The 213,406-nt window shown below is 65.5% G+C and carries 202 protein-coding genes, 7 tRNA genes and 1 other RNA gene (1 of these 210 only partly in view); 70 read left to right on the top strand and 140 right to left on the bottom strand.

The annotated features are described in order from the left end of the window. Positions 1 to 79: 79 nt before the first annotated feature. Positions 80 to 1,456 (top strand): IS1182 family transposase, encoded by a 1,377-nt coding sequence (locus BZF59_RS11675; protein ID WP_086606213.1) that lies wholly within the window; start codon positions 80 to 82, stop codon positions 1,454 to 1,456. Positions 1,457 to 2,231: 775 nt separating this feature from the next. Here the strand turns inward: BZF59_RS11675 and thiE are convergent. After that, a complete protein-coding gene (gene thiE, locus BZF59_RS11670; protein ID WP_086608387.1) occupies positions 2,232 to 2,870 on the bottom strand; it encodes a thiamine phosphate synthase in 639 nt (212 codons plus the stop codon). A gap of 80 nt (positions 2,871 to 2,950) precedes the next feature. Between thiE and BZF59_RS11665 the strand changes: the two genes are divergently transcribed. Beyond that, positions 2,951 to 3,358: a hypothetical protein gene (locus BZF59_RS11665; RefSeq protein ID WP_086608386.1), complete on the top strand. Its 408-nt coding sequence runs from the start codon at positions 2,951 to 2,953 to the stop codon at positions 3,356 to 3,358. A gap of 4 nt (positions 3,359 to 3,362) precedes the next feature. On the opposite strand, the gene BZF59_RS11660 is transcribed toward BZF59_RS11665, so the two are convergent. From BZF59_RS11660 to tkt, 6 genes are all read right to left on the bottom strand, one after another. After that, positions 3,363 to 4,247: a fructose bisphosphate aldolase gene (locus BZF59_RS11660; protein WP_086608385.1), complete on the bottom strand. Its 885-nt coding sequence runs from the start codon at positions 4,245 to 4,247 to the stop codon at positions 3,363 to 3,365. Positions 4,248 to 4,371: 124 nt separating this feature from the next. Beyond that, complete coding sequence (locus BZF59_RS11655; RefSeq protein WP_086608384.1) at positions 4,372 to 4,824, bottom strand: PaaI family thioesterase; 453 nt, start codon at positions 4,822 to 4,824, stop codon at positions 4,372 to 4,374. Between the two features lie 4 nt (positions 4,825 to 4,828). Then, a complete protein-coding gene (locus tag BZF59_RS11650) occupies positions 4,829 to 5,254 on the bottom strand; it encodes a DUF4440 domain-containing protein (RefSeq protein WP_086608383.1) in 426 nt (141 codons plus the stop codon). 2 nt (positions 5,255 to 5,256) lie between these two features. Then, positions 5,257 to 6,462, bottom strand: a complete 1,206-nt coding sequence (locus BZF59_RS11645) for a phosphoglycerate kinase (RefSeq protein ID WP_086608382.1) — start codon at positions 6,460 to 6,462, stop codon at positions 5,257 to 5,259. 117 nt (positions 6,463 to 6,579) lie between these two features. Continuing rightward, positions 6,580 to 7,587 (bottom strand): type I glyceraldehyde-3-phosphate dehydrogenase, encoded by a 1,008-nt coding sequence (gene gap / locus BZF59_RS11640; protein ID WP_086608381.1) that lies wholly within the window; start codon positions 7,585 to 7,587, stop codon positions 6,580 to 6,582. Between the two features lie 15 nt (positions 7,588 to 7,602). Then, positions 7,603 to 9,600: a transketolase gene (tkt, locus tag BZF59_RS11635; protein WP_086608452.1), complete on the bottom strand. Its 1,998-nt coding sequence runs from the start codon at positions 9,598 to 9,600 to the stop codon at positions 7,603 to 7,605. 200 nt (positions 9,601 to 9,800) lie between these two features. On the opposite strand from tkt, the gene BZF59_RS11630 reads away from it, so the two are divergent. The 6 genes from BZF59_RS11630 (at position 9,801) to BZF59_RS11605 (ending at position 11,966) form a co-directional block, all read left to right on the top strand. After that, the gene (locus BZF59_RS11630; protein ID WP_086608380.1) at positions 9,801 to 10,010 is read left to right on the top strand and encodes a hypothetical protein; all 210 of its coding nucleotides are present in this window, start codon (positions 9,801 to 9,803) and stop codon (positions 10,008 to 10,010) included. Between the two features lie 5 nt (positions 10,011 to 10,015). Further along, positions 10,016 to 10,474, top strand: coding sequence for a cell division protein ZapA (locus BZF59_RS11625; RefSeq protein ID WP_086608379.1), 459 nt, complete (start codon positions 10,016 to 10,018; stop codon positions 10,472 to 10,474). Positions 10,475 to 10,485: 11 nt separating this feature from the next. After that, positions 10,486 to 10,659: non-coding RNA, 6S RNA (gene ssrS, locus BZF59_RS11620), on the top strand. Positions 10,660 to 10,783: 124 nt separating this feature from the next. Continuing rightward, a complete protein-coding gene (locus BZF59_RS11615) occupies positions 10,784 to 11,362 on the top strand; it encodes a 5-formyltetrahydrofolate cyclo-ligase (RefSeq protein WP_086608378.1) in 579 nt (192 codons plus the stop codon). Continuing rightward, positions 11,362 to 11,742, top strand: coding sequence for a hypothetical protein (locus tag BZF59_RS11610; protein WP_086608377.1), 381 nt, complete (start codon positions 11,362 to 11,364; stop codon positions 11,740 to 11,742). The genes BZF59_RS11615 and BZF59_RS11610 overlap by 1 nt, the downstream gene beginning before the upstream one ends. After that, positions 11,742 to 11,966, top strand: coding sequence for a DUF2842 domain-containing protein (locus BZF59_RS11605; protein ID WP_086608376.1), 225 nt, complete (start codon positions 11,742 to 11,744; stop codon positions 11,964 to 11,966). The genes BZF59_RS11610 and BZF59_RS11605 overlap by 1 nt, the downstream gene beginning before the upstream one ends. Positions 11,967 to 12,040: 74 nt before the next feature. Here the strand turns inward: BZF59_RS11605 and BZF59_RS11600 are convergent. The 6 genes from BZF59_RS11600 to thyA all read right to left on the bottom strand — a co-directional run bounded on the left by BZF59_RS11600 (position 12,041) and on the right by thyA (position 17,623). Further along, a tRNA-Asp gene (locus tag BZF59_RS11600) sits at positions 12,041 to 12,117 on the bottom strand. Positions 12,118 to 12,237: 120 nt separating this feature from the next. Further along, complete coding sequence (locus tag BZF59_RS11595) at positions 12,238 to 12,804, bottom strand: YdeI/OmpD-associated family protein (protein WP_086608451.1); 567 nt, start codon at positions 12,802 to 12,804, stop codon at positions 12,238 to 12,240. Positions 12,805 to 12,836: 32 nt separating this feature from the next. Then, positions 12,837 to 14,180, bottom strand: a complete 1,344-nt coding sequence (locus tag BZF59_RS11590; protein ID WP_086608375.1) for a dihydrolipoamide acetyltransferase family protein — start codon at positions 14,178 to 14,180, stop codon at positions 12,837 to 12,839. Positions 14,181 to 14,184: 4 nt separating this feature from the next. Beyond that, positions 14,185 to 15,237, bottom strand: a complete 1,053-nt coding sequence (locus BZF59_RS11585; RefSeq protein ID WP_086608374.1) for an alpha-ketoacid dehydrogenase subunit beta — start codon at positions 15,235 to 15,237, stop codon at positions 14,185 to 14,187. Further along, complete coding sequence (locus tag BZF59_RS11580) at positions 15,234 to 16,529, bottom strand: thiamine pyrophosphate-dependent enzyme (protein ID WP_086608373.1); 1,296 nt, start codon at positions 16,527 to 16,529, stop codon at positions 15,234 to 15,236. Before BZF59_RS11580 ends, BZF59_RS11585 begins: the two co-directional genes overlap by 4 nt. 113 nt (positions 16,530 to 16,642) lie before the next feature. Next, positions 16,643 to 17,623 carry a thymidylate synthase gene (gene thyA, locus BZF59_RS11575; RefSeq protein WP_086608372.1) on the bottom strand — a complete coding sequence of 327 codons (981 nt, stop codon included), beginning with the start codon at positions 17,621 to 17,623 and terminating at the stop codon, positions 16,643 to 16,645. Between the two features lie 111 nt (positions 17,624 to 17,734). On the opposite strand from thyA, the gene BZF59_RS11570 reads away from it, so the two are divergent. Then, positions 17,735 to 17,811, top strand: a tRNA-Pro gene (locus BZF59_RS11570). A 316-nt stretch (positions 17,812 to 18,127) separates the two neighbouring features. On the opposite strand, the gene BZF59_RS11565 is transcribed toward BZF59_RS11570, so the two are convergent. Beyond that, entirely contained in the window at positions 18,128 to 20,494 is a 2,367-nt protein-coding gene (locus BZF59_RS11565) for an EAL domain-containing protein (RefSeq protein ID WP_086608371.1), read from the bottom strand. A gap of 106 nt (positions 20,495 to 20,600) precedes the next feature. Continuing rightward, on the bottom strand, positions 20,601 to 21,056 hold the full coding sequence (locus BZF59_RS11560) for a DUF3429 domain-containing protein (protein WP_086608370.1): 456 nt from the start codon (positions 21,054 to 21,056) through the stop codon (positions 20,601 to 20,603). 77 nt (positions 21,057 to 21,133) lie between these two features. On the opposite strand from BZF59_RS11560, the gene BZF59_RS11555 reads away from it, so the two are divergent. From BZF59_RS11555 to BZF59_RS11545, 3 genes are all read left to right on the top strand, one after another. Next, positions 21,134 to 21,907 carry an SDR family NAD(P)-dependent oxidoreductase gene (locus tag BZF59_RS11555; protein WP_086608369.1) on the top strand — a complete coding sequence of 258 codons (774 nt, stop codon included), beginning with the start codon at positions 21,134 to 21,136 and terminating at the stop codon, positions 21,905 to 21,907. Between the two features lie 83 nt (positions 21,908 to 21,990). After that, a complete protein-coding gene (locus BZF59_RS11550) occupies positions 21,991 to 23,376 on the top strand; it encodes an ABC1 kinase family protein (protein WP_211277390.1) in 1,386 nt (461 codons plus the stop codon). A gap of 133 nt (positions 23,377 to 23,509) precedes the next feature. Then, positions 23,510 to 24,010, top strand: a complete 501-nt coding sequence (locus BZF59_RS11545; protein WP_086608368.1) for a low molecular weight protein-tyrosine-phosphatase — start codon at positions 23,510 to 23,512, stop codon at positions 24,008 to 24,010. Between the two features lie 20 nt (positions 24,011 to 24,030). Here the strand turns inward: BZF59_RS11545 and BZF59_RS11540 are convergent, their stop codons facing one another. Further along, positions 24,031 to 24,606 (bottom strand): hypothetical protein, encoded by a 576-nt coding sequence (locus BZF59_RS11540; RefSeq protein WP_086608367.1) that lies wholly within the window; start codon positions 24,604 to 24,606, stop codon positions 24,031 to 24,033. Positions 24,607 to 24,683: 77 nt separating this feature from the next. After that, complete coding sequence (gene recG, locus BZF59_RS11535; protein ID WP_281251663.1) at positions 24,684 to 26,945, bottom strand: ATP-dependent DNA helicase RecG; 2,262 nt, start codon at positions 26,943 to 26,945, stop codon at positions 24,684 to 24,686. On the opposite strand from recG, the gene BZF59_RS11530 reads away from it, so the two are divergent. After that, positions 26,832 to 27,110 (top strand): FAD assembly factor SdhE, encoded by a 279-nt coding sequence (locus tag BZF59_RS11530; protein ID WP_086608449.1) that lies wholly within the window; start codon positions 26,832 to 26,834, stop codon positions 27,108 to 27,110. The two genes, recG and BZF59_RS11530, sit on opposite strands and share 114 nt — an antisense overlap. Positions 27,111 to 27,285: 175 nt before the next feature. Continuing rightward, positions 27,286 to 30,786, top strand: a complete 3,501-nt coding sequence (gene mfd, locus BZF59_RS11525; RefSeq protein WP_086608365.1) for a transcription-repair coupling factor — start codon at positions 27,286 to 27,288, stop codon at positions 30,784 to 30,786. Here the strand turns inward: mfd and BZF59_RS11520 are convergent. Together BZF59_RS11520 and BZF59_RS11515 are read right to left on the bottom strand one after the other, a co-directional pair. Then, the gene (locus BZF59_RS11520) at positions 30,783 to 31,559 is read right to left on the bottom strand and encodes a transglutaminase-like domain-containing protein (protein ID WP_086608364.1); all 777 of its coding nucleotides are present in this window, start codon (positions 31,557 to 31,559) and stop codon (positions 30,783 to 30,785) included. The genes mfd and BZF59_RS11520 overlap by 4 nt on opposite strands. Positions 31,560 to 31,660: 101 nt before the next feature. Beyond that, positions 31,661 to 32,437, bottom strand: a complete 777-nt coding sequence (locus tag BZF59_RS11515; RefSeq protein ID WP_245806128.1) for an EAL domain-containing protein — start codon at positions 32,435 to 32,437, stop codon at positions 31,661 to 31,663. 202 nt (positions 32,438 to 32,639) lie between these two features. Here BZF59_RS11515 and BZF59_RS11510 point away from each other — a divergent pair, with 202 nt between their 5' ends. The 5 genes from BZF59_RS11510 (at position 32,640) to BZF59_RS11490 (ending at position 35,696) form a co-directional block, all read left to right on the top strand. Then, positions 32,640 to 33,434 carry an NAD kinase gene (locus BZF59_RS11510; protein WP_086608362.1) on the top strand — a complete coding sequence of 265 codons (795 nt, stop codon included), beginning with the start codon at positions 32,640 to 32,642 and terminating at the stop codon, positions 33,432 to 33,434. Between the two features lie 203 nt (positions 33,435 to 33,637). Continuing rightward, a tRNA-Asn gene (locus BZF59_RS11505) sits at positions 33,638 to 33,712 on the top strand. Between the two features lie 306 nt (positions 33,713 to 34,018). After that, positions 34,019 to 34,411, top strand: coding sequence for a hypothetical protein (locus tag BZF59_RS11500; protein ID WP_086608361.1), 393 nt, complete (start codon positions 34,019 to 34,021; stop codon positions 34,409 to 34,411). Beyond that, complete coding sequence (locus tag BZF59_RS11495; RefSeq protein WP_086608360.1) at positions 34,411 to 34,875, top strand: hypothetical protein; 465 nt, start codon at positions 34,411 to 34,413, stop codon at positions 34,873 to 34,875. The genes BZF59_RS11500 and BZF59_RS11495 overlap by 1 nt, the downstream gene beginning before the upstream one ends. Continuing rightward, a complete protein-coding gene (locus BZF59_RS11490; protein WP_086608359.1) occupies positions 34,872 to 35,696 on the top strand; it encodes an outer membrane beta-barrel protein in 825 nt (274 codons plus the stop codon). The genes BZF59_RS11495 and BZF59_RS11490 overlap by 4 nt, the downstream gene beginning before the upstream one ends. On the opposite strand, the gene BZF59_RS11485 is transcribed toward BZF59_RS11490, so the two are convergent. The 6 genes from BZF59_RS11485 to BZF59_RS11465 form a co-directional block, all read right to left on the bottom strand. Continuing rightward, positions 35,693 to 37,021 (bottom strand): mechanosensitive ion channel domain-containing protein, encoded by a 1,329-nt coding sequence (locus tag BZF59_RS11485; RefSeq protein ID WP_086608358.1) that lies wholly within the window; start codon positions 37,019 to 37,021, stop codon positions 35,693 to 35,695. The genes BZF59_RS11490 and BZF59_RS11485 overlap by 4 nt on opposite strands. A gap of 19 nt (positions 37,022 to 37,040) precedes the next feature. Beyond that, complete coding sequence (locus tag BZF59_RS11480; RefSeq protein ID WP_086608357.1) at positions 37,041 to 38,381, bottom strand: serine hydrolase domain-containing protein; 1,341 nt, start codon at positions 38,379 to 38,381, stop codon at positions 37,041 to 37,043. Next, complete coding sequence (locus BZF59_RS11475) at positions 38,362 to 39,810, bottom strand: alginate export family protein (protein ID WP_245806135.1); 1,449 nt, start codon at positions 39,808 to 39,810, stop codon at positions 38,362 to 38,364. Before BZF59_RS11475 ends, BZF59_RS11480 begins: the two co-directional genes overlap by 20 nt. Positions 39,811 to 40,285: 475 nt before the next feature. Beyond that, a complete protein-coding gene (locus BZF59_RS11470; RefSeq protein WP_086608356.1) occupies positions 40,286 to 42,196 on the bottom strand; it encodes a DNA methyltransferase in 1,911 nt (636 codons plus the stop codon). A gap of 245 nt (positions 42,197 to 42,441) precedes the next feature. Beyond that, positions 42,442 to 42,933 carry a hypothetical protein gene (locus tag BZF59_RS16075; RefSeq protein WP_143738153.1) on the bottom strand — a complete coding sequence of 164 codons (492 nt, stop codon included), beginning with the start codon at positions 42,931 to 42,933 and terminating at the stop codon, positions 42,442 to 42,444. A 72-nt stretch (positions 42,934 to 43,005) separates the two neighbouring features. Continuing rightward, the gene (locus BZF59_RS11465) at positions 43,006 to 43,620 is read right to left on the bottom strand and encodes a tyrosine-type recombinase/integrase (protein WP_086608355.1); all 615 of its coding nucleotides are present in this window, start codon (positions 43,618 to 43,620) and stop codon (positions 43,006 to 43,008) included. 172 nt (positions 43,621 to 43,792) lie between these two features. Here BZF59_RS11465 and BZF59_RS11460 point away from each other — a divergent pair, with 172 nt between their 5' ends. Further along, on the top strand, positions 43,793 to 44,728 hold the full coding sequence (locus BZF59_RS11460) for a YeeE/YedE thiosulfate transporter family protein (protein WP_086608354.1): 936 nt from the start codon (positions 43,793 to 43,795) through the stop codon (positions 44,726 to 44,728). 4 nt (positions 44,729 to 44,732) lie between these two features. Here the strand turns inward: BZF59_RS11460 and BZF59_RS11455 are convergent, their stop codons facing one another. The 4 genes from BZF59_RS11455 to BZF59_RS11440 all read right to left on the bottom strand — a co-directional run bounded on the left by BZF59_RS11455 (position 44,733) and on the right by BZF59_RS11440 (position 49,454). After that, the gene (locus BZF59_RS11455; protein ID WP_086608447.1) at positions 44,733 to 45,488 is read right to left on the bottom strand and encodes a sulfite exporter TauE/SafE family protein; all 756 of its coding nucleotides are present in this window, start codon (positions 45,486 to 45,488) and stop codon (positions 44,733 to 44,735) included. A 29-nt stretch (positions 45,489 to 45,517) separates the two neighbouring features. Beyond that, positions 45,518 to 48,283: a preprotein translocase subunit SecA gene (gene secA, locus BZF59_RS11450; protein WP_086608353.1), complete on the bottom strand. Its 2,766-nt coding sequence runs from the start codon at positions 48,281 to 48,283 to the stop codon at positions 45,518 to 45,520. A gap of 125 nt (positions 48,284 to 48,408) precedes the next feature. After that, complete coding sequence (locus tag BZF59_RS11445; RefSeq protein ID WP_143738152.1) at positions 48,409 to 48,684, bottom strand: hypothetical protein; 276 nt, start codon at positions 48,682 to 48,684, stop codon at positions 48,409 to 48,411. 68 nt (positions 48,685 to 48,752) lie between these two features. After that, a complete protein-coding gene (locus BZF59_RS11440; protein ID WP_158094303.1) occupies positions 48,753 to 49,454 on the bottom strand; it encodes a TonB family protein in 702 nt (233 codons plus the stop codon). A gap of 90 nt (positions 49,455 to 49,544) precedes the next feature. On the opposite strand from BZF59_RS11440, the gene argJ reads away from it, so the two are divergent. Together argJ and BZF59_RS11430 are read left to right on the top strand one after the other, a co-directional pair. After that, the gene (gene argJ / locus BZF59_RS11435; protein WP_086608350.1) at positions 49,545 to 50,771 is read left to right on the top strand and encodes a bifunctional glutamate N-acetyltransferase/amino-acid acetyltransferase ArgJ; all 1,227 of its coding nucleotides are present in this window, start codon (positions 49,545 to 49,547) and stop codon (positions 50,769 to 50,771) included. Between the two features lie 38 nt (positions 50,772 to 50,809). Beyond that, positions 50,810 to 51,571 (top strand): inositol monophosphatase family protein, encoded by a 762-nt coding sequence (locus BZF59_RS11430; RefSeq protein ID WP_086608446.1) that lies wholly within the window; start codon positions 50,810 to 50,812, stop codon positions 51,569 to 51,571. Between the two features lie 35 nt (positions 51,572 to 51,606). Here the strand turns inward: BZF59_RS11430 and trxA are convergent, their stop codons facing one another. The 8 genes from trxA to ahcY all read right to left on the bottom strand — a co-directional run bounded on the left by trxA (position 51,607) and on the right by ahcY (position 64,605). After that, a complete protein-coding gene (gene trxA, locus BZF59_RS11425) occupies positions 51,607 to 51,927 on the bottom strand; it encodes a thioredoxin (protein ID WP_086608445.1) in 321 nt (106 codons plus the stop codon). Positions 51,928 to 51,997: 70 nt separating this feature from the next. Beyond that, entirely contained in the window at positions 51,998 to 55,537 is a 3,540-nt protein-coding gene (gene addA, locus BZF59_RS11420) for a double-strand break repair helicase AddA (protein WP_086608349.1), read from the bottom strand. Further along, complete coding sequence (addB, locus tag BZF59_RS11415; protein ID WP_086608348.1) at positions 55,534 to 58,566, bottom strand: double-strand break repair protein AddB; 3,033 nt, start codon at positions 58,564 to 58,566, stop codon at positions 55,534 to 55,536. Before addB ends, addA begins: the two co-directional genes overlap by 4 nt. Further along, positions 58,559 to 59,275 carry a nucleotidyltransferase family protein gene (locus BZF59_RS11410; protein ID WP_245806127.1) on the bottom strand — a complete coding sequence of 239 codons (717 nt, stop codon included), beginning with the start codon at positions 59,273 to 59,275 and terminating at the stop codon, positions 58,559 to 58,561. The genes addB and BZF59_RS11410 overlap by 8 nt, the downstream gene beginning before the upstream one ends. Then, positions 59,272 to 60,261, bottom strand: coding sequence for an aminoglycoside phosphotransferase family protein (locus BZF59_RS11405; RefSeq protein ID WP_086608347.1), 990 nt, complete (start codon positions 60,259 to 60,261; stop codon positions 59,272 to 59,274). Before BZF59_RS11405 ends, BZF59_RS11410 begins: the two co-directional genes overlap by 4 nt. Then, positions 60,258 to 60,701 carry a tRNA (adenosine(37)-N6)-threonylcarbamoyltransferase complex ATPase subunit type 1 TsaE gene (gene tsaE / locus BZF59_RS11400; protein ID WP_245806126.1) on the bottom strand — a complete coding sequence of 148 codons (444 nt, stop codon included), beginning with the start codon at positions 60,699 to 60,701 and terminating at the stop codon, positions 60,258 to 60,260. The genes BZF59_RS11405 and tsaE overlap by 4 nt, the downstream gene beginning before the upstream one ends. A 17-nt stretch (positions 60,702 to 60,718) precedes the next feature. Further along, positions 60,719 to 63,079, bottom strand: coding sequence for a PAS domain-containing sensor histidine kinase (locus BZF59_RS11395; protein ID WP_086608345.1), 2,361 nt, complete (start codon positions 63,077 to 63,079; stop codon positions 60,719 to 60,721). A 101-nt stretch (positions 63,080 to 63,180) separates the two neighbouring features. After that, complete coding sequence (gene ahcY / locus BZF59_RS11390; protein WP_086608344.1) at positions 63,181 to 64,605, bottom strand: adenosylhomocysteinase; 1,425 nt, start codon at positions 64,603 to 64,605, stop codon at positions 63,181 to 63,183. Positions 64,606 to 64,788: 183 nt separating this feature from the next. On the opposite strand from ahcY, the gene BZF59_RS11385 reads away from it, so the two are divergent. Next, the gene (locus tag BZF59_RS11385; protein WP_086608343.1) at positions 64,789 to 65,268 is read left to right on the top strand and encodes a peroxiredoxin; all 480 of its coding nucleotides are present in this window, start codon (positions 64,789 to 64,791) and stop codon (positions 65,266 to 65,268) included. Between the two features lie 88 nt (positions 65,269 to 65,356). On the opposite strand, the gene BZF59_RS11380 is transcribed toward BZF59_RS11385, so the two are convergent. The 4 genes from BZF59_RS11380 to folE form a co-directional block, all read right to left on the bottom strand. Beyond that, a complete protein-coding gene (locus BZF59_RS11380) occupies positions 65,357 to 65,845 on the bottom strand; it encodes a hypothetical protein (RefSeq protein ID WP_086608342.1) in 489 nt (162 codons plus the stop codon). Next, on the bottom strand, positions 65,842 to 66,531 hold the full coding sequence (locus BZF59_RS11375; protein WP_086608341.1) for a cytochrome b/b6 domain-containing protein: 690 nt from the start codon (positions 66,529 to 66,531) through the stop codon (positions 65,842 to 65,844). The genes BZF59_RS11380 and BZF59_RS11375 overlap by 4 nt, the downstream gene beginning before the upstream one ends. A 6-nt stretch (positions 66,532 to 66,537) precedes the next feature. Next, positions 66,538 to 67,026 (bottom strand): c-type cytochrome, encoded by a 489-nt coding sequence (locus BZF59_RS11370; protein ID WP_086608340.1) that lies wholly within the window; start codon positions 67,024 to 67,026, stop codon positions 66,538 to 66,540. A gap of 158 nt (positions 67,027 to 67,184) precedes the next feature. Continuing rightward, the gene (gene folE, locus BZF59_RS11365) at positions 67,185 to 67,811 is read right to left on the bottom strand and encodes a GTP cyclohydrolase I FolE (protein ID WP_086608443.1); all 627 of its coding nucleotides are present in this window, start codon (positions 67,809 to 67,811) and stop codon (positions 67,185 to 67,187) included. 205 nt (positions 67,812 to 68,016) lie between these two features. On the opposite strand from folE, the gene BZF59_RS11360 reads away from it, so the two are divergent. Further along, on the top strand, positions 68,017 to 68,406 hold the full coding sequence (locus BZF59_RS11360) for a metallopeptidase family protein (RefSeq protein ID WP_086608339.1): 390 nt from the start codon (positions 68,017 to 68,019) through the stop codon (positions 68,404 to 68,406). A gap of 94 nt (positions 68,407 to 68,500) precedes the next feature. Here BZF59_RS11360 and BZF59_RS11355 read toward each other — a convergent pair. Continuing rightward, a tRNA-Arg gene (locus BZF59_RS11355) sits at positions 68,501 to 68,577 on the bottom strand. A 55-nt stretch (positions 68,578 to 68,632) separates the two neighbouring features. Further along, entirely contained in the window at positions 68,633 to 69,049 is a 417-nt protein-coding gene (locus BZF59_RS11350; RefSeq protein ID WP_086608338.1) for a (deoxy)nucleoside triphosphate pyrophosphohydrolase, read from the bottom strand. A gap of 104 nt (positions 69,050 to 69,153) precedes the next feature. Between BZF59_RS11350 and BZF59_RS11345 the strand changes: the two genes are divergently transcribed. Continuing rightward, on the top strand, positions 69,154 to 69,333 hold the full coding sequence (locus BZF59_RS11345) for a Flp family type IVb pilin (protein WP_086608442.1): 180 nt from the start codon (positions 69,154 to 69,156) through the stop codon (positions 69,331 to 69,333). 101 nt (positions 69,334 to 69,434) lie between these two features. Next, entirely contained in the window at positions 69,435 to 69,614 is a 180-nt protein-coding gene (locus tag BZF59_RS11340; protein WP_086608337.1) for a Flp family type IVb pilin, read from the top strand. Between the two features lie 112 nt (positions 69,615 to 69,726). Here BZF59_RS11340 and BZF59_RS11335 read toward each other — a convergent pair whose 3' ends face one another. The 5 genes from BZF59_RS11335 to BZF59_RS16355 form a co-directional block, all read right to left on the bottom strand. Beyond that, positions 69,727 to 71,139: a M48 family metalloprotease gene (locus BZF59_RS11335; RefSeq protein ID WP_245806125.1), complete on the bottom strand. Its 1,413-nt coding sequence runs from the start codon at positions 71,137 to 71,139 to the stop codon at positions 69,727 to 69,729. Positions 71,140 to 71,277: 138 nt separating this feature from the next. Then, a complete protein-coding gene (locus BZF59_RS11330) occupies positions 71,278 to 72,222 on the bottom strand; it encodes an acetyl-CoA carboxylase carboxyltransferase subunit alpha (RefSeq protein ID WP_086608335.1) in 945 nt (314 codons plus the stop codon). Between the two features lie 9 nt (positions 72,223 to 72,231). Continuing rightward, positions 72,232 to 73,119 (bottom strand): tyrosine recombinase, encoded by an 888-nt coding sequence (locus tag BZF59_RS11325; RefSeq protein ID WP_086608334.1) that lies wholly within the window; start codon positions 73,117 to 73,119, stop codon positions 72,232 to 72,234. Next, entirely contained in the window at positions 73,119 to 75,026 is a 1,908-nt protein-coding gene (locus BZF59_RS11320) for a hypothetical protein (RefSeq protein WP_245806124.1), read from the bottom strand. Before BZF59_RS11320 ends, BZF59_RS11325 begins: the two co-directional genes overlap by 1 nt. Continuing rightward, a complete protein-coding gene (locus BZF59_RS16355; RefSeq protein WP_211277388.1) occupies positions 75,023 to 75,226 on the bottom strand; it encodes a hypothetical protein in 204 nt (67 codons plus the stop codon). Before BZF59_RS16355 ends, BZF59_RS11320 begins: the two co-directional genes overlap by 4 nt. 38 nt (positions 75,227 to 75,264) lie before the next feature. Here BZF59_RS16355 and BZF59_RS11315 point away from each other — a divergent pair, with 38 nt between their 5' ends. The 4 genes from BZF59_RS11315 to BZF59_RS11300 are packed head-to-tail and all read left to right on the top strand — an operon-like array spanning position 75,265 to position 77,946. Further along, entirely contained in the window at positions 75,265 to 75,834 is a 570-nt protein-coding gene (locus tag BZF59_RS11315) for a shikimate kinase (RefSeq protein ID WP_086608333.1), read from the top strand. After that, entirely contained in the window at positions 75,825 to 76,943 is a 1,119-nt protein-coding gene (aroB, locus tag BZF59_RS11310; protein ID WP_086608332.1) for a 3-dehydroquinate synthase, read from the top strand. The genes BZF59_RS11315 and aroB overlap by 10 nt, the downstream gene beginning before the upstream one ends. Continuing rightward, positions 76,940 to 77,398 (top strand): GNAT family N-acetyltransferase, encoded by a 459-nt coding sequence (locus BZF59_RS11305; protein ID WP_425429573.1) that lies wholly within the window; start codon positions 76,940 to 76,942, stop codon positions 77,396 to 77,398. Before aroB ends, BZF59_RS11305 begins: the two co-directional genes overlap by 4 nt. Next, positions 77,398 to 77,946: a chloramphenicol phosphotransferase CPT family protein gene (locus tag BZF59_RS11300; RefSeq protein ID WP_086608330.1), complete on the top strand. Its 549-nt coding sequence runs from the start codon at positions 77,398 to 77,400 to the stop codon at positions 77,944 to 77,946. Before BZF59_RS11305 ends, BZF59_RS11300 begins: the two co-directional genes overlap by 1 nt. Here the strand turns inward: BZF59_RS11300 and BZF59_RS11295 are convergent, their stop codons facing one another. The 14 genes from BZF59_RS11295 to BZF59_RS11230 form a co-directional block, all read right to left on the bottom strand. Then, positions 77,947 to 78,231, bottom strand: a complete 285-nt coding sequence (locus BZF59_RS11295; protein ID WP_086608329.1) for a hypothetical protein — start codon at positions 78,229 to 78,231, stop codon at positions 77,947 to 77,949. Between the two features lie 262 nt (positions 78,232 to 78,493). After that, positions 78,494 to 80,548 (bottom strand): acetyl-CoA carboxylase biotin carboxylase subunit, encoded by a 2,055-nt coding sequence (locus tag BZF59_RS11290; protein WP_086608328.1) that lies wholly within the window; start codon positions 80,546 to 80,548, stop codon positions 78,494 to 78,496. Positions 80,549 to 80,550: 2 nt separating this feature from the next. Then, positions 80,551 to 80,934 (bottom strand): hypothetical protein, encoded by a 384-nt coding sequence (locus BZF59_RS16065; RefSeq protein ID WP_143738151.1) that lies wholly within the window; start codon positions 80,932 to 80,934, stop codon positions 80,551 to 80,553. A gap of 86 nt (positions 80,935 to 81,020) precedes the next feature. Next, positions 81,021 to 81,668 carry a CPBP family glutamic-type intramembrane protease gene (locus BZF59_RS11285; RefSeq protein ID WP_158094302.1) on the bottom strand — a complete coding sequence of 216 codons (648 nt, stop codon included), beginning with the start codon at positions 81,666 to 81,668 and terminating at the stop codon, positions 81,021 to 81,023. Between the two features lie 246 nt (positions 81,669 to 81,914). Continuing rightward, entirely contained in the window at positions 81,915 to 82,373 is a 459-nt protein-coding gene (locus BZF59_RS11280) for a hypothetical protein (RefSeq protein ID WP_143738150.1), read from the bottom strand. Positions 82,374 to 82,524: 151 nt separating this feature from the next. Then, positions 82,525 to 83,325 carry a heme-dependent oxidative N-demethylase family protein gene (locus BZF59_RS11275; RefSeq protein WP_086608325.1) on the bottom strand — a complete coding sequence of 267 codons (801 nt, stop codon included), beginning with the start codon at positions 83,323 to 83,325 and terminating at the stop codon, positions 82,525 to 82,527. Then, positions 83,322 to 83,735, bottom strand: a complete 414-nt coding sequence (locus BZF59_RS11270) for a hypothetical protein (protein ID WP_086608324.1) — start codon at positions 83,733 to 83,735, stop codon at positions 83,322 to 83,324. The genes BZF59_RS11275 and BZF59_RS11270 overlap by 4 nt, the downstream gene beginning before the upstream one ends. After that, a complete protein-coding gene (locus BZF59_RS11265; RefSeq protein WP_245806123.1) occupies positions 83,732 to 84,604 on the bottom strand; it encodes an alpha/beta hydrolase in 873 nt (290 codons plus the stop codon). Before BZF59_RS11265 ends, BZF59_RS11270 begins: the two co-directional genes overlap by 4 nt. Next, positions 84,601 to 85,005, bottom strand: a complete 405-nt coding sequence (locus tag BZF59_RS11260; RefSeq protein WP_143738149.1) for a hypothetical protein — start codon at positions 85,003 to 85,005, stop codon at positions 84,601 to 84,603. The genes BZF59_RS11265 and BZF59_RS11260 overlap by 4 nt, the downstream gene beginning before the upstream one ends. Then, positions 85,002 to 86,030, bottom strand: coding sequence for a biotin synthase BioB (gene bioB, locus BZF59_RS11255; RefSeq protein WP_086608322.1), 1,029 nt, complete (start codon positions 86,028 to 86,030; stop codon positions 85,002 to 85,004). Before bioB ends, BZF59_RS11260 begins: the two co-directional genes overlap by 4 nt. Positions 86,031 to 86,361: 331 nt before the next feature. After that, on the bottom strand, positions 86,362 to 88,584 hold the full coding sequence (scpA, locus tag BZF59_RS11245) for a methylmalonyl-CoA mutase (protein ID WP_086608320.1): 2,223 nt from the start codon (positions 88,582 to 88,584) through the stop codon (positions 86,362 to 86,364). A 105-nt stretch (positions 88,585 to 88,689) separates the two neighbouring features. Then, on the bottom strand, positions 88,690 to 89,475 hold the full coding sequence (locus tag BZF59_RS11240; protein WP_086608319.1) for an enoyl-CoA hydratase-related protein: 786 nt from the start codon (positions 89,473 to 89,475) through the stop codon (positions 88,690 to 88,692). A 104-nt stretch (positions 89,476 to 89,579) separates the two neighbouring features. Continuing rightward, positions 89,580 to 90,032 (bottom strand): methylmalonyl-CoA epimerase, encoded by a 453-nt coding sequence (gene mce, locus BZF59_RS11235; protein ID WP_086608318.1) that lies wholly within the window; start codon positions 90,030 to 90,032, stop codon positions 89,580 to 89,582. A gap of 208 nt (positions 90,033 to 90,240) precedes the next feature. After that, positions 90,241 to 91,773, bottom strand: a complete 1,533-nt coding sequence (locus tag BZF59_RS11230) for an acyl-CoA carboxylase subunit beta (RefSeq protein ID WP_086608317.1) — start codon at positions 91,771 to 91,773, stop codon at positions 90,241 to 90,243. A 91-nt stretch (positions 91,774 to 91,864) separates the two neighbouring features. On the opposite strand from BZF59_RS11230, the gene BZF59_RS11225 reads away from it, so the two are divergent. Next, the gene (locus BZF59_RS11225) at positions 91,865 to 92,968 is read left to right on the top strand and encodes an NAD(P)/FAD-dependent oxidoreductase (RefSeq protein WP_086608316.1); all 1,104 of its coding nucleotides are present in this window, start codon (positions 91,865 to 91,867) and stop codon (positions 92,966 to 92,968) included. Between the two features lies 1 nt (position 92,969). Here the strand turns inward: BZF59_RS11225 and BZF59_RS11220 are convergent, their stop codons facing one another. The 6 genes from BZF59_RS11220 to pgi all read right to left on the bottom strand — a co-directional run bounded on the left by BZF59_RS11220 (position 92,970) and on the right by pgi (position 99,607). Next, positions 92,970 to 93,692, bottom strand: a complete 723-nt coding sequence (locus BZF59_RS11220; protein ID WP_086608315.1) for an SDR family oxidoreductase — start codon at positions 93,690 to 93,692, stop codon at positions 92,970 to 92,972. Continuing rightward, complete coding sequence (gene gorA, locus BZF59_RS11215; protein WP_086608314.1) at positions 93,689 to 95,050, bottom strand: glutathione-disulfide reductase; 1,362 nt, start codon at positions 95,048 to 95,050, stop codon at positions 93,689 to 93,691. Before gorA ends, BZF59_RS11220 begins: the two co-directional genes overlap by 4 nt. A gap of 130 nt (positions 95,051 to 95,180) precedes the next feature. After that, entirely contained in the window at positions 95,181 to 96,698 is a 1,518-nt protein-coding gene (locus tag BZF59_RS11210) for a DEAD/DEAH box helicase (RefSeq protein ID WP_086608313.1), read from the bottom strand. Positions 96,699 to 96,918: 220 nt separating this feature from the next. Further along, positions 96,919 to 97,326, bottom strand: coding sequence for a hypothetical protein (locus BZF59_RS11205; RefSeq protein WP_086608312.1), 408 nt, complete (start codon positions 97,324 to 97,326; stop codon positions 96,919 to 96,921). A gap of 65 nt (positions 97,327 to 97,391) precedes the next feature. Beyond that, complete coding sequence (locus tag BZF59_RS11200) at positions 97,392 to 97,790, bottom strand: hypothetical protein (RefSeq protein ID WP_086608311.1); 399 nt, start codon at positions 97,788 to 97,790, stop codon at positions 97,392 to 97,394. Between the two features lie 254 nt (positions 97,791 to 98,044). Then, on the bottom strand, positions 98,045 to 99,607 hold the full coding sequence (pgi, locus tag BZF59_RS11195) for a glucose-6-phosphate isomerase (protein ID WP_086608310.1): 1,563 nt from the start codon (positions 99,605 to 99,607) through the stop codon (positions 98,045 to 98,047). A 49-nt stretch (positions 99,608 to 99,656) separates the two neighbouring features. Here pgi and lepB point away from each other — a divergent pair, with 49 nt between their 5' ends. The 5 genes from lepB to BZF59_RS11170 all read left to right on the top strand — a co-directional run bounded on the left by lepB (position 99,657) and on the right by BZF59_RS11170 (position 103,748). Continuing rightward, positions 99,657 to 100,493 (top strand): signal peptidase I, encoded by an 837-nt coding sequence (gene lepB / locus BZF59_RS11190; protein ID WP_086608309.1) that lies wholly within the window; start codon positions 99,657 to 99,659, stop codon positions 100,491 to 100,493. Beyond that, positions 100,490 to 101,176: a ribonuclease III gene (gene rnc, locus BZF59_RS11185; protein WP_245806121.1), complete on the top strand. Its 687-nt coding sequence runs from the start codon at positions 100,490 to 100,492 to the stop codon at positions 101,174 to 101,176. The genes lepB and rnc overlap by 4 nt, the downstream gene beginning before the upstream one ends. Positions 101,177 to 101,295: 119 nt before the next feature. After that, positions 101,296 to 102,231, top strand: a complete 936-nt coding sequence (era, locus tag BZF59_RS11180) for a GTPase Era (RefSeq protein ID WP_086608307.1) — start codon at positions 101,296 to 101,298, stop codon at positions 102,229 to 102,231. 51 nt (positions 102,232 to 102,282) lie between these two features. Next, the gene (locus tag BZF59_RS11175) at positions 102,283 to 103,224 is read left to right on the top strand and encodes a DMP19 family protein (protein WP_086608306.1); all 942 of its coding nucleotides are present in this window, start codon (positions 102,283 to 102,285) and stop codon (positions 103,222 to 103,224) included. A 122-nt stretch (positions 103,225 to 103,346) separates the two neighbouring features. After that, a complete protein-coding gene (locus BZF59_RS11170) occupies positions 103,347 to 103,748 on the top strand; it encodes a response regulator (protein WP_086608305.1) in 402 nt (133 codons plus the stop codon). Here the strand turns inward: BZF59_RS11170 and BZF59_RS11165 are convergent, their stop codons facing one another. The 5 genes from BZF59_RS11165 to topA form a co-directional block, all read right to left on the bottom strand. Then, positions 103,749 to 104,762: a sensor histidine kinase gene (locus tag BZF59_RS11165; protein WP_086608304.1), complete on the bottom strand. Its 1,014-nt coding sequence runs from the start codon at positions 104,760 to 104,762 to the stop codon at positions 103,749 to 103,751. 206 nt (positions 104,763 to 104,968) lie between these two features. Beyond that, a complete protein-coding gene (locus BZF59_RS11160) occupies positions 104,969 to 105,646 on the bottom strand; it encodes a lysoplasmalogenase family protein (RefSeq protein ID WP_086608303.1) in 678 nt (225 codons plus the stop codon). A 67-nt stretch (positions 105,647 to 105,713) separates the two neighbouring features. Continuing rightward, positions 105,714 to 106,364 (bottom strand): response regulator, encoded by a 651-nt coding sequence (locus BZF59_RS16495; protein ID WP_281251657.1) that lies wholly within the window; start codon positions 106,362 to 106,364, stop codon positions 105,714 to 105,716. A 2-nt stretch (positions 106,365 to 106,366) separates the two neighbouring features. Continuing rightward, positions 106,367 to 106,666, bottom strand: coding sequence for a hypothetical protein (locus BZF59_RS11150; protein ID WP_245806120.1), 300 nt, complete (start codon positions 106,664 to 106,666; stop codon positions 106,367 to 106,369). Between the two features lie 115 nt (positions 106,667 to 106,781). Next, positions 106,782 to 109,367, bottom strand: a complete 2,586-nt coding sequence (topA, locus tag BZF59_RS11145) for a type I DNA topoisomerase (RefSeq protein WP_086608302.1) — start codon at positions 109,365 to 109,367, stop codon at positions 106,782 to 106,784. Between the two features lie 178 nt (positions 109,368 to 109,545). Here topA and BZF59_RS11140 point away from each other — a divergent pair, with 178 nt between their 5' ends. Continuing rightward, positions 109,546 to 110,115: a superoxide dismutase family protein gene (locus BZF59_RS11140; protein WP_086608301.1), complete on the top strand. Its 570-nt coding sequence runs from the start codon at positions 109,546 to 109,548 to the stop codon at positions 110,113 to 110,115. Positions 110,116 to 110,159: 44 nt separating this feature from the next. On the opposite strand, the gene dprA is transcribed toward BZF59_RS11140, so the two are convergent. Both dprA and plsY read right to left on the bottom strand, forming a co-directional pair. Further along, positions 110,160 to 111,293: a DNA-processing protein DprA gene (dprA, locus tag BZF59_RS11135; protein ID WP_086608300.1), complete on the bottom strand. Its 1,134-nt coding sequence runs from the start codon at positions 111,291 to 111,293 to the stop codon at positions 110,160 to 110,162. Between the two features lie 16 nt (positions 111,294 to 111,309). After that, entirely contained in the window at positions 111,310 to 111,909 is a 600-nt protein-coding gene (plsY, locus tag BZF59_RS11130) for a glycerol-3-phosphate 1-O-acyltransferase PlsY (protein WP_086608299.1), read from the bottom strand. Between the two features lie 114 nt (positions 111,910 to 112,023). Here plsY and murI point away from each other — a divergent pair, with 114 nt between their 5' ends. The 4 genes from murI (at position 112,024) to BZF59_RS11105 (ending at position 116,124) form a co-directional block, all read left to right on the top strand. After that, positions 112,024 to 112,818, top strand: a complete 795-nt coding sequence (murI, locus tag BZF59_RS11125) for a glutamate racemase (protein WP_086608298.1) — start codon at positions 112,024 to 112,026, stop codon at positions 112,816 to 112,818. Between the two features lie 176 nt (positions 112,819 to 112,994). Then, positions 112,995 to 114,215: a 5-aminolevulinate synthase gene (gene hemA / locus BZF59_RS11120; RefSeq protein ID WP_086608438.1), complete on the top strand. Its 1,221-nt coding sequence runs from the start codon at positions 112,995 to 112,997 to the stop codon at positions 114,213 to 114,215. A gap of 180 nt (positions 114,216 to 114,395) precedes the next feature. Continuing rightward, on the top strand, positions 114,396 to 115,361 hold the full coding sequence (locus BZF59_RS11110; RefSeq protein WP_158094301.1) for a hypothetical protein: 966 nt from the start codon (positions 114,396 to 114,398) through the stop codon (positions 115,359 to 115,361). 70 nt (positions 115,362 to 115,431) lie between these two features. Further along, positions 115,432 to 116,124: a nitroreductase gene (locus BZF59_RS11105; RefSeq protein ID WP_086608296.1), complete on the top strand. Its 693-nt coding sequence runs from the start codon at positions 115,432 to 115,434 to the stop codon at positions 116,122 to 116,124. Here the strand turns inward: BZF59_RS11105 and BZF59_RS11100 are convergent, their stop codons facing one another. The 3 genes from BZF59_RS11100 to BZF59_RS11090 all read right to left on the bottom strand — a co-directional run bounded on the left by BZF59_RS11100 (position 116,125) and on the right by BZF59_RS11090 (position 119,111). Beyond that, entirely contained in the window at positions 116,125 to 117,120 is a 996-nt protein-coding gene (locus BZF59_RS11100; protein ID WP_086608437.1) for an alpha/beta hydrolase family protein, read from the bottom strand. A gap of 11 nt (positions 117,121 to 117,131) precedes the next feature. Then, positions 117,132 to 118,334, bottom strand: coding sequence for a type III PLP-dependent enzyme domain-containing protein (locus BZF59_RS11095; protein WP_086608295.1), 1,203 nt, complete (start codon positions 118,332 to 118,334; stop codon positions 117,132 to 117,134). A 222-nt stretch (positions 118,335 to 118,556) separates the two neighbouring features. Beyond that, entirely contained in the window at positions 118,557 to 119,111 is a 555-nt protein-coding gene (locus BZF59_RS11090) for a LemA family protein (protein WP_086608294.1), read from the bottom strand. Positions 119,112 to 119,178: 67 nt separating this feature from the next. On the opposite strand from BZF59_RS11090, the gene BZF59_RS11085 reads away from it, so the two are divergent. Continuing rightward, a complete protein-coding gene (locus tag BZF59_RS11085; protein WP_086608293.1) occupies positions 119,179 to 120,162 on the top strand; it encodes a DUF3137 domain-containing protein in 984 nt (327 codons plus the stop codon). Here BZF59_RS11085 and BZF59_RS11080 read toward each other — a convergent pair. From BZF59_RS11080 to BZF59_RS11070, 3 genes are all read right to left on the bottom strand, one after another. Further along, positions 120,159 to 121,352 (bottom strand): carboxynorspermidine decarboxylase, encoded by a 1,194-nt coding sequence (locus BZF59_RS11080; protein WP_086608292.1) that lies wholly within the window; start codon positions 121,350 to 121,352, stop codon positions 120,159 to 120,161. The two genes, BZF59_RS11085 and BZF59_RS11080, sit on opposite strands and share 4 nt — an antisense overlap. After that, on the bottom strand, positions 121,352 to 121,609 hold the full coding sequence (locus BZF59_RS11075; RefSeq protein WP_143738147.1) for a hypothetical protein: 258 nt from the start codon (positions 121,607 to 121,609) through the stop codon (positions 121,352 to 121,354). Before BZF59_RS11075 ends, BZF59_RS11080 begins: the two co-directional genes overlap by 1 nt. Before the next feature lie 113 nt (positions 121,610 to 121,722). After that, entirely contained in the window at positions 121,723 to 122,949 is a 1,227-nt protein-coding gene (locus BZF59_RS11070; protein WP_086608290.1) for a saccharopine dehydrogenase family protein, read from the bottom strand. A gap of 69 nt (positions 122,950 to 123,018) precedes the next feature. On the opposite strand from BZF59_RS11070, the gene BZF59_RS11065 reads away from it, so the two are divergent. The 4 genes from BZF59_RS11065 (at position 123,019) to BZF59_RS11050 (ending at position 127,532) form a co-directional block, all read left to right on the top strand. Then, a complete protein-coding gene (locus BZF59_RS11065) occupies positions 123,019 to 123,981 on the top strand; it encodes a threonine ammonia-lyase (RefSeq protein WP_086608289.1) in 963 nt (320 codons plus the stop codon). Positions 123,982 to 124,071: 90 nt separating this feature from the next. Beyond that, complete coding sequence (locus tag BZF59_RS11060) at positions 124,072 to 125,286, top strand: BtaA family protein (protein WP_086608288.1); 1,215 nt, start codon at positions 124,072 to 124,074, stop codon at positions 125,284 to 125,286. After that, positions 125,286 to 125,927: a class I SAM-dependent methyltransferase gene (locus BZF59_RS11055; protein WP_086608287.1), complete on the top strand. Its 642-nt coding sequence runs from the start codon at positions 125,286 to 125,288 to the stop codon at positions 125,925 to 125,927. Before BZF59_RS11060 ends, BZF59_RS11055 begins: the two co-directional genes overlap by 1 nt. An 84-nt stretch (positions 125,928 to 126,011) precedes the next feature. Then, positions 126,012 to 127,532 (top strand): helicase HerA domain-containing protein, encoded by a 1,521-nt coding sequence (locus BZF59_RS11050; RefSeq protein WP_086608286.1) that lies wholly within the window; start codon positions 126,012 to 126,014, stop codon positions 127,530 to 127,532. Here BZF59_RS11050 and BZF59_RS11045 read toward each other — a convergent pair. Next, positions 127,529 to 128,563 carry a sugar kinase gene (locus tag BZF59_RS11045; RefSeq protein WP_086608285.1) on the bottom strand — a complete coding sequence of 345 codons (1,035 nt, stop codon included), beginning with the start codon at positions 128,561 to 128,563 and terminating at the stop codon, positions 127,529 to 127,531. The genes BZF59_RS11050 and BZF59_RS11045 overlap by 4 nt on opposite strands. Before the next feature lie 94 nt (positions 128,564 to 128,657). Between BZF59_RS11045 and BZF59_RS11040 the strand changes: the two genes are divergently transcribed. Beyond that, the gene (locus BZF59_RS11040) at positions 128,658 to 129,284 is read left to right on the top strand and encodes a 2-dehydro-3-deoxy-6-phosphogalactonate aldolase (RefSeq protein WP_086608284.1); all 627 of its coding nucleotides are present in this window, start codon (positions 128,658 to 128,660) and stop codon (positions 129,282 to 129,284) included. Here BZF59_RS11040 and BZF59_RS11035 read toward each other — a convergent pair. The 4 genes from BZF59_RS11035 to BZF59_RS11020 are packed head-to-tail and all read right to left on the bottom strand — an operon-like array spanning position 129,281 to position 134,151. Beyond that, on the bottom strand, positions 129,281 to 130,051 hold the full coding sequence (locus BZF59_RS11035; RefSeq protein WP_086608283.1) for an SDR family NAD(P)-dependent oxidoreductase: 771 nt from the start codon (positions 130,049 to 130,051) through the stop codon (positions 129,281 to 129,283). The genes BZF59_RS11040 and BZF59_RS11035 overlap by 4 nt on opposite strands. A gap of 47 nt (positions 130,052 to 130,098) precedes the next feature. Next, positions 130,099 to 131,001: a DMT family transporter gene (locus BZF59_RS11030; protein ID WP_086608282.1), complete on the bottom strand. Its 903-nt coding sequence runs from the start codon at positions 130,999 to 131,001 to the stop codon at positions 130,099 to 130,101. Next, positions 131,001 to 133,079 (bottom strand): NAD(+) synthase, encoded by a 2,079-nt coding sequence (locus BZF59_RS11025; RefSeq protein WP_086608281.1) that lies wholly within the window; start codon positions 133,077 to 133,079, stop codon positions 131,001 to 131,003. The genes BZF59_RS11030 and BZF59_RS11025 overlap by 1 nt, the downstream gene beginning before the upstream one ends. A gap of 52 nt (positions 133,080 to 133,131) precedes the next feature. After that, positions 133,132 to 134,151, bottom strand: coding sequence for a DNA topoisomerase IB (locus BZF59_RS11020; protein ID WP_211277387.1), 1,020 nt, complete (start codon positions 134,149 to 134,151; stop codon positions 133,132 to 133,134). A 116-nt stretch (positions 134,152 to 134,267) separates the two neighbouring features. On the opposite strand from BZF59_RS11020, the gene yghU reads away from it, so the two are divergent. The 4 genes from yghU to BZF59_RS11000 all read left to right on the top strand — a co-directional run bounded on the left by yghU (position 134,268) and on the right by BZF59_RS11000 (position 136,742). Continuing rightward, a complete protein-coding gene (yghU, locus tag BZF59_RS11015) occupies positions 134,268 to 135,128 on the top strand; it encodes a glutathione-dependent disulfide-bond oxidoreductase (protein ID WP_086608279.1) in 861 nt (286 codons plus the stop codon). Positions 135,129 to 135,211: 83 nt separating this feature from the next. After that, a tRNA-Gln gene (locus tag BZF59_RS11010) sits at positions 135,212 to 135,286 on the top strand. A 68-nt stretch (positions 135,287 to 135,354) separates the two neighbouring features. Further along, positions 135,355 to 135,903, top strand: a complete 549-nt coding sequence (locus BZF59_RS11005) for a pseudouridine synthase (protein ID WP_086608278.1) — start codon at positions 135,355 to 135,357, stop codon at positions 135,901 to 135,903. Next, positions 135,900 to 136,742 (top strand): 23S rRNA (adenine(2030)-N(6))-methyltransferase RlmJ, encoded by an 843-nt coding sequence (locus BZF59_RS11000; RefSeq protein ID WP_086608277.1) that lies wholly within the window; start codon positions 135,900 to 135,902, stop codon positions 136,740 to 136,742. The genes BZF59_RS11005 and BZF59_RS11000 overlap by 4 nt, the downstream gene beginning before the upstream one ends. On the opposite strand, the gene arsH is transcribed toward BZF59_RS11000, so the two are convergent. The 11 genes from arsH to BZF59_RS10945 all read right to left on the bottom strand — a co-directional run bounded on the left by arsH (position 136,717) and on the right by BZF59_RS10945 (position 148,788). Next, positions 136,717 to 137,478: an arsenical resistance protein ArsH gene (gene arsH / locus BZF59_RS10995; RefSeq protein ID WP_086608276.1), complete on the bottom strand. Its 762-nt coding sequence runs from the start codon at positions 137,476 to 137,478 to the stop codon at positions 136,717 to 136,719. The two genes, BZF59_RS11000 and arsH, sit on opposite strands and share 26 nt — an antisense overlap. Continuing rightward, a complete protein-coding gene (arsB, locus tag BZF59_RS10990; protein WP_086608275.1) occupies positions 137,475 to 138,530 on the bottom strand; it encodes an ACR3 family arsenite efflux transporter in 1,056 nt (351 codons plus the stop codon). Before arsB ends, arsH begins: the two co-directional genes overlap by 4 nt. Then, positions 138,523 to 138,867 (bottom strand): ArsR/SmtB family transcription factor, encoded by a 345-nt coding sequence (locus BZF59_RS10985; protein WP_086608274.1) that lies wholly within the window; start codon positions 138,865 to 138,867, stop codon positions 138,523 to 138,525. The genes arsB and BZF59_RS10985 overlap by 8 nt, the downstream gene beginning before the upstream one ends. 105 nt (positions 138,868 to 138,972) lie before the next feature. Next, the gene (locus BZF59_RS10980; protein WP_086608273.1) at positions 138,973 to 140,337 is read right to left on the bottom strand and encodes an APC family permease; all 1,365 of its coding nucleotides are present in this window, start codon (positions 140,335 to 140,337) and stop codon (positions 138,973 to 138,975) included. Continuing rightward, complete coding sequence (locus BZF59_RS10975) at positions 140,334 to 141,656, bottom strand: MFS transporter (protein WP_086608272.1); 1,323 nt, start codon at positions 141,654 to 141,656, stop codon at positions 140,334 to 140,336. Before BZF59_RS10975 ends, BZF59_RS10980 begins: the two co-directional genes overlap by 4 nt. Positions 141,657 to 141,781: 125 nt before the next feature. Beyond that, complete coding sequence (locus BZF59_RS10970; protein WP_086608271.1) at positions 141,782 to 142,225, bottom strand: hypothetical protein; 444 nt, start codon at positions 142,223 to 142,225, stop codon at positions 141,782 to 141,784. Between the two features lie 212 nt (positions 142,226 to 142,437). Then, the gene (locus tag BZF59_RS10965; RefSeq protein ID WP_158094300.1) at positions 142,438 to 144,501 is read right to left on the bottom strand and encodes a hypothetical protein; all 2,064 of its coding nucleotides are present in this window, start codon (positions 144,499 to 144,501) and stop codon (positions 142,438 to 142,440) included. Positions 144,502 to 144,635: 134 nt separating this feature from the next. After that, positions 144,636 to 146,024, bottom strand: coding sequence for an alpha,alpha-trehalose-phosphate synthase (UDP-forming) (locus BZF59_RS10960; protein ID WP_086608269.1), 1,389 nt, complete (start codon positions 146,022 to 146,024; stop codon positions 144,636 to 144,638). Then, complete coding sequence (locus BZF59_RS10955) at positions 146,021 to 147,826, bottom strand: glycoside hydrolase family 15 protein (protein WP_086608268.1); 1,806 nt, start codon at positions 147,824 to 147,826, stop codon at positions 146,021 to 146,023. The genes BZF59_RS10960 and BZF59_RS10955 overlap by 4 nt, the downstream gene beginning before the upstream one ends. Next, positions 147,811 to 148,515: a trehalose-phosphatase gene (otsB, locus tag BZF59_RS10950; protein WP_245806119.1), complete on the bottom strand. Its 705-nt coding sequence runs from the start codon at positions 148,513 to 148,515 to the stop codon at positions 147,811 to 147,813. Before otsB ends, BZF59_RS10955 begins: the two co-directional genes overlap by 16 nt. 69 nt (positions 148,516 to 148,584) lie before the next feature. After that, entirely contained in the window at positions 148,585 to 148,788 is a 204-nt protein-coding gene (locus BZF59_RS10945; protein ID WP_086608266.1) for a hypothetical protein, read from the bottom strand. On the opposite strand from BZF59_RS10945, the gene BZF59_RS10940 reads away from it, so the two are divergent. Then, positions 148,778 to 149,365 (top strand): hypothetical protein, encoded by a 588-nt coding sequence (locus tag BZF59_RS10940; protein WP_086608265.1) that lies wholly within the window; start codon positions 148,778 to 148,780, stop codon positions 149,363 to 149,365. The genes BZF59_RS10945 and BZF59_RS10940 overlap by 11 nt on opposite strands. Before the next feature lie 60 nt (positions 149,366 to 149,425). Here the strand turns inward: BZF59_RS10940 and BZF59_RS10935 are convergent, their stop codons facing one another. Both BZF59_RS10935 and BZF59_RS10930 read right to left on the bottom strand, forming a co-directional pair. Next, positions 149,426 to 150,475 (bottom strand): TIGR00341 family protein, encoded by a 1,050-nt coding sequence (locus tag BZF59_RS10935; RefSeq protein ID WP_086608264.1) that lies wholly within the window; start codon positions 150,473 to 150,475, stop codon positions 149,426 to 149,428. 110 nt (positions 150,476 to 150,585) lie between these two features. Continuing rightward, on the bottom strand, positions 150,586 to 150,852 hold the full coding sequence (locus BZF59_RS10930; RefSeq protein WP_143738146.1) for a hypothetical protein: 267 nt from the start codon (positions 150,850 to 150,852) through the stop codon (positions 150,586 to 150,588). A 245-nt stretch (positions 150,853 to 151,097) separates the two neighbouring features. Here BZF59_RS10930 and BZF59_RS10925 point away from each other — a divergent pair, with 245 nt between their 5' ends. Further along, the gene (locus BZF59_RS10925; protein WP_086608262.1) at positions 151,098 to 151,418 is read left to right on the top strand and encodes a transcriptional regulator; all 321 of its coding nucleotides are present in this window, start codon (positions 151,098 to 151,100) and stop codon (positions 151,416 to 151,418) included. A 60-nt stretch (positions 151,419 to 151,478) separates the two neighbouring features. Here BZF59_RS10925 and BZF59_RS10920 read toward each other — a convergent pair whose 3' ends face one another. From BZF59_RS10920 to BZF59_RS10900, 5 genes are read right to left on the bottom strand one after another with little or no spacing between them, the layout of a single operon-like run. Beyond that, the gene (locus tag BZF59_RS10920) at positions 151,479 to 152,732 is read right to left on the bottom strand and encodes a TolC family outer membrane protein (protein WP_086608261.1); all 1,254 of its coding nucleotides are present in this window, start codon (positions 152,730 to 152,732) and stop codon (positions 151,479 to 151,481) included. Next, positions 152,725 to 155,142, bottom strand: coding sequence for an ABC transporter permease (locus BZF59_RS10915; RefSeq protein ID WP_086608260.1), 2,418 nt, complete (start codon positions 155,140 to 155,142; stop codon positions 152,725 to 152,727). Before BZF59_RS10915 ends, BZF59_RS10920 begins: the two co-directional genes overlap by 8 nt. Before the next feature lie 27 nt (positions 155,143 to 155,169). Then, on the bottom strand, positions 155,170 to 157,584 hold the full coding sequence (locus tag BZF59_RS10910; protein WP_086608259.1) for an ABC transporter permease: 2,415 nt from the start codon (positions 157,582 to 157,584) through the stop codon (positions 155,170 to 155,172). Then, positions 157,581 to 158,258, bottom strand: coding sequence for an ABC transporter ATP-binding protein (locus BZF59_RS10905; RefSeq protein WP_086608258.1), 678 nt, complete (start codon positions 158,256 to 158,258; stop codon positions 157,581 to 157,583). The genes BZF59_RS10910 and BZF59_RS10905 overlap by 4 nt, the downstream gene beginning before the upstream one ends. A 20-nt stretch (positions 158,259 to 158,278) precedes the next feature. After that, positions 158,279 to 159,475, bottom strand: coding sequence for an efflux RND transporter periplasmic adaptor subunit (locus BZF59_RS10900; RefSeq protein ID WP_245806118.1), 1,197 nt, complete (start codon positions 159,473 to 159,475; stop codon positions 158,279 to 158,281). A 153-nt stretch (positions 159,476 to 159,628) separates the two neighbouring features. On the opposite strand from BZF59_RS10900, the gene BZF59_RS10895 reads away from it, so the two are divergent. The 3 genes from BZF59_RS10895 (at position 159,629) to BZF59_RS10885 (ending at position 163,508) form a co-directional block, all read left to right on the top strand. Continuing rightward, positions 159,629 to 160,978 (top strand): sigma-54-dependent transcriptional regulator, encoded by a 1,350-nt coding sequence (locus BZF59_RS10895; protein WP_086608256.1) that lies wholly within the window; start codon positions 159,629 to 159,631, stop codon positions 160,976 to 160,978. Further along, positions 160,968 to 162,119, top strand: a complete 1,152-nt coding sequence (locus BZF59_RS10890) for a sensor histidine kinase (protein ID WP_086608255.1) — start codon at positions 160,968 to 160,970, stop codon at positions 162,117 to 162,119. The genes BZF59_RS10895 and BZF59_RS10890 overlap by 11 nt, the downstream gene beginning before the upstream one ends. A gap of 381 nt (positions 162,120 to 162,500) precedes the next feature. Then, a complete protein-coding gene (locus BZF59_RS10885; RefSeq protein ID WP_086608254.1) occupies positions 162,501 to 163,508 on the top strand; it encodes a LacI family DNA-binding transcriptional regulator in 1,008 nt (335 codons plus the stop codon). On the opposite strand, the gene BZF59_RS10880 is transcribed toward BZF59_RS10885, so the two are convergent. The 3 genes from BZF59_RS10880 to BZF59_RS16430 are packed head-to-tail and all read right to left on the bottom strand — an operon-like array spanning position 163,439 to position 167,964. Next, positions 163,439 to 165,013, bottom strand: coding sequence for a glucoamylase family protein (locus tag BZF59_RS10880; RefSeq protein ID WP_245806117.1), 1,575 nt, complete (start codon positions 165,011 to 165,013; stop codon positions 163,439 to 163,441). The genes BZF59_RS10885 and BZF59_RS10880 overlap by 70 nt on opposite strands. 16 nt (positions 165,014 to 165,029) lie before the next feature. Further along, the gene (locus BZF59_RS16435) at positions 165,030 to 166,820 is read right to left on the bottom strand and encodes a TonB-dependent receptor (RefSeq protein ID WP_245806134.1); all 1,791 of its coding nucleotides are present in this window, start codon (positions 166,818 to 166,820) and stop codon (positions 165,030 to 165,032) included. 7 nt (positions 166,821 to 166,827) lie between these two features. Next, entirely contained in the window at positions 166,828 to 167,964 is a 1,137-nt protein-coding gene (locus BZF59_RS16430) for a TonB-dependent receptor (protein ID WP_245806116.1), read from the bottom strand. A 129-nt stretch (positions 167,965 to 168,093) separates the two neighbouring features. Here BZF59_RS16430 and bglX point away from each other — a divergent pair, with 129 nt between their 5' ends. Continuing rightward, on the top strand, positions 168,094 to 170,454 hold the full coding sequence (bglX, locus tag BZF59_RS10870; protein WP_245806115.1) for a beta-glucosidase BglX: 2,361 nt from the start codon (positions 168,094 to 168,096) through the stop codon (positions 170,452 to 170,454). Between the two features lie 200 nt (positions 170,455 to 170,654). On the opposite strand, the gene BZF59_RS10865 is transcribed toward bglX, so the two are convergent. Next, the gene (locus BZF59_RS10865; protein WP_158094299.1) at positions 170,655 to 173,213 is read right to left on the bottom strand and encodes a TonB-dependent receptor; all 2,559 of its coding nucleotides are present in this window, start codon (positions 173,211 to 173,213) and stop codon (positions 170,655 to 170,657) included. A gap of 171 nt (positions 173,214 to 173,384) precedes the next feature. Then, positions 173,385 to 174,062 carry a Crp/Fnr family transcriptional regulator gene (locus BZF59_RS10860; protein ID WP_158094298.1) on the bottom strand — a complete coding sequence of 226 codons (678 nt, stop codon included), beginning with the start codon at positions 174,060 to 174,062 and terminating at the stop codon, positions 173,385 to 173,387. Between the two features lie 125 nt (positions 174,063 to 174,187). Between BZF59_RS10860 and BZF59_RS10855 the strand changes: the two genes are divergently transcribed. Beyond that, complete coding sequence (locus BZF59_RS10855) at positions 174,188 to 175,564, top strand: DUF1254 domain-containing protein (protein WP_086608249.1); 1,377 nt, start codon at positions 174,188 to 174,190, stop codon at positions 175,562 to 175,564. Positions 175,565 to 175,676: 112 nt separating this feature from the next. Here the strand turns inward: BZF59_RS10855 and BZF59_RS10850 are convergent. From BZF59_RS10850 to aspS, 6 genes are all read right to left on the bottom strand, one after another. Beyond that, a tRNA-Met gene (locus BZF59_RS10850) sits at positions 175,677 to 175,753 on the bottom strand. A 114-nt stretch (positions 175,754 to 175,867) separates the two neighbouring features. Next, positions 175,868 to 176,398: a 2'-5' RNA ligase family protein gene (locus tag BZF59_RS10845; RefSeq protein ID WP_086608248.1), complete on the bottom strand. Its 531-nt coding sequence runs from the start codon at positions 176,396 to 176,398 to the stop codon at positions 175,868 to 175,870. A gap of 86 nt (positions 176,399 to 176,484) precedes the next feature. Next, positions 176,485 to 177,447 carry an endolytic transglycosylase MltG gene (gene mltG / locus BZF59_RS10840; protein WP_086608247.1) on the bottom strand — a complete coding sequence of 321 codons (963 nt, stop codon included), beginning with the start codon at positions 177,445 to 177,447 and terminating at the stop codon, positions 176,485 to 176,487. A 5-nt stretch (positions 177,448 to 177,452) separates the two neighbouring features. Then, on the bottom strand, positions 177,453 to 178,712 hold the full coding sequence (fabF, locus tag BZF59_RS10835; protein WP_086608246.1) for a beta-ketoacyl-ACP synthase II: 1,260 nt from the start codon (positions 178,710 to 178,712) through the stop codon (positions 177,453 to 177,455). Positions 178,713 to 178,847: 135 nt separating this feature from the next. After that, positions 178,848 to 179,084 (bottom strand): acyl carrier protein, encoded by a 237-nt coding sequence (locus BZF59_RS10830; protein WP_086608245.1) that lies wholly within the window; start codon positions 179,082 to 179,084, stop codon positions 178,848 to 178,850. A gap of 125 nt (positions 179,085 to 179,209) precedes the next feature. Then, positions 179,210 to 181,000 carry an aspartate--tRNA ligase gene (gene aspS, locus BZF59_RS10825; RefSeq protein ID WP_086608244.1) on the bottom strand — a complete coding sequence of 597 codons (1,791 nt, stop codon included), beginning with the start codon at positions 180,998 to 181,000 and terminating at the stop codon, positions 179,210 to 179,212. A 186-nt stretch (positions 181,001 to 181,186) separates the two neighbouring features. On the opposite strand from aspS, the gene rnd reads away from it, so the two are divergent. Together rnd and BZF59_RS10815 are read left to right on the top strand one after the other, a co-directional pair. Beyond that, positions 181,187 to 182,425 (top strand): ribonuclease D, encoded by a 1,239-nt coding sequence (gene rnd / locus BZF59_RS10820; protein WP_245806114.1) that lies wholly within the window; start codon positions 181,187 to 181,189, stop codon positions 182,423 to 182,425. A 10-nt stretch (positions 182,426 to 182,435) separates the two neighbouring features. Next, the gene (locus tag BZF59_RS10815; protein ID WP_086608243.1) at positions 182,436 to 183,332 is read left to right on the top strand and encodes a hydrogen peroxide-inducible genes activator; all 897 of its coding nucleotides are present in this window, start codon (positions 182,436 to 182,438) and stop codon (positions 183,330 to 183,332) included. Between the two features lie 9 nt (positions 183,333 to 183,341). On the opposite strand, the gene BZF59_RS10810 is transcribed toward BZF59_RS10815, so the two are convergent. Both BZF59_RS10810 and pgsA read right to left on the bottom strand, forming a co-directional pair. Beyond that, on the bottom strand, positions 183,342 to 183,665 hold the full coding sequence (locus BZF59_RS10810) for a hypothetical protein (protein WP_086608242.1): 324 nt from the start codon (positions 183,663 to 183,665) through the stop codon (positions 183,342 to 183,344). 41 nt (positions 183,666 to 183,706) lie between these two features. After that, positions 183,707 to 184,315 carry a CDP-diacylglycerol--glycerol-3-phosphate 3-phosphatidyltransferase gene (pgsA, locus tag BZF59_RS10805; protein ID WP_086608241.1) on the bottom strand — a complete coding sequence of 203 codons (609 nt, stop codon included), beginning with the start codon at positions 184,313 to 184,315 and terminating at the stop codon, positions 183,707 to 183,709. A 165-nt stretch (positions 184,316 to 184,480) separates the two neighbouring features. On the opposite strand from pgsA, the gene BZF59_RS10800 reads away from it, so the two are divergent. Continuing rightward, positions 184,481 to 185,797 (top strand): MFS transporter, encoded by a 1,317-nt coding sequence (locus BZF59_RS10800; protein WP_086608240.1) that lies wholly within the window; start codon positions 184,481 to 184,483, stop codon positions 185,795 to 185,797. Here the strand turns inward: BZF59_RS10800 and BZF59_RS10795 are convergent. Then, positions 185,794 to 185,985 carry a hypothetical protein gene (locus BZF59_RS10795; RefSeq protein ID WP_086608239.1) on the bottom strand — a complete coding sequence of 64 codons (192 nt, stop codon included), beginning with the start codon at positions 185,983 to 185,985 and terminating at the stop codon, positions 185,794 to 185,796. The genes BZF59_RS10800 and BZF59_RS10795 overlap by 4 nt on opposite strands. A 158-nt stretch (positions 185,986 to 186,143) precedes the next feature. Here BZF59_RS10795 and BZF59_RS10790 point away from each other — a divergent pair, with 158 nt between their 5' ends. Further along, positions 186,144 to 187,832, top strand: a complete 1,689-nt coding sequence (locus BZF59_RS10790; protein WP_086608238.1) for a thiamine pyrophosphate-binding protein — start codon at positions 186,144 to 186,146, stop codon at positions 187,830 to 187,832. 66 nt (positions 187,833 to 187,898) lie between these two features. Here BZF59_RS10790 and BZF59_RS10785 read toward each other — a convergent pair whose 3' ends face one another. Together BZF59_RS10785 and BZF59_RS10780 are read right to left on the bottom strand one after the other, a co-directional pair. Further along, positions 187,899 to 188,069, bottom strand: a complete 171-nt coding sequence (locus BZF59_RS10785; protein WP_086608237.1) for a CsbD family protein — start codon at positions 188,067 to 188,069, stop codon at positions 187,899 to 187,901. Between the two features lie 173 nt (positions 188,070 to 188,242). Continuing rightward, positions 188,243 to 188,650 (bottom strand): EVE domain-containing protein, encoded by a 408-nt coding sequence (locus tag BZF59_RS10780; RefSeq protein WP_086608236.1) that lies wholly within the window; start codon positions 188,648 to 188,650, stop codon positions 188,243 to 188,245. A gap of 183 nt (positions 188,651 to 188,833) precedes the next feature. Here BZF59_RS10780 and BZF59_RS10775 point away from each other — a divergent pair, with 183 nt between their 5' ends. The 6 genes from BZF59_RS10775 to BZF59_RS10750 all read left to right on the top strand — a co-directional run bounded on the left by BZF59_RS10775 (position 188,834) and on the right by BZF59_RS10750 (position 194,615). After that, positions 188,834 to 190,495: a putative bifunctional diguanylate cyclase/phosphodiesterase gene (locus tag BZF59_RS10775; protein ID WP_211277386.1), complete on the top strand. Its 1,662-nt coding sequence runs from the start codon at positions 188,834 to 188,836 to the stop codon at positions 190,493 to 190,495. Between the two features lie 105 nt (positions 190,496 to 190,600). Beyond that, complete coding sequence (gene dapF / locus BZF59_RS10770) at positions 190,601 to 191,389, top strand: diaminopimelate epimerase (RefSeq protein ID WP_245806133.1); 789 nt, start codon at positions 190,601 to 190,603, stop codon at positions 191,387 to 191,389. Further along, a complete protein-coding gene (locus tag BZF59_RS10765) occupies positions 191,386 to 192,573 on the top strand; it encodes a MiaB/RimO family radical SAM methylthiotransferase (protein ID WP_281251655.1) in 1,188 nt (395 codons plus the stop codon). The genes dapF and BZF59_RS10765 overlap by 4 nt, the downstream gene beginning before the upstream one ends. Then, positions 192,570 to 193,496 (top strand): signal recognition particle-docking protein FtsY, encoded by a 927-nt coding sequence (gene ftsY, locus BZF59_RS10760; protein WP_086608233.1) that lies wholly within the window; start codon positions 192,570 to 192,572, stop codon positions 193,494 to 193,496. Before BZF59_RS10765 ends, ftsY begins: the two co-directional genes overlap by 4 nt. Then, on the top strand, positions 193,496 to 194,143 hold the full coding sequence (locus tag BZF59_RS10755; protein ID WP_086608232.1) for an inner membrane-spanning protein YciB: 648 nt from the start codon (positions 193,496 to 193,498) through the stop codon (positions 194,141 to 194,143). The genes ftsY and BZF59_RS10755 overlap by 1 nt, the downstream gene beginning before the upstream one ends. 172 nt (positions 194,144 to 194,315) lie before the next feature. Further along, positions 194,316 to 194,615 carry a hypothetical protein gene (locus BZF59_RS10750; protein ID WP_086608231.1) on the top strand — a complete coding sequence of 100 codons (300 nt, stop codon included), beginning with the start codon at positions 194,316 to 194,318 and terminating at the stop codon, positions 194,613 to 194,615. 10 nt (positions 194,616 to 194,625) lie between these two features. Here BZF59_RS10750 and BZF59_RS10745 read toward each other — a convergent pair whose 3' ends face one another. The 10 genes from BZF59_RS10745 to BZF59_RS10705 all read right to left on the bottom strand — a co-directional run bounded on the left by BZF59_RS10745 (position 194,626) and on the right by BZF59_RS10705 (position 202,983). Then, entirely contained in the window at positions 194,626 to 196,575 is a 1,950-nt protein-coding gene (locus BZF59_RS10745) for a potassium transporter Kup (protein ID WP_086608230.1), read from the bottom strand. Positions 196,576 to 196,715: 140 nt separating this feature from the next. Next, the gene (locus BZF59_RS10740) at positions 196,716 to 197,363 is read right to left on the bottom strand and encodes a tetratricopeptide repeat protein (RefSeq protein ID WP_086608229.1); all 648 of its coding nucleotides are present in this window, start codon (positions 197,361 to 197,363) and stop codon (positions 196,716 to 196,718) included. Continuing rightward, positions 197,360 to 197,788: a cytochrome c-type biogenesis protein gene (locus tag BZF59_RS10735; RefSeq protein WP_086608228.1), complete on the bottom strand. Its 429-nt coding sequence runs from the start codon at positions 197,786 to 197,788 to the stop codon at positions 197,360 to 197,362. The genes BZF59_RS10740 and BZF59_RS10735 overlap by 4 nt, the downstream gene beginning before the upstream one ends. Then, positions 197,785 to 198,312 carry a DsbE family thiol:disulfide interchange protein gene (locus BZF59_RS10730; protein ID WP_086608227.1) on the bottom strand — a complete coding sequence of 176 codons (528 nt, stop codon included), beginning with the start codon at positions 198,310 to 198,312 and terminating at the stop codon, positions 197,785 to 197,787. Before BZF59_RS10730 ends, BZF59_RS10735 begins: the two co-directional genes overlap by 4 nt. Before the next feature lie 6 nt (positions 198,313 to 198,318). Continuing rightward, positions 198,319 to 200,307, bottom strand: coding sequence for a heme lyase CcmF/NrfE family subunit (locus tag BZF59_RS10725; RefSeq protein WP_086608226.1), 1,989 nt, complete (start codon positions 200,305 to 200,307; stop codon positions 198,319 to 198,321). Then, the gene (ccmE, locus tag BZF59_RS10720) at positions 200,304 to 200,768 is read right to left on the bottom strand and encodes a cytochrome c maturation protein CcmE (RefSeq protein WP_086608225.1); all 465 of its coding nucleotides are present in this window, start codon (positions 200,766 to 200,768) and stop codon (positions 200,304 to 200,306) included. Before ccmE ends, BZF59_RS10725 begins: the two co-directional genes overlap by 4 nt. Before the next feature lie 14 nt (positions 200,769 to 200,782). Beyond that, positions 200,783 to 200,923 carry a hypothetical protein gene (locus BZF59_RS16310; protein WP_169712065.1) on the bottom strand — a complete coding sequence of 47 codons (141 nt, stop codon included), beginning with the start codon at positions 200,921 to 200,923 and terminating at the stop codon, positions 200,783 to 200,785. Continuing rightward, on the bottom strand, positions 200,923 to 201,681 hold the full coding sequence (ccmC, locus tag BZF59_RS10715) for a heme ABC transporter permease CcmC (RefSeq protein WP_086608224.1): 759 nt from the start codon (positions 201,679 to 201,681) through the stop codon (positions 200,923 to 200,925). The genes BZF59_RS16310 and ccmC overlap by 1 nt, the downstream gene beginning before the upstream one ends. A gap of 110 nt (positions 201,682 to 201,791) precedes the next feature. Next, complete coding sequence (locus BZF59_RS10710; protein ID WP_086608223.1) at positions 201,792 to 202,859, bottom strand: Glu/Leu/Phe/Val family dehydrogenase; 1,068 nt, start codon at positions 202,857 to 202,859, stop codon at positions 201,792 to 201,794. A 47-nt stretch (positions 202,860 to 202,906) separates the two neighbouring features. Then, positions 202,907 to 202,983 (bottom strand) — tRNA-His (locus BZF59_RS10705). 232 nt (positions 202,984 to 203,215) lie between these two features. Here BZF59_RS10705 and BZF59_RS10700 point away from each other — a divergent pair. After that, on the top strand, positions 203,216 to 203,869 hold the full coding sequence (locus BZF59_RS10700; protein WP_086608222.1) for a prolyl hydroxylase family protein: 654 nt from the start codon (positions 203,216 to 203,218) through the stop codon (positions 203,867 to 203,869). Then, on the top strand, positions 203,869 to 204,186 hold the full coding sequence (locus BZF59_RS10695) for a TraR/DksA family transcriptional regulator (RefSeq protein WP_086608435.1): 318 nt from the start codon (positions 203,869 to 203,871) through the stop codon (positions 204,184 to 204,186). Before BZF59_RS10700 ends, BZF59_RS10695 begins: the two co-directional genes overlap by 1 nt. A gap of 132 nt (positions 204,187 to 204,318) precedes the next feature. On the opposite strand, the gene rpmE is transcribed toward BZF59_RS10695, so the two are convergent. From rpmE to pyrH, 10 genes are all read right to left on the bottom strand, one after another. Then, on the bottom strand, positions 204,319 to 204,546 hold the full coding sequence (rpmE, locus tag BZF59_RS10690) for a 50S ribosomal protein L31 (RefSeq protein ID WP_086608221.1): 228 nt from the start codon (positions 204,544 to 204,546) through the stop codon (positions 204,319 to 204,321). A gap of 215 nt (positions 204,547 to 204,761) precedes the next feature. Further along, the gene (fabZ, locus tag BZF59_RS10685; RefSeq protein WP_086608220.1) at positions 204,762 to 205,235 is read right to left on the bottom strand and encodes a 3-hydroxyacyl-ACP dehydratase FabZ; all 474 of its coding nucleotides are present in this window, start codon (positions 205,233 to 205,235) and stop codon (positions 204,762 to 204,764) included. Between the two features lie 21 nt (positions 205,236 to 205,256). Beyond that, positions 205,257 to 205,943: an OmpH/Skp family outer membrane protein gene (locus BZF59_RS10680; protein ID WP_086608219.1), complete on the bottom strand. Its 687-nt coding sequence runs from the start codon at positions 205,941 to 205,943 to the stop codon at positions 205,257 to 205,259. Then, complete coding sequence (bamA, locus tag BZF59_RS10675) at positions 205,943 to 208,696, bottom strand: outer membrane protein assembly factor BamA (protein WP_086608218.1); 2,754 nt, start codon at positions 208,694 to 208,696, stop codon at positions 205,943 to 205,945. Before bamA ends, BZF59_RS10680 begins: the two co-directional genes overlap by 1 nt. A gap of 196 nt (positions 208,697 to 208,892) precedes the next feature. Continuing rightward, entirely contained in the window at positions 208,893 to 209,990 is a 1,098-nt protein-coding gene (rseP, locus tag BZF59_RS10670) for an RIP metalloprotease RseP (RefSeq protein WP_086608217.1), read from the bottom strand. A 16-nt stretch (positions 209,991 to 210,006) separates the two neighbouring features. Continuing rightward, on the bottom strand, positions 210,007 to 211,173 hold the full coding sequence (dxr, locus tag BZF59_RS10665; RefSeq protein WP_086608434.1) for a 1-deoxy-D-xylulose-5-phosphate reductoisomerase: 1,167 nt from the start codon (positions 211,171 to 211,173) through the stop codon (positions 210,007 to 210,009). An 8-nt stretch (positions 211,174 to 211,181) separates the two neighbouring features. Continuing rightward, on the bottom strand, positions 211,182 to 211,946 hold the full coding sequence (locus BZF59_RS10660) for a phosphatidate cytidylyltransferase (protein WP_086608216.1): 765 nt from the start codon (positions 211,944 to 211,946) through the stop codon (positions 211,182 to 211,184). Next, the gene (gene uppS / locus BZF59_RS10655) at positions 211,933 to 212,625 is read right to left on the bottom strand and encodes a polyprenyl diphosphate synthase (protein ID WP_245806112.1); all 693 of its coding nucleotides are present in this window, start codon (positions 212,623 to 212,625) and stop codon (positions 211,933 to 211,935) included. Before uppS ends, BZF59_RS10660 begins: the two co-directional genes overlap by 14 nt. 9 nt (positions 212,626 to 212,634) lie before the next feature. Then, positions 212,635 to 213,192: a ribosome recycling factor gene (gene frr / locus BZF59_RS10650; RefSeq protein ID WP_086608215.1), complete on the bottom strand. Its 558-nt coding sequence runs from the start codon at positions 213,190 to 213,192 to the stop codon at positions 212,635 to 212,637. 23 nt (positions 213,193 to 213,215) lie between these two features. Continuing rightward, a protein-coding gene (gene pyrH, locus BZF59_RS10645; RefSeq protein WP_086608214.1) for a UMP kinase crosses the window boundary here: on the bottom strand, positions 213,216 to 213,406 show its final stretch. The gene runs 529 nt beyond the window's last position; only the last 191 of its 720 coding nucleotides appear in the window; its start codon lies off the right edge, out of view; the stop codon is at positions 213,216 to 213,218.

Genomic DNA, 213,406 nt, shown 5'->3' with positions numbered 1-213,406 from the left:
GATTGTGTTGAAAAACTCCTCCTTGCAATCGGGCTAAAGTATTGATTCTATGTCTTGGCAGACAAGCGGAGACGGTCGGATGATGGGTGAGCGGACGGTGGCGCAGGAGGCCCTGTTCTACAGCTTCAACCTGGAGCGGCATGTTCCGCAGGATCATTTGCTGCGCTCGATCGATCGGTTCGTCGACCTGTCGGGCATTCGCGAACATCTGCGTCCCTTCTACAGCTCGACCGGACGACCGTCAGTTGATCCCGAGTTGATGATCCGGATGCTGATCATCGGCTACTGCATGGGCATCCGGTCCGAGCGGCGGCTGTGCGAGGAGGTGCATGTCAACCTCGCCTATCGCTGGTTCTGCCGCCTGGGGCTGGAAGGCGATGTGCCCGACCACTCGACCTTCTCGAAGAACCGTCACGGTCGCTTCCGCGACAGTGATCTGCTGCGCCAGCTGTTCGAGACGACCGTGGCGCGCTGCATCGCCGAAGGACTGGTCGGCGGTGAAGGGTTCGCGGTCGATGGCAGCCTCGTGCGCGCCGATGTGAACCGCCAGCATGCCGTCGATCAGGCCGATGGCTTGCCGGACCCGGCCACCAGCCATGCCGTTCGCGAGTATCTGGCTGTGCTCGACGATGCGGCCTTCGGGGGCGCAACCCCGGTGCCGCCCAAGCAGTTGGCGGTGGCCGATCCGGCCGCACGCTGGACAGCGGCAAGCCGCGAGCGTGCCTTCTTCGCCTATGCCACCAACTACCTCATTGATCTCCAGAACGCAGTGATCGTCGATGTCGAGGCGACCACCGCCATCCGTCAGGCCGAGGTGACCGCCCAGCGCCGCATGATCGACCGGACGCAGGAGCGCTTCGGCCTCTGGCCCGAGCGGCTCGTGGGCGACACCGGATATGGCGATGCAAGGAACCTGTCCTGGCTGGTCGAGGAGCGCGGCATCGAGCCGCACATCCCTGTGTTCGACAAGTCTGCCCGCCGCGATGATACCTTCGAGCGTTCGGCCTTCACCTTCGACCATGAGGATGACAGCTATATCTGCCCTGCTGGCAAGCGGCTGCGCCAGAGGCAGAAGGTCTATCGCGAGGAACGTCCGTTCGTCGATGAGAACGGCATGTTGCGTTACCGCGCCAGCAAGCTCGACTGCAGTGCCTGCGCTCTCAAGCCGCGCTGTTGCCCGACCCAACCAGCGCGCAAGATCCTGCGTTCAGTCCACGAGGGCGCCCGTGATCTGGCCCGCGATATCGCCACGACCGACGCCTATCTGGTCTCGCGCCGCCAGCGCAAGAAGGTCGAGATGCTGTTCGCGCACCTCAAGCGCATCCTCAGGATGGATCGCCTGCGCCTGCGAGGTCCAAACGGCGCAAGAGACGAGTTCCTCCTCGCAGCCACCGCCCAAAACCTCCGGAAAATGGCCAAGCTGATCCCCATGCCAGCCACCACAGCCCCCGCATAAGCGGGGGCGAAGCCTCAGAGCGCCGCTCAGGCTCGCGCCAGCGCCGATCTCAGCGCCGGGTTTTTCAACACAATCCATTCACAATCAGCCGTTCGCGAGCGCCTCGGCAAGTCCCGAAAGCCAACAGGCTGCTATCGCGGCATTGGGACGAAAAGCTGACAGTCAGGAAACGACCCCGTTGCGGACATGAGGCCGCTCAGGCAGTTAGTAGCGCATGGAAGCATCAACCGCCTTCGAAGCAGTGGCAGCCAGCCTCATAGGGCAGCGGATTAGCTACATATGGCAGGGCTACGGGTCAGCGGTCTTCATAGAGTTTGGAGACCTCACTCCGAGGTCTAATCGGGACGGCTCTCCGGGGCATCCTGAAGGTCAAATCTCGCTTGGCGTCGAATGGTGTTGGCGGGTTGAAGACGACTCTTCCATCCTGAGCGGCAGCTGGAGCGAGGAGGAGTTATGGGAGCCAACCTTTGCTCTACTTCGCGACGCGCGGGTCGCAAGCTTGAAGCTGTTCGGTAGATTGCCTGAGGTAGAACTATCGACGGACCGAGGTGTCCGCTTCCTATCATTCTCGACAACGGACGGTCAGCCGAAGTGGGACTTAGTGGACCGCCGCGATGCCTTACCACGGTGGTTTTCAGTTCGCCACGGTCGCTTACACCTTGGAGACGGGACGGAACCATCGCTCTGACGCAATGTCGTTTTTCCACCCAGTTCCGGCCCTCCGAACTTGATCGCAGGTCGCATCAAAGCGGACATTTGGCTTTGCGGATCGAAGCTAACCCCGCATGGCTTTCGCAAACGCCTCAATCGCGGCGACCTCGTCCCCGCCCCACACCCCGTGGCTGACCGCAAGGAAGTCCGCCCCCGCCTCGATCAGCGGCTGGCAGTTGTCCGGCGTGATCCCGCCGATCGCGACGCAGGGGATTTCGAAGATCTGGCTCCACCACGTCAGCAGTTCGGGCGCGGGCCGCTCGGCATCGCCCTTCTCCTTTGTGCTGGAGGGGAAAAACGCCCCGAAGGCGACATAATCCGCCCCCGCCTCGCCCGCTTCCATCGCCATGTGGCGGCTGGCGTGGCAGGTGACGCCGATTTGCGCCTCGCGGCCCAATTCCTCACGCGCCTCCCTCGGAGAACCATCGTCCTGCCCGAGATGCACCCCGTCGGCCTTCAATCGCTTGGCGAGCGCCACCGAATCATTGACGATGAAGGCCACGTCATGCGCGGCGCAGATGGCTTGTAGCGGCGCGGCAAGGCGCGCAGCCTCGTGCTGGTCGATACCCTTCACCCGGAACTGGAAGGCGGTGACAAGATCGCCATGCCGCCGCGCCCCCGCCGCCAGCGCGCGTTCGAGCCGGGCGGGAAAATCGCCGCCGACGTCGAGCGGCGAGATAAGGTAAAGCTGTGTCTGGGTCATGGCGCGCTTCGCTAATCGCTTGTCGCCCGCCTGTCACCTGTTCAGCCGCCACTCAGGCGCGGGATCGCTTATGCCGGGGCATGAATATCCGCGCCCGCCTGCTCGCCGCGCTCGCCCTTGCCGCCGCCCTTGGCGCTTGCGCGACGGTGCCCGATTCCCCGCGGCCCGAAAGCCCGCCCGCGCCCGAGGGGAGCTTCGTGGCGCTGGGTGAGCCGGTCACGGTGGGCGAGATGGTCGCGACGCCGATGGAGGTGCTCGAAGACAGCCGCTGCCCGATCAATGCCCGCTGCATCTGGGCGGGCCGGTTGGTGGTGAAGACCCGGATCGACGGCGGCGGCTGGCGCGAGACCGCCGACCTGACGCTGGGCGAGCCCTACTCCACGCACGACACAGCGCTTGCGCTGGTCTCGGGCGAGCCCGCACCGGAAGCCGGCGAAGGCAAGCAGACCCTCCCCGCCGACTACCGCTTCGCCTACGCGGCGCGCTGAGCCGTCAGACGCTCGCGCCGGCGATCTTGTCGATTGCCTTGCCGAGCACCGCGTCGAACTCGGCGTCGGACTGGGTCTTGCGCAGATCCTGCAGCAGCCCGCGGCTGAAGCTGGCGATCATGCCGGGGTTCTGGGAGAGGCGCGCGCAGGCCTCGTCGGTCGAGAAGCCGCCCGACAGCGCGACCACGCGCAGCACTTTCGGGTGGTTCACCAGCGGGGTGTAGAGGCCAGCTGTGGCTGGGATCGAGAGCTTGAGCATGACCTGCTGGCCTTCGGGCAGCGCATTTAGGTGCTTGAGAATTTCCGCCAGCAGAATTGCCTCGCCCTCCGCCCGGTCTTCGGCGGTGATGTCATATTCGGGTTCGATGATCGGCATCAGACCCGCGGCGCTGATCTGCGCAGCCACTTCGAACTGCTGAGCTACCACAGCGGCGATGCCGGCGGGGTTTGCCGCCTTGATGACCGAGCGCATCTTGGTGCCGAACATCCCTGCCGCCACCGACTTTTCGAGCAGCGCGGGAAGCTTCGCCATCGGCTTCATCAACTGGACGCCGTCCGCCTCGTCGGCGAGGCCCTCGTCGACCTTGATGAAGGGCACGATCCCGCGCGCCTTCAGCGCATCGCTGGTCGACTTGCCGTCGACTTCGCCGTCCATCGTGCGCTCGAACAGGATCGCGCCGATCACCTTGCCGCTGGCAAAGCAAGGGCTGGTGATCACGCGGGCGCGCATCGCGTGGATCTGGGCGAACATCTGCTCGTCACCCGACCATTCGCTGTCCTCGACCCCGTAACCGCGCAGCGCCTTGGGGGTGGAGCCGCCCGATTGATCAAGTGCGGCGATGAACCCCTGTCCGGTGGCGATGCGGTCGGTCATTTCACGGGTGTTCATGGCAAGCGGTCTCCATTGGCGCCAAAGCGGTGTGTGGTGCGGCCCTCAAGGTCTGTGCATACCTATGCAGAACCCTTGGCAGCGCGCCTTAGCGAGGGCTTGCACATGCTGCAACCGCGAAGGATCAGCGCCGCGACAGGCGGCGGATGATGCCGGTGAAGCTCAGCGCAGGCTTGCCGTCGCCGGTGACGAGGCCGCGCACGAAGATCGTCTTGCCCCCGCCCCGCGTCACCTCACCCCGCGCCTCGACCAGCGCGCCTTCGTTGATCGAGCCGAGGAAATCGCCCGCAAGGTTCAAAGTCACCGCATGGTCGCCTGCCAGCGCGTCGGTGGCGATGGCGAAGAGCGCGAAGTCGGCGAAGGTCATCATGCAGCCGCCGTGCATGAAGCCGCCGCCGTTCATGTGCCGGGCCTCGGCGCGGAATGCGCTGGTGTAGCTGCCGTCATCCTCGCGGCGGTAGTAGAATGGGCCGGAGCGGGTCTCGTAGGGGTCGCCCTGCCAATAACGCCACCCGGCGAATTCGCCCGTGTCCATGACGGACAGGGCACCGTAGCTGGTTTCGACCGCTTCGCTCATCGGGTCACTTCCACAATTGCAGGCGGCTGACCGCCACCGCGATGCTGTCGTCGCCATCGAGCCGCGCGAGGCTGCGTTCGGTCAGCTTCCACCCGCCGATCGCGCCCTTGCGCCACAGGTCGGTGATGAGGAAGCCGCCCGACCAGACCTTGCTGCCGAAGGCGAGCTCGAGCTCCGCCCCGGCGACGAACCACGCGCTCTTGCCGTGGCCGCGCACGATCACTTCGCGGAAAGTAAAGCGGGTGCAGGCAAAGCTGCGTTCCATGGCCGACAGAAAGCTCGGGCGATCAAGCAGTTGCGGCGGAGTGCTGCCGATGAGCATCATGAAATCGCGATGCGTCGCCTTCTTCATCGCCTTGGCGTCGCTCGCCACCCAGGCGCGCATGGCGGAGAGCGCAAGCGCCTCGATCTCGGCTTCGGTCGCGGCCATGGTCAGCCTTCGAGCGCCGCGACGCCGGGCAGGACGCGGCCTTCCATCCATTCGAGGAAAGCGCCGCCAGCGGTTGAAATATAAGTGAAATCCTCCGTCACCCCGGCCATCGCCAGCGCAGCGACCGTATCCCCGCCGCCGGCCACGCTGGTGAGCGAGCCTTCGAGCGTCAGCGCCGCTGCGGTGCGCGCGAGTGCGACAGTGGCGGTGTCGAACGGCTCGGTCTCGAAAGCGCCGAGCGGGCCGTTCCACACCAGCGTGCGGCAGGTTTTGAGCACGTCGGCGAGCGCCTCAGTTGCCTGCGGGCCGAGATCAAGGATCATCTCGTCGGCGGCGACCTCGTGGACGTTGCAAGTGCGCAAGGAGGCCGGATTGGCGGCGAATTCTGTCGCTACGACAACGTCATAAGGCAGGTGGATCGTGCAACCGGCGTGCTCCGCCTCGTCCATGATCTTCGCGACCGTGGGGGCAAGATCGTGTTCGCACAGGCTCTTGCCGACATTTACGCCGCGCGCAGCGAGGAAGGTATTTGCCATGCCCCCGCCGATGATAAGGTGCTGCACCTTGCCCACCAGATTCTCGAGCACGGCAAGCTTGGTCGAGACCTTGGCCCCGCCCACCACCGCCGCGACCGGCTGCTCGGGCGTGCCGAGCGCCGCATCGAGCGCTTTCAACTCGGCTTCCATCGAACGCCCGGCATAGGCGGGGAGGAAATGGGCCAGCCCCTCGGTCGTGGCATGGGCGCGGTGCGCGGCGCTGAAAGCGTCATTGACGTAGAGCGTCCCGTGCGCGGCGATCGCCTGCGCCAGATTGGGGTCGTTCGCTTCCTCACCCGGCCAGAAACGGGTGTTGTCGAGCAAGCCGATGTCGCCCGCGCGCAGGATGCTGCTGACCGCCTGATCGACCACAGGACCGGCGATTTCGGGGATGAACATCACCTCCTTGCCCAGCACCTGCTCGACATCGCCGATCACCATGCTGGTCGAGAGCATCGAAGAGCGCTGACCGCCCGGTCGCCCGAAATGCGCCAGCAGCAGGACCTTGGCACCCTTGCCCGCCAGTTCGAGGATGGTCGGCTTGACCGCCTCGACCCGCGTCACATCGGTGGCCGAGCCATCCTTCATCGGCAGGTTGAGATCGACCCGCACCAGCGCGACTTCGCCGGTGAGATCGGCGGGGAGGTCATCAAGGGTCTTGAACTTGCTCACAACAATTCTCCGTTCGCCCTGAGCCTGTCGAAGGGCCGTCCTTCCTTCGCGGCGCAGTGCTCAAAGAAAATGCGGTGTTTCGACAAGCTCAGCACGAACGGGTGCTGGGCGGGTTTGTCAAAGGAACTTCGCCACCACGCCTGCGGTGTCGATCATGCGGTTGGAGAAGCCCCACTCGTTGTCGTACCAGCTCACCACGCGGGCGAGCTTGCCTTCCATCACGCTGGTTTCCAGCGAATCGACCGTAGAAGACGCCGGGTAGTGGTTGAAATCGCTCGAAACCAGCGGCTGATCGGTGTAGTCGAGCACGCCCTTCATCGGGCCCTCGGCAGCAGCCTTGAGCGCTTCGTTGATCTCTTCCTTGGTCGTCTCGCGGCTCGGCACGAAGACGAGGTCGACCATCGACACATTAGGGGTCGGCACGCGCACCGACGAGCCATCCAGCTTGCCCTTGAGTTCAGGCAGCACCAGCCCGACAGCGCGCGCGGCGCCGGTGGTGGTCGGGATCATGTTCTGGGCCCCTGCACGCGCACGGCGCAGATCCGGGTGGATCTGGTCCAGCATCCGTTGGTCGTTGGTGTAGGAGTGGATCGTGGTCATGAAGCCGCGCTCGATCCCGATCACATCGTTCAGCACCTTGGCCACCGGCGCGAGGCAGTTGGTGGTACAGCTCGCGTTGGAGATGATCACGTCCGCGGCGGAGAGGCTGTCGTGGTTCACGCCGAACACGATCGTCTTGCTGACGCCCGTCGCGGGGGCGGAGATCACCACGCGCTTGGCACCTGCTTCGAGGTGCGGGCGCGAAGCCTCGTCCGACTGGAAGAAGCCGGTGCATTCCAGAACGATGTCGATGCCCATTGCGGCATGCGGCAGCTTGCCCGGATCGCGCTCCTTGGTGACCGCAATCCGCTTGCCATTGACGATGATCGCATCGCCATCGGCGGTCACGTCGCCGTTGAAGCGGCCGTGGACTGAATCGTAAGCGAACAGCAGCGCGTTCGACTTTGCATCGGCGAGATCGTTGATCGCAACCAGATCGAGGTCATGGTCAGTGCGCTCGAGAATGGCGCGGGCGACGAGGCGGCCGATGCGGCCGAAGCCGTTGATGGCAACTTTGGTAGCCATGAGAGGAACTCCTGTTTAGTTCTTGAGCTTGCTCAGGATTTGCGGAACGATTTTCTCCGCGGTGAAACCGAAATGGGCAAACAGGTCTTCTGCCGGGGCGGAGGCACCAAAGCTGTCGAGCCCGATATTGAGCCCCGAGCGACCGGTGTAGCGTTCCCATCCGAGGGTCGAGCCCGCCTCGATCGAGACGATCAGCGCGTCATGCGGCAGCAGGTCGGCCTTGTAGGCTTCGGGCTGCGCATCGAACAGTTCGGTGCAGGGCATGGAGACCACATCGGCACCGATCCCCTGCGCTTCAAGCACCTCGGCGCATTCCACTGCCAATGCGACCTCCGATCCGGTGGCGACCAGCACGACCTTGCGGCCTGCCCCTCCGGCGCGCAGGCGGTAGCCGCCCTTGGCGCAAGCGTTGCTCGCCATTGTCCAGTCTGCATCGCCTTCGCCGCGCAGCTGCGGCAGGTTCTGCCGGGTGAGGGCCAGCACCGAGGGCGTTTCCGGCGTCGACAGTGCCAGCGCCCAGCACTCCGCCGTTTCGATCGTGTCGCAGGGGCGATAGACGTTGAGATTGGGGATCAGGCGCAGACTCATCACCTGTTCGACCGGCTGGTGGGTCGGCCCGTCCTCACCCAAACCGATCGAATCGTGGGTCATGACATAGACCACACCGGTCTGCTGCAGCGCCGAAAGGCGGATCGCGTTGCGGCAATAGTCGGAGAAGATCAGGAAGGTGCCGCCATAAGGCACGATCCCGCCGTGCAGCGCCATGCCGTTCATCGCCGCGGCCATGCCGAATTCGCGAATGCCGTAATAGACGTAGCGACCTGCGTAATCCTCGGCCGTCATCGGCAGGGTCGAGGGGGTCTTGGTGTTGTTCGATCCGGTGAGGTCGGCCGACCCGCCCACCAACTGCGGGATCGCCGCCGTCAGCGGGCCGAGCGCCATTTCCGACGCCTTGCGGGTTGCGACCTTTTGAGGGGCGGCGGCAAGGCCGCGGATGTAGCCTTCGATTGCGGTGGGGACGCGGGGCGCGATCGGTGCCATCTGAGCGAGGAAATCGTCCTTGTGCGCCGAAGCCTCGAGCCTGCCCGCCCATGCGCCATGCGCGGCGCGGCCCGGTTCGGCGGCGCTGTGCCAGTCGGCCAGGATCTCGGAGGGAACGACGAAAGGCTCGTGCGCCCAGCCCAGCGTCTCACGCGCCGCAACCACTTCCGCCGCCCCGAGCGCCGCACCATGGACACCGCTGGTGCCCTGCTTGTTGGGCGCGCCCTTCCCGATCAGCGTGCGGCAGGCGATCAGCGAGGGGCGCGGGTCGGCCTTGGCCTCGGCCAGCGCGCGGTCGATGTCGGCGAAGTCATGGCCGTCGCATTCGGTCACGTGCCACCCGGTCGCGATGTAGCGCGCCTTGATGTCCTCGGAGGTCGACAAATCGGTCGCCCCATCGATGGTGATGCGGTTGTCGTCCCACAGCACATTGAGGCGGCCGAGCTTGAGGTGCCCGGCGAGCCCGATCGCTTCGTGGTTGATACCCTCCATCAGACACCCGTCGCCCGCGACAACCCAAGTGCGGTGATCGACCAGATCGTCGCCATAGACGGCATTCAGGTGCCGCTCGGCCATCGCCATACCGACCGCCATCGCGAGGCCCTGCCCCAGCGGGCCGGTGGTGCATTCGACGCCCGGCAGCAGGAAATTCTCCGGGTGCCCCGCGCAAGGACTCCCCAGTTTCCGGAAATTGCGGATGTCGTCGATCGTCGGCGCGGCATAGCCGGTGAGATAGAGCAGGCTGTAGATCAGCATTGACCCGTGTCCTGCGGAGAGCACGAAGCGATCGCGGTCGGCCCATTCGGGCGCGGCAGGATCGAACTTGAGATGCTTGGTGAACAGCACCGTGGCGGCATCGGCCATGCCCATCGGCATCCCCGGATGGCCCGAATTGGCCGCTTCGACCGCGTCCATCGACAGGGCGCGGATGGCGTTGGCCATCGGCTGGAGGCGGGCGGCGTCAAGGCTCATGGGCACGCAATTCTCCTGCGGGAGCCGCCGTGCGAGCGCGCGCGATTCGGCCCCGGTTATGGTGCGCGTGCCATTGCCGAGGCCAAGGGGGAGGTCAACCTTGCGTGCAAGATGGCGCACAGCGCGCGCGTTCGCCCACTTATCAACAGGCCGCTCCAAGGCTTTGCGTGGGCAGAATTCTGTTGGTATCGGTACCGCGCATGAGCGCCGAGAGGATCACCGCTGCCCTTGCCCGCATCGAAGCCGCCGCCGCGCGGATCGAAGCCGCGCGCGAGGCCGAGGCTGAGAGCAAGGCCGCTGGCGCATCGGCGCGGGTGATCGAGCTGGTCAATGTCCACGAAAAGCTGCGCGAGCAGGTCGCCGACAGCCTTCGCGAACTCGATGATCTCCTCGCCAAGCTGGAAGACTAGCCCCCATGAGCACCGTCACGCTCAGCATCGGACCCAAGACCTACACCGTCGCCTGCGCTGACGGGCAGGAAGCGCATATCACTTCGCTCGGTGCGATGATCGCCGAGAAATATGGCCAGCTCGGGTCAGCCCGCGCGCCGCTGGAAGCGCAGAACCTGCTGTTCACCGCGCTGTTTCTGGCCGACGAACTGGCCGAGGCGCGCAAGGCGACCGGGTCGGCTTCGGCACCCGGCAATGATGAGGCCGAAGCCCTGCGCGGTCGTGTGGAAGCGCTCGAAGCGGAACTGGCAGAGGCCCGTGCCGCCAGCGCTGGCCCTGCCCCCGCTGCGCCGCCATCCGATCTGTTCGTCAGCTCTTCTGCTGACGAGGGCGCAAGCGAAGCCATCGCCGATCAGCTCGAAGCGCTTGCCGCCCGGATCGAAGCCAGTGCCGCCGCGCTTGAAGGTGCCGCCGCAAGCGCCTAGATACAGCAGTGGCGGGACTGCCCGGCACGAGCCGATTGAATATCCCTGAGGCTATAAGTAATCCAAATGGGAGTTGTCCCTGTCCTTGTCTGCCGGTTCGCCCGGAAGGCTCGGGTATACGACGCCCACCTGACGTACCACGCGTCAGAGGATTTCTAGCGCAAACGACCCATGGTGGTTCCGTCACTTTATTGAATTCCGCAGCCCATCCGGGCTGCGGTCCTCGCTAGACGCGCAGCAAAGCTGCGCCCGCTGCGGGCGGGCGGTCGCCCTTGCGGCCCTTCGGCCCGAGGGCTACCGCTTTTTTCGATGACCGAAAGCTCGAAATCCGAACTCCGCCGCACCCTGCGCGCCGCGCGCAAGGCCCATGTCGCAGCGCTGCCGGATTCGATCCGCGGCCTCCTGTTCCATCGCCCCCCTGCCCCGCTGCTCGCCCGGATCGGGGATGAGGCGGTGATCGGGCTTTACCACGCGGGGCCTTTGGAGGCCCCAGCGGGAGGCTATGCGCGCTTCTTTCACGAGGCCGGACACACCCTCGCCCTCCCCCGCTTCACCGACCGCGCCGCGCCGATGGCCTTCGCCCGCTACAGCGATCCTCACGCCGACAGCGATCTCGAGGTTGGCCCCTTCGGCATGCTGCAACCGGGTAGCGAGGCTGAGCCGCTGATCCCCGACGTCTTGTTCGTGCCTCTGATCGGCTTCACCCCCGCGCTCGACCGGCTTGGGCAAGGCGGCGGGCATTATGATCGCTGGCTGGCGGAACATCGCCCCGCCCTCGCCGTTGGGCTGGCATGGGACGCGCAGGCCGTCGAAGCGCTTCCCGTCGAACCCCATGATGTGCCGCTCGACGCGGTCGTCACCCCCACCCGGATCTACGGAACCCTGTGATGCGCAAGAAATTCATTCGGGTGCTGGCCGCTCTGACAATGGCCCAGATTGCCACTCCGGTGAGCACACAAGCCATGAATCCGGGCTGGTTTCCCAAAGCAATCGGCGAGTGCGGCTGGGTGCGCGGGCGCTTCGGTCTAGCCAACGGATCGGGTGTGCGGCGCATCTGGGCGATCGGCACGAACCACCTCCTGAACCTGCGAGACGATGACGAGACTGCGCCAGCCGTCATGGATCCGATCAAGGGAGGGTGGCGACCATTCAGAGATGTCATCTACGGCCAATTCTACGCCTGTGCGCTCGAACGCCATGTAAATGGCGAAATGCAGCAAGTGCGGGTCCTTCGGGTTCGCAAGTTCGTGATTCAGGAGCCCATTTGATGCGCGAAACCCCCACCTGGCGAATCCCCTTCGGCATCATCAGCCTGTTCGTGCTGCTGATCGTCTATGGCGTGGTGATCGCGCGCTATGCGCCTGGGATCATCGGAACCTGGTCGGGGGCCGCGCAGACCGTGGTTTACGTGGTGCTGGGCCTGATCTGGCTGCTGCCGCTCAAGCGCTTCCTGATCTGGATGGAAACCGGCCGCTGGACCCCGCCGGAGTAATCCTGCCCGAAAAAAGAAAAGGCGGACCGAAGCCCGCCTTGTTCATGCCCTAGGGGCCATCCATCAGGAACAAGTGGCGCGAGTGACGGGGCTCGAACCCGCGACCTTCGGCGTGACAGGCCGACGCTCTAACCAACTGAGCTACACCCGCGCATCTTGTCCTTTCGAGCGTGACAGCAATGCCGTGCCGCTCGTGGAGCAGCGCCATTAGGGCCGTGCCAGCGGGCTGTCAACGGCCATATCGGCAAATATTGAGAGGCCAACTGCGCCCTCAGCAATTCTCGTACTTCCAGTTGCGCTTGCGTCCTTCGGCGAGCCATTCGACCGCCTGCGCGATGCGCTTGTCGCGCGTTTCCTCGCGCTTGGCCTGAGTGATCCATTCGACATATTCGCGGCGGTGCGAAGGGGAAAAGGCATCGAAGGCGCTGCGGGCCGCGGGCCTGGCATCGAGCGCGGCGGCAAGGGCGGGCGGCACGGGCAGTTCGGGCTTGGGCGCGCGCTTGGGCTTGGGCTGCGCGAGCGCTGCCGGGAGGGCCTGAAAGCGCGCGATCAATTCCTCATCGGGCGGCAGGTCGGCAAGGCTGGCGAGCTTCCCGAGCGCGCCCATCCCCTCGCCGGTGCGCTCCCCTTGATGGATCACCACGGCGGCGTGCGCCTTGAATGCGGCAAGCCCGATGACATTGCGCCCGTCCACCATAAAATGCGGCATGCCCCATTTGATGGTCTCTTGCGCGTCCGGTAGCGCCTTGTGCACCAAAGCGCGGACATGGGTGAGGATCGGCTGCGCGAAGGGCGCGGCCTTGGCGATGTATTCGTCGATGCGCGGATCTTTGGTCATGTCGGCACCTCCCGGCGCCGACATTACCGCAATCAGTCCACCAGCAGAAGCGCCGGCGTCTCGATCAGCTTCTTGACGCCCTGGATGAAGCTCGCCGCGTCATGCCCGTCGACCACACGGTGATCGCAGGAGATCGAGATGTTCATCAGCTTGCGCTTGGCGATGCGTTCTCCGCCCATGCCGTCGGGCACGAACATCGGGCGCTCGACAATCCGGTTGGGGCCGATGATCGCCACTTCGGGGCGGTTGATGACCGGGGTGGTCGCGACGCCGCCGAGCGGGCCGAGCGACGTGACGGTGAGCGTAGAGCCCGAAAGCTCCTCCGAACTCGCCTTGCCGCTGCGCGCGGCCTCGGCCAGACGGCCGATCTCGCGGGCGAGCTGCCACAGGTTCCTTGCCTGCGCATCGCGAATCACCGGCACCATCAGCCCGCCATCGGTCTGCGCCGCCATGCCGAGATGGACGCTGCCGTAACGGGTGACGACATTCGCATCGTCATCATAGCGCGCGTTGATCATCGGGAATTGCGGAATGACCTTGCAGATCGCGGTGATCAGCAGCGGCAGCATGGTGAGCTTCGGTTTGTCGCCCCGCGCGGCATTGAGCTGCGCGCGCAGCTCTTCCATGTCGGTGACGTCGCACTCCTCGACATAGGTGAAGTGCGGGATATGACGCTTGGCGGCGGCCATGTTCTGGGCGATGCGCTTCCTGAGGCCGATGACCTTGATCGTCTCGTCGGCGCGCGCCTTGCCCGCCACGCCGAAGCCGGAGCCTGCGTTGTAGGCGAGGAAGGCATCGAGATCGCCATGGCGCACGCGGCCATCTTCGGCGGGCTTCACTTCGGCAAGGTCGATGCCGAGATCCTTCGCGCGCTGGCGCACGGCGGGGGAAGCGAGGACCTTGGCTCCGGTGTTGTCCGCAGGTGCAGGAGCCGGAGCCGGAGCCGGAGCTGGAGCCGGAGCGGGTGCCGGTGCCGGTGCCGGTGCCGGTGCGGCAGCGATGGCATCATCGGCGTCGGAAGCATCGGGGTTTTCCACCTCGATTCGCTCAGCCGCTTCCGCGGAGACCGGCGCATCGGACATGTCGTCCTCGATCTGCTCGGCGGCGGCGTCCGCTTCCTGCTGGGAAACCTCGCCCTCGACCTCGATCACCAGCAGCATCGAACCGATCGCGATCACATCGCCCACCTCGCCCGCCACCTCGACCACCGTGCCTGCCACCGGGCTTTCGATGTCGATTGTGGCCTTGTCGGTCATCACGTCGACGAGGTGCTGGTCTTCCTCGACGCGGTCACCGATTGTCACGTGCCATTCGACGACTTCCGCCTCGGCCACGCCCTCGCCTACGTCGGGCATCTTGAAAATGAACTTGGCCATGGGGTCAGTCCTTGAGAAGCTTGTCGATAGCCTCGCCGATGCGGACGGGGCCGGGGAAATAGGCCCATTCGAGGCTGTGGGGATAGGGCGTGTCGAAGCCGGTCACCCGTTCGACGGGGGCCTCGAGGTGGTAGAAGCAGCGTTCGGTGACGAGTGCGGAAAGCTCGGCGCCGAAGCCGCTGGTGCGGGTCGCTTCGTGGACGATCAGGCAGCGGCCGGTCTTTTCGACCGAGGCTTCGATCGCCTTGATGTCAAGCGGCACCAGCGTGCGCAGGTCGAGGATTTCGGCGTCCACACCCTTGGCCTTGCACACCGCCTCGGCCACGTGAACCATCGTGCCGTAGGCGAGCACGGTCAGCGCCTCGCCTTCCTGGACGATCCGCGCCTTGCCGAGCGGGACCTTGTAGTAGCCTTCGGGCACCACGCTATCGGGGTGCTTCTTCCACGGCTCCACCGGCTTGTCGTAATAGCCGGAGAAGGGCCCGTTATAGATCCGCTTGGGCTCGAAGAAGATCACCGGATCATTGTCCTCGATCGCCGAAATCAAAAGGCCCTTGGCGTCGTGCGGAGTTGCCGGGATCACCGTCTTGAGGCCCGAGACGTGGGTGAACAGCGCCTCGGGGCTCTGGCTGTGGGTCTGGCCACCGAAAATGCCCCCGCCGAAGGGCGAGCGCACGGTCATCGGCGCGATATAGTCCCCCGCAGAACGATAACGCAGGCGCGCGGCCTCGCTGATGAGCTGATCAAGCCCCGGATAGATGTAATCGGCGAACTGGATTTCCGGCACCGGGCGCAGGCCATAGGCCCCCATCCCCACCGCGACACCGATAATCCCGCACTCGGAAATCGGCGTGTCGAACACGCGGGTCTTGCCGTGCTTCGCCTGAAGGCCCGCAGTGGCGCGGAACACCCCGCCGAAATAGCCGACATCCTCGCCCATGATGATCACATCGGGGTCACGCTCGAGCATGATGTCGAGCGCTTCGTTGATAGCCTCGATCATGTTGAGACGGCGTTCGGTGACGGCAGCGGCCATGGTTTCGCTTTCGTCGCTCATCCGAAAGGCCTTTCGGTGCCGAACTTGGTGATGCGTTCGCGGATGGCCTGTTCGGCCTGCTCCTCGAGGTGCCAGGGCAGCTCCTCGTAGACATCCTCGAACATGGTGTGGAACGGGTGGTGGAGGCCGTGGCCAAGGATGCCGTTCTTCTCGGCCTCCTTGGTGGTGGCCTTGACCAGTTCGGCGCATTCGAGATCCATTGCCGCGTGGCGTTCTTCGTCCCACTCGCCGATCGCGATGAGATGCTTCTTGAGGCGATTGACCGGATCGCCCAGCGGCCATTCCTCGCGCTCCTGCGCCGAGCGGTAACCGCTCGGATCGTCGGAGGTAGAATGGCCCTCCGCGCGGTAGGTGAAATATTCGATCAGCGTCGGCCCGTGGTTGCCGCGCGCGCGGTTGGCGGCCCATTCGGCGGCGGCATAGCAAGCCAGCGCGTCGTTCCCGTCAACTCGCAGCGCGGCGATGCCATAGCCCAGCCCGCGCGCGGCAAAGGTGGTGCGCTCGGCCCCGGCGAACCCGGAGAAACTGCTGATCGCCCACTGGTTGTTGACCACGTTGAGGATCACCGGCGCATTGTAGACGGCAGCAAAGGTGCAGGCCGAGTGGAAATCGCCCTCGGCGGTCGAGCCCTCGCCCACCCAGGTGGCCGCGATCCGGCTGTCGCCCTTTGCGGCGCTCGCCATCGCCCAGCCCACCGCTTGCGGGCATTGCGTCGCGAGGTTGCCGGAGATCGAGAAGAACGAGTGCTCCCGGCTCGAATACATGATCGGCAGCTGACGGCCCTTCAGCTTGTCGGCCTTGTTCGAGTAGATCTGGTTGATCATCTCGATCAGCGGATAGCCGCGCGCGATCAGGATGCCCTGCTGGCGGTAGCTGGGAAACACCATGTCATCGCTGGCGAGCGCCATCGCGGGGGCGATCGAGGTCGCCTCCTCGCCGGTGCATTTCATGTAGAAGCTGGTCTTGCCTTGGCGCTGGCCGCGAAACATCCGTTCGTCGAAGGCACGCACCATCGCCATGTGGCCGAGCATCTGGCGCAGCGTGTCGGGATCGAGGCGGGGGTTCCACGGGCCGTGCGCCTGATTGTCGTCGCCCAGCACCCGCACCAGGCCATAGGCCAGGTCTGCGATCTGCGAGGGATGCACGCCCTCGTCCGGGCGCGGCTGATCGCCGGGGGTGCCGATGTCAATGTGCGAGAAGTCGGCTGTGTCGCCCGGACGATATTTGGGTTCGGGCACATGCAGCGCGAGCGCCGGGCGGTTGCTGTTTGCCGGTTTCGCTCGATCGGCCATGCGGCTTGCTCTCCCCTCGCCTGTCACCCGCGCCAGACGGGTGCATTCATTGCTTGCATACGTATTTTTATTTCAAGCCGTGCAAGCGGTCAAGGCGGGCACCGCCCCTGCGCTTAAACCGCAACAGGGGCACTGATCGGGGGCAGCGGGGCGTAATCATACACCACGAAATCCTCGATCCGGTAGTCGAATATTGTTTCGGGATTGCGGGTGATCTCCAGCCGGGGCTGGCCCTGTGGCTGGCGGGTGAGCTGCTCGGCGATCAGGTGTTCGTGATTGAGATAGAGGTGAACATCGCCCCCCATCCACACCAGTTCGCCCGGCTCCATCCCCACCTGCTGCGCGATCATCCGGGTGAGCAGCGCCGCCGACCACAGGTTGAAAGGCAGGCCCAGCGCGACATCGCAGCTGCGCTGGTAGAGCAGGCAATTGAGCCGGGCGTCCGCACCCTCGCCTGCGACATGGAACTGGTAGGTCTTGTGGCACGGCGGCAGCGCCATGCGGTCAAGCTCGGCAACGTTCCAGCCTTCGATGATATGGCGGCGGCTGCCGGGGCTAGTGCGCAGCGATTCGATCACCGCCGCGACCTGATTGATCCCCTCGCCCTTTTCGTAGAGCCCGTCGGCGCGGTAGCGATAGGTCGGCCAATCGACCCATTGCTTGCCATAGACCGGGCCGAGGTCACCCCAATTGGCGGCGAAGACCTCGTCCTCGGCGATTCGCGCGACGAAATCCTCAAGGCTGATCGCGTCGCCGGTTTCCTTGACGTAGCGCGCGTGAGGCCACTCGTTCCAGATCTTCACGCCTTGCAGCACCAGCGGGCGGATGTTGGTGGAGCCGGTCAGGAACCACAGCAGCTCGCGCGTCGCGGTTTTCCAGTAGACCCGCTTGGTTGTGAGCAGCGGCATCGCCCCGCCCGCCAGATCGAATCGGAGCATCGCCCCGCAGATCGAGCGCGTGCCGATCCCGGTGCGGTCGATCCGCTCGCTCCCGCTCTCCCAGATGGCGCGCATCAGATCGAGATATTGCTGCTCGGGATGCAGGTTCGTGCCGGTGGAAGGGGAGCCGGAAAGGGGAATCGCGCTGCTGGCCATGGGCGCGACTATAAGCCGCAATTGCCCGCTTGCCACCCCGCGCGTCGCCCCCTATAGGGCGCGCCTTGCCTCGATCCACAGGGGCTTTTGACCCTGTGGAGCCGACACGGTCGGGGAGTAGCTCAGCCTGGTAGAGCACTGTCTTCGGGAGGCAGGGGCCGGAGGTTCGAATCCTCTCTCCCCGACCAATTTCGCCGCGCGACGCGCGGCCGCTTTGCGGCCATGGCCGCCGGTCTCACCGATGTGTTGATGGTAAACAGGCTCAGGCAGAAGACCTGACTGCCTTGCCGCATGTGCGGGCTCTGCCCGCTGCGAGCAATGGAATGAACCCAAGCAGCCGCAATCCCAAAACCAAAAAAGCCCCGGTTTCCCGGGGCTTTCCTTAACCGTCGTGGTCAGGCCGTATTAGGGACGACCAAAGACGATGCCAACCCATCCCCACATATCAAATCTCCTATCAGCGACCATTGCTGTAGGAGTGTCTTAACATGTTATTAACCTTAATCAACCGTAAATCGCGTTTCTTCCACCACCCATCATCGCCAAAAGTTCGGGCATCACGATAGCCCGTGAGAACAGATAGCCCTGCGCCTGATCGCAGCCCATCGCCCGCAACGCGGCCGCTGTAGCGTGGTCTTCAACGCCTTCGGCCACCACCACTTTGCCGAGCGAATGGGCGATCTCGATCGTCGCCCGCACCACGGCGCGGCTTTCGTCCGAGGTCGCCATGTGCTGGACGAAGCGACGGTCGATCTTGAGCTCCGAACTCGGCAGCTTCTCGATATATTCGAGGTTCGACTCCCCGGTGCCGAAATCATCGATCGAAAGGCAGATCCCGCGCGCCTTGAGCGCGGCAATCTGGGGCGCGATCCGGTCATCGTCGAGCTTGGCGGTCTCGGTCAGTTCGAGCGTCAGGTTCTCTGGCGGGAAATCGAATCGACCAAGCAGCGTCATGATATCGAACAGCAAATGCGTGTCGGACAGGCTCTTGGCCGACATGTTGACCGCCAGCTTGAAACGCGGGTCGAGCGCGATCGCCTGCTTGCCCTCGATCAGTGCGGCTTCCATCACCACCAGCGTCAGCTCGTTGATGCGGTCCCCCGCCTCTGCGGCCAGCACGAGGTCGAGCGGATTGACATATTCGCGGCCATCGGGCTGCCAGCGGATCAGCGTCTCCGCACCGACGATCCGGCCCGAGGCGAGGTCGATCTTGGGCTGATAGGCGACCGAGATGCTGCGCTCGCGCAGGCCCTGTTCGAGCACGCGAATCAGCTCAAGCCGGTTGTTGCGGGCTTCGAGATGGGCGGCATCGTTGATGATGAAGCGCAGGCCGCGCCCCGCTGCTTCGTCGGCCGCCTGCATTGCCTTCTTGATACGCAGCGCCACGGGCAGATCGTGATTGGTGTCGATCCCCAGCGATGGCGTGCTGGTGGAGGACTGCCATTCATAAGAAATCGCGGTCTTGAGCATCAGCGCCAGCCCATCGGCATGGCGATCGAGTTCGGTGGTATCCATCCGCGGCGCAAGCCAGACCAGAATATCACGCTCGAACGCCACGTCGCCGACTTCGCTTGGCCCCTTGACGTAGGAAATCAGGGTGTTGACGAATTCTCCGACTTCGCGCGCAGACCAGTCCTCGGAAATTTCCGACAGATTGGCGATCTTCAGCGCATAAACATCGCGTTCTTCGTCGGGCTTGTCGGAGCTGAGCGCGGTGGTCGTCATCGCATCGACATCGCTGCTGAAATATTTGCGATTGATCCGCTGGAAGCCGATTCCCGCAGCAAGCAGAGCCAGCAACGCGGGCATGATATCGACGTTGATGTTGAATTCATCGAGCACCAGGGGCGCTGCCATCAGTCCAAGCGCGACAAGCGCAAGAATGCGACGCGAGCGTGAGCCGGTGAATGCCTGCGCCGCAATCGCCAGCACGGCCAGCGCCATGGCCGGCAGCCACAGGAGATCGACTGGCACACCGCGCTTGAGGGTATGGGCACCCATTACGTGGAAATAGCTGCCGGGCACGTAACCGTTCTGTAGTGGCAGCCGGAAAAAGTCGTTCGACTTTTCGTAGGTATAGCTGATTATCACCGACTTGCCGCGCAGGGCCTCGTCCGGGACATCGCCATTTAGAACATCGACGTAGCGAAAGGTCGGCAAAGTCTCGATGTTGAAAGCATAATCAGGACGAAAGGTGGTTTCCGGGCCAGTATAGTCTGCAAGGGTCGCAGAGATCGAACGATGCGTCTTGCTGTCCACCTTGACATAGGTCGGAAAGGAAACGGACAATGCAAATGGTGAACCAAGGCCGTTCATCGCCGCAAGAGCGGCTTCCTGCTGAAATTGGTCGAGTGGTTTCAGATCGGTCACCTGCTGGATGCCAATCTCGAAGTCGGGCGAAACGCCGAGCCACACCTTGCCCTTTTGACGGCGCAACATATCGGCGAAGACGGCATCGGCCTCGGGGCTCTCGCGATCGGCATGGGCACGGTCAAAGATCACTTTGCGCACGCCGCTTGCAATCAAGATATCGACCACCCGGCTGTCACTGACGCGCCCCGGGTCCTGCCCACCGAAGGCACGCAAGGTCTTGTCGTCGATCTTCACCACCGCAATGTCCTGCGGCATCGGACGCAAGCGCAGGTGTGCGCGGACGGCGCGGTACATGTCCTCGGCGGGCAGCGGCAGCTCAATCGCGGCTGAGACGACGCCGAACAACAGCGCCAGTATCGCGACCTTGATGCGCTTGCGCCGCAACAGCCCGCCACCAGAACCCAGTTCGATTTGTGGCTTGAGAACAGCCGCTTCCTCGCGCTCAAAGCCGAACACGCTACGCGCCTTTGTGGCAATATTGTTAAGCGATGCGATCATTATGCGCGCGTTCCCGAGGCCAAAGCCAAGCTTGGGCCTAAGGTCTAGTGGTTAATTCATCGCAAATACCCGCCCAGTAACAGGCCAACGCACGCCGTCAGTGGTGTCAGATCACGCGGTCGGCCATCAGCCCCAACACGATCGTGAGGCTGCCCAGCCCGATCGAAAGGTGCCAGCGCAGCCGCAGGAAATCGCCCGTCGCAAAGCCCAGCGCGCGGTCGATTAGCGGCGAGCCGAAAATCAGCGCGCCGAGGTAGAGCAGCGCCGGGCCCGGCCACTCCCAACCGAAGCTCCACGGCAGAAACAGCGCCACGGCGAGCAAGCTCGGCAACACGGCAATGCCATAGGCGCCCGCACTCGCCCGGCCGCTCTGCAGCGCCTGCCCCCACCACACGCCGCCCAGAAAGCTGAAGATCGCCGCCGCATAGGCGAACCCACCAGCCAGAGCGGTGTAGCGCCATTCATGGCCGATCAGGATCAGGCCGATGCAGATCATCTGCGGCAACAGCCCGGCATAGCCGAGCGCGCGCGCGGCGGGCGAGAGTACATTTTTTCCGTCCATGCCGGCACAAACCCTGTCACCCGCGCCGGTTCCCGCCGATCTTGCGCAGCGAGCAGCTTTGCGCCAGTCGGTGGGCCATGGACTTGTTCGATCTCACCGGCCGCACGGCGGTCATCACGGGCGGAAACGGGGGCCTCGGCCTCGCAATGGCGCGCGGGCTCGCCAAGGCGGGCGCCAATGTCGCGATCTTGGCGCGCAATGCGGACAAGAACGCCGCCGCGCGCGAGGAACTGCGCGGCCTCGGCAAGGGGGAGGTGATCGCTCTGGCCTGCGACATTGCTGAGGAAGCTGACATCTCAGCAGCAATGGAAGAGACGCTGACCGCGTTGGGCCGGGTCGATGTATGCTTCGCCAATGCGGGCATTTCGGGCGCGGGCACGGCCATCCCCGACATCACTGCCGAGGGCTGGGATCACACCATGGCGATCAACACCCGCGGCGCGGCGCTGGTCTACAAGCATGTGACCCGCCACATGATCGCGCGCGCCGGGCAAGGCGATGCGGGTGGCAAGCTGATCGCGACGTCCTCGGGCCAGTCGATCATGGGGGTCAACCGCTCGTCGGACTATGCCGCGTCCAAGGCCGCGCTCAACGGCCTCACCCGTGCCGCCGCCTTCGAGCTGGCGCGCCACCAGATCACCGCCAACGCGCTGCTTTTCGGCTATTACGAGACCGACATCACCGCCAAGGCCGATCCGCGCTTCGGCGAGTGGATGGCGAAGCGCATCCCGCTGCGCCGCCCCGGCGACCATGCCGGGCTGGAGGGGCTGGCTGTATTCTTCGCCTCGCCGCATTCGGATTACATCACCGGGCAGTGCTTGCCCATCGATGGAGGGCTTTGCATCAGCTGAACGGTTCCCCATTTCTGGCGGAACAGGCCCCTGCCCTGCACGTTACCGATGCAAGCCTCTCAGCGAATGGAAAGCCCTCTTACGTGGCCGATAACGACCAGACTCCCGATTTTGCCGACCTGCCCGAAGACCGCGCTCGCCAGCGCGCTGTGCCATCAGGGCGGATCGCGCGGTTCGGCACCTTCGGACGGCTGGTGGGCGGCGTGGCGAGCGGCATGGTGGCCGAAGGCGCGCGCAGGCTCGCCAGCGGAGAAGGGATTTCAGCGCGCGACCTGATTCTCACCCCCGGCAACGTCCAGCGGATGACCGATCGCCTCAGCCACCTGCGCGGTGCGGCGATGAAAATGGGGCAGATGATCAGCCTTGATGCAGGCGATTTCCTGCCCGAGGAATTGTCGAAGATCCTTGCCACCTTGCGCGATCAGGCCAATTTCATGCCGACCAAGCAGCTCGACACCGTGCTGCGCGCCGAATGGGGGCCCGACTGGCGCAAGCAGTTCCGCTGGTTCAACCCCCGCCCCATCGCCGCCGCCAGCATCGGCCAGGTGCACAAGGCGCTGACCCGCGATGGCGAGGAACTGGCGATCAAGGTGCAATATCCGGGCGTCGCCAAGAGCATCGATTCTGATGTCGACAATGTCATGACCCTGCTCAGGGTCGCAGGTTTCGCCCCGCCCGAGCTCGAGATGGACAAGCTGATGGCGGCGGCCAAGCAGCAGCTTCACGAAGAGGCCGATTACCAGCGCGAAGGCGCGCAGATGGCGATGTATCGTGAGCAGCTGGCGGACACCCCCGGCTTCGTCGTTCCCCGCCTGCACGAAGGCCTGACCCGCGGCTCGATCCTCGCCATGAGTTTCGAGGAGGGTGTCAGCATCGAGGAACTGGGCAACGAGCCGCCCGAACGCCGCGACACCGTGTTCGCCAATCTGATCCGGCTGGTGGCGCGTGAATTGTTCGAATTCGGCGTCATGCAGACCGATCCCAACTTCGCCAATTTCCGCTACCGGCGCGAGACGGGCGAGATCGTGCTGCTCGATTTCGGAGCCTGCCGCCCGGTCGATCCGGCGGTCTCCAACGGCTATCGCAACATGCTCGAAGCCGGTCTGAGGGGCAACGCGGAGGAGGTGCTCAAGGCGACCATCGAGTCCGGGTTCATGATGCCGATCGTCGTCGAAAAGCACCCCGAGCGCGTCAATCGCATGATCGACATCGTCATCAATGAAATGCGCGAAGATGCCCCCTTCGACTTCGGCGACCGCGCCTTCATCCCGCTGCTGCGTGAGGAAGGCTATGCCATCGCGCAGGACAAGGACACCTGGGCCTTCCCGCCGATCGAGACGCTGTTCGTGCAGCGCAAGGTATCGGGCACGGCGCTGCTCGGCGCGCGGTTGAAGGCCAAGGCCAACATTCGCCGGATCACCGAAGAGGTGCTGGCGAGCACGGCCCCGCTGCCGCTGGCTGCGGCCTGATCCCTGTCCCGGCACCCCCCACATTGGCGTCAACCGCAGGTTAACCAATCCTGTGTCGCCTGCCCGCATGTTTTGCGTAAAACCAAAGCGATAGCCTGTAGACATGCCTGCCTGTCTGGGTTAACGCGCGCCCATGCATGGGGGGATTGAGCACAAATTTGGCGTGCTGTTCGTGTGTCTCGGCAATATTTGCCGGTCACCGATGGCCGAAGGCGCATTCCGCGCGGCTGCACAGGCGCGTGAGCTGGCCTGCACGCTCGATTCGGCTGGAACCGCCTCCTATCATCTCGGCAGCGCGCCCGATCCGCGTGCAATTGCGGTCGCCCAGCGCCACGGGATCGACATCGCCGGACAAGCCGCGCGGCAGGTGGAGCGGGACGATTTCTACCGCTACAGCCACATCATCGCGATGGACCGAGCGAACCTTGAAACCCTGCGCACCCGCGCCCCGCGCAATGCGACCGCGCGCCTCGCGATGCTGATGGATGTGGTCGAAGGTCAGCGGGGCCAGCCGGTGGCCGACCCCTATTACGGCGACGATGCCGCCTTCGAGACCGCATGGCAGGTCATCAACCGCGGGGTCGATGGCTGGATCGAAAAATTGCTGCGCGAGGCAGCCCAGCAATCAGCCTGATATTCTTCGCGGGAGAGGTCTTACAGCCCCTTCCGCCCGAAACCGCCTGCCCGCGCGCGCTCGGGCGCTGCCGAGGGCGCGCCCCGCTCGTGCCAGCCCGCCGGAGCGGCACCCGAAGGCGGCGTCGGCGCGCGGCGCGGCAGCGGGAACGGCTCGGACGGAGGCTGAGACGCACCATCGGCGATCAGGTCGGCCACGCCCTCGCACCCGCCGAAGCGCCCCTCGAGCCAGCGTTCGGCAAACTTGATCCGGCCACCGTGGCCCTGATGCGGCTCGATCACCAGCGAACGGGTGGTGACGCCGTTGACCTTCTGAGTCTCGACCATGATCGAGGCGATCTGGTCCATGCGCAGGCGGCGGGTGGACACTATGCCGTGAAACTCGATCCCCGTAGCGCCGACCGACAGCACCTTGTTGTCGAGCAGATAGCGCGCGAACCAGACCAGCATGTAGGCAAAACAGACCGCAACGATCCCGCCCGCAAACATGGCCTTGAACCCGTCCAGCGTGAGCAGCCACATGCCGAGCCAGAACAGGCCCGCGCTGCCGATCAGGCCGAAACCGAGCCTGATTCGCGAAAAATAGACGTGCGACACGTTGCTGACCCCTTCCTACTGCGTGCGGGAAGCCTAGGCCAAAAGTTGCAAATATCTGCTTAACCGCGGCAATTCCGTCACCCACCGCGCAACAGCTGCACCCCCCAGTCGCGTTCGAACAGATAAAGCAGGATCCGCGCCGCCTCGCCGCGCGGGCTGGTGAGACCGCCGTCGCGCTCCATCAGCAGCCGCGCATCGGCATGGGCGGTTTCGAGCAGGCGTTGGGTCTGTTCCAGATCGGCGATCCGGAACCCCGCCTCGCCCGATTGCCGCGTACCGAGCAATTCGCCCCCGCCGCGAAGGGCGAGGTCTTCCTCGGCGATCCGGAACCCGTCCTGCGTCTCGCGCATCAGGGCAAGCCGCGCCTTGCCCATTTCCGAGAGCGCATCGCCGCGCAGCAGCACGCAGCGGCTTTTGAGCGATCCGCGCCCCACCCGCCCGCGCAGCTGGTGCAATTGCGCGAGACCGAAGCGCTCAGCCTGTTCGATCACCATCAGCGTCGCGTTCGGCACATCGACCCCGACCTCGATCACGGTGGTCGCAATCAGCAGCCGCGCCTCACCGCTGACAAAGCGCTCCATCGCGGCGTCCTTCATCTCGGGGCGCAGCTGGCCGTGGACGAGGACGACCGCATCGCCGAACCGCTCCTTCAGCGCGGCATAGCGAGCCTCGGCGGCGGCGATGTCGGCAAGGTCAGGCACGCCATCAATCTCGCGCACCATCGGGCAGACCCAATAGGCCTGCTGCCCGCTGGCGAGGTGCCGTTCGACTCCCGCGACCATCTCCTCCATGCGTGCCTGTGGGATGACCAGCGTCTCGATGGCCTGCCGTCCGGGCGGCAATTCGTCGAGCCGGCTCACATCCATCTCGCCATATTGAGCGAGGGTCAGCGAGCGCGGGATCGGGGTGGCGGTCATCGCAAGCGTATGCGGCGCGCGGCGGCCTTTCGCCGCGAGCGCGAGGCGCTGTGCGACGCCGAAGCGGTGCTGCTCGTCGATCACCACCAGCCCGAGATCGCGGTAGTTCACCGTGTCCTGAAAAATCGCATGAGTGCCCACAAGCATCTGAATCGAGCCATTGAGCAGCCCCATCAGGATCGACTCGCGCTCCCGCCCCTTGGCGCGGCCCGTCAGCAGCGCGATCTCCACCCCCGTCGGCCCAAGCATCTTGCGTAGGGTCTCGAAATGCTGGCGGGCGAGGATTTCGGTCGGGGCGAGCAATGCGGCCTGCTTGCCCGCTTCGACGGCGATCAGCATGGCGTTCAATGCCACCACGGTCTTGCCCGCCCCGACATCGCCTTGCAGCAGGCGCAGCATCGGCGCCTCCTGCGCCATGTCGCCCTCGATCTCGGCGATCGAGCGGGCCTGCGCACCCGTGAGGGCAAAGGGCAGTTGCAGCCGTGCGCGCAGGGCCCCGTCGCCCACCAGCGCCGCGCCGCGCCGCCGTCGCCCTTCGGCCTTGACCAGCAGCAGCGCGAGGCTGTTCGCCAGCAATTCGTCATAGGCAAGCCTGTCGTGCGCCTTGGGCTCGGTGCCCTCGTGCGCCAGCCTGAGCGCTGCCGCCCATGTCGGCCAGCCGGAACGCGCCAGCTGCCCCGGCTCGATCCATTCGGGCAGTTCCGGCAGCCGGGCGAGCGCCTGTTCCACAAAATCCGCGATCCGCGGCTGGGTGAGCCCTTCGGACAGGCGATAGACCGGCTCGCTGAGGCGGCCCATGTGAGCGGCGCTGGCCTCCTCGATATGATCGGGATGGACGATCTGGAGCATGTCGCCATAGCGGTCGAGCCGCCCGGCGACCCAGCGCGTCTCGCCCACCGGCACCAGCTTCTTCGCACTGTAGGCGGCCCTGCCGAACCAGGTGAGCGAACACACGTTGCCTTTGGTGTCCTGCGCCAGCACACGATAGGGCCCGCGGCTCCCGGCGCGGGGGGCGCGGTGTTCGATCGCGTTGAGCGCGATGATCACCTGCTCGCCCTCGCTCGCCGAATCGAGATCGGCCACCGCCCGGCGGCTGACGAAGCGTTCGGGCAGGTGGTAGGCGAGATCCTTCACCCGCGTCAGGCCGAGCTTCTCCAGCGGCTTCATCAGCTTCGGCCCGACGCCTTCGAGCGTCTGGACTTCGGCGAACAGCGGATTGAGAGCCTCGGGGCGCATGTTGCTTTCGCTACCACCGGCCTTGCGTGTTTGCGAGTTGAAGCGGCGGGAAGCTGTGGCTAGGTGATCCACATGACCGACACGCCCTCCTTTGAACAACGTCTCGCCCGCGCGAAGTTCCGCGCCTGGCACCGCGGCACGCGCGAGGCCGATTACATGATCGGCGGGTTCTACGATCGCTACCATGCCGCCTGGGGCGAGGCGGAGCTGGCATGGTTCGAAGCCCTGCTGGACGAAGACGATGTCGATGTAATGGCCTTCGCGCTGGGCTCGCAAGCCGCGCCGGAGCATTTGGCGGGCGATCTGCTGGCGGCGATGCAGAAGCTCGATTACGTCGACATTCCGCGCTAGGGCGCACTGCGAAGCTTCCGCTCCCATGCCATTCCGGCAAGGCGCGGAACCAATCGCCCGCCGCAGCGCTTGCCTTCAAGTGCCCCGACGGCGGGCCGCCGAGAACTGCAACCCCCTCCTCGAAACGAGGTGGGGGTATTCCTGCGTTGCCACCCCTGCTGAGTGAAGTGACCCGATGCCCGATTTGAACCGCATCCTTGCGGCCCGCGATCCGCTGACCCTCGCCTCGCTCCCGCGCGGGAGCCTGTCGCTGGTGCTGGCCGATCTCGCGCGTGCGGCCAAACGCCGGGCGGTGTTCATCGCCCCCGATGACGCCGCAATGCGCGCCGCCGCAGAAGCCGCGCGCTTCTTCGCGCCCGAGGTCGAGGTGCTCGCCTTCCCCGCGTGGGACTGCCTGCCCTACGACCGCGCCAGCCCTGCACTGTCGATCAGCGCCGAGCGGCTCGCCGCGCTTCACAAATTGCAGCAACCGGGCGCGGCGCAGCAATTGCTCGTGACCACCGTCAACGCCGTGCTCCAGCGCGTGCTCACCCCCTTCCGGGTGCGCGAGAGCGTGCGCGAATTCCGGGTCGGCACCCAGATCGGGCACGAGAGCCTCGCCGCGCTGCTGGTGCGGCAGGGCTACGGCCGCACCGACACGGTAATCGACCACGGCGAATTCGCAGTCAGGGGCTCGATCGTCGATATCTTCCCCTCCTCGCTGGAGAGCGGTCTTAGGCTCGATTTCTTCGGTGACGAGCTCGAGAGCCTGCGCCTGTTCGATCCTGCCACCCAGCGCACGGTGGAGCGGATCGACAGCCACCTGCTGCTCCCCGCCTCCGAAGCGCTGCTCGACGAGGCCAGCATCAAGCGGTTCCGCGGCCGCTACCGCGAGCTGTTCGGCGCCAATGCGACGCAGGACCCGCTCTACGAAGCCGTGTCCGAAGGACGGCGGCTGGCGGGCATGGAGCACTGGCTCCCGCTATTCGAGGACAAGCTGGCGAGCCTGTTCGACCACCTCGGCAAGGACGATGTCGTCGTCATCGATCAGAGCGCACTGGGCGCGGCCGAGGAGCGGCTGACCGACATCCGCGACTATCACGAACAGCGCGGCCGAATCGCGGGCGAGAAAAAGGGCAGCTACCGCCCGCTCGCGCCTGAAGCGCTCTACCTTGCGCGCGACGAGTTCGACGCAGCGCTGGCCGCCCAACCCGCCCACCGCGCCACCGGCTTCGTCTCCGAAGAGGGCGCGGGCGTGATCGACTTCGGCTTCCGTTCGGCCCGCGACTTCGCTCCGGAACGCGGGCGCGGCGAGAATGTCTACGAGGCCGCCGCCGCGCATCTGGTTGGCGTATCATCGGCGGGTCGTAAGCCGGTCGTTGCCGCCTATTCCACCGGCAGTGCGCGGCGGATAGCGGCGATCATCGACGAGGCGGGTGCCTCCACCGTGCTTGCCGACAGCTGGCAGCAGGCGCTGGGCCTCGCAGCGAAAAAGACCACCGCAGTGGTCGTCCTCCCGCTCGAAACCGGGTTCGCCAGTGACAGCATGGAGCTGCTCACCGAGGCCGACATCCTCGGCGACCGGTTGGTGCGGCGCAAGAAAAAGCGCAAGGATTCCGACGCCTTCCTCGCCGAACTTCAGGCGCTTTCGCGCGGCGATCTGGTGGTGCATATCGAGCACGGGATCGGGCGCTATCTCGGGCTTGAACCGATCCCGGTCGGCAAGAGCAAGCACGATTGCGTCGCGCTGGAATATGCCGGCGGCGACAAGCTGTTCATCCCTGTCGAGAATATCGACGTCCTCACCCGCTACGGCTCGTCCGAACAGGCGGTAGCGCTCGACCGGCTCGGCGGCGAGGCATGGCAGCGCCGCCGCGCGAAGCTGAAGGAGCGGATCACCGCCATCGCGGGCGAGCTGATGCAGGTCGCCGCCGCGCGCGCGCTCAAGCAGGCCCCCGCCCTGCCCGCCGATCCCCAGACGCTCGGCCAGTTCACCGACCGCTTCCCCTGGTCGGAAACCGAGGATCAGGAACGCGCCATCGCCGATGTTCTGTCAGACCTCGAAAGCGGGCGCCCGATGGACCGGCTGGTGTGCGGCGATGTCGGCTTCGGCAAGACCGAGGTCGCCCTGCGCGCAGCTTTCGTGGCGGCGATGAAAGGCCAGCAGGTCGCGATCGTCGCCCCCACCACGCTCCTCGCACGCCAGCACTACCAGAACTTTGCCGAACGTTTCGCCGGGTTCCCTCTGCAAGTTGGGCGGCTGTCCCGTCTCGTGTCGTCGAAGGAGGCCGCCGAGACGCGCGAGGGGCTGGAAAACGGCCAGATCGACCTCGTGGTCGGCACCCACGCGATCCTTTCCAAGTCCACCAAGTTCAAGAACCTCGGCCTCGTCATCGTCGACGAAGAGCAGCGTTTCGGCGTCACCCACAAAGAGAAGCTGAAGCAGCTGCGCGCCGATGTGCACGTGCTGACCCTCACCGCTACGCCGATCCCGCGCACGCTGCAGATGGCGATGAGCGGGCTGCGCGAACTTTCGACCATCCAGACGCCCCCGGTGGATCGCCTCGCGGTGCGAACCTATGTGATGGAGTGGGACGACATGGTGATCCGCGAAGCCTTGCTGCGCGAACATCACCGCGGCGGGCAGAGCTTCATCGTCGTGCCGCGCATTTCCGACATGGCCGACGTGGAGGAATGGCTGCGCGAGAATGTGCCCGAGATCAAATCGGTCTCCGCCCACGGCCAGATGAGCCCCGGCGAGGTCGAGGAGCGCATGGGCGCCTTCTACGACCGCAAGTATGACGTGCTGCTTTCGACCACCATCGTCGAAAGCGGACTCGATATCCCCTCCGCCAACACGATCATCATCCACCGCGCCGACCGCTTCGGCCTCGCCCAGCTCTACCAGCTGCGCGGGCGCGTTGGGCGCGCCAAACTGCGCGCCTATGCCTATCTGACGCACGAGAAGGACGTGGCGCTTTCCGAGGTCGCGCAGAAGCGGCTCAAGGTGCTTGGCGATCTCGACAGTCTTGGCGCAGGCTTCCAGCTCGCCAGCCACGATCTCGATATTAGAGGCGCGGGCAATCTGCTCGGCGACGAGCAATCGGGCCACATCCGCGAGGTCGGCTTCGAGCTTTATCAGGCGATGCTGGAAGAGGCGATCCTTGCCGCCAAGGCGGGCGAAATGGGCCTCGAACGCCCGCGCGACAAGCTCACCCCGCAGATCACCGTCGACGCGCCGATCATGATCCCCGAGGAGTATGTGCCTGACCTTGCGGTGCGCATGGCGCTCTACCGCCGCCTCAACCAGGCCGAGGGGCAGAACGAGATCGAAAGCCTCGCCGCCGAAATGATCGACCGTTTCGGCGATCTGCCGCAGCCGACCAAGAACCTCATTCGCCTGATCGAGATCAAGCATCAGGCGGTTCAGGCCTGCATCGCCAAGATCGACGTGGGCGCGCGCGGCACGCTGGTGACCTTCCACAATGACGACTTCCCCGATCCCGCCGGGCTGATCGCCTATGTCGCGCGCCTTAACGAGGGCGGCAAGGACACCGCCAAGCTGCGCCCCGACATGAAGCTGGTGATCAACCGCGCGTGGAGCGACCCGCTGAGCCGCCTCAACGGGCTGTTCCAGCTGACCAAGGGGCTGAGCGGGGTCGTGAAAAGGGCCGCGAAGGCGAAGAAAGCGGCCTAGACTTCGCGCACCGTCACGGTCTGACTGTTCATTTCCAGCGGGCCGAAGGCGGTGAGGAAGGCGACGTCGCCGATGTCGCGGCCGATGCCGATGATGGCAATGTCCGCCGCGCTCGCCATCCCGGTCGCATCGACGAGGTGCCATGCGCCACCGAGGAATACCTCGGCCACCGCGTGAAAATCGGGCGGGCTGACACCCGGCGCATAGACGCTGGCGATGCGCGCGGGAATGTCGGCGGCGCGGGCGAGCGTGATCACGAGATGCGCATAATCGCGGCAGATGCCCTGCCGCGCGACAAAGGTATCGACCGCCGTGGTGCTCGCATCGCTCGCGCCCGGAACATAGCTGAGATGCGCCGCGACCCAATCGCGCATCGCGGCGATCTTGGCGCCGCCCTCGATGGTGCCGAATTCCTCCTCGACGAAGGTCGCCAACTGGTTCGACTGGCAATAGCGCGACGGGATCAGATAGGGCACCGCCTCGCCCGGCAGCCGGTGCGGCGGGATGATCGGCAAGCTCGCGAGATCGGCGGTCTGGCGCGTCAGGGCCACCCGCGCGCTGTAATTGACGATCAGATCACCCTCGGCGCGCAGCCAGATCCGCTCGCCCACCCCGTCCTGCGCGGGCACTCGGGAGAAATGGGATGCTGCCGGTGCGGCGATGTGCGCTTCAAGCACCGCCTGCCCGGGCAGCAGCGCGGCTTCGATCTGTACCAGCACGTCGCAGGGCTGCTCGAAGATGTAATCGAGCTGCACCTGAATTTCGAGGTTCATGCGTCTTGTTCCAATGTCGGATGAGAGGGCTGCGGAGGTGCGGCCATTGGCAGCACAAGTGATGGCGGGCGAGATTGTTTCAAACCTGCCCCGAACCCTCGCTATCCGTGCCCCATCCCCCGCGCCGTCCGCGCCAGCGCGACCACGCGCGCGCTCGGCATCGGCTGGGCGCGCAGAAAGCCTTGCCAGTAGTCGCAGCCCTCCGCCGTGATCGCTGCGCGCTGTATTTCGTCCTCGATCCCCTCGGCATAGACCGCAAGGCCCAGCGCCTTGGCGAGCGCGACGATCGCGCGCAGCACGGCGAGCGCGGTCGCATCGGCGGGCACGCCCTCGACCATTGCCTTGTCGAGCTTCAATGCGTCCAGCGGCAGTTCGCGCAGGTAACGGAAATTGCAGAACCCCGCGCCGAAATCGTCGAGCGCGGTGCGGAAACCGAGGCCGCGCAGCGCCTTCAGCGCGCTTGCCGCTTGCGCGAGATTGCGCAGCAGCAGGTCTTCAGTGATCTCCAGCATCAGCCGCTGGGGGGCGATGTCGGACTGGCCGATCAGCGCGGCGAAATCATGGGCGAAACGCGGATCGCCCAGTTCTTCGGGGGTGATGTTGAGTGATAGCGTCAGCCCCTCGGGCCAGGTGGCGGCGTCCTCCAGCGCGCGGGCGACCACGTGGCGCGAAAGCGGCGCGACCAGCGCCGCACGCTCGGCAATCGCGAACAGATCCCGCGCGCCGATCTCGCCGAGCGTCGGATGCTGCCAGCGCGCCAGCGCCTCGGCCCCCGTCACCGCGCCGCTGAGGCAGGCAAATTGCGGCTGGAACAAGACCTCAATCTCGCGCCGGTCGAGCGCGCGCAGCAGATCGCTTTCGAGCACGCCGGAGCTCACCCCCGGAAAGCGTCCGCGCGCGATCGGCCCCCGCAAGGATGTCCGGCCCTGTTCCATCAAGCTCCCTCTGCCAGGTCCCCCATAACTCTTGAACCCGCGCGTGCCTCGCATCAATTGCAATCCGAGCCGATATGGCACATCAGGGCAACCGCCTAGCACAGAGCCGGGGATAAGCGGCGGCTGGCCGGGCAGAGGGGAACCAATGGCGAGCAATGGCACCACCTACGAGCGGCTCGCGCTGCTGGCCTCGGACACCGAGCGGGCGCAGGAGGCGCGCGATGCCTTGCGCGATCAGGTCAACTGGGTGCCGCTGGCCGAGGCCGACGCGGCGGTGGTGCTGGGCGGCGATGGCTACATGCTCCAGGTGCTCCACGCGATGCTCGATGCCGGGCGTGTGATCCCGGCCTACGGGATGAATCTCGGCACGGTCGGCTTCCTGATGAACCGCTATGATAAGCGCGCCGCGATCGCCGCCAAGGTCAACAAGGCGCGCCGCTGGACGATCACCCCCTTGCGGGTCGAGGCGGTGACGCAGGATGGCGAAACCCATGTGATGAGCGCGATCAACGAGCTCTCGCTGCTGCGCGAAACGCGCCAGACCGCCAAGATCGAAGTCACCGTGGGCGACCGCGTGCGCATCCGCGAACTGGTGTGCGACGGGGTGCTGGTGGCAACGCCCGCGGGTTCGACCGCCTACAACCTCTCCGCACAGGGCCCGATCCTGCCACTCGACAGCAAGATGCTCGCCCTCACCCCGATCAGCCCCTTCCGCCCGCGGCGCTGGCGCGGTGCGATCCTGCCCGACCGGATGAAGATCATCCTGCGCGTGCTCGACCCGGCCAAGCGCCCGGTCGCGGCGGTGGCCGACCAGAAGGAGTTGCGCGACATCGCCGAAGTGCGGCTTCAAATCGCGCACGACAATGATCTCACTCTGCTGTTCGACCCGGGCCAGAGCCTCGAAGAGCGGATCGTGGCGGAGCAGTTCGTGACGGCGTGATGTGTTCCGCGCGCCATCCGGCGCGCGGTCCTCGCTAGACGCGCAGCAAAGCTGCGCCCGCTGCGGGCGCGCCGTCACGCTTGCGGTCGTCATGCGACCGATCTTAGGATGAAGGCGAGGGGCGTCGAAACCCTCTTGCAATCCGAAAGCGCCCCCCATATAGGCGCGCTTCCGCTCTTCCTTAGACCGCTTGGAAGAGTTGCTCCCCGATAGCTCAGCGGTAGAGTAGGTGACTGTTAATCACTTGGCCGTAGGTTCGAATCCTACTCGGGGAGCCATTTTACTGTAAATTTATAATTATTTTTAAGCTCTTAGGCCTTGATGGCTTAGAGTTTCCCCACACTTTTCCCCACATCACGCTAGAGAGCGTTACGATTGCGATGTCGCGGCGCGGGTTTGCATTGGTGCGCGAACGGCAGCTTTTGGGGAACGCGCGAACGCATAGAATTGGCGGGAAGTGCGTGGTTTTCTGCCTCTCCGGGCCAAAATCTCATAGGCTCGCAGCCGAACCCAAAATGGGCGTGATGCCTCGTGAAAAAGTATTTGGATCGGCATACTCTGCGGGAATTTCGACGGGAGGGAATATGAAGATCGATCATCTGCTGCTGGCGGCATGCTGCGGGCTTCTCACGCTGGCTGCCCCTGCGCTGGCTGCGCAAGAGGATACCTCGTCTGCGGATGTCGACCGGGTCGCGACCGAAGAGCAGCTCGACGAGGCGCTCAAGCGGTTCGGCTATCTCGCGGGACTGGCACGCGGCTGCGTGGTGGATGAGCAGCAGGGCGCGCTCGAACGCGAGGTGCTCGATCTCAACGGCTCGATCACCCGGCTGTTCGGGGTGGACCGGGCGTTCCTGTTCTCCTCGGCCTTCGGTTACGGCACCTCGATCGAGGTGAGCCCGGAGGAATGCATCGAAGTGATGAAAAACTACGAGCTTCGCGTGGCGAGGCATCGCGCGGCGGCGGGAGGGGTCAAGTGATGCGTCGCGCATTGCGGCTTCTCCCGCTATTCGCCTGCGGTCTGGTCGCCACCATCGCTATTCCCTCAGCTGCCAGTGCCCAGAGTTGGGAAATCCGGCAGGAAATCCGCGAAGCCAATCGCGAAGTGGCCCGCGAACGTGCCGAGGGCGCGCGGGAGATCATGCGTTGCAAGACCCGCGCCTGTGCCGAGCGCGAATATCGCGAGGCCAATCGCGAGGTCGCGCGCGAACGCCGCGAAGCGCGGCGCGAGGTCAGGCGTGAAATCCGCGAGGCCTATCGTGACCGTTGGTATCGCGGTAACGACCGTTGGTATCGCGATGGTCGCTACTGGGGCCGGGACGAATATGAGCGCCGCTACTACGGTCGTCGCGACAACGGCGGCAGCGTGCTTCCGGGCCTGCTGGTGGGCGCCGCCCTAGTCGGCGTGGTCGCCGCCATCGCCGACGGGGACGACAAGGATTGATCGCGCTGCACTTGCTCGGCGCGTCGGTTCTGGCCGCCGCTCCGCTTCCCGCAGACGAGATCGCATCGAACGAGGTTGCCGCCTCCGAGCAGCGTGAGACGCGGCCCGAAGACACGCCATCGCGGCGCGAAAACCGGGAGAAGGACTTTACCTTCATCCTCAGCCCCTATGTCTGGATGCCGGTTGTCGCTGGCAAGGTCGGCGGGACCGAGCCGGGCGCGCTCGATTTCACCATCGACACAGGCGACCTGCTGGAAGCCTTCAACTTCGGCGGCCTCATCCACGGCGAGGTGCGGCACAAATCCGGCTGGGGCGTAGCGGTCGACTACATGTTCGCCGATCTTTCGACCGGCGGCAGCATCGGGATCGGCGATCTCACCACGACGGTCGATGCCAGCATCCTCGAGGTGACGGTGCTGCGGCGGGTCGATCTGGGCGACAATGCGCTCGACCTTTACGGCGGCATACGGCGCTGGGATTCGGATGTGGTGGTCGATGTCGACATTCCGGTAATCGGCTTCGACATCCTGACCGGAGACACATGGACCGATCCGATCGTTGGGGCGCGCTACCAGCATCGCTTGTCGCGCAAATGGCAGGTGCTGGTGCAGGGCGATATCGGCGGGTTCGGCGCGGATTCGGACTTTACGTGGCACGCGGTGGCGGGAGTCGATTACACGCTCTCGCAGCGCGCGTCGGTGCAGCTGGTCTACAAGCGCCTGAGCGTCGAGCGTCAGAGCCCGCGGATCGGCGGCGGCGCGCCGGTCGATCTCGACCTGACCGTTCAAGGACCGCTGATCGGCTTCGCCTACCGTTTCTAGGCCGAGGGCAAGGCCCCGGTCAGGCGCACTTCCTGTGTCGGAAAAGGCATGGTCAGCCCGCGCGCGTCAAATGCTTCCTTCACCTGCCGGGTGAGGTCCCAGTAGACCGCGAGATAATCCTCGGCTTTCACCCATGGTCGGCAGACATAATTGACCGTGCTCGCACCAAGCTCGTTCGCGGCGACCTGCGGTGCCGGCTCGGCGAGGATCTTGGGATGCCCGGCGACGACCTGATTGATCGTGTCGAGCACCTGCTGGATCGGGTCGTCGTAGGAGGCGCCGAACACCAGATCCACCCGGCGGATGTCGCTCGCCGAGGCATTTACGATGACATTACCCCAGACATTGCGGTTGGGCACGACGATAATCTTGTTGTCCGCGGTGGCGATGGTGGTGGCGACGATACTGACCTTCTGCACCGTGCCGCTGACCCCGCCCACCTCGATGTAATCGCCCTCGTCGAACGGCTGGTTGACGAGGATCATCAGCCCGCTAGCGAGATTGCCCAGAGTGTCCTGAAAGGCGAAAGCGAGGATGAAGCTCGCCCCGCCGATCAGCGCAAACAGCGGCGTGATGTCGATATCGATCGAGGCCAGCACGAACAGCAGGCCGACGATGATGAACAACCAGAAGAACATCGTTGCGATGAAGTTTTGGAGGAGCCGCGAAAGTTGCGAGAAGCGCCCCAGCCAGACGTGCACGAAGCCGCGGGCGAACCGCGCCGCCAGCACGATCCCGCCCAAGGCCAGCAACGCGATGCCGATGCGCTTGAGCAGCGCCACCCCTCCATCGGACCGGCCGGCCCAGGTCAGCAGCGCCCCGGCCAGCGCGCCGGTGCCAGCCTGTGCGGTCTCCTCGAACAGCACGGCCTCACGATAGGCGCGCAGTTCCGCCACGCGCGCGGGATCGCCGCCTTTGCGCTCGAAGGAATCGACCGCCATCGAATATCTCGCAAGCAGGCCCGCGCGGTGCTCCACCATGCGCGCCAGACGGATAAAGCGCGGGTCGCCCGGCTTGGCGGGGTTGCGTTTGATGTCGGCTTGCAGGTCGGCGATTTCCTGCGTCGCGGCGCGGACATTGGCGAGCCAGCTATCGGTGACTTCGGCCAGTTCGGGCTTGGTCAGGGGGATGAGCAGATGCGCCAGTTCGCCCTTTGTCACGTTCGGATCGGTGACGCGTGCCGCGCTGGCCACGGCCTCTGAAAGCTCGCCGCCTGTCCGCGCTTCCGCCGATGGCGAGGCGGGAGCCTCCTGCGCCAGAACCGGCCCCGCCAGCAGCGCCAGCACAAATATTGCCAGCGCGCGTAATAGCCTGCCGGTGATCATGGTTTCGCCCTCCCGGCGGTCAGTCCTTCGTCATCAGATATTCGGCCAGCGCCTGATAGGCCGGCAACGAGGTCGGATCGATCCGGCCGTTCTGTGCGGCGGGGAAGGACGCGAACCGCACCAGCACCATTTCCGCCGTCGGATCGACATAGATCGTCTGCCCGTGCACGCCGCGCGCGGCATAGGCACCGTGCTTGTTATGGAACACCCACCATTGGCTGGTGTAGCTGCCGCCCGGAATGGTCGGGAAGCCGGCGAACTTGGCCGGATCGCCGCCCTTGGCGATGTGTTCCGTGACCTCGGCAGGGAACAGCCGCTCGCCGTTGATCTCGCCCTTGTTCAGCATCAGCTGGCCGAGCCGCCCGAGATCGCGCAAGCCCGCCGAAATGCCGCCGCCGGCAAAGGGCACGCCCTTGCCGTCGACCGTCTGATAGGCGTCCTGTTCGGCGCCCATGCGCTGCCACAGGCGTTCCGAGGCCAGGTCGGTCACCGACTTGCCGCTGACGCGCGAAATGATCCAGCCAAGCATGTCGGAATTGATCGTTTTGTAGTGGAAGGCGTCGCCGTGCTTGCCCTCCGGCTGCACCCGCTGGAGATATTCCCAGTAACCGTCCGGGCCGGAATAGCCAGCGGGCTTGGGCAGCGGGCTGGCGGCTTTCGAATAGAGCCAGATGTCGGCGTTGGGGTCGGAATAGTTCTCCGAATATTTGACCCCTGTGGTCATATCCATCACCTGACGGATGGTGGCGCTGGCAAAGGCGCTGTCGCCGATTTCCGGGATGATGTCGCGCACTCGCTTCGTCTCGTCGAGCTTGCCCTCGGCCACCAGGATCTGCGCCAGCAGGCCGGTGACCGATTTGGTCATCGACATTGCTGCGTGCTTGCCGCCCTCGTCGAGACAGCCGAAATAGCGTTCATAGACGACCTTGCCCTTGTGCAGCACAAGAATGCCGTCGGTATAATTGGCGTAGAGCGATTGCTCCCATGTCATCGGCGTCGTTCCGCCGATCGGCATGAAGGTCAGCGCGTCAATCTTGGCGCGTTCATCGGCAAAGACGCTGGGCGAGGGATAGGGCAGCGGCACCGGCGCGCCTGTCCCGCGGCTGATTTCCTCGGTCGGCAGGAATTCGCGCAGGTGGCACACCGACCAGCGCAGCTTGGGGAAGCTGAAATAGACCGAATCCGGCTGGGTGATGATCTTGTCGGCCGGCGGCGGGAAGCCCTGCATCCAGCCCATCACCCGCGGGTCGGATTCCTGCGCCGAAAGCGGCGTCTGCTGTGCCGCACCGGCAGTGGGTAACAGCGCGGCGGTCAATGCCAGCGACGAAGAAAGGGCGAGCCTAGAAATTGAAGACGACATTGACGAATCCTCCGGTCCATGCGGGCACCCCGCCCGGCACGGTGTTCTCGATCCCCTCGCCCGGCTCGGAGATGCTGAGGCCGGCAGTGAGGAACAGGTTGCGGGTGATGATCCTGCTGTATTCGAGGAACAGGTCATCCGAGACGTGGGCATCGGTGACCCCGACCACGAGGTTGGCAAGATCGCCCCCGGTGCCGAAGTCGATGCGCTCGGCCTGCCCGAATTGCAGCGGGCTGCGCAGCTCGTTCGCGCGGATGTGGTTGTAGCGCAGCGTCAGCGTGTCCTTGGGCGAGGGCTGCCCCCGCAAGGCCACCCCGTGCGAGCGGACGTTGGAATTGATGAACACCATCGATGACTTCGAGCCGGTCGACCAGGCGCTGGGCGAGCCCTCGTAGAACAGCGGGTCGAAGCGTTCGAGTTCGGGGGTGTCGGGATCGTCGCCGGAGAAGGTCTGGTAGCTGTAGGTGATCGAGGGGCGCCATTTGGCCTCGGCGAAAGTATAGCCGACCTGCACCCGTCCGGCCCAGGCTGTCATGTCGAGCCGGTCGTTCCACTGGTAGGCCCCGTCGATCGCGAAGCGCCAGTTTTCCAGCGCACCGTCCATCTTGCCGGTGGCGGCATAGAAATTGACCGTGTTGGTGCCGTCGCGCCCGCCCGGCAGGAAGGTCGGCGCGCCCACGCCGCCGGGGGCGGCCTGGATATAGGGCGTGCCGCTCTGCGTGACCGAGATGAAACTGCCGCCGACGAAACCCCCGCCGGCAAAGTCGTGGCGCAAATCGGCCCCGAAAAGCCGGTTCTCGTTGTCGATCACCGGGCGTTCGTTGGGGTTGAGAAAGAAGCCGGTGAATGCGGTGCCGCCCTTGCTGATCCGTGCGATTGCGGACATGTCCCAGGCCTTGCGCGGTCCGAACTTGAGCGCGCCAAGCTCGAAGCCGCTCGATCCGCCGCTGGCGATCAGCATGCCTGTGCCGAGCTTCAATTCGCGCGCGCCGACCGAAACGTCGAATTCCAGATCTCCGACGGCTGCGATGGTCAGCCCGACATAGGCCTCCTCGAGCGTGACAGCGCCCTGGTTGCGAAAATCGAACCCGTCGGTTCCTTCGGTGTAGGAGGCAACGCCCGAAACCTTGCCATAGGCCTTGGCCGGGCCGTCGCCGTTGGTGGTGAAACTGACCCCGGGCTTGAAATAGAATTCGAGCCACTGGGTGTCGGGATCGAAGCCCTCCTGCGGTGCGAAGGCATCCGACAGGTTCCAGAACAGGTTGGTCTCGGCCACGGCGTTGACCCCGCCCTGGATATGGGTGCGGATCGTCACCGGGCCTTCATCGACGAGCACCATCGGATCGCGCTCCTGCGCGGCCAGAGGTGTGGCGCTCGTCAAGGCGGCGCCGGCCACCGCCAAGGCATAGGCCGACCTGCCTGCCAACACCGCGCCTTGGCGATTTCGCCGGTGCTTTAGAAAGTTCATGTCGGCTTCCCACCTCCCTGCGCCCCAGCACACAAGGATTTGCCACCCTCGGCGCCATGGCAAGCAGGACATTGCCCATTTTGGGCAAGGGTCTATTGTGGACGAGGTCAAAGGTCGGAGAGTCGCATGGGGTTTTCGCAGGAAAGGTTCGGTCGGGTCTGGCCGGCGCATGTCGACGGCCTGATCGCTTTTCTCACGCGCCTGCGCGCCGCATTTAAGGGCGATCTCGATGCCGCCCTCATTATGGCGGTGGTCGGTTCGGCGGCCCTGCCGCGCGGCCGGATACCGGAAAACCTCTCGTTCAAGGCGTTCCGCATGTTGGACAGGCGCGATGCCTTCTATACCCCGCTCAACACCTTCTCGATCGCCCAGATCACCGGAATCCCGCGCGAGACCGCAAGGCGCAAACTTAAGCAGATGGCGCAGCGCGGCTGGATCAGGAGGGATGCGAAAGGCTTTTGGCACATCGAGCCGGTCGGGCGCGAGGCGCTCGAGCCGATGACCCAGTATTCCCTCGAATACCTGAACCGCATCGCTGCGCTGATTCAGGAAGGTAACAAGCCGGAATTCTGACGGCCATGCTCGGCGGGTCAGACACGGCAGCTTGGGGCTCCAGATAGTTTTCGATCACGCGGCGGCTGAATGTCTGGGTAATGCTATTTGTGGTGACAAAGCCGAACCGGATCAGCGGGCTATCTTCCGCCGCCAGAATATGCGCCGCGCGGTCCCACCATTGCATGACGAAATCGGCCGATTTGGGAACGCGCGGGTTCGCTTTCCACAGCGCCTCGGCATAGTCACCGCCAAGGCTGGAGCGAATATCCTTGCCCCCGATAAAGGGCGGGTTCCCGATGATGAAATCCGCCTCTGGCCAGTCGGGGATCATCGGGTTTTCCGTATCCGGCTCGCCCGTAGGGGTGCGGCGCAACACCGCATCAAAGCCCGCGTGCCCGCCAAAATTGATGTTGCCGAATTGCTTGAGCACCGGATCGGGCGCAGCATCGGGATTGTTATTCATGCGCCAGCGCAGCCAGCCAATCCACAGCACCAGTTCGGCAATCACGGCAGCGCGGGGGTTCAACTCCAGCCCCAGAAATTGCTGCGGCCCCACACAGGGCTCGGCATTACCCCCCAGCTGGCTGATGGTTTCCAGCACATCGCTTTCCAGCCGCATCAGGTTTTCCATCGCGACATAAAGGAAATTGCCGGTGCCGCAGGCGGGGTCCAGAATGCGCAGGGCGCACAGCCGGTCATGGAAGGCCTGCACCGCTGCCAAATCGGGCGCGCCCTCGGCGGGGTGCTGCACCGTGTCCCATTCGGCCTCCAGAACGTCCATAATGGTCGCCTGCACCAGCCGCTCCACATATGGGCGCGGGGTGTAATGCGCCCCCAACTTTGCCCGCTCGCTGGGGGTTAGGGCTTGCTCTAGCAGGGTGCCGAAAATGGCGGGTTCAACCTTTCGCCAATCCTTGCGCGCCGCCTCCAGCAGTTCGCCCCGATCGGAATTGGAGAGGCTGTAGGTCTGCGCTGATGCGAACAGGCCGCCATTGAAATAGCGCACCTCGGTGCCGATTGCCGAGGCGTAGCGCTCGCCATCGGGCTTGCCGATCACAGTCCACAGGGCGCGCAATTCGGGTTCGAAGGCGGCTTCGTTCTCCACCGCCCTTTCCAGAAATTTCGTGAAGCTGTCTTTGGGCAGCAGCCCCACATCCTCGGCAAACATGCAGAAGATAATCCGCATCAGGAAAAGGGCGGTTTCTTCGATTGCAAGGCTGCGCTCGCTATCCGTTGCCTTGTCGGTTTTGAGACGCTGCACCCGCTCCAGCCATTGCGACACGGCAGCGAGCCGCTTGGCAATGTCGCGCGACACCTCGGCAGACTTGGCGCGGGGATCGATGCTGGCAGGGTTGGTCCAGATCGCGCGGATTGTGTCCTGCACATCGGGCTCGGCGAAGCGGTGCAGTTCCAGCCGGTAGGACGTTTGATCGGGGAAATAGCCATAGCCACGCCCGTTGCCGGACCAATCGAAATAGAGTTCGAAAGCGCGGCCCACATCGCAGACAATCAGGAACGGGGGCCAAGGATGGTTCGCTGGCAGGTTGACTGCATAACGCTTGGCCTGTGCCAGCGCCTCGCGCATCAGCTTGTCATAGCGGGCACCAGAGGGCGCGGCTGGAGCGCTGTCGCCAATGTCAAACAGCTGCGCTTGCGCCTTGTCGGCTTCGCTAAGGCGGGATTGCTTGCCCTCCAGAACGAAACAGCCCTTTTTGTAAAGGTCGATCGCGCCGGTGTTGCCGCCAATACCGCCACCCGGCACCGGCCCCTCAAATTGGTAATCGGACAGCACCCCGCCCTCTGCCGGATCGGGGAGAGGGGCCTAAGGCTTGGCACATGTCATTGATGAATTGCCCGAGGTTAGCGCGCTCGGCCCCGCCGGTCACGCCGCCCCACTTGGCGATGAATTCTGATACGGTCATGTCCGGTGCGGTGCCCCTCTGGCCAAAGGCATAACCGCGCCGCTGCCAGCCGCCAAGTGACTGATAGCTTTAGTCGCAGACCCCATAGCTTAAAGGGTCGGGTTGCTCCCGAGAATCATGTTGGATGATTTTTTCCGGGAGACGCGAGTTTGCGCGTGCAAGCCCCAGAAAGAGTTCCTCGGTAAACCAAGCTATTGCCCTCAGCCTCAATGAAGTCGATCGAAGCCGAACCAGAAAGCGACAGTTTGTCCAAATTAATTCTTATACTACTATCGCTTTGAACGAGGTTACCAAGAGATTCATATGTATAACTTGTATTTATCTTCAAATAATCCTCACTAAGCTTCGATGAGCAATCACCAAGACATTTGGTCCAATTGAAACCATTTTCAGATCGCGAAACGAGACCGTCTTCATCAATGAAGAATTTCTCGGAAAATTCCTTTTCAATTAGGCTCCCATCTTGGTGGCGACCGATTTGGCTGATACTGCAATCCAAGTAGTAAGGAGCAACAGAACTGGAGCAGCCCGTCAGGCACAATATGCATCCAAGCACTAAGCCTAGCTGACGCAATACCCTTTCTCCTACCAAGGTGACCGCTTCCATTCGTCTTCAGAAATTATGTCAAGCTGTAGCAGCCTTGCCAATCACGGTCACGTTGTCCGCCACGCCAGACAGCTAGGGGGCAACGTGGCGACCCCATGCCTCCATCAGGGCGCGGCGCATGTCGCGCAGATCGCTGCGCAGATAGGCCTGTTCGGTCGCCGTGCCGACTTTGTGCGCCAGCGCCATTTCCGCCACCATCGCGGGGATGGTCGGCATTTTCTCGGCTGCCCAATCCCTGAAAGAAGAACGGAAGCCGTGCACGGTTTCTGTCCGGCCCGCGCTGCGCATAGTTTGCGAAAGCGCCATGTCGGTAAGCGGCTTGCCTCGCAGGCCTCGGAAAATCAGGCCCTCGCGCATATCCTCGGGGGTGTAGGCTTCCAGCAGCGCCACCGCCGCATCGGACAGGGTAACGACATGGGGGCGTTTCATTTTCATCAGTTCGGATGGCAGGGTCCAAGTGCGGGCCTCCAGATCAATCTGTTCCCAAGTCGCTTGCCGCGCCTCACCAGAGCGGGCCGCTGTCAGGACAGCGAACAGCAGCGCAGATCGGCCCGCCGCGTTACCTTTGGCATACCCGGCTTTGCGTTTCTCACCTTGGCGACCGTCAGCTTGCCCATATCTTTCCCCACTTTCTTCCCCACACTTTAGGGCGATTGTGAGCGATTGGCAGTGGCCAATAGCGAACAAGGGTCGTGATTATCCCTTTCTATTTCTTTGAGATTTGCGGTTGTCTCTGGCTGCCACTGGATGCGCATTTTGATTCTACTCGGGGAGCCATTTTCCTGACCTTTCAGACAATCGCCGCCACTAGCGGCAGCGCGCATTGCATCGCGCCTCGCACCCGTTAATCCTTCGCAGCGTGCTGCCGCTCTCAACCACCGCCCTGCTCTTCTTGATCGGCTATTCCAGCCAGCGCAGCGGCGTGTGCATGCTGCGCGCGGTGCGTGAAGTGATCGAGCGGCGGCGGGTCCACCGGCTTGCGGGCTTCACGCTGGCGGCGGCGATGGCGATGGTGGTGATGGCGCTGGCCGGGCTCGGCGGCGCGCGGCCCTTCGCAATGATCCCCGGCACTGCGCCCGACGCCATCGCGGTGGCGGGCGGTGTGCTGTTCGGGCTGGGATCGCTGCTGAGCGGCTACTGCGCAATGGGCACGCTGGCCGCGCTGACCGCAGGCGACCTGTCGCGCATGGCGACGATCGCGGCGATGTTCGCGGCGGCGCTGCTGCTCGGGCCGGAGATGTCGAGCGCCGCGCTGATGCTGCCGCCGCGCGCAATCGCACCCTCGCCACTGGTGGGCCATGCCGGGGTGGCGCTGGCGGTGGGCGGGATGCTGGCCGTGCTGGCGACCGGCTACATCCATCGCCGGATCGGCTGGCGAAGCCCGCGCGGCGGATGGTCGCCGCTGATCGCGATGGGGCTGATCGGCGGCGCCTCGGGCCTGCTGTTCGCGGCGGACCGCAACTGGGTTTACACCAGTCGCATCGCCGATCTCGCCTATGGCAGAAGCGCGCTGACGCTGGCAGTCTGGGCCGGACCGCTGGTGCTGCTTGCAGGGATGACGATTGCGGCGATAACCGGCGGGATGTTTCGGCTGCGCAAGGGTTCCCGGAGCGATTGGGCCCGCGCGACAAGCGGCGGTCTGCTGATGGGCGCAGGCGCGACGCTGGTGCCGGGCGGGAACGACACGATGCTGTTCACCGGGGTGACACTGCTGCTTCCCAATCTGCTGCTGGCCTATGCCGCCTTCGTCGCGACGCTGTTTGCCGCGCTGATGATCCGCCGCGCGCGCGGTTGAGGCCTCAAACCCCGGCGAGCAGGCGCACACCCACCACCAGCACCAGCAGCGCAGTCAGCCAGCGGATCCATTGGGGCGGCAGCAGGCGCGCGGCCATCAGGCTCCCCACCTGCCCGCCGATCACTACGGCGACCAGCAGCGGCAGCGCCGCGCCTATCGCTGCGCCGAACAGGTCGGGGCCGTTCTTGAGCATCTGCCCGGCGAGGCCGAACAGCGAGTTGACGAGGATGAACAGGCTCGCCGTCGCCGCAATCCCGCGCGGCTCGTGCCAGCGGGCGAGATGCAGCAGCGGCGCGAGGAAGATCCCCCCGCCGATCCCCACCAGCCCGGCAAAATAGCCCAGCGGTACGGCGGCGAGCGGCATCCAGCGGGCCGCGCGCGTCGGCGTGCCGTCGGCTGTTTCGCGCACCGGGATCAGCATGGTCAGCGCCGTCAGCACCAGGCTTGCGCCCAGTAGCGTGAGGAAGGTCGCCTCCCTGATCGGCGTGAGCCCCCCGGCAAAGCTCGCCGGAGCGCCCAGCGCCACGATCAGCAGCGCCTTCCGCCACGGGGTCACGCCGGCGCGGGCGAAGCGGATGCTCCCGCCCGTCACCACCACGATATTGCAGGCGAGGCTGACCAGCGGCAGCAGGCGATAGTCGAGCCCTGACAGCGCCAGCAGCGCCGAATAAGTCGACCCGCCGCCGAAGCCGACACTGGCGTAGAGCAGCGCCGTCACCCCGAAGGCGAGTGCGAGCAGCACCGGCACCGCCCCGATCATCATCGCCGCCTAGCCCCCCGGCGCTTGCGTCAGACGACCGCGCGCGAGCCCGCGATGGCGCCGTGGCAATGCTTGTACTTGTTGCCGCTGCCGCACGGACACTGCGCGTTGCGGCTGATGTCGAGATTGGCGTAGGGGTTGTCGGTGTTCGCCCCGCCCGGCCCGCTCGCGGCGCGCGGACTACCGGCGAGCGAGCCGAACAGTTCGGGGCGAAGCTCCGACCCGTCGCCATCGGCCGAATTGTCGAGGCCCGTCAGCGGGTCGATGTGGCCAGTAAGGAAATCGGGCAATTCGGGCAGCGCCTCCACCGGCGGCTGCTCGATCCTGAGCTCCGCGCGAACCAGGAACTTGGTGACTTCCTCGCGCAGCGTATCGAGCATCGTCTCGAACAGCGCGAAGGCCTCCTGCTTGTATTCGTTGATCGGCTGCTTCTGGGCGATGCCGCGCATCCAGATCACCTGCCGCAGCGCATCCAGCGTGGCGAGGTGTTCCTTCCAGTGGTGGTCGAGCTGGCGCAGCAGCACGTCCTTTTCGACCATGCGCCAGATCGAGGCGTCCGTCTCGCTCATCTTGGCATTCATCATCTCGTCGGTCAGCGCGCGCAGCTTTTCCTCGAGCAGCTCAGGTTCGACCTCGTCCTCAGAGAGCCAGTCGTCGATCGGCGGCTGGAAGCCGAACAGATCCTCGCAGCGCGCCTTCAATCCGGTAATGTCCCATTGCTCGGGATAGGAGCCCGGAGGGCACGCCGCGCCGACGATGGTGTTGATCGTGTCGTGGCGCATGTCGACCACGACGTCATCGACAGCCTCGGAATCCATGATCTCCGCGCGCTGTTCGTAGACCACCTTGCGCTGGTCGTTCATCACGTCATCGTATTGCACGACCTGCTTGCGCATGTCGTAATTGCGCGCCTCGACCTTCTTCTGCGCGGTCTCGATTGCCTTGGAGAGCCACTTCGAGCCGATCGCCTCGCCATCGGCGAGGTTTGAATTCATCATCTTGGAGAACAGCGTGTCGGGGCCGAAGATGCGCAGCAGATCGTCTTCCAGACACAGGTAGAAGCGCGACAGGCCGGGGTCGCCCTGACGGCCCGAGCGGCCGCGCAGCTGGTTGTCAATGCGCCGCGATTCGTGGCGTTCGGTGCCGAGCACGAACAGGCCGCCCGCCTGCTTCACGCGCTCTTTTTCCTCGGCGACTTCGGCCTTGATCCGGGCGATGGCGGCATCGCGCTCGGGGCCTTCGGGCATGTCGTCTAGCTCGTCGGCGATGCGGTATTCGACATTGCCGCCCAGCTGGATGTCGGTTCCGCGGCCCGCCATGTTGGTGGCGATGGTCACCGCGCCGTAGCGCCCGGCCTGCGCAACGATGCGGGCTTCCTGTTCGTGGAAGCGGGCGTTGAGCACCGCGTGCTTCACGCCTTCCTTGTCGAGATATTCGCTCAGCAGCTCGCTCTTCTCGATCGAGACCGTGCCGACCAGCACCGGCTGGCCGATCGCCTGCTTGTCCTTGATCGCACGGGCGATGGCCTGAAATTTGTCGGCGGTGTTCTTGTAGAACTCGTCTTCCTCGTCGATGCGCGCGACGGGCAGGTTGGTCGGGATCTCGACCACGCCGACCTTGTAGATGTCCCAGAATTCCGCCGCTTCGGTCGCGGCGGTGCCGGTCATGCCGGACAGCTTGGGATACATGCGAAAATAGTTCTGGAAGGTGATCGAGGCGAGCGTCTGGTTCTCGGGCTCGATCCGAACGCCCTCCTTGGCCTCGACCGCCTGGTGCAACCCGTTCGACCAGCGGCGGCCATCCATCATGCGGCCGGTGAATTCATCGATGATGATGACCTTGCCGTCCTTGACGATGTAATCGGTGTCGCGCTTGCGCGTGAAGTTGGCAGCCAGCGCCTGATCGAGGTGATGGACGACCTGCGTGTTCTCGACATCGTAGAGGTTGTCGGTCGCCAGCAGCTCCTTTTCGGCGAGGATGCGCTCGACCTCGTCGAGGCCCTCTTCGGTCAGCTGGACGCGCTTGGTCTTCTCGTCGATGTCGAGCCAGTCGCGCGGGATTTCGCGCGCGACCTGATCGAGCTGGACGTAAAGCTCGCTCTTGTCCTCGGTCGGGCCGGAGATGATCAGCGGGGTGCGCGCCTCGTCGATCAGGATCGAGTCCACCTCGTCGACAATCGCGAAGTTGAAGGGCCGCTGCGCCATCTGCGAGCGTTCGTGCTTCATGTTGTCGCGCAGGTAATCGAAGCCGAATTCATTGTTCGTGCCGTAGGTGATGTCGGCGTTGTAGGCATCGCGCTTGAACTCTTCGGGCATATTGGGGACGATCACGCCCACCGTCAGGCCGAGCCAGTTATACAGCCGCCCCATCTCCGCTGCGTCGCGCCGGGCAAGGTAATCGTTGACGGTGACGACGTGGACGCCCTTGCCTTCCAGCGCGTTGAGATAGACCGCAAGCGTCGCCATCAGGGTCTTGCCCTCGCCGGTGCGCATTTCGGCGATCTCGCCGCGGTGGAGCACGAGGCCGCCGATCAGCTGCACGTCGAAGTGCCGCATCCCGAACACGCGGACCGAGGCTTCGCGCACGGTGGCGAAGGCTTCGGGCAGGATTTCATCGAGGGTCGCGCCCTTGTCGATCAGGGCGCGCAGCTTGGCGGTCTGGCCTTGCAGCTCCTCGTCGGAGAGCGGCTGGATCTGCGGCTCGAGCGCGTTGACCTCGGCGACGATCTTACGCGCGGCCTTGATGTAGCGGTCGTTGGCCGATCCGAACAGCGACTTGGCGATAGTGTTGAACATGGCAAATCAAACCTTTGCTGGGCATGACGGCCCGCTTACGGGCCTGACACCAAATTGGGGAGAGACGCGCGCGGCCAGACAGGCTCGGCGCGCCGAAAAGCACGGGTGAGAATCGATACGCGCGCCTATTCGTAGGCGCGTTCGATCCCCATCAAGACCGGCAGGCGCAGCGAGTCCGGCGTGGCCGGGCGGCTTTCGGGCGCTTCGACCTCGCGGCTTTCATGCACCGTAGCAGGCACGGGCTGCACAGCGACATGCTCCGCGCCCTGCGTCTCGTCCCCGGCAGCCGCCGCAATGCTGGTTCCGCACGCCAGCGCTTCAACCAGCGACGCGTTCGCCGGGCCGCCAAGGGCGACAAGGCCCGTGATGAGGGCCAGAAAAGCAAGAAAGCGCCGGGTCATAGTGCGTGCTAGATAGGGATTCCGCTTGCGTTCGTCCACCAGCATAGTGCGACAAGCTGTGCGGAAGCTTAATCCTCCGCCTGCGCGGTGGAAACAGGGGTGACATCGGCCGAGACGGTCATCGTCACCTCGCGCGCCACGGGGCGCCCCTCGGCATCCCGGTAAGGCACGCCCCGCCCTCGCGTGCTGCCCGGACAGGGGCGGCGATCAAGCGACCTTTGCATGTCGTCGGGAAGCGTGCCGGAAGTCTCCAGCACCCTGCAATCGCCGATCTGCCCGCGCTCGTCGACGGTGAAGGCGACTTTGAACGCGAAAGGCTCGGCGAATTCGGGCTGGTCGCGGTGCCAGTCGGCCTCTGCTGAATAGGTGCCCGGAATGGGCGTGCCGTCGGGCTTCTGCGCGGGCTTGAACCGCGCGCGCTCCAGCAGCAGTCGGCAGGTTTCGGCCTCCAGCGTCGGGGAGACGGTGCTGGCGGTGATCTTGCAATCGGTCGGCTTGCCTTCCGCATCAACCGCCAGCGTGTATTCCACGGTGCCCGCCTCGCCCTTTTGCCACGACTCAATCGGGTAATCGGCATTGGTCACCCAGCCAGACCAGGACCCGTCCGGACGCGGCTCGCTTGTGTCCCGATAGGCCGGAAAGGCGGGAGGCAGCGTGCGAACCTCGACCGGCAGTTGAACCCTTGGCACGGAGGGCTGGGGCTCCTGTGCGGCAAGCGGCAGGGTGAAGGCGGCGCCGGCAGCAACGGCGAGCAAGATGCGAAAATTCATGCAGTGGGTCTCTATCATCCGTCGCCGGTCGCGCAAACCGACAAAGCGGGCGATTGCAGCGCTTACGATTGGCGATTACGGGCGAGGCCCATGGATATCGCACGCTCCCCCCTCGCCCGCCCCTTCCCCGATCTGCCTGCCATCGCCGGCGTGACGCTGCGTGTGGCGCGGGCGCGCTATAAGGCGTGGGATCGCTGCGACCTGACCTTAGCCGAGCTGGCGGAGGGGACGAGCGTCGCGGGGGTCTTCACCAAAAGCGCCTGCGCGTCGTCCGAAGTCGAACTGGGCCGCGCCAATGTCGCGCAGGGACGCGCGCGTGCGCTGGTGGTCAATGCGGGCAACTCCAACGCCTTTACGGGGTATCGTGGGCGTGAGGCGGTCGAGGCTATCATGGCGCAGGTGTCCGAGGCTTTGGCCTGCCCGCGCGAACAGGTGTTCGTCTCCTCGACCGGCGTGATCGGCGTGCCGCTGCCCAAGGACAAGGCGCAGGCCGGGATCGCCGCCGCGCTGGAGGCCGAGCCCTGCGGCTGGGAGGATGCCACCAACGCCATCGGCACCACCGACACCTTCGCCAAGGGCGCGGGCGCCTCGGCGATGGTCGGCGGGACGCGCGTCGAACTCGCCGGGATCATCAAGGGCAGCGGCATGATCGCCCCCGACATGGCGACGATGCTCGGCTATATCTTTACAGATGCCGCGGTCGCCCCGGCCTTCCTGCAAGAGGCGCTCGATCGCGCCAATGCGGCTACCTTCAGCTGCATCACGGTCGATGGCGACACCTCGACCAGCGACACGGTGATGGTCTTCGCCACCGGCAAGGCCGACAATGTGGCGATCGAAAACTGGGACAGCCCCGGCGCCGATGCCTTCGCCGCCGCGCTCTCCGACGTGTGCCGCAATCTTGCGCAGTTGGTGGTGCGCGACGGAGAAGGCGCGCAGAAATTCATCACCATCCGCGTCTCAGGCGCAGTCAGCGATGACAGCGCGCGCCGTGTCGGCCTCGCCATCGCCAACTCGCCGCTGGTGAAGACCGCGATTGCGGGCGAGGATGCCAATTGGGGCCGCGTCGTTATGGCCGTGGGCAAGGCGGGGGAACCGGCGGACCGCGACAAGCTCTCAATCGCCTTCGGCGGCGTTTGGGCCGCGCGCGACGGCTTGCCGGTGGAGGATTACGACGAGGCCCCGGTCGCCGCGCATCTCAAGGGCGAGGCAATCGACGTCGCGGTGGAGCTCGGGCTTGGCGATGGCCGCGCAACGGTGTGGACCTGCGATCTCACCCACGGATACATCGCGATCAACGCGGATTATCGGTCGTGAGCGAACTCTCCGCGCTCGACGCCGAAATCCGCGACCTGATGCGCTTTGCCGCGCAGCGCTCGATGTTGCCGCGCTTCCGCCAGCTGTCCGCGCACGAGGTCGAGATGAAGGGCAAGGACGATCCCGTCACCATCGTCGACCGCGAGGTCGAAGCCTTCCTCACCGAAGCGCTGACGAAGCTCGCCCCCGGCGTTGCCGTGGTGGGCGAAGAGGCCGTCCATGCCGACAAGGCCGTGCTCGATCATCTCTCGGGCCAGTGCTGGATCATCGACCCGCTCGACGGCACGGCGAACTTCGCGGAAGGCAAGGAGCCCTTCGGCATCATCGTCGCGCTGGCCGACGCGGGCGAGGCGGTGGCGGGGTGGATCTACGACCCCAACAAGGACCGCTTCTGCCACGCGCGGCGCGGCGAAGGGGCTTTCGTCGATGGACAGCGGATTGCCGCGCGTACCACCGGCCAGCAGCCGCCGGTCACCGCGGTCAGCCGCATCTTCCTCACCCCCGAGCAATCGGCGATGGTCGATGCAAAACTCGCCCCCCACTACACGCTGGTCGACATCCCGCGCTGCGCCGCCGAGCAATATCCGCGGCTCGCGCTGGGCGAGAACGACATTTCGAGCTTCAAGCGCACGCTGGCATGGGACCATGCGGCGGGCGTCTTGTGGCTCAACGAAGCGGGCGGCAAGGCCGCGCGGCTCGATGGCAGCGACTACCGCGTCGACCAGCACGACGCGCCCGGCCTCATCGGCGCATCATCGCCTGCGATCTGGGACGAATTCGTAGGCCGGGTGCTCGATTGACGTCATCCCGGGTCAAGCCCGGGACGACGCCTGCCTCACAGTTCGCTTTCGAGCCACGCCTTGAGCGCACCCTTGGGCGCGGCGCCCAACTTCTGCGCGACCGGCTGGCCGTTCTTGTAGAGCACCATCAGCGGGATCGACTGCACGCCGATCTGGGTCGCGGTGTCGGTGTTTTCCATGATGTCCATCTTGGCGATCTTGACCTTGCCCGCCAGCTCCTCGCTGATCTCCTCCAGCGCGGGGGCGATCATCTTGCAGGGGCCGCACCATTCCGCCCAGAAATCCACCAGCACGGGGGTATCGCTGTCGAGCACATCGCTCTGGAAGCTGGCATCGGTGACGTTGACGGTGGCCATTTCATATCTCCTTTTGCCCGCGACCATAGAAGCGCGGCGGGCTTGATGGCAATCTAGTGACGCGCGCGGCTCACTCAATATCCGGCAGGGGCAAGGATTGCTGCGCGGTCTGCAACGCGATCTTGTGCGCTACCAATGTCGCGGGGTCGAGGTCGAACAGCAGCGGCGCATGGGTGTAGAGCACGCCTGCCCGCACCGCGCGGCCCGGATAGATCGCCTCCAGCGCAGCGACATAGGCCGCCATCTGGCGCAGCGTGGCGCGGGGAATGTCGGCGACGCTGGCGGGAGGGCGGCGGGTGGTCTTGAAATCGACGACCGTGATGCGGGTGTCCTCGATCAGTAGCCGATCGGCGGTGCCTGCTACCACGACGCCGTCCACCGTCGCCGCGAGCGGCACCTCAGCGAGCGCCTGCGGGGAGAACAACGCGGCGAAATCGGGGTGATCGAGCACCGCAAGCGCGGCGGCAAGCATCTCGTCGCGTGCCGCCTCGGCAAGGTCGGGTGCCTGCCGCGCGAGCCAGCCTTGCGCCGCCGCTTCGCGCTCGGCAGCGGGCACATCGGGCAGGCGTTCGAGCAGGGCGTGGATCAGGCTGCCGCGCCGGGCGGCATCGCGCGTGGCCTCGGGCGGGAGCGGCGGCTGCGCTCCGGCATCCTCGCCTGCGGATGAAGGCGCGAGCGGGCGCGGCGGGCGCGGTTCGGGGCCGATCGGGCTGGTCGCCCAGCGGGGGAGCGCGGGCGGCGCAGCATCGGCGGAGCCCGCACCGTCAACAGGCACCAGCGGCCCGGCGCGCTCGCCCCACTCCTTGCGCCAGAGCCATACCGGGTCGGTGATCTCGTCGGCCTCCGCGAACAGCGGCGCGAGGCGGGCATACCAGCTGTCCGGATGGGGCTCGCGCTTCTTGGCTTCGATCTTGTTGAGCGACCCACCGATGAAGAGCGCCTCCTCGGCGCGGGTCATCGCGACGTAGAGCAGCCGCCAGTGCTCCTGCAGCGCGGCGGCTGCCTTGGCCTCGGCAGCCTCGGCGATGGGGCCGACCGCCTCGTCCTTGTTCAGCGGCGGCAGCGGGACGAGGCGCTTGCGGGCCGAAGCGGGGTCGCGGTCGTGGCCAAGAGGCGTGTCCTCCAGCGCCAGATCGCCCGCACCGCCCGGCGCGCCGGCGGCATCGGCGAGGATCACGATCGGGGCCTGCAAGCCCTTGGAGCCATGCACCGTCATCACCCGCACCTGCCCGCTGGCGCTGTCCGAATCGCGCTTGAGGTCGCCCGTCCCGGCCTCGAACCAGCCGATGAAGCCCGCAAGGCTGGGCCAGTGTTCGGCCTCGTAGGCGAAGGCGGCGTTGACCAGTTCGTCGAGCGGGTCGTTCGCCTCGGCCCCCAACCGCTCGACCAGCCGCGCGCGGCCCTGCCACGGTCCGGTCAGGAGCCAGGCGATCAGCGCCTGCGGAGTCTGATAGTCGGCGCGGCGGAGCAGATCCTTCAGCCGCTCCACTGTGGCCGCGACGAAAGCTGGCGCGTCATCGCGCCTGAGATGCTCCCACAGCCGCTGCTTCGGCAGGCGCGGGACATGGGCGAGCAGGTCGTCCTGCGTCCACCCCACCAACGGCGAGGCGAGCAGGTTGGCGAGGCTCAGATCGTCGAGCGGCTGCGCGGTGAACTTCAGCGCGGCCAGCACGTCCCTTACCGCCAACGGCGCGCCCAGCCTCAGCCGGTCGACCCCCGCCACCGGCACGCCGCGGGCATAGAGCTTGGCGACGATCTGCGCGGCCAGCTCCTTGCGCTTCTGCACCAGCACCATGATGTCGCCCGCTTGCGCGTGGCGGTGCGTGCCCTTGGCGAGCACGAAGGGATCGGGGCCGTAGACCCAGCGATACACCTGATCGGCGATCCGCTCGGCCAGCAGCGTGTCGTGGCGGGGAAGCCAGCCCTGCTCGCCCTCGCCCTCCTCCTCCTCTTCGTCCGCGTCCTTTTCGGGCACCACCGTGGGCCAGAGCGTCACCAGACCGGGCCGCACGGTGCCCTTGTGCTCCGGCGGGGCCTTGTCGAGCCCGAATTCCGCGAAGCCCAGCGTGTCGATCACGCGGTTGACGAAGCCCAGCACGACGTCGGCGGTGCGGAAGGAATTGCCGAGGTCGAGATCGCGCCAGCCCGGTTCCCGCCGGTTGAACCGCCCGGCGCGGATGCCCTGCTGCGCGGCGCTGATGCGGGCGTGGATGCGCGCCTTGGCCTTCGCGAAGTTCTCGGGGCTCGTCCCCTGAAAGCCGAAGATCGCCTGCTTGTAATCGCCCACGGTGAAGATCGTGCGCAGCTTGTCCCCGCGCGCACCGTCGCCGCTGAAGAAGTCGTCGATCAGCGCCTCGACGATGTCCCACTGGCTCTGGTTGGTGTCCTGCGCCTCGTCGATCAGGATGTGATCGAAGTGCCGGTCGAGCTTGTAGCGGATCCAGTCGGCAGCGTCGGACTGGCCCAGCAGTGCGGCGGCCTTGCGGATCAGGTCGGCGAAATCGAGCAGGCCTTCGCGGGCCTTGCGCGCCTCCCAGCGCACCGCGAAGGCGCGCCCGATTTCGAGCGCGCTCGTGACGACCTCGGCGGTGGCGACAAGCGCACGGCGTTCCTCATAGGCGGCGATGGCCTCGGCGATGTCCTCCTGATGGCGGGTGAAGTCCGGGTCGAATTTGGCAGCGTGCCGCAAATTGCCGTTAGGCAGAAGCTTGGCGTTGACTACGGTGCCAACCAAGCAACCGATTCCGCCGGGACGACTAGCAAGGTCGAGCCGCAGCCATTGGTCTATGCCAGCAATAGCTGCATTGCCTGCGGGCTTGTTCCAAGCGCTCAAGGCATCGCGGATCGCCAGCAGCGTATGGTCAGGGAAGAGGTCGGGATCGAGCGGCTGGCTAGCCCACTCCTCCCCTGCATCCGACGGCATCCCGAGCGTCTGCCTGACCCGCGCAGCCATCGGCGATTGCCAACCGGCGGGGCCCTCCCACAGCTCCTGCGCCTCCGCCGCGCGCATCAGCCAGCCGTGGAGCGCCGCCGGATCCTTGCGGGTTGTAAACAAGTGGAGCCCGTCCAGCACCCGGACGTCATGCGTGCGCTCGGCCTCTTCCACCAGATCAGTCAGCACCTCGCGCGCGAGCAGTTCGCGGCTGCGATCATCCATCACCCGCGTGCCGGGGTTGAGCCCGGCTTCCTCGGGGAAATTGCCGATCAGGAATTGCGCGAAGGCATGGATCGTGTCGATCCGGAGACCGCCGCCGGGGCAATCGAGCACGCTCGCAAACAGGCTGCGTGCGCGGGCCTGCGTGGCCGGGTCGATATCCGCGCCGAGATAGCCCAGTTCCTTGCCCAGCTGGCCCGCAGGCAGCCGCACCCAGCGCGCCAGCACGGCGTTGATGCGGTTGGCCATCTCCGCTGCGCCTGCCTTGGTGAAGGTGAGGCACAGGATCTGCGAGGGCGCGACATCCTCGCGCAGCAGCAACCTGAGCACGCGGGCGGAGAGCACCTGCGTCTTGCCCGTCCCGGCCGAGGCCGAGAGCCAGACATTGTCCGCAGGATCAGCCGCGCCCAGCTGATTGTCCTTCAGCGGGAAGACCAGACCGCCGCCGCCGCTCATGCGCCCTGCTCCGCGTCGTGAAGGCGCACGATCCACTCCTCGAGCCGCATCAGCTGATCGTAATCGGTGTAGCCCTTGTAATCGGGGTTGGCCCGCGCGGTGAACGGCTCGCGCCCCTTGATGAAGCGTGCAATCGCCTCGTGCAGCTTGGCGGAGTGATGCGGCAGGAACTCATCGGGGGTGAGGCCGCTCTGACGCTCGCTCAATTTCATGGGGCTCATGCGCTTGCCGAAGCCCTCGTCCTCCTTGCCGAAGGACCAGTACTCAAAGGCGGTGGCAGGGGCGGCGGGCACGCTTTCCTTGGCGAAGCCGCCGTCATGCGCAATCAGGCCGAGCAACCCGAGCTGCAAAGCATAGCCAGCCTTGACCTCGGCCTTGGACGGCACGCGCCCGGTCTTGTAGTCGATGATCCGCAAAGAGCCGTCAGCCAGACGGTCGATCCGGTCGGCGCGGCCCAGCACACGCACGCCATCGACCCGCATTTCGCCCGCAACCTCGCTTGCCAGCACCACCTCACCCTTGTCGGCGTCCTCGGCGATCCATTGCTCGAACCGTTCGAGCGCGGCGATAAGGCGCGGCTGCCACAGCGCGCGGAACAGCGGGTGGACGCGCGCGGCGGCGAAGTGCTCCGCCGCAAAGGGCGCGAGCGCGAGGCCCGGTTGAGCCGCCCGAGCCTTACTCCACGAATCGAGAATATCGTGCACCAACGTGCCGCGCAGCGCCGGATCGCTGAAAGGATCGGCGCTGAGCGGATCGAGCCGCTTCAGGTCGAGAATCGCCTGTGCATAGAACTGGTAGGGATCGCCCAGCAGCCGGTCGAGCGCGGTCACCCGGATCGGCACGTCGCGCTTGTCCGGCGCGGGATCGGGCGCGGGGCGCGGATATTCGGGCGCAGGCGGGCGCACACGGTCGAGCAGCGGGAGCAGCGCGGGGATCGCGCGCTCGCGGTGTTCCTTGTCGAGATCGTCACCCAGCAACGCCTCGACCCGGAGCAGGAAGCGCGAGGGCAAGGTCGGCCCTTCGGCATCGCGGCGCGCGCGAGAGAGCACCACCTCGGGCGCGCCGAGAGCGCCTGCAAGGTCATGCGCCGCCAGCCCGATCCGGAACTCCGCCCCCGGCACTCCCAGCGCGCGCAGGATTGCGGGGGCGAGCAGCGCATCGGCCCCCGGCGGCTGCGGCCAGCTGCCTTCGTTGAGGCCGCCGCAGATCACCAGATCGGCCCGCGCCATGCGCGCTTCGAGCAAGCCGTAGATCGCCACGCGCGGGTGCCCGCCATAGCCGGGGCGCACCGCGATCGCCTCCATGCAGTCGCGCAGCACGCCGCCCAGGTCGGCAGTCTCCACGAGCGTTCCCGCAGCGCTCGCCTGATCGCGCAGCTCCTGCACCATGATGCCGAGCGCGCGGCCATCGTCACGCTCCCAGATCGCGCTGCGGGCAAAGGCCTCGGCAGCGTCGGCAAGGCGCGAGAGCGCTTCGGCGAGCGGGATCTGCGCGGGCCAATCGGCGAGCGGGGCAATCAGCGTTTCGGCTTCGTTCCACCACGGCGCGACTTCGGCCTTGGCGGCAGCGGCGCGCAGGCTCGCCATGCCGGGCGCAGGGTCGGGGCCGCGCAATGCCCGGTCGAAGGCGCGCAGGCCCCGCAGCCAGTCGGCGCGTGCGCCTCCGTCCCAGCCGCGCACCAGCGGATGGGCAAAGGCGGCGATGAGGCTCGCGGGCGCGGGGCCATCGGCGGCAATTTCGGCGAGCAGACCGAACAATCGCCCCGCCGGGGTCAGCGCCAGCGGGCGACCGGCGGAATCGTCGGCGACGATGTTCCAGCGCTCGAGATGCTGCGCCACCCGGCGGGCAAGGCCGCGGTCGGCGGAGATGACGGCGATGCGCTTCTCCGGCTGTTCCAGCGCCTCGCGCACCAGCAGGGCGATGGCCTGCGCCTCCTCCTCGATGGTCGCGCTCTCCATCAGCCGCACGCCCGCAAGCCTGCGCCGTTCGGGCCCGAGATCGATCCACGCGCGGCTCGCCTCAGGGGGCAGGAACAGTGAGGAGATCGCCCGCGCCCGTGCAGGCTCCGCTGCTGCCGCCCCGCGCCGGTGCCAGGGCTGCACCTCGGCGCGGTTCACGCCCATGCGGTGCAACAGCAGCTTCAGGTGATATTGCGGATGGGTGAGCGCATCGCCCGCGCCGAACACCGGACCGCCGGGCGTGTCGGAGGCGCCCGCCAGCCCCAACTCGGCCCAGGCGGCATCGTCCATCGCGAGGTCGAGATCGGGCAGCACCACCGCGCCCTGCGGCAGCCCCGCGATGACCCGCAGCAGCCGCGCCAGCGCAGGCGCGGCGCTGGTGACTCCGACCGCGACCACCGGATGCGGCGGCGGCGTGTCGCGCCAGCGCTTCGCCGCGCGGTCGAACAGCAGATTGCGGCGCGTGGCGGCATCGACCTGCCCCCTGCCGGAAAGCTCGAACTGCCAGCGTGCATAGACTAGCGAGAAAAGCCGGATCGACCGCTCCCAATGGCTGGCGAGGTTGCCGAGTTGATCGAGCACGGCCTCGCTCTTCCACAGATCGGCAACATCCTTCTCCTCGACCAGCAGCCGATCCATCGTCTGCGCCATCTCGCGCGCCAGATTGAGCCGTGCGCGGCCCGGCAGCGGCGTCATCCCCTCCTCCGCGCGCGCCTCGGCGATCAGGCGGTCGAGCGTCAGCCAGCGCGTCATCGGATCGCAGGCGGGCGGGATGTCGCCTGCGCCCAGCGGATCGAGCGCCGCGCCGAGCTTCTCGTCGAGATCGAGATCGCCCACCGCGATCATGCGCGGCATCAGCAACCCGCCCTCGCCCGTCTCCCCGGCATGGCGGATGAAGGCTTCGGACAAAGTGCGCGCGGCGCGGGTCGAGGGCACCAACAGGGTGAGGCGGGCAAGGCCGAAGCGCTCCTCACGGTAACGCGGCACCAGCCCGGCGACCAGCGCATCGGCAAAGCCGCGGTGGGCGGCGATGGAATAGACCAGCGGGCCGGGGGTGCTCGGCTCAGCCACCCGTCAGCGCTTCCTCGGTCGGGCGGATCATCTGCGGGGTGCCGACTTCAAACCACAGGCCGGTGAAGCTGATGCCGTAGAGCCTTCCCTCGGCGATGGCTCGCTCCCACAGCAGCATGGTGCCGAACGGCCCCTCCGGCGCATCGCGCAGCAGGCGGTGGCTCACGAGCTGGATGCCGGTGTAGATGAAGGGCGCGATCCGCCCGGCGCGGCGGCGCGAAAGGCGGCCCAGCGGGTCCATGTGGAAGTCCCCCGGCCCGTTGAAATTCATCGCCCGCGCGTGGGGGACGACCAGCAGCAGCGCGTCCATCTCGTCGGGTTTCCAGCGGCGCGACAGATCGTAAAACGCGCTCTTGGGCCCGTCGAGCCAGATATTGTCGGCGTTGAGCGCGAAGAAGGGATCGGGCAGCTGCGGCAGCGCCTTCATCATCCCGCCGCCGGTCTCAAGCAGCTGCGCGCGTTCGTCCGAGACGCTGACCTGCGGCACCTTGCGCGCCAGCACATGCGCCTCGAGCGCATCGGCGAGGTAGTGGACATTGACCACCGCGCGCGCCACGCCCGCCTCGGCGAGGCGATCCAGTGCGTGGTCGATCAGTGGCTTGCCCGCCACCCGCACCATCGGCTTGGGCTGACTGGCGGTGAGCGGCCGCATCCGCTTGCCCAGCCCCGCGGCAAGGATCATCGCGGTGTCGGAGGCGAGCACGCTCACTCGGCAAAGGCTCCGTTGGCGGCGCGCACCGCGGCGGGGATATTGGCGTCGAACCATGCCGCGACGGGGGCAAGCGCGGGGTGCGCCAGATCGCGCTCCAGCGCCGCCCAGACGCGCGGGATCATGGCGAGATAGCGCGGCTTGCCGTCGCGCGCGTTCAGCCGGGTGAAGATGCCCACGATCTTGGCGTTGCGCTGCGCGCCGAGCCGGGCGTAGTCGGCGCGGAAATCCGCGTCGATCCCGCCTACGGCCTCGCCGTAGTGATCGAGCATCGCCGCCTCCAGCGCCTCGGGCACATCGCGCCGAGCGTCCTGCAACAGCGAGACGAGGTCATAGGCGGCGTGCCCGACCAGCGCGTCTTGAAAGTCGATCAGCCCCTGCGGCGCGCGCGGGCTTCGCCCGAGCAGCATGATGTTCTCGGCATGGTAATCGCGCAGCACCGTCACTCCGGGGGACTGGCGCGGGATCATCGGGGCGAGCACTGCCTCCCACGCGGCGGCATAGCCCTCGGCATCGACGGTGAGGCCCTGCGCCGGACAATACCACTCGGTCAGCAGCGCCGCTTCACGCTGGTAGACCGCCATGTCATAGGGAGCGAAAGGCCCCGGCGGCAGGCGGTGGAGCGTGGCCAAGGTCTCGACCGCTGCTTCATAGGCAGGGCGTTCATCGGTCGCGTGCAGGTCGAGCCAGTCGCGCATCCGGTCATCGCCGAAATCCTCGATCAGCACCCAGCCCTGCGCCGCATCCTCGGCCAGAATCGCAGGGGCGCGCATCGCGTGATCGTTCAGCCAGTGGGCAACTTGGAGGAAGGGCGCGGGGTCTTCGTGCGGGGGCGGCGCGTGCATCAGCATCGCGGCCTCGCCGCTCTCCCGCCGCAGCCGGAAATAGCGCCGGAACGAGGCATCGCCGGGCAGCGGGTGGACGCTGGCATCGCCCCATCCGGCGGCGACGGTGAATTCGGCAAGACCTTCGGGAAGCGCGCTCATGGCATCCGCCCTACCCAATCCGCCCCGCCGCGGGCAATGGCCATCCGCCCGCCTTCCCCGCTTTCCCCCAGCGGTTCGAGCGTGATCGCTATGCACCCCGGCTCATGCCCGAACCCGCCCGCATGATCGGGCCACTCGGCCAGCAGCACCGCACCCTCGCGATAATCGTCGAGCCCGATCTCGGCGAGTTCGGCAGGGTCATTGAGCCGGTAGAAATCGGCGTGGACCACGGGCAGGCGTAGCGAGGGCGAATCGTAGCTTTCGATGATCGTGAAGGTTGGCGACGGCACCTCACCCGCATGGCCCAGCGCGGCGAGAATCGCGCGTGCCAGCGTGGTCTTGCCCGCCCCCAGCCCGCCTTCGAGCGCGACCACGTCGCCGGCCCTGAGCCGCGCGGCGATCCGCGCGCCATAGGCCGCCATCGCCGCCAAGTCGGGCATAGTCTCGCGCGCTTCCATTACGGCAGGCGAATGAGCGCGGTGGTGCCTGCGCCCTTGCGGCTGGCGATATCGAGCGTGCCGTCGTGCGCCTCGATCAGCTGGCGTGCGAGCGGAATGCCGAGGCCGGTGCGCTTTTCGGGCGGCGCGTCCTTGTCGGGCTTCAACCCGCCCAGCGCGCGCGCTAACTCCTGCGAGGTCATGCCCCGACCATCGTCGGCGATACTGATCTCCATCGTTGCCGCGCTTTCTTCGGGCGCCTTGCGCAACTCGATCACGATCCGCCCGCCATCGGGCGTGCCGGTCACGGCATTGTCGATCAGATTGCCGAGCGCCCGGCCCAGCTGGCGCGGATCGGCTTCGATCACCCGGCCCCGGCGGCCCTTGAGGTCGAGGCTGAGCCCGGCAGTGATGATCGCCTCCTCGCGCTCTCGCACAAGCGTAGTCAGCAGATCGAGCAGGTCGATGCGCTCCTTGCGGATCGGCAGCAGCCCGGCCTCGGATTGCGACAGGTCGAGCACGTTTTCGACCTGCTCGGTCAGCCGCTCGACCGCGCTGAGGATGGCATCGACATATTCGCCCGCAGCTTCGGGATTGGCCGCCGCACCGCTTTTCAGCAGCTCGGCATAGCCGCCGATTGTCGTCAGCGGCGTGCGGAATTCGTAGCTCATGTTGGCAAGGAAGCGCGCCTTGACCGCGTCGGCCTCCTCCAGCGCCTCGGCCCGTTCGCGCAGGGCCTGCTCGGCCTTTTGCGAGGCGGTGATGTCGAGCACGGTGAGCAGCCCATTGCCATCGGGCAGCGGAATCCCGGCGAACCGCAGGGTGCGCCCGTCGGCGAGGTCTACCTTGCCCTCCTTCTCGCGCCGGTCGAGCGTCGCCGCGCGCACCGCCGCGCCGATCAGGCTTGCCTCTTCGGGGCGCACGAGATTGCGCCCGATCGCGCTCAGCAGTTCATCGGCACTTGGATGCTGATCGAGCAATTCGGGTGTGAGGCCCCAGGTGCCTGCAAAGCTGCGGTTCCAGAGCTGCACCGAGCCATCGGGCGCGAAAATCGCCAGCGCCTCGAACAGGCTGTCGAGCGTGGCAGTGCGGGTGCGCAGCAGGGTGTCGCGCACGGCGGAGAGCGCAAGGCTTTCGGTGCGGTCCTCGGTGATCAGCACGAGGCCCCCGTCGGGCATCGGCTGGGCGACGACTCGCAAGTGGGTGCCGCCGGGGAGCGGCCAAGCCTCCTCAAAGCTTTCGCGCAAGGCAAACCATCCGGTGCGCTCGCGCCGCCATTCGGGGAAATCGCGCACTTCAGGCGTGCGCCCGCGTTCGCGCGCTTCGGCGAGGAAACGGTCGAACGGGGTGTGGGCTTCAACCGCGTCATCCATCAGGCTGAACAGGCGGCGGAAGGGCCGGTTGGCGAAGGTCAGGCGTTCCTCGGCATCGAACAGCGCCACCCCCACCGAGAGCTGATCGAGCAGCGCGCGCTGGGCATCGCGGAAAGCGCGGAAATCGCGCGCGACCTGCTGCTGCTCCTCGATGTCGATGGCGTAGCCTGCCACACCTTCCTGCCCCAGCGGCAGATCGGACACCCGCAAGGTGCGCCGCGCGCCGTAGATGGTGGCGGTGACAATGCGTTCGGACTTGTCTTGGCTCTGAAGGGTCGCCCCCGCGATCTCGCCGGGGGAGCTGCCGTCCTCGGGCTCGAGCAGCTCGATCTGGCTCTGCACCACTTCGGCGGCGGTCATTGCGCCCACAGCATCGACATAGGCCTGATTGACGAGTTGCAGGGTGAGATCGCTGCCCCGGAACCACATCGGCATGGGCGCAGCCTCGATCAGCCCCACCAGCGCGGCAAAATCGCCCGTGGCGCGCGCGGCGGCAGCGCGCAGGCGGGCCATTTCGGCGTGGCTCTCGGTAAAGTCGAACACCCACACCAGCGCTGCGCCGCCGGGCGAGACCTGCGGATCGGCAAGCGTGCCGTAGAGCGCAAGGGAGCGCTGCGAGTTCGGCAGATTGATCGCCATGCGAAAGGGCGCGGCGCTTTTCTGGGTGGTCTGGATCTTGCTCCAGAGCTGATCGACCTGCGCCTGCGCCAGTCCGCCCGCGCGCGGCGTGCCGGGGGGGGCGGCGAGTTCGGAGAGATATTTGGGCGTTGTTGGCAGCCCCAGCATCCGCGCCAGCCGGTCAGGCGCCTCGATCCGCCCGTCGACCCTGACCAGCAGCGGCAGCGCCGGTGCGAGATCGAGCAGGGTCTGCATCCGCTTCAGACTGGTGCGCATCGCCTTGGCGCGCTTCACGCTGCGGTTCGCGCGCAGCACGACAGCGCCCGCCCCCACCGCCCAGGCAGCGAGCACGAGCGCAATCAGCACCAGCGAAAGGGGCGAGAGGTCCATCGCTCCTCCGCTATGCGCGCACGCACGGGAGTGCAACGGGGGAAGCACCGCCCGCCCCCAACCCCGTGAAAAAACGGGGCGGAGCGGGCGGTTTGTGTGGCTTAGTAGCGGTAGTGGTCGGGCTTGAACGGGCCGGCCTGCGGCACGCCGATGTAGCTTGCCTGCTTGTTCGACAGCTGGGTCAGCTTCACGCCCAGCTTTTCGAGGTGCAGCGCAGCGACCTTTTCGTCGAGATGCTTGGGCAGGACGTAGACGTCGTTCTGGTATTCGTCCGCCTTGGTGAACAGCTCGATCTGCGCCAGCGTCTGGTTAGTGAAGCTCGCGCTCATCACGAAGCTCGGGTGGCCGGTGGCGCAGCCGAGGTTCACCAGACGGCCCTTAGCGAGAATGATGATCGACTTGCCATCGGGGAAGGTGACGAGGTCGGTGCCTTCCTTGATTTCCTTCCAGTCGTAGTTCGACAGAGCCGAAATCTGGATCTCGCTGTCGAAGTGGCCAATGTTGCAGACGATCGCCATCGGCTTCATGCTCATCATGTGATCGGCGGTGATGACGTCCTCGTTGCCCGTGGCGGTGACGAAGATGTCGGCGCGCTTGACCGCGTCTTCCATGGTGACGACCTCGAAGCCGTCCATCGCCGCCTGAAGCGCGCAGATCGGGTCGATTTCGGTGACCATCACGCGCGCGCCGCCGTCACGCAGCGAAGCGGCCGAGCCCTTGCCGACATCGCCGTAACCGGCAACGCAGGCGACCTTGCCGGCCAGCATCACGTCGGTGGCGCGGCGGATCGCGTCGACCAGCGATTCCTTGCAGCCGTAGAGGTTGTCGAACTTCGACTTGGTGACCGAATCGTTCACGTTGATCGCCGGGAAGGGAAGCTTGCCCTGCTTGGCGATCTGGTAGAGGCGCATCACGCCCGTGGTGGTCTCTTCCGACACGCCCTTGATCGCCTTCACCGTCTTGGTGAGGTAGCCCGGCTTGGCGGCGACGAAGGCCTTGAGCGCGCGCTGGAATTCGATTTCTTCGGCGTTGGTCGGCTCGCCCATTTCCTCGCCCGCTTCGATGCGCGCGCCCCACAGCGCGAACATGGTGGCATCGCCGCCATCGTCGAGGATCAGGTTGCAGGTAAGGTCAGGGTCAGCTTCCGAAGCCCAGTCGAAGATGCGGCCCACGTAGTCCCAGTACTCGCCCAGCGTTTCGCCCTTGATGGCGAAGACCGGAATGCCGCTGGCAGCGATCGCAGCAGCGGCGTGGTCCTGGGTCGAGAAGATGTTGCAGGTCGCCCAGCGCACTTCGGCGCCTAGCGCCACCAGCGTCTCGATCAGAACCGCGGTCTGAATGGTCATGTGCAGCGAGCCGGTGATGCGCGCGCCCTTCAGGGGCTGCGAGGCGCCATACTCTTCGCGCAGCGCCATCAGGCCGGGCATTTCGGTCTCGGCGATCATGATCTCGTCGCGGCCAAAGGGGGCGAGCGCGATGTCCTTGATGACATATTCGGTGGTCGGGGTGGCAGCGAGGGTGGCCATGCAATCAATCTCCTAAGCGCAGAAGCGGGCCCGCGGAGGCGAGCGGTCTGCTTATGCCTAGCCCCCTAGCGACATAGGCTGCGCGAGGCAAATATAAACTTATCTTTATATGTCTATTTGTTGCTCGCCCGCCGCGCGCAGGATAGAGAGCGCCCGACACACCCCAGAGAGGACACGCACACCATGACCATTTCCGTTGGCGACAAGATCCCCGAAGTCACCCTGATCAAGGCCACCGCCGAAGGGCCGCAGCCGGTCAAGTCCTCGGACTATTTCGCGGGCAAGAAGGTCGCGCTGTTCAGCGTGCCGGGCGCCTTCACCCCGACATGCTCGGCCCGTCACCTCCCCGGCTTCGTCGAGAAAGCCGATGAACTGAAGGCCAAGGGCGTCGACGAGATCGTCGGCACCGCAGTCAACGATGCCTTCGTCATGGGCGCCTGGAACAAGGCCGCCGGCAGCGACGACATCACCATGCTGGCCGACGGCAATGCCGAATTCGTCGAAGCCATCGGCCTCACCATGGACGGTTCCGGCTTCGGCCTCGGCAAGCGCGGGCAGCGTTTTTCGATGGTGATCAACGACGGCGTGGTCGAACAGCTCAACGTTGAAGAACCGGGCGACTTCAAGGTCTCGAGCGCGGAGCACCTGCTCGGCCAGCTGTGAGGCTTTTCCGGCAAGCCCAAAGAAAGGGGGCGCCTCCCGCAACGGGGCGCCCCTTTTGCGTTGGAGCCGGCAGGGACCGCGAACCGGGTCAGTCGCAGTTATACGGCTTCCCATCAGCGTATTCGTCACACACGGCAAAGAGATACAATTCGCCAGGCGCACCGATCACGGTCTTGTCCCGGTGCAATGTGTGACTGACAGCCGGCTTGAACGTGCGCCCCCCGTCATAACGGTTGTCGTGCAGCGTGCCGATGGTGAACCGGCTCATCGCAAAGCCGCCGATGTCCGGCGTGTAGACAACCTCCCGACCATCGGCGCTGGTCCACTTGTATTCATAGATCACGTAGACCTCGCCATCATCAGAGCGACGATCGGACAGCCGGTGGAAACTTTGGCAAGGCTCGGGTTCTTCGAGGCCATCAGCGGGAAAAATGCAGTTCTGCGGGAAACCTTCCTGCCAGCTTTTGTCATCGGCACCGGCAGGCCCGTTGGGCAAAAAAGCCAATAGCGTCAAAGCCGCAAGCCTGCGCGCCATCAGCGACAAGGCCTTGACCTGCTCGGGCAAACGTCCGGTCATGTCAGCGGCGGCGCGCCATAGGCGATCCACAGCGCCAACCCCGCCGCCAGCGCCACCGCGATCAGCCCCTTCACCCACGGCAGCGGCCCGATCCCGGCCACGCCCGCCATCGGCGGCCGAGCGCCGCCCACCATCGGGCTCAGCAGATCATCGCCCTTCACCGCATACCAGGTGATCGCGGCCAGATGCAGCACGATCAACCCGAGCAGCACGTTGAAGAAGGTCTCGTGCCATTCGGTGATCGTGTCCGCCGTCATCACCCCGACGAGGCTGTTGAGCGGACCGGTCATCCCGTCATAGGGATCGCCCGCGAACAGCCCCATGCCGACCTGCAGCAGCATCGCCCCGATCAGCGCGACAGTGCTCCACCCACCCAGCGGGGAGTGGCCGATCGCCGGGCCGACACTGCTGTCGCCCCGCAGATAGGCCATAACCGCCCCCGGCCCCTTCACGAATTGCGAGAACCGCGCGGTCTCCGGCCCGACAAAGCCCCACAGCACCCGGAACGTGAGGATGCCGAGTAGCACCAGCCCGATTTGCCGGTGCAGCGCCCATTTGGAGTTTTCCGCCGTCCACCACATCGCCGGGATCAGGATCGGGAAGCTCCAGTGGGTGAGCCGCAGCAGCGGATCCCACACGCGCACGTCCTGCGGCCGCGCCGTGGCGGCTGGCGCCGTGTCGTCCATCGGCGCCTACTTCTTGTCGTCGAGCCGGAACTGGTCGTGGCAGCCCTTGCACGCGCCGCCCATCGCCATCGCCTGCGCGCTGACCGCCGCCTTGTCGCCGCCTTCGGCCACACTGACGAGCTTGGCGCTTTCGTCGATCAGCTTCTGCCCGGCGGCCTTGAACTCTTCGGGCTTCTGCCAGATCGCGGGCAAAGCCTCGGTCTTGAAGCCATCTTCGGTGCTGGTGCCGGCCGGGAAATGGCCTTCGATCTTCATCGCGCGGGCGTTGATGTCATTGGCCTTGGCGGCGATCAGCGTGAAATCGGGCGCGTCCTTTTCGAGCTCGCCCCGCACCGCCTTGAAGGCATCGCCGATCTCTTCGAAATTGTCGTGCCGCTCCTTGATCACCGGCGGCGCCTCAGCCGCCGCATCGCCGCCATCCGCGCCGGAACAGGCGGCAAGGGCGAGACTCAACGAAGCGGCTACAAACAGATGGCGGGCGGACATCGACAGCATTGCGGGTCTCCTTGGGCAGGCCTCGGCGGCTCTGTCTGCAAGGCTAAGCTGCTTTGACGCTGACAGCAAATGCGAAAACGGGGCGCTGTCCCCAAGGAAAGCGCCCCGCGTAGCAACCGTTCAAACTGTCACTCGCAACAGGTCAGAAGACCTAGGGGCTAGTAGCCCATCAGGCTCATCACTTCCTTGCGGCTGCTGTCATTGTCGAGGAAGCAGCCGAGGATGCGGCTCGTGATCATGCCCACGCCCGGAGTCTTCACCCCGCGCCCGGTCATGCAGCCGTGCTGCGCCTCGATCACCACTGCCACGCCGTGCGGGTCGAGATGGTCCCAGATGCACTGCGCGACCTCGGCAGTGAGCCGCTCCTGAATCTGCAAGCGGCTGGCATAGCCGTGCAGCACGCGGGCGAGCTTGGAGATGCCGACGACCTTGTTCTTCGGCAGATAGGCGATCGCCGCCTTGCCGATGATCGGCGCCATGTGGTGTTCGCAATGCGACTGGAAGGGGATGTCCTTCAACAGCACAATCTCGTCATACCCGCCCACTTCGCTGAACTGGCGCGTGAGGTGGACAGCAGGATCTTCCTTGTACCCTTCGCAATATTCCAGCCACGCGCGCCCGACGCGCTTGGGGGTGTCGAGCAGACCTTCACGGGCCGGATCGTCGCCAGCCCAGGCGATCAGCGTGCGGATCGCGGCCTGCACCTCTTCGGGCACCTCGGGCTTGCCGAGGGGGTTTTCAGGATCGAACTCGTCGTCGTGATCGTGGGCGGAGATATAGTTCATGGCCATGAGTCTTTCTTGATGCATCGGCTCTGCAAGGAGCCCCCTCTCCTGTCGATCCCGCGACATGGTAACCCGCCAGCGTCCCCGGCGTTCCCCGTATAGTTACGGGAGATACGCGCGGGGGATGCAGACCGCCACAAGGTTAATGTAAGAGCCATTTGCGGCAATGCATCCCCTGCCGCCCCGAAAAGGACGCGAAAACATCATGCATGAGCCCTCAGCTGCCGAATTCGAAGCCGCCGCCCGCGCGGTGCTGGCGCGGCTGCCCGAGGTGTTCCGCCGCGAGCTGGCGGGCGTGGTGCTGCGGGTGGAGGAATTTGCGAGCGACGAGCAGCTCGATTCGCTCGGCATAGAGGACGCCTGGGATCTCACCGGCCTGTATGAAGGCATCGCCCTGACCGAGCGGTCGCAATGGGACAGCGACGGGTTGCCGCCGGTCATCACCCTGTTCCGCCAACCGCTGCTGGCGGAGATGGAGGAAACCGGAGTCACCTTTGCGGCGCTGGTGCGTCATGTGGTGATCCACGAGGCAGGCCATCACTTCGGCCTTTCGGATGACGACATGCACGCGCTCGAGGACAGTGTCGGGGATTGAGCTGACGCGAATCGGCGGTCTCCCGCCCTGCCCAGCGAGTCGCGCCCCCAGAACCGACAAAGCCCGCCGCCTCTTGCGAGACAACGGGCTTTGTTGGCGCACCCGGAACGATTCGAACGTCCGACCCTCAGATTCGTAGTCTGATGCTCTATCCAGCTGAGCTACGGGTGCGCACTGGAGCGGGCCCTTTAAGGGGGTCGTCCGGCCTTGGCAAGGGGGCTTAGGCCTAATTCGGGATATTTGCAAAGAGCCTTGCGGCCAGCGCCACGTCGAGCGGGGGCTTCGCGAGGGCAAGCACCTCGGCAGGCGTGAACCAGCCCACACCCCCACCCTCCAGCGCCTGCGGCTCGCCGTCCCAGCCGCTGACGGTGTAAAGCAGGATGACAAGCCCCGGATGACCCTCGGCGGCAGCGCTTGTCGCGAATCCGGTGGGTGTGCAGGCCTGCGCATGGCACGCGATCCCGAGTTCCTCCGTCAGTTCGCGTTTGAGGGATTGCAAAGGCATTTCATCAGCTTCCACCTTGCCGCCAGGGAATTCCCACAGCCCGGCATGGTGCTTGCCCTGCGGCCGCTGGTGCATCAGCCAACGCCCATCCGCCCGCACCAGCGCCCCGGCCACCACCGCGATCCAGCCCCCGGTCATGTCGGTTTTCTTTCCAATTGATCGCCCTCTTTCAACTTTTTCTTAAGGTTCGTCGCCGATCTAGGGATCGTCAAGACAACGACACGCCAAGAACGGGGGTCACGATGGTCAATTTCCTGAAGCGGCTCCAGCATGACACTGCGGGTGCAACCGCTGTGGAATACGGCCTGATCGTTTCCTTGATTGTTATCGCGATACTCGGTGCCCTTCTGGGGGTTTCGGGGACCACCACGCGCATGTGGGACGAAGTCGAAACACGTAGTGTCGATGCAATGACAAACTAACCGCGGTTAGGGTTTTCGAAAGAATTTCCCCCTAATCGAACAAATGTCCGAACCACCCGATGGACGGGCAGGATTACCGAAGACCAACCAGGAGACCGACCATGAAGTTTTTCAACAAGCTGATCCGTGACGAGCAGGGCGCCACCGCCATCGAATACGGCCTGATCGCCGCTCTGATCGCCGTCGCCGCGATCACCGCCATGACCACCCTCGGTGAAACCCTCGAAGAAACCTTCAACGAGGTCGACAGCGAAATGCAGGCTGGCATCGACGCCAACTAAGCGTCGGCCGCAAGGCAACACGAAGACGGCGGGGAGCAATCCCCGCCGTTTTTTGTTGTTTGGAGTGTTTGTTTGGATTGCGACCTTCGGTGGCGCAAGCGAACCGAACAAGCTAGCGCGTGCGCACCACCAGCTTGACCTTCTGGCCCGGCGTCACTGTGTCGCTGCTGCCCAGCGCATTGAGCACCCGGAAGCGTTCTTCCTGCGCCGACGGATAGGCCATCCGCCGCGCAAGGGTCGCCACGGTCTCGCCGCGAGCCACGGTTACCACCTGCAGCTTCTTCGGCACCACCGCACCGGCCTCAGCCGAGGTGACTCGCCGCATCGACTGGAACATCGAATTGAAGGTCCCGGCCTTGCCCGCAGGCGTGATCGCGCTGAAATGGAACGCCTGATTGCGACCGAATTCATAGGCGAAGACCACCACATCGACCTGGGAATTGCCGTTGTTCACCCGCGCCGTGCCGTAGACCGCCGGCAGCCCGTTGACCGTGGTCCGCTGGATCTGCGCAGGCGCGAGCTGGTTGTTCTGCCCGCCAAGCGCGGTAAACTGCTGGCGCACATAGGTTTCCAGATTACCCGAATAGGCCGCAGTGGTCATCTGCGCCTGCCCGCCCTGCCCTTGAATGCTCACCGCGCGCGTGCCGTTGACCATGTAGAAGCCCTGGGGCGCGGTGAAGGCGAGCATCAGTTCGGGATGGATGAAGGTGCTGCCTTCGATCATCCCCTGCGCCGGATCGTCGCCATAGAGCAGCCCGTCGATCCGGGTGAGGAAGGTGTCGCGATTCGTGACACCGCCGGCGCCCGCCGCATTGGCCTTCGACAAGGCGCCCTGCACCCGGCTGGCGGGATCGGGGTGGGTCGATGCCCATTCGGGCACACTGGCATTGCGCCCGGCAAGCCGTGCATCGAGCGCGTTCTGCGCGGCAAGGCTGGCGAGCACAGTAGCCATCGCGCGCCGATCATAACCGGCCTTGCCGAGATACTGGATGCCCAGATCGTCGGCCTCAAGCTCCTGCTGACGCGAGAATTTCAGCGTCAGCAGCTGCGAGCCTTCGAGAAAGGTGCGCGACAGGGTGTTGCCGAGGCCCGAATCGCCCAGCAGCAGACCCGACAGGATCGCGAGTCCGCCACCCAGCAGCGTGTTGCGCTGCGCCGCCTGCTGGCGCCGCTGGCTGTGACGCGCGGCAACGTGGCCGACTTCGTGGCCGAGCACGCCCGCAAGTTCCGCTTCGTTGTTCATCAGCGTCACCAGCTGGCGGGTGGTGTAGATGTAGCCGCCCGGCACCGCGAAGGCATTGTTCACCGGCGAGTTCAGCAGGCTCACCGTAAAGCTCTCGCGCGCATTGCCGAGGCCCGACTGCACCGCGATATTCTTGCCCACCTGCTCGACATATTGCGCGTGACTGCCGGTCATCGCGCCGCCGAATTCGGCAAGGAATTGCGGATGATACTTCGCGCCCATCTCGGCTTCGGTCTGGGTGATCGGGGTAGAGGCCGAGGGAATCGATCCACCGGGGGCCATACACCCGGCCAGCGTCAGTGAGGCTGCCCCAAAAGCAAGCATCTTACGTACATTTCGTACCATCGGTCTTCTCCCGCATCATTCAGTCAAGGCCGCACGCCGCAGGGCGAGAGCCGCACCAGCATGCTTGGAGCGCCCTTAACCGCCTATGGCGAGAAAACGTTCCTCACGTGCCGAAATCAATTCTGTCGGCGACTTTGCGGCGAGCTGTTCGACTTCTTCGCTGAGCGCCTGCCCCAGCATCCGCGCCGCCGCCGCCGGATCGCGGTGCGCGCCGCCGACAGGTTCCTTCACGATTCGGTCGATCACCTTGATGCGTTTGAGATCCTGCGCGGTGACCTTCATCGCCTGCGCGGCTTCAGGCGCCTTTTCGCTGGTGCGCCACAGGATCGAGGCGCAGCCTTCAGGGCTGATCACCGAATAGACCGCGTGTTCCATCATCAGCACGCGGTTCGCGCTGGCAAGCGCGACCGCGCCACCCGATCCGCCCTCGCCCACGATCGCGGCGACCATCGGGACGCCGATCGCGAGGCAGGCTTCGGTCGAACGGGCGATGGCTTCGGCTTGGCCGCGCTCTTCGGCCTCGATCCCCGGAAAGGCGCCGGAAGTATCGACCAGCGTCACCACCGGCAGGCCGAATCGGCTCGCGAGCTCCATCAGGCGGATCGCCTTGCGGTAGCCTTCGGGTTTGCCCATGCCGAAATTGTGCGCGATCCGGCTTTTGGTGTCGTTGCCCTTTTCGTGTCCGATCAGCATCACGCGGCGGCCATTGAGCCGCGCAAAGCCCCCCATTATAGCGAGGTCATCGGCAAACAGCCGGTCTCCGCCCAGCGGCATGAAGTCGCTGAAGGCATGAGAAACATAGTCATGAAAATGCGGACGCTGCGGGTGCCGGGCGACCTGGGTCTTCTGCCACGGGGTGAGCGAGGCATAGGTGCTGGCCAGCAGCTCGGTGCTCTTGGCCTCGAGCCGCCCGATCTCGCTGGCGACGTCGACGTCATGCAGCGCGTTGACGCTGCGCAGCTGGGTGATGCGCTCTTCGAGCGCGGCGACCGGCTTCTCGAAATCGAGGTAGGAAATCATGGCCCGGCGCTAGTCTGATGTTGCGCGGGTTGCAAGCGGATGGCGGGAATTGACCAGCGCGACCAGCCGCGCGGCATCGACGTGGGTGTAGATCTGCGTGGTGGAAATGTCGGCATGGCCGAGCAGGGTTTGCAGCACGCGCAGGTCCGCGCCGCCTTCGAGCAGGTGGGTGGCGAAGGCGTGGCGCAGCACGTGGGGGCTGATGCCGGCCGGCTCAAGTCCCGCACGCGCACCGAGCGCCTTCAGCAGCTGGAACAAGCGCACGCGGCTGAGGTGCTGCCCCTTGCCCGAGGGGAACAGCCAGCGGGAAGTTTCCGCCTGCGGGCGCAGGGTCACCCAGCGGCTCAGCGCCTCCAAGGCGCGCGCACCGACCGGCACCAGCCGGGTCGTGCCGCCCTTGCCCGTCACCGTCAGGAACGGCGCATCGCGCGGCACGGCGCTGAGCGGCAGGCTAACCAGTTCAGTCGCGCGCAGGCCCGATCCATAGAGCAGCTCGATCAGGGCGAGCAGTCGCACCGCCTTGGGTTCTTCGCTGGCTGCCTCCGTCTCGGCGCGGGCGAAAAGGGCCGCGATCTGGTCGTGCACCAGTACCTTGGGCAATGGTCGGCGCGAGCGCGGCGCGGGGAGCGCGCCCGAGGGATCGTCGCTGCGCCAGCCCTCGTCGATGGCAAAGCCGAAGAATTGCCTGAGCGCCGAGGCCTTGCGCGCGACGCTGGCCGGGGCGAGGTCGGCCCATTCGCCGGAAAGGCTGGCAACGGCGTCGCGGTCTGCCTCGGCCAGATCGCCGATCGCTTCCTCAGCCTGCGCCAGATCGCGGCGATAGGCCGCCAGCGTGTTCGCCGCCGCGCCGCGCTCGGTCGCCAGCATGGCGAGGAACGCGTCGGTGCTCGCGGACATTACCCGCGCGCGACCGCCTCGGCGGCGATCATCCGGGCCTCTGCGGAAAGCCCCGCGCGGTTGAGCGCGGAGACGATGTGATAGAGATGCAGCGGGGTCATTTGCGACCAGCTCGCTCCCTGCATCCCAAGCCCGGCCAGCAGGCTCACCAGCACCGGGTTGCCCACGTCGGCCGCGCGCGAAATGGCGCGGGTCCAGCGGGTCTGGCGCGCGAGGTCAAAATCGAGATCGCCCGCCAGCGCGGTGGCATCGCCCTGATCGAGCCGGCCCAGCCCGGCAAGGCCCGCCACCAGAAAGGCCGACTTGCGGCTACCCGCGCTGTCATCATCGCCGATGAAGGTTTCGACCGCGCCCTGCCCCACCGGCCCACCGCCCGGCGCGGCGAGCGCGAGCAGAGCCCAGCCGAGCGAGCCTTCGGGCGTGACATTGGCCCAGCGCGCCGCATTGGCATCGAGCCCCGCAGTGAGCATCGCCGCAATCAGCGCTCCGGCGGCGTCGGCATGATCCTCCGTCGCCGGGATGCGCGCGGCGGCATAGGCGGTCATCACCCGCCCGCCGTAGCCATCCCCGCCACCCAGCTTGGCTCCGTCGTCCCACAAGCGCTGCATCGCGGCGATGCGTGCCGCAGGCTCAGTGGCGACATAGGCCTCTCGCAAAGTCGCGGCGTAGGTCTGGGGATCGCCGGTAGCGGCGGGATCGGCATAGACCTCGGAAAACAGATCGACCATCGCATCGGCCGACAGGATCCCTTCGCGCGCGGCACGCCCTGCATGGGCGGCGCGCTGGGTCGCGGGAAGCATCGGCAGCAGCGCGGCTGAGCGCGCGTAATAGCCTCCGCCCTTGGCCGCCAGCGCGCCGTCGAGCAGCGGCGCAGGCACCGGCTCGCCGAGCGCGGTGGCAAGGCCGAAGCGCCAGGGGTTGAGGTCTTCCACACCCTTCCACTCGATCTCGACCGCGCGCTGGCCGCGGCCCGCCGCCCCGGCAAAGCGCCGCGCCAGCAGCACGTCGATCCGCGGCGCGACACCGCGCCCCAGCGCCCGGTCGAGCTGCGAGGCCGCCAGCGCCGCCTCGCCCGCATAGGCGTTGCAGATTGCCTGCCACATCTGCCACTCGCCGTCGTCACGCGCAGAGCCTTGCAGGCGCACCGCCGGACAAGCGCCGGTGATGTCGCCGCTGCCCAGATAGGCGGTCAGCGCCTCCTGCGTGAGCGCGGGCGACCACTTGGCGCTGTCGATATCCTGCGCCACCGCGCGGGCGAGCGTGAATTCTCCCATGGCGTTGAGCACGCCCAGCCGCAGCGCCGCGAATTCGACCGGGTCCATACCGAGCGGTGCAGCGAGGCGGCTCGCCAGCGTGCGGCGCAGCAGGATGTGCCCCCAGCGCGACACCATCGGCCCACGCGTCCCCGCCAGCACCGCGCGCACCAGTGTGTCCGATTGGTTGAGCAGCGCCACGGGCGGCAGCCCGCCCTCGTCCGCTGCCAGCACGCCCACGCGGGTGAGCGCGCGCTGAGCACCCGGCGGAATATCGGACTTGGGCTTCAGGCCGAGCAGCTGGTCGAGCTCGTCGGTCGACATGTTCTCCAGCTCTTCGATGCTGGGCAGCCGGGCGAGATCCTGTCGGCTGATGCTCGGCAAGGGCGGAAGCGTGGCCGGATCGACCGGCACAGCTGGCAGGGGCGCAGCGCCGGGCTGCGAAGCGGGTGGTTGAGCAGGAACGGTTTGCGGCGCGGGCGCTGGCGATGGGCTCGGGCGCGGAGCCGGATCATCGAACCCGGGTGGCAGAATCGATTCGGGCTTACCCTGCGCCCCGGCAATGCCCGCCAGACCCGCGCCACCGAGCAAGCCCGCCACGCCCAGCGCCAGCACGCTCACCCGCAAGCGGCGCGACCCGTGCGGCGCGATCACGGCTGCAACTCGGGCAAGGCGACATCCTGCGCGATCGGATGGAGCGGCTCTTCTCCCCCATCGAACCACGCCAGCACCAGCAGCGCGACTGCCGCGAGCAGCGCCACCAGCAGCCAGCGGCGGCGGCCGGCAGAAACAGCAGGCCCACGGGTCTCACCAAGACCGGTCGGGGAGAGTGAAGTGCGGCGCAGGTTTCGCATATTGCGCGTGCCCTAGCCCATCTATAGGCCCTGCGGCAATGTCCGCTGAGCCGCCCTCCCACGATCATTCCGTCCCCGAAGGGCTGGCGGCGCGCATCACCCGCCCGGTGGTGCTGGTGGGGCTGATGGGCGTGGGCAAGTCGACTGTCGGGCGCAGGCTGGCCGCGATGCTCGGACGGGATTTCATCGATGCCGACGAGGCAATTGTGGAAGCCGCCCAGCGCACCATCCCGGAAATCTTCGAAACCTTCGGCGAGGCCTATTTCCGCGATGGCGAGCGGCGCGTCATCGCCCGCCTGATCGAGGAAGGCCACGGGGTGATCGCCACCGGCGGCGGGGCCTTTGTCGATCCTTCCACCCGTGCCCTGGTGCTGGAGCGCGGCATCGCAGTGTGGATCGACTGCGATGTCGACACGCTGGTTGAGCGCACCGCGCGCCGCGGCAACCGCCCGCTGCTCAAGACCGGCGACCCGCGCGAAATTCTGATCCGTCTGGCGCGCGAGCGGGCGCCCTTCTATGGGCAGGCGCATATCCGCGTCGTCAGCGAGAACGGCCCCCATGCCGACACCGCCCGCGCGATCATCGAGGCGATAGACCAATGGCTGTAATTCCCGTCGCGCTGGCCGGGCGCGAATATGAAGTGGTGATCGAGGAAGGGCTGCTAGCCCGCCTGCCCGAAGCCGGCGCCGCATTTCTCAAAACCTACGGCCCTGACCGCCCGGTGCCCTTCGTCGCCGATTCCAACACCCACAGGCTTTGCGCGGACGCGATCACGCAAGACCTGATGCTGGCTGGGTTTTCGGTGGAGTGGTTCGTCGTCGAGCCGGGCGAGGATTCGAAAAGCTGGGGCGCGCTCGAAGCACTGACCGACTGGCTGCTGGCGCTCGGAATCACCCGCAAGGATCATGTCTTCGCGCTGGGCGGCGGCGTGGTCGGCGATCTCGTCGGCTTTGCCTGCGCCATCACCAAGCGCGGGGTGGGCTTCGTGCAATTGCCCACGACGCTGCTGGCGCAGGTGGATTCCTCGGTCGGCGGCAAGACCGCGATCAACACGGGTGAGGGCAAGAACCTGATCGGCGCCTTCCATCAGCCCGCGCTGGTGCTGATCGATCCGCTGGTGCTCGGGACGCTGCCGGATCGGGAAATGCGCGCGGGTTATGCCGAGGTGCTGAAGTACGGGTTGCTCGGAGATGCCGCGTTCTTTGCATGGCTGGAGGCCAACGGCGCAGGCGTGCTGGCGCGCGAACCGGCGGCACTCGAGCACGCCATCGCAACCAGCATCGCAATGAAGGCGCGGATCGTCGCTGCTGACGAGCGCGAGACGCAGGACTTGCGCGCGCTTCTGAACCTCGGCCACACCTTCGGCCATGCGCTGGAGGCCGAAACTGGCTTCTCCGACCGCCTGCTTCACGGCGAGGCGGTGGCGATGGGCATGGTGCTGGCGGCAAAATATTCAGCGCGGCGCGGCGAGATTTCCGTCGCCGATGCAACCCGCGCACAGACGGCGATCGCGGCGGCAGGCCTGCCCGCGCGGCTCCCTAATCTCGGCCTTGCCTGCGACGGCGCGGCGCTGGTGGACCACATGCGCCACGACAAGAAGGCCGAAGCGCGCACCCTGCCCTTCCTGCTGCTGCGCGCACTGGGCGAGGCTTACGTCGTGCGCGATGTCGATCTGGCGGACATCGCTGCTTTTCTCGATGCGGAGCTGGCCGGGTGAGAATGGCCCGCGCCGACCTCGACGATCCCGAGGTGCAGGCGCTGATCGCCTATCACCAGCGGGCGATGGTGGAAGGCTCGCCGCCGGGGCTCAGTTTTGCGCTTGATCTGAGCGGTTTGCAGACCGACGATGTCACCGTGTGGGAGGCGCGGGGCGATGGCCGGGTGGCCGCAATCGGCGCGCTGAAGCGGCTCGATGGGCAGCGCGGCGAGATCAAGTCGATGCGCACCCACCCCGATTTCCTGCGACAGGGCCTCGCCGCCGCGCTGCTCGAGACGATCATCGCCCATGCGCGCGGCGAAGGGCTGACGGTGCTCAGCCTCGAGACCGGCTCAGGCCCCGCCTTCGAGCCCGCGTTGGCGCTCTACCGGCGACGGGGCTTCGTGAATGGGCCCGCCTTTGCCCACTACGTGCTCACCGACTTCAACCAGTGCCTGCATCTGGCGCTCGATTGATGGGCACAATCGTCGTCCTGAACGGCGTCAGCAGCGCGGGGAAATCGAGCCTTGCAAAAGCCTTGCAGGAGGCCGCGGATGAGAGCTTCCTGATTGTCGCCATGGATGATTTTGTAGGCATGGTGCCTGCGGGCCGCGAAAACGATCCCACGTGGTTCCCTGTGACACGCATCGACACAGCCGACGGGCCCTTGCCGCGCATAACGATGGGCCCGCGCGGAAAGTTACTGCTTGAGGCCATGCGAGAGTTCGTCGCGAAAATTGCTGCCAGCGGAATGAGCGCTATCGTCGACGAGGTCTGCGAGGCTGAAGCCATCAGCGATTACCGCAGGCGGACCAGCGACGCGCGGCTCGTGCTCATCAAGGTCGAGGCCCCGATCGCAGTCACCGAACAACGCGAGCGCGAGCGCGGCGACCGCCTGATTGGCCTTGCGCGTGATCAGGCCGGATTTCTCCACGTCGGTATCGACTACGACATGACTGTCGACACCAGCACCGACACACCAGCCGGGTTGGCGCGGGAAATTCTTGCGCGCCTTGCCGGCTGATCAATGCGCCGGGCGGGCCGGCAGGTGGGCGACATTGTCCGCCGGCTCGGCACTGGCGCGCGCTGCCTTCATCGCCGCTTCTTCTTCCAGCATCCGGTCATGCTCGGCGAACAGCCGCTCGATCTCGCCGCGGCGTTCGAGCAGCATGTAGGCGATGCCCGGCGCAAGGCTCTCGCCCTCGCCGATCTGCCCCAGCAAGCCCGCCAGATCGCTCACCGTCGCCTCGCGTGCGGTCTTGAAGAAATGCCCCTTCCGGTCGAAAAACCCGGTTCCGGTATGTGCCATGATCAAATCCTCCCACAGAGATTCAATCCGCCGCCACGGGAGATACCGCGACTCGGCCAAGACAAATTGTCTCACGGATTGAAGTGTAGGACAGCGCCGCCGTGGAATTTGTGTCGGAAATCACCGGAATGGCGCAAAATGGCAACAAAATCGGCAACCCCATTGCGGGCTTGCGCAATAATCATTCAGGTTGACGGAAGAACGGGCCTTCGGTCGCAAGCGGTCAAGCCCATCCGGCTGGGGGCCCTGCACCAGGCGCCTGTCATTCCAGTTCGAGAATCACCGCATCCACCGCGAGGCTCTCGCCCTCGGCCGCGTTGATCTTGGCGATCACGCCTTCCTTCTCGGCGCGCAGGATATTCTCCATCTTCATCGCCTCGACCGTGGCGAGGGGTTGGCCGGGCTGGACGGTCTCGCCCTCGGCGACATGGAGCTTCACCAGCATCCCCGGCATCGGGCAGATCAGCAGCTTGGAAAGATCGGGCGGCACCTTTTCGAGCATCAGCGATTCATGCCGCGCCAGCCGCTGCGGGATGACGAGCGCGGTGTGCGCAGCGCCGCGCGTGGTCACCTTCCACTGGTTGCCGATACGCTCGACGATCAGGCCCAGATTGTGCTCCGCGCCGCCCTCGACCTTCCCGGTCGCCTCGGCCTCGACCATGCCAGGCCGCCAGTTGCAGGCGCCCTCGACCCGCACGCCGTCGACGATGGCGTGACCCTCGCCCAGCGTGACCTCGAAGCGTTCATCGCCGAGTTTCACCATCCATTCGGAGGTCACCTGTAAAGGCCCGTCAAGCTGGCCGCTGATCCGCCGCGCGCGCGATTGCAGGGTGAACTCATTGCCCGCACACACCGCGGCAAGGATGCGCTTCATGTCATCACTGGTCGCCGCCCCGTGGAAGCCTTCCGGGTATTCCTCGGCGATGAAGCCGGTGGTCAGCTCGCCCGAGCGGAAGCGCGGGTGCTGCATGATCGCCGAGAGGAAATCGACGTTGTGCCCCAGCCCCTTGATGCGGAAATTGTCGAGCGCCTCGATCTGCAGGTCCGCCGCTTCGTCGCGGGTCGGGGCCCAGGTGATCAGCTTGGCGATCATCGGGTCGTAGAAGCGCGAGACCTCGCCGCCTTCGTAAACGCCGTCGTCGACGCGCACGCTGCCATTATCGCGCGCCACCCCGCGCCGGGGCTTGCCCGCAACCATCTCGTCCTCCTGCCAGCCGGGGAGCGGCGGGCTGTAATGCACCAGCCGCCCGGTTGAGGGCAGGAAGCCGCGATAGGGGTCTTCGGCATAGACGCGGTTCTCGATCGCCCACCCATCGATCCCGATATCGTCCTGCGTCATGGCGAGGGGTTCGCCCGCCGCCACGCGGATCATCTGCTCGACCAAATCGATGCCGGTGATCGCCTCGGTGACGGGGTGTTCGACCTGCAGGCGGGTGTTCATTTCGAGGAAGTAGAAGCTCTCCCCCGTCGGGTCCGCGCCGCTGACGATCAGCTCGACCGTGCCCGCAGAGTAATAGCCCACCGCGCGCGCCAGAGCGACGCATTGCTCGCCCATGGCCTTGCGCATCTTGGGCGTGACGAAAGGCGACGGCGCTTCCTCGACCACCTTCTGGTGGCGCCGCTGGATCGAGCATTCGCGCTCGTTCAGGTAGAGGATGTTGCCGTGCTGATCGCCGAGGATCTGGATTTCGATGTGGCGCGGATTGAGGATGAACTTCTCGATGAAGACGCGGTCATCGCCAAAGGAGTTGAGGCCTTCGCGCTTCACGCTCTCGAAGCCTTCGCGCACGTCGGCCTCGTTGTAGGCCAGGCGCATCCCCTTGCCCCCGCCCCCGGCGCTGGCCTTCATCATCACCGGATAGCCGATCTCGTTCGAGATGCGCACCGCGTGCTCGGTATCCTCGATCTCGCCGACGAAGCCGGGGACGATATTGACGCCCGCTTCCTTGGCGAGTTTTTTGCTCTCGATCTTGTCCCCCATCGCGGCGATGGCGTTCACCGGCGGACCAATGAAGGCGATACCCTCCTTCGCCAGCGCCTCGGCAAAGGAGGTCCGCTCGGAGAGGAAGCCGTAGCCCGGGTGCACCGCCTCGGCTCCTGTCTGCTTGCAGGCGGCGATGATCTTGTCGGCGAGGAGGTAGGACTCCGCCGCAGGCGACGGACCGATATGCACCGCCTCGTCCGCCATGACCACGAAAGGCGCGCGCGCGTCAGCGTCGGAATAGACCGCGACGGTCTTGATCCCCATCCGCCTCGCGGTGGTGATGACCCGGCAGGCGATCTCGCCGCGGTTGGCAATCAGGATTTTCGAGAACATTTTTATTTAATTGCCTCTATAGCCAATATCATGAAATTCCCCGTCTTCACCTCGACCAAATAGAATCGAGCTTTCTTCACAGCTTGTGACTCGTAAACACAGGGGATAAAATATCCAATTGTTGCAAACCGTTTTCTACGCGCGCCCCTCTCGACTTTCTGGGGAACGATAGATCCATGTGTACGAGAGACACGATGGCTTGGCGTCAGACTGCCGACGACGATGTGGCTCGCGTTGGCTTTTGCCTTTTGTAATCTGAGGTCAGGATTTAGCTCTGGCATAGCGCAAGCTGATGCCGCAGCGGGCATCACAACAATCATGGCGATGGCCAACACGGCGCTCCGCAAGATCGCCGCGCAATGTTTGTTCGGCAGCATTGCAGACATGCGCGGACACTTCCTCCCTTGCCCCTCTATGATGTGGCTATGCCGAGGGTTGGGCTGGCAGGCAAGCTAGCGGATTTGCGACAGGGTCAGGCGGGCGCGCTGCGCCGCGCCATCGCCTTGCCAACGAGGAACATCGGCGCATCCACGATCAAATGCGCCAGCACCGCCGCCCATAGCCCGCCGAGCAGGAAAGCCGCGGTCATCAGTCCGCCCGCTACCGTCACAAACAGCAGGTGGACCGCGCCCCACGAGGAACGGTGGAGCAGCACGAACACCGCGAGTGACACCGCCACTGCCGCCGCAAGGGGCACGCCTGCCGCGATCAATCCGCCAATACCGATCGCACGGAAGATCACCTCTTCGGTGACACCGATAGTCGCCAGCAGGAACAGGCGCTGCGGCAAGGGTGCCGCTGACAGTGCCGCCAGCGCCTCGGCATTGTGGGCCTCCCCGCCGAGCCTTCGAGCGACGAGAATGTAAAACGGCACGGACGCAATCCCGAGGACGCCGAGCAACACCCCCATCCCCGCCTGCCGCCAACCGAAGGTATAGAGGCCAATGCTGGCGGGATCGAAGCCGGTTTGTTCCAGCGCCAGCCAGAACCCGCCACCGGCCACCAGCCACAGTCCCGCCGCAGCGCGCACTCGCGCGGGCAGGCCCTCGCCGAACACGCCCCGCGCCTTCAAACCCACCACCAGCGCCGCTCCGCCCAGTGCGACAATAGCCGCGATCATCGGATAACGATTCCAGCATCGGAGCGGCATTGGATCGTCATGCCGGAAACAACTTCATGTGCAGCCTTCCCGGAACAGGTCACCAGGCTGTCGATCCTCGAAGTCGAGACGCTACCGACGCGCTGGCAGTCTGCAGGAACTCCCTGAAACAAGTGTGGCCTCCAGCCGCGAATTCAGACGCTTGCTACGCCTATCGCATGACCGGAGGCCACCATCAACCTGGACTTGTCAACCTATCAGCACCGATCAGTGATCCGCGTGAGCGTGGCCGACATAGCTGGTCTGGTTGGCAATCAGCGTGTCGAATTCGTTGATGAGCTCCATCGCCTTTTCCTGCGTGCCGACCAGCTTGATCATCGCGGTCATCCATTCGATGTCCTCGGGCGAGGTTGCCCAGGTCATGTCATTGGGGCCGCCTTTCATCGGGAAGACATAGATGATGTCCCATTCGCCGGTGTTGAGGTGGATGCCGTGGACGCCGGAGTCCTTGCCGGTCATGGAATCCGCCTTGGCGAAGTAGTTCTTGATGATGTCGAGCGCCCGCTCGCGCTTGCCCTGTTTGAACTTGGTCATGACGACGCGGGCCCAAGTGACCCCTTCCATGCGCTCGGCCTTCATTTCGGTCGAGTCCTGCGCGGCGGCAGGCACCGAAAAGGCCGACAACGGCAAAGCAAAGGCGGCTGCCATAAGAAGTAATTTACGCATAATTCCTCCCCTCCGAGAATATGCGACCCCTTTGATCACGCCCCTCTGTCAGGTGCGCGGCGTCTATCCTACGCCTGCCACGCGTAATGGCAAATCCGTGACTTGTCGGAATGCGACAGGATCTGACAAAGCTTCTGGTTTCAGGGATATTTTATTTTGTGGCGGCGTAGCCGATCAGGCTGTCCGCATAGGCCGATGCCCCGCGCCGGTCGCCCTCGCCGCTGACGAGCGTCTGCACCGCCTTGCCCAGCATGGCGATGTTGGCGGGAGAGAGTTTGCCAAGTGGCTCCACATATATACCGATGCCGAACAGGATTGCGCCCGTTTGCGGGAGCCGGCGGAGCGTCTGGCGTTCGGAGCGTACGAACAGGGTCTCGCCCGCGTTCTCGGGCGTGACGTGGGCGAAGGCTTCCAACGGGGGCCGCTCGGGGAGCCAGCGGCGGTCTCCCGTGGCGGCGATGAACCAGTTGCAGCGGGCGTAGATCGGGCCGGGGCGCAGGGTCTCCATGAAGCGGCCGACCCCGGTGGCGAGCTGCTCCTCGTAGCCCGCGATCGGCGCGTGGAGCGCGCGCAGGGGCAGGCCGATTTTCTCGGCAGGGCGCCAGTCCGAGGGCCATGCAACGGCGGCGCCGATCAGGCGGTAGACCTCCTCGCCCTCACGCTTGGTGAGCAGGCAGAGGTCTTCGTGGACCGCCCGCGCCGCCTCGGGAAGCGCGACTTGATCGAAGCCAACCGGGACACCGAGCATGGCCGCCAGCTCGCGGCCCGGTGCATCGACTTCGGGGGTCAGTTGCACGCCCTCGGGCCAGTCGGCAAAACCCGCCGCGCGCGCTGCAAGATCGGGCGCAGGCTGGAGCCACTGATGCTCCTCCAGCTTCACCAGCCCCATCCTGAGCTGCCCGCCCCCGCGCGCCTTGGGGAGCAGCGTGTCGACCGAGAAGCCGAGACTCATTCGTCCGGCTTCCACATCAGGATACGATAGCGACCATCCTTGCCGCGCCGCCTTTCCAGCCAATACCTTCCGGCCCCAGCGGTAAGCGGCGCGAGATAGGCCTGACATTCGACCGAAAACTCGCTGTAGAACTGCCGCGTCAGCATCATCTTGCCGCTTTTCCGCTCGATCCGGCCCAACAAGTCGCCCGTACCCGGCTCCGGCCAAACCTCGCTGACGCCTTCAGGAATATCCCCGCCAGTCCGCCCGTCGACGAATCGAAATTCCCCGCGTACGACAAAGATATCCGCGCGGCGCTGAATGTCGCGCGGCGAGTAACCCTTGGCCCATGTGAACGAGCAGGCATGGGCGCCCTGCGGCACGAGCAGCGCCCCGGCCAGCGCCAGCAGCACTGCGGCGCGGCGGATCACCTTGTCCCTCCCCGCTTCTCGCAGCGCAAAGTGAAGCCGTAGTCATCAAGGTAATCAACACCCGTCGGCAGGAGATATTGCAACGCTTCGGGCAGCAGACCGTGCAGTGCCGTGGCATGGCGAAGCTCGGTGCGGCGATCGGAAAAGCAGTAGGGCTGCTCCGCGGGCAGCGCGTCCAGCAGCCGCATCATCCCGCTCTCGGTAGCCCCGCCCTCGTCAGCGAGGCTGAGGTAGAGCGGCGGGCGATTGCCGTCACCCAGCGGGCGGCGGCTGAGCGCCTCGAAATCCCATTGCAGGCTCGGGCTGATTGCAACGTAGCCGGTGAACAGCGCGGGTGCCTCGGCCCAGGTCTCGACCACGAAATGCCCCGCCGCGCTTTCACCGGCGAGGACAGCGGTGCCGTCATGGCGATAGCGTGCTTCGATCAGCGGTTCGACGGTCTCCGCGATCCACTGCCGGAAAGCCGCGCTTTCACCCGCGGTCGGCCAGCGTCCGCTCTCGGCGGCATCGCCGGTCGGCGGGAGCAGTTCGCGCTGGCGGTTCTTCGTCTCGATCCCGACGATGATCGCATCCGCGCTGCGTCCCCAGATGGTGTTCCAGCGCTGGAGGCCAGCGCCCATGAACAGGTCCTGCGTCACCCCGCCATCGAGCAGATAGACCACCGGCCAGCGCCGGTCCGGCTCCTCGGCGTAATCGATCGGCAGGACGATATTGACGCCGCGCTTTTCGCCCAGCGCTTCGAGCGTCACGGTCTCGCCAATGGTGAGCGGAGCGGGTTGCGGTGTGTCCGCCTGAGCCGCTGCTGCGGAGCCCAACATCATCGCTGCCAGCGCGGCACCGATCCATCGAAAGCGCGCCAGCACCATCATGGCTGCGACGTCTTCCCGATCAGAGGTGCAGCTTCGAACCGCTGGTCGAACCTCTCCTGCGTAAACACGAGGTCGAGTGCATTCTCGCGTATCCAGTCGATCACGCAGGCGCGCGATTGTTCGGTCGCATTGAAGATGTCGTAGACCGCAATATCGACCTTCCCGACGCCATCGATCCGGTTGTCGAGCCCGCAGTGCCGCGTCATTGCCCAAACATGCTCCATCTCCGCCGTCGACCCGACGGCCACGCTCTCCATATTCTGGATCACAAAGGTGCCGTCGTCGTAAAGCGGCGCGCAGACCGCCGGGTCGCGGATCGGTGCACGCTCCTCGCAACCGGGCGGCGGAACATCCGGCGCAGGTTCGGTCGCCGCCAGCGCAAGTGCCAGAAGTCCGATCACTCCGCCGGCACCGCGCTCTTGCACGCCCGCGCGGGTTCCTCGCCTTTCAATGCGGTGAGGCCCAGCTTGGCGAACAGCGCGCCGTCGCTGTCGTCGCCCGCATTGGGCGCGGTCAGCAGCTTGTCGCCGGTGAAGATCGAATTCGCGCCCGCGAGGAAGCACAGGGCCTGCGTCGCCTCACTCATCGATTCGCGCCCCGCCGACAGCCGCACCATCGAGCGCGGCATGGTGATCCGCGCGACCGCGACCGTGCGGACGAACTCGATATCGTCGATCTTGGCGAGCGGCGTGTCGGCCAGCATATTGCCCAGCACCGTGCCCTTGACCGGCACCAGCGCGTTGACCGGCACGCTCTCCGGGTGCTGCGGCAGGGTGGCGAGCGTGTGGACAAAGCCCACCCGGTCCTCGCGCGTCTCACCCATGCCGACGATCCCACCCGAGCACACGTTGATGCCCGCCTTGCGGACGTGATCCAGCGTATCGAGCCGGCACTGGAAATCGCGCGTGGAGATGACGCGCTCGTAATATTCGGGGCTGCTGTCGATATTGTGGTTGTAGTAATCGAGGCCGGCTTCGCTGAGCATCTCAGCCTGATGCGGTTCGAGCATCCCCAGCGTCATGCAGGTTTCGAGACCCATGTCGCGGACGCCCTTCACGATCTCGACGATCGCAGGCATGTCGCGGTCCTTGGGATTGCGCCACGCCGCGCCCATGCAGAACCGCTGGGAGCCTGCATCCTTGGCCTGCGCCGCGCGCTGGAGCACGGCCTGCACGTCCATCAGCTTGGTCGCTTCAACGCCACTGTCAGCCTTCACCGACTGCGAGCAATAGCCGCAATCCTCCGGACACCCGCCGGTCTTGATCGAGAGCAGCGTGCACAGCTGCACCTGCGTGGGCGGGTGATATTCGCGGTGGACGGTCGCAGCCTGAAACAGCAGCTCGGTGAAGGGGAGGTCAAAGAGGGCCGCGATTTCGGCACGGGTCCAGTCGGTGCGCACACCGTCATGCTGAACTTGTTTCAGCATCCATTTATCCTTTCATGCTGCAGCGCTTGGGGCGCGGTGGACCCTGAAACAAGTTCAGGGTGACGGCAAGTTTTGACGGCAAGGTGATTTCAGATTGCGTCAGCGATCAGCCAAGTCAGGAAAGCCGAGACTACCAGCAACAGAAATGCCGTTATGGTCACGCTGATCCAGAAGCGCCATGACCTCTCTCGATGCGACATTCGCCCCAGCTCATGGCCAAAATCGGGATCGTCCACCTCAAGAACGTAGCCTTGGCTCCAAGCAATGTGGAGCCGCCGAACAGCCCATACGATGTATACTATGGCGCCGGCGGCCCAGAGAAGCTTGATATTCACTCCGCCGCCTCGTCCAGCCCCTCGCCGAGCGGGGGCATATTATGCCCGAGCAGCACCAGAATATCCGCCGCGCACTCCACCACGTTCGACCCCGGCCCGTAGATCCCCTGCACCCCCGCCTCGCGCAGGTAGTCGTAGTCCTGCGGGGGGATCACGCCGCCGGCGGTGACCTTGATATCGCCGCGGCCCGCTTCCTTCAGCAGCCGGATCAATTCGGGTATCAGGGTCTTGTGGCCTGCGGCGAGGCTCGACGCGCCGACCACGTCGACGTCGTGCTCCAGCGCCATCGCGGCGCTTTCCTGCGGGGTCTGAAACAGCGGGCCGGAGATGACCTCGAAGCCCATGTCACCGAAGGCGCTCGCGATCACGTTCGCGCCGCGGTCGTGGCCGTCCTGGCCCATCTTGGCGATCATGATCTTCGGCTTGCGGCCCAACCGGCGGCCTACGGCTTCGACCCCGTCGGTCACCTGCGCCCAGCGGCGATCGAATTCGTAGGCGCTCTTGTAGACGCCCGTGACCGGCGCAGGCGTGGCATCGTGGCGGCCGAAGACCTCTTCCATCGCAGCGGAAATCTCGCCGAGGGTAGCGTCGGCGCGGGCGCATTCCACAGCCAATGCCAAAAGATTGTGATCCCCCGCGCAGGCGGGGGCCTCAGGCGAGGGAGCGACTTGCCGACCGAGGTCCCCGCCTGCGCGGGGACTCACGCGCGCCCCCGCTGTCAGCGCCGCGAGTGCCGCGCGGCAGGCGACCTCATCGCGGCCTTCGCGCACCTTGGCGAGGCGGGCGATCTGGCCGGTGCGGACCTTCTGGTTGTCGACCTCCAGCGTTTCGAGCGCGTCCTCGCTCTCCTTGCGGTACTTGTTGACCCCGACGATCACGGTTTCGCCCTTGTCGACCCTAGTCTGCTTTTCCGCCGCCGCGCGTTCAATCGCGGCCTTGGGCGCGCCGGTGGCAACGTAGGCGGTCATGCCGCCCGCCGCGTCGACCTCGGCGATCAGCTTCTCGGCCTGCTCGACCAGCGTCGCGGTCAGCGCCTCGATATAGTGCGAGCCGCCGAGCGGATCGACGACGTTGCAGATGCCGCTCTCCTCTTGCAGCACCAGCTGGGTGTTACGGGCGATGCGGGCGCTGAAATCGGTCGGGAGCGCAATCGCTTCATCCAGAGCATTGGTGTGGAGCGACTGCGTCCCACCCAGCACCGCCGCCATTGCCTCCACCGTGGTGCGGATGACGTTGTTGTAGGGGTCCTGCTCCTGCAAGCTGACGCCGCTCGTCTGGCAGTGGGTGCGCAGCATCTTGGAGCGTTCGTCCTTCGCCCCCAGTCCGTCCATCACGCGGTACCACAGCGTGCGCGCGGCGCGCAGCTTGGCGATCTCCATGAAGAAGTTCATGCCGATGCCGAAGAAGAAGCTGAGGCGGCCGGCGAAGGCGTCGATATCGAGCCCCGCTGCCATCGCGCGCTGCGCATATTCTTTGCCGTCGGCTATGGTGAAGGCAAGCTCCTGCACCGCGGTCGCCCCGGCCTCGTGCATGTGGTAGCCGCTGATCGAAATGCTGTTGAACTTCGGCATGTTGGCCGAGGTATATGCGATGATGTCCGAGATGATCCGCATCGAAGGCTCGGGCGGGTAGATATAGGTGTTGCGGACCATGAACTCCTTGAGGATGTCGTTCTGGATCGTGCCTTCGAGCTTGTCCTGCGACACGACCTGACGTTCCGCCGCGACGATGAAGAAGGCCAATACCGGGATCACCGCACCGTTCATCGTCATCGAGACGCTCATGCTGTCGAGCGGGATCTGGTTGAACAGAATCTCCATGTCCGCGACCGTGTCGATCGCCACCCCCGCCTTGCCGACATCGCCGACGACGCGCGGGTGATCGCTGTCATAGCCGCGGTGAGTGGCGAGGTCGAAGGCGACCGACAAGCCCTTCTGCCCCATCGCCAGATTGCGGCGGTAGAAGGCGTTCGATTCCTCGGCGGTGGAGAAGCCTGCGTACTGCCGGATCGTCCACGGACGGCCTGCATACATGCTCGCCTTGACCCCGCGCGTGAAGGGCGCGAAGCCGGGGAGCCCGGGGTCGAAGCCTGCGTGATCTTCCGCGGTGTAGAGCGGCTTGATGTCGAAGCCTTCGGGCGTGCGCCAGGTCAGGTCGCGGCCCTTGACCTCCTTGTCGGCGAGGGCTTTCCAGTCAGCGGGGGTGGGTTTTTGGGTCATTGCTCAACCATTTTCCGTTCGTGTCGAGCGAAGTCGAGACACCGCACCAGGGTATCTCGACTGCGCACTGCGTGCTCCGCTCGATACGAACGGAGATGGGGGCGATCAGTGCCCCTTGAATTCCGCATTGCGCTTCTGGAGGAAGGCCATGCCGCCCTCCATCGCGTCCTTGGTCGCGCCTGCGACGCGCTGGCCCTCGGCCTCGGCCAAGAGCACCATTTGCAGGTTCTGGTCGAGCGCGGTGGCGATATTACGCTTCATCGTGGCGTAGGCGATGGTCGGGCCGTTGGCGAGCTTCTCCGCGAGGGCGCGGGCTTCGGTCATCAGGTCGGCATCATCGACGCACTTGTAGACGAGGCCCCATTCTTCGGCCTGTTCGCCCGAGATCTTCTCGCCCAGCATCATCATCCGCGTCGCGCGCGCGCGGCCGATGGCGCGGGTGAGCAGCCAGGTCGAGCCGCCGTCGGGCACGAGGCCGATATTGACGAAGGCTTGCAGGAAATACGCGCTCTTGCCCGCGATGGTGAAGTCCGCCGCCAGCGCGAGGCTGCATCCCACGCCCGCCGCCGGGCCATTGACCGCGCAGATCACCGGCACCTGCGCGCGGATGAGCTGGCTGATCGCAGGGTTGTAGTGATTGATCAACGCCTCGTGGCTGCCGCCCTTGCTGCCGAGCGCACTCCCTGCACCCCGCGCCGAAAGATCCGCGCCCGAGCAGAAGCCCTTGCCCTCACCCGTGATGAGCACCGCACGCGCATCGCCGAGGTCGTAGAACGCCTGCCCCAGCTCGTCCGCCATCTGCGGCGGCATGGCGTTGAGCCGCTCGGGGCGGTTGAGGGTGATGGTGAGCAGCGGGCCTTCGCGGTCAACGCGGATGGTTTCGTAGGACATTTTCGTTTCTCTCCAATTCTGTCATCCCCGCGAAAGCGGGGACCCAGGGCCAAGGGCACCGCGCGCCGCTCTGGGTTCCCGCTTTCGCGGGAATGACAAGCAGTTCAATTCGACCAGTGCGTGCCCTCTTTGGGCGTCTCCATGATCTCGGTAAGCATGCCGCCCATGTCCTTGGGATGGACGAAAAAGATCGGGGTGCCGTGCGCGCCGATGCGCGTGGGGCCGAGGATGCGCTTGCCCAACGCCTCGAATTCCGAGCGCGCCTCGGCGATGTCGGGCACCTCGAAGCACAGGTGATGCTGCCCGCCGAGCGGGTTCTTGGCGAGGAAGCCCGCGAGCGTGGAGTTTGCCCCCAGCGGCTCGATCAGCTCGATCTGGGTGCCATTCATCGCCCCGTCCGAGCCGGGGGTATCGACGAAGCAGACCTTCACGCCCTGCTTCTCAAGGTCGAACGGCGTGTGGATCTTCGTCGCGCCCATCACGTCGCGGTAGAACGCGATCGAGTCCGCGATGGAGGGCGTGGCGACCCCGATGTGGTTGAGACGGCCGAGTTTCATAGAATTCCCAATCCGTAGAATAGGTGGGCCAGTGGCCCAGTTCGCGTTTCGACTTCTTTCAAGCATTCCGCTCGTTTCATGGAGTGCTCAGGCGACCACGTCCCACACATTTCAAGTTCAAGAGCGTAACGCTCATTTTCGACACGAACTAGTGAGGCCCCAAACCAGATGAGCGTCAGGCTAAGGGCCGCAATGATGATATTCTTGGTCACAGCGGAATATTGTCATGCTTCTTCCACGGGTTCTCCAGCTGCTTCGTCCGTAGCTTCCTTAGCCCCAGCGCAATGCGCCGCCGCGTCGAGTGCGGGTAGATCACCTCGTCGATATAACCGCGCTGGGCCGCCACGAAGGGGTTCGCAAACCGGTCTTCGTATTCCTTCGTCCGCTCCGCGATCTTGGCGGGGTCGTCCTTTTCCTGGCGGAAGATGATCTCCACCGCGCCCTTGGCGCCCATGACGGCGATTTCCGCGGTCGGCCAGGCGTAGTTCAAATCGCCGCGCAGGTGCTTCGACGCCATCACGTCATAGGCCCCGCCATAGGCCTTGCGGGTGATGACGGTGATCTTGGGCACGGTCGCCTCGGCATAGGCGAACAGCAGCTTCGCGCCGTGCTTGATGATCCCGCCCAGTTCCTGCGCGGTGCCGGGGAGGAAGCCGGGGACGTCGACGAAGGTGATGATCGGAATCTCGAAGGCATCGCAGAAGCGAACGAAGCGCGCGGCCTTCTTCGAGGAATTGATGTCGAGCACGCCCGCCAGCACCATCGGCTGGTTCGCCACCACGCCCACGGTGCGGCCCTCCACCCGGCCGAAACCGCAGATGATGTTGCCTGCATAAGCTGGCTGGATTTCGAAGAAGTCGCCCTCATCGAGCACCTTGGTGATGACCTCATGCATGTCATAGGGCTGGTTGGCATTATCGGGGATCAGCGTGTCGAGGCTGTTTTCCAGCCGGTCCCACGGATCGCTGGTGGGGAGCGTCGGCACCTCCTCGCGGTTCGACAGAGGCAGGAAGTCCATGAAACGGCGGGTCGCCAGCAGAGCCTCGACATCGTTCTCATAGGCGAGATCAGCAACGCTGGTCTTGGTGGTGTGGGTGATCGCCCCGCCCAGTTCCTCCTGCGTCACAACCTCATTCGTGACAGTCTTCACCACGTCGGGGCCGGTGACGAACATGTAGCTGGAATCCTTCACCATGAAGATGAAGTCGGTCATGGCGGGCGAGTAAACCGCCCCGCCCGCGCACGGCCCCATGATGAGGCTGATCTGCGGCACCACACCGCTGGCGAGCACATTGCGCTGAAACACCTCGGCATAGCCGCCGAGGCTCGCCACGCCCTCCTGAATGCGCGCGCCGCCCGAATCGTTGAGGCCGATCACCGGCGCGCCGACCTTCATTGCGGTGTCCATCACCTTGCAGATCTTCTCAGCATGGCGCTTCGACAGCGAGCCGCCGAAGACGGTGAAGTCCTGCGAGAACACGTAGACCAGCCGCCCGTTGATGGTGCCGCTGCCGGTCACCACCCCGTCGCCGGTGATCTTCTGGCTCTCCATGCCGAAATCGACGCAGTCGTGCTCGACATAGGTGTCGAGCTCTTCGAAGCTGCCTTCGTCGAGCAGCACGTCGAGCCGTTCGCGCGCGGTCAGCTTGCCCTTGGCGTGCTGGGCGTCGATGCGCTTTTGCCCGCCGCCCATCCGGGCTGCTTCGCGGCGGCGTTCCATTTCGGCGATGTTGGCGGACACGGGGGTTCCTCTCCGGTGGCTCTCTTGATCGGGTGCGTTGCCTTAACACGTTCCAAGCGTCAACGTGGCAAAAGTGCCGGGAGGAGTCGCGATGCAGACGGCGGATGTGGTGGTGATCGGCGGCGGCATCGCGGGGCTGAGCCTCGCCGCGCGGATCGCGCCGCATGCACGGGTGGTGGTACTGGAGGGCGAAAGCGCGCCGGGCTATCACGCCTCGGGGCGGAGCGTGGCCTTTGCGCATTACGGCCTCGGCAACGAGCCCGTTCGGACGCTGACCGCGCTGAGTATGGCGGAGCTGGCGGTTCATGGCTCTGTGCATCCGGCGCTGCATATCGCCGCTGCGGAGGAGATCGCAGCGCTGGATGCGCTTGAGGCGGTGCACCGGCATTACGGGTGCGACTATGCGCGTATCGGCGCCGATGAGGCACACGCGCTGATGCCCGCCCTTCGCCCGGATGCCTGCGCCGCAGCGCTCATCGATCACGGTTCGCTGAAGCTCGATACCCATGCGATGCTTCAGGCGCACGTCGCCGGTCTGAAAGCTGCGGGGGGGACTCTGGTAACGGGGGCGCGGGTCGGTGCCATCGCGCGCGACGGCGATGGGTGGCGGGTCGAAACGGTAGGCGAAACTTACGCCGCACCCGTGCTGGTCAATGCCGCCGGGGCTTGGGCAGACGCCATCGCGCGGATGGCGGGTGCCCGCCCCATCGGCATCGAGCCGCGCCGCCGCACGGTTATCAGCTTTCCCGCACCCGAGGGCGAGGACGTCCACGCATGGCCCTTCACCAAGACCGTTGGCGAAGGCTTCTACCTGCTCCCCGAGGGGCGCAGCCAATTGCTCGCTTCGTCGATGGACCAGACCCCGTCCGACCCTTGCGACGCCGCGCCCGAGGAGCTCGATATTGCCATTGCCGCCGACCGGGTGGAGCAGGCGACCACCCTCCCCATCCGCCGTATCAGCCACAGCTGGGCGGGCCTCAGAAGCTTCGCGCCGGACGAGCTGCCGGTAGTGGGCGAAGCGGCGGAGGTGCCCGGCTTCATCTGGTGCGCAGGGCAAGGCGGTGCGGGGTTCCAGACCGCGCCGGCGCTGTCGCGCATCGCGGCGGCGGCGGTGCTGGGTCTCGCGTTCCCAAAGGATGCAGCGGCGGCGGGGCTTTCGTTCAAAAGCTTCTCGCCAGCGCGGCTGGGGGCGTGAGTCAGAACCGCAGCGTCATGCGCCGCGCCAGCGACGGCGCGATGGATTCGACCAGCCGCAGCGCGCGGGTCATGCCGATATTGGCCTCGTCCCGCCCCTGTTCGAGCGCGACAATGATCTGACGGGCGCATTCTTGCGCTGGCATCTTCTTCATCGGATTGCCGTCGTTCATCTGAGTGTCGACCACTGGCGGCAGCGCCTCGATCACCTTGATCGAGGTGCCCTTCAGCTGTTCGCGCAGGGCCAGCGTGTAAAAGCGAAGTCCCGCCTTGGTCGCGCAATAGACCGGCTGACGCGCCGCCGGAGCGATCGCTAGGCCGCTGGTGACATTGACAATCGCCGCTTGTGGCCGAGCGCGCAAACGCGGGACCAGCGCCGTGATCAGCCGGATCGGGGCGGTGAGGTTGGCATAGATGCCATCATTCGCTGCATCGGGATCGGGAGAACCCTTGCGGAAATCATGATCGACCAGCTGGCCGGCATTATTGATCAGGATGTCGATGTCCCGCTCGCCCAGCATCGCCACCAGCGAATCGACCCCGGCAGCGCTCGACAGGTCAGCAGCGAGGGTCTCGAACCCCTCCGCTGCCATCGCATCGAGCCGCGCGGGATCGCGCCCGGTGAGTATCACCTGCGCTCCCTTGGCCTTGAGCTGCCGCGCCATTTCGCGCCCGATCCCGGCGCTGCCGCCGGTCAGCAGCACGGTCTTGCCGGTTACCCTCATTTGAACAGCACCAGCTCTTCCGCCATGGTCGGGTGGATCGCGACCGTCGCGTCGAAATCGGCCTTGGTCAGCCCGGCCTTCACCGCCACCGCGGCGGCCTGCATGATCTCGGGCGCTTCGGGGCCGATCATGTGGATGCCGACGATCCGGTCATTCGCCGCGTCGACGATCATCTTGTAAAGGCACCGCTCGTTGCGGCCCGCGACCACGTGCTTCATCGGGCGGAAGTCCGACTGGTAGACCTTGATATTGCCGAGGGTGTTGCGCGCCTCGCCCTCGGTCATGCCGACGGCGGCGATGGGCGGATGGCTGAAGACAGCGCTCGGCACGCAGGAATGGTCGACCGCATAGGGCTCGCCCGGGCCGAACACAGAGTCGGCAAAAGCCTGCCCTTCGCGGATCGCCACGGGGGTGAGCTGCACCCGGTCGGTCACGTCGCCCACGGCATAGACGTAAGGCACATTGGTGCGGCTGAATTCGTCGACCACGATCTGCCCGCGCTTGCCGGTCTCGACCCCGATCGTCTCCAGCCCCAGCCCTTCGATATTGGGCAAACGGCCCGTGGCGACCATCACCGCGTCATACTCGCAGGCCTCCTGCCCGGTCAGCCTGACCAACAGGCAGCCGTCGTCCTGCTTCTCGATGCTCTCGAACTCGGCGTTGAAGAGGAAGGTGATGCCCTTGACCATCGAGATTTGCAGCAGCCGGTCACGCAAGCTTGCGTCGTAAGAGCGCAGGATCGTGTCCGAACGGTTGGCGATCGTCACCTTGCAGCCGAATTCGTTGAAGATCCCGGCGAATTCATTGGCGATATAGCCGCCGCCCGCGATCAGGACGCGGCGTGGCAGGCTGTCCAGATGGAACGCCTCGTTCGAGGTGATGACATGCTCGCTGCCGGGGAAAGACGGCACGTGCGGGCGCGCGCCGGTGGCGATCAGGATATGCGCGGCGGTGACGACCTTGCCGCTCGCCAGCGTCACTTCGTGATCGCCGGTGATTGTGGCGCGTTCCTTGAAGATGGTAACATTGTGGTTCGAAAGGGTCTGGCCATAGAGCCCTTCGAGCCGGGTCACGTCGTCGAGCACCCGGTCGCGGAGCGCGATCCAGTCGAAGCTCTTGCCCTCGACCGTCCAGCCAAACCGCTGGGCGTCTTCCAGATCCTCGGCGAAATGCGCGCCATAGACGAGCATCTTCTTGGGCACGCAACCGCGGATGACGCAGGTGCCGCCGACGCGGTATTCCTCGGCCACCGCCACCCGCGCGCCGTGGGCTGCGGCAACGCGGCTGGCGCGCACCCCGCCCGAGCCTGCACCGACGGTAAAGAGGTCAAAGTCGTATTCGTCGGCCACGGCGCGCATCCTTCTGTCTGAGGAAGCGCGATATGGCCCAAGCAACCACAAAAACCAATGGCGAGGCGCACTCCTGTTGCAGGATTTCGCCTCGCCATCATCATGCGTTACGGATCAGGCGTAAGACTGTAGGGGCGCGTCAGACGCTGGCAGCGCGCGGACGACCGCCACCGCCGCCGCCGGAGCGACCGCGACCGCGACCGCCGCCATTGCCGCCATTGCCACCGGGACGGCCACCGCCGCCGGGCTGGCGACGATCACCGCCTCCCGCGGGACGGCCCTGTCCCTGCGCCTGTTGCGGCTTGCGATCGCCCTGCGGACGGCGCTCACCCTGCGGCGCATTGCCGCTGCGGCGCTGATCGCCCTGCTGCGGACGACGCTCGCCGCCCTCACGGCGCTCGCCGCGATGTTCGCCCTGCGGCTTGCGCTGACCCAGCGGACGCGCCTGAACGCGCTTCATCGGCTGGCGCGGCTCAGGCTTGGTCGGGCCTTCGCCCTCGACCACGGCGCGGAAATTGTCGGGCAGCGGCAGGCGATCCAGCTCTGCGCCGGTCACCTTGCGGATATCCTTCAGATAGGCGCGCTCGTCCTCGGCACAAAAGGCGATCGCCACGCCTTCCTTGCCCGCACGCGCGGTGCGGCCGATGCGGTGCACATATTGTTCGGGCACGTTGGGCAGCTCGTAATTGATCACGTGGCTCACGCCCGGAATGTCGATCCCGCGCGCGGCCACATCGGTCGCGATCAGGATCGGCACACGCGCCTTGCGGAACTCGTCAAGCGCGCGCTGGCGCTGAGGCTGCGACTTGTTGCCGTGGATCGCATTGCTCTCGATCCCGGCGTGCGCGAGCTTCTTCACCACGCGGTCCGCGCCGTGCTTGGTGCGGGTGAAGATCAGGATCCGCTCGAATTCTCCGGGCACAGCATGGCGGCGCTGGAGGATCATCTGGAGCAGCGAGAGCTTTTCGTCCTGCTGCACCATGAACAGATACTGGTCGATCCGCTCAGCGGTGGTGCTTTCGGGCGTGACGGAGACCTGCACCGGGTTGTTGCAGAAGCCGCTCACCAGCTCCTTGATCGCCTTGGGCATGGTCGCGCTGAAGAACAGCGTCTGGCGATCCTTGGGGGCCAGCTCCTTGATCTTGCGCAGCGCGTGGATGAAGCCAAGGTCGAGCATCTGGTCGGCTTCGTCGAGCACGAGCACTTCGATCCCGTTGAGATTGAGCGCCTTCTGGTCGATCAGGTCAAGCAAGCGGCCCGGCGTGGCGACCAGAATATCGGTGCCGCGGTGCAGCTTGTTGCGATCCTTGCCCACGCTCGTGCCGCCGACGATGCACTGCACCTTCAGCCCGGCGAGCGCGCCGTAATCCTTGGCGCTGTCGGCGATCTGCACCGCCAGTTCACGCGTCGGGGCGAGCACCAGCATGCGGCAGGACTTGAAGGGGATCTGCTTGTCGGCCTCGCGCAGCCGGTCGATGCTGGGGAGCATGAAGGCGGCGGTCTTGCCGGTGCCGGTCTGCGCGATGCCGAGCAGGTCGCGGCCCTTGAGCACGGCGGGGATCGCCTGCTCCTGAATCGGGGTCGGCGTCGAATAGCCCTTCATGTCGAGGGCCTGGAGCACGGGCTGAGACAGCCCGAGGTCAGCAAAAGTGGTCATGTAATTGAAACTCGCAAATAATCTGCGACGCGCGCAGACCCCCGAACATACGGATGGGGCGCGCGGCGCGGGGGTTGAAACCGCCCGCGTGAAAAGGGAAGTCTTGGGAAAAAATCGAGGCGCGGCCGGGGCGGATGCTTTTAGAATTCCGCCGCTTCACGCATGGCTAGCGCGCTTCGATGGGGCGCAGATGGGCCCTCGGCGCCCGAATGTCAAAGGATTATCGGTCGGGCTGGAAGAATGAAGCAATTTCGACCTTGCCGCGATAGGTGCCCGCAACGGGATTGCCTGCATCATCGCGCGCCGGTTCGAAGCTGACCGAGCGCAAGAACGAGCGGCACACTTCCCGTTCGGTCGAAAGCATCCGGAAGTCGCGTCCGAACCTGCAACCCGTGGCCTTGCCCTCGGCATCGACCGAAAGGCTGTATTCGAGCACCTGCGAGACCATTCCAGCCTGCACCATGCGGCGATAGAGGCGTTCGTAATTGATCGAAACCAGCTGCGGTGTCTGCGATGCCTGCGCGGCGCCGGTTTCGGCAGGCTGCGGGGTCACGGAGGTGCTCGCGGCCAGCGGTACGGAGCCGAGCGCGGCGGCGATAGCGACAAGCTTGAACGAAGCCTGCATCATCTCAGGTGCCTTTCCAAACTGCGACTATGGAAACGGCTGAAATGTAACGCAGTTCCGCCGCAGTGTCACTCCTTTTCGCGCAGTTCCACGTAGTTGAGCGAGCCTTCGTAGCTGCTCTCGACCGGGGCGCCGCTGGCATCGACCGCCGGTTCAAAGGTGTGATGCTTCAGCAGCACCTCGCACAGCTTGTCGTTCACGTAATTCATGCGGAACTTGTCGGTCAGTTCGCAATCGGTCGGCACCCCCGCAGGGTTGACGTCGAGCGTGTAGCCGACTTCGGCACGCCACACCCGCAGGCGCGAGGAGGTCTTCAGAAACTCGCGGTCGCCCGTGAATTCGATCAGGCGCGCGGGCTTGACCTTCGAGCGTGCCGTCCCGTCCCCCTGCGCCTGGTCGTCGGCGGCCACCGGCGCGGCGATGGCGGCAATCAGGGCGATGGCAGGGGTGATGGCAGCACGGATCATGGGGCTTCCTTGCGAGGAGGATGAGAGGCGGCGTTGCGGTTAACGCCGTTCGTCATCCAGAATACGCATTTGGCCGAGAGGTGCAAATCGAACGCGGTGGATGGCGAAAATCCGTTGATTCTTGCCAGCACTCATCAGTTTCAAGTAATTTTCCTACGATCGCACGCAAGCCTGCAACTATTGCGAGGAACAAGTGTGCGTGCGCGCGCAATCACCTGCAGGCACTGTGGCTATCCTGCACCACGCTGGCGCGCTCAGCGCAGTCCCGCGGCGGCCATCAGCGCCATCGTGCTGGCATCGAAGCTGCCCTCGCCCGATTCGATCTGCTTGGCGATCGCCTTGCCCAACTCCACCCCGAACTGGTCGAAGGGATTGATCCCCATCAGCACCGCGCCCGCAAAGGTGCGGTGTTCGTGGAAGGCGATCAGCGCGCCCAGCGCCGCCGCGTCGCAATCGTCGATCAGGAAGGTGGTCGAAGGCCGGTCGCCCGCATAGGCACGCGCCGGATCGTCCGAGGGTTTCCCCGCCATCAGCGCCGCGCCCTGGGCGAGGCAGTTCATCAGCAGGATTCGATGATGCGCCGGGTCGAGCTCGTCACCGGGCGCGATGCTGACGAGGAAATCGACGGGAATCAGGTGCGTGCCCTGATGCAGCAGCTGGAACACCGCGTGCTGCGCGTCCGTCCCCACCCCGCCCCAGGTGATCGCCGCAGTCGGCCCGTCGACCGGTGCGCCCTCGGCGGTCACGCTCTTGCCGTTGGATTCCATTTCGAGCTGCTGGAGATAGTCGGGCAGCAGCGCGAGGCGTTCGTCATAGGCAAACACCGCGCGGGTCTGGCAGCCACGAATCCGGCTGTAGTAGAGGTCGCCGAAAGCCGCCAGCAGCGGCGCATTGGCGCGGCCCTGCGCGGCGCGGAAGTGATCGTCCACCGCCTTCGCGCCGGCCAGCATTTCGCGGAATTCGTCCATCCCCACCGCCAGCGCAACCGGGAAGCCGATGCTGGAGAACAGCGAGTAGCGCCCGCCGACGCTTTCGATGAAAGGCAGCACGCGAGTTTCGTCCACGCCCCATTCAACCGCCTTTTCGGGCGAGGCGGTGAGCGCCACCACCCGCCCGCCGGGGTCTTCGACACCATTATCGGCGAGCCACTTCAATGCGCTGGCGGCGTTGGTCATGGTCTCGATGGTGGTAAAGGTCTTGGAGGCCACTGCGATCAGCGTCGTCGCCGGATCGCAGGCGCGGAACGCCTGTTCGAGCGCCAGCCCGTCGATGTTGGAGACCACGTGGACATCGACCAACGCCAGATCGCGGGTCAGCGCGTCGATCGCCAGCGCGGGCCCGAGCGCCGATCCGCCGATGCCGATGGCGATGCAGTGCTTGACCTCGCCCAGCGCACCTTCATGGATCGCCTCGACCAGCATCCCCATGCGGGCGAGCAGCGCGTCGGCCTCTTCGACCTGCGCCGGGGTGCCGCTGCCGCGCAGCGCGCCATGGGTAGCGGCGCGGCCCTCGGTGGGGTTGACGATCCCGCCGCCGAACAGCGCATCGCGCATCGCGCCGAAATCGGCCGCTTCAGTCAGCGCCTCAAACAGGGTCAGCGCCTCATCGGAAAGGTGGGTCTTTGAAAAGTCGATCAGCATCCCCGCCTCGGCCTCGCTCCCCGGCTCGACCGGCCAGACAATGCGGCGTGTGAGCGCCTCGGGCCGCGCGGGATCGGCGGCGAACAGATCGGCAAGTGTCGGCTGCGGCAGCGCCCGCAGGCCCGCCCACGCCGCGGCAATCCCGGCTTCGTCGCGGCCTGTCTCGGAAGTGCTCATAACCGTTCCCCTTTGCGCAAGTGTGCGGCTGCGAGTAAGGGCACGGGTGATGGATGTTAAGACCCAATCGCTCCGGGATACGCCGCCCGCCGCCCAAGCTGCACGCACGGGCGAAAGCTGGGGCGGATTTGTCTGGTTTATCATCAAGCTGTTGCTGGCGGTGCTGGCCTTTCGCGTATTCGTATTCTCGCCCTTCTCGATCCCGACCGAGAGCATGTTGCCGCGTCTGATGACAGCCGATTACCTGCTCGCGGCCAAGTGGCCCTATGGCATCTCCCGCCACTCCCTGCCCTTCGACCTTCCGCTCCCCGATGGCCGCCTGCTGGCGCGCACGCCCGAGCGCGGGGATATCGTGATCTTCAAGCATCCGGTCGACGGGCAGGACTATATCAAGCGGGTGATCGGACTGCCGGGGGACCGCGTGGCGGTCGTGAATGGCGAGGTGCTGCTCAACGGCGAGGCGCTGGCGCGTGAGGCCCTGCCCGCTCTGGCTGTGCCGATGTCGCCCAACACCCTGTGCGGATCGGCCGATGTCGTCCGCACCGCCGACGGGGCCGAGGCCTGCCGCTACACCGCCTTTCGCGAGACCCTGCCGGGCGGCCCGTCCTATACGGTGCTCGACCTCGGAACCGTGCCGGGGGCCGACACCTTCGCCGAAGTCACCGTGCCGCCCGGCCGCCTGTTCGTGATGGGCGACAACCGCGACAGCTCGCTGGACAGCCGGTTCGAGGCTGCTGCCGGTTTCGGCGTGGGGCTGGTGCCCGAGGATCTGCTGGTCGGGCGCGCCACCATCATCGTGTGGTCGACCGATGGCAGCGCCGAGTGGGGCAATCCGCTCACATGGTTCTCCGCCGCGCGCTGGGACCGCATCGGAAACCTGTTGTGACCGGCCTTTCGCCCGATGCGCGCGCATGGCTGGAACAGCACGGCTTTATCCCCACCGACGATGCCGTCTGGCTGGAGGCGCTGACCCACGGCAGTTTCAACGGATCGGGCCCGGCCGATGCGGCGGATTACCAGCGGCTCGAATTCCTCGGCGACCGGGTGCTGGGCCTCTCGGTTGCAGCCTGGCTGTTCCGCGCGGGCGACGCGCCCGAAGGCAAGCTCTCGCAGCGTCTCAACGCGCTCGTCAGCGGCACCACCTGTGCACGGATCGCACGGAGCATCGGCCTGCCCGAACACATCCGCCTCGGCAAGCAGGCGCGCGACGATGGCGGGGCGGACAGCGACAAGATCCTTGGCGACGTGATGGAGGCGCTGATCGGCGCCTGCTTCATCGAGCACGGCTTCGATACCGCACAGGGCCTGATCTATCGCCTCTGGGCCAAGGAACTCGAAGGCGACGTCGGCAAGGCCAAGCACCCCAAGAGCGCCTTGCAGGAATGGGCGGCCGGCAATCGCCGCGCGCCGCCGGTCTACACCGTCACCGACCGCTCCGGCCCCGATCACGCGGCGCGCTTCACGGTCGAAGTCAGCGTGCGCAACGTCGGCAATGCCGAAGCGACCGCGAGCAGCAAAGGCGAGGCCGAGCGGCTGGCGGCCAAGGCCTTTCTGGAGCGGTTCGGATAAATGTTCTTGAAATGTTTCACGTGAAACATCGGCCTCCCGTGCAATTGCGAAGCGGGATCGCCCCGAAGACCCGGCCACTGCCCTTCGACAAGTGCGCAACGAAGCGATAAGAGCCGCGCATGACCGAACCCACCTCCCCTTCCCCCTCCCCTGCCACCCGCTGCGGCGTCGTCGCCGTGCTCGGCGCGCCCAATGCGGGCAAATCGACGCTGGTGAACAGTCTCGTCGGCCAGAAGGTCGCGATCACCAGTGCCAAGGCGCAGACCACCCGCGCGCGGATGCTCGGCATTGCGCTGCACGCGGTGGACGATGCGCCGACCCAGATGATTCTCGTCGACACGCCGGGCATCTTCGCCCCGAAGCGCCGCCTCGACCGCGCGATGGTGAGCGCTGCCTGGGAAGGCGCGGAAGCCGCCGACGCTGTGCTGCTGCTGGTCGATCCGATCAAGCAGCGCCGCCACGAGCTGGAACCGTTGCTGGAGACGCTGAGCGGCAGGCCCGAACGCAAGATCCTCGTCCTCAACAAGGTCGACCGCGCCAAGAAAGAGCCGCTGCTGGCGCTCGCGCAGGAACTGGCCGTCAAGGTCGATTTCGCCGAGATCTTCTTCATCTCGGCGCTGAGCGGCGAGGGTGTCGGCGAATTGAAGGATCACCTCGCGCGAATGATGCCCGAGGGCGACTGGATGTATCCCGAGGATCAGGTCTCCGACGCCTCGGAACGCCTGCTCGCCGCCGAGATCACGCGCGAACAGCTTTACCAGCAGCTCCACGAGGAACTGCCCTACGACAGCGCGGTGCGGCCCGAGCGTTACGAGCTGCGCAAGGATGGCAGCGTCGAGATTCACCAGCAGATCGTCGTCACCCGCGACAACCAGCGCGCGATCGTGCTCGGCAAGGGTGGCTCCAAGATCAAGGCGATCGGCGAGGCGGCGCGCAAGGAGCTCATGGAAGTGCTGGGGGTGAAGGTGCACCTGTTCCTGCACGTGAAGGTGCTGGAGAACTGGGCCGAAGACAAGGAACTGTTCGAGGAGATCGGGCTGGACTGGGTGCGCTAAGCATAACGTAACCATCTGGCCTTATTGGCTTGTTCCGAAAGGAACAACGACGTGGCATGGGATAAGGATCAGGATTTCCGTCTTTCGACGATCTACGTCGATCAAGAAAAATTCGGCTCCGACGACCCTTGGACGGTGATCGACGCCTTTGCCGAGTTTGCCAGACTTGCGCACGAAATCGGCGGACTGAAAAGCATCGAGCTCCCGGCTGAAGTCCTCTGGAACAGCCAAGTCACCTATTACCATGCTCAGGTCAGGCGCAACGGCCATCTGCTTTACGTCGGCAATGCTCGCAAGATGCCCGCAAACGACGACGCCTGCGCCCGTGGCCTCGCTGCAGCGGGACTGCACGAGTTCGCAGACATCAGGCGCCGCTTCGTCGAGACGTTCGCGGGTCTCGGCATTGATCCTGAACAGGTCAATGCAAGATATGACGAGCTTCGCAGCGATGCTGCATTCGAGCAGAATTTCGCGCAATTCGACTCCGCATATTATGCCGTCGACGAGCAGCATGTCCTGACAACGCGCGTGGCATGGCTCAGAAGTCTTGCAAACGTCAGACCCTGCTCCATCGAACAGGTGAAAGAGGCTATCGAGCACGACACGCAGGCTGCTCCTTTGCGTAAAGCACGGCTCGAAATCCTGCAGGCCACCCGGCGGCAGGAAAGGATCGATCGGGCCAGAGAACGCAACCGGCGCTACTTCTTCGATCAGGAACTTCTCGACGTGGGGAACGGGATCCTCAGCATGCTCGAATTGCGGGACGGCCCGACTGAGGTTCACCCGTTTTACGAGTTGATACCCAACAAAGGTCTTGCTTGGCCGGTCGACGACGAGAAGGCTGACGACACCTATCTCGTCATCGATGTTTTCAGCGGCTTTGCCGGTCTGACGCGCAGTTACGATAAGGATGTGGGCCCCATCAAGGTGCCGCAGTCGGTCATCGATCGCTTCAAGGCCGAAGTCGAAAACGCTGTCCCGGTTGATCTTTGAAGGGCGCGAGAGGCTTATCCCGAACCCGCCGCGAAACGTGATGCTTCGGATATCGTTCCCGGTGGCAGAAAAAATTTTACACCCCAAGGGAACAAGATCCCGGTTGTGCCCCTTGTCCCGGTATGTCCGAGCCCATCCTCATAGTCGAAGATGAATTTTTCATCGCCTTCGAGATGCAGAACATTCTCGAAAAGAACGGCTACGCGGTCGCCGGTGTCGCTGCCGACAGCGACGGTGCGCTTGCCAAGGCGGCGGATGGCGTGGCGCTGGCGCTGGTCGATCTTCACCTGCGCGACGGACTGACCGGGCCGCAGATCGGTGAGCGACTGGCGAATGAATTCGGCATAACGGTGCTGTTCGTCACCGCCAACCCGCTCCTGCTTGGCGCGGGCATTGCCGGAACCGTTGGCGTGATCAGCAAGCCCGCCGATCCCAACAGCCTGCTTGCAGCGGTCAGCTACGCGTTGGAGCGTCGGCGCGGTTACAGCATCGATCCGCCCGAAGGGCTCAGCTGCTTCAACTGATCAGTGGCGGCTCAGCCGCTCCGCGAGCACCTTTACCTCGACACGCAGGCCATCAGACGCCCAGTCGCGCGTGATCGTGCCGCCCAATTGACCGTCGATCGCGATCTCGGTCAGCTGCGTGCCGAACCCGCTTTCGCTCGGCGCGACCACCGGGGGACCATTCGATTCGGTCCAGGTGATCGTCACCTCACCGTCCTTCACCACAATGACAATCGCCACACGGCCTTCGGGAGCGGACAGCGCGCCATACTTCATCGAATTGGTCGCAAACTCGTGGAACGCCAGACCGATCGGAGTGGCGCCGCGATCGTCGACCGCCAGATCGTCACCTTCGATGGTGAGCCGGCCTTCGTCGAGCGCGGGATAGGGTTGCAGCAGCTGCCGCAGCATTTCCTTCAGCGTCGGAGAGCCGAGGTGCGGTGCGCTCTCCTCGCTGTGCGGCCGGGCATAGTCATGCGCGCGCCCCAGCGAGGCGACCCGCGCCTGCAACTGGTTGGCGAGATCCTTCATCTCGGGGAACTGCCGCGCCGAGATGCCGATGATCCCGCCGATCACTGCGAAGATGTTCTTGATGCGGTGGCTGAGCTCGCGGCTCAGCACCGCGTTCATCGACGCGATTTCCTTCTGTTCGTGGATGTCGGTGCAGGTGCCGACCCAGCGAATGATTTCTCCGTCGTCATCACGCACCGGCAGCGCGCGGCCCAGCGTCCAGCGATATTCGCCGCTGTGGTGACGCAGGCGATATTCGATCTCGTAAGGCTCACCCGTCTCGAGACTGTGCCGCCAAATGCCCCAGGCGCGTTCCTGATCCTCGGGGTAAAACATGTCGTTCCAGCCCTCGCCATCGGTCGATCCGGGCGGCGCGCCGGTGAATTCGTACCAGCGCGCATTGTAATAATCGTGCGAGCCGTCCGGCAGGGTCGACCAGACCATCTGCGGCATGGCATCCGCCAGCTGGCGAAAGGTAATCTGCCCGATCTTGGGCGATTGAGTCTGATCGAAGGTCGTCGGCATTGCGGGATCCGGAAAGGTTGCAAGGCTCGGCCCTGCGGACCGACTCCGTTCGCAAAAGCGCAAGGCCTTGTCTAGGCTCCGCTTGTCCAACAAATGTTGTTTTTGGGCGGGCTTAGCCCCGTCCCAGCTTCTCCAGCTTCGTCCGCAAGGCGGCCTGGACGACTTGACGAAGTGATCGTCCGCGCCTGCCCGAAATCCCGCGCCCGCTATCCTCGCTCCGCCCCCACGGCCAGCCCGCGCGCCAACAGCGCAAGGCCGCCAAAATAGGTCAGCCAGGAGAGCCAGCCCCACGACCTCGGACCCGTCGACGCGGTCATGTCCACCACCACAACCGCGTCGGACAGGAAGAATATGCCGTAACCCAGCGCCACCAACGCCAGCGGCAGGGTGCTGCGCGCCGCAAGCGCGGTGGCGATCGCCGAGAACAGCGGGAAGATCGCAAACAGCGGCGATCCGCCAAGCTGCAACACCGTTACCAGGCTCGCCAGCGCGAGGCAGAGCACCAGCGCTGCTAGCGCCAGTGCGGGGCCCTTGGCATGCTGGCGCAAATCGAGCTTCGCAAAGGTGCTCGCCGCGACCACATGCGCGGCGGTAAACACCACGCCCGAGGCTATCGCCTGTCCCAATGCGAGCATCAGATCAGCGAACCAGATCAAGGCGAAGGTCACCGCGAGGCGCTGCAGCCTGGTCCCGCGGGTGGCGAGAAAGGTGCTCAACACCAGCGCGCCGGTCGCCGCGCACTTCCAGCTGACGACTAGCGCTCCCGGCAGATCAGCAAGAAACGTGAAGCCGAGCCCCGACCTTGCGGCCGCGCCGAACCAATAGCCTGTGCCCAGCACAAGACCGAGGAGCCAGAGATTGCGTGCTGCCAGATTCTGATCCATGTCGCCCCCGACGCTGACGTCTGGGATGAGCTAGACCTTGACGGGAATTGTGGCAAGGATCAGGCTCTTAGCCCCGTCCCAGCTTCTCCAGCTTCGTCCGCAAGGCGGTCTCGTCGAAGGGCTTGACGATGTAGTCGTCGGCCCCTGCGGCGATGCCGTCATGGATGTCCTTGGCCTCGCCGTTCGAGGTGCAGAACACCACCACCGGCTCCTTGGGCGTGGGGATGCTGCGCAGTTTGGTGACAAACTCGATGCCGTCCATTTCGGGCATGTTCCAGTCGGTCAGCACCAGATCGGGCATCGATTTCTTGCACCGGGCGAGCGCTTCTTCGCCGTTTTCGGCTTCGACGGGCACATAGCCGAGGCTGATCGCGATCTTGCTCGAAACCTTGCGGATCACGCGGCTGTCGTCGACGATCAGACAGGTGCGGGCGGTCGCTGTCGGGGCGGTTTGCCCGGCATAGCGATCGCGCATAGCCTTGGCGGCGGCGACGATCGCGGCGGTGTTGTCTGTTTCGTCCGTAGCGGTGGCGGCAGGCCGGGCGGGCTGTGCGGCTTCGACGCTGGCAGCCGCTTGGGCGCGCGCGGCATCTTCCTCGGCAGCGGCGAGCCCGGCTTCCAGCGCCTTCTCATTCTGCGCGAGCTTTTCGGCCAGCGTCTTGCCTTCCATCGCGGGGCGGCGGCCGGGGCCGGAATGGCGCTTGATCAGATTCTGCACTGCTAGCGCCCCCCACCCATCGCGGCCCGTCCGGTTTCGTAGGACTGCGCGGCAAAATCGTCCGAATAGGGATCGGCCTCCAGCGTGCCGACCATCTCGCCGGGCGTCACGCGGACGTGGAGATAGGGCATCCAGACATCGCCGAATTCGGCCTTCTGGTACCACACGTCGAGCACATCGTAGCTCGCCCACATCCCGTCCGGTTCGCGCAGCCGCAGTCCTTCGCCAATGCGCGGGACAGCGGCAAAGCGGATCCGGCTCTGGGTCTGGTGAGTCTCGTTCTGGACTTCAATTTCGATCACGGCGGGAACCCTTTTTCCGGCCACCGTGGTAGAGTCCAAATGCTTTATTATTTGCAAACAAACGAGGCACCGGAGCGGCATTTGCACCGCTCCGGGGCTTCGTCTTGTCGCAAGGTCAGGCCGATCCCGCCGGAGCCTTCTTTTTCGCCGCAGCCTTTTTCGCTGCCGGCTTCTTGGCCGCGGCTTTCTTGGGCGCAGCTTTCTTGGGGGCAGCCTTCTTCTTCGCCTTCCCCTTGGCCGGGCCCTTGGCGATGCGCGCGTCGATCAGCGCGATCGCGGCGTCGAGGGTCACGTCCTCGGGCTTGGTGTCGCGCGGGATCGTCGCGTTGGTGGTGCCGTCGGTGACATAGGGCCCGAAGCGGCCCGGCATGACCTTGATCTCGCCGCCGCTGACCGGGTGCGCACCCAGCGATGCGATCGGCTCGGACTTGCCGCGCACCGCCCCGCCCCGGTTGGCGGCCTCGGCCAGAATGGCGACGGCCCGGTTCATGCCGACCTCAAACACCTCTCGCGTGTTCGACAGCTTGCCGTATTTACCGTCATGCCTGAGATATGGCCCGTAACGCCCGATATTGGCTTCGATCTCCAGCCCCGTATCGGGATGCGCGCCGATGATGCGCGGCAGATCGAGCAGCTTCACCGCCCAATCCAGATCGAAATCGTCGAGATCCTTGGGGATGCTCGCGCGCTTGGCTTCCTTGCCCTCGCCCATCTGGACATAGGGCCCGAAACGGCCGGTCTTGCGGTGGATGTCCTCGCCGGTTTCGGGGTGCTGGGCGATCACGCCGTCATCGGCCCCGTCCTCGCCATCCGCGCCCGGCTGGGCAAAGCGGCGGGTGAACTTGCACTCGGGGTAATTGGCGCAGGCGACAAAGGCACCGAACTTGCCGCCACGCAAGCTGAGGCGCCCTCCCGAGCGGCCCTCGCTCGCGCAGAGCGGGCAGGCGCGCGGGTCGCTGCCGTCTTCGCGGGGCGGGAAGAGGAAGTCGGAGAGATATTCGTCCAGCGCCTCGGTCACTTCCGAGGGCAGCTTGTCCATCACCTCGTCGGCCTTGGGCTTGAAGTCGCGCCAGAAGCGTTCGAGCAGCACCTTGTATTCCTCGCGCCCGTCGGAGACGACGTCGAGCTCGTCCTCCATCCCGGCGGTGAAATCATATGCGACATAGGTGGGGAAGAAGCGTTCGAGGAACGCGGTCAGCAGCCGCCCGCTCTCCTCGGCGAAGAAGCGGTTCTTCTCCATCCGCACGTAATTGCGATCGCGCAGGGTCTGGATGGTCGAGGCATAGGTCGAAGGCCGCCCGATGCCGAGCTCTTCCAGCCGCTTGACGAGCGACGCTTCCGAAAAGCGCGGCGGCGGCTGGGTGAAGTGCTGCGTGGCATCGACGCCGAGCTTGGCCGGGCAATCGCCCGCCTTCATCACCGGCAGCAGGCCGCTCTCGTCATCGTCGGCATCGTCGAAGCCTTCCTGATAGACTGCGAGGAAGCCCGGGAAGCGCACCACCTGCCCGGTTGCGCGCAATTCGTGCTGACCGGTCGCATCGCGGAAGGTGACGGTGGTGCGTTCGAGCTGCGCGGTCGCCATCTGGCTCGCCATCGCGCGCTTGAAAATAAGGTCGTAAAGCTTGGCCTCATCGCCCGTCCCGGCGCGTTCGCGGGTGAAATCGGTCGGGCGGATCGCTTCGTGCGCTTCCTGCGCGTTCTTGGCCTTGGTGCTGTAGAAGCGCGGCTTTTCGGGGCGGTAATCTTCGCTGAAGCGTGCAGCGATGGCATCGCGCGCGGCAAGAATCGCACTCATGTCCATCTGCACGCCGTCGGTCCGCATATAGGTGATCGCGCCCGCCTCGTAGAGCGACTGCGCCAGCCGCATCGTGTGCTGCGCCGAATAGCCGAGCTTGCGCGCGGCCTCCTGCTGGAGCGTCGAGGTGGTGAAGGGCGGCGCGGGGTTGCGCTTGACCGGTTTGGTCTCGACGCCTTCGACGGTGAAGCGCCCCGCCTCGACGGCGGCCTTGGCCTCCATTGCAATGCCCTGTGCGCCGAGGCTCAGCTTCTCCAGCTTCTCGCCCCGGAACCTGACGAGACGCGCATCGAAGGCCGTGCCATCGTGCTGCATCTTCGCGACGACGCTCCAGTATTCCTCCGCACGGAAAGCCTCGATCTCGCGCTCGCGCTCGACGATCAGGCGCAGCGCGACCGATTGCACGCGGCCCGCGCTCTTGGCCCCGGGGAGCTTGCGCCACAGCACCGGCGAAAGCGTGAAGCCGAACAGATAATCGAGCGCGCGGCGCGCCAAATAGGCGTCGATCAGCGGCTGATCGAGCTCGCGCGGGCGGGTCATCGCCTCGGTCACGGCCTGCTTTGTAATCGCGTTGAAGGTGACGCGGTCGACCTTGGCGGGCAGGCTCTTGCGCTTCTTCAGCAGTTCCTGAACGTGCCAGCTGATCGCCTCGCCCTCGCGGTCGGGGTCGGTCGCAAGCACGAGGCGGCTCGCGCCCTTGGCCGCATCGGCGATTTCCTTGAAGCGGCTCTGCTTGTCGCTGTAGAGCTGCCACTCCATCGCAAAGTCCTCGTCCGGCTTCACGCTCCCATCCTTGGGCGGCAGATCGCGGACATGGCCGTAGGATGCGAGAACCTTGAAGTCCTTGCCGAGATATTTCTCGATGGTTTTCGCCTTGGCGGGGGATTCGACGATGACAAGTTGCATGGGCTGAGAGAGGTATCCCTTACGTGTACGTGTGCGCGAGGGTGAAGCGGCCCGCGGCAATGCGTCAAGCAGGAAGTCGCGCTCCGCCCGCCGCGTGCATATGGCGCTCCGGCCCGCGGAAGGGAACACCTGCGCTGCGAGATGCCTTATCGTTGGTCACACAAAGGAGCTTCCCGTCATGAGCCAGAGCCACCCCTTCTCGCCCCGCCTCGACCTTGCCGGATTGGCCGCGCTGGCCGGCGTGCCGCTGGCCGCCACGGCGCACGAGGCCGAAATGGCCGACACCGCCTCAGTGGTGGCCAACGTGAAGACCGCCGATGGCACCGATGCGGGCACCGTCATCTTCACGCCCGCCGCAAACGGCGTGATCGTTACCGCCAGTCTCAAGAACCTCACCGAGGGGATGCACGGCTTCCACATTCACGAGACCGGCGCCTGCACCCCCGATTTCACCGCCGCAGGCAGCCACTTCAATCCGCAGGGCAAGGAGCACGGCTTCGATACCGAGGGCGGCTATCACACCGGCGATCTTCCCAACATCAGCATCGGCGCTGATGGCACGGGCGAGGCGAGCTTCACGGTCCCCGGCGTGACGTTGGCGGGCAAGACCACCGATCAGAACCCCTACCTGCTGGGCGACGCGGACGGTTCAGCGGTGATGATCCACGCCGAAGCTGACGACTACCGCGCGATGGCGTCTTCAGGCGCACGGGTCGCCTGCGGGGTCATCATGCCCAAGGGCGGCTAAGCATCGGGCTCAGGCGCGCCGCGCGCTCTTGTTTGCGTGGAGCGCTAGGCGCGCCGCACGGTCCCGTCGGCCTCGCGCACCAGTTCGCCCGCCAGTTCCATTTCCAGCAGCGCCATGTGCACCTCGGCCGGGCTCGCGCCGGACTGGCGGATGAGCTCGTCCACCGCGATCGGCGCGTTGGTCAGCAGGCTGGCGATGTCGCCGCTGAGATCGGCGCGCGCTTCGCCCCAGTCGAGCTTGGCGAGTTCGGCGAAGTCGAAGTCTTCCGCCCCGTCGCTGACGCGAAAGCGCGAGCGCGGTGCACCGGTGAAGCTTTGCAGCAGTTCCACCACTTCGTCGGGCGTCTGCACCAGCACCGCGCCTTCGCGGATGAGGTGGTTGCACCCGAGGCTGCGGGCATCGAGCGGGGAGCCGGGGATCGCCATCACCTCGCGCCCCGCCTCGCCCGCCAGCCGCGCGGTGATGAGGCTGCCCGATTGCGGCGCGGCCTCGACCACCAGCGTGCCGCTGGCGAGGCCTGCGATGATGCGATTGCGCGAGGGGAAATGGCGCCCGCGTGGCTCGGTGCCGGGCGGCTGTTCGGCGATCAGCAGGCCCTCAGTGGCGATGCGCTCCTGCAAATCGGTGTGCTGCGGCGGATAGGCGATGTCGATCCCGCTCGCGATCACCCCGATGGTCTGCGGGAAGGCGCCCTCATGCGCCGCGCCGTCGATCCCGCGCGCAAGTCCCGAAACGACGGTGAAGCCCGCCTCGGCCAGCGCAGCGGCGAAATCGCGCGCCAGTTTGACGGCAGCGGCGCTCGCATTTCTTGCGCCCACCAGCGCCACGCAGGGCTCCGAGGCGAGAGCTAGCCTCCCCCGGCATGTCACGATCGGCGGGGCGGAATCGAGTTCGGCCAGCAGCGCGGGGTAATCGCTCTGGTCGTGGAACAGATAGCGCGCCCCCGCCCGGCGCACGGCGGCGACCTCGCGCTCGATGCTCTCGGCGTTGGCGGGGCGGTAGGGTCCCCTCCCCCGACTGGCGAGATCGGGCAGCGCGTCGAGCGCCGCAGCCGCTGTGCCGAAGCGGGCGAGTAGCTGGCGGTAGCTCACCGGGCCGATATTGGGCGAGCGCAGCAGGCGAATGCGCGCGAAGGCTTCTGCCTGCGAGAGCGTTGGCTGCGACCCCGTGCTCTCCATCAGTTGCGGCCCCGCGTCACGGCTTGGCCGAGGAGCCGACCTTGGGCTCCTCCCCTCGCATCAGCCGGCCGATATTGGCACGGTGCTGGACGATGACGATCGCGGCAATCGCAATCAGCGGCGGGATCGCCTGCGGATAGTCCAGCAGCCACGCGATCACTGGCGCTGCGATCACTGTCACCAGCGACGACACGCTCGAAATGCGGCTGACATAGAGCGTGACCGCCCAGATCGCGGCGCAGGCCAGCATCGCGGGCCATGCCAATGCCGCAAGCGCCCCGGCGGCGCTGGCAAAGCCCTTGCCGCCCTTGAAAGCGAGCCATGGCGTGAAGCAATGCCCCGCCACCGCCGCGACCGCCGCGATGCCTTCCGTCAGGCCGTCAGGATGGGGCCACACCGCCCCCGCCACCAGCACCGGCACTGCGGCCTTCAACGCATCGAGCAGTACGGTCGCCGCCGCCAGCCCCTTGTTCCCGGTGCGCAGCACATTGGTCGCGCCGATGCTCCCGCTGCCGATCTTGCGCACGTCGCCCAGCCCCGCCGCGCGGGTGAGGATGAGGCCGAAGGGGATCGAGCCCAGTACAAAACCCAGCAGCGCGGCAAAAACCGAATCCAAATCATCCTCCGTTCAGGCCGAGCTTGTCGAAGCCCCGCACTTCTTCTAGCGCGCGAAAAGCCAAAGGAAAGACAACCCTTCGACAAGTTCAGGGTGAACGGTAAAGAGATATTCGTGAACCCGTCCTCGCCCATTCTGCTGTTCGATTCCGGCGTCGGCGGGCTGACGGTGTACGACGCGCTGCGCAAGCTGCTTCCGAAAGCGCCGGTGATCTACGCCGCCGACCTCGCAGGCCTGCCCTATGGCACCAAGACCGAGGCGCAGATTGCCGCGCGCGTCGCCGGGCTGCTGGGGCGGATGACCGAGCGTTATCAGCCGCGCCTTGTCTGCATCGCCTGCAACACAGCGAGCACGATTGCGCTCGGGATGGTGCGCGACGTGCTTGCCGTGCCGGTGGTCGGCACCGTCCCGGCGATCAAGCCCGCCGCCGCGCTTACCCGCACAGGCACCATCGGCCTCGTCGGCACCGAGGCGACCATCCGGCAGGCCTATGTCGACGATCTCGAGGCGCGCTTCGCTTCCGACAAGCGCCTGCTGCGGATCGCCGCCCCCGGCCTCGTCGCCGCGGCCGAGGCCAAGCTGCGCGGGACCACAGTCGACCCTGCACCCATCGCCGAGATCGCCGCGCGCCTTGCCGCCATTCCCGGCGGCGCGGAGATCGACACGCTGGTGCTGGCCTGCACGCACTTCCCGCTGCTGGCCGAGGAACTCAGCCAGGCTTTCGGCCCCGATGTCGCGCAGGTCGACGGCGCAGCGGGCATCGCTCGGCGGATCGCGCATCTGCTGGAGGAGCAAAGCTTCGCGCAAAGCGGCCCCAACCGGTTCGTCGTCACCGGGCCGCTTGACGGTGCCAAGGGGCTGGAAAGCGCCCTCGCCGCCCGCGGTTTCGGGCCTGCCGAGGCCTTCTGACCCGCGCCCACGCCCTTGCGAGCCGCTCGCAAAGATCGCTGTGGCAAAATCTGCACCTGCCCCCTAGATATTCGCGCGAAACCAACCGCCCGCTCGCTCGTTAAGGCGGGACAGAACAGCAAGAGCAGGAGCCGCGCGCCGCCCCGTTGGCGGACCGCGAAAGCAGCGAGACGCGAGTGAACTACGACCAGATTTTCGATTCCGCGATCGACCGGCTGCACGAAGAAGGCCGTTACCGCGTCTTTATCGACATCATGCGCAACAAGGGCGCCTATCCCAACGCGCGCTGTTTCCACGGGCACAACGGCCCCAAGCCGATCACCGTGTGGTGCTCCAACGACTATTTGTGCATGGGCCAGCACGAAAAGGTGATCGGCGCGATGGAAGACGCGCTGCACGATGTCGGCGCAGGCTCCGGCGGCACGCGCAATATCGGCGGCAACACGCATTTCCATATCGAACTGGAAGCCGAGCTCGCCGATCTCCACGGCAAGGATGCAGCGCTGCTGTTCACCAGCGGCTACGTGTCGAACGACGCGACGCTCTCCACCCTCGCCAAGCTGCTGCCGGGCTGCGTGATCTTTTCCGACGAATTGAACCACGCCAGCATGATCGCCGGCATCCGCAATTCGGGCTGCGAGAAGATGGTGTTCCGCCACAATGACGTGGGCCATCTCGAAGAGCTGCTCGCCAGCGTCGATATCGACACGCCCAAGCTGATCGCCTTCGAAAGCGTCTATTCGATGGATGGCGACGTCGCCCCGATCCACGCGATCTGCGACCTCGCCGAAAAGTACAACGCGCTGACCTATATCGACGAGGTTCACGCGGTTGGCATGTATGGCGCGCGCGGTGGCGGCATCAGCGAACGCGACGGCGCGGCGCACCGGATCGACATTATCGAAGGCACGCTGGGCAAGGCCTTTGGCGTGATGGGCGGCTATATCGCGGCATCGTCGAAGGTGGTGGACTGCATCCGCTCCTATGCGCCGGGCTTCATCTTCACGACCTCGCTCTCGCCGGTGCTGGTCGCGGGCGTGCTCGCCTCGGTGCGGCACCTCAAGGAGAGCGCGGTCGAGCGCAACGCCCAGCAGCGCGCCGCCGCGATGCTCAAGCTGAAGTTCGCCGAAGCCGGACTGCCGGTGATGGATTCGGTCACCCATATCGTCCCGCTGATGGTGGGTGACCCGGTGCGCGCCAAGAAGATCAGCGACATCCTGCTCGCCGAATACGGTGTCTATGTGCAGCCGATCAACTTCCCCACCGTGCCGCGCGGCACCGAGCGGCTGCGCTTCACGCCCGGTCCGCACCACACCGATGCGATGATGGACGAACTGACCGACGCGCTGGTCGAGATCTGGGACCGGCTCGAACTGGGACTCGCCCAGGCGGCCTGAGCGCGGCAAGTGCGGCATCCGATGTCGCTTTTGTACAATTTTTGCCTCGGCATATTTTGAGGCTTTTCACAGCGACTTTGCGTGATTAACCCTCCGCAAAGGGGGCAAAATGGTTAGGCCCCGGAAGAGGGTCGGACCATGCTTGCTTCACGAAATCTCGCGTTCATCATCGGCTGCGCCATGCTGGCATCCTGCGGCGGCGGCGACAGCGGTGGCTCCCCGCCTCCGACCGGCGGTGGTGGTGGAGGCGGTGGTGGAGGCGGCACCCCGACCCCTTCGCCCAGCCCGAGCCCCTCGCCCACGCCGACCTATCAGACCTTCAGCCAGCTGACCGGCACGCAGACCTTCGCCACGACCTGCGGCGGCACTGCTACCGAAAGCCCGCCCCCGCGGGCCATCGGTGGTATGCCGCTTGGGCAAGGCTTGCGCATCGTTTCGGATCGCAGCCAGCCAGCCTACGAGATTTCGAGCAACGGTAACATCGTGGGCACCTTCACAAGCACCTTCACACAGGCTGATCGCGACACCACGCGCACAGGCGAAGCCTATGTGAAGGTGCTTCCAAGCGGCTTTACCGAGCGGCTTTCGATCATCACCCTCAATCAGGGTGGCAATGAGCTCGAATATGTGCGGGTAGCGCAGATCATCGCGCAGCCATTTGTCGGATCGACCAACCTACTGTGCGCCTTCGGTGTGCCTACCATTGTCACCGACCGTCCGCCTGCGACCGTCACCTATGGCGGCCTTGCCTACTTCGGCACGGCCACGGTCACGCTTGATTTCGGGTCGGGCGCCTCGACCAATTATGTCGTCTCCAGCTCGGTCATCACCATGACGGCGAACCCCGCCAATGGGCAGGTCAACTTCTCGCTCGACCTCAAGGGGCGCGAGATCAGCTCTTCGGGCACTTCGACCACCGTCACCGATCTCGGCGTCTTCACCGGAACGGCGACGCTGGACGGGACGACGCCGAGCTTTACCGACATTCTGGTAAACTCCACCAATGTCGTCTCGGGCACCTTTGGCGGCGGCTTCTTCGGGCCGCAGGGGCGCACGTCTGCGGTGTCGGTGAGCATCCAGACCCGCCGCGCAGACAACAGCGACCTGCGGCTGGGCGGACTGTTCATTTTGCGCCCCTCCACCTGACCGCACCCGCTTCACAGACCCTCTCCCTTGCGCTAGCCGCTTGCGGTCAGTTGCAAGGGAGAGACTTAAAATGGGCGGCACGCCTGACCAGACTTACGCCGAGGTGGTCCTCGGGCGGCGCAGCATCCGGGGATACCTCGACAAGCCCGTCCCGCGCGCGCTGATCGAGGAGGTGCTGACGATGGCAATGCGCTCGCCCTCGTCGATGAACACCCAGCCCTATCATTTCCACGTCATTACCGGCGAACCGCTCGACCGCATCCGCAAGGGCAACACCGAGCGCATTCTGGCAGGCGAGCCCGACAGCCGCGAATTCCGCAAGGGCCACCCCTTCCAGGGCGTCCACCGCGACCGGCAGGTGGGCTGCGCGGTGCAGCTGTTCGAAGCGATGGGCATCGCGCGTGATGACAAGGACGCGCGGACCGACTGGGTGCTGCGCGGCTTCCGCCAGTTCGACGCGCCGGTGTGCGTGATCGTCACCTACGACAAGGAACTCGCCGACGCCGACGACACCGTGTTCGATTGCGGCGCGGTGACGACGGCGCTGGTCAACGCGGCGTGGAGCAAGGGTCTGGGCTGTGTGATCAACTCGCAAGGGATCATGCAGTCCCCGGTGGTGCGCGAACACGCCGGCATCCCCGACGATCAGGTGATCATGAAGGCGGTCGCGCTCGGCTGGCCCGACCCGGACTTTCCGGCGAACCCGGTCAAGATCACCCGGCGCGAGGTGAGCGAGGCAGCGCGGTTCGTGGGGTTTGACTGATCAGCGATCGCCAGCAACCCCATCGACCGCAAGGCTTCGCTTTCTCGGATCAACCGCGCCTGTCAGAAGCCAGTCGGACATGGCGGACACAATCGCCTGCTGGCGGGCCTTCGGCAAATCATTCCAGCCATGCTCCATGCCGGCGATCTCCCAGTAGGTGAAAGCCGGATTTCCGGTCTCCTGCAAATGCGCGACAAGTTTGCGGGCGCTCTCGACCGGGGTATTGTCCCGGTCCAGTTCCCCATGCAGGATCAGGATCGGGACACGGTTGTCAGCGGGCGGGGCGGACAGCCGGCTACGCAGGCGCGTTGCCCATACCCTCCACGAATTGTCCTTGCCCGACCACGTCTCGCGCCAAGTGGGATTGTCTTCCATCCGGCGGAAGTTCTCGCGCAGATCGGCAAGGCAGGTTTCCCGGTCCGGGGTCGTGTCGGGGGGGCAAGCCCAGAAATCCTCGAAATGCTCTGCCATCGTCAGGCCGCCGCCCATCGCACCAAGCACCGCACGCTTGATGTCGGGCCGGTAGATCACCAGCTGCGCGCCGATGTCGCCGCCGTCGGACCAGCCCCACAAGTAGATCTCGCCGTTCCACCAGTCGGCATTCGCGGCGAGATGCTGCAACACGCGAAGATGATCGAACACCCGCTTTTCGATCGAATAATTGCGCAAGAACTGCTCGGAGCAATCGCCATCCATATCGCTCGCCGTCGGCTCCACACCGGGCTTTTCGACCATCAGCCGCGCGTAGGGTACCGCGTCTGCCGGTCCAGGAGCGAAATTACCCCATGAACTCTGCCGCAATTGGCCAATACAACCCGAACCATCAACCACCAGCAGGATAGGCAATTTCTGCTCAAGCTGGGGTCTGTCGACGTAAAAGCGGATCGGGCGCTCGTCCACTGACAAGACGCTCTGATCTTCGTGCAGAACCTGATCGGCGCTGGCCGGAGCAGCAATCGCGAGGCTGAGCGTGAGCGCAAGAAAGCCGCCGATCACGCCCGCTCGCTTCACCGCAAGCTCACCACGTTATCCGTCGCCTCGCGCACGCGGGTGCCGTTGAACAGGCTCATCATCGGCTCGTCCGCGACGATCACCGCCTCGGCATTGCCATAGCCGTTGAAGCCGGTCTTCATCGCCGCGCCGTAAGCGCCGAGCATCCCGATCTCGATATAGTCGCCCGCCTGAATGTCGGCGGGGAGACGGAACGGGCCCTTCATGTAATCGGCATCGTCGCAGGTCGGACCGTAGAAGGCGAAGTCCTCGTCTTCCTCGATCAGGTCATCCTCGAGCGCGCGCACGGGGAAGCGCCACGCGACGTGGGCGGCATCGTAGAGCGCGCCATAGGCGCCATCGTTGATGTAGAGCTCCTCGCCGCGGCGCTTGTTCACCTGCACGATCATCGAGGAATACTCGGCCGACAGCGCGCGGCCGGGTTCGCACCACAGCTCGGCGTTGTAGGCGATCGGCAGGCTTTCGAAGTGCTTGGCGATGATCGCGAAGTAATCTTCCATCGGCGGCGGCTCGAGGCCCGGATAGGCGCTCGGAAAGCCCCCGCCTACGTCGATCATATCGATCACGACCGAGGCTTCGGCAATCGCCGCACGGGTGCGATCGAGGGCCTGGACGAAGGCAAACGGCGTCATCGCCTGGCTGCCGACGTGGAAGCACACGCCCAGCCAGTCGCAATGCTGGCGGGCTTCCTGCAGCAGCGCAGGCGCTTCGATCAGGTCGCAGCCGAACTTGCTGGCGAGGCTCAGCTCGGAATATTCCGAGGACACGCGCAGGCGCACGCACAGGCGCAGGTCGCGCGGCGCTTCGCCGTCATCGGAACGGCAGGCGTCGATGATCTTCTCCAGCTCCTCGACCGAATCGAGGCTGAAGGTGCGCACGCCGTGATCGAAATAGGCCTCACGGATCGCCGCCGGGGTCTTAACCGGGTGCATGAAGCACAGCACCGCCTGCGGCAGGATGCCGCGCACCAGCCGCACCTCGGTGATCGAGGCGACATCGTAATGGGTGACGCCCGCGCTCCACAGCACCTCGATCAGATCGGGTGCGGGGTTCGCCTTGACCGCATAGAGCACCTTGCCCGGAAACTTCTCAACGAAGAAACGGGCGGCGCGCCGCGCGGCGTGCGGGCGGTTGAGGATTACGGGTTCGTCCGGACGAAGGTCGCGGACTACAGCCAATGCGTCGGGATAGATGTGCAACTCAAGGGACCCCCAAAACGGCTCTTGCGAACCATAAAACGACAAGCTGCCTTGCGGTTTGGAAGTCCCCTTGGGGCAGCGGAGAGGCGCAGATAGGGCCTGGGCGCGCAAATGCAATCAAAAAGTGGGGCTGAAAACCCCCACACCGGACGGATTGTTACTTTTCGGAGACACGCAGCCGATCACGACCGGAATGTGACGGATTTGCGCGGGTTTTCCGCCTCAGAAGCCGATCCGCGGCACCTGATCGACGGTCCCCTGCTCGCTCGCATCGAGCCGATGGAAATCCGCCTCGGCAAAGCCGAGCGCGCCGGCAATCAGGACGGCAGGAAAGGATTCGCGCGCGGCGTTGAACCTAGCGACAGCGGCATTCAGCGCGCGCCGGGCGGCGGCGAGCTTGTCCTCGACATCGGCGAGCTCGTTCTGGAGCGACTGGAAATTGGCCGAGGCCTTGAGATCGGGATAGGCCTCCCCCAACGCCAGCAGGTTGCCGAGCGCGGCCTTCAACTGCTGCTCGCTGCCCGATGAGGGCGCGCCGCTGGCCGCAGCATTGCGCGCCGCAATCACCGCTTCCAGCGTTGCGGCCTCGTGCCCGGCATAGCCCTTCACCGTCTCGACCAGATTGGGGATAAGATCATGACGCTGGCGCAGCTGCGCGTCGATATCGGCCACCCCCTGCCGCACCGACTGCCTCAGACCCACCAGCCGGTTGTAGATGCCAACGCCCACCACCAGCAGCACGACCAGAACCGCGACCCCAACGAACAGCCAATTCATAACCTTCCCCTTTACCTCACCCGCCTATTTGTGCTGACACATGTTAAAGAATCGCGCGGGAGAGGCAATGCGCAGCGATATTGACAGCCTTATGCAAGGCGGGCTCGAAGCATGGCTCGCGCAGCAGGGGGACATGCGCGATGGCGCAAAGAAGCAGGCGGCGAGCCGCTGGGTCTGGGGCGCGGCCATCGCTCTGCCGGTGCTGGCCTTCCTGTGGTTCGGCCCCGCCCTGCCCTTCGGACTGCTGGCGGTGATCACCTTCGGTGCGATCATGATTATCGCCGTATGGGGCTACCAGCCGATCGCCTCGGCCTCGCAGGCGATCAAGGTCGGCATCAACAGCGCCATCGCGGCAAGCTTCGGCCTCGCCTACGAGGCCGAAGTCGAGCCGGGCCCCGAGTTCGAAGCGGCGCGGACCTATGACCTGCTGCCGCGCTTCGAACGATCGGGCTTCGAAGATCACTGGCACGGCACGCTCGAAGGGCACGCCTTCAGCCTCTACGAAGCCCACCTGGAGGTGCAGCGCGGCTCGGGCAAGAACAAGCGCTGGGTGACGGTGTTTCGCGGGCCGGTGATTCGCATGAGCTTTGGCCGCCCGTTCCGCTCCACCACCCTGCTCGAACGCGCGGGCAAGCACCGCAGCTGGCTGGGGCTCGGCGGGGCGAGCGAGCATGTGCGTTTCGGCGATCACCGGCTCGACCGGGTCGATCAGGTCCACCCCGCCTTTGCCGAAAACTTCGCGCTCTATTCCGACGACCGGGTCGAGGCGCGGGTGCTGGTGCATCCGTCCTATGTCGAACATCTGCTGACGCTGGAGGGAGCCTTTGAGGCGCAGGAGCTGCGCGCGCTGTTCCGCAAAGGCGAGGTTATCATTGCGCTAGAAGCGGGCAACCTGTTCGAAAGCGGCGGCATGAACCCCGCCGCCGACCGCGACAAGGCCGCGCGCGCCGCGCATCAGTTCGGTGCGCTGGCAGGGCTGGCGCTGGCGATCAACCAGAACGAGCGTGGGCGGGTGATCCAGCCCGGCCCGAACACGCGGGTCGATCTTTAGCTCAGCCGGTCGCGGAAATCCTCGTAATCGAAGCGCTTGATGCAATCGAGCGCGTCGGTCTCGCTGTCCCACATCCAGATCGAGGGCAACGCAACGCCGTTGAAGGTGTTGGTCTTGACCATCGAATAATGCGCCTGATCGAGGAAGGCGAACCGCGCGCCGGGCTCGGCGGGCACAGGCAGGCGATAATCCCCGATCACATCGCCCGCGAGGCATGACGGCCCGCCCAGACGGATCGGGATCATGTTCTCGTCGGCGAGTTCGCCGAGCATCGCCGGGCGATAGGGCGCTTCGAGCACGTCAGGCATATGGCAAGTGGCGCTGATATCAGTGATGCCAACGGGCACTTCGTTGAACATCGTGTCGAGTAGCGTGCCCACCAAAATCCCCGCGTCGAGCGCCACCGCCTCGCCGGGTTCGAGGATGATCTGACAGCCGGTGTCGCTCGCCGCATCCTTGAGGAACTCCACCAGTTCATCGCGCTGGTAATCGGCGCGGGTGATGTGGTGGCCTCCGCCCATGTTGATCCATTTGAGCTGGTCGAAGAACGGCTCGATCACGTCGAACACGCGGTCCCAGGTGGCCTTCAGCGGCTCGAAATCCTGTTCACACAGATTGTGGAAGTGGATGCCCTCGACGCCCTCCATGTGCTCCTCGGTCAGCTGGTCGAGCGGGAAGCCGAGCCGCGAGCCGGGGGCGCTGGGGTCGTATTTGGCGACCTCACCGGTGGCTACCTGCGGATTGATGCGCAGGCCCACGCTGACATTCGCCCCGCTCGCCGCGGCGTGTTCGAGGATCAGGCGCGCGCGCTCATGCTGGAAGGGGGAATTGAAGATGACGTGGTCGGATAGCCGGCAGATCTCCTCCAGCTCCTCGGGCTTGAAGGCGGCGGAATAGGTGGCGATCTCGCCATCGTAGAACTCGGAGGCGAGGCGCGCTTCCCACAGGCCGGAGGTGGAAACCCCGTCGAGATATTCGCCGATGATGGGCGCGGCCGACCACATCGAGAACGCCTTCAGTGCCGCGAACACCTTGATATCCGCCCCGTCGGCCGCCGCCGCATCGCGCACATCCGCCAACACGCGGCAATTTGCGCGCAGCTTGGCGGCATCGACGACAAAGGCGGGGCTGTCGACGCGGGACAGGTCGAAATGGGCGAACGCGCCCGGATCACCGGCTTTGGTTTGCATCAGAGGTCCGGATCCTTGGAGCATAGAGTGAGATCGAAAGGGCTTTTTCCGACATATTCCACCTTCAAAGTGTTTGGGTTCAGCAGTTTCAGATGCCCGGACGGCCCTCCGCGCGTCGTGATGAAGTAGAGGTCATCCCCGGTCAGGCTGACCTCGGCCAGCTCGTACAAGTGTTCGAAGCTGCCCACGGTAGTGGAGTTCACGAACAACCAATCGTCCGATGCTTCCGAAGATCGCGCGCATTTCTCGGCATTCAAGCCCCAACGCCCCTGGAATTCCAATGGTATCGTAGGCCCTTGGTTCCTTTCAGGTTCTACGCATGCAGCAACAACAAGTAGCGGTAGAAACTGAATTAATGCGAGAGACCGCATCAGAACCCGACAGGCCCGTCCATTTCCTCGACCGTCCACGGCAGGCCGTGCGCGTTGAGCATCTCCATGAAGGGATCGGGGTCCATCTGTTCGATGTTGAACACGCCCTCGCCCTGCCACTTGCCTTGCACCATCATGGCCGCGCCGATCATCGCGGGCACGCCGGTGGTGTAGCTGACCGCCTGATTGCCGGTCTCTTCATAGGCAGCCTCGTGCGAGCAGATGTTCTTGATGTAGAACGTCTTCTCGCCCGAGCCATCGAGCGCGTCACCGGTCGCGATCACGCCGATGTTGGTGTTGCCCTTGGTGGTCTCGCCCAGCGTCTCGGGCTTGGGGAGCACGGCGGCGAGGAATTGCAGGGGGATGATGTCCTTGCCCTGATACTTCACCGGCTCGATGCTCGTCATGCCGACATTCTGCAAAACGGTGAGGTGCGTGATGTACTGGTCGCCGAAGGTCATCCAGAAGCGCGCGCGCTCCAGTTCGGGGACGAACTTGGCGAGGCTTTCCAGCTCCTCGTGATACATCAGATACATGTTCTTCGGGCCGACCGCTTCGAAGTCGAAGCCGACCTTGGTGGACATGGCGGGGGTCTCCACCCACTCGCCGTTTTCCCAGTGGCGCGCGGGGGCAGTCACTTCACGGATGTTGATTTCCGGGTTGAAGTTGGTCGCAAAATGCTGGCCGTGGTCGCCGCCGTTGCAATCGAGGATGTCGAGCTGGCGGATGGTCTTCAGCTTGTGCTTCTTGAGCCACATGGTGAAGACGCTGGTCACGCCCGGATCGAAGCCCGAACCCAGCAGCGCCATCAGGCCCGCATCCTTGTAACGCTCCTGATAGGCCCACTGCCACTTGTATTCGAACTTCGCCTCGTCCTTCGGCTCGTAATTGGCGGTGTCGAGGTAATCGACGCCCGCTTCGAGGCACGCGTCCATGATCGGCAGATCCTGATAGGGCAGCGCGAGGTTCACGACGAGGCCAGCACCCGTCTTGCGGATCAGGTTGACCATCGCCGGAACTTCCTCGGCGTCGATCTCATAGGTCGCGATATCGCGCCCGCAGCGCTCCTTCACCGAAGCGGCAATCGCATCGCACTTCGATTTGGTGCGGCTGGCGAGGTGGATTTCGGGGAAAATCTCGGGGTTGAACGCCATCTTGTGGACGCAGACCGAGCTGACCCCGCCCGCGCCAATAACGAGGACCGTGGTGGACTTTGCTGCCGACATGATAGGAACCTTTCGTAGAGCGATGCGAATCTTGCGTCGCGCCTTAGTGCAATGCGCCAGAGGGGACAAATGATCCAAGCTAATGACAGAATGCCGACGACCGAGGGGGTCATCGCCGCCGCCCAAGCCGTCGCCGCGATTCTCCCCCCCACGCCGCTGCTGCCGGTGGAAATCGGCGGCGTGCGCGCGTGGGTCAAGGCGGACAATCTGCAACCCATCGGCGCGTTCAAGATCAGGGGCGCGTGGTGGCGGCTCTCCAGCATGAGCGCCGAGGAGCGCGCGGGCGGCGTGGTGGCGGTATCCTCGGGCAATCACGCGCAGGGCGTGGCATGGGCCGCCAAGCGCCTCGGCATTCGCGCGACCATCGTCATGCCGCACGATGCGCCGCAGGTGAAGCTCGACAACACCCGCGCTCTTGGGGCCGAGGTGGTGCTCTACCAGCGCCCGCAGGAGGATCGCGATGCGGTCGCGGCCAAGCTGATCGAGGAACGCGGCGGCACGCTCGTCCATGCTTTCGGCGATCCTTGGGTGATCGAGGGGCAAGGCAGCGCCGCGATCGAGATTGCCGCGCAGCTGGGCCGCGCGCCCTCGCGCATCATCGCCTGTTGCGGCGGCGGAGGACTGGCGGCGGGCCTTGGCCTCGGCGCTTCGTCAGCCAAGATCCATCCGGTCGAGCCGGTGGGCTGGGACATGGTCGGACAGGCGCTGGCTGCGGGCGAACTCGTCCATGCCGCGCCGGATGCTCCCAAGACGATCTGCGATGCGCTGCAACCCAATGTCACCAAGGAGCTCAACCTCAGCCTTCTGATGGGCCGCGCCGAGCCCGGCGTGACCGTCACCGATGCCGAGGTGCGCGCTGCCCAGCGCTTCGCCTTCAACACACTGCGGCTGGTGGTCGAGCCCGGCGGCGCGGCGGCATTGGCGGCGGCGCTTGCGGGCAAGGTGCCGGTGGACGAGGACACGGTGATCATGCTCACCGGCGGCAATGCCGATCCGGCGGCCTATGCGGCGACCATCGCGGGCACGGACTGAGGGTGTGGCCAAAGGACTGGTCGTGACCGTCATACAGGCGACACGCTAGGGCCATATTGGGCTCCTTACCTTACAAAAGGGCAGGCACTCATGGCGACACAGGCAAAGCGGATCATCGAGGATGCGGTGGTGCGCAAGGATGCGCGGCTCGGCGACAAGCTGCTCGACAAGGCCTTTGCCTTCGCTTTCCGGGGGCTGGTCTATGCCCAGATCTGGGAAGACCCGGTGGTCGACATGGAGGGCCTCGCCATCCAGCCCGACAGCCGCGTGATGTGCATCGCCAGCGGCAGCTGCAACGCGCTGTCCTATCTGACGGCGGGCCCCGCAAGCGTGACCGCAGTCGATCTCAACCGCGCGCATGTCGCGCTGGGCAAGCTCAAGATCGCCGCGATCCGCCACCTGCCCAATTATCAGCGCTTCCACCGCTTCTTCGCCCATGCCGACCATGGGGAAAACGCCGAGGTCTACCGCGAGATGATCGCGCCGCATCTCGACCTGGTCAGCCGCGCCTATTGGGAAAAGCGCGACATTCGCGGACGGCGGCGCATTTCCTACTTCACCAAAGGCATTTACCGGCAGGGATTGCTGGGCAACTTCATCGGGTTGGCGCACGTCTTTGCGAAGCTCTACAAGATCGACCTTGCCAAGCTGCTCGAAGCGCAGACGCTGGAAGAACAGCGCGCCGTGTTCGAGCGCGAGCTGGCGCCGGTATTCGAAAAGCGCTTCATCCGCTGGCTGACCGATCAGCCCGCCTCGCTGTTCGGCCTCGGCATTCCGCCTGCGCAGTTCGAGCATCTCGCGGGTGACGAACGCATGGCCGAGGTGCTGCGGCGGCGGCTGGAGAAGCTCGCCTGCGACTTCGCGGTGCAGGACAATTACTTCGCCTGGCAGGCCTTCAGGCGCGGCTATGACCGGTCGGAAAGCGCGCCGCTGCCGCCCTATCTCCAGCGCGCCAACTGGAGCGCGATGAAGGAACGGATCGACCGGCTCGACGTCACCCGCGCCAACATGGTGGACTGGATCGGCGGGCGCGAGGAGGCCAGCATGGACCGCTTCGTGCTGCTCGATGCGCAGGACTGGATGAACAACGCGCAGCTCGATGAGCTGTGGGGCAGGATCACCCGCGCCAGCCGCCCCGGCGCGCGCGTGCTGTTCCGCACCGCTGCCGAACCGAGCCTGCTGCCGGGCCGCCTCGACGATGCGATCCTCTCGCGCTGGCGCTATTGCGAAGAGACCTCCGCCGATTGCACCCGCCGCGATCGCTCGTCGATCTACGGCGGCGTCCATGTCTACGAGCTGGCGTGATGGCGAGTCTGGGCACCCCCTCGCACGCAGCGCTGATGGACGAGGTCTATCGCGGACAGCGGCATATCTATGATTTCACGCGCAAATATTATCTGTTCGGGCGCGACACGCTGATCGCGGGGCTGGCGGCACGGCCGGGTATGCGGGTGCTGGAAGTCGCCTGCGGCACCGGGCGCAATCTGGCGCAGGTGGGCAAGGCCTGGCCGGGGGTGCGCCTGTTCGGCCTCGATATCTCGTCCGAGATGCTCAAGAACGCGCGCGCGACCTTGGGCGGCGCCGCGCGGCTGGGGCAAGGCGATGCCTGCACCTTCGATCCGGCAGCGCTGCTGGGCGAGCCGCAATTTGAGCGGATCGTGCTCTCCTATTCGCTCTCGATGATCCCCGACTGGGAGAGCGCGCTCGATCATGCGGCGGGGCTGCTGGCGGACGGTGGCCAGCTGCATGTGGTCGATTTCGGCGAATGTGCCGGGGTGCCCGGGCCGCTGCGCCGCCTGCTGAGGGCTTGGCTGGCCCGCTTCCATGTCACCCCGCGCACCGCCCTCCCCGCCGCCGCCGCGCGCGTCGCCCATGCCCGCGGGCTGCGGCTGGAAACCCGCCACGGCCCGCTCGGCTACTACCAGCTGCATGTGCTGAGCACCTGACGGACCCGCGAAAGGGTTCGCAACGCTGGAAAACTCGCCCTCCTGCCTTTGCCACCAGCCGCCCACCTGCCTAAGCCCGAGCCTGTGAGCACGCTGATCGACATCGGGCAAGACGCCGCGCGGCACCGGGTCGCCATCGACCTTGAGGAGCTGCTCGCCACGCGTCTGCTAGTGCAGGGCAATTCGGGCTCGGGCAAGTCGCACCTGCTGCGCCGCCTGCTCGAGGAATGCGCCGGGCAGGTGCAGCAGGTGGTGATCGATCCGGAGGGCGATTTCGTCACCCTCGCCGATGCCTTTGGCCATGTGGTGATCGACGGCGCGGCCTACTCGGCGCGCGAGATTGAGGCGCTCGCCGCGCGCGTCCGCCAGCACCGCGCCTCGGTGGTGCTGGCGCTGGACGAGCTTGAGGTCGAGCAGCAGATTCGCTGCGCCGCGCTGTTCCTCACCGCGCTGTTCGATGCCCCGCGCGAACACTGGTATCCCGCGCTGGTGGTGGTCGACGAGGCACAGATGTTCGCCCCAGCCGCCGCGGGCGAGATGAGCGACGAGACGCGCCGGTTGACGCTTGCGGCGATGACGAACCTGATGTGCCGCGGGCGCAAGCGCGGCCTCGCCGGGATCGTCGCCACCCAGCGCCTCGCCAAGCTGGCCAAGAACGTCGCGGCCGAGGCCAGCAACTTCCTGATGGGGCGCACCTTTCTCGACATCGACATGCAGCGCGCCGCCGACCTTCTCGGCATGGACCGCCGCCAGGCCGAGCGTATCCGCGATCTCCAGCGCGGGCAGTTCCTCGGCCTCGGCCCGGCGATCAGCCGCAAGCCGGTCGCGGTCCATGTCGGCCCGGTGAAGACCGGCGGACGCGGTGGCGGAAGCGCACTGCTGCCCCTGCCCGAAGCCGATGGGGAGCAAATGGAGGCGCTGCTGACCGACCGCCTCGCCGAAGCGGCGAGCGATCCCGCGGTGAAACGCTACCAGCCCCCGGCACGGCCTGCGGTCGATCTCGATGCGGCGCTGCCACCCGCCCCGCCGCTTCCCGCCGCGCCGCCTGCCACCGAGGCCGAGGTCGAGAGCGAAGCGCCGACAGTGCGTCCGTCCGCTCCGGCACCTCCCCCGTCCCCGGCACCTTCGGGGACGGTCGAAAGCGTGGTGCGCGACCTCGCCCTGAGCGAAGGCGCAACCTTCCGCCCGGCCACCTCCCTGTTCCGCGATTTCGCGATCCGTTGCCGCCAGCAGGGCATCGCCAGCGCGCATGTCGACCTTGCCCGCTTCCGCCGCGTGTTCGCCTGCGAGACCGGCGGTCTGGCCCGGCTCGAAGGCGCAGACCGCGCACGGATCGAGGCGATCATCGCAGGCGTGGAGGACGATGTGCTCGCCCCCTACCTCGCGCTCGCGGTGGCCGAGGTGCTGGGCGAACCCATGCCGGACGAGGAGGAGTTGGGGAGGCTCTACGGCAGCGCCTCGCCCAGCCGCATCCGCCGGTTGCTCGACCATCTCGAACGCTGCGGGCTGGTGGTGGTGCGCGAGGAATTTGGCGGGGAGCGGGTTATCGCCGTGCCGGGCGTGATCGGCCCGGAAACGACGGGCGCAGCAAGCAAGGCGGCCTAGCGCCGCACATCCGCCGCCCCTGCCCCCATCGAGGCGATATCGGCGAGCGAGGCGCGCAGAAAATCGCCCGGCACCGAATGCGCCCATTGCGCGCAGGCGGTGGCAAAACCGATCGTCTCCGTGCGCGGCATGCCGGTTATGAGGCCATGCACGATCCCGGCGGCAAAGGCGTCCCCGGTGCCGACGCGGTCGACGATCTGCTCCAGCGCGATGGTCTCGCTGACCGATACGCCTTCGCGGTGGGCGATGAGGCCGGTGAGGTTCTGCCGCTCGGTCGAAGCAACCTCGCGGCGGGTGGCGGCGACGTGGCGGATGCGCGGCGAGAGCGCGAAGAGCGCCTGTGCGGCGGCGTGAAAGCCCGCGTCCGGATCGCCCGCGCCGTAGTCCCCGCCCACCATCATCGCCGCGGCACGGCGACCGGCGAAGACCAGATCTGCTTCCGCACACAGGTCGCGCAGGATCGCGGCAGCCTCGGCCTCGCGGCCTTGCCACAGGCTTGGACGGAAATTGGTGTCGAAGGCGATCCTCACCCCCGCCGCCTGCGCCGCCGCCATCGCTTCGCGCAGCGCGGTGAGCGCCGCATCGCCGAGCGCGGCGGTGATTCCGCCCACGAACAGCCAATCCGCCCCAGCGAGCAACGAAGGCCAATCATAGCGCGCGGGGTCATGCAGGGCGAAGGCCGATCCGGCGCGGTCGTAGGTGACGCTGGCAGGCCGTGCCATCGCCCCGGGCTGGAGGAAGTAGAGGCCCAGACGCCTCCCCGCCACCGCCTCCGCCTCAAGCGGCACCCCCATCCCGCGCAGGGTATGGCGCGCAGCGGCGCCCAGCGGATTGTCGGGCAGTGCGCTCACCAATGTCGCCTCATGCCCGAAGCCTGCCAGCGCCACCGCGACATTGGCCTCGGCCCCGGCGAAGCTGGGTTCGAGCCGCGGGTGTTGCAGCAGCAACTCGCCCGCAGGCGCGGCAAGCCGCAGCAGGATTTCGCCGAAGCAGACCACCCGGCCCGGGCGCGGTGTGGGGACAGGGTTCATGACGGTCGCAATTCCTCGGCGGCTGAAAGTCTCACGCCCGCGCTTGTTGCATTCCCGGTGCGATTGCACAATTGCGGGCGGCAAGGAGCGGAGCATGACACACAGGATCGAAGGCAGGCTGCCGCTGGTGGCGATCCTGCGCGGGCTGGAGCCCGAGCGCGCGGTGGCCGTGGGCGAGGTGCTGGTCGAAGCCGGGTTCGACATCATCGAAGTGCCGCTCAATTCCCCCGATCCGCTCACCAGCATCGCCGCGCTGGTCGAAGCCTTCGGCAGCCGCGCGCTGATCGGCGCGGGCACGGTGCTGACCGAGGCCGAGGTCGATGCGCTGGCGGACGTGGGCGCAGGCCTCGTGGTCTCGCCCAATGGCAACCCCGCGGTGATCCGCCGCACCGTCGGGCGCAGCATGGTCAGCCTGCCGGGGGTGCTGACGCCGACCGAGATGTTCGCCGCGCTGGGAGCCGGCGCAAGCGGGCTCAAGATATTCCCTGCCGAAATGGTCACGCCTGCCATCATCACGGCGGTGCGCGCGGTGCTGCCCCCCGCCACGCCGATCTATGCCGTGGGCGGGATCAATGCGGGGAACATGGGCGACTGGCTCGCCGCCGGGGTGACCGGCTTCGGGATCGGCGGATCGCTGTTCAAGCCGGGCAAGCCGCTCGGCGACATCGCCGCCGATGCGCGCGCGATCGTCTCCGCCTTCAAGGCCGCGCGCGGGGGTTAGACGCGCCCGCCGTCGATGACAAAGTGCTGGTTGGTGATCATCCGGCTGTCGTCGGCGGCAAGGAAAAGCGCCAGATTGGCCGCATCGCGCGGTTCGATGCGCTGCTTGAGGCACACCTGCTCCATCCACTCCGCCTCGGCCTCGGGCGTCAGCCATAGGTCGAGCTGGCGCTGAGTGACGACCCAGCCGGGCAGGATCGCGTTCACCCGGATTCCGTCGGGGCCATATTGCCGGGCGAGCGCCTTGGTCATGCCGAGCAGCCCGGCCTTAGCGGTGACGTAGCCCGGCATCCCCTCCGGCCCGAGCACCGCGTTGATCGAGGAGAAGTTGACGATCGCCCCGCCCTTCCCGCCTTCGCGCATCAGGGCGATGGCCGTCTGCGAGGCGAAGAAGGCGCAGTCGAGGTTCACTGCCATGCATTGCCGCCAGCTCGCCTCGGTGGTGGCGAGCGGATCGTGGCGGCTGTCGTTGGCGACATTGTTGACCAGCACATCGAGCCCGCCTGCGGCGGCAGCGAAATTGCCGATCGCCTGCTGGAGCGCGGGGGTGTCGGTCACATCGACGCGGGCGAACCATGGGCGGGCGTGGCCGGCCTCCGTCAGCCCATCGGCCAGCACTGCGGCGGCATCCTCGGCGAGATCGCAATGGCCGACGAAAGCCCCTTGTTCGCTGAAGGCGGCGACCATCGCCGCGCCGATCCCGGTCGCGCCGCCGGTGATGAACACCCGCCGCCCGGCGAGGCTGGGATAGGTGGCATAATCCAGCATCAGTGGCTCTCCCGCTTCATGTCATGGTCCGCTTCCCGCTCCTCGGCCTAGAGGTCCGGCTGCGTGAGCTGCGGTTTGGGGATGGTGCGGCTCGGGCGGATCACGATGATCGTCACGCCGATCAGCGCCATGGTGCCGCCGATGATCAGCGGCCAGCCGATGGTATCGCCGGTCAGCCATGTGCCGAAAGCGATGGTGAGCAGCGGGGTCAGCAGCGTCAGCGGCACGATCAGGTTGGCGTCATGCGCCTGAAACAGCCGGAAATAAGCCGAATGCGCGCCGACCGATACGACGACGCCCGCAAACAGCACGCAAGCCGCCACCGCCAGCGGCGCGGCGGCGACTGCAGCGATCTGGCCGCTCTCCAGCATCAGCGTCCCCGGCAGCATCACGCCGAGCGAGGCGAGCCCCGCCCACGCCTGCAAACTCACCGCGCCGATATCCAGCCGCTTGACGAAGACCGAGGCGAAGGCCCCGATCAACACGCCCGCAAAGGCAAATCCCAGCCCCACCGGATCGCCCGCATCGGACGGCGCGCCGATCGCGAGGCCCACGCCGCCCAGCGCCAGCGCCATCCCCAGCCCGCGCCGCCAGCGCACCTCCTCGCCTAGGAAGATGATTGCGAACAGCACGGTGAGCGGCGCACCGGCAAGATTGACGATCCCCACGGCTGATGGTGTGGCGGTCTGCAACCCGATGAATTGCAGCCCGAAACTGCCGCCCGTGATGGCAAAGCCGATCAGCAGCACCAGTCCCAGCCGGTCGGGCTTCTGGCGCAGCAGCAGAGGAAACAGCACCGCCAGCACCGTCGCGGAGCGCAGCACGGTGTAGAACAGCGGCGGCAGGCCGAGCGTCGTCACCGCGATCTTGGAGACCACGACATTCATCGCCCAGGCAACATTGCAGAACAGCATGATGCCCAGCGCCGAGAGAGGCAGGCTTTTGGGCATCAGGCGGGAAGGTCGCGCAGCGCCTCGTCTGGGAGGCCCTGGCGCAATTCCTCGCGCCACACGCTCGCCACCGCGTCGGACGGCGCGCGCCAGTCTCCGCGGGGGCTGAGCGCGCCTGCCGAGGACACCTTGGGCCCGTTGGGGAGCGCGGAACGCTTGAACTGCGAAAAGCCGAAGAAGCGCGCGCAGAACCGGTCGAGCCAGTGGGCGATGGTGGCGAGGTTGTAGGCGTTCTTGCCATCCTCGGGGAAGCCCGCAGGCCACAGGCCCGCGCTCGCATCCTTCCACGCGTGCCACGCGAGGAAGGCGACCTTCGACGGGCGCTGGCCGTAACGGATCACGTGGTGGAGGAAGAAGTCGTTGAGCTCATAGGGGCCAACAAGGCTCTCGGTCGATTGCATCGCCCCGTCCGCGCCGGGCGGCACCAGCTCGGGGCTGATCTCGGTGTCGAGCACCGCGCCGAGCACCTCGCCGCAGGCATCGGTGAACTGGCGCGTGCGGATCGCCCAGCGGATCAGATACTGGATCAACGTCTTGGGCACGCCCGCGTTGACGCCGTAGTGGCTCATATGGTCACCCACGCCATAGGTGCACCAGCCCAGCGCCAGCTCGCTGAGATCGCCCGTGCCGACCACGAAGCCGCCATGCTGCCCGGCGAGACGGAAGAGGTAATCGGTTCTGAGGCCCGCCTGCACGTTCTCGAAGGTGACGTCATGCACCGGCTCGCCATCGGCGAAGGCGTGGCCGATATCTTCGAGCATCTTCATCGCGGCGGGGCGGATGTCGATTTCGCCCGCGGTGATCTCCATCGCCGCCATCAGCCGGTGCGCGTTGCTCTTGGTGCCCTCGGAGGTGCCGAAGCCGGGCATGGTGTAGCCGCGGATCGTGCTCCTCGGCAGGCCCAGCCGGTCGCAGGCCTTGGCGGCGACGATCAGCGCATGGGTGGAATCGAGCCCGCCCGAAATGCCGATCACGAGGCTCTTGGTGCGGGTCGATTCGATCCGCCGCATCAGAGCATCGACCTGAATGTTGAAAGCCTCGTAGCAGTCCTCGTCGAGCTTTTCGGGCCGGTCGGGCACGAAGGGGAAACGCGCGACGGGGCGGCGGAGGCCAATATCGCCTTCGCGATAGGCGTGTTCGAACATGATCCGGCGATAGGTGTCGGCAGGGCTTCCCGCCCATTCGGCCGCGTCGGCGAAGGTCTGGTTGCGCATCCGCTCGGCAGCTAGGCGTTCGGTGTCGATATCGACGATATTGAGCTCGCCCACCCGGTCGAAGCGTTCGGACTGGGCGAGCAAGGTGCTCATCTCGTAGATCACGCCCTGCCCGTCCCACGCAAGATCGGTGGTGCTCTCGCCATAGCCGCTCGCCGAATAGACATAGGCGGCAATCGCGCGGGCAGCGGAGGAGCGGCAGTGCAGGTGGCGATCGTCTGCGCGCCCGATGGTGACGGGCGAGGCCGAGAGGTTGCACAGGATCAGCGCGCCCGCCATCGCCGCCTGCATCCCCGGCGGCACCGGCGCCCAGAAATCCTCGCAGAGTTCAACCCCGAAGCGAAAGCCCGGAAGGTTCGCGGCGGCAAAGACCAGATCGGTGCCGAACGGAACTTCCTCGCCCGCCACGCCGATCCACAGGTCGGTGCACCCGCGCCCGTGGGCGAAGTGGCGCTTTTCGTAGAACTCGCGGTAATTGGGCAGGAAGCTCTTGGGCACCACGCCGAGGACCTGCCCGCGCCCGATCACCACGGCGCAATTGTAGAGCTTGTCCGCCCGGCGCAGCGGCGCGCCCAGCACCAGCACCGGATCAAGCTCTGCCGAAGCTTCGACAATCTCGGCCAGCGCCGCTTCCACCCGCTCAATCAGCGCGTGCTGGAGCAGCAGATCGTCGATCGCATAGGAGGACAGCGTCAGTTCGGGGAATACCACCAGATCGACGTGCGCCTCGTGCGCCTTCCGCGCCTCGGCCAGCACGCCTGCGGTGTTGTAGGCGACATCGGCGGTGCGGCTGCACGGGGTCGCAGTGGCGACGCGCACGAAGCCATGCTGGTGCATGTCGAAGAAGGGGTGGGCCTCGGTCATCCGCGTGCAGTCCTTTCGCTGGCGCGGCTGTAACGCGGCTTGCGCGCGCTGCCTAGGCTGCGTCAGCGTTGAGATAGTCGCTCGCCGTGCCGCATTCCTCGAGAAAGGCGATCAGCCCGCGCTCAGCCCGGGTCAGCCAGCGGGTCTGGCGCGGCAGTTTCAACCCCTTGCGCCATTCCTCCTGCCCCTCGACCCGCGCGATCACCGCCGGATGCACATAGGACTTGCGTGCAATCGCAGGCGTGTTGCCGAGCCGATCGGCAACGTGTTCGAGCATCTCGCCGATCTTCACCACCCCGCGCCCTGAGGCCAGCCGCTCGAAAGCGAGGCTGCTGGCGTGAAAGGTGCGGAAATGCTTGGCGGAGAAATCCTCCCCCATCACCTCGCGAAGATAGGCGTTGACGTCGGCCGAGGTGACGGGACAGACGTCGCCGTCCTCGTCCTCGTAGCGGAACAGGTGATCCTCGCCTTCCTCCTCAAGGCTCTCCATCCGGCGCACCGCTGCGGCCAGACCGGCATCCTCGACTTCGACCTCGCGGTCCTTGCCGCCCTTGGCGGTGAAGTGCAGCACCAGCCGCCGCCTGCCGACTTCGGCGTGGTCGGCGCGCAGCGTGGTCGCGCCATAGCTGTCGTTGCTCTTCGCATATTGCTCGTTGCCGATGCGGATCGCGGACAGATCGAGCAGGCGCACCACCGCGGCTAGCGCGGTTTCGCGGGCGACCCCGCGCGCGGCCAGATCCTCCTCCACCCGCTTGCGCATCAGCGGCAGCCGCTTGGCGAAGGCAACGCAGGAATCGTATTTTGCGCTCTCGCGCTGGGCTCGGAAATCGGGGTGGTAACGATATTGCTTGCGCCCCGCGTCGTCATAGCCGGTCGCAAGGATATGGCCGTTGGGCGCGGGGCAGAACCACGCATCGGAATAGGCCGGGGGCAGCGCGATCGCGTTGAGGCGGCGCTTTTCCCTGGCATCGCGGATCAGCACGCCCGAGGGATCGTAATAGGCCCAGCCCTTGCCCGCGCGGCGGCGGGTGATGCCGGGAAGATCGTCATCGACATAGATCAGCTTTTCCATGGCCAAGCAAAAGCGGACTGGGGCGGCAATGTTCCACCTTGCACCGCGCCCCGCCGCACGCCAGCTAGGACACAAGAACGCGCGGGTTTGCGCCGCGCCCAGAGGAGTTACATCGCATGGCCGATCCCACCTACACCCCGCCCGCCGTCTGGAGCGCCGACACCGTCTCGGGCGGGCGATTCGCCTCGATCAACCGGCCCACCGCCGGCGCGCGCGAGGACAAGGCGCTGCCCGAGGGCGACAACCCCTTCCAGCTCTATTCGCTTGCTACACCCAACGGGGTGAAGGCGAGCGTGATGCTCGAAGAACTGGTCGAAGCCGGGCACACCGGGGCAGAATATGACGCCTGGACGATCAACATCGGCGATGGCGAACAGTTCACCAGCGGCTTTGTCGGCGTGAATCCCAATTCCAAGATTCCGGCCCTGCTCGACAAGAGCGATCCGGCCCAGCCCTTCCGCGTGTTCGAAAGCGGCGCGATCCTCGTCCACCTGGCCGAAAAGTTCGGGATGTTCCTCCCCACCGCCCCCGCCGCGCGCGCCGAAGTGCTGAGCTGGGTGTTCTGGCAAGTGGCGAGCGGCCCCTTCATCGGCGGCGGCTTTGGCCATTTCTACGCCTATGCGCCTGAGAAATACGAATATCCGATCAACCGCTACGCGATGGAAACCAAGCGCATCTTCGATGTCGCCAACCAGCGCCTTGCGACAAGCCGGTTCCTCGCGGGCGACGAATACACCCTCGCCGACATCGCCAACTTCCCCTGGCTCGCGCCCTTCACCACCGGCACGATCTATAACGACGCCAAGACCTTCCTCAGCATCGACGAATATGAGCATGTCGGCCGCTGGGTGAAAGAAATCGCCGCGCGGCCCGCCGTCAAGCGCGGGCGGATCGTCAACAAGGTGTGGGGCGATGATGACACCCAGCTGAAGGAACGCCACTCGCCCGCCGACTTCGAAGGCAAGCGGCTCGACTAGACGCCGGTGCGAAAAAGGGGGCGAACAGGTGTTTTAGCCCCCTTCACAACAGGGTTTGAGCCGCTATAGAGCGCGGCTCTTGCTGGGGCGTAGCCAAGCGGTAAGGCAGCGGTTTTTGGTACCGCCATGCGAAGGTTCGAATCCTTCCGCCCCAGCCAGTTCTTCCTGCCATCCGGACCGCGCGGGGCCTGAAGACATCCCCTCATTCCCGCGATAAGAGCCGACCATGGCCCGGCTGCTTCTGTTCAACAAACCCTTCGGCGTGCTGTCGCAATTCACCGATCGCGGATCGCCGACGGTGCGCGCGACCCTGTCGGATTTCATCGCGGCGAAGGGGGTCTATCCCGCCGGGAGGCTCGACCGGGACAGCGAGGGCCTGCTGCTGCTCACCGATGACGGGCGCTTGCAGGCGCGCATAGCCGATCCGCGTTTCAAGCTGCCCAAGACCTATCTGGTGCAGGTCGAAGGCGAGCCGCAGGACGACGCGCTGGAGCGCCTGCGGCAAGGTGTGCAGTTGAAGGACGGCATGACCCTGCCCGCCGAGGCCCAGCGCATCGACGCGCCCGACCTGTGGCCGCGCGACCCGCCGATCCGCGTGCGCAAGTCCGTGCCCGACAGCTGGCTGCAACTCACCATCCGCGAAGGGCGCAACCGACAGGTGCGGCGGATGACGGCGGCGGTGGGACTCCCCACTCTGAGGCTGGTGCGCTGGTCGATCGGCGACTGGACCCTCAGCGGGATCGCGCCGGGACAATTCATGGAACTCCGCGTGTGAATTATCGGCATTCCTTCCATGCCGGCAACAGCGCCGATGTCGTCAAGCACAGCCTGCTGATTGCGCTCATTAGGGCCTTGCAGCTCAAGCCTTCGGCGCTGACGCTGATCGACACTCATGCCGGTTGCGGGCTCTATGACCTCTTCGGCGAGGAGGCCGCGCGCACCGGCGAGGCTGCCGAGGGCGTGATGCGCGTCTTTGCCGACAATAACCCGCTGCTCGATGACTATCGCGCCGCCGTGCTGGCGGTGAATGACGGGGCGGACATCGGCACCGGCCCGAGCCTCTACCCCGGCAGCCCGCGCGTTCTGGCACAGCTGCTGCGGTCGCAGGATACGCTGATCCTCAACGAGAAACATCCCGAGGATGCTCAGGCCCTGCGCGGCGCAATGCGCGGAACGCCCGCCGCGGTGCATCAGCGCGACGCCTACGAGCTGTGGCTGGCGATGCTGCCGACCCGCACCCCGCGCGGGCTGGTGGTGGTCGATCCGCCCTACGAGCAGACCGACGAGCGCACCCGCATCACCGCCACCCTCGCTGCCGCGCACCGCAAGTGGGCGCATGGCGTGACGGTCATCTGGTATCCGCTCAAAGACCGCGCCGCGCACCTGCGCTGGAAAGACAAGCTGCGCCAGACCGGCATTCCGAAGCTCCTGAGCGTGGAGCACTGGCTCTACGACAGCGACCAGCCCGGCATCTACAACGGTGCGGGCCTGTTCATCGTCAATGCGCCCTACGCCTTCACGCAAGCCCTGCCGCCGCTGCTTGAAGCCCTTCGCGCCGCCCTGGCGCCGGAATGGCACCGCGGTGCGATCACCGCTGAATGGCTGCGCGAGTGATCCCCGCCTCGTCCGCCGGGGTCTCGACCGGCGCGTCCTGCTCCACACGCTCGGAATAGCGATCCACCAGCATATCCGCATGGGGGCGCAGCAGCACGGTGAAGCGCACCAGTTCCTCCATCACGTCGACGATCCGGTCGTAATAGGCCGAGGGCTTCATCCGCCCCGCCTCGTCGAATTCGGCATAGGCCTTGGCGACCGAGGACTGGTTGGGGATGGTGAACATCCGCATCCAGCGCCCGAGAATCCGCAAGCTGTTCACCGCGTTGAAGCTCTGCGATCCGCCGCTCACCTGCATCACCGCCAGCGTGCGGCCCTGCGTCGGGCGCAGGCCCTTATAGGCCAGCGGCAGGTGATCGATCTGCGCCTTCATGATCCCAGTGACGGTGCCGTGGCGTTCGGGGCTGCACCACACCTGCGCCTCGGACCACAGGGAATGTTCGCGCAATTCGTGAACCGCCGGGTGATCGTCGCCCGCGATTTGATCGGGCAAAGGCAGGTCGGCAGGGTCGAAGATGCGCGTCTCGCAGCCGAAGAATTGCAGCAGCCGCGCCGCTTCCTCCACCGCGAGGCGCGAGAAAGAGCGCTCCCGCAACGAGCCATAAAGCAGCAGCACGCGCGGCGGCGGGTCCATCGGGCCGAGGCCCAGCGCCGGGCGGGCATGGGCATATTCGGGCTTCAGCGCAGGCAGATGCGCCGGGTCGGGCAACGGGCGCAGGCGGGTGTAGTCGGTCATGCCGGCTCTCCGGGAAAACGGGCGCGGGTGCGGTTGGCGAAGGCCACCAGCGAGAGCATCACCGGCACCTCGACCAGCACGCCTACCACCGTGGCGAGCGCGGCGCCGCTCGACAGGCCGAACAGCCCGATGGCGACCGCAACCGCCAGTTCGAAGAAGTTCGATGTGCCGATCAGCGCGCACGGCGCCGCAATCGCGTGCGGCACGCGCCACATATAGGCCCAGGCATAGGCGGCAGCGAAGATGCCATAGGACTGGATGATGATCGGCACCGCGATCAGGGCGATCAGCAAGGGGTTGGCGATGATCGTTGCGGCCTGAAAGGCGAACAGCAGTACCACCGTCGCCAACAAGCCGATCACCGACCACGGCTTGAGCCTTGCGGTAAAGGCATCGACCGCGCCTGCGTCGCCGCCGTGACTGGCAATCACGCGGGCACGGGTCAGCGCGCCGGCCACCAGCGGGATGACGACATAGAGCGCCACCGACAGCAGCAGCGTCTCCCACGGCACCACGATCTCGGTCACGCCGAGCAGCAGCGCGACGATCGGGGCGAAGGCGACGATCATGATGAGGTCGTTCACCGACACCTGCACCAGCGTGTAAGCCGGATCGCCGCGGGTCATCTGCGACCATACGAACACCATCGCGGTGCAGGGTGCTGCGCCCAGCAGGATCAGCCCGGCGATATATTCCTGCGCGTCGGCGCGGGGCAGCAGGCCCGCATAGAGGTAATCGAAGAACAGCACCGCCAGTGCGGCCATGGTGAAGGGCTTGATCAGCCAGTTGATGACCAGCGTGATGACCAGCCCCTTGGGCTTCTTGCCAATGTCGCGGATGCTGCCGAAGTCGACCCCCACCATCATCGGAAAGATCATCGCCCAGATCAGCACTGCGACGACCAGATTGACCGAGGCATATTCGAGCCCCGCCAGCACGCCGACCGCAGCGGGCGCGGCAAGGCCAAGGCCCAGCCCGGCCACAATGGCGAGCAGCACCCAGACCGAAAGGTAACGCTCGAACAGGCCGAGCGATGTGGCGGCATCACCCATCGCAGGCGAGCCCTGCCCCAAGGTCGGCACACATTTCGGGCAGGCCCCGGCAGCAGTCCTCCATCAGGAAGGCGAGCAGGCGGCGCATCCCGTCGAAGTCGGCGCGGTAATGGATCAGGCGGCTCTCGCGTTCGGACTGCACCAGCCCTGCCCGTTCGAGCGTGGCGAGGTGGTGCGACATCGTGGAAGGCGGAACGCCGCAATGCTCGGCAATCGCGCCCGCGATCATGCCGTCCGGCCCCGCCACCACCAGCGCGCGGAACACCGCGAGCCGCGTTTCGTGGGCGAGCGCCCCCAGCGCATCGACCGCCCATACAGGCATGTTGTTTTCGGCCATGGCCCCCACCTTTCGATGAATATCGAAATATCGGACACGAAGGCAGGGTCAAGCGAAAATTCGAGAATTATCGAAACGTCGTGGTGGTGAGCCGCCCCGATGCGATCACGAGGCTATCGCCGCAGCTGCGCTGCGCTGCTCGCGGCTCAGGTGAAGGCCGACCGGAATGCTGACGCCGATCAGTCCCGCCACCCACAATCCGCTCACCGGATCGGCGATAACCACCGCGGCGAAGAGCGCCATCGTGATCCCCAGAATCAGGCCGGGCAGCACGGGGTGCCCGATTGCGCGGAAGGGGCGCTTCATGTGCGGGCGTTTCAGGCGCAGGGCGAAGTAGGAGGCATTGTAGAGGATCGCCGCAAACACCCCCGTCGCGACCTGAATCTTGAACACGAAGACATAGGCGCCGGTCAGGATCATCGGGATCGGCACCGCGGTCCCGATCAGCAGCGCGACCCACGGGGTGCCGCCGCCATTGACCAGCATCGCACTTTTCAGGAACAGCCCGTCGCGCGCCATGCCGTAGAGGATGCGTGGATGGGTCATCACCAGTGCGTTGAGCGTCAGCAGCGCCATGGTGGCGGCGGCCAGCCCGGTCACCTTCATGCCGGTCGGCCCCAGCAGCGCCTCGATCACCAGCGCCACCGGCAGATCCGCCGATCGCAGGCTTGCCAGATCGATCACGGTGAAAACGCACAGGTTGATGCCGAGATAGACCACCAGCAACAGCAAAGCCGAGGTGAAGAAGGCGCGCGGGATGTTGCGAGCCGGGTCCTTGTCCTCCTCGGCAAAGAAAGCCGGGCCCTGCCATCCGTCATAGGCGCCGAGCACGATTTGCAAGGCGGTGACGAAAGCCACCCAGCCGATCGCCGCTTCCCCGGCAGACAGCGCCTCGCGCGGACTGGCGGCGGCGGGTGCTGCTGGCATCTCGACAACAAAGGCCGCCACCACGATCCCGCAGAGCAGCGCAAGCTTGATGAAAAGGGCGGTGATCGTGGCGATCCGGCCCTCCTCGACCCCCAGCCAGTTGAACAGGGTCACTGCCAGCAGGGCGATCACGGCGATCACTGCTGTCCATTCCGACGCGGCGGGAACCGCAAAGGCGAGGAATTCGGCAAAGGCCAGCGCCAGCGCCGCGCCGCCCGCCGCGTAGCCGACCCAGATCGCCCAACCCGCCAGCAGCCCCATGCTGTCGCCAAAGGCCTCGCGCACCGGAACATAGATCCCGCCTGCACGCGGCAGCGCGGTGGTGAGCTCCGACGCGACATTGACCGACAGGAGCACATAGGCCCCGCCCAGCGCCCACACCGCCAGCGCCGCCCACATCACGGGAACCTCGTTGGCAACCACGCCCGGCGTTCTGAGAATGCCCGCGCCGATCACCGATCCGGCCATGATCGCGATGGCAAAGGGCAGGCCGAGGCGCTTTTGCAGCCCGCCAGACGGCGGGGTCGCGGGGCCCTTGCTCATGCGGGCAATTGCCGCTCGTCGCCGACCCGTGCGAGCAGGCAGAACACCAGTCCCAGCAGGACGATACCGGCCACCACGCCGTAGGTCGTCGCATAGCCGCCATGTTCGACGACCCAGCCCGAATTGCCCGACATGATCGATCGCGCAAGGTTGGGCACCGCCATGAACAGCGCGAACTGACTGGCGGCGATCGCGGGATTGCTGATCCGCATCGCCCACACGATGTGCAGCACGGTTAGCAGCACGCTCAGGACATAGATGCTCGCGGTCAGGGCCATGAACAGGGTATCGCCCTGCCACCCGGCGAAACTCGCTCCCGCCAGCGCGGCCAGCGCGGCAATGGCGAGGAAATGGCCGATGATCGTGCGGCGCAGGCCGAACCAGCGGACCAGCAGGATCGGAGTGACCAGAGCAAAGCCCGCGGCGATCAGGCTGAGCAGCGCGTTCAGGCTGGAATAGCGCTCGCTCGTCCAGCCAAGATGCTGCACTGCCAGCGTCGGGTTGACGGCATCGATGAAGGCAAAGCCCGCGCAGGCGCAGCCGGTGCCGAGCAGGAACAGCAGCGTGCGCGGCGCAATCACCGATCGCACCACGCCCGAAAGGATCGGCCACCAAGCGGAGTTCTGCCGCGCTTCGCATTCGGGCGAGGCCTGCCCTGCGGTCCAGGGCAGCAGCCGTTCGCCGGGCCGCTCACGAAACAGCGCGACGAAAGCGGACGCGCAGGCGACCATCGACGCCAGCACCAGTGCCATTTGCGTCATCGTGCCCGAAGCCAGCAATTGCCCGGCCAGAAAGCTGCACACGGCGATACCGAAGCTCTGGCTGGCGAACATCAGGCTGTTGATCGCAGTGCGCTCGTCATCGGGCACGATGTCGACCGCCATCCCGTCCACCGCCACATCGGCAAAGGTGACGCAGACGTTGAGGACAAAGCAGAAGCCGGTCAGCAGCGCGATGTCTTTCACGCCGGGCGCAACGACGGCCATCGCGATCAGCGCGGCCACCATCAGGCCCTGTGCGAGCAGGATCCATCCGCGCCGTCGGCCCATCGGCTTGAAGGTGAAGCGGTCCATAACAAGCCCGTTCAGCAGCTTGGTCGACCATGGCAGCATCGCGATGCCGACAAAGCCGCCGACCTGCAGCGGCGTGGCCCCGTTCTCGGCCAGCCAGCCCGGCAGCGCCACCAGCACGAGACCAAGCGGAACGCCTTGCAGGAAATAGAGCACGATGATCGCGGCAAAGCGTGCGATCTTGTGTTCGGACAGGGCAGGCAGCGGCGGGCGCGCCTGCGCGGCTGTGACCGGGATCGCAACGCTCATGGTGCAAGCTCGGGCAATGGCGTAGCCATGGCGAAATTCTCCCCAGCGAATGTCAGTGGACGAACTCCGGCGGGCGATCGGGTCGTATTATCACCCGCCGGAGCTCTAGGCCGCGCGTCCCCCCGTCAGCGCGGCTTGTATTCCTGAAGCAGCATCGAGCTGATCACTTCGCGATATTCCGAGCGGTTGCCGCTGGCGGCGAACTGTTCCTGCACGGTGGTCTTGGACCATGCGTCGAAGGCGCGGTCGCGGCGCTCCTGCTCGGCGGCATCGGGCAGGCTCTTGAATTGGACCACGAGGTAGAGATCAGGCTCGCCTGCGCGCGCATTCACATTGCTGTAGATGCCGTAGTCGGTGATCCAGCCCTGCGACTTCGAATATTCGTTGAAGCGCTTCCATTCGGTCGCCAGCCATTCGGCATATTTGAGGCCGCCCGGCCCGTCTTCGACGACGATGCCGTTCATCTGCACATATTCGCCGGGCACCAGCGGTGCCTCCTGCGCTGCCGCCGGAGCGGCAAAGGGCACAGTCATGGTGATGGCGGCAAGGGCCAGTCTGATCGTCTTCATCGGTATTTCCCCCCTGTTGCGCCGCATCCGCCGCCGGGCCTCATGATCGAGGGCCGCGCCGGCAAAGCGTCCCCGCACGCGCCAGACCAGGTGGTTGGCGCGCTGTTGAAAGGAGCTTGGTTGCAGCGAGTTTCGGTGAGGAAGGAATGGCCCCGCAGAGCCGGTGCGGTCAATCGGGGCGACCGTCAAAAAAGCGTCAATTCGTGCGGCTTTCAGGCCTCTCGCGGGTCGGCGGGCAGCAGATCGGGCCAGCCGTGGCGCTCCCACGCTTCGACAAGGCCGATATCCTCGGCAAAATCCATGAAGCCGGGATGCAGCCGGGTCCGGTTCATCGGCTCGACATCGGCCCAAAGGTTCATCAGGGCGAACACGTTGGCCGGGTGGATCCGCTCGCGGAAGATCTTCATCACCAGCTCGGCATGGCCCATCCAGATGGCCGGAAAAGCGATCGTGGGATCGTGCGGGTCGGGCATGGTCTGGTGCAGCCCGTCAAGCATCGCGCAGTAGGCGGCGCGGGCCGCCGCATCGCCGCTGCAGATCGCCTTGGCCGCCATATGCCAATAGGCATCGCGCACCGCATCGCTCATCGGCTCGGTCCCAGCGGGCGGGACGATGACGGTGTTCATCAGCATCCGCTGGGCATAATAGGTCTCGACCGCCTTTTCGCGCGCGCCGCTGGCAGCCTCGAACACGGCGAGCCACATCCCCGGCATCCCGAGATCGACCGTGCGCTGCGCGGCGCTCAGCGCCAGGTCAATCTCCCCGAGATTGAAATAGGCGCTCGCCAGCAGCACGTAGTTGCGGCCATAGACCGGGTCCTGTTCGATCCCGGCCTCAAGAAAGGGCAAGGCCGCGCGGGTGCGGCCGACATAGAGCAGCGACGATCCCAGCCGCAGCGCGACATCGGCATTGCGCGGTTCGCGGGCATAGGCCTCGAACGCGAGATCGAGCGCGCCGGCCGGGTTCATCTGCGTCCATTCGTGGAACCCCTGGATCGCCAGCGCATGGCCCTGCCCCGCATCCAGCGCGACCGCCCGCTGCGCGCATTCCGATGCCTTGCGCGAGCGTTCGAGCCGGTCGAGGCACGGGGTGTAGACCGCATTGTGGATATGGGCGTCGGCCAGCATGGTCCAGCATTCGGCAAAGTCGGGGTCGAGCGCGAGGGCCTCCTCCAGCAGCTCGACCGACTTCGCCGCCGCGCCGTCCGTCATCGAGCGCCGGACGAGCGAGCGGCCTTGCAGATAGAGCGCATAGGCGGTGCGATTGGCAGTCATGCGCCGCATCGGCGCAGGCGACAGCGTCAGCCCCAGAACCCGGCAGATCGCAGCAATGACATTGTTGCCGATCAGCTTGCGCGATTCAAAGAAGTCGTCGATCGATCCAGCGATCCGGTCGGCCCATATTTCAGTGCCGGTGGCGCCTTCGATCAGAGCGATCCTGACCGTGATGCCTTCCGCCGTGCGCCGCACCTCGCCTTCGACCAGATGCGTGACCCTGAGGCTCGCCGCCATTTCTGTGAGCGTCTGCCCGCGCGCCGCAACCGCCAGCACCGACGTGCGCCCGGCCAGCATGATGCCTTCCAGCTTGCCCAGCCGCGACACCAGTTCATCGGTTACGCCCTCGGCCAGAAAGAAATCGCCGCCAAGCTGATCGATCTGATCGAACGGCAGCACGGCCAGTGCGATATCGGCCAGCCCGCGCGTGACGGGATAGCGCGCCTGCGCTACCGCACTCAGCCGTGCGCTGGCCTCGGGCTCGCCCGCGTTGCGCAGATCGGACACCAGCCGCGCAACCCCTTGCCGCAGCCGCGCATCGACCTCCTGCCGCTTCATCGCCAGCCAGCGATCATAGGTCGGGTTAAAGGATTCCGCCTGGAGCAGCGGCAGCGTGCCGATCGTCTCGAGCAATTCGGCTGCCGCATCGCCCTTGCCCTCGGCCAGACTGTCTTCCAGCAAGCAAAGGTCCGAGCGAAAAACCGCGCGATCGAGCGCGACTGTGGTGCGGGTGACAGTCAGCAGATGGCCGCAGCCTTCATTCTCGCAATGCTGCCGCAGATCGAGCAGGCATTGCCGCAAGCTCGCCTTGGCCTGGGCATGGAAACGGTCGGGCCATAACAGCTGGCACACGATCTCGCGGGAAAGGCTGCGATCGGGTTGCAGGCATAGCAGGCCGATCAGCAGCATCCCGCGGCGATTGCTGCGCAGGAGCGGAGCGCCGCTTGCCGTTTCGAGCCGGAACTCGCCAAAAATCCGCGCAATCACTTCGGGTGCAGGCAACGCCGTCGCAAGCCGATCATTCAACATTCCGGTCCCCCAAGCCGGAAGCTTAGCCCCGCAAAGGTGATTTGCAACGCAATTAGGGGGCAGCTTGTCCCGACGTTGGCAGCGTCGCCGGGGAAGCCCGGCAAGCGTCAGGCATCAAGATCGGTGCAGAAACGGTCTGTCCAGGTCTGGACATTGTCGTCGCGAATGGTGCCGATCATCGCTTCGTAGCGGGCCTTGCGCTCTTCCAGCGGCATGTCGAGCGCCAGCAGGATCGCGTCGGATATGTCATCGGGGCTGTAGGGATTGACCAGCACCGCGCCCTTGCCATCCAGCCCGAGCTGCTCCGCCGCCCCGGCGAAGCGCGACAGGATCAGCACGCCCGGATCCTTTGGGTCCTGCGCTGCGACATACTCCTTGGCGACCAGGTTCATCCCGTCGCGCAAGGGCGTCACCAGCCCGATCTTCGATCCGCGGAAAAAGCCGAAGAGTTCGGCATGGGAATAACCGCGATTGACGTAGCGGATCGGCACCACATCGACTTCGCTGCGCGCGCCGTTGATCTGCCCGGTCTTCTGTTCGAGCAGCATCCGGATGTCCTGATAGCTTTTCACATCCTCGCGGCTGGGCGGCGCGATCTGGATGAAGACGAGGTCTCGCACGCGCTCCGGGTGCTGGTCGAAGAACCGCCCGATGCCGTCGATCCGCTCGGGCAGGCCCTTGGAATAGTCGAGCCGGTCCACTCCGATCATCGCGGTGCGGTCGCGGGTGGAAGACAGTAGCCGTTGGTGCGCGTTGCGCGCTTCGCCCATGTTGCCCTGCGCCTGGAAGTGCTCCCAATCGATGCCGATCGGATAGGTGCGCGCGATCACTGAACGGCCTTCGAAGTTGATCGTACCCGTCTCCTCGTCGACCTCGGCGCTCAGTTCCTTGCTGCAATAGTGCAGGAAGCTGCCGCGCCATTCGTCCGTCTGAAAGCCGATCAGGTCGTATTCCAGCAGTGTGCGCACCAGCCTCTCGTGGAACGGCAGCGAGACGAACAGCCGGGTGGGCGGCCAGGGAATGTGGAGGAAGAACCCGATCCGGTTGGTCACTCCAAGCGCGCGCAGCCGCTCGCCCAGCGGGATCAGGTGATAGTCGTGCACCCACACCAGATCATCGGGCTCGATCAGCGGCACCACGGCATCGGCAAAGCGCTGATTGACCCGCTCGTATCCCCTGCCCGTCTCGCGCTCGTACTCGGTCAGGTCGAGCCGGTAATGGAACAGCGGCCACAAGGTCGAATTGGCATAGCCGTTGTAATATTCCTCGACGTCGCGGGCGGGCAGATCCATCGTCGCGGTGGTGACACCTTCGTGGCGTTGCAGGTTGATACTGCCGGCAGGATCCTCGCTCTCCTGCCCCGACCAGCCGAACCAGATTCCGCCGCGATCCTTGAGCGCGGAATTGAGCGCGCCGGCAAGCCCGCCCTGGGCTCCGGCAGCGCCGCGGGCCTTGGCCACAGCGACACGGTTCGAGATGACGACCAGACGTTTTATCGGACATTACTCCAGGGTTTGGACAGGTGGCCGGCGCAATTGATGACGCCGACCAGCGAATAGGTCTGAGGGAAATTGCCCCACAGCTCGCCGGTGTTGTAATCGAGATCCTCGCTCAGCAGGCCCGAGGCTGTGGCATGGCTCAGCATCGCATGGAACAGGCGGCGCGCTTCGTCGCTGCGGCCCGCCAGATGGAGCGCCTCGATCAGCCAGAAGGTGCAGACGTTGAAGGCGGTTTCGGGGGCGCCGAAATCGTCTTCGGCGGCATAGCGCAGCATGAAATCGCCGCGCCGCAGCTGCGCCTCGACCGCCGCAAAGGTCGAAGCGAAGCGCGGGTTGTCGGGCGCGAGGTAGCGCAGCTCGACCATCTGGAGCAGACTGGCATCGAGATAATCGCTCTCGAAGCTGGCGCCGTAGTGCCCGCCCTCTTCCCCGTTCTCGACCCAGGCGTCCTGTTCGATCCGGGCGCGGATCGCATCAGCGCGTTCGCGCCACACGGCGGCGCGGTCGTCCTTGCCGAGCCATTCGGCAGCGATCGCCAGCCGGTCGCAGGCGGCCCAGCTCATCACCGCGGAATAGGTGTGCACTTCCTGCCGCGTGCGGAATTCCCACAGGCCCGCATCGGGCTGATCGTGCATCGCCCAGGCCATTTCGCCGACCTGTTCAAGGCTCTCGAAATCGCGCTCGTCGGCAATCCGCAGCAGGCGCTGGTCGATGAAGCCCTGCACGGTCGGCAGCACGATCTGGCCGTAGCAATCGTGCTGCACCTGCTTGTAGGCGGCGTTGCCGACGCGCACCGGCCCCATTCCGCGATAGCCCGTCAGCGCGGGCGCGGTCTCCTCGGTCAATTCAGCCACCCCCATCACCGAATAGAGCGGCTGGATCTGCCCGCCCTTGGCCGCGTCGACGATGTTGCGCAGATAGGCGAGATACTTCTCCAGCACATCGAGCGCGCCGATGCGGTTCAGCGCCTGCACCGTGTAGTAGGAATCGCGAATCCAGCAGTAACGGTAGTCCCAGTTGCGCTCCGAATGCGGGGCTTCGGGAATAGAGGTGGTGAGCGCTGCAACGATCGCGCCGGTTTCCTCGTGCTGGCACAGCTTCAGGGTGATGGCGCAGCGGATCACGTCGCTCTGCCATTCGAACGGCGTCGCCAACCCGCGCACCCAGCGCTGCCAGTAGCTGCGCGTGGCCTGCTCCATCCGGCGGATTTCCTCGCGCAGATTGCCCTGGAAGGGCTCGTCCGGGCCGAGGAAGAAGTGAAGATCATCTTCGACGCGGAAGCTGCGCCCTTCGAGGATGAAGCCGACCGGCGCATCGGTTGTGAGCCGCAGCGTCTCGCGGCCAAGCAGATAGCGGATATGGTTGGTGCCGCGGGTCGTCTCCGCCGGAGCCGCGCCATAATCGCGCATCGGGCGCAGCAAAGCGCGCACGCGAGGGCTGCCGGCGACCGATCGCACAATCCGGCTGATCGCAACCGGGCGATACATCCGCCCCTTGCCTTCGTGGCGCGGGCAGAAATCGAGCACTTCGACCGCGCTACCATCCTCCGCCTCAAGCCGGGTGACGAGGATCGGCGTGTTGCGGATATAGGCCTGCTGCGCGCTGACCTGCCCTTCCAGCTCGAAGCGCCACACACCCTGATCGGTCGCATCGCCGTTCATCAGCGCGCAGAACACCGGGTCGCCGTCGACCCGCGGAATGCAGCTCCACACCACACCGCCTTCCCGGTCGATCAAGGCGCTGATCTGGCAATTGCCGATCGGCCAGAGTTCAAGATCGGGCGTTACAGCTCCAGCCACTTGTGCACTTCCTCCACGCTTGCAAGTCCATGGCGGGCGGCGGCCGAAACCCGTTCCCCCACCGCGATACCGAACCCGCCCAGCCGTGCGCAGGCGACAAAGCCGTCTTCGTCGGTGGTATCGTCACCGATGAAGATCGGCACAGCCCCCGCAAAGGGAGGACGGGCCACCAGCAGATTGACCGCCCCGCCCTTGTCGCTGCCGGGCCAGGCGACTTCGACCACGCATTTGCCGGTCTTGGCCACAAGGCCATAGGCCTCGGAAAGTTCCACCGCGAATTGGCGCGTCTCGGCCTCGCGCTTAGGCTGCGTGCGGTAGTGCAGCGCGCCGCCGTGGGCCTTGCGCTCGTAAAGCAGCCCGCGATCGGCGGCGAAACGTTCCAGCGCGGCGGCGACCGGCTGCGGCAAGGCCCGGCCTTCGCGCAGGATATGGCCACCGGGGGCGCGCACATCGCCGCCATGCGATCCGGCAAGGTGCAGGTTGGGATGGCCGAGAAAGTCCGTCAGATTGTCGATGCTCCGGCCCGTCACCAGCGCCAGCGCACCGTCCAGCCGCGCGCCGAGCCGTTCGAGCCGCTCGGGCAGGCGCTCGGCCACCGTGACTGCATCGGGCGCGTCAGCGATCTCCACCAGCGTTCCGTCGAAATCGAGAAACAGCGCGGCGCGGCCCTGTTCGAGGAGCAGCGACAACGGAGGCGGCGGCGCGAGTGGAGGGCAAGCGCGGAACATGGTGCCAGCATAGGGAACGAGGCCGCGGGGTCAAACCGCAAGGTGCACGGCGAGCACAAGGCGGCGAACGCCGAGGCCGGAGCGCGCCGTCCATGCTCCCTGCTCGACAATCCGGCGCGCCTTGCCCAAGGTCGGACCGATGAAGCTCTCGTCTCCTCCCCAGCGCCCGGTCTGGCCCCTGCTGGCATGGTCATCCGCTGCGCTGGCAGGGGTGGCAGCGCCAATGGTCGCCATGCTGTTGCTGGGTGCAGATGCGCCTGCGGCCGCTGGCGCCGCGATTCTGGCGGTTGGCCTGATGGGGGCCGGCATCATCGGCGCCGCCGCCGCGGCACGCTTCTGGATCGGTATTGTGCTGGCGCTGCTGGCCGGCGCAGGCCTGTTGCTGCTGGCGCAGGTCATCGGAATGCCGCCCTTACAAGACCCGCTTTGGACCGGTCTCGCCATCGCCGCTGCAAGCTTCAGCTTCGCCGCGCGCGGCGCTCTGTTTGCCCGCAGTGCGGCAGCCAAAGGCTGGTTGATCGCCGTATTCGTCGTCGCGGGTGAGGCCGCTATTCTGGCAACCGCCTCGGCCCGGCCGGGCACGCTGCCGGAATGGCTCCTGGCTCTGCTGCCGGCGCAATGGGCGAGCATGGCCATCGCGGGCGCTTGGACCGGCACAGGCGCAGACGTGGCAGGTGCTGCGCTGATCGCTCTCGCAGGCACGGCAGCAGCGACCCTGCTTGTGGCCAACCTGTGGCCGCGCCGCTGGCCCTATCTGGTGATGTTCAGCGCGTGGCTCGCGCTATCCGCGCTGGTTTACGAGCGGATGTGACCGCGCCGACGGTGCCGGGTTCGTGCCGACCGCAAATGGCTTGAACCATAGCACCGCTCATCACCCGGCGCCCAAATAGCCAAAAACGCCTTCCCATGCTCCAAAGCCGAGCAAAATGCGCCCCGCCATCATCGCGATCAGCAGTCCCAGCAACAGCACCCAGCCCAGCATGATGCCCGTTGTCATGCGCCAGTTCTTGGGCGGCAGGCCCTGAAACAGGAAGGTCGCTATGCCGGCGACATTCACGCAGACCAGATTGACGGTGAACAGGAACATCGCATTGGCCCCGGCGGCGGGCAATCCTGCTCCGGTGTAGATCCCCGCAGCCGTCAGCGGCGGAACCAGCGCGACGGCGACCATGACGCCCACGAGTGCGAGTGATGCCCCACGACTGAAGGCCAGCACGCCGGCTGCACCGCAGGCTAGAGCAAGCGCAATATCAGCGGGCTGAACCAGCGTCCGGTTGCGCAATTCAGGGGTCAGCGGATCTATCGTCACGATCGCGCCGATCACCATGCCCGCCACGATTGCCAGCGCGCATCCCAGAGCCAGTGTCGCAAACGCCTGCCGGCCCAGCTTCCAGTCGCCCACCGTCGCCGCCAGCGCCAAACCCATCGTCGGGCCAAGCAGCGGTGCGATGATCATCGCGCCAATCACAACGGCAACCTGACCGCTGCGCATCCCCAGCCCCGCGATGATCGCCGACAGGGTCACCGTCAGCACGAAGGAAGGGCGGATATGCAGGCTTTCTTCGATATCATCGTAGAGTTCATCGGTGCTCAGCCGGTCGCGGCTGAAAAAGCGCTCCAGCCAGGTGGGCGGCGCCAGATCGCGCGTGAGCGGCAGTTCGGTGGCCGGGCTTTCTTCCACCGCAGGCAGCACCGCTTCAAGCTGCGCCACATGGGCGGTGAAAGATGGCACAGCGGCAAATGCGTCCTCCAGATCGGTCAGCAGCCGTTCGGTGTAACGCTGCTGAACGATGCAGGTGTATTTCTCCTGCGCACCGGGCAGAGTTTCGCGCCAGAACCGGCGCGTGTGGCGCGGCAGGATTGTTTCCAGTCGCTCGATCTGATCTTCAGGCAGGTAAATCTGGACAAGTCTCGCCGACATGGAACCCCCAGTATCAAAACGATCCGGTGCCCAAGCTTTAGGGTATCCTCGTCAGTCGAGCCAGAACGATGATGGCGGACAAGCCATGGCAGACGTGCCCCATCCCCGCTTCAGCCAGCCAGCAGTCGGACATCGTGTGCCATCATCCAGCCGGAATCGCACAGCCCGAAATCGTCGGTATCTTCTGCAACCGGGGAGGAGACGTCGCAGTCCTCGCCCTGATACGTTGCAGAGATGATCCCGACCATTTGTTCGTCATTGCTGGTTTCACAGACCCAGACGGGGGTGGCTTCTGCCAACTCGCCATTGGGCTCAAGTTCGTCGCTGGGACCCGGATGCACGCTGATCGTGATCTCGGGCGCGAGTTCGACGATCACGCCGTAGCTGCACGGATCGGTTTCAGACGCGCTGAGCGTGAAAGGCTCGTTCCCGCCCGAATATCGCGGTTGTGCCAGCAAAGGCGCTGCAACCAGACACGCCGCCAAATCCGAGTTGGACAAACGGCACCGGCTCGCGTTCGGTGCTACCGGCTGCCGGATGGGAATAGGTCAGATCGGCCTTTGTCGGCAGGCTGAACGCAGGCGTTGCGAAAAGCAGCGGTGCGATCGCCAGTGCTGAACAGGTGCTGATAATCAGCTCATTTGCCGATCACGAGACCGTGGTGAAGGCGTTTTCTGCCGGTGCTGACGGCTACCTGCTCAAGGACAGCGCGCCGCAGCAAATCCTCAATGGCATCGCGATCACGCTGGATGGCGGTGCGCCGGTCAGTCCTGCGGCGGCGGTCTATCTGCTCGATCTGCTGCGTGCGCCTGCGCCCATGTCGCCTGTTCAACCCTCGGTGGAGGCAGACGGTCGGCTGACCCAGCGCGAGACCGAGCTGCTGCGCGCCTTTGCCGCGGAAAAGAGCTACAAGGAAGCCGCCCGCACGCTGGGCATTCCCTGACCGCTCAAGACCCCAGATCGACAAGGCCCCCCATGCAGCCGGTGTGTCATTTTCCTGCCTTCAATCCCGGTCATCATAGGCTCTGCCCGTCAACCTCCCTACCGCTCGCAAAAGTCGCGCCTCGGCGAGCATCACGTCGCTGCGGCTCCGCGCGACATCGAGCTCGGCGGCGCGCAGGCTTTGCTCGGCAAACAGCAGGTCGAGCGTGTCGCGCAGCCCGAGTTCGTATTCCGCGCGCACCCCGCTGAGAGCAATCTCGGCGGATTGCAGCGCTTGCCGTCCGGCCGCAAGACGCCGCCGCGCACCGCTGAGGGAGGCCCAGGCGCTGTCCGTCGCGCGGATCACTTCCCGGCGCGCCGCATCGACGGCGAAGTCCTCGGCGCGTGCGTTCGCCTGCGCCTCACGGATCCGCGAGGGAACGAGGCCGCCGGTCACAAGCGGAATGCGCAAGGCGACACCGACCGTGCCGAAGCGTTCGGACGGCGCCCCGATGCCGCCGCCGCCCAGGCCCGATGATTGCCCGCCGATCGCCTGCAAATCGAGGTTCGGCGCCCGCTCGGCCCGCGCCGCGCCGATCCGTGCTTGCGCGGCATCAGCCAGCGCGGCCCGTTCGCGCAGTCGCGGGCTGTCGGCCTCGGCGATGGTGCGCGCGGTTGCGAGGTCGGGGGGCAATGCCGGGGGCGATGCCGCGTCGGGCTCCAGCACGATAGCAGCCTGCCCGACCACGGCGAGGTAATCGGCCCGCGCGCGCTCAAGCGCCGCCTGTGCATCCGCCAGATTGCCGGCAATGCCCGCCCGCTGAGCTTCGAGCTGGGCGACGTCGGTGAGCGTGGCCTGCCCACTGTCGAACCGGACCTGCGCCTCCTCGACTTGCCGATCAAGGCGCTCAATCCCGATTCGGGCGATCCGCTCGGCCTCCTGCGCGAACAGGATGTCCGCAAACGCGGCAACCACGGCTTCGAGCACGGCGGCCTCGCGCTCGCGGAGCCGTTCGCGTCCGGCATCGACTTCGGCCTCGGCAGTGCGGATCGCCGCCGATACGCGCCCGCCGGTCCACAGGGGGAGCCTGCCGGTAAGGGTCACATCGCCGCGCTCGCCCGTGCCGGTCTGTAGCCCGGCGTCGAGAGCGACGGTCGGCCGCCCGCCGGCGCGCGCCTGCTCGGTTGTCTCCGCCAGAGCCTCCTGCCGTGCCGCGGCTTCGGCAAGCTCCGGGTTGGTCGCATAGGCATCGGCAATCGCCTGCGCGAGAGTCTGCGCCCCGGCGGGGGCAGGAAGGCACACGAACAGCATGGACAGCGCGGCGAGCCTAGTCATGGCGCAGCGCCTCGGCCGGCGCGATCCTGCTGGCGCGCAGCGAATGGGCCAGAACCGTGATCACCGCGATGGCGATGGCCAGAACGCTGGCGGCGATGAAATAGACCGGCGAAAGCGCGATCCGCTCGGAAAAGCCGGACAGCCATTCGCGCATCGCCAGCCATGCCAGCGGCCAGGCGATCACGTTGGCGATCAGCACCGGGCGCAGGAACTGACCGATCAGCAGGCGGACAATCGCGCCCGAGCTTGCACCCAGCGATTTGCGAATCCCGATCTCGCGCACCCGGCGCGCGGTGTTGAACGCCGCCAGCCCGTAGAGGCCGAGCGCGCCGACAATCACCGCCAGCACGGTGCCGAAGGCGAACAGGCGCGAGCGCTGGACGTCGCCCTCGAGATAGCTCTTGTAAAGCAGCGCATTGACCGAATTTCCCGCAAACGGAACGCCCGCGGCGCGTTGCTGCCAGACCGCTTCGATCCGCTGCAGCACCGCCTCTGCATTGCCTGAGTGCCGCACCGTGAGGTTCGGCGGAAAATCGCCTTCATTGGCGAGCGCATATGCAAAGGGCTTCACCGCCACGGTAGGATCGGCGAAGTTGATATCCTCGATCACGCCGATGATCGCGAAGGTGCCGGCTGCCTTCAACTCCTTGCCGACCGCATCCTGCGGCGTCGCGAAGCCGAGCGCGGTGGCTGCGGCGCGGTTGATGACGAGATTGCGCTTTGTCGGCTTGGTCGTGTCCGAATCCTCCACTGCCGCTTCGATCGGCACGGAAAGGTCGGCAGGGAAGCGACCGGGATCGAACAGGCGGCCGGCGAGCAGACGCACCTGATAAACATCGGCGAAACTCCGCCCGACCGTCCCTTCGAGCAGATCGATCTCCGCGGGAATATCGCCGCCTGACGACTTGCTGATGCTGTACGAGCCGCCCGTCGGCACCACGCCCGAAATCGCCGTGCCTGTCACACCCGGGAGCGCTTCGATCGCGCGGCGGATCGCGCTGCGCTGGGCGGGGTCGAGATTGGGATCGGCGAAGGACGAAACCATGATCAGCCCGTCGCGCTGGTATCCCAGATCGACCGATTGCAGGTGCCGCGCCTGCGCGAACAGCACCGTGGTGCAAATCACCAGGGCGATGGCGAGCGCGAACTGGATCACCACCAGCAAGGTGCGCAGGATCGCCCCGCGCCGTCCGGTGCCGGGCGAGCGGTTGGAGCTCAGCACGGCGGCAGGCTGGAAGCGGGAGAGCACGAAGGCGGGGTAGGCACCTGCGGCGACCCCCGTCACGAGTATCACCGCCGCCAGCGGCGCAAGGATGCCGCGCGCGCCGACATATTCGATTTCCAGCGACAGCCCGCCCGCCGCGTTGACGAAGGGGAGCGCCAGTTCCGCCAGCGCCAGCCCGGCAATCCCGGCCAGCACCGCAGCGGCCAGCGCTTCGGCCAGAAAGCGGATGATGAGGCTGGTGCGCGAGGCGCCCACGACCTTGCGCAGCGCGACCTCGCGCGCCCTGAGATCGGCGCGTGCGGTGGCCAGATTGACATAGTTGATGATGGCAAGGCCCAGCGCGATCAGCCCGAGGGCCCCCAGCGTTGCGACCACCAGCCCGTCGCGCGGGTCCTTCAGATGCAGCGAGGCCAGCGGCACGATCGCCTCGGTCACTGTCATGAAGTTGTCCGGGCCCTGGAAATTGGGGTCGGGGTGACGCGCGTTGAAGCCCTTCAGATTTCGCTGCATCGCCGCTGCCGAGGCTTGGTCGGTAAACTTCAGGAAGGTGGTGACACCGCTCGATCCTTCGAAGAACGTCTCCTGATCCGGCATCAGCCGCGCCATGACCTGCGGGCGATAGGTCATGGCCACGGGCATGTCCTCGATCACGGCGGCGACCCGGAGCACCCGCTCCTCGGTGCCGAGCACCAGCGTGATTGTCTGCCCAATCGGATCGCCGGGGCGCAGGTGCTTGGCCGCTGCGCTTCGGGTCAGCACCGCGCCATCGGGCCGCGACAGGGCGCTCCCGGTGTCTCCTGCGAATACGGGGACGGGAAAGAGATCGAACCAGGCCGGATCGACGAGGCCGATCTGCTCCTTCGCCGCCTGCCCGCGCGCCTTCACCGTTGCATCCGCCGCCACCAGCCTTGCGCCCTGTGTGCCGGGATAGTCGGCTTGCAGCAGATCGACCATGTCGACGCGAGAGGGAATGCCGACCGGCTCGGCCTCGCCGAATTGCAACTTGCGGTCGACCACCCAGACCTTGTCTGCGCCGGGGAGCACATTGTCGAAGCTCGTTTCGAACCGCACGAACAGGAACAGCACAAGGAAGACCGCGATCCCCAGCGCCAGCCCGCCCAGATTGATCAGCGCAAACTGGGGGTGCCTGCTGAAGGAGCGATAGAGGGTCGCCGCTACGTTCACAGGCGATCTCCGGCTGGAGCGATGTGATCAGTCATGGCGCAGTGCCCATGCAGGGGTGGCCCGCGCCGCCCGCAGCGACTGGCCAAGCACCGTCAGCCCCGCGATCAGCGCCGCCAGCAATCCCGCCCCGAGAAAGTAGAGCGGCGACAGCGCGATCGGATCGTCGAACCCCGCCAGCCAGCGGCGCATGGCGGCCCATGCGAGCGGCCAGGCGATAAGGTTGGCGAGCACCACCGGCTGCAGGAACTGCCTGACCAGCAGCCGCACGATATCGCCGCGTGTCGCGCCAAGCGCCTTGCGGATACCGATTTCGCGCACACGGCGGGCGGTATTGAACGAGGCGAGGCCCCACAGCCCGACCATCCCGATCAGCACCGCCAGCCCGGCGCCGATCGCGAACAGGCGCGCGGCGCGTTCGTCCTCGGCATATTGTTCGCGCAGGCTTTCCACGCCGGTCTGGGCTTCGAAGGGAAGCTCTCCGGCGACGCTGATCCACGCCTCGCGCGCGGCATCGGTGGTGGCCTTGGGATCACCGGTGAACCGCAAGGTCAGCGGGCCATAACGCGGATCCCTGTAATAGGTGTAATAGGTCGGATCGATCGGCTCGCGCGGGGAAAGGAAGCGCATGTCATTGACCACGCCGACAATCGTCCGCGGCGGCGCACCGCGCCCGACCTGCTGGCCGATCGCCTCGGCCGGATCCTTGTAGCCCAGCGCGCGCAGCAGCAGCGTGTTAATCACGACATTGCGCGGCTCCTCGAATTCGCGGTCGGTGACATCATCGCTGGCGAATTCATCGCCGAGAAAACGGCCTGCGAGCAGTCTCGCGCCATAGGTTTCGAAGAATTCAGGGCCGATCGCGACCCGCCGCATGGAGAGGGGGGGACTGCCGTCCTTCTTGAAGGTATCGACATTGTTCGTGCCGCTACCGCCGGGAACGCTGTCGCTCAAGGCGACCGAACGCACCGAGGGGATCGCCGCCATCCGCGCGACGATGGCGCGGCGCTGGGCCTCGTCCTCGGCCCAGCTCATCGAGCGGATCAGCAGCAGGCCTTCGCGGTCGAACCCGATATCGGCGCTGCGCAGATGCTGGACCTGGGCAAACAGCACGCCCGTTCCGATCATGAAAGCAATCGCGAGCGCGAACTGCGCAGCGACGAGCGCCTGACGCAGCCGCGTCCCGGCCTGCCCCCCACCGGGCGCCTTGGCCGAGGCGAGCACGCTGGCCGCAGGAAAGCGCGACAGCATGAAGGCAGGGTAAGCGCCCGCCACGACCCCGATCACAAGGGCCAGAAGCGCCAGCGGCAGGATCACGCCCTGCGCGCCGAAATAGGTCAGCGTCAGAGTCAGCCCGCCCGCTGCATTGACGAAAGGCAGCGCAAGCTCGACCAGTGCCAGCCCGACCAGACCTGCCAGCGCCGCAGTGCCGATGGCTTCGCCAAGGAACTGGCGGATCAGCGCGCCCCGATCGGCACCCATAACCTTGCGCATCGCCACTTCGCGGGCCCGCAAGGCCGCGCGCGCGGTGGCCAGGTTCACGTAGTTGACGATGGCGATCAGCAGAGTGAGCGCACCGACGATGCCCAGCGTGGTCACCGTCTGCCGGCGGCTGTCCGGCTCTCGCCCCTGCGGAGTCAGGTGCATGTCTGCGATTGGCAACAGGTTGATGCCGATCTGCTTGCTGGCCTGCTCGCCGTAAGCGCTCAGCGCGCGCTTATCGACGAAAGCATCCGTCCCGCTCTCGAATCGGGCGGCGTCCTCGGGGCCTGCAAAGCGCAGGAAGGTCTGGACCGACGTGCTGCCCCAATTGCGCCACCAGGGGCTGTCAACGTCGTCGGGCAGCCGGGATAGCATCGTGAAATCAAGCTCGCTGGAGGGAGGCAGGTCTTCGAACACCCCGGCAATCCTGAGAAGCCGCGTCTCCCCCTCGATTGAAACCGTCATGCTTTGACCAACCGCCTCGGCTGTACCGAAATACCGCTCGGCAATGCTCCGCGACACCAGCAGGTTTGCCGGATCAGCCAGCGCCCCGCGTCCCGTCCCGGCGACCATAGGCAGCGCGAAAATATCGAAGAAGCTTGGGTCTACGCGCTTCAGCTTTTCGGACGCGGCCACGCCATTTTCCATCACCGAGGCGCTGACCGGCTCGATCCGCGTGCCGACGATGCCGGGGAAATCTTCACGCAATTGCTCCAGCAGCCCGCCCATCGTCCAGTGATGGCGGCCGCTGAAGGGCTGATCCGGCGCCCGTACATTGGTCTGCACCAGATAGACCTTGTCGTGACCCGGCAGCCACCTCTCGAAGCCGGTTTCAAACCGCACGTAGAGGCCCAGCACAATGATGGTGGCAATGCCGATTGCGAGCCCCCCGACATTGAGCGCCGCGTAAACCCGGTGCCGCGTCAGCGACCGGTAGAGCGACAGGAGCGCGAACCCGTTCACAGCGCACGCATCGCTGAAGCGACGATCCGTCCGTCGAGCATGTCGATCCGGCGCTTGGCCATATCGGCATGGCTGGGCGAGTGCGTCACCATCACGATGGTCGAACCACTGTCATTAAGCGTGGTGAGGATGTTCATCACCTGCTCGCCATTGGCGGTGTCGAGATTGCCGGTCGGCTCGTCGGCGAGGATCAGCTTGGGATCGCCCACGATGGCGCGGGCAATCGCGGCGCGCTGCTGCTGCCCTCCGGAAAGCTGATGCGGAAAATGCCGGGCACGGTGCGCGATGCCGATGCGGTCCATCGCGGCCGCGACCCTCGCCTTGCGGTCGCTCACATCCTTGCGATAGGCGAGGCCCAGCGCGACATTCTCTTCGATCGTCAGCTCGTCGATCAGATTGAAGCTCTGGAACACGAAGCCGAGCGAGGCCGCGCGGAATTGCGCCAGATCGCTTTCCGGCAATTGCGCCAGATCGCGCCCGCCGAACAGGTATTGCCCGGACGTGGGCCGGTCGATGGTGCCGAGCGTGTTGAGCAGCGTCGACTTGCCGCATCCCGATGGTCCCATGATCGCCACGAACTCGCCCTCGGCAATGGCGAGATCAATCCCGGCAAGAGCAGTGGTTTCGACCTCGTCCGACCGGTAGCGTCGTTCGATCGCCTGCAATTCGATCATGTCATCTGTCCTCTTTGCGCCTAGCGGATGTTGAGCAGATCGCCTTCGACCTGCGAAAGGTTGCTTGTGATGATGACCTCGCCCGGCTTCAGCCCGGAGAGGATTTCGACCTGACGCGGGTTGCGCCGACCGACTTCGATGGTGCGACGGCGCGCTTGGGAGCCGTCCGCATCCACCACGAAAACACTGTTGCCGCCCTCGCTCAGCCAGCCGCCCATCGGGACGACCACGGCGCGGGTCGCGGCGCCGAGCTGGATGCGGACATCGAGCGTCTGCCCGCGATTGAGCCGCGCAGCTGCGGGGCCCGCGAACGCGAGTTCCACGCGGAAACGACCATTGCTAACCGTCGGCAGAACCTTGGCGACGACCAGCTTCGCGCCTTGCGCCGTCTGGCCAGTCTGGCCCGCGCGCAAGCGGCCGAGGTAGAACTCGTCAACCTCGGCTACCAGCTTCCATTCGCTTTCGCTGTCGATCTGTCCGGCCGGATCGCCCGCGGCGAGGGTTTGCCCGGGTTGCAGCGTAAAATTGGTCAACCTGCCGCTGCGCGGTGCGCGGATCGTGAGGGCATCAAGGCTGGCTCGCAGCGCGCCAAGCGTACCTTGCAACCGCCCACGGGTCTGATCGAGCATCGCCCCCTGAGCAGCCGTGAAACGGCTCTCCGAGGCCAGCCCCTGCTTGAGCTCCTCGACCCGGCCACGCTGGAATTCGACTTCGGCGACATAGCGCTGGATGCCTGCATCCGACAGGAACCCGCGCTCGTGCAACTGGCGGCGCGCATCATATTCGCGCGTCGCCTGTACCAAATCATACTGCGCCTGCGACAGCTGCGCCTGACGGTCAGCCCGGCTGCGGGCAATGCCGAGGTTCTCGCTCGCAACCCCGCCCAGCTGGCTGGCGATCTGCGCTTCCTGCGTCATCACCTGCAAGCGCAATTCGGGATTGGCGAGCTGCGCCAGCGGCTGGCCCTGCGTGACCAGCGCGCCGTCCTCGACCAGCAGCGCCTCGACCTGTCCGCCGCTCATCACGCCCACCAGCGTCGTCACCGCTGGCGCGACCTCGGCGCGCACCGGCAGGTAGTCCTCGAAACGGGCGAGTTCCACCGGGCCCGTCACGATGCTGTCGGCATTGATGTCCGCCGATCCGCTGGCGGGAATGACCGACCACAGCGCCGCCCCCGTCAGCAGCACGGCGAGGGCAATGAGCAATTCCCGCCGCATCCACCACTTGCGGCGCGTAGGGGCAATCGCACGATCCATCCCGCCCCCCGGCGATGGAGGTGGTGGGGGCGGCGAAGAAAGATTTGCGTCTGAACCGGTTTCGTCCATCATGATTGCACTATCGCTCAACCAAGCTGAATTACCTAAACCCCTATGAAACCTGCAAATTCTTCTGCCACTGCCAAGGGCGACCGTTCGGGTTCGGACAGACTGTCCGGTTCCGGACAGTCGGATCGGGCGTCAAGCGCCACGGCGCGGACGATTCTGCTGATCGACGACAATGACGATGTCGCCCGCGCGGTTGAAATCGCCTTCCGCATGGCCGGTCACAGTGTCGAGCGCGCCCCCAATGCGCAGGATGCCTATTCGCGGTTGGCGCTGCGCCGGTTCGATGCGATCATCCTCGATCTCAACTTCACGCCGGGCAAGACCGACGGTTCGGAGGGGCTGGCGTGCCTTGATCGCATTCTGGCTGACGATCCGGGGGCCTGCGTGGTCCTGCTGACGGCGCATGGCGGCGTGCGCATTGCTGTCACCGCGATGCAGGCGGGCGCGCGCGATTTCGCCGTGAAGCCGTGGAGCAATGCCGATCTGGTCGCGAAGGTCGAGGCGGCGATTGCCCGCGCGCCGATGTCGAATGCCGGGCCTGCGCCTGAGGCAGGCGCAGCTGGGGAGGCTCGCACGGCCGCGCCCGCGCAACCTGCGAGCTTGCTGGGCGAATGTCCTGCCATCGCGGAATTGCGCGACTTGATCCACCGGATCGGGCCGACCGACGCGGGCGTTACCATCACCGGGCCATCGGGCAGCGGCAGAAGCCTCGCCGCTGCGGCGCTTCACGCATCGTCGCCTCATGCGGCACAGGACGCCGTGCAAGTCGATCTCCGGGACGCCTCGCAATGGGAGCGATTGCCAGACATTCGCGGCACGCTGATCCTGCGTCACCCGGATCGGCTGGACGATATCGCGCAGCAACGCCTGCTCGCTATCCTGCCGGCAAACGCGCGCCTCATCGCCATCGTCGATGATCCTGAGCGGATCGTCCCGGCGCTGCGGCGGCGAACCGCAGTGGTCGAGCTGAAAGTTCCGCCGCTCGCCGAACGCGGCGAGGATGCGGTGCTGCTTGCCCGGCATTTCCTGCGCCTTGCTGCCGAACGGCATGGCCGCCCGCTGCGCCCGCTCAGCGACGGCGCGGTGGAGGCGATCCGGGCGGCACGCTGGCCCGACGAGGTGCGCGGTCTCGCACTGGCGGCGGAGCGCGCGGTGCTGCTGGCAGATGGAGAAACGATCGGACCGGAGGCGTTTGCTGCGGCTACCCCGCCTCCCGCGATTGCCGCGCTTGGAAGCAGCCCGGCAGCCTCGGCAAAATTCGATCTCGATCAGACCGAAAAGGCCCTGATTCAGGCGGCGCTGCGCGAATATGGGCACAATATCAGCCATGCCGCGCAGGCTCTCGGCCTCAGCCGGGCGAGCCTCTATCGCCGCATGGAACGTCATGGCCTCTAGTCGCGGCCTTCGGGCGATCGGGCTCGCCGGAGGCATGGCGCTCGCGGCGGTGGCCGGCGCACTGGCTTGGCAAGCGGGCATGTGGGGAGCCTTTACCCTGTCGTTGCTGGTGGCGGCATGGTTCGCCGCGTCGCTCTACGGACAGGCGGCGCGCTCCTCGGTCGGAGCCACCACGCTTGCCGAGCCCGCCTCAGGCCCAGCCCCCGCCGAGACTGGTGCCTTGCTCCACAGGCTCCTGCTCGATGCCGCCCCGACCCCGCTGGTGGCGCTGCATCACGATCACGCCCGCGCGCTCAACCGCGCCGCGCGGCAGATGTTCGGCACCGACGCGCGCATCCTGCCGATCCCCGGCAGCCTTGCCGACGAAGCCGCGACCCATCTGCATCACGAAGGCCGCCGCTGGCGGATCGACCGCGTTCGCGCAGACGGCGACCCGGCGGTTTCCGCCGTCGTCGCGCTGGTCGATGTCGAGAGCGAAGCCAGCCTTGCCGAGGCCCGCGCCAGCGCCGAGCTGATCGACGTGCTAGGCCACGAACTGCTCAACGGCCTCGCGCCGATCGTTTCGCTGGCGGATAGCGCGCAGCGGGCGGCGGATGCCGAACCAGTCGATCATGCCCTGCTGCGCGAGATCCTCGGCCCGCTCAAGCGGCGGGCGGAGGGGCTTGAACGCTTCGCCCGCGCCTATCGCGAATTGGCGCGCCTGCCCGCACCCACCATCCAGCCATGGGATATGGCGGAGTTCCTGCATGACCTCAGGCAGGGTTTCGTCCGACGCTGGCCGGACATCGATCTCGTTGTCGAATCGGGCCACGTGACAGCGTGGCGGTTCGACCGCGATCAGCTGTCTCAGGCGCTGTGGGCCTTGCTGCACAATGCTGCCGAAGCGGCCAGTCAGGGACCATCGGCACGGGTCGATCTTTCATGCCACGTGGAAGGCCAGCGCCTCGCTCTGGAAGTTGCCGATAGCGGCAATGGGATCGTTCCCGGGAGCGCGGATCACATCTTCCGGCCGTTTCACACGACGAAGCCGGAGGGGTCAGGGATTGGCCTTTCGCTGGCGCGGCAGATCGCCCGCGCTCACGGCGGGACGGTGGAACTCGTCGGAGCAAGACCTACGCGGTTTCGGCTTACTTTGACATGACTGCAGAATCCGGATCGCGTCCGCTAGTTTAGAGAGGTTTCCCGGCGGAAGCGGAATTGCTGAAAGCGACCGACGTACGCCGTTCCGGCGCGGTATTGGAAACGTCGGCATACCCGACATTCGGCCACTCGCAGGTCCGGCAGTTTGTGGGCAGCAACGCGCCCCAAAACCAGACGCGTGGCTGGTTGCCGGCAATTCCCGGAAGCTGCCGTTCGATAGATTTCAGATCGACAGTCGCTCAGGATCGCTCTGACAATCACACCACTCTGCCCTATCGATGGTTCGAAGAAGTTTCATGGCTGATAGCACGGTCAAGCGCACGAAAATCCAAAACCCTGTGGCGTAGTGGCGGATGGGGATCGATCACGCTACGCAGACCTGATGGTAACCATTCGCGAAGTCGCAAAGGAGGCAGGCGTTTCTGTTGCGACCGCTTCACGCGCGCTCAACGGCATGTCCAACGTCACCGAGCCGACACGGGCGAAGATCGAGGCCGTCGCGGCACGGCTCAATTACGTTCCGCATAGTGGGGCGCGCAGCCTCACGAAACGCCAGACGGATACGATCGGCGTCATTCTTCCAGATCTTTTCGGCGAGTTCTTTTCCGAACTCATCCGCGGGATCGACAAGGCCGTCCATGCCGAAGGCAAGACCTTGCTGCTAGGCACGATGCACGGACGGCAGGAGGAGACGGCGCAAGCCATCAGGGCGATGCGCGGCCGGGTCGACGGGCTGATCATCATGCCTCCCGAAACGGTTGCCAAGACGCTCGACACCGAACCGCTCGTTGCGTTTCCCATCGTCATGCTCAACGCCCCGCCCAAAGGCAGCACCCTGCCCTTCGTCAGCATCGACAGCAGGGCCGGAGCGGAAATGATCACGCGCCATCTGATCGAACGCGGTGCGCGAAAGATCGTCCATATTTCCGGGCCGGCAAACAACCGCGACGCGATCGAGCGCGCGGCCGCGTTCCGCGATATCATGAAAGCGGAACTCGGCATTGCGGATCCCGTGATTCTCCCGGGCGATTTCTGCGAGGGTTCTGGCGAAAAAGCGATTGTCGCCCTGCTCACCTCGGGCATTGCTTTCGATGCCGTGTTCGCGGCCAATGACGTGATGGCGGTCGAGGCCATGATGAGCCTGCGTGACGCCGGCTACGCAATCGGCACGGAGGTGCTCGTTGCGGGGTTCGACGATATCCCGCTCGCCCGCTACGTCTCTCCGGGCCTGACGACGGTACGGTCCGAAATCACGAAACTCGGCGAAGCCGCCGCGCGTACGCTGCTCGCATTACTGAAAGGCGAACTCGACGAAGAGTCTCACGGTACGGTGATCGTGCCGCGTCTTGCAGTAAGGGGCTCGACGGCTGGACGAGACGAAGCCGCCTGATCCCCTTCTGCGTCCAGCCATCCACCCTTGAATCCGGCCCGAGCCAGTCCGCGGCGGATATGGGGATTTCGGCGCATGACCTCCCACACGAGACCGCTGCGGTGGTTTTCCATCATCGCAATTATCGGTCCCTGATCGATGCCGAGGTGGTCGTTGGCGATCCAGCCCAGTTGCGGATCGACGAGACCCGAACGCGAATTGGCATCGACAAAGGTGAAGCTTGGATTGAAGGCATCGCGAAAACCGTAGGCTGTATACAGCTTATCGCCGTAGAATGCCTTCATCGCCATCAGGGTATGGATGGTTTCGCGGGGGGCGAAGGGCACCGATCCGCCAGCGGCGGTGGGCACGATGGTGCCATCATCGACGATGCGCTCTGCGGACACTCCGCGAGCGCGATAGGCGAAGAAGCTGCGCAGCTCTCCCCCAACGTGATACTCTCTGGTGGAATCCTTCGGGCCATCTGATGCCGTCCAGCCCCAGATGTCCGCGCTATAGCCCTTCCATCGATTGGGATTATTGATCCCGTAGGCGCGCTGTGCGAGCGTCGCGCGGCGGCTGTTCTCGAAATAGTCGATGCCTTTTGCGCGCATAAAATCGTCCTGGATGCCACGGAAGTCGATCCAGACATGGCTGTATTGATGGCCGAAAAGTGGTTCGAACTGCAGATGCTCGTAGCCGTAGTACGTGCCCCAATGTTGCTCCAGAAGCGGTGCCCACCCCTCGTCCCAGGCATCGCGCGTAACGGGGTGCGTCGGCGAGGCCAATGCCAGAACGTAGACGAGCATACCCTCGTTATAGCCAACCCAGTCGAAGGGTTCCCAGCCGCGCTCAGGCCGCCAGCCCATGCTGATACCTTGCGAGTTCTGGAGGTTCTGCGCCTGCGTTCCGGTATTGGGACGCCGTGCCCATTCCCAGTCGACACGGCGATAGATGCGCTCGGCCAGATCGCGAATTTCCATCTCCACCGGGTTGGCGCGATCGAAATAGCTCTGCGCGAAGAGTGCACCCCCCAAAAACAGCGTTGTATCGATCGTGGAGAGTTCCGTCTGCGCGAAACGCGTGCCGTCTTCGTGCCGCAGGAAGTGGTAGAAAAAGCCGCGATAGCCGGTCACGCCCCGTGGTGCGGAACCCTGCGGCGCGTTCCAGTAAAAGCGCAGGCAGTCGCGGGTCCGCCGGGCGGCCTCTGCCCGATCGACGTAGCCTCTTTCGGCGCCGATGCCGTAGGCAGTCAGGGCAAAGCCCGTCGCCGCGATCGAGGAAAACGTGCGGGTTGGCCAACGATCAGGCGCAAGGCAGCGTTCGGTGTCGGTCGTGTCCCAGAAATAGCGGAAGGTTCGCTCGGTAAGTTCCTCGCTGAAAGCCTCCGTTTCTAGCTGCGTCGCGTGGACCGCCGGCGTCATAGCCGGTGTCGCAAGCGGCGCGCAGGCAGGGGTGATGCCGACAGCGATAATCGCTGCCACCACCACCGCCTTGCGCAAGAGCGACCCCGCGTTGATCGTCACGACGCGTGCCGATCCGTCAGAACTGGTATCTGGCTCGGACTTGCAAGCGGCGCGGCAGGGTCTGCACAAAGAAGCCTTCGATGCCCGGATCCAGCGGATCGGTCGCGCTGGTGAAGCCATCGAAGCCGCCGTAATTGGCGTTGTCGAAGACGTTGAACACATCCAGCGCCAGTTCCATCTGGTGACTGCCGCCCAGCTTGAACGTCTTTGCCAGCGTGACATTGACTTCGCAGAACTGGAAGATGCCATCGATGCAGGTCTTCTCCGGATAGGCGGAGGTAATCCGCAGAGCCCCATTGTCGAACCCGTCTGTCGCATCGACCACCTGATAGGCGCGTCCGCTGCCGAAGGTAGACAAGGTCGAGAACCGCAGGCCCCAAAGAAGGTCGACGATCCCCGACAGTACGAGGCGGTGGCGCTCGTCACCCGGCCTTGCCCGGAATCCGTATGAATCCGGCACCGTCCCGTCCAGACTGAACAGGTCGTTGCCGTTCTGCGCACCCCGGCCGAACGTATAGGCCACGTTCACTCCGTAGCCGTCCTTTTCCTTGTATGGCTTGTCGAGCGTGACGTAGAGCGCACGGTAATTCGTCCTCAGCCCATCGTTGCCGATCAGCACGTTCGAATAGCCAAAGGGAACCACCGGCGACGTATCACAACAATTGCCGAGGCCCCCGTCCCGGCGTGTGGCAAACAGGTTGGTGTAGCCGTTGCGTCCGTTCTGATAGGCACCGGTGACCGTCGCGGTCCAGTCGCCAAACGTGTGCCGGACACCCAGCGTGATCTGATCGTTGACCGGCGGGCGTGCGTTTTCAGGCACTGCGAACAGTTCGGGCAGCCCCGAAGTCGACGTGTTCCTGAGCTCGATCAGGCCCTCGCGGGTGAGATAGCGCGGGTCCCACGCCACTGTCGGCAGCCCGTTGCGCGGGCTTCCGTCTTCGGAAAAGCGAAAGACGCCGATGGGATTCCGCAAGCGCGAGATCTCGTCCACGGTATTGCTGAACGTGTTGCGATCGTAATAGCGGCCCGCGCCCCCGAACAGCACCCAGCTGCGATCACCGGTAATGTCCCACGAAAAGCCGAAACGCGGCGCAAAGGCACCCAGAAACGGTTTGCGCTCGCTCCCGTCCGAGATGTAGTCTTCCGGATCGAAATAGAACGTCGTCGGCAGTGCGCGCAGCGCCGCCGCCGCGCTGTCCGGCGTCACATAATCGTTGTTGAAACCATTCGTTTCGTAGTCCCAGCGCAGACCCAGATTGAGCTCAAGCCGGTCGGTCACCTGCCAGTCATCCTGCACGTAAAGGCCGATGATGGTGTTGGAGGTTTCGATCAGCGAGTTGCCGAGCCCCAGTCGCGCTTCGGCCGGAAATCGGAAATCGAGATCGTTCGCTGCGTCGACGAAGAAGGTATAGCGGGGCTGAACGAAAGACCGGTTGTCGAACTCGACATTGAGGATCTCGAGGCTTCCGCCCACCTTGAAGGTGTGATCGTCGAGGCCGTTGTAGGTGAAATCGTTGCGGATCGTAAAGCCGCGCTGCTGTTCTCGGCGGGTCGAATCCTTGCCCCCGAACGTGATGATGCCGAGATACTCGAATTGCGGCAAATCCGGATTCAGTGACGTCGGATTGAAGACATAGTTGAGATAGCTGGCGCGGAATTCGTTGACGAAGCTGTCGCCATTATACGTCCAGTTCAAAAGCGCGCTGTCGACACGGTTCTGCTTGTCTTCGGCGGCCTCGAACGAAGTGGTCCCGCCAAAATTTTGGATATCGGTTTCCTCGCGGCGGTTGAACGAGAGGTCGATCACGCTGCGGCTATCGGGAACGAAGGTCAGCTTGCCGAAGTAGAAATCCCCACGGAACGGACTGACGAAACTGCCCTCGAGTTCGCTGATGCTGCGGCCGGAGCTTTCCTCGACTGCCTCGCGCAGGGCGGGAGAACCTCCGGCGATCACATTGGACGCGCGATCCTGATCGTTGCCCTCGTAAGAGCCGAAGAAACAGCTTGTCCTTGATGATCGGCCCACCTAGTGCGCCTCCGTACTGAACCCGCTTGAAGTCCGGCTTGGGAATTCCGAAGCGCGCGTTGATCGCATCGATCTGGGTCAGGCTGTCGTCGGTGTATTGGCCAAAGATCTCACCGTGGAACTCGTTCGTGCCCGAACGGGTCACGGCGGTGATGATGGCCGAGCCAGCTTGCTCGTATTCCGCCTTGTAGTTCTGGGTCAGGACGCGGAATTCCTGCACGGCCGTCTGGCCGAAGGGATTGCCGCGGCTGTTCTGCTGCCCCGCGATACCGCCCTCACGCAGTTTGTTCTTGAGGCTTACCCCGTCAATGAACACGTTGACCTGGCTTCGCGTGGACGCACCCGCCTGGATGCCGCGATCGGATTCCCCGTCAAGATATGTGACGCCCGGCGCCAGCGCGGCAAAGGCGAGAAAGTTGCGATCCGTCTGCGGGAGGTTTTCGATCTGCTCGCGGGTGATGTTTGTGGCGACCTCGCCTCCCTTGGCCTCGCGGATGCGACCGGATGTGACGATGATCACGCTCGTCGTATCCGAAGGGTCTTCGCTCTGGCCTGCGACGCTGGCTTCGGCAGCGTCGAAATCGAGAACCGTATCCTGCGCCACCAGAAGGGTGATCTCGTCCGTGCTCGTCACCCCCTCGGCGGTCTGCAACTCGAGACGGTACGTTCCCGGTCGAAGGGAGGTGAAGGCATAGGTGCCGTCGGGATTGACGCTCACGGTGCGCCGGACGCCGGTCGTGGTCTCGACGGCGGTAACCGAAGTCACGCCTTCTCCTGAGATCGTGCCGCGAAGCGAGGCGCTTGTTTCCTGGGCATGCACTGGCGCCGCCAATCCTGTCGCGAGTGCGCATCCTGCCACGCCGAAGGCCAATGCAGCCGCGAGGTCGCGAAGCGGACGACCACGGATATTCTGAAGATCGAACATGTTGATTTTCCTCCCCGGAATTGCCGGATCATTGCTTGATCCGTGCGATTCGAATGCCCTTCGGAAAGAGCTTGTAACCGGTTACAATGGCCTTGTATAGCTGGACGAGTCGGACCGCCGAGCCCATGCGTGCACCGTTGCCCGCCTGGCAATCAGGCGGCACTCGGGGAGGGAAACGTGCGAACCATCAAGGCAATCCTTTGCGCGAGCGCCATCATTCTTGCGACAGGCGTTGCGGCTCAGCCTGTTGCGCACGATGATTCAGCAGCGGTCGAGATCGTGCCGGCGCAGCCGGATTGGGCGAAGAGCGATCCGGAGATGGACCGCTATCTCGACGACCTGATGTCGCGGATGACGCTGACCGAGAAGATCGGGCAGATGACCGTGCTCACCAGCGACTGGGATTCGACCGGCCCCAGCATTCGCCCGAATTATGTAGAAGACATACGCGCCGGCCGGATCGGTGCGATCTTCAACGCCTATACGGCAGATTACACCCGCGAACTTCAGAAGCTGGCGGTCGAGAATACGCGTCTCAAGATCCCGCTCCTGTTCGGGTACGACGTCATTCACGGCCATCGGACGATCTTCCCGATCTCGCTGGGCGAAGCGGCGAGCTGGGATATTGACGCGATCCGCAAAGCCGCACGCATTTCGGCGACCGAGGCGGCTGCGGAAGGCATCCACTGGACCTTCTCGCCCATGGTGGACATCGGCCGCGATGCGCGCTGGGGGCGTGTGTCCGAAGGAGCCGGCGAAGACACCTTTCTGGGGAATGCGATAGCCCGCGCCCGGGTGGAGGGCTATCAGGGCGAAGACCTGCGCGCTGTCGATACCGTCCTGGCGACGGCAAAGCATTTTGCCGCCTATGGCGCGGCGCAGGCCGGACGCGACTATCATACCGTCGACATGTCCGACCGCACCTTGCGCGACGTCTATCTGCCGCCATTTCGCGCAGCGGTTGACTCGGGCGTCGCAAGTTTCATGACCGCCTTCAACGAGGTCGACGGGGTGCCCGCGACCGGCAGCCAATATCTCCTGTCAGACATCCTGCGCGGCGAGTGGGGTTTCGACGGCTTTGTCGTGACCGATTACACCTCGATCAATGAAATGGTGCCGCATGGCTATGCGCGCGACCTGCAGCAGGCTGCCGAACAGGCGGTGAATGCCGGCGTCGACCTCGACATGCAGGGCGCAGCATTCATGGAGCATCTGCAGCAGGCTGTTGACGATGGTCATGTCGATGAAGCCACTATCGACCGCGCGGTCCGCCGAGTCCTCGAGGCGAAATACCGCCTCGGCCTGTTCGACGACCCCTATCGCTATTCCGACAGCGCGCGCGAGAAGGCGACTGTCTATCGCGACGATTTTCTCGAAGCCGCGCGCGACATGGCACGGCGTTCGATGGTTCTGCTCAAGAACGAGGGCGATGTGTTGCCACTTGTTGGCAACGGGCGATCCATTGCTGTCGTCGGCCCCCTTGCCGACAGCAAGGCCGACATGATCGGCAGCTGGGCCGCTGCGGGCGATCGCGAGACCCGTCCGGTGACGGTGCTTGAAGGTCTGAAGGCCCGCCTCGGCAATTCGGCCACGATCTCCTATGCCCGCGGCGCCGACTACGATTTCAACGCAGCGGGAAGCACCGACGGCTTCGATGAGGCTCTGGCGGTCGCGCGCGATGCGGACGTAATTGTCGCCGTGATGGGCGAGCGATGGGACATGACAGGCGAGGCCGCAAGCCGGACGTCGCTAGATCTGCCAGGCAATCAGCAGGCACTGCTCGAACGGCTCGTAGCGACGGGTAAGCCGGTGGTGCTTGTGATGATGAGCGGGCGGCCCAATTCGATCGAATGGGCCGATGCGAACGTGTCGGCCATCCTTCACGCCTGGTATCCGGGAACGATGGGGGGGCATGCGGTCGCCGACGTCTTGCTGGGCGATTACAACCCGTCCGGCCGATTGCCGATGACCTTTCCGCGCAATGTCGGACAGGTGCCGATCCACTATGATATGAAGAATACCGGTCGCCCGATCGAGCTTGGCGAACCCGGCACGAAATATGTTTCGCGCTATCTCGATACGCCCAATTCGCCGCTCTACCCGTTCGGCTATGGCCTCAGTTACACCGAGTTCGCATATTCCGCGGTCGCGCTGAGCGCGGAGCAGATCGGACCGAACGACACGCTGACCGCCAGCGCGACGATCACCAACACGGGTAGGCGCGCAGGCGAAACCGTTGCTCAACTCTACGTGCGTGACCTTGTCGGATCCACGACGCGTCCCGTTCAGGAATTGCGCGGGTTCGAGAAGTTCGCGCTTGAACCGGGGGAGAGCCGCACGGTGTCGTTCACCCTGACGCCTGCCGACCTCGCCTTCACCCGCGCGGATGGTTCGTTTGGATGGGAGCCCGGCGCGTTCCGTTTGTGGATCGCTCCATCATCCGGCGCGAACGCCAGCGTCCCCGTCGAGTTCAACGTTTCTCGTCCCTAGAGAGCCCCCGAGAGATGCTGAAAAGCGTGGCAGCGATCGCGGCTGAAGACGCAAAACTGGAGAAGAGGTCTCGCTCGAGTGCCACTCGCTGAACTATTCGATTTATTTTCGGTTATCAATTTTAGCGGTGGCCGAGGAGGGACTCGAACGCCCGACACGCGGATCACGCTGTCGCGTCATTGGTGGGATTTGAACCGACCTCAGAAACGCGTTCTCACCGTCACCCCATAGGTTGCCGGGTCACTGATGAACGACGCCCGCGCACGATTGCCCAGCGCGCCGCGCAGCGGGACCGTGAAGGTGCCGTTGCGGATACGCTCATCGAAGATGTTGTTGCCCCAGATCTCCAGCGCCCAGCGTCCGTTATCGATGTTGATGCCGGCGCGCAGATTGACCCTGATATTGGCCTCCTGAATATCGCCCGGCAATGGCAGATCCGGCCGCAGGACTTCGGTGGGAAGCGTCGATGTGCGCCGCGCACTTTCATAGCGTGCATTGCCCGTCAGGAAGACATCGAGCCGGTCGGAAACGGGCCGTTCGTAAGCCCCGCCGAACACGATCGTCCAGTCGGGCGCATTGGTAAGTGAGGCACCACACAGCGTCGCAACGTTTGGCAGGAAGCCCGGCGCAGTGGGATCGAGCTCGGCACAATCATTCGGATAGCGCGCATCGGTATAGGTGACGGCAAGATTGGCCGACAGGTGATCGGACACCTGCGCCTCGCTCTCGATCTCGAAGCCGGTGCTGCGCGCCTTGTCGACATTGAAGGTGGTGAACTGGATGCCGGTGAAGTCGAGCACCTGAAAACCGCTCAGGTGCTGGTCGAACAGCGCCACGTTGACCCGTGCCCGGCGATCGAACAAATCGGCCTTGAGCCCGATTTCGTAGGCATCGACCTTTTCGGAACCAAAGCGCGGGTCCCTGCCGCCGACCGCAGCCGAGGCATCAAGATTGAAACCGCCGGATTTGAACCCGTGGGTAAAGCTGCCGTAGAGCGTGATCGCGTCGGTCGGTCGGTAGGTAGCGTTGAGAGTATAGACCAGTTCGTCGTCCTTGAAGGTCTGGTCGAATTCGCGCGGCAACAGCGCCTGCGCCAGTGGATTTGCCGCAAGCGCCGGATTGATCTGGCCTAGCCTTCCAAGGCTGGGTGCAGCGAAAACGAAGCAGTTCAGACCCACCCCGGCAACGCCGAGGAAATTGCCCGCCCCTGCGCCCAGCGTGCCGAGGCAGGCATCATGTTCGCCGTCCAGTTGGGTGTAGGAACCGCCCTTGGTTTCCTCGACATAACGCAGGCCGATCGTGAAATCGAGATTGTCGGTGATCGCAACAACGTTGTGCGTGAAGATCGAAAAGGAATCCCCGGTCTGGTCATAACGGTTGATAGCGAAATCACCGGTCGCATCGACCCCGCCAGCGGTCAGAAACAGCGGATTGGGCTGGAGCGGCACAGCGCCAAGCAGACCGCCGCTGACCCCGGCCTGAAACTGGTCGAGCAGGGTCAACGAAAGCTGCTGGCTGATCCGTTCCCACGAATAGTAGCCGCCGATCAGCCAGTCGAGCCGGCCTTCGAAGGCGTCGCCCTGCAACCGCAGCTCATGCGTGGTGGTCTTGATCCGCGTGGGATTGTTGCGCGGCTCGAAATTCTGGCCACCGAGCGCGCGCGCCTGATCCGAGGCACCCGCAGTGAACAGGCGCAGCTGGGTGTAGTCGGTTTCCAGCGAGGTGCGGAATTCGAAATCGCGGTAGGACCCCACATAGGTCAGCGCGCCCAGCGGGGTATCGACATTGTATTCGGCCGAGATGCCCCAGGTTTCGAACGGGGTATCGAACTGGCCGTCGTTGGACCTGCGGCCGTCTAGCGCCGTATCGCCGACATTCGGCGCGCCGCCGTCTGCGGGCAGGCCGAAAGCAGGGAAGTTGACGCTCGTCCCGTCACGCACCCAGATCGCATGGCAGCAGCTGTCATCGCCTTCGGTGTAGTCGCCGATGATCCGCAGATCGCCCGCTGATCCGAAATCGAACAGCACCTGCCCGCGCAGCACCAGACGCTCGATCGAGTTGCTCTGCACCCCGGTCGGGCCGGTGATGTAGCCATCACGGTCACGCACCGCCCCTGCGAGGCGAAGCCCGATCTTGTCGGTCACCAGCGGAAGGTTGATGCCGGCCTGAAGGTTAACGAGGTCGAAATTGCCGTAGGTGGCGTTGGCGAAGCCATCGACCCGGTCGAGTTCGGGCTTGCGGGTGCGGATGTCGAGCGCACCGGCAGAGGTATTGCGGCCAAAAAGGGTGCCCTGGGGCCCGCGCAATACCTCGACCCGCTCGATATCGAGCAGGTCGCCAAGCGCAACACCCGGCCGCGAGAGATAGACCCCGTCGAGATACACGCCGACCGCGCTTTCAAGCCCGGCATTATTGCCGGTGGTGCCGATGCCGCGGATGCGCAGTGTGATGCCCCCCGTGGTGGTGCCGGAGGCATTGAGGTTGAAGCTCGGAACCACCGCATCGAGCGTGGTGATGTCCGCCACCCCCGCGCGGTCGAGGACCTGAGCGCTGATCGCAGTAACCGCGATCGGCACGTCCTGCACATTATTGGCGCGCCGGGTGGCGCTGACGATGATCGTCGGAAGCTGTCCGTCAGCCTCTTCCGCATCCTCCGGACCGGCTTGCTCCTGCGCCTTGGCGAGCGCGGGCGAGGCAGCCAGCGTCAGCGCCGATGCCCCCGCGAACAGCAAGCGGGCCGATTGATTCTTGATGTGCATGCGCCTGGTTCCTCTCCACATCACCCGAGGCTTTTTGCCTCGCGGCCCTATCCCGAAACAGAGCCGGGATTGGTGTCATGTCGAGAATCTAACAGTGGGGCCCGGCAAGGAATGTCTTATTTGCGACATTTCAGTTGCCGCGCGTCCTGCCCTGCAAGTCGCTATAAGGGATCAGTATTCGCCGGTCTCACGCTTCAGCCAAGCCATCAGCATATCGAGATCGCACATTTCGATCGCGCCATAGTTGCGCTTGATGATTCGCAGGTTCTCAAGCTCGGTCAGCGCGCGGTTCATGGAGGCGCGCGACAGGCCGATGGTCGCGGCAAGATCGGCCTGCTTGAAGCGCACCCTCGGTTTGGCCGGTGGTGGCGGCGTAAGGATCAGCAGGAACTTGGCCACGCGCGGCACCAGCGGCAGGATGCGGATCGCATGGAGCATTTCCAGCAGGATGTGCGAACGCATCAGCGTGGCGCGCATCAGGGCGCCGAGATAGTCCGGTTCCGCCGCACCGAGTTCCAGAAAGGTGCGCGACGGGATGCGGATCACAGTCGTCGGCCCGACGGCGGAAATGTCGTGGCTGAGCGGCAGCTCGGTAAACACGGTGAATTCCCCAAAGGAATGCCCCGCACCCAGAAAAGAGGTGAGGATGAATTCTCCATCCGCGCCGTAGATCCCGGCCCGCGCCGCGCCGCTTTCGATAATCGAGAGGCCCGGATCGGTATCGCCGCGACTGTGAATATATTGGCCGTCCGACAGCTTGCGACGCTGACCAGCGGCTTTCAGCCGCGCGATCTGATCGTCGGAGAGGAAGCTCAGAAACGGCTGCGGACGGAAGCGGAAAAGATCCATCGGTGCACAATGTTGCATTTTCGACATTTACTTCCAAGCCATCCTGTTAGGCTCATCAAAATCCGCACGCTGCGGCGTGCCCGGTCGCATCACTTTTTTGCAGATGCGCAAACGGAAGATCAGCGATGATGAGGTTCTGCTTGGTTATGGCGATCTCGGGATTGTTCGCAGGGTCGATGGCAAACGCGGGCGAGAGCGATCCGAAGCAGGCGCATCCCGATTGCCGGCCCGGCACCTTGCCGGAGGCCGAGGCTGCCGAGCGCGTCTACCGCCTTACACTCCCGCTCTATGAAGTCTGGCGCACGCGCCAGCAGATGCTATCGCGACCCGGCACGCGGACCAATTACCTGCTGCACCGCACCACCCTTTCGCAACCGCGCGACCGGTCTATCACCATGCCGAATACCGACACGCTGTATTCGACCGCGTGGCTCGATCTGGCGGGCGGCCCCCTTCGCCTGACGATCCCGGCGATGGGATCGCGCTATCATAGCGTCGAATTGATGCACCCGTTCTCGGATGCCTTTGCGATCCTTCGCAACGAAGAGCAGCGGGATGCGCGAGACTTTCTGATCGTGGGGCCCGACTGGAACGGCAATACGGGGCCGCAGGAAACCGTCATCCGCTCGCCAACAAGGGACGTCTGGCTGGTGGCCCGCACCTTTGTGGCGGGAACAGGCGACCTGCCGAAGGCGCAGCGTTTACAGGCCTCTTACCGCCTTTCGGGGGGCAACGGCGCAGACGGCGGCGACACCGCCGAGGTTGAGGCGCCGATCCCCGCACGTCCCGATGGCAGCCAGTTTGTGGCGACCGTCAATGCAGCGCTGGCACGTGGGCCAATTCCGCAGGGGCTCGCAGAGCGGTTTGATTGCCTTGCCCTTGCGCTAGGCTGGGAGGCCACCACCTCCGCCGCGCCGCGGATAGATCCAGCGATGGGAGCGGTATTCGATCGCCATCTGTCACGGCTCTACGACGAGACGAGCCAAGCTCTGGCGAAATCCGGGGTGCTGCGCAATGGGTGGCGATATCCGCAACCCAACATCGCCGCATTCGGATCCGACGACGCCTATCGCAGCGCGATTGCTCTGGGAGGGCTCGCCGCGCTTCCGGTGTCGGAGGCCATCAACCCGCTGACGTCCGAAGACTCCGATGGCGTCCCCCTTGTCGGCTCATCGCGCTATCGGCTGGTGATACCCGGCGACGTTCCGGTCGATGCCTTCTGGTCGCTGACCCTCTACGAGAGCGATGGCACTGGTCGCTGGTTCCTGTACCAGAGCCCCATCGACCGTTACTCCGTCACCAGTTTGACGAATAATATCAAGACATCGCCCGACGCAGCCATTGTCGTTGATATCTCACACGAAGAGCCGAGCGATCAAACCACCTGGCTTCCCGCCCCGCCGGGACATTTTCTGCTCGTGTTCCGCGCTTATCGGCCCCGTGCGAGCTTTGCTGGCGGATCGTTTTCACTTCCTGCTGTAATCAGGATCGAGGCCGACTGATCGCACGTTCTCGCCGCGGATCATCTTCGTCCAGACCGATGAGCTTGCACGGAAACGGCTGCCACATCCCATGCCAGTGGCGGGAGCGCCTTATCTATCAATCGGGAAAAAGTGGTAGCGGAGGAGGGACTCGAACCCCCGACACGCGGATTATGATTCCGCTGCTCTAACCGGCTGAGCTACTCCGCCCCATGGGCATCCGGCAGGTCTCGCGGCCGGATTCGGCACCGGGTGTCGGCCCGGGCGAGGCGCGCACTTAGGGCGCAGGGGGCGCTCGGTCAAGCCCTCGTTGCAAGCCAACGGCTAGAGCCGCTCGCGCCCCCGGAAAGCGCTGGTTTTGAGGTGCTCCCACGGGCCGCCGCAGTAGCGCCACAGCTCCAGCGCCGGGAAGCGGAAGCGCGGCTTGGCGATCCACGGTGCCAGCACGGGCGCGAGGCTGGCCTGCAGCGCCCGTGCCTCCTCCTTCGTTACCTTGTTCTGGATGGTGATATGCGGGCGCGGCTCGTGAAGATCCTGCGCGGTCAGGCTGCCGTGGAAATGCTCGGCGATCATCGCCCTCAGCGCGAGCAGGGATGGCGCTTCGAGCGCGATCGCGGTGCCCTTGCCCAGATCCATCACCCCCTTCACCGCCCCTTCGGGCGCAGCGAATTCGCGCGCGAGGCGCGGCAGCACATCGCGCAGTTCTTCGAGCAGCGAGGGCGCGAAGGCGTGGAAGAGGGTGACGTGAGCGCGCAGGAAATTGCGCTCGGGCGGGAAATGCGCGCGGCGCAGGCCTTCGGCAAAGCCCGCCAGATCGGGCGGCAGCGCGGCGGTGAGGATGAAGGGGTTGGGCACCAGCGGGGTTTGGGCACAGAGCGATCCCGGATCAAGTCCGGGATGACGTTGATGTATGGTCGCGCAGGCGAACCGCGCTCCGCCCCCTACATCTCGCCCCGTTCGCGGCGGATCGCGTACCACTTCGCGACGTTGGCGTCGTGCTGTTCGAGCGTGTCGGCGAACCAGTGCCCGCCGGTGCCGTCGGCGACCATGAACAGCGCGCTGGTCGTCTCCGGGTTCATCACCGCCGCGATGCTGGCACGGCCCGGATTGGTGATCGGCCCTTCGGGAAGCCCGATGCGGGTGTAGGTGTTGTAGCCGTTGACCGCGGCGATCTCGGACTGCTTGATCCGGCGGCCGAGCGGCTTGCCCTTGGTGATCGGGTAAATGATCGTCGGATCGGCCTGCAGCTTCATGCCGATGCGCACGCGGTTTGAGTAGAGCCCGGCCACCATGCGGCGCTCCTCGGGCTTGCCGGTTTCCTTTTCCACCACCGAGGCGAGGATCAGCGCATCGCGCATCGTATCGACCGCGATGCCGGGCGCGCGCTTTGCCCATTCCTCGGCCAGTGCCTTATCCATCGCGGCCTGCATCTGCTCGACGATGCTCTTGCGGGACTGGCCGCGTTCGAAGCTGTAGGTGTCGGGCAGGATCGAGCCTTCGGGCGGCACGTCGACCTCACCCGTCAGCAGCTCCTCGCCCATCAGGCGCTCCCACACGAGGATCGAGGGCATGCCCTCAGGAATGGTGACGAAGCGGCGGATCACGTCGCCCGACTGGAAGGCGGCGAGGATATCGCCTTGGTCCATGTCGGGAGTGAGCAGGAACTCGCCCGCCTGAATCGGGGTATCGCTGCCGAACACGCGGGCCTGCAGCACGAAGCCGGAGGCCGAGGAGATCAGCCCCTCGGCCTCGAGCTTTTCAGCCACGCTGGCGACCGAGGCACCGGCGGGGATCGTGAAGGGCGTGTCCTTGGCGATCGTTGCCGAGCCAAGGAAAGTCCACGCCAGCACCAACCCGGCTGCCGCCAGACCGACAAGCGCCAGCAGCCACCGGGCGGGTCGCATGGATCTTAGTCGACCTTCTGCATGATGATCGAGGCGTTGGTGCCGCCGAAGCCGAAGGAGTTGTTCAGCACGGCGCGCACTTCGCGCTTCTTCGCCACCAGCGGCACCAAGTCGATACCCTCGGTGCCCTCGTCGGGATCGTGGAGGTTGAGCGTCGGCGGGACGATTCCGTCGCGCATCGCGAGGATGCAGAAGATCGCCTCGACCGCGCCCGCGCCGCCCAGCAGGTGGCCGATCGCGCTCTTGGTGGAGGACATCGACGCGCCGCCAAGATCGTCACCCAGCACCCGCTTGATCGCGGCGAGTTCAATGGTGTCGGCCATGGTCGAGGTGCCGTGGGCGTTGATGTAGTCGATATCGCCAGGGCCGAGGCCGGCCTTCTTGAGCGCCATGCGCATCGCCAGTTCAGCACCGCGCCCTTCGGGATGCGGAGCGGTGACGTGATAGGCATCGCCCGAGAGGCCATAGCCGGTGACTTCGGCGTAAATCTTCGCGCCGCGCGCCTTGGCCCGCTCGTACTCCTCGAGCACCACCACGCCCGCGCCCTCGCCCATGACGAAGCCGTCACGGTTCTTGTCGTAGGGACGGCTCGCCTCGGTCGGGCGGTCGTTCATGCTCATGTTGAGCGCGCGCGCCTGTGCGAAACCGGCGATGCCGAGCGGGTTGATGGTGCTTTCCGCCCCGCCCGCCAGCATCACGTCGGCATCGTCCATGGCGATCATGCGCGCGGCATCGCCGATCGAGTGCGCGCCCGTGGAGCAAGCGGTGACGACCGCGTGGTTCGGGCCCATGAAGCCGTACTTGATCTGCACCTGCCCGGTGATGAGGTTGATCAGCCGTCCGTGGACAAAGTGCGGGGAGACCCGGCCCGGACCGCGTTCGTGGAGGTTGACGCTCTCGATCTCGATTCCCGGAAGGCCGCCGATCCCCGAACCGATCGAGCAGCCGGTGCGCTCCTTCTCGGCCTCGGTCATGTCGGTCAGGCCCGCATCTTCCAGCGCCTGCCCGGCCGCATCGATGCCGTAGACGATGAAGGGATCGACCTGACGCTGCACCTTGAAATCGACCCGCTTGTCGGCGTCGAAACCCCAGGGGTGATCCTTGGGCTTCACCTCGCAGGCGATGGTGCATTTCTGGTTCGAGGCATCGAAACGGGTGATCTGCCCCGCCCCGCTTTCCCCTGCGATCAGATTGGCCCACGTCGTTTCGACATCGGCTCCCAGCGGGGTGACGAGGCCAAGCCCGGTTACAACCACACGGCGCATATTCTTCTCCAAAACGCACAACAGGCCCAACCCGTTCGGGCTGAGCCTGTCGAAGTCCCGTGGTTTCTTCAAGCGCTAGGCGAGCAGGAAGAACGGCCCCCAGACAAGCTCAGGGCAGACGGGAGGCGTGGGCAATCAGCCCTTGTGCTCTTCGATATACTTGGTCGCATCGCCGACGGTGGCGATCTTCTCGGCCGCATCGTCGGGGATTTCGACGCCGAATTCCTCTTCGAAAGCCATCACCAGCTCGACGATGTCGAGGCTGTCTGCGCCCAGATCATCGATGAAGCTTGCATCCTGAGTGACCTTATCGGCTTCGACGCCGAGATTCTCGACGACAATCTTGGCCACCCGGTCGGCAATATCGCTCATGTCATTCCCTCTTGAACTGGGGTTAAAATGGTCGCTCCCGCCCTAATGAACGCTGGGGGCAAGCGCAAGTGGGCTTGCAGTGCGCTGCCCACAAGGGGCTGACGCGCCGCGCGCCCGATTAATGATCAGGCGCCGTCCTTCTTCGGCGGCTCGACGACGCGCAGATGCAATTCGCGCAAGGAGCGCGGCTCGGCCGGGCTCGGCGCGCCCATCAGCAGGTCTTCGGCGCGCTGGTTCATCGGGAAGAGCGAGATTTCACGCAGGTTCTTCGCGCCGCACAGCAGCATGATGATCCGGTCGACGCCCGCAGCCATCCCCCCGTGCGGCGGCGCGCCGTACTGGAACGCGCGATACATCCCGCCGAAGCGTTCTTCCACATCAGCTTGCGTCAGCCCGGTAATCTCGAACGCCTTCACCATCGTTTCGGGCTTGTGATTGCGGATCGAACCACTCGCGATTTCGAAGCCATTGCAGACGAGGTCGTATTGATAGGCCTTGATGGTGAGCGGGTCCTGCCCTTCAAGCGCCTCGATCCCGCCCTGCGGCATGGAGAAGGGGTTGTGGCTGAAATCGACCTTCTTCTCGTCCTCGTTCCATTCGTAGAACGGGAAATCGACAATCCAGCACAATTCGAAGCGGCTCTCGTCGATCAGGCCAAGCTCCTCGCCCACGCGAATGCGCGCGGCGCCTGCCAGCTTGGCGGCATCGGCTTCCTTGCCTGCGGCGAAGAACAGCCCGTCGTTTTCGCCAAGGCCAAGCTCGGCATAAAGCTCTGCCATGCGTTCAGCGCCGTGGTTCTTGGCGATCGGCCCGCCGAATTCGCCGCCCTTGCGGGTGACGTAGCCGAGACCCGCATAGCCTTCCTTGCGCGCCCAGTCGTTCATGTCGTCGAAGAACTTGCGACTCTTCTCGTGGGTCGCAGGCGCGGGAATGACACGCACCACGCCGCCACTGCCGACGATCTTCTCGAACAGGCCGAAGCCCGACTGCGTGAAGTGCGAGGACACGTCCGAAATGATCAGCGGATTGCGCAGGTCGGGCTTGTCCGAGCCATACTTCAGCATCGCCTCGTCATAGGGGATGCGCGGGAATTCGCCGGCTGGAGTGACGGACTTCTCGCCAGCAAACGCCGCAAAAGTGCCCTGGATGACGGGCTCCATCGTCTCCCACACTTCTTCCTGCGTCACGAAGCTCATTTCGAGGTCGAGCTGGTAGAACTCGCCCGGCAGGCGGTCAGCACGCGGATCCTCGTCGCGGAAGCAGGGGGCGATCTGGAAATAGCGGTCAAAGCCCGCCACCATCAGCAGCTGCTTGTACTGCTGCGGCGCCTGCGGGAGCGCGTAGAACTTGCCCGCGTGGATGCGGCTCGGCACGAGGAAGTCGCGCGCGCCCTCGGGGCTGGAAGCCGTCAGAATGGGCGTCGAGAACTCGTTGAAACCCACAGCGTTCATCCGCTGGCGCATCTCGGCGATCACCGCCACGCGGGTCATGATGTTCTTGTGAAGCGTCTCGCGCCGCAGATCGAGGAAGCGGTACTTGAGGCGAATGTCCTCGGGGTAAGGCTGCTCGTCGGCGACCGGCATCGGCAGCTCTTCGGCCGCGCTCTGCACGGTCACGCCGCGCGCAAAGACCTCGATTTCGCCTGTGGCGAGGTTCGCATTGGCGGTCCCCGCGGCGCGCGCCTTCACGGTGCCTTCGATCGTCACGACGCTCTCTACGCGCAGACCTTCGAACACCGGCAGCGCCGGGCTGTCGGTGTCCGCGACAATCTGGGTGATGCCGTAATGATCGCGCAGGTCGATGAACAGCACGCCGCCATGGTCGCGCTTGCGATGGATCCAGCCCGACAGGCGGACGGTCTCGCCCACGTGATCCGAAGAAAGCTGTGCGCAAGTATGCGTGCGGTAGGGGTGCATCTAAACTCTTGTCCTGTTGGCAGCTATAACGCTAGGGCGCGCGGGCGCATTCGGAGCCTTGCTCCGCCGTCGGCGCGCTAACAGGGCAAGCCCGGCACTTTGTCAAGCCACGCATGGCAAGGGGGCCGGGCATACTGGGAACGATCCCGAGGGCGGCACTCCGCCTGCTAGACACGAAAAGACAACATGAAAATCCATCCGCTGATCACCACGACCGAGGCCCTCTCCGACCTCTGTGACCGTCTTGCGAAGTCCGATTTCGTCGCGGTCGACACCGAATTCATGCGCGAGAACACCTATTGGCCCGAACTCTGCCTGGTGCAGATCGCCAATACGGAGGAAGCCGCCGCGATCGATCCGATGGCGCCGGGGATCGACCTCACTCCCCTGCTCGACCTGATGTGCGAGAACGAGGATGTGCTCAAGGTCTTCCACGCCGGCGGGCAGGATGTCGAGATCATCGTCAACCTCACCGGCAAGACCCCGCACCCGATCTTCGACACCCAGATCGCGATGATGGCGATCAGCCAGTCCGAACAGATCGGCTATGCCAATCTGGTCGAGACGTGGGTGGGCGTCACCATCGACAAAGGCGCGCGCTTTACCGACTGGAGCCGCCGACCGCTGACCGATCGGCAGATCGAATATGCCATCGGCGATGTCACCTATCTGGCAGGCATCTTCCCCAAGATCCTGAAAAAGCTGATCAAGACCGGGCGTGGGTTGTGGCTTAATGCCGAGATGGAAAAGCTTGCCGATCCGTCGAATTACCTCACCGATCCCGGCGTTGCGTGGAAGCGCATCCGCCAGTCGGGGCGCAATCCGCAGGTGCTCGGGCGGATGAAGGCGCTTGCCGCGTGGCGCGAGAGCGAGGCGCAGCACAAGAACATCCCGCGCGGGCGGATCATGCGCGACGAGACCCTCGCCGACATCGCCAGCCACCCGCCCAAGGGGCAGGCCGATCTCGCCAAGGTGCGCGGCCTCAGCCCTGCGTGGAAGGACAACGACATCGGCAAGCGGCTGATGAAGGTGCTCTCCGAGGCCGAGCCGCTGCCGAAGTCCGAGATGCCCGAGAAGATCAAGCAGGGCGCGCCGCTCGGCAAGGAAGGCGCGCTGGTCGCCGATCTGCTGAAGCTGCTGCTGAAGATCCGCGCCCGCGAGATCGACGTCGCCCCGCGGCTCCTCACCCGCGCCGACGAGATGGAAGCGCTCGCGGCAGGCGTTCGCAAGCTGCCGGTGTTAGAAGGCTGGCGCTACGAGGTGTTCGGCAAGGACGCGCTCGATCTGGTTGAGGGCAAACTGGCCTTCGCGGTCGAGAAGGGGCGGCTCAAGATGACGCATATCGACGATGTCGTTGCGCCAGAGGCCGAGCCTGAAGCGGAGGCCGGGACTGAAGCCGAACCCGATCCGCTGGCGGCGGAATAGCGCGCGGGCTGTGAGCACCTACCTCCCCACCATCAAGCAGCTGCAATATCTCGTGGCGCTCCACGAACATGGCCATTTCGGCAAGGCGGCAGATGCCAGCTTCGTCTCGCAATCGACGCTGTCGGCGGGGATTCGCGAGCTCGAATCGCTGCTGGGCGTGACGCTGGTCGAACGTTCGCGCCGGGTGGTGCGCTTCACTGCGCTGGGCGAGCAGGTGGTGGCCAAGGCCAATCGCCTGCTGCGCGAGGCCGAGGAGCTGGCCGATCTCGTCCAGGCCTCGGGCAAACCGCTGTCGGGCGAACTGCGCATGAGCGTCATCCCCACCATCGCGCCCTTCCTGCTGCCGCGCATCCTGCCGCGGCTGAAGCGCGAGCGCCCTGACCTCAAGCTGATGCTGCGCGAGGAGACCAGCCACGATGCGCTCGAATCGCTGTCGCACGGGCGGGTCGATTGCGTGCTGCTTGCCCTGCCCTTCGACACCGGCGACGCGGCGATCGCGCATATTGCGGACGATCGCCTGTTTATCGCCTTCCCGAAGGACGACCCGCGCGATCCGCCCGCGAGCATAAAGCCCGAGATGATCGATCAGGGCCGGCTGCTGCTGCTTGAGGACGGCCACTGCCTGCGCGACCATGCGCTCGCCGCCTGCTCGCGTTCGGAACTGCGCGCGAGTGCAGCAATGATCGGCACCAGCCTGCACACGCTGGTACAACTGGTCGACAACGACCTGGGCCTCACCATGCTCCCCGAAATGGCGCTGATGGCCGGGATCCTGAACGGGACCAACGTGGTCGCCCGGCCGGTCGACAGCCCCACCGCCAAGCGCGAGATCGTGCTCGCCTGGCGCAAGAACTCCCCGCGCGAGGCCGATTTCCTGCTGCTGGCGGACGAATTGCGGGCGGGTTGAGCGCCCCGCTCAGCACTCCACCAGCGCAAGGCTCATCGCGAGGGTCGCGCCAAATGCGAGGCGTAGGCGGCTCCCCCGGGCATGGCGGCGCGGGCGGCGGGCTTCGGCTTCGGCGGCGGCGTGGCCCATCAGCCGGTCAGTCTGGCGGTGCTCGATATCATCTACGAGGCCGTGCACATCCTCGGCCAGCAGTTCGGCATCGCCGATCAGCGCCGAGGCGCGCGCGTAGTCACCCTGCGCGATGGCAGCCTTCGCCTCGTGCTGAAGCTTGCGCGCCTGATTCGCCAACCGGCCGACAAATACGCCCGGTTCGCCCGAAGTCTCAGATCCCATGGGATATGTTGTAACCCGAAGTCGGCGCCCTTTGCCAGCCCTCAATCCATGTGCTTGAGGCCGACGCGCAGATAGTCCCATCCGGTGATCAGGGTCAGCACCGCCGCCGTCCACAGGCTGACGAGGCCGACCACATGGACCCAGCTGTTCGCGATCGAACCGCACCCCTCGAACACCGACTGGCACGGCGCCCCGTGCACCGCCCCGCCAAGGATCAGCGCGCCCAGAGCGACCAGCTGGAAGGTGGTCTTCCACTTCGCCAGCGCCGAGACCGGGACCGAGACCTGCAATCCGCCCAGAAATTCGCGCAGGCCGCTCACGGCGATTTCGCGAACCAGGATGATGAGGCCCGCGATCACATGCACGTCGCCCGCATAGGGCCCGCGCAGATAGCCCTGAGCGGTCAGCACCAGGATCACCGCGGCGACCATGATCTTGTCGGCGATCGGATCAAGGAAGATGCCCAGCTTCGACACCGTCCCTTGCGCGCGCGCCAGATAGCCGTCGAAGAAATCGGTGATCGCGATGATGCAATAGAGCACGAAGCCGATCAGGTAGCCCAGCCGCCATTCCGGCCACCACAGGAAGAACGCCAGCAGCGGCACGGCAAAGATGCGCGAACAGGTGAGGATATTGGGCAAGCTCGACATGGTTGCGCACCCGTCTAGCGCCGGAAACGGGCGCGCAAAACCCCCGCATTGGGGCATCCCCGACAATCATGCAGCAGCCCGGCCTTGCGGACTGCGCTCTTGTGAAAGCGTGCAGCCCCGCTATGTCGCGGGTAACTCACAGGGAAGCGCCCGCGACACAGCCGCATGACAACCTCCACCCATCTCATGCGCCAGCGGCGGTTTCTGCCGCTGTTCCTGACCCAGCTGCTCAACGCGCTCAACGACAATCTCTACAAGAACGCGATGGTGCTGTTCGTGGTCTATCAGGTCTACGATTCGCCCGAGATGGAGACGCTGATCAGCGGCGTCGCCACGGCGCTGTTCGTGCTGCCCTTCGTGCTATTTTCCGCCACGGCGGGCCAGCTTGCCGACATGCGCGACAAGACCAAGATCATCCGCTGGATCAAGTTTGCCGAGATTCTGATCATGAGCGTCGGCGCGACCGGCCTGTTGCTGGCCTCGCGCGGGATGCAGATCGAGAGCCTCGCGCTCCCCCTGATGTTCACCGCGCTGTTCGCGATGGGGGTGCATTCGACCTTCTTCGGCCCGATCAAATACGCCATCCTGCCGCAGCATCTCCAGAAGGATGAAGTGCTGGCGGGCACGGGTCTGGTAGAGGCAGGTACCTATGTCGCGATCCTCGTCGGGATGATGCTGGGCGGGGCCATGCCGATCATGTGGAGCATTATCGGCGTGATCGTGATCGCGCTGATCGGCTATGCCACCTGCCGCTTCGTGCCCCCTGCCCCCACACAATGCGAGGATACCAAGGTCGACTGGAACCCGGTCCGCGCGTCCAAAGACCTGATCGCCTTTTCGATGGGCAATCTCGAGCTGCGCTATTCCGTGCTGGCGATCAGCTATTTCTGGGCGATTGCGGCGATCCTTTCGGTGCAGTTCATTCCGCTGGCCAAGAATGTGCTGCTGGCCGACAAGCAGGTGGCCGCGGTGCTGCTGGTGGCCTTTTCGGCCGGAATCGCGATCGGTTCGGTCTCGATCAACGCGCTGCTCAAGGGCGATATCTCGGCGCGCTATTCGGCGCGCTCGGTCATGGTGCTAGCGGCGCTGCTGGTGGTCTTCTACGCGCTGTGCCGGATGTGGAACCTCACGCCGCAGGGCGAGCTGTTCACCGTGTGGGAATTCCTCGCCCAGCCGCTCGCGCTGGCGCTGACCGCCAACCTGCTCTTCATCGCGATCGCTGGCGGAATGTTCGTGGTGCCGCTCTATGCCTTCCTGACGACGCGGGTGGACCCGTCCGAAGCCTCGCGCTCGGTCGCGGCCAACAACTTCATCTCGTCGGTGTTCATGGTGGTGGGGGCCGGGATTGCCGGGGCGCTCGGTCCGCTCGGCATCCCGTTGCAGGAGCAACTGCTGCTGAGCCTGGTGCTGTGCTTCTTCTCAGCCAGCCTCGCGCGCAAGCTTCACGCGACCGAAGCGTTGCGGGAGCCCGGCGCGCTCTAGATAATGAAGGCGAAGACGGCGAGCGTCACCGCGACATAGGTGCTGGCAACGCCGCGCACGTCGGCCATCGTCAGCCGCCACAGGCCCTCAGCCGGAATGTCGAACAGGTCGCGCTTCACATGTGGCGGCAGGCTCGCCCGGAACCAGTGGCGGGCGGTCTCGTCAGTGAGGACCAGGCTGCGACGCATTCTTTTTTTCTCCGTTGTCAGGCCCTGCCAGCATTAAGACTTTTTTAACGATTGAAAACGCTTTGCGGCGAGCCTGTCGCAGCATGGGACAACCCGAGTTTGCGCGGCCGCGCAGGCGGCGGTAGAGGCGCACGGCAAGACGACGGGAGAGTAATGTGATGACCGATTCCACCCGCCCCGAGGGCACCAGAACAGCAGCTGCGCTGCTGGTCGATTGCCTTGCCATGCAGGGCGCGACGCGGATCTTCACCGTGCCGGGCGAAAGCTTCCTCGCGGTGCTCGATGCCCTGCCCGACCGGCCGCAAATCGATGTCGTCACCTGCCGTCAGGAGGGCGGCGTCACCTTCATGGCCTGCGCCGATGGCACCATGACCGGGCGGCCGGGAATCGCTTTCGTCACCCGCGGCCCTGGTGCGACCAATGCCAGCATCGGCGTGCACGTAGCGCATCAGGATTCGCAGCCGATGATCCTGTTCGTCGGCGATGTTGCGCGCGGCGCGCAGGGGCGCGAGGGGTTTCAGGAAGTCGATTTCCCCGCCTTCTTCGCGCCCATCTGCAAGTGGGCCGCGCGGATCGACGATCCGGCGCGCATCCCCGAATATATCGCGCGTGCCTATGCTGTGGCGATCAGCGGGCGGCCCGGCCCGGTGGTGCTCGCCCTGCCCGAGGATATGCTGGTGGAACAGGTGCCCGCCAGCCTCGCCCCGCGCCCGCAGGTGCTGCGCCCGGCGCAGGCGGTGTGCCCGGATGCTCTTGCCACGCTGTTCGACATGATCGCCGATGCCGCCAGCCCCATCGCGATCATCGGCGGCGCGGGGTGGAACGCCAAGGCGCGCGCATATTTCCAGCAATTCGCCGAACGGATCGGCCTGCCGGTCGCCACCGCCTTCCGCCGTCAGGACGCGATCGCGCCGACATCGCCGGTCTATGCCGGTAACCTCGGCTATGGCCCGAACCCGCAACTGGTCGAGCGGGTGAAAAACGCCGATCTCATCATCGCGGTCGGCGCGCGGCTGGGTGAGGCGACCACCGATGGTTACGAGGTGCCGACCCTCGAACACCCCGGCCAGACGCTGGTGCACATCCATCCCGATCCCGAAGAACTGGGCCGGGTCTATCGCACCGATCTCGCCCTGTGCTGCGCGATGGACGAATTCGCGGAGTGCGCGGCGCTGTGGGAGGACGAGGCGATCATCCCCTTCGATGCCGGGGCCGAAGCGCATGCGGAATGGCTGGCGTGGTCCACCCCCCAGCCGTCCGACGCGGCGATGGATCTGGCCGCCTGCGTTGCCGCGATGCGCGAGGCGCTGCCTGCCGATACGATGATCTGCAACGGTGCGGGCAATTTCGCAGGCTGGTGGCACCGCTACTGGCGCTATGAAGCTTTTCCCGGCCAGCTCGCCCCGACTTGCGGCGCAATGGGCTATGGCGTGCCCGCCGCGGTCGCTGCCGCGCTGCGCTTCCCCGAGCGGACGGTGGTCGCCGTGGCGGGGGACGGCGATTTTCTGATGAATGGGCAGGAACTCGCCACCGCCGCGCAATATGGCGCGAACTTGATCGTGATCGTGATCGACAACGGCGCCTACGGCACCATCCGCATGCATCAGGAGCGCGAATATCCCGGCCGGGTCTCCGCCACGCAGCTCGCCAACCCCGATTTCGCGATGCTTGGCGCGGCCTTTGGCGGCTGGAGCGCGCGGGTAGAAACCACCGGGGAATTCATCGCCGCGCTCGCCGAAGCGCAAGGCCGGAGCGGCATCCGCCTGATCCATGCCCTCACCGATCTCGAGCGCATCGCCGCCAGCGGCGCGACAATCAGCGGCTTGCGCGCCCGCGCACGCAGCTGACACGAAAAAGGCCGCCTCCGGGGGGGAGAGGCGGCCTTCGCGTTGATCGTCAGGGGGCAGAGACGATCAGATCTTGTCGCCCATGGCGCCTTCGATGTCGCCCTTGACCTTCTGGGCCTTGCCCTTCAGCTCCTGCGCCGCGCCTTCGGCGCGGGTTTCCGGATCGTTCGACTGCTGCTTGGCCTTGCCCGCGAGTTCGTTGGCGGTGCCTTTGATATTCTCGGTCAGCTTACCCATGGTTAGCTCCTCTGTGTGTTTGCGTCGGCGGGGAATTGCGACGCTTCGACAGGGATAAGAGCGGCCATGCGGCAATGTTCCGCAGGGCCAACCATGGCGGGACAAACCGACGCGGACGCGCGACGAGCCACGCACTGGGCAACCAAGCACTTGATTTTTCTCGCGGAGCCGAACTACTCGCCGGCCATCTCGCAGACCACGGCCCATTCCTCGGGCGTGACCGCGCTCACCGACAGGCGCGACAGGCGGACGAGCTGCATCTCGGCAAGGCGCGGTTCGGCCTTGATCGCCGCGAGCGTCACGGGTGTTGCGAATTTCCGCTTCGCTTTCAGCTTCACCGCCGCCCACTTGCCGGTCTCATCGGTGGGATCGCCGATCCCGCTGACGGTAATCTCGGCAACGCCGACGATCTCAAGCCCCTCGCGCGAATGGTAGAAGAACGCCTCGTCTCCCACCTCCATTGCCATGAGGTTGTTGCGCGCGAGGTAGTTGCGCACCCCGTCCCAGGTGCCCTCCCCTTCGGCGACAAGGTCGTCCCAGCTGTATTTGAACGGTTCGGACTTCATCAGCCAATAGGCCATGGGACGCAGCACTCCTTCGCAAGTTCCCCGCCCCGATAGACCGACCCCGCCCGCCGCGCCAAGCCCCTGCCCGCAGATTGCCTATTAACCCGATATTTAGTGCGATCTGCCAGAGCACTGGAAAGGTGACGGTAAGGGGGTGGGCCGCGCGTCTGTTGCGGCCCCAGACAAGAGGCAACGATTTTGACGGATCACGAGCCCGAAAATCCGCTGGTGGCAGCCGAACGCGACATCGTTGCGCTGGGCATCGCCGTGGCCGCCATCATCATGCTGGTCGGCACCGGCGGATCTGTCCTGCCAGAAGCCATCGCCGCTTTGCTAGGCGACGGGGGCAAGCCCAACGTGATCCTCGTCAACGCTCTGCTGCTTAATATCGCGCTGATCATCTTCGGCTGGCGCCGGTACCGCGAGCTGACCCGCGAAATCGCCGAACGCCGCCGGGCCGAAGCGCGCGCGCAGCTGCTCGCAGCGACCGATCCGCTCACCCGCTGCCTCAACCGCCGCAGCATGATCGAGGCGACCGAAGCACTGCGCAAGCTGGCCGAAACCCGCGGCGAGGCGATTGCCTATTGCATGATCGACCTCGACAATTTCAAGCAGATCAACGACATGCATGGTCATGCCGCCGGTGATGCGGTGCTGGTGATGGTGTGCGACCGGGTGCGCGCGCTGCTGCCGCGCGAAGCTCAGCTGGCGCGGCTGGGTGGCGATGAATTCGCCTTCGTCACCACGTTCCCGACCGGACATCCCGAGCGTGTCGACGATCTGGTGGTGCGGATTTACGAAAGCCTCGCCCAGCCCCTTCGCATGCCCGAACTGACGGTCGAACTGACTGTGTCGATCGGCCTTGCCTGCGACCATGACATCGACCGCGCGACCGGCGCCGAGGTGGATGGTAACGCGCTGATGCACCGTGCGGATATGGCGCTCTATCACGCCAAGAAGCAGGGCCGGAACCGCTATTTCTGGTTCGAACCCTCGATGGAAAACGAACTCCGGTTCCGCAACCAGCTCGAAACCGGGATCCGCCGGGGTCTGGCGCGCGGTGAATTCGTGCCCTTCTACGAACAGCAGGTCGATGTTGAAAGCGGCACTCTGGTCGGCTTCGAGATGCTGGCGCGCTGGCGCTCGCCGCAGCTGGGCCTGATCGGCCCCGACATCTTTGTGCCCATCGCCGAAGAAATCGGCCTTATCAACGAATTGTCCGAACGCCTGATGGAACAGGCCTTCCGCGATGCCCGCGAATGGGACGAAAGCCTGACGCTGTCGATCAACATCTCGCCGGTGCAGCTGCGCGATCCCTGGTTCGCTCAGCGCCTGCTCAAGCGGCTGGTCGCGGCCGGTTTCCCGCCGCAGCGGCTGGAAATCGAGATCACCGAAAGCTGCCTGCACGAAAATGTCGGCCTTGTGCGCTCGATGATCATGTCCCTGCGCAATCAGGGCGTGCAGATCAGCCTCGACGATTTTGGCACCGGCTATTCGAGCTTCGAACAGCTGCGCAATCTGCCCTTCGATCGCATCAAGATCGACCGCAGCTTCGTCAGCGAATTGAAGGAGCCCGGCCAGCGCTCGCGGCTGGTGGAGGCGATCGTCTCGCTCGGACGCGGGCTCGATCTGCCGCTCACCGCAGAAGGGGTGGAGGACGAGGAAATCCTCAAGGCGCTGAAAACCATGGGCCGTCTGAAGGCGCAGGGCTATCTCTATGGCCTTCCCGAGGATGCCGAGGGCGTACGCGCCCGGTTGGCGGCGGCCGGCAAGCTGATCACGCCGCGCACCGAACCGGGCGTGACCACGCGCCCTGCGGCCAAGGCCCCTCTGCCGCCCCATCGCGCCGCACAGGGCTGACCCCTTCACCAATCGGCGCGCAACCCGCCGTGTGCGCGGGGCTGGACGCGGGGCCCTGCGGTGCATAGATGCGGCGGCGTGACGCAGCATGTCCCCTTCATCAAGATGCACGGGCTCGGCAATGATTTCGTCGTGCTCGACGCGCGCGAGGCTGCGCTTCCGAAGGTGACGCCGCCGATCGCGCGCGCGCTGGGCGACCGCCGCACCGGGATCGGCTTTGATCAATTGGTTCTGCTCGAGCCCGATGCGGAACACGCGTTCCGCATGCGGATCTTCAACAGCGACGGCAGCGAGGTCGAGGCCTGCGGCAATGCCGCGCGCGCGGTCGCCCTGCTGCATGGAGAACCCGTCACCATCGCCACCGGCGGCGGGCCGATCGCCTTGCAGCCGATGGATGGCGGCGCTGAGGTCGATATGGGGCAGCCCCGGTTCGACTGGGACGCGATCCCCCTCGCCTATCCGATGGACACCTTCGCGATGCCGGTAGGGTGGGAGAACCTCGAGAGCCCGATGGCGGTCAATGTCGGCAATCCGCACGCGATCTTCTTCGTCGAGGATGCCGACGCGGTTGCGCTCGACCGGCTCGGCCCGTTGATCGAGAACGACCCGCTGTTCCCCGAGCGGGTGAACGTCAATGTCGCGCATCTTGCCGGGCCCGATCACCTCAAGCTGCGCGTTTGGGAGCGCGGCGCGGGTCTGACCCGCGCTTGCGGCACCGGAGCCTGCGCCACCGCCGTTGCCGCAATCCGCAAGGGGTTGGTCAGCAGCCCGGTGCGCGTCACCCTGCCCGGCGGCGATCTCGTGATCGCATGGCAGCCGGGCGGCACGATCCTGATGAGCGGCCCGGCGACGGAAAGCTTCCGCGGCACCTTCGATTGGGACGACTACGCTTGAGCGCACCCGCGATCATTTCGCTCGGCTGCCGGATGAACATCGCCGAGAGCGAGCGGATGCGCGCGATACTGGCGGGGGAGCGTGACCTCGTCGTCGTCAATTCCTGCGCGGTTACGGGCGAAGCGCTGCGCCAGACCCGGCAGGCGATCCGCCGCGCGCGGCGCGACCATCCGCAGGCGCGGCTGGTGGTGACGGGCTGCGCGGCCGAGATCGACCGCGCGCAGATCGGCGCGATGGACGAGGTCGACGGGCTGGTCGCCAACGCCGCCAAGCTTGATCCGCGCAGCTGGAACGTCTCGGGCGACGCGCCCCCGCTGGCGCGCCAAGAGACTTTGGCACGCACCCGCGCCTTCATCGCGGTGCAAAACGGCTGCGACCACGCCTGCACCTTTTGCGTGATCCCGCAGGGCCGCGGGGCAAGCCGCTCGCTGGCCATCGCGGAGGTGCTGGGCGAAGTCGGCCAGCATCTCGCCGCCGGGGCGCAGGAAGTTGTGCTGACCGGCGTCGATCTGACCAGCTGGGGGCATGACCTGCCCGATGCACCGCGGCTCGGCACGCTGGTGCAGGCGATCCTCGAAGCATATCCGCGCCTTCCCCGCCTGCGCCTGTCCTCGATGGACGGGATCGAGATCGACCCGCTGCTGTTCGAGCTGCTGGCGCAGGAGCCGCGCGTGATGCCGCACCTGCACCTCTCGCTCCAGCACGGGGCCGACCTGATCCTCAAGCGGATGAAGCGCCGCCATTCGCGCGCCGATGCGGTGAAACTGGTATCGCGCTTGAAGGCGCTGCGGCCCGAAATCGCGGTGGGCGCCGACCTCATCGCCGGTTTCCCGACCGAGGACGCGGCCCACCACGCCGAAAACCTCGCGATCATCGACGAGCTCGACATCGTCCACGCGCATATCTTTCCCTATTCGCCCCGCCCCGGCACGCCCGCCGCGCGGATGCCGCAGGTGGCGCGCGACGTGGTCAAGGCCCGCGCCGCCGATCTGCGCGCCCGCGCCGCCGCCCGACGCGCGGCGTGGCTCGGCACACTTGTGGGCGAAACGCTGCCCGTCCTCGCCGAACACGGCGGCACGGGCTATGCCCCCAATTACGCACCGGTCGCGCTGCCGCAGGGCAGCATCCCCGGCACTATTATCGACGTGACCCCAAGCGGCCTCAGGGAGGGCCTGCTCGCATGAGTGAAAGCAGCTGGACCCAGCGCCTGTTCGGCGGGTTCGCCAAGACATCGGAGCGGCTCTCCGCCAACCTGCCCATCAGCGGCGGCGCGACGGCGAAGCTCGACGATGCGACGCTGGACGAGGTCGAGGATGCGCTGATCCTCTCCGACCTCGGCCCCTCGGCCGCCGCCCGCATCCGGGCGCGGCTGTCGGACAAGCGCTTCGGGCTGGAGATCACCACGCGCGAATTGAAGGAAGCGGTCGCCGAGGAAATCGCCGCGATCCTGCGCCCGGTCGCCAAACCCCTCGAAATCACCGCCTTCCCGCGCCCGCAGGTGATCCTCGTGATCGGGGTCAACGGCTCGGGCAAGACCACCACCATCGCCAAGCTCGCGCATCTGTTTCAGGAAGACGATTACGGCGTGTTGCTGGCCGCGGGCGATACCTTCCGCGCTGCCGCGATCGGCCAGCTGGCGACCTGGGCGGGGCGTATCGGGGTCGATCTGGTGCGCGGGCCCGAAGGCGGCGATCCGGCGGCGATCGTGTTCGATGCCGTCCGCCAAGCCACCGACACCGGGATCGACGCCCTGATCGTCGACACCGCCGGACGGCTCCAGAACAAGAAGGAGCTGATGGAGGAACTGGCGAAGATTCGCCGCGTCCTCGGTCGTCTCAACCCCGAAGCGCCGCACGACGTTGTGCTGGTGCTCGATGCCACCAACGGCCAGAACGCGCTCGCGCAGATCGACGTTTTCAAGGAAGTCGCGGGCGTTACTGGCCTCATCATGACCAAGCTCGATGGCACCGCGCGCGGCGGCGTGCTGGTCGCGGCGGCGGAGCAATATGGCCTCCCGATCCACGCCATCGGGGTGGGCGAAAAGATCGAAGACCTGCGCCCCTTCGACCCCGATCTGGTCGCCCGCGTGATTGCCGGGGTGGCGTGATGGCCGACGGCGAAGGCAAAAAGGCCGCCTCCAGCTGGCTCAACGTAGCGGTCGATTACGGGCCGCTGCTGGTGTTTCTCGGCGTCTACAAGTGGATGTCGCCCGAAGAGACGAGCGCCGCGGGCGAACTGATCGCCATCACCTTCGGCACGGGGGCCTTCATGGTCGCCGCCGTGATCGCGCTGCTGGTTTCGAAGTGGCGGCTCGGCAAGGTTTCGCCGATGCTGTGGTTCTCGACCGCGCTGATCGTCGGCTTCGGGAGCCTGACGATCTTCTTCGGCGATCCGACCTTCGTGCAGCTGAAACCGACGATCATCTATGCGAGCTTCGGGGTCGTGCTGCTCGGCGGGTTTTTCATGGGCCGCGCGATGCTCAAGATCCTGCTCGAAGCCGCCTTCGAGGGATTGTCGGACGCGGGTTGGCTGAAGCTGTCGCGCAACTGGGGCGTGTTCTTCCTGTTCCTCGCCGTGCTCAATGAAGTGATGCGCGCTCAGCTCTCCTTCGAAAGCTGGCTGTGGGCCAAGCTGTGGGTGTTCCTGCCGCTGACCTTCCTGTTCACCTTCAGCCAGATCCCGATGCTGCTGAAGCACGGCCTGAGCTTCGAGGACAAGGCCGAGCCCTTCAAGGACGAGCCGCCGACGGGGTGACGATTTGACACATCGGGCGTTTACTGTATTATTCAGCTAATACGGAAGCTGAGCGTCTCGAATCGCCAGTCTCGCCGTATTGTTCTGCAAACACGACATTTTACTGGTGGTGGAAGGCATTGCCTCCTCCGCTATTTGTCGTGCGCGTGCACCAGACGGACAGGAGAAAGCCATGGCAATGCCCACCCCCTCTGACGATGACACCCGCCGCATTCTGCACAACGTCCTGCGCAAATGGCGCGCCGACGAGATCAAGGCCATCCGCGACCGGATTCGCGACATCGAAGACAGGATCGAGGATCTGACGCATCATGGGATAGAGCCGAATTCGCAAGAGGCACGCATGGCAGCACAGCTTCGGGAACAGGCTGCGCGGCTTTCCGAACGCAAGGACGCGAAAATGACGATGATTGACGAAGCCTACCAGCTGATGACGGCATTCGTGAACCGAACGCCCAGCGCTGCGCCCTGACGCAGGCAGATCAGATCTCCACCTGACTCCCCAGCTCCACCACCCGGTTGGTGGGCAGCTTGAAGAAATCCATCGCGCTCGCCGAATTGCGCAGCAGCCACGCGAAAATCTTCTCACGCCACAGCGGCATCGCAGGCTTCTCCGAAGGCAGAAGCGTCTGGCGCGACAGGAAGAAGCTGGTGTGCATCATGTCGAACTCGCCCCCGCAGCGCTCCATCGACTTGAGGCCGAGCGGCACGTCTGTCTCCTCCATGAAGCCGTAATGCAGCACCGCGCGGTAGAAGCCGCCGCCCAGATCGGTCATCTCGCAGCGGGTCGCGGGGTCGACGAAAGGCACGTCGGCAATGCCGATGGTGAGGATCACCACGCGCTCGTGCAGCACCTTGTTGTGCTTGATGTTGTGGAGCAGCGCACTCGGCACCCCGGCGGTGCTCGAGGCCATGAAGATCGCCGTGCCGGGCACGCGCAACGCGGAATTCTTGGCCGACTTGGCGAAGATCTCCAGCGGCAGCGCGCTTTCGCTCATCCGCTCGCGCATCAGCTTGCGCCCGCGCGCCCAGGTGGTGAGCAGCGTGAAGATCAGGAAGCCGATGGCGAGCGGCACCCAGCCGCCCTGCGGCACCTTGATGAGGTTCGCGCCGAAATAGGCGATGTCGACGATCAGGAACACCGCGATCAACGGCAGCGCCTTCCACAGCGGCCAGCGCCACAGCGCGGTCAGCACCGCGGCGAGCAGCAAGGTGTCGATGAACATCGCCCCCGTCACCGCGATCCCGTAGGCGGCGGCAAGGTTGCTCGACGACTGGAAGAACAATACCAGCAGGATCACCATCACCATCAGGCCCCAGTTGATCGCCGGGATGTAGATCTGTCCCGCCGCTGTGGCGCTGGTGTGGTGGATTTCCATGCGCGGAATGAAGCCGAGCTGGATCGCCTGCTGGGTCAGGCTGAACGCGCCCGAGATCACCGCCTGACTAGCAATGATCGTCGCCAGCAGCGCAAGGATGATCACCGGCACGCGCACCATGTCGGGGATCATCAGGAAGAAGGGATCCTCAATGAGCGCCGCAGTCGCCGCCGGCGAGGTCTGCGACAGCACCAGCGCGCCCTGCCCCATGTAGTTGAGCATCAGCGCCGGAAACACAAAGGTGATCCACGAAATCCCGATCGGCTTGCGCCCGAAATGGCCCATATCGGCATAGAGCGCCTCGGCCCCGGTCACCGCCAGCACCACGCTGCCCAGCGCGATGAAGGCGGTAAAGCCGTCGGTCCTGAAGAAATTGAGCGCGTTGAGCGGATTGATCGTCTCGAGGATGATCGCCGGATTGGCGCTGAGATGCATGACACCGAGCGTCGCCAGCATCGCGAAATAGGTCAGCATGACGGGGCCGAACAGCTTGCCGACCCGCTCCGTCCCGCGCGATTGCAGGGCGAACAGGCAGACGAGAATCGCGATCGCGGTGGGCACGATCCACGGTTTGAAGCCGGGGACGATATATTGGAGACCCTCGGTTGCCGAGAGCACCGAGATCGCGGGGGTGATCATCGAGTCGCCATAAAACAGCGCCGTGGCGAACACCCCCAGCAGCACCAGCGGCGCGGTCCACCCGGCACTGTCGGAGCCCCGGCGGATCAGCGCCAACAGGGCCAGGCTGCCGCCCTCGCCCTTGTTGTCGGCGCGGGTGATGGTGAGGACGTATTTGACCGTCACCACCATCATCATCGACCAGAACACGAGGCTCAGCACTCCGTGGATGTGCGCCGAGTCCGGTGAGATGCCGGGCGCGCCGTGGTGCGAGGCGAAGGTTTCGCGGAAAGCGTAGAGCGGGCTGGTGCCGATGTCGCCGAACACCACGCCCACTGCCCCGACGGCGAGCGTCAGGGTTGAGGCGCCATGTCCATGGCTGTTTTCGACCGGCACGGCGGCAGGATCGGGCGAGGTGGAGGCGGACGTGCTCATGTCAATCGGATTTCCCGTATCCCCCCGGTACTGCCCATCCGGCCCACGAGACTCGTGTCCGGCAAGGCGGCGCGCCTAGCACCGTCCTTTCGCACCTGCAACAACATCCCCGCGCATGACACGCGGGGGACAAACGCGCATCAACGGCCCTGCAGCATCGGTGCGCGGGCGATCATGTCGTCCAGCCGCGCGACTTCGGCGGCCAGACCCTCGCGCCAAGGTGCGTCGGGGGGCGAGCGTTCGATCAGCCCCTGCCAGACATTGCGCGCGGCAATGATCTCGCCGCTCTGGAGATAGGCAAAGCCGAGGAAGTAGTCCGCGCCCGGATGCTCCGGGTCGATCGCGCGGGCGCGACCGAAGGCCTGCACCGCCGCCGGCGTGACGAAGCCATCGGCATGACCCACCAGCGCCATGCCCAGCGCTAGCCAGCTTTCCATGTCGCGCGGATTGTCGCGCAGGCCCTGTTGCAGTAGCCCGGCCGCATCCGCGAACTGGCCCTGCCGCGCAAAGGCGTCCGAGGTCAGAAGGTAGGCGGGCGGAGGCAGCGTGCGGTCGAACAGCGCAGCGCGGCCCTCGACCATCGCCTCGCCCTGCTGGCTGGCCTTGAGCGCTTCGGCTTTGGGCGCGGCAGGCTGGCCGGGGGAGCCCTGCCAGGCATAGCCCGCAAGGCCGAACACCAGTACCGCGCCGAACAGCGTCATCCCTTCGCGCGGGAGCCGCAGCACCAGCACCGCGAGCGCGAAGGCCGCCATCGCGAGCGCAGCCACTGCAAGCCATCCGCCGATCATGCCCGCTCTCCCACATCGTCGCGCCGCTTGCCGAGCCGCCGCGCAAGCACCCCGCCGACGACGAGGATCACCAGCACCGGCACCGCGAACAGCGGCCAGGTGGTGCTGCTCACCTCGGGCTCGTAGCTGACATAATCACCGTAACGCTCGATCAGCCAGCTGCGGATCTGATCGGGGCTTTCGCCCGCGAGAATGCGCGCGCGCACCTGATGGCGCATATCGCCCGCCATCGGCGCGTCGGAATCAGCGATGCTCTGCGACTGGCACTTGAGGCAGCGCAAGGTGTGCATCAGCGCGCTCGCCTCGGCCTCGAGCCGGGGGTCGTCTAGTTGGTTATAGGCATAGGGTGCAGGCGGCATGGTGTCCTGCGCCAGCGCAGGCAGCGCCAGCAATGCGATCAGCAGCGCGGCAAGGGCCCGGATCATCGCGCCTTCTCCAGTTCGGCGAGCAGCATTGGCACGTCGTCGGGGCGGATGTCGCCGATGTGCTGGTAACGGATCACGCCCTTGCCATCGATCACGAAGGTTTCGGGCACGCCCGAGGAGCCGATGCCGAGCTGCACCTCGGAAATCGGATCGCTGCCAATGCGGGTATAGGGGTTGCCGTAACGAGCGAGGAAGCGCGCGACATCCTCGGGCCGGTCGCGAATGGCGATGCCTATGATTTGGGCACCTTGGGCCTTCAGGGCGTCGAGCTGGGGGGCCTCGGCGATGCAAGGGGTGCACCAGCTTGCCCAGATATTGAGCAGCTTGGGCTCGCCGCCGAAATCCGCCTTGGCGGCGCCCGGCAGGCCCTCGAAGGCGGGGTCGAGCGCGAAGTCGGGCAGCGGGCGGCCGATCATCGTGCTTTCGACAAACTGATCCTTGTCCTGCGTCAGCATATAGCCCGCCAGCCCCGCAAAGAAGGCGAACAGGGCGAGCGGCACCCACAGGATCAGCCGGGAACGCATGGGGCGCTACTCCGCCGGAACCGGAGCGGGGACGCCGCCGAGCCCATCGAGATCGGCGCGGCGCTGCGCGCCCTTTTCGACCGCCACGCGGCGCTTGAGATCGACCCGCACTCGGCCCGCAATCGCCAAGATCCCGCCCAGCGCGATCAGCAATCCGCCGTACCAGATGAAGGTGACGAAGGGCTTCCACCACAGCCGTATCTGCCAGCGCCCGTCCTCGGCCTGATTGCCGATCACGGCGTAGAGCTGGCCGTTCCACTTCGTCAGCAGCGCGCTTTCGGAGGTCGATTGCGGCGGCGACCAGAAACTGCGCGCCTGCGGGTTGAGCATCACCGGTTCCCCGCCATCCTGCCGCACCGCGAGGCGCGCCTCGATCGCGGTCCAGTTCGGCCCGGCCACGGGCGCAACGCTTTCGAGCGTTACCGCGAAATCGCCGATCTGCTCGGTGCCGCCCGGCGCGACCGCAGCGAGGCGCTCTTGCGAGAAAGCGCCCTCACAGGCCATCCCGAACAGCGCGACCGCGACCCCGAAATGGGCGAAGACCATGCCCCATGTCGCCACCGGCACGCGCGTCAGCTTGCGTCCGCGCAGGGGCAGGAACGCCGCGACGCCGAGCGCTGCGGCAAGCCCGAGGCCCAGCAGCGGCAGGAAGGGATAGCTGCCGAAGAAGCTGACCAGCGCGATCACGCCGATCACCAGCGCGGCGATCAGCAGCATCTCGAACTGGATGCGCGCGGGCTTGTCCGATCGCCAGCGCAGCAGCGGGCCGACCGCCATCACCAGGAACATCGGGATCGCGAAAATCGCCGCCGCCGGGTTGAAATAGGGCGGACCGACGCTGACGCGCACATCGAAGGCCTCGGTCAGCAGCGGGTAGAGCGTACCCAGCAGCACGATCGCGAGGATCGCGGAGAGCATTACATTGTTGAACACCAGCGCGCCTTCGCGGCTCGTCACCGCAAAGCGCTTGCCCTCAGCCACCGCGCCCGCGCGCAGGGCGAAGATCGTGAAGGCTCCGCCGATGTAGAGCCCCAGAAGCCCGAGGATGAAGGCCCCGCGCTCAGGATCCACGGCAAAGGCATGGACGCTGGTCAGCACGCCCGAACGCACGAGGAAGGTGCCCAGCATCGACATCGAGAAGGCAAGCACACCGAGCATGATCGTCCACGTCCTGAGCGCATCGCGCGCGGCCAGCACGCTGACCGAGTGCATCAGCGCGGTCGCAGCGAGCCACGGCATGAGCGAGGCGTTCTCGACCGGGTCCCAGAACCACCAGCCGCCCCAGCCGAGCTCGTAATAGGCCCAGTAGGAGCCCGCCGTGATCCCGAAGGTCAGCAGCACCCACGCGCCCAGCACCCAGGGGCGCATCACGCGGGCAAAGGCGGGGTTCACCTCGCGCGTCAGCAGCGCGCCCATCGCGAGGCTGAAGGCGACCGACAGCCCGACATAGCCCGCATAAAGCGTCGGCGGATGGATCGCGAGGCCGATATCCTGCAGCAGCGGGTTGAGGCCGGAGCCCTCAGCCGCGGGCACCGGCAGGCGCTCGAACGGGTTGGAGGAGAGCAGCAGGAAGGCATAGAAGCCCAGCGCCACGAAGCCCTGGACCGCCAGCGTCGCCCCCATCGTGCGCTCGGGCAGGCGGCGCTCGAACGCGGCGAGCATCCCGCCCGACAGCGCCAGCACGCCAACCCACAGCAGCATCGAGCCCTCGTGGTTGCCCCAGGTGCCGGTGATCTTGTAGATGAAGGGCTTCATCGAGTGCGAATTGCTTGCCACCAGCTTGATCGACAGGTCGGTGACGGCGAAGGCATAGAGCAGCATCACGAAGGCCAGCACTGCGAGCGCGGCCTGCACAACCGCGGCGGGGCGGGCGTAGATCGCCAGCGGATTGATCTCGCCCTCGGCAGCCCTTAGCGCGAAGACGCCCGAGACCATCTGCAACACCGCCAGCGCGGCGGCGAGCCACAGCGCGGCAAGCCCGATCTCTGCGATCATGGCTTGAGGCCCACCGTGGTCTCGGACGCCATCTTGGCCGCTTGTTCGGTGCCCATGCCTTCAAGCTCCTTGGGCACGTAATTCTCGTCATGCTTGGCGAGGAGGTTGGTCGCCACGAAGACGCCGTCCGGCCCGAGGCTGCCCTCAGCAACGACGCCGGAATTCTCGACGAAAAGATCGGGCAGAATGCCGCTGTAACGCACGGGGATGGCATCGGCGGTGTTGCCTGTGACCATGAAGTCGACCGTCACCCCGTCGGGCATGGTCTTGATCGACCCGGCCTTCACCATCCCGCCCAGCCGAACCGCCTGACCCACTTCCGGCGGGTCGGAGGCCATCTGCTCGGGCAAGTAGAAATAGTTCGCCTGATTGCGCAAGGACCACGCCGCCAGCAGCCCCGCGCCGACGATTGCCAAGAGGGCGATGATCACGAGGATCAGACGTTGATGCTTGGCTTTCATTGTTCGCTTCCCGTTCAGCGCCGCCGCGCCGCGTCGCGCCGGGCTTCGGCGCGCGTCATGGAGCGCCATGCCCACGCGATCAGCAATGCCAGAGCGACGACCCCGACGCCATAGGCCATCAGGACGAAATCCCACTGGTTCAATTGTTCACGCATCACGCCTGCTCCATCGCCGGGGCTGCAGTCGCGGGGGCATCATCGTCGAGCGCGCGGCGGCGCAGGCGCGCTTCGACCTGTGCCTCGGCGATCAGCGCGCGCATCCGCATCAGCACGATCGCGCCGAACAGGAGCGAGAAGCCCGCCACCGCCACCAGCAGCGGCACGAGGAACGTCGCCTGGATCGCGCTCTTGCCCGCAGTGATGCTCGGCGGCTGGTGGAGCGAGTTCCACCACACCACGGAGCGGTTGATGATCGGCACATTGACCGCGCCCACCATCCCGAAAATCGCCGCGATCTTGCTGGAAGAGCCTTCCTTCTCGGCCGCCTCGGTCAGCGCGATGTAACCGGCGTAAAGGAACAGCAGCACCAGCATCGAGGTGAGCCGCCCGTCCCACTCCCACCAGGTGCCCCATGTCGGGCGCCCCCAGATCGAGCCGGTGGCAAGGCAGATCGCGCAGAACACCATGCCCGGCACCGCAATAGCGCGCGCAGACAACGCGGCGAGCGGATGCTTCCAGATCAGCAGCGCAGCCGAGGAAATCGCGATCCCTGCCCAGCCCCCCATGCCGAGCCATGCGGCAGGGACGTGGATGAAGAGGATGCGCACCGTCTCGCCCATCAGCCGGTCGGGCGGGACCATGAACAGGCCCCAGGCCACCGCCCCCGCAGACAGCACCAGACCGCTCCAGAACAGAAGCGGCATAAGCCATTTGGCGAGGCTCAGGAATCGGGTGGGGTTGGCGTAGATGTGCATGATGTGTCGTGTCAGGCCGGGCTTGTAGCCTTACACCCGTTCCCGACAAGAGAGCAAATCACGGGCAAGGCGTTTCGTTCCCGCCGCGCCGCCGTCTCAGCCCCGTCCGATCAGCCGCGGCCAATCAGTTTCTGGGCCATCCGGTCGGCGACCACGTCGGACGAAACACCGCTCGCCGCGCTTTCCTGCCAGATGCTTGCGAGCCGTCCGGGGATCTGTTCGACCAGCGCATTCACCTCCGCGACATCGCCGCTGCGGCCTTCGCGCCGGGCGAGGTACTCCGTCGCGACCGAGATGATACCGCCCGCGTTGATGACGTAATCGGGCGCGTAGAGAATATCGCGCCCCGCCAGCACCGCGCCGTGTTCGGGCCGGGCGAGCTGGTTGTTCGCCCCGCCCGCGACGATCGCGCAATCCAAATTGGCGATCCCTGCATCATCGAGAATCGCGCCCAGCGCATTGGGGCTGAAGACATCGCAGGGCGTGCTCATGATCTGGTCAGTGCCGACCGCCACGCCGCCCAGCTCGCTCGCCAGCGCCGCCGCGCGGGCTTCGTTGATGTCGGCGAGCGTCAGCTTCGCGCCATCCTTCGCCAGCAGGCGGGCCACGCCGCCGCCGACCGAGCCGGTGCCTTGCACAGCCACATGGACGCCCGCGAGGCTGTCCTTGCCCAGCTTGTGGGCCACCGCCGCCTTGATGCCGAGATAGATGCCATAGGCCGTGAACGGCCCCGGATCGCCGCCCGCGCTTCCCGCGCCCGCCACGGGCAGACCCGAGACATGCGCGGTGCGCTGCGAGACCGCGACCATGTCGGCCTCGGTGATGCCGACATCTTCTGCGGTGACGTAGCGCCCGCCCAGCCCTTCGACCGCGTCGCCGAAAGCGGCTAGCAGTTCGGGGGTCTTGATGCGCTGTTCATCGGCGAGGATCACCGCCTTGCCACCGCCCATCGGCAGGCCCGCCATGGCGTTCTTGTAGCTCATCCCGCGCGACAGGCGCAGCACGTCGCGCATCGCAGCCGCCGGTTCGTTGTAGTGCCAGAAACGCGTGCCGCCCGCCGCAGGGCCAAGATGGGTCGAATGCACCGCGATGATCGCCGTCAGCCCGCTGGCCCGATCGTGAACCAGCGTCACCTGCTCATGCGCGTCGAAATCGGGCTCGGCCCAGAATGCGGTCATGTCGTCTCCCCTGTGGGGCGCGGACCATGACAGCAGCAGGGGAGAAATGGGGCGATCGAGGGGTCTCGAACCCCCGACCTCCGGTACCACAAACCGGCGCTCTAACCAACTGAGCTACGATCGCCACACACCCCTGCTGGCATACCACCCTTCCGGTTGGTGCCAAGCCCGTGCGAGACAGGCGGCATTACGGAAGGCAAACACACCGTCAAGTGCGCTGTCAGGAGCGGCGCGCCTCTTGCACAAAGCCTTGCCCAAGGGAAGCGAAAACTGCGCTGGCGGCAGCGACGCGCAAGATTGTTGCGCGCGCCGCAAAAGCGTTGCCTCGGCCTCGGCCCATTCTATCCTTTAGCACCATGACGACCCTTGCCGATTCTGTCGCCGCGCGCCTTGCCGCCCAGCCCGGCGTTCAGCGCGTCCCGACCCCCAAGGCCGCCGTGTTCCAGGCCAAGCGATTCGCGCCCGCCGATCTGGCCGCCGAGCTGATCGCGCTGATCGACCGGGATCGCCGCCCCTCGACCATCGCCGACGACAATGGCGATCCGGTGTTCCGCACCAGCGAGACCTGCGACCTCCCCGCCGATCACCCCTCCGTGCAGCGGATCGAGGCGCTGATCACCGCGCTTGCGGGGATCGACCCGGCCTATGGCGAGCCGCTGCAAGGACAGCGCTATGCCGAGGGGCAGGAGTTCAAGGCACACACCGATTACTTCGCGCCCGATGGCCGGGACTACCAGAGGTTCTGCGCCCTTTCGGGCAACCGCACATGGACCTTCATGATCTATCTCAATGACGTCACCGCCGGCGGAGCTACACGGTTCAAGCTGCTCGACAAGACCTTCCAACCCGAGGCGGGCAAATTGCTGTGCTGGAACAACCGCTTGCCCGATGGCCCCAATGGCGAAGCGGGAAGCGTCAACCATGCCACGCTGCATCACGGGATGAAGGTGAGAAAGGGCGTCAAATACGTGATCACCAAGTGGTATCGCGAAAACCCATGGAGGGGATGATGGACGATTTTGCAGACATTGCCGCGCGGCTTGAAGCACGGCTTGCCGAATTGACCGCGAGGGCCAACACGATCGAGGACGATTTGCGCCAACCGCTCGATGCCGATTTTTCCGAACAGGCAGTCGATCTGGCGGATGACGAGGCGCTCGAAGGGGTCGATGATGTGCTGCGGGCCGAAGCAGCGCAGGTTCGCGCGGCGCTGACCCGGATCGCCAACGGCACCTATGGCACCTGCGCCAAATGCGGCGAAGCGATTCCGCGCGCGCGGCTTGAGGCGCGACCCATCGCCACGACCTGCATCAAGTGCGCGGCCTGACGGGCGCGATTTCGCGCAAACGGGTCGCCACTTGAACCAACGCAAAAGGGCGACCCCGTCGGGCCGCCCTTCTAACGCAGGCCGAAGCCCACGAACCGGTCGGGGCAGCGCGCGGCCACCCCTGATCTGGTCTTACTTGTTCTTGAGGCTGAGCCCGCCGAAACGCTTGTTGAACTGCGCCACACGGCCGCCTTCCTGCACCTGCTGACGACCGCCGGTCCAGGCGGGGTGGCTCAGCGGATCGATTTCGAGCGCGAGCACGTCGCCTTCCTTGCCCCAGGTCGAACGGGTCTGGAATTCGGTGCCATCGGTCATCTTGACCGTGATCAGGTGGTAGTCGGGGTGCCCTTCGGCCTTCATGATGCAATTCCTTTGGAGCGTGGCACCGGTTCCGACCGGCACTGCTATGAATGGGAAGCGCGCGCCTTAGTGGCGAACGCGACCCAATGCAACCTCGGATATTCGCGCCGATATCGGTTGCGCAGCGACCGCAAGGGCGACCGCCCGCCCGCAGCGACGCGACCTTCAGGTCGCATGAGCGAGGACAAGCACCCGCAAACGCGGGTGCACACCCATCAGACCTTATCCACCATCATCGCGGTAAACTCGACCTCGCAGGTGGTCTTGCCCTCCACGCTCGCCACGCCCTTGAACTTGTAGACGCGGCTGCGCTTCTGGGTGAATTCAACATGCAGGTCGAGCAGGCACCCGGGCGTCACGGGGGCGCGGAACTTGGCGTTCTCGATCCCCATGAAGATCACCAGCTTGCCCGTCCCGGCCAGCTCCATCGTCTCGATCCCGAGGATGCCGGCGGCCTGCGCCAGCGCCTCGATCTGGAGCACGCCGGGCATGATCGGGGCGCCGGGGAAGTGACCCTGGAAGAACTGCTCGTTCATGCTCACGGCCTTGACCGCGTGAATGCGTTCACCCAGCTGGATCGCCTTCACCCGGTCGACCAGCAGCAGCGGATAGCGGTGCGGCAAGGCATTGAGGATCTTGACGATGTCGTAATCCAGCGGGGCCGTGCCCGCGCTATCCGGCTCGCTCATGTGCTGTGCTCCGCGTGTCGATCAGCGGCCCGCCGGGGCGTCCGGGTTGGCCTGCTGGCCAGCGGCGGCCTGCTGCTGCTGGAACTGCGCCGCCAGCGCGAGACGCTGCTGGATCTCCTGAAACACCTGCACACCTTCGCGGCTCGGCTGCCAGCCGGAGGGCGGCACCACGCCGACGGCGGGCACGCGGGCGTTGAGCGCGGCGGTCACCTTCTGGGTGATGTCGGCCTCGGGCGGGGCGAACAGCAGCGAGCCCGGATCGATCACCAGCTTGATCTGATCGGCATCGGTGACGTCCTTCAGGGCTGCAGCATACTGCATGATGATCTGTTCGACCGCAAAAACCCGCGCACCGTCGATCTGGTTTGTCAGCCCGGCGATTTCCTGCTCCAGCGTCTGGATCTTGGCATAGTCGGGCGACTTCTGCATCGCGGCGAGCTCGGTATCGTCGACCTGCTTGTCGCCGTTCTTGTCGAACTTGGTGAGCAGGGTCTGGCGCTCCTGCGCCTTGGCGCGGCGGAGATCGTTCTGCGAGGCATAGGTGGTGTTGACCTGCTCATAGGCGGTCTGGAAGGCGGTGGTGCCGATCACGGTGCGCGAGACATCGACCGTGGCCATGCGGCCATCGACCTGGGCCTGGGCCGGCAGCGCGGCAGTGGCAGCGAGGATGAGGCCCGCAGGCGCGAGCAGCTTGGCAAGACGTGTCATCAGAATTGGGTTCCTACGTTGAAGGTGAAGCGCCGCTCGTCATCGCCTTCGACACTGCGAATGGACTGAGCGAAATCGATACGGAAAGGTCCGAAGGGCGAGTTCCAGTTGACCCCGATCCCGGCGGTGATGCGCGGGCTGGGGGTGTTGCCGAGGAACAGCTCGCGGATATTGGTGCCGCCCTGAATCTCACGGCAGTTGGGAGTGCCGTCAGGCAGAGTCGGACTGGTGGTCTGCGTGCGGTTGAGCGAGCCGCACGATCCGCCGGCGGGCGGCGTGCTGTAGAGCAGCTCGCCGGCATCGTTGGTCAGCTGCGTACCGGCCGGGTTGACGGTGAGTACCGGGGTCTCAACGCCCCACAACGCGCCGACATCGGCCCAGATCGACGGCCTGAGGCCCAGCTCGCGCGCGCCGCTGCCGAGCGGAATCTCGAGCTCGGCGCGGCCGAGGTAGTAGTTGCGACCGCCGATCGCATCGTCCTGCACCTGATTGCGGGCGGTCAGGAACTGGACGTTGCCATCCGCATCGACGACCGGGCGATTGAACTGGTCGAGCTGCGAGAACTGCCTGAGGACACGCGGCCCGACCCCGCGGATCGCATAGCCGCGGAACTGCGGTTCGCCGAGGAAGAAGCGGTCGGTCAGCAGGATGTCGTCCACCCCTGCGCCCGGACGCTCCTGCAAGGGGACGATGGTGCCGCCTTCGGCCAGCACCGAGAAGATGAAGCCCGAATTGCCCACATTCCAGAACTGCTGCGCGCGCCCGCGCAGGCGGATGTAGCGTTGATCCCCGCCCAGCCCGGCAAACTCGCTGCTGAGCGAGACGGTCCTGCCTCGCGTCGGCCGGATGCGCGAATTGAGCGAGTTGTAGTTGAGGCTGAGCCCGACGATCGAGCTCAGACGCGTGCCGATCGCATCGCACAGGAAGCGCCCGGCACGCAGCGGATCGCACTCGCGCACCCCATCGCCATCAAGGTCGGAGAAGAACAGGTTCTCGTCCAGCGTCACCTGTTCGTAGTTCAGGGTATAGCTGCCGATCAGCGACATGTATTCGGTCAGCGGCACCCCGGCGCGCATCGAAAAGCCGGTGGTGGCCTGCTCGAAAGTGGTGTTGCGCTGGTTGCCGGTGAAGTTGAAGCTGTTGAAATCGCGGCGGTAGATGTCGATCCCGCCCGAGATGTTGCGATCGAAGATATAGGGATCGGAGAAGCTGATCTGGGCCGAGCGCGAGAACTGCGAATAGTTGACGCTGAGCCCGATGGTCTGCCCGCGCCCGCGGAAATTGCGCTGGCGGATGGAGCCGGCCAGAATGAACTGCTCGATCGACGAGAAGCCCGCCGAAAACTGCAATTCACCCGTCGGCCGCTCTTCGATATTGGCTTCGAGGATGATCCGGTCAGGCGCACTGCCTTCGGTCTGGGTGACCTCGAAATTCTCCTGGAAATAGCCCAGCGAATTGATGCGCGCCGTCGTGCGCTGCACGCCGAGGCTGTTGAAGGCATCGCCCTCGGCCAGACGGAATTCGCGGCGGATCACCTTGTCCTGCGTGAGCGTGTTGCCGTTGATGTCGACCCGCTCGACATAGACGCGCGGCGCCTCGCGCAATACGAAGGTCACGTTCATCTTGCGGTTGTCGGCATCGCGGTTGAAGCGCGGCTGCACGTCGGCGAAGGCGTAGCCATAGCGACCCGCCAGCTCGGTCAGCTGCTCGACCGTGTCCTCGACCGTCTTGGCGTTGTAGAAATCGCCATCCTGCATCGGCAGCTGCGTGCTCATCACCTCACTGTCGAAGTCGCGCAGCTGGCTGTCCACCTTGACGTCGCCGAAGGTGTAGCGCTCGCCTTCCTCAACCACATAGGTGATGATGAAGTCTTTCTGGTCGGGCGTCAGCTCGGCCACGGCGGAGACAACGCGGAAATCGGCGTAGCCTTCGGTCAGGTAGAACTGGCGCAGCTTCTGCTGGTCGAACGCGAGGCGATCGGGATCGTAGCTGGTGTTGGAGCTGAAGAAGCTGGTCAGCCGCGCCTGCTTGGTCACCATCTCGCCGCGCAGCTTGCCGTCGGAAAACTTCTCGTTGCCGAGGATGTTGATCTGGCGAACCTTGGACTTGGGCCCTTCGCTGATCTCGAACACGATATCGACGCGGTTCTGCGGCAGCTGCACCAGCTTCGGCTCGACCTTGGCGGCGAAGCGCCCCTGCCGCTTGTAGAGCTCGATGATGCGCGCAACGTCGGCGCGGACCTTGGAGCGGGTGAAGATCTGGCGCGGCGAAAGCTTGATTTCGGGCAGGATCTTGTCGGGCTTCAGCCGCTCGTTGCCTTCGAGCACGATGCGGTTGATCACCGGGTTTTCGGTGATGGTTATGACGACATTGCCGCCGTCATTGCGGATCGCGTAATTGGCGAAAAGCTCGGTCGCGCTCAGATCCTTGAGCGCCTCGTCCGCCGCGACGGCAGTGTATTCCTGCCCGACCCGCAGGCGGATGTAGCTGAGAATGGTTGTCGGCTCGAGCCGTTCGGCGCCGACCACGGTGATCGTGCGGATGGTGTTGCTGCGCGGGGCCTGTGCCTCGGGCGCGGCAGGCTGGGCTGTGGCGGGCTGCGCGGGCGCCGCCGCATCCTGCGCTGCCACCATCGCCGGCATCCCGGCAAGGATCGAGCCGCAGCACAGCAGGCTGGCCAGCCGCAGCGGGGCCTTCACGGATGCAGGCTTGCCAGTGACCGGCCCTGCGCCCGTCTCGCTCAATCGGTTCATTCAGCTAAAATCCCGTTCTCAACCCTCGGCACCGCAGGCTTTGCGCCCGTGATCTGCCGTCCTGCCATCGTGCCGACACCGCGCCACGCACCGCCTTGCGCCGACGTGGACGCCTGTGCCCCATGTGTACCCTGCAATCAAGCCGCGAGCGCCTCAGCCTTCGCGCGTTTCCACCGCCCTGCCGCCTTCCAGGCGGTCAGCTTCCAAAGATGGGCAGGGAGATTATGTCATTCACCGTCACCACCACCATCAGCATGAGCACCAGCGCGATGCCGGTGCGATAGGCCCACTCGGTCGCCTGCGGCCCCACCGGCTTTCGGCGGATCGCCTCGGCCGCGTAGAACATCAGGTGCCCGCCATCGAGTGCGGGGATTGGCAAGAAGTTGATGAATGCCAAATTAAGCGAGATCAGCGCGGCGAAATGAATGAAGGCCGCGGCCCCCAGGCTCATCTGCTCGCCCGAGAACTTGGCGATCTTGAGCGGCCCGCCCAGCTCCTTGACCGAACGCTCGCCGGTGACGATCTGCTGGATGCCGGTGATCATCATGCCGGTGAAGTCCCAGCTCTGCTTCACGCCGAGCGGGATCGCCTCGAGAACGCCAACCTCTTCAAGCTCGTACTTGCCGCCCGCCGGCGCAACGCCGATCAGGCCTTCGGTGCTGGGATTGCCGAAAGAGTCGGTGCGCTCCACCCGCGCGGTGGTCAGCGTGATCTCGACCGGGCGCCCTTCGCGTTCGAGCGTAAAGACCATCTGCTTGCCCGGATGGAGCGCGACCTTGGTCTTCATATCGGTGAAATCGCGGATCGGTAGACCGTCGATCGCGACGACGATATCGCCCGCTTGCATCCCCGCCGCCTCGGCCACGCTGCCTTCGGAGAAGGCGCCGATGGTGCGCGAATCTTCCTCGTCCACGATGACCGGCTTGCCGATGATCGCGAAGAAGGCCGCAAAGATGCCGATCGCGAGCAACAGATTGGTCACCGGCCCCGCCGCCACGATCAGCGCGCGCTTCCACAGCGCGGCGTTCTGGAACGAGCCCGGCTCTGCGGGTGCATCGGGATCGGGCACGCTCGCGGGGTTCATGTCGCCCTTGAACTGCACATAGCCGCCCAGGGGCAGCGCTGAGAGCTTCCAGCGGGTGCCGTGGCGGTCAGTGAAGCCTGCCAGTTCCTTGCCGAAGCCGACCGAGAAGGCCTCGGCCTTCACGCCGAACCACCGGCCGACCAGATAGTGGCCGAGCTCATGCAAGGTCACCAGCGGCCCGAGCAGCAGCGCGAAGCCGATCACGTACATCCAGAAAGGGGGCGATTCAAACAAGGGCTTGGGTCTCCAGCAGGGACTGCGCCTGCAACCGGGCGGAATGATCGACGGCGAGCACTTCCTCGAGGCTGGCCGGGCGCGGCGCATCATTGCTGCGCGCGAGTACCTCTTCGACCAATGCCGCAATCCGCGTGAACCTGATCTGACCAGCAAGGAAGGCGGCAACCGCGACTTCGTTGGCGGCGTTGAGGATCGCAGGGGCCGATCCGCCCGCCGCAATCGCCTCGCGCGCCAGCCGCGTGGCGGGGAAGCGCGTTTCGTCAGGGGCGTGGAAAGTCAGCTCGCCAATCGCTGCCAGGTCGAGCGGGCTGAGCGGCGTTTCCATCCGCTGCGGCCAGGCGAGGCACGAGGCGATCGGCACCCGCATGTCCGACGGGCCCAGCTGCGCCAGCGTAGAGCGGTCGCGGAATTCGACCATCGAGTGGATCACGCTTTGCGGGTGGACGACGATGCCCAGCCGTTCGAGCCCGACCGGGAAGAGGTGATAGGCCTCGATATATTCGAGCCCCTTGTTCATCATCGTCGCGGAATCGACGCTGATCTTGGCCCCCATCGACCAATTGGGATGCGCCACCGCCTGCGCTGGGGTCGCGGCGTCGAGCTGGGCCTGCGTCCACGTGCGCAAGGGGCCGCCGCTGGCCGTGAGGGTGATCTTGGCGACATCCTCGATCCGGTTTCCGGAGAGGCACTGGAAGATCGCATTGTGCTCGCTGTCCGTAGGCAGAAGCGTCGCGCCATGCCGGGCGACCGCCTCCATCAGCACCTCGCCTGCCGAGACCAGCGCTTCCTTGTTGGCGAGCGCGATGGTGCCGCCGCGCTCCACCGCCGCCATCACCGGGGCGAGCCCTGCGCAGCCGACGATCGCCGCCACTGTCATGTCCACGGGCCGCGCCGCCGCCTCGATCAGCGCCTGCCGCCCGCCTGCGGCCTCAATCCCGCTAGTGCCGAGCGCCGCGCGCAATTCGGGCAGGCAGGTCTCGTCACCCACCACCGCCAGCTTGGCATCGAATTCGATCGCGAGCGCCGCCAGTTCCGCCGCGCTACATTGCGCGGTCAGCGCCTCGACAGCCCAGGCATCGCGATTGCGCCGCACCAGATCGAGCGTCGAAGCGCCAATCGATCCGGTCGCGCCGAGCAGGGTAAGGGAACGCCTCATGCCCTGCATCATCCCAGCAAAGTGGGCAGCGTGGCAATCACAAACAGCACGAAGAACACCGCAAGAAAGCCGTCGAGCCGGTCAAACAATCCGCCATGTCCCGGAATGAGGCTGCCGGAATCCTTCACGCCCGCGCGCCGCTTCATCCAGCTTTCGAAGAAATCGCCCGATTGTGCGAGCACCGCGATGAGGATGCCGCCGATCACCGCGAAGAGGATCCGCATCCCGCCATAGCCGGGGGCGGCGGTGGGGGCGAAATAGATGAGTTCCACCGCCACGCCCACCAGCGCCGCGAGCGTCGCGCCGCCCGCGAGGCCTGCCCAGGTCTTGGATGGGCTGATCTTGGGAGCGATCTTGGGGCCGCCGATGGCGCGCCCGGCGAAATAGGCCCCGACATCGACCGCGATCACCGGCAGGATGAAGACGATCAGCACCTCAATCGGCGCATAGCCCCGCACCGGCGAATCCGGAAACAGATCGACCAGCCCAGCCCGCACGATCACCATCGCCAGCGCCGCGCTGCCGACATAGACCACGCCGGCAAAGAACCACAGCGTCTCGCCCAGCCCGGACAGGCCGAAGCGCTCGATCAGCTTGTTCCATTCCCAGATCACCCCGCCCGCCAGCAGCGCGACGAAACCGATCCAGAACCAGCTGCCCAACCACAGCGCCCCGCTCGCCAGCACCAGCATGACGATTGCGCTCGCCAGCCGCACCGGCAGATCGCTCACCCCGGCGCGCGGATCGCGCACCCGCACTTCACCGTCCGCCATAGCGCCGTTCCCTTCGGGCAAAATCATCGAGCGCACGGGCGAGGTGCGCCGGTTCAAAGTCAGGCCACAGCGTATCGACGAACAGCATCTCAGCATAGGCCGCCTGCCACAGCAGGAAATTCGACAGCCGGATTTCCCCGCTGGTACGAATCAGCAGGTCGAGCGGCGGCAGGTCGGCGGTGTCGAGCGCGGCGGCGATGGTATCGATCGTCACTTCACCGGTGCTCGCCGCCTTCGCCGCCGCGCGGGCGATTTCGTGCTGCCCGCCGTAATTGAGCGCCACCGCCAGCGTCTGCTTGCCATTCGCGGTCTGCGCCAGCGCATCTTCGAGCATCGCGACAATATCGGGCGCGAGGCTCTGCCAGTCGCCGATGATCTTCAGCTTCACATTGTTGGCGACGAATTCCGGCAGGTCGGATTTGATGAACCGGCGCATGAGGTTCATCAAATCGTCGACCTCGTCCTCCGACCGCTTCCAGTTTTCCGAGGAAAAGGCGTAGAGCGTCAGGCATTCCAGCCCGGTGCCCTCAAGCGAGCGCACCAGCCGCCGCACCGCCTCAACGCCGCGCTGATGCCCCACCGCGCGCGGGAGCGCACGTTTCTTGGCCCAGCGGCCATTGCCATCCATGATGATGGCGACATGTCTGGCGCGCGACTGGTCCAATCCGTTCCCCATCATCCGTGACGCTTACTGCGTCAGGATTTCCTGTTCCTTCTTGGCCGCCGCTTCGTCCGTTTCCTTGACATACTGGTCGGTCAGCTTCTGGACCTGCTCTTCGGAGCGTTTGCGATCGTCCTCGGAGATTTCTTTCTTCTTCTCGTCGGTCTTGAGGCTTTCCATCGCATCGCGGCGCACGTTGCGGATCGCGATCTTCGCCTTCTCCGCATATTGCCCGGCGAGCTTTGCCAGCTCCTTGCGGCGCTCCTGCGTCAGGTCGGGGATCGGCAGGCGCAGGGTCTGGCCATCGATGATCGGGTTCAAACCGAGGTTGGCATAGGCAATCGCCTTTTCGACCGCATGGAGGTTCGACTTGTCCCACACCTGCACGGAGAGCATCCGCGGCTCCGGCGCGGAGACGGTCGCGACCTGCTGAAGCGGCATCATCGAACCATAGACTTCGACCTGCACCGGATCGAGCAGCGTGGTGTTGGCGCGGCCGGTGCGCAGCCCCTGAAGATCGCTCTTCAAGGATTCCACCGCGCCCTTCATCCGGCGCTCGACATCGGCCTTGTCAAATTGCGGCATGGCTGGGGTTCCTTCTGATTGTCTTAGCTGTCTTGCACGATGGTCTGCACACCCTCGCCCGCCAGCACGCGGGCAAGGTTGCCCTTCTCGCGGATCGAGAAGACCACGATCGGGATCTTGTTGTCGCGGCACAGCGCGACGGCAGAGGCGTCCATCACCTTGAGATTGTCGGCCAGCACCTTGTCATAGGTGACGGTATCGAAGCGGGTGGCAG

It is taken from the genome of Erythrobacter donghaensis (assembly GCF_002155425.1).
Lineage (GTDB): Bacteria > Pseudomonadota > Alphaproteobacteria > Sphingomonadales > Sphingomonadaceae > Erythrobacter > Erythrobacter donghaensis.
Note: the sequence above shows the minus strand (reverse complement) of the source record. Positions and strands in the feature narration are given on the sequence as shown.

What these genes read in the sequence shown, in the direction of transcription:
- BZF59_RS11675 (WP_086606213.1), top strand. Translation starts at nt 80, where the DNA reads ATGATGGGTGAGCGGACGGTGGCGCAGGAGGCCCTGTTCTACAGCTTC.
- thiE (WP_086608387.1), bottom strand. Translation starts at nt 2,870, where the DNA reads ATGACCCAGACACAGCTTTACCTTATCTCGCCGCTCGACGTCGGCGGC.
- BZF59_RS11665 (WP_086608386.1), top strand. Translation starts at nt 2,951, where the DNA reads ATGAATATCCGCGCCCGCCTGCTCGCCGCGCTCGCCCTTGCCGCCGCC.
- BZF59_RS11660 (WP_086608385.1), bottom strand. Translation starts at nt 4,247, where the DNA reads ATGAACACCCGTGAAATGACCGACCGCATCGCCACCGGACAGGGGTTC.
- BZF59_RS11655 (WP_086608384.1), bottom strand. Translation starts at nt 4,824, where the DNA reads ATGAGCGAAGCGGTCGAAACCAGCTACGGTGCCCTGTCCGTCATGGAC.
- BZF59_RS11650 (WP_086608383.1), bottom strand. Translation starts at nt 5,254, where the DNA reads ATGGCCGCGACCGAAGCCGAGATCGAGGCGCTTGCGCTCTCCGCCATG.
- gap (WP_086608381.1), bottom strand. Translation starts at nt 7,587, where the DNA reads ATGGCTACCAAAGTTGCCATCAACGGCTTCGGCCGCATCGGCCGCCTC.
- tkt (WP_086608452.1), bottom strand. Translation starts at nt 9,600, where the DNA reads ATGAGCCTTGACGCCGCCCGCCTCCAGCCGATGGCCAACGCCATCCGC.
- BZF59_RS11630 (WP_086608380.1), top strand. Translation starts at nt 9,801, where the DNA reads ATGAGCGCCGAGAGGATCACCGCTGCCCTTGCCCGCATCGAAGCCGCC.
- BZF59_RS11625 (WP_086608379.1), top strand. Translation starts at nt 10,016, where the DNA reads ATGAGCACCGTCACGCTCAGCATCGGACCCAAGACCTACACCGTCGCC.
- BZF59_RS11615 (WP_086608378.1), top strand. Translation starts at nt 10,784, where the DNA reads ATGACCGAAAGCTCGAAATCCGAACTCCGCCGCACCCTGCGCGCCGCG.
- BZF59_RS11610 (WP_086608377.1), top strand. Translation starts at nt 11,362, where the DNA reads ATGCGCAAGAAATTCATTCGGGTGCTGGCCGCTCTGACAATGGCCCAG.
- BZF59_RS11605 (WP_086608376.1), top strand. Translation starts at nt 11,742, where the DNA reads ATGCGCGAAACCCCCACCTGGCGAATCCCCTTCGGCATCATCAGCCTG.
- BZF59_RS11595 (WP_086608451.1), bottom strand. Translation starts at nt 12,804, where the DNA reads ATGACCAAAGATCCGCGCATCGACGAATACATCGCCAAGGCCGCGCCC.
- BZF59_RS11590 (WP_086608375.1), bottom strand. Translation starts at nt 14,180, where the DNA reads ATGGCCAAGTTCATTTTCAAGATGCCCGACGTAGGCGAGGGCGTGGCC.
- BZF59_RS11585 (WP_086608374.1), bottom strand. Translation starts at nt 15,237, where the DNA reads ATGAGCGACGAAAGCGAAACCATGGCCGCTGCCGTCACCGAACGCCGT.
- BZF59_RS11580 (WP_086608373.1), bottom strand. Translation starts at nt 16,529, where the DNA reads ATGGCCGATCGAGCGAAACCGGCAAACAGCAACCGCCCGGCGCTCGCG.
- thyA (WP_086608372.1), bottom strand. Translation starts at nt 17,623, where the DNA reads ATGGCCAGCAGCGCGATTCCCCTTTCCGGCTCCCCTTCCACCGGCACG.
- BZF59_RS11565 (WP_086608371.1), bottom strand. Translation starts at nt 20,494, where the DNA reads ATGATCGCATCGCTTAACAATATTGCCACAAAGGCGCGTAGCGTGTTC.
- BZF59_RS11560 (WP_086608370.1), bottom strand. Translation starts at nt 21,056, where the DNA reads ATGGACGGAAAAAATGTACTCTCGCCCGCCGCGCGCGCGCTCGGCTAT.
- BZF59_RS11555 (WP_086608369.1), top strand. Translation starts at nt 21,134, where the DNA reads ATGGACTTGTTCGATCTCACCGGCCGCACGGCGGTCATCACGGGCGGA.
- BZF59_RS11545 (WP_086608368.1), top strand. Translation starts at nt 23,510, where the DNA reads ATGCATGGGGGGATTGAGCACAAATTTGGCGTGCTGTTCGTGTGTCTC.
- BZF59_RS11530 (WP_086608449.1), top strand. Translation starts at nt 26,832, where the DNA reads ATGACCGACACGCCCTCCTTTGAACAACGTCTCGCCCGCGCGAAGTTC.
- recG (WP_281251663.1), bottom strand. Translation starts at nt 26,945, where the DNA reads ATGGTAGCGATCGTAGAACCCGCCGATCATGTAATCGGCCTCGCGCGT.
- mfd (WP_086608365.1), top strand. Translation starts at nt 27,286, where the DNA reads ATGCCCGATTTGAACCGCATCCTTGCGGCCCGCGATCCGCTGACCCTC.
- BZF59_RS11520 (WP_086608364.1), bottom strand. Translation starts at nt 31,559, where the DNA reads ATGAACCTCGAAATTCAGGTGCAGCTCGATTACATCTTCGAGCAGCCC.
- BZF59_RS11510 (WP_086608362.1), top strand. Translation starts at nt 32,640, where the DNA reads ATGGCGAGCAATGGCACCACCTACGAGCGGCTCGCGCTGCTGGCCTCG.
- BZF59_RS11500 (WP_086608361.1), top strand. Translation starts at nt 34,019, where the DNA reads ATGAAGATCGATCATCTGCTGCTGGCGGCATGCTGCGGGCTTCTCACG.
- BZF59_RS11495 (WP_086608360.1), top strand. Translation starts at nt 34,411, where the DNA reads ATGCGTCGCGCATTGCGGCTTCTCCCGCTATTCGCCTGCGGTCTGGTC.
- BZF59_RS11485 (WP_086608358.1), bottom strand. Translation starts at nt 37,021, where the DNA reads ATGATCACCGGCAGGCTATTACGCGCGCTGGCAATATTTGTGCTGGCG.
- BZF59_RS11480 (WP_086608357.1), bottom strand. Translation starts at nt 38,381, where the DNA reads ATGTCGTCTTCAATTTCTAGGCTCGCCCTTTCTTCGTCGCTGGCATTG.
- BZF59_RS16075 (WP_143738153.1), bottom strand. Translation starts at nt 42,933, where the DNA reads ATGGAAGCGGTCACCTTGGTAGGAGAAAGGGTATTGCGTCAGCTAGGC.
- BZF59_RS11455 (WP_086608447.1), bottom strand. Translation starts at nt 45,488, where the DNA reads ATGATCGGGGCGGTGCCGGTGCTGCTCGCACTCGCCTTCGGGGTGACG.
- secA (WP_086608353.1), bottom strand. Translation starts at nt 48,283, where the DNA reads ATGTTCAACACTATCGCCAAGTCGCTGTTCGGATCGGCCAACGACCGC.
- BZF59_RS11445 (WP_143738152.1), bottom strand. Translation starts at nt 48,684, where the DNA reads ATGACCCGGCGCTTTCTTGCTTTTCTGGCCCTCATCACGGGCCTTGTC.
- BZF59_RS11440 (WP_158094303.1), bottom strand. Translation starts at nt 49,454, where the DNA reads ATGAATTTTCGCATCTTGCTCGCCGTTGCTGCCGGCGCCGCCTTCACC.
- argJ (WP_086608350.1), top strand. Translation starts at nt 49,545, where the DNA reads ATGGATATCGCACGCTCCCCCCTCGCCCGCCCCTTCCCCGATCTGCCT.
- BZF59_RS11430 (WP_086608446.1), top strand. Translation starts at nt 50,810, where the DNA reads ATGCGCTTTGCCGCGCAGCGCTCGATGTTGCCGCGCTTCCGCCAGCTG.
- trxA (WP_086608445.1), bottom strand. Translation starts at nt 51,927, where the DNA reads ATGGCCACCGTCAACGTCACCGATGCCAGCTTCCAGAGCGATGTGCTC.
- addA (WP_086608349.1), bottom strand. Translation starts at nt 55,537, where the DNA reads ATGAGCGGCGGCGGCGGTCTGGTCTTCCCGCTGAAGGACAATCAGCTG.
- BZF59_RS11405 (WP_086608347.1), bottom strand. Translation starts at nt 60,261, where the DNA reads ATGAGCGCGCTTCCCGAAGGTCTTGCCGAATTCACCGTCGCCGCCGGA.
- tsaE (WP_245806126.1), bottom strand. Translation starts at nt 60,701, where the DNA reads ATGCCCGACTTGGCGGCGATGGCGGCCTATGGCGCGCGGATCGCCGCG.
- BZF59_RS11395 (WP_086608345.1), bottom strand. Translation starts at nt 63,079, where the DNA reads ATGGACCTCTCGCCCCTTTCGCTGGTGCTGATTGCGCTCGTGCTCGCT.
- ahcY (WP_086608344.1), bottom strand. Translation starts at nt 64,605, where the DNA reads ATGGCCACCCTCGCTGCCACCCCGACCACCGAATATGTCATCAAGGAC.
- BZF59_RS11385 (WP_086608343.1), top strand. Translation starts at nt 64,789, where the DNA reads ATGACCATTTCCGTTGGCGACAAGATCCCCGAAGTCACCCTGATCAAG.
- BZF59_RS11380 (WP_086608342.1), bottom strand. Translation starts at nt 65,845, where the DNA reads ATGACCGGACGTTTGCCCGAGCAGGTCAAGGCCTTGTCGCTGATGGCG.
- BZF59_RS11375 (WP_086608341.1), bottom strand. Translation starts at nt 66,531, where the DNA reads ATGGACGACACGGCGCCAGCCGCCACGGCGCGGCCGCAGGACGTGCGC.
- BZF59_RS11370 (WP_086608340.1), bottom strand. Translation starts at nt 67,026, where the DNA reads ATGCTGTCGATGTCCGCCCGCCATCTGTTTGTAGCCGCTTCGTTGAGT.
- folE (WP_086608443.1), bottom strand. Translation starts at nt 67,811, where the DNA reads ATGAACTATATCTCCGCCCACGATCACGACGACGAGTTCGATCCTGAA.
- BZF59_RS11360 (WP_086608339.1), top strand. Translation starts at nt 68,017, where the DNA reads ATGCATGAGCCCTCAGCTGCCGAATTCGAAGCCGCCGCCCGCGCGGTG.
- BZF59_RS11350 (WP_086608338.1), bottom strand. Translation starts at nt 69,049, where the DNA reads ATGACCGGGGGCTGGATCGCGGTGGTGGCCGGGGCGCTGGTGCGGGCG.
- BZF59_RS11345 (WP_086608442.1), top strand. Translation starts at nt 69,154, where the DNA reads ATGGTCAATTTCCTGAAGCGGCTCCAGCATGACACTGCGGGTGCAACC.
- BZF59_RS11340 (WP_086608337.1), top strand. Translation starts at nt 69,435, where the DNA reads ATGAAGTTTTTCAACAAGCTGATCCGTGACGAGCAGGGCGCCACCGCC.
- BZF59_RS11335 (WP_245806125.1), bottom strand. Translation starts at nt 71,139, where the DNA reads ATGGCCCCCGGTGGATCGATTCCCTCGGCCTCTACCCCGATCACCCAG.
- BZF59_RS11330 (WP_086608335.1), bottom strand. Translation starts at nt 72,222, where the DNA reads ATGATTTCCTACCTCGATTTCGAGAAGCCGGTCGCCGCGCTCGAAGAG.
- BZF59_RS11325 (WP_086608334.1), bottom strand. Translation starts at nt 73,119, where the DNA reads ATGTCCGCGAGCACCGACGCGTTCCTCGCCATGCTGGCGACCGAGCGC.
- BZF59_RS16355 (WP_211277388.1), bottom strand. Translation starts at nt 75,226, where the DNA reads ATGCGAAACCTGCGCCGCACTTCACTCTCCCCGACCGGTCTTGGTGAG.
- BZF59_RS11315 (WP_086608333.1), top strand. Translation starts at nt 75,265, where the DNA reads ATGTCCGCTGAGCCGCCCTCCCACGATCATTCCGTCCCCGAAGGGCTG.
- aroB (WP_086608332.1), top strand. Translation starts at nt 75,825, where the DNA reads ATGGCTGTAATTCCCGTCGCGCTGGCCGGGCGCGAATATGAAGTGGTG.
- BZF59_RS11300 (WP_086608330.1), top strand. Translation starts at nt 77,398, where the DNA reads ATGGGCACAATCGTCGTCCTGAACGGCGTCAGCAGCGCGGGGAAATCG.
- BZF59_RS11295 (WP_086608329.1), bottom strand. Translation starts at nt 78,231, where the DNA reads ATGGCACATACCGGAACCGGGTTTTTCGACCGGAAGGGGCATTTCTTC.
- BZF59_RS11290 (WP_086608328.1), bottom strand. Translation starts at nt 80,548, where the DNA reads ATGTTCTCGAAAATCCTGATTGCCAACCGCGGCGAGATCGCCTGCCGG.
- BZF59_RS16065 (WP_143738151.1), bottom strand. Translation starts at nt 80,934, where the DNA reads ATGTCTGCAATGCTGCCGAACAAACATTGCGCGGCGATCTTGCGGAGC.
- BZF59_RS11285 (WP_158094302.1), bottom strand. Translation starts at nt 81,668, where the DNA reads ATGATCGCGGCTATTGTCGCACTGGGCGGAGCGGCGCTGGTGGTGGGT.
- BZF59_RS11280 (WP_143738150.1), bottom strand. Translation starts at nt 82,373, where the DNA reads ATGCGTAAATTACTTCTTATGGCAGCCGCCTTTGCTTTGCCGTTGTCG.
- BZF59_RS11275 (WP_086608325.1), bottom strand. Translation starts at nt 83,325, where the DNA reads ATGAGTCTCGGCTTCTCGGTCGACACGCTGCTCCCCAAGGCGCGCGGG.
- BZF59_RS11265 (WP_245806123.1), bottom strand. Translation starts at nt 84,604, where the DNA reads ATGATGGTGCTGGCGCGCTTTCGATGGATCGGTGCCGCGCTGGCAGCG.
- bioB (WP_086608322.1), bottom strand. Translation starts at nt 86,030, where the DNA reads ATGCTGAAACAAGTTCAGCATGACGGTGTGCGCACCGACTGGACCCGT.
- scpA (WP_086608320.1), bottom strand. Translation starts at nt 88,584, where the DNA reads ATGACCCAAAAACCCACCCCCGCTGACTGGAAAGCCCTCGCCGACAAG.
- BZF59_RS11240 (WP_086608319.1), bottom strand. Translation starts at nt 89,475, where the DNA reads ATGTCCTACGAAACCATCCGCGTTGACCGCGAAGGCCCGCTGCTCACC.
- mce (WP_086608318.1), bottom strand. Translation starts at nt 90,032, where the DNA reads ATGAAACTCGGCCGTCTCAACCACATCGGGGTCGCCACGCCCTCCATC.
- BZF59_RS11225 (WP_086608316.1), top strand. Translation starts at nt 91,865, where the DNA reads ATGCAGACGGCGGATGTGGTGGTGATCGGCGGCGGCATCGCGGGGCTG.
- BZF59_RS11220 (WP_086608315.1), bottom strand. Translation starts at nt 93,692, where the DNA reads ATGAGGGTAACCGGCAAGACCGTGCTGCTGACCGGCGGCAGCGCCGGG.
- gorA (WP_086608314.1), bottom strand. Translation starts at nt 95,050, where the DNA reads ATGCGCGCCGTGGCCGACGAATACGACTTTGACCTCTTTACCGTCGGT.
- BZF59_RS11210 (WP_086608313.1), bottom strand. Translation starts at nt 96,698, where the DNA reads ATGACCACTTTTGCTGACCTCGGGCTGTCTCAGCCCGTGCTCCAGGCC.
- BZF59_RS11205 (WP_086608312.1), bottom strand. Translation starts at nt 97,326, where the DNA reads ATGATGCAGGCTTCGTTCAAGCTTGTCGCTATCGCCGCCGCGCTCGGC.
- BZF59_RS11200 (WP_086608311.1), bottom strand. Translation starts at nt 97,790, where the DNA reads ATGATCCGTGCTGCCATCACCCCTGCCATCGCCCTGATTGCCGCCATC.
- pgi (WP_086608310.1), bottom strand. Translation starts at nt 99,607, where the DNA reads ATGAGCACTTCCGAGACAGGCCGCGACGAAGCCGGGATTGCCGCGGCG.
- lepB (WP_086608309.1), top strand. Translation starts at nt 99,657, where the DNA reads ATGGATGTTAAGACCCAATCGCTCCGGGATACGCCGCCCGCCGCCCAA.
- era (WP_086608307.1), top strand. Translation starts at nt 101,296, where the DNA reads ATGACCGAACCCACCTCCCCTTCCCCCTCCCCTGCCACCCGCTGCGGC.
- BZF59_RS11170 (WP_086608305.1), top strand. Translation starts at nt 103,347, where the DNA reads ATGTCCGAGCCCATCCTCATAGTCGAAGATGAATTTTTCATCGCCTTC.
- BZF59_RS11165 (WP_086608304.1), bottom strand. Translation starts at nt 104,762, where the DNA reads ATGCCGACGACCTTCGATCAGACTCAATCGCCCAAGATCGGGCAGATT.
- BZF59_RS11160 (WP_086608303.1), bottom strand. Translation starts at nt 105,646, where the DNA reads ATGGATCAGAATCTGGCAGCACGCAATCTCTGGCTCCTCGGTCTTGTG.
- topA (WP_086608302.1), bottom strand. Translation starts at nt 109,367, where the DNA reads ATGCAACTTGTCATCGTCGAATCCCCCGCCAAGGCGAAAACCATCGAG.
- BZF59_RS11140 (WP_086608301.1), top strand. Translation starts at nt 109,546, where the DNA reads ATGAGCCAGAGCCACCCCTTCTCGCCCCGCCTCGACCTTGCCGGATTG.
- dprA (WP_086608300.1), bottom strand. Translation starts at nt 111,293, where the DNA reads ATGGAGAGCACGGGGTCGCAGCCAACGCTCTCGCAGGCAGAAGCCTTC.
- BZF59_RS11110 (WP_158094301.1), top strand. Translation starts at nt 114,396, where the DNA reads ATGCTGGCATCCTGCGGCGGCGGCGACAGCGGTGGCTCCCCGCCTCCG.
- BZF59_RS11105 (WP_086608296.1), top strand. Translation starts at nt 115,432, where the DNA reads ATGGGCGGCACGCCTGACCAGACTTACGCCGAGGTGGTCCTCGGGCGG.
- BZF59_RS11090 (WP_086608294.1), bottom strand. Translation starts at nt 119,111, where the DNA reads ATGAATTGGCTGTTCGTTGGGGTCGCGGTTCTGGTCGTGCTGCTGGTG.
- BZF59_RS11085 (WP_086608293.1), top strand. Translation starts at nt 119,179, where the DNA reads ATGCGCAGCGATATTGACAGCCTTATGCAAGGCGGGCTCGAAGCATGG.
- BZF59_RS11080 (WP_086608292.1), bottom strand. Translation starts at nt 121,352, where the DNA reads ATGCAAACCAAAGCCGGTGATCCGGGCGCGTTCGCCCATTTCGACCTG.
- BZF59_RS11070 (WP_086608290.1), bottom strand. Translation starts at nt 122,949, where the DNA reads ATGTCGGCAGCAAAGTCCACCACGGTCCTCGTTATTGGCGCGGGCGGG.
- BZF59_RS11065 (WP_086608289.1), top strand. Translation starts at nt 123,019, where the DNA reads ATGATCCAAGCTAATGACAGAATGCCGACGACCGAGGGGGTCATCGCC.
- BZF59_RS11060 (WP_086608288.1), top strand. Translation starts at nt 124,072, where the DNA reads ATGGCGACACAGGCAAAGCGGATCATCGAGGATGCGGTGGTGCGCAAG.
- BZF59_RS11055 (WP_086608287.1), top strand. Translation starts at nt 125,286, where the DNA reads ATGGCGAGTCTGGGCACCCCCTCGCACGCAGCGCTGATGGACGAGGTC.
- BZF59_RS11045 (WP_086608285.1), bottom strand. Translation starts at nt 128,563, where the DNA reads ATGAACCCTGTCCCCACACCGCGCCCGGGCCGGGTGGTCTGCTTCGGC.
- BZF59_RS11040 (WP_086608284.1), top strand. Translation starts at nt 128,658, where the DNA reads ATGACACACAGGATCGAAGGCAGGCTGCCGCTGGTGGCGATCCTGCGC.
- BZF59_RS11035 (WP_086608283.1), bottom strand. Translation starts at nt 130,051, where the DNA reads ATGCTGGATTATGCCACCTATCCCAGCCTCGCCGGGCGGCGGGTGTTC.
- BZF59_RS11030 (WP_086608282.1), bottom strand. Translation starts at nt 131,001, where the DNA reads ATGCCCAAAAGCCTGCCTCTCTCGGCGCTGGGCATCATGCTGTTCTGC.
- BZF59_RS11025 (WP_086608281.1), bottom strand. Translation starts at nt 133,079, where the DNA reads ATGACCGAGGCCCACCCCTTCTTCGACATGCACCAGCATGGCTTCGTG.
- BZF59_RS11020 (WP_211277387.1), bottom strand. Translation starts at nt 134,151, where the DNA reads ATGGAAAAGCTGATCTATGTCGATGACGATCTTCCCGGCATCACCCGC.
- yghU (WP_086608279.1), top strand. Translation starts at nt 134,268, where the DNA reads ATGGCCGATCCCACCTACACCCCGCCCGCCGTCTGGAGCGCCGACACC.
- BZF59_RS11005 (WP_086608278.1), top strand. Translation starts at nt 135,355, where the DNA reads ATGGCCCGGCTGCTTCTGTTCAACAAACCCTTCGGCGTGCTGTCGCAA.
- arsH (WP_086608276.1), bottom strand. Translation starts at nt 137,478, where the DNA reads ATGACCGACTACACCCGCCTGCGCCCGTTGCCCGACCCGGCGCATCTG.
- arsB (WP_086608275.1), bottom strand. Translation starts at nt 138,530, where the DNA reads ATGGGTGATGCCGCCACATCGCTCGGCCTGTTCGAGCGTTACCTTTCG.
- BZF59_RS10985 (WP_086608274.1), bottom strand. Translation starts at nt 138,867, where the DNA reads ATGGCCGAAAACAACATGCCTGTATGGGCGGTCGATGCGCTGGGGGCG.
- BZF59_RS10980 (WP_086608273.1), bottom strand. Translation starts at nt 140,337, where the DNA reads ATGAGCAAGGGCCCCGCGACCCCGCCGTCTGGCGGGCTGCAAAAGCGC.
- BZF59_RS10975 (WP_086608272.1), bottom strand. Translation starts at nt 141,656, where the DNA reads ATGAGCGTTGCGATCCCGGTCACAGCCGCGCAGGCGCGCCCGCCGCTG.
- BZF59_RS10970 (WP_086608271.1), bottom strand. Translation starts at nt 142,225, where the DNA reads ATGAAGACGATCAGACTGGCCCTTGCCGCCATCACCATGACTGTGCCC.
- BZF59_RS10940 (WP_086608265.1), top strand. Translation starts at nt 148,778, where the DNA reads ATGGTCGCCATGCTGTTGCTGGGTGCAGATGCGCCTGCGGCCGCTGGC.
- BZF59_RS10945 (WP_086608266.1), bottom strand. Translation starts at nt 148,788, where the DNA reads ATGGCGACCATTGGCGCTGCCACCCCTGCCAGCGCAGCGGATGACCAT.
- BZF59_RS10935 (WP_086608264.1), bottom strand. Translation starts at nt 150,475, where the DNA reads ATGTCGGCGAGACTTGTCCAGATTTACCTGCCTGAAGATCAGATCGAG.
- BZF59_RS10920 (WP_086608261.1), bottom strand. Translation starts at nt 152,732, where the DNA reads ATGACTAGGCTCGCCGCGCTGTCCATGCTGTTCGTGTGCCTTCCTGCC.
- BZF59_RS10905 (WP_086608258.1), bottom strand. Translation starts at nt 158,258, where the DNA reads ATGATCGAATTGCAGGCGATCGAACGACGCTACCGGTCGGACGAGGTC.
- BZF59_RS10900 (WP_245806118.1), bottom strand. Translation starts at nt 159,475, where the DNA reads ATGCGGCGGGAATTGCTCATTGCCCTCGCCGTGCTGCTGACGGGGGCG.
- BZF59_RS10895 (WP_086608256.1), top strand. Translation starts at nt 159,629, where the DNA reads ATGAAACCTGCAAATTCTTCTGCCACTGCCAAGGGCGACCGTTCGGGT.
- BZF59_RS10890 (WP_086608255.1), top strand. Translation starts at nt 160,968, where the DNA reads ATGGCCTCTAGTCGCGGCCTTCGGGCGATCGGGCTCGCCGGAGGCATG.
- BZF59_RS10885 (WP_086608254.1), top strand. Translation starts at nt 162,501, where the DNA reads ATGGTAACCATTCGCGAAGTCGCAAAGGAGGCAGGCGTTTCTGTTGCG.
- BZF59_RS16430 (WP_245806116.1), bottom strand. Translation starts at nt 167,964, where the DNA reads ATGTTCGATCTTCAGAATATCCGTGGTCGTCCGCTTCGCGACCTCGCG.
- BZF59_RS10865 (WP_158094299.1), bottom strand. Translation starts at nt 173,213, where the DNA reads ATGCACATCAAGAATCAATCGGCCCGCTTGCTGTTCGCGGGGGCATCG.
- BZF59_RS10860 (WP_158094298.1), bottom strand. Translation starts at nt 174,062, where the DNA reads ATGGATCTTTTCCGCTTCCGTCCGCAGCCGTTTCTGAGCTTCCTCTCC.
- BZF59_RS10855 (WP_086608249.1), top strand. Translation starts at nt 174,188, where the DNA reads ATGATGAGGTTCTGCTTGGTTATGGCGATCTCGGGATTGTTCGCAGGG.
- mltG (WP_086608247.1), bottom strand. Translation starts at nt 177,447, where the DNA reads ATGCGACCCGCCCGGTGGCTGCTGGCGCTTGTCGGTCTGGCGGCAGCC.
- fabF (WP_086608246.1), bottom strand. Translation starts at nt 178,712, where the DNA reads ATGCGCCGTGTGGTTGTAACCGGGCTTGGCCTCGTCACCCCGCTGGGA.
- BZF59_RS10830 (WP_086608245.1), bottom strand. Translation starts at nt 179,084, where the DNA reads ATGAGCGATATTGCCGACCGGGTGGCCAAGATTGTCGTCGAGAATCTC.
- aspS (WP_086608244.1), bottom strand. Translation starts at nt 181,000, where the DNA reads ATGCACCCCTACCGCACGCATACTTGCGCACAGCTTTCTTCGGATCAC.
- rnd (WP_245806114.1), top strand. Translation starts at nt 181,187, where the DNA reads ATGAAAATCCATCCGCTGATCACCACGACCGAGGCCCTCTCCGACCTC.
- BZF59_RS10810 (WP_086608242.1), bottom strand. Translation starts at nt 183,665, where the DNA reads ATGGGATCTGAGACTTCGGGCGAACCGGGCGTATTTGTCGGCCGGTTG.
- pgsA (WP_086608241.1), bottom strand. Translation starts at nt 184,315, where the DNA reads ATGTCGAGCTTGCCCAATATCCTCACCTGTTCGCGCATCTTTGCCGTG.
- BZF59_RS10800 (WP_086608240.1), top strand. Translation starts at nt 184,481, where the DNA reads ATGACAACCTCCACCCATCTCATGCGCCAGCGGCGGTTTCTGCCGCTG.
- BZF59_RS10795 (WP_086608239.1), bottom strand. Translation starts at nt 185,985, where the DNA reads ATGCGTCGCAGCCTGGTCCTCACTGACGAGACCGCCCGCCACTGGTTC.
- BZF59_RS10790 (WP_086608238.1), top strand. Translation starts at nt 186,144, where the DNA reads ATGACCGATTCCACCCGCCCCGAGGGCACCAGAACAGCAGCTGCGCTG.
- BZF59_RS10785 (WP_086608237.1), bottom strand. Translation starts at nt 188,069, where the DNA reads ATGGGTAAGCTGACCGAGAATATCAAAGGCACCGCCAACGAACTCGCG.
- BZF59_RS10780 (WP_086608236.1), bottom strand. Translation starts at nt 188,650, where the DNA reads ATGGCCTATTGGCTGATGAAGTCCGAACCGTTCAAATACAGCTGGGAC.
- dapF (WP_245806133.1), top strand. Translation starts at nt 190,601, where the DNA reads ATGCACGGGCTCGGCAATGATTTCGTCGTGCTCGACGCGCGCGAGGCT.
- ftsY (WP_086608233.1), top strand. Translation starts at nt 192,570, where the DNA reads ATGAGTGAAAGCAGCTGGACCCAGCGCCTGTTCGGCGGGTTCGCCAAG.
- BZF59_RS10755 (WP_086608232.1), top strand. Translation starts at nt 193,496, where the DNA reads ATGGCCGACGGCGAAGGCAAAAAGGCCGCCTCCAGCTGGCTCAACGTA.
- BZF59_RS10750 (WP_086608231.1), top strand. Translation starts at nt 194,316, where the DNA reads ATGGCAATGCCCACCCCCTCTGACGATGACACCCGCCGCATTCTGCAC.
- BZF59_RS10745 (WP_086608230.1), bottom strand. Translation starts at nt 196,575, where the DNA reads ATGAGCACGTCCGCCTCCACCTCGCCCGATCCTGCCGCCGTGCCGGTC.
- BZF59_RS10740 (WP_086608229.1), bottom strand. Translation starts at nt 197,363, where the DNA reads ATGATCGGCGGATGGCTTGCAGTGGCTGCGCTCGCGATGGCGGCCTTC.
- BZF59_RS10735 (WP_086608228.1), bottom strand. Translation starts at nt 197,788, where the DNA reads ATGATCCGGGCCCTTGCCGCGCTGCTGATCGCATTGCTGGCGCTGCCT.
- BZF59_RS10730 (WP_086608227.1), bottom strand. Translation starts at nt 198,312, where the DNA reads ATGCGTTCCCGGCTGATCCTGTGGGTGCCGCTCGCCCTGTTCGCCTTC.
- BZF59_RS10725 (WP_086608226.1), bottom strand. Translation starts at nt 200,307, where the DNA reads ATGATCGCAGAGATCGGGCTTGCCGCGCTGTGGCTCGCCGCCGCGCTG.
- ccmE (WP_086608225.1), bottom strand. Translation starts at nt 200,768, where the DNA reads ATGAAAGCCAAGCATCAACGTCTGATCCTCGTGATCATCGCCCTCTTG.
- BZF59_RS16310 (WP_169712065.1), bottom strand. Translation starts at nt 200,923, where the DNA reads ATGCGTGAACAATTGAACCAGTGGGATTTCGTCCTGATGGCCTATGGC.
- ccmC (WP_086608224.1), bottom strand. Translation starts at nt 201,681, where the DNA reads ATGCACATCTACGCCAACCCCACCCGATTCCTGAGCCTCGCCAAATGG.
- BZF59_RS10710 (WP_086608223.1), bottom strand. Translation starts at nt 202,859, where the DNA reads ATGACCGCATTCTGGGCCGAGCCCGATTTCGACGCGCATGAGCAGGTG.
- BZF59_RS10700 (WP_086608222.1), top strand. Translation starts at nt 203,216, where the DNA reads ATGACGACCCTTGCCGATTCTGTCGCCGCGCGCCTTGCCGCCCAGCCC.
- BZF59_RS10695 (WP_086608435.1), top strand. Translation starts at nt 203,869, where the DNA reads ATGGACGATTTTGCAGACATTGCCGCGCGGCTTGAAGCACGGCTTGCC.
- rpmE (WP_086608221.1), bottom strand. Translation starts at nt 204,546, where the DNA reads ATGAAGGCCGAAGGGCACCCCGACTACCACCTGATCACGGTCAAGATG.
- fabZ (WP_086608220.1), bottom strand. Translation starts at nt 205,235, where the DNA reads ATGAGCGAGCCGGATAGCGCGGGCACGGCCCCGCTGGATTACGACATC.
- BZF59_RS10680 (WP_086608219.1), bottom strand. Translation starts at nt 205,943, where the DNA reads ATGACACGTCTTGCCAAGCTGCTCGCGCCTGCGGGCCTCATCCTCGCT.
- bamA (WP_086608218.1), bottom strand. Translation starts at nt 208,696, where the DNA reads ATGAACCGATTGAGCGAGACGGGCGCAGGGCCGGTCACTGGCAAGCCT.
- rseP (WP_086608217.1), bottom strand. Translation starts at nt 209,990, where the DNA reads ATGTACGTGATCGGCTTCGCGCTGCTGCTCGGGCCGCTGGTGACCTTG.
- dxr (WP_086608434.1), bottom strand. Translation starts at nt 211,173, where the DNA reads ATGAGGCGTTCCCTTACCCTGCTCGGCGCGACCGGATCGATTGGCGCT.
- BZF59_RS10660 (WP_086608216.1), bottom strand. Translation starts at nt 211,946, where the DNA reads ATGGCGGACGGTGAAGTGCGGGTGCGCGATCCGCGCGCCGGGGTGAGC.
- uppS (WP_245806112.1), bottom strand. Translation starts at nt 212,625, where the DNA reads ATGATGGGGAACGGATTGGACCAGTCGCGCGCCAGACATGTCGCCATC.
- frr (WP_086608215.1), bottom strand. Translation starts at nt 213,192, where the DNA reads ATGCCGCAATTTGACAAGGCCGATGTCGAGCGCCGGATGAAGGGCGCG.